Source organism: Spiroplasma sabaudiense Ar-1343, from assembly GCF_000565215.1.
Taxonomy (GTDB): Bacteria; Bacillota_I; Bacilli_A; order Mycoplasmatales; family Mycoplasmataceae; genus Spiroplasma_B; species Spiroplasma_B sabaudiense.
Window position 1 is genome coordinate 634,388 of the sequence record NZ_CP006934.1, and the last position, 230,686, is coordinate 865,073.

General features: G+C 31.1%; 208 protein-coding genes, 11 tRNA genes, 3 rRNA genes and 1 pseudogene (2 of these 223 cut by a window edge). 22 read left to right on the forward strand and 201 right to left on the reverse strand.

Translation table 4 applies throughout. From position 1 onward, the window contains the following. Positions 1-568, forward strand: partial view of a phosphotransferase gene (locus tag SSABA_RS04985; protein WP_025251098.1) — the 3' portion only. 227 nt of this gene lie to the left of the window's left edge; 568 of the gene's 795 nt are visible here — the last part of the coding sequence; its start codon lies beyond the left edge, outside the window; its stop codon occupies positions 566-568. Here the strand turns inward: SSABA_RS04985 and SSABA_RS02890 are convergent. The 10 genes from SSABA_RS02890 to truB all read right to left on the reverse strand — a co-directional run bounded on the left by SSABA_RS02890 (position 561) and on the right by truB (position 11,188). Continuing rightward, on the reverse strand, positions 561-1,310 hold the full coding sequence (locus tag SSABA_RS02890; protein WP_025251099.1) for a DxFTY motif-containing membrane protein: 750 nt from the start codon (positions 1,308-1,310) through the stop codon (positions 561-563). The two genes, SSABA_RS04985 and SSABA_RS02890, sit on opposite strands and share 8 nt — an antisense overlap. An 86-nt stretch (positions 1,311-1,396) precedes the next feature. Further along, a tRNA-Gly gene (locus SSABA_RS02895) sits at positions 1,397-1,470 on the reverse strand. 63 nt (positions 1,471-1,533) lie between these two features. After that, positions 1,534-2,484: a tRNA (adenosine(37)-N6)-dimethylallyltransferase MiaA gene (gene miaA, locus SSABA_RS02900; RefSeq protein ID WP_025251100.1), complete on the reverse strand. Its 951-nt coding sequence runs from the start codon at positions 2,482-2,484 to the stop codon at positions 1,534-1,536. A gap of 328 nt (positions 2,485-2,812) precedes the next feature. Next, positions 2,813-4,564, reverse strand: a complete 1,752-nt coding sequence (locus SSABA_RS02905; protein ID WP_025251101.1) for a hypothetical protein — start codon at positions 4,562-4,564, stop codon at positions 2,813-2,815. A 101-nt stretch (positions 4,565-4,665) separates the two neighbouring features. Further along, positions 4,666-6,417 (reverse strand): hypothetical protein, encoded by a 1,752-nt coding sequence (locus tag SSABA_RS02910; protein WP_025251102.1) that lies wholly within the window; start codon positions 6,415-6,417, stop codon positions 4,666-4,668. Positions 6,418-6,511: 94 nt separating this feature from the next. Then, positions 6,512-8,272 carry a hypothetical protein gene (locus SSABA_RS02915; RefSeq protein ID WP_025251103.1) on the reverse strand — a complete coding sequence of 587 codons (1,761 nt, stop codon included), beginning with the start codon at positions 8,270-8,272 and terminating at the stop codon, positions 6,512-6,514. Positions 8,273-8,419: 147 nt separating this feature from the next. Beyond that, complete coding sequence (locus SSABA_RS04990; RefSeq protein WP_025251104.1) at positions 8,420-8,944, reverse strand: hypothetical protein; 525 nt, start codon at positions 8,942-8,944, stop codon at positions 8,420-8,422. A gap of 192 nt (positions 8,945-9,136) precedes the next feature. After that, the gene (rpsO, locus tag SSABA_RS02925; protein ID WP_025251105.1) at positions 9,137-9,403 is read right to left on the reverse strand and encodes a 30S ribosomal protein S15; all 267 of its coding nucleotides are present in this window, start codon (positions 9,401-9,403) and stop codon (positions 9,137-9,139) included. A 109-nt stretch (positions 9,404-9,512) separates the two neighbouring features. Continuing rightward, positions 9,513-10,268, reverse strand: a complete 756-nt coding sequence (locus SSABA_RS02930; protein WP_025251106.1) for a nucleotidyl transferase family protein — start codon at positions 10,266-10,268, stop codon at positions 9,513-9,515. Continuing rightward, positions 10,268-11,188 carry a tRNA pseudouridine(55) synthase TruB gene (truB, locus tag SSABA_RS02935; protein WP_051464697.1) on the reverse strand — a complete coding sequence of 307 codons (921 nt, stop codon included), beginning with the start codon at positions 11,186-11,188 and terminating at the stop codon, positions 10,268-10,270. The genes SSABA_RS02930 and truB overlap by 1 nt, the downstream gene beginning before the upstream one ends. A gap of 218 nt (positions 11,189-11,406) precedes the next feature. On the opposite strand from truB, the gene SSABA_RS02940 reads away from it, so the two are divergent. Continuing rightward, positions 11,407-11,943: a hypothetical protein gene (locus SSABA_RS02940; protein WP_025251108.1), complete on the forward strand. Its 537-nt coding sequence runs from the start codon at positions 11,407-11,409 to the stop codon at positions 11,941-11,943. A 27-nt stretch (positions 11,944-11,970) separates the two neighbouring features. Here the strand turns inward: SSABA_RS02940 and SSABA_RS02945 are convergent, their stop codons facing one another. The 16 genes from SSABA_RS02945 to rpmG form a co-directional block, all read right to left on the reverse strand. Further along, positions 11,971-13,335, reverse strand: coding sequence for a hypothetical protein (locus SSABA_RS02945; RefSeq protein WP_025251109.1), 1,365 nt, complete (start codon positions 13,333-13,335; stop codon positions 11,971-11,973). Between the two features lie 12 nt (positions 13,336-13,347). Further along, on the reverse strand, positions 13,348-14,502 hold the full coding sequence (locus SSABA_RS02950; RefSeq protein ID WP_025251110.1) for a hypothetical protein: 1,155 nt from the start codon (positions 14,500-14,502) through the stop codon (positions 13,348-13,350). 14 nt (positions 14,503-14,516) lie between these two features. Continuing rightward, positions 14,517-15,236 carry an RsmE family RNA methyltransferase gene (locus SSABA_RS02955; RefSeq protein WP_025251111.1) on the reverse strand — a complete coding sequence of 240 codons (720 nt, stop codon included), beginning with the start codon at positions 15,234-15,236 and terminating at the stop codon, positions 14,517-14,519. Positions 15,237-15,398: 162 nt separating this feature from the next. Next, the gene (gene rbfA / locus SSABA_RS02960) at positions 15,399-15,749 is read right to left on the reverse strand and encodes a 30S ribosome-binding factor RbfA (RefSeq protein WP_025251112.1); all 351 of its coding nucleotides are present in this window, start codon (positions 15,747-15,749) and stop codon (positions 15,399-15,401) included. Between the two features lies 1 nt (position 15,750). Beyond that, the gene (gene infB / locus SSABA_RS02965; RefSeq protein WP_025251113.1) at positions 15,751-17,643 is read right to left on the reverse strand and encodes a translation initiation factor IF-2; all 1,893 of its coding nucleotides are present in this window, start codon (positions 17,641-17,643) and stop codon (positions 15,751-15,753) included. A 19-nt stretch (positions 17,644-17,662) separates the two neighbouring features. Next, positions 17,663-17,977 (reverse strand): L7Ae/L30e/S12e/Gadd45 family ribosomal protein, encoded by a 315-nt coding sequence (locus SSABA_RS02970; RefSeq protein ID WP_025251114.1) that lies wholly within the window; start codon positions 17,975-17,977, stop codon positions 17,663-17,665. Further along, on the reverse strand, positions 17,977-18,255 hold the full coding sequence (rnpM, locus tag SSABA_RS02975; protein WP_051464699.1) for an RNase P modulator RnpM: 279 nt from the start codon (positions 18,253-18,255) through the stop codon (positions 17,977-17,979). The genes SSABA_RS02970 and rnpM overlap by 1 nt, the downstream gene beginning before the upstream one ends. 9 nt (positions 18,256-18,264) lie before the next feature. Then, positions 18,265-19,659 (reverse strand): transcription termination factor NusA, encoded by a 1,395-nt coding sequence (nusA, locus tag SSABA_RS02980; RefSeq protein ID WP_025251116.1) that lies wholly within the window; start codon positions 19,657-19,659, stop codon positions 18,265-18,267. An 18-nt stretch (positions 19,660-19,677) separates the two neighbouring features. Further along, positions 19,678-20,172, reverse strand: coding sequence for a ribosome assembly cofactor RimP (locus SSABA_RS02985; protein WP_025251117.1), 495 nt, complete (start codon positions 20,170-20,172; stop codon positions 19,678-19,680). A gap of 115 nt (positions 20,173-20,287) precedes the next feature. After that, the gene (locus SSABA_RS02990; protein ID WP_025251118.1) at positions 20,288-24,748 is read right to left on the reverse strand and encodes a PolC-type DNA polymerase III; all 4,461 of its coding nucleotides are present in this window, start codon (positions 24,746-24,748) and stop codon (positions 20,288-20,290) included. Between the two features lie 16 nt (positions 24,749-24,764). Continuing rightward, the gene (locus tag SSABA_RS02995; RefSeq protein WP_025251119.1) at positions 24,765-26,147 is read right to left on the reverse strand and encodes a site-2 protease family protein; all 1,383 of its coding nucleotides are present in this window, start codon (positions 26,145-26,147) and stop codon (positions 24,765-24,767) included. Positions 26,148-26,163: 16 nt separating this feature from the next. After that, positions 26,164-27,297, reverse strand: coding sequence for a 1-deoxy-D-xylulose-5-phosphate reductoisomerase (gene dxr / locus SSABA_RS03000; protein WP_025251120.1), 1,134 nt, complete (start codon positions 27,295-27,297; stop codon positions 26,164-26,166). A gap of 3 nt (positions 27,298-27,300) precedes the next feature. Further along, on the reverse strand, positions 27,301-28,395 hold the full coding sequence (locus SSABA_RS03005) for a phosphatidate cytidylyltransferase (RefSeq protein WP_025251121.1): 1,095 nt from the start codon (positions 28,393-28,395) through the stop codon (positions 27,301-27,303). Then, a complete protein-coding gene (locus SSABA_RS03010; protein WP_025251122.1) occupies positions 28,379-29,101 on the reverse strand; it encodes an isoprenyl transferase in 723 nt (240 codons plus the stop codon). Before SSABA_RS03010 ends, SSABA_RS03005 begins: the two co-directional genes overlap by 17 nt. Positions 29,102-29,128: 27 nt before the next feature. After that, on the reverse strand, positions 29,129-30,196 hold the full coding sequence (locus tag SSABA_RS03015; protein WP_025251123.1) for a M24 family metallopeptidase: 1,068 nt from the start codon (positions 30,194-30,196) through the stop codon (positions 29,129-29,131). A 59-nt stretch (positions 30,197-30,255) separates the two neighbouring features. Continuing rightward, on the reverse strand, positions 30,256-30,399 hold the full coding sequence (rpmG, locus tag SSABA_RS03020; protein ID WP_025251124.1) for a 50S ribosomal protein L33: 144 nt from the start codon (positions 30,397-30,399) through the stop codon (positions 30,256-30,258). A 157-nt stretch (positions 30,400-30,556) separates the two neighbouring features. Here rpmG and SSABA_RS03025 point away from each other — a divergent pair, with 157 nt between their 5' ends. After that, the gene (locus SSABA_RS03025) at positions 30,557-31,360 is read left to right on the forward strand and encodes a lipoprotein (RefSeq protein WP_025251125.1); all 804 of its coding nucleotides are present in this window, start codon (positions 30,557-30,559) and stop codon (positions 31,358-31,360) included. 119 nt (positions 31,361-31,479) lie between these two features. Here SSABA_RS03025 and SSABA_RS03030 read toward each other — a convergent pair. The 11 genes from SSABA_RS03030 to SSABA_RS03085 form a co-directional block, all read right to left on the reverse strand. Then, a tRNA-Leu gene (locus SSABA_RS03030) sits at positions 31,480-31,568 on the reverse strand. A gap of 27 nt (positions 31,569-31,595) precedes the next feature. Then, a tRNA-Lys gene (locus SSABA_RS03035) sits at positions 31,596-31,671 on the reverse strand. A 4-nt stretch (positions 31,672-31,675) separates the two neighbouring features. Continuing rightward, positions 31,676-31,750 (reverse strand) — tRNA-Gln (locus tag SSABA_RS03040). A gap of 7 nt (positions 31,751-31,757) precedes the next feature. Next, a tRNA-Tyr gene (locus tag SSABA_RS03045) sits at positions 31,758-31,841 on the reverse strand. 5 nt (positions 31,842-31,846) lie between these two features. After that, positions 31,847-31,922: transfer RNA gene (locus tag SSABA_RS03050), tRNA-Thr, on the reverse strand. 260 nt (positions 31,923-32,182) lie between these two features. After that, positions 32,183-33,496, reverse strand: coding sequence for a thymidine phosphorylase (locus SSABA_RS03060; protein ID WP_025251126.1), 1,314 nt, complete (start codon positions 33,494-33,496; stop codon positions 32,183-32,185). 19 nt (positions 33,497-33,515) lie between these two features. Then, positions 33,516-34,433, reverse strand: a complete 918-nt coding sequence (locus SSABA_RS03065) for a lysophospholipid acyltransferase family protein (RefSeq protein WP_025251127.1) — start codon at positions 34,431-34,433, stop codon at positions 33,516-33,518. A 1-nt stretch (position 34,434) separates the two neighbouring features. Beyond that, positions 34,435-34,908 carry a dihydrofolate reductase gene (locus SSABA_RS03070; RefSeq protein WP_025251128.1) on the reverse strand — a complete coding sequence of 158 codons (474 nt, stop codon included), beginning with the start codon at positions 34,906-34,908 and terminating at the stop codon, positions 34,435-34,437. Further along, complete coding sequence (locus tag SSABA_RS03075; protein WP_025251129.1) at positions 34,908-35,777, reverse strand: thymidylate synthase; 870 nt, start codon at positions 35,775-35,777, stop codon at positions 34,908-34,910. Before SSABA_RS03075 ends, SSABA_RS03070 begins: the two co-directional genes overlap by 1 nt. 79 nt (positions 35,778-35,856) lie before the next feature. Then, positions 35,857-36,174 carry a holo-ACP synthase gene (locus SSABA_RS03080; RefSeq protein WP_025251130.1) on the reverse strand — a complete coding sequence of 106 codons (318 nt, stop codon included), beginning with the start codon at positions 36,172-36,174 and terminating at the stop codon, positions 35,857-35,859. 13 nt (positions 36,175-36,187) lie between these two features. After that, positions 36,188-37,654 carry an AI-2E family transporter gene (locus SSABA_RS03085; protein WP_025251131.1) on the reverse strand — a complete coding sequence of 489 codons (1,467 nt, stop codon included), beginning with the start codon at positions 37,652-37,654 and terminating at the stop codon, positions 36,188-36,190. Positions 37,655-37,747: 93 nt separating this feature from the next. Between SSABA_RS03085 and rnhC the strand changes: the two genes are divergently transcribed. Next, positions 37,748-38,410: a ribonuclease HIII gene (rnhC, locus tag SSABA_RS03090; RefSeq protein ID WP_025251132.1), complete on the forward strand. Its 663-nt coding sequence runs from the start codon at positions 37,748-37,750 to the stop codon at positions 38,408-38,410. Here the strand turns inward: rnhC and SSABA_RS03095 are convergent. The 35 genes from SSABA_RS03095 to SSABA_RS03265 all read right to left on the reverse strand — a co-directional run bounded on the left by SSABA_RS03095 (position 38,397) and on the right by SSABA_RS03265 (position 85,212). After that, a complete protein-coding gene (locus SSABA_RS03095; protein ID WP_394330314.1) occupies positions 38,397-38,837 on the reverse strand; it encodes a deoxycytidylate deaminase in 441 nt (146 codons plus the stop codon). The two genes, rnhC and SSABA_RS03095, sit on opposite strands and share 14 nt — an antisense overlap. 47 nt (positions 38,838-38,884) lie before the next feature. After that, entirely contained in the window at positions 38,885-40,243 is a 1,359-nt protein-coding gene (locus SSABA_RS03100) for a hypothetical protein (protein WP_025251134.1), read from the reverse strand. A gap of 9 nt (positions 40,244-40,252) precedes the next feature. Then, positions 40,253-41,170, reverse strand: a complete 918-nt coding sequence (locus SSABA_RS03105; protein ID WP_025251135.1) for an RluA family pseudouridine synthase — start codon at positions 41,168-41,170, stop codon at positions 40,253-40,255. A gap of 5 nt (positions 41,171-41,175) precedes the next feature. Further along, a complete protein-coding gene (locus tag SSABA_RS03110; RefSeq protein ID WP_025251136.1) occupies positions 41,176-41,895 on the reverse strand; it encodes a signal peptidase II in 720 nt (239 codons plus the stop codon). Between the two features lie 10 nt (positions 41,896-41,905). Beyond that, entirely contained in the window at positions 41,906-44,629 is a 2,724-nt protein-coding gene (gene ileS, locus SSABA_RS03115) for an isoleucine--tRNA ligase (protein WP_025251137.1), read from the reverse strand. A gap of 226 nt (positions 44,630-44,855) precedes the next feature. Beyond that, a complete protein-coding gene (locus SSABA_RS03120; RefSeq protein ID WP_025251138.1) occupies positions 44,856-45,242 on the reverse strand; it encodes a hypothetical protein in 387 nt (128 codons plus the stop codon). A gap of 12 nt (positions 45,243-45,254) precedes the next feature. Next, the gene (locus SSABA_RS03125) at positions 45,255-46,025 is read right to left on the reverse strand and encodes a hypothetical protein (protein WP_025251139.1); all 771 of its coding nucleotides are present in this window, start codon (positions 46,023-46,025) and stop codon (positions 45,255-45,257) included. 39 nt (positions 46,026-46,064) lie between these two features. Further along, on the reverse strand, positions 46,065-46,280 hold the full coding sequence (locus tag SSABA_RS03130; protein ID WP_025251140.1) for a hypothetical protein: 216 nt from the start codon (positions 46,278-46,280) through the stop codon (positions 46,065-46,067). Beyond that, positions 46,280-47,260 carry an ABC transporter permease gene (locus SSABA_RS03135; protein ID WP_025251141.1) on the reverse strand — a complete coding sequence of 327 codons (981 nt, stop codon included), beginning with the start codon at positions 47,258-47,260 and terminating at the stop codon, positions 46,280-46,282. Before SSABA_RS03135 ends, SSABA_RS03130 begins: the two co-directional genes overlap by 1 nt. After that, on the reverse strand, positions 47,244-48,566 hold the full coding sequence (locus tag SSABA_RS03140; protein ID WP_025251142.1) for an ATP-binding cassette domain-containing protein: 1,323 nt from the start codon (positions 48,564-48,566) through the stop codon (positions 47,244-47,246). The genes SSABA_RS03135 and SSABA_RS03140 overlap by 17 nt, the downstream gene beginning before the upstream one ends. An 18-nt stretch (positions 48,567-48,584) precedes the next feature. Then, complete coding sequence (locus SSABA_RS03145; protein ID WP_025251143.1) at positions 48,585-49,544, reverse strand: alpha/beta hydrolase; 960 nt, start codon at positions 49,542-49,544, stop codon at positions 48,585-48,587. A 46-nt stretch (positions 49,545-49,590) separates the two neighbouring features. Next, positions 49,591-49,929, reverse strand: a complete 339-nt coding sequence (gene sepF / locus SSABA_RS04995) for a cell division protein SepF (protein ID WP_025251144.1) — start codon at positions 49,927-49,929, stop codon at positions 49,591-49,593. Between the two features lie 6 nt (positions 49,930-49,935). Continuing rightward, on the reverse strand, positions 49,936-51,297 hold the full coding sequence (gene ftsZ, locus SSABA_RS03155; protein WP_025251145.1) for a cell division protein FtsZ: 1,362 nt from the start codon (positions 51,295-51,297) through the stop codon (positions 49,936-49,938). Positions 51,298-51,308: 11 nt separating this feature from the next. Beyond that, positions 51,309-52,853: a hypothetical protein gene (locus SSABA_RS03160; RefSeq protein ID WP_025251146.1), complete on the reverse strand. Its 1,545-nt coding sequence runs from the start codon at positions 52,851-52,853 to the stop codon at positions 51,309-51,311. 15 nt (positions 52,854-52,868) lie between these two features. Further along, positions 52,869-53,810: a 16S rRNA (cytosine(1402)-N(4))-methyltransferase RsmH gene (rsmH, locus tag SSABA_RS03165; RefSeq protein ID WP_025251147.1), complete on the reverse strand. Its 942-nt coding sequence runs from the start codon at positions 53,808-53,810 to the stop codon at positions 52,869-52,871. Beyond that, positions 53,807-54,235 (reverse strand): division/cell wall cluster transcriptional repressor MraZ, encoded by a 429-nt coding sequence (gene mraZ, locus SSABA_RS03170; protein WP_025251148.1) that lies wholly within the window; start codon positions 54,233-54,235, stop codon positions 53,807-53,809. Before mraZ ends, rsmH begins: the two co-directional genes overlap by 4 nt. Before the next feature lie 247 nt (positions 54,236-54,482). Next, on the reverse strand, positions 54,483-54,662 hold the full coding sequence (gene rpmF / locus SSABA_RS03175) for a 50S ribosomal protein L32 (protein WP_025251149.1): 180 nt from the start codon (positions 54,660-54,662) through the stop codon (positions 54,483-54,485). Positions 54,663-54,679: 17 nt separating this feature from the next. After that, positions 54,680-55,198, reverse strand: coding sequence for a YceD family protein (locus SSABA_RS03180; RefSeq protein ID WP_025251150.1), 519 nt, complete (start codon positions 55,196-55,198; stop codon positions 54,680-54,682). A gap of 1 nt (position 55,199) precedes the next feature. Further along, the gene (pheT, locus tag SSABA_RS03185) at positions 55,200-57,608 is read right to left on the reverse strand and encodes a phenylalanine--tRNA ligase subunit beta (protein ID WP_025251151.1); all 2,409 of its coding nucleotides are present in this window, start codon (positions 57,606-57,608) and stop codon (positions 55,200-55,202) included. Positions 57,609-57,622: 14 nt separating this feature from the next. Next, positions 57,623-58,675, reverse strand: a complete 1,053-nt coding sequence (gene pheS, locus SSABA_RS03190; protein ID WP_025251152.1) for a phenylalanine--tRNA ligase subunit alpha — start codon at positions 58,673-58,675, stop codon at positions 57,623-57,625. 54 nt (positions 58,676-58,729) lie between these two features. Further along, the gene (locus SSABA_RS03195; protein ID WP_148293483.1) at positions 58,730-59,335 is read right to left on the reverse strand and encodes a hypothetical protein; all 606 of its coding nucleotides are present in this window, start codon (positions 59,333-59,335) and stop codon (positions 58,730-58,732) included. A gap of 12 nt (positions 59,336-59,347) precedes the next feature. After that, on the reverse strand, positions 59,348-63,166 hold the full coding sequence (locus SSABA_RS03200; protein ID WP_025251154.1) for an ABC transporter permease: 3,819 nt from the start codon (positions 63,164-63,166) through the stop codon (positions 59,348-59,350). Between the two features lie 18 nt (positions 63,167-63,184). Then, complete coding sequence (locus SSABA_RS03205; protein WP_025251155.1) at positions 63,185-66,994, reverse strand: ABC transporter permease; 3,810 nt, start codon at positions 66,992-66,994, stop codon at positions 63,185-63,187. 82 nt (positions 66,995-67,076) lie between these two features. Further along, on the reverse strand, positions 67,077-70,703 hold the full coding sequence (locus SSABA_RS03210; protein ID WP_025251156.1) for an ABC transporter permease: 3,627 nt from the start codon (positions 70,701-70,703) through the stop codon (positions 67,077-67,079). A 135-nt stretch (positions 70,704-70,838) separates the two neighbouring features. After that, a complete protein-coding gene (gene nrdG / locus SSABA_RS03215) occupies positions 70,839-71,336 on the reverse strand; it encodes an anaerobic ribonucleoside-triphosphate reductase activating protein (protein ID WP_025251157.1) in 498 nt (165 codons plus the stop codon). Then, entirely contained in the window at positions 71,314-73,470 is a 2,157-nt protein-coding gene (locus tag SSABA_RS03220; RefSeq protein ID WP_025251158.1) for an anaerobic ribonucleoside triphosphate reductase, read from the reverse strand. The genes nrdG and SSABA_RS03220 overlap by 23 nt, the downstream gene beginning before the upstream one ends. A 193-nt stretch (positions 73,471-73,663) precedes the next feature. Next, positions 73,664-73,771 (reverse strand): 5S ribosomal RNA (gene rrf / locus SSABA_RS03225). 111 nt (positions 73,772-73,882) lie between these two features. After that, a 23S ribosomal RNA gene (locus SSABA_RS03230) occupies positions 73,883-76,796 on the reverse strand. A 272-nt stretch (positions 76,797-77,068) separates the two neighbouring features. Beyond that, positions 77,069-78,589: ribosomal RNA gene (locus tag SSABA_RS03235) — 16S ribosomal RNA — on the reverse strand. Together the 16S, 23S and 5S rRNA genes form the textbook arrangement of a ribosomal RNA operon. A gap of 332 nt (positions 78,590-78,921) precedes the next feature. Next, the gene (locus SSABA_RS03240) at positions 78,922-80,226 is read right to left on the reverse strand and encodes a hypothetical protein (protein WP_025251159.1); all 1,305 of its coding nucleotides are present in this window, start codon (positions 80,224-80,226) and stop codon (positions 78,922-78,924) included. 170 nt (positions 80,227-80,396) lie between these two features. After that, entirely contained in the window at positions 80,397-81,449 is a 1,053-nt protein-coding gene (locus tag SSABA_RS03245; protein ID WP_025251160.1) for an alpha/beta hydrolase, read from the reverse strand. A gap of 8 nt (positions 81,450-81,457) precedes the next feature. Next, positions 81,458-82,873: an NADP-dependent glyceraldehyde-3-phosphate dehydrogenase gene (locus SSABA_RS03250; protein WP_025251161.1), complete on the reverse strand. Its 1,416-nt coding sequence runs from the start codon at positions 82,871-82,873 to the stop codon at positions 81,458-81,460. Between the two features lie 63 nt (positions 82,874-82,936). Next, complete coding sequence (locus SSABA_RS03255; RefSeq protein ID WP_025251162.1) at positions 82,937-83,686, reverse strand: TrmH family RNA methyltransferase; 750 nt, start codon at positions 83,684-83,686, stop codon at positions 82,937-82,939. After that, the gene (locus SSABA_RS03260) at positions 83,679-84,692 is read right to left on the reverse strand and encodes a hypothetical protein (RefSeq protein ID WP_025251163.1); all 1,014 of its coding nucleotides are present in this window, start codon (positions 84,690-84,692) and stop codon (positions 83,679-83,681) included. Before SSABA_RS03260 ends, SSABA_RS03255 begins: the two co-directional genes overlap by 8 nt. A 13-nt stretch (positions 84,693-84,705) precedes the next feature. Further along, on the reverse strand, positions 84,706-85,212 hold the full coding sequence (locus SSABA_RS03265; RefSeq protein ID WP_025251164.1) for a dUTP diphosphatase: 507 nt from the start codon (positions 85,210-85,212) through the stop codon (positions 84,706-84,708). A gap of 207 nt (positions 85,213-85,419) precedes the next feature. On the opposite strand from SSABA_RS03265, the gene SSABA_RS05000 reads away from it, so the two are divergent. Then, complete coding sequence (locus tag SSABA_RS05000) at positions 85,420-86,493, forward strand: oxidoreductase (RefSeq protein WP_025251165.1); 1,074 nt, start codon at positions 85,420-85,422, stop codon at positions 86,491-86,493. A 214-nt stretch (positions 86,494-86,707) separates the two neighbouring features. Here SSABA_RS05000 and SSABA_RS03275 read toward each other — a convergent pair whose 3' ends face one another. Then, positions 86,708-87,991, reverse strand: a complete 1,284-nt coding sequence (locus SSABA_RS03275; RefSeq protein ID WP_025251166.1) for a glucose-6-phosphate isomerase — start codon at positions 87,989-87,991, stop codon at positions 86,708-86,710. A gap of 26 nt (positions 87,992-88,017) precedes the next feature. Next, positions 88,018-88,362: a S1 RNA-binding domain-containing protein gene (locus tag SSABA_RS03280; protein WP_025251167.1), complete on the reverse strand. Its 345-nt coding sequence runs from the start codon at positions 88,360-88,362 to the stop codon at positions 88,018-88,020. A 99-nt stretch (positions 88,363-88,461) separates the two neighbouring features. Between SSABA_RS03280 and SSABA_RS03285 the strand changes: the two genes are divergently transcribed. Further along, entirely contained in the window at positions 88,462-88,695 is a 234-nt protein-coding gene (locus tag SSABA_RS03285; RefSeq protein WP_025251168.1) for a NifU family protein, read from the forward strand. Here SSABA_RS03285 and SSABA_RS05005 read toward each other — a convergent pair. From SSABA_RS05005 to sufC, 6 genes are read right to left on the reverse strand one after another with little or no spacing between them, the layout of a single operon-like run. Next, complete coding sequence (locus SSABA_RS05005; RefSeq protein ID WP_025251169.1) at positions 88,688-89,245, reverse strand: 5-formyltetrahydrofolate cyclo-ligase; 558 nt, start codon at positions 89,243-89,245, stop codon at positions 88,688-88,690. The genes SSABA_RS03285 and SSABA_RS05005 overlap by 8 nt on opposite strands. A 1-nt stretch (position 89,246) precedes the next feature. Next, complete coding sequence (gene sufB, locus SSABA_RS03295; RefSeq protein ID WP_025251170.1) at positions 89,247-90,659, reverse strand: Fe-S cluster assembly protein SufB; 1,413 nt, start codon at positions 90,657-90,659, stop codon at positions 89,247-89,249. Further along, positions 90,637-91,101: an iron-sulfur cluster assembly scaffold protein gene (locus tag SSABA_RS03300; protein ID WP_025251171.1), complete on the reverse strand. Its 465-nt coding sequence runs from the start codon at positions 91,099-91,101 to the stop codon at positions 90,637-90,639. The genes sufB and SSABA_RS03300 overlap by 23 nt, the downstream gene beginning before the upstream one ends. 14 nt (positions 91,102-91,115) lie before the next feature. Next, entirely contained in the window at positions 91,116-92,339 is a 1,224-nt protein-coding gene (locus tag SSABA_RS03305; protein ID WP_025251172.1) for an aminotransferase class V-fold PLP-dependent enzyme, read from the reverse strand. Further along, positions 92,339-93,142, reverse strand: a complete 804-nt coding sequence (locus SSABA_RS05010) for a SufB/SufD family protein (RefSeq protein ID WP_025251173.1) — start codon at positions 93,140-93,142, stop codon at positions 92,339-92,341. The genes SSABA_RS03305 and SSABA_RS05010 overlap by 1 nt, the downstream gene beginning before the upstream one ends. Further along, positions 93,127-93,864: a Fe-S cluster assembly ATPase SufC gene (gene sufC, locus SSABA_RS03315; RefSeq protein WP_025251174.1), complete on the reverse strand. Its 738-nt coding sequence runs from the start codon at positions 93,862-93,864 to the stop codon at positions 93,127-93,129. The genes SSABA_RS05010 and sufC overlap by 16 nt, the downstream gene beginning before the upstream one ends. Positions 93,865-94,026: 162 nt before the next feature. On the opposite strand from sufC, the gene SSABA_RS03320 reads away from it, so the two are divergent. From SSABA_RS03320 to SSABA_RS03330, 3 genes are all read left to right on the forward strand, one after another. After that, positions 94,027-96,195: a hypothetical protein gene (locus SSABA_RS03320; RefSeq protein WP_025251175.1), complete on the forward strand. Its 2,169-nt coding sequence runs from the start codon at positions 94,027-94,029 to the stop codon at positions 96,193-96,195. Continuing rightward, entirely contained in the window at positions 96,195-97,817 is a 1,623-nt protein-coding gene (locus tag SSABA_RS03325) for a lipoprotein (RefSeq protein WP_025251176.1), read from the forward strand. The genes SSABA_RS03320 and SSABA_RS03325 overlap by 1 nt, the downstream gene beginning before the upstream one ends. A 72-nt stretch (positions 97,818-97,889) precedes the next feature. Beyond that, a complete protein-coding gene (locus SSABA_RS03330) occupies positions 97,890-98,297 on the forward strand; it encodes an HIT family protein (RefSeq protein WP_025251177.1) in 408 nt (135 codons plus the stop codon). A 90-nt stretch (positions 98,298-98,387) separates the two neighbouring features. On the opposite strand, the gene SSABA_RS03335 is transcribed toward SSABA_RS03330, so the two are convergent. From SSABA_RS03335 to SSABA_RS03425, 19 genes are all read right to left on the reverse strand, one after another. Next, entirely contained in the window at positions 98,388-99,374 is a 987-nt protein-coding gene (locus SSABA_RS03335) for a 3'-5' exoribonuclease YhaM family protein (protein ID WP_025251178.1), read from the reverse strand. A gap of 17 nt (positions 99,375-99,391) precedes the next feature. Continuing rightward, complete coding sequence (locus SSABA_RS03340; RefSeq protein WP_025251179.1) at positions 99,392-101,332, reverse strand: 2-oxo acid dehydrogenase subunit E2; 1,941 nt, start codon at positions 101,330-101,332, stop codon at positions 99,392-99,394. Positions 101,333-101,500: 168 nt separating this feature from the next. After that, positions 101,501-102,802 carry a methylenetetrahydrofolate--tRNA-(uracil(54)-C(5))-methyltransferase (FADH(2)-oxidizing) TrmFO gene (gene trmFO, locus SSABA_RS03345; RefSeq protein ID WP_025251180.1) on the reverse strand — a complete coding sequence of 434 codons (1,302 nt, stop codon included), beginning with the start codon at positions 102,800-102,802 and terminating at the stop codon, positions 101,501-101,503. Then, complete coding sequence (locus tag SSABA_RS03350) at positions 102,799-103,470, reverse strand: copper homeostasis protein CutC (protein WP_038673668.1); 672 nt, start codon at positions 103,468-103,470, stop codon at positions 102,799-102,801. The genes trmFO and SSABA_RS03350 overlap by 4 nt, the downstream gene beginning before the upstream one ends. An 11-nt stretch (positions 103,471-103,481) precedes the next feature. After that, positions 103,482-104,627 carry a methionine adenosyltransferase gene (metK, locus tag SSABA_RS03355; RefSeq protein ID WP_025251182.1) on the reverse strand — a complete coding sequence of 382 codons (1,146 nt, stop codon included), beginning with the start codon at positions 104,625-104,627 and terminating at the stop codon, positions 103,482-103,484. 36 nt (positions 104,628-104,663) lie between these two features. After that, positions 104,664-106,070: a hypothetical protein gene (locus tag SSABA_RS03360; protein ID WP_025251183.1), complete on the reverse strand. Its 1,407-nt coding sequence runs from the start codon at positions 106,068-106,070 to the stop codon at positions 104,664-104,666. Further along, a complete protein-coding gene (locus SSABA_RS03365) occupies positions 106,027-107,019 on the reverse strand; it encodes a serine aminopeptidase domain-containing protein (protein ID WP_025251184.1) in 993 nt (330 codons plus the stop codon). Before SSABA_RS03365 ends, SSABA_RS03360 begins: the two co-directional genes overlap by 44 nt. 57 nt (positions 107,020-107,076) lie before the next feature. Then, positions 107,077-107,850 (reverse strand): TIGR00282 family metallophosphoesterase, encoded by a 774-nt coding sequence (locus SSABA_RS03370; protein WP_025251185.1) that lies wholly within the window; start codon positions 107,848-107,850, stop codon positions 107,077-107,079. Next, a complete protein-coding gene (gene ylxM / locus SSABA_RS03375) occupies positions 107,850-108,173 on the reverse strand; it encodes a YlxM family DNA-binding protein (RefSeq protein WP_025251186.1) in 324 nt (107 codons plus the stop codon). Before ylxM ends, SSABA_RS03370 begins: the two co-directional genes overlap by 1 nt. After that, on the reverse strand, positions 108,166-109,149 hold the full coding sequence (ftsY, locus tag SSABA_RS03380) for a signal recognition particle-docking protein FtsY (RefSeq protein ID WP_025251187.1): 984 nt from the start codon (positions 109,147-109,149) through the stop codon (positions 108,166-108,168). Before ftsY ends, ylxM begins: the two co-directional genes overlap by 8 nt. Positions 109,150-109,232: 83 nt before the next feature. Further along, positions 109,233-109,916, reverse strand: coding sequence for a phosphate signaling complex protein PhoU (gene phoU / locus SSABA_RS03385; RefSeq protein WP_025251188.1), 684 nt, complete (start codon positions 109,914-109,916; stop codon positions 109,233-109,235). 8 nt (positions 109,917-109,924) lie between these two features. Continuing rightward, on the reverse strand, positions 109,925-110,722 hold the full coding sequence (gene pstB / locus SSABA_RS03390) for a phosphate ABC transporter ATP-binding protein PstB (RefSeq protein ID WP_236618778.1): 798 nt from the start codon (positions 110,720-110,722) through the stop codon (positions 109,925-109,927). A 160-nt stretch (positions 110,723-110,882) separates the two neighbouring features. After that, complete coding sequence (pstA, locus tag SSABA_RS03395; protein WP_051464705.1) at positions 110,883-113,054, reverse strand: phosphate ABC transporter permease PstA; 2,172 nt, start codon at positions 113,052-113,054, stop codon at positions 110,883-110,885. 37 nt (positions 113,055-113,091) lie between these two features. Further along, positions 113,092-114,210, reverse strand: a complete 1,119-nt coding sequence (gene ptsS / locus SSABA_RS03400; protein ID WP_025251191.1) for a phosphate ABC transporter substrate-binding protein — start codon at positions 114,208-114,210, stop codon at positions 113,092-113,094. Between the two features lie 23 nt (positions 114,211-114,233). Beyond that, complete coding sequence (locus SSABA_RS03405) at positions 114,234-117,188, reverse strand: AAA family ATPase (RefSeq protein WP_025251192.1); 2,955 nt, start codon at positions 117,186-117,188, stop codon at positions 114,234-114,236. Positions 117,189-117,346: 158 nt separating this feature from the next. After that, positions 117,347-118,030, reverse strand: a complete 684-nt coding sequence (gene rnc / locus SSABA_RS03410; protein WP_025251193.1) for a ribonuclease III — start codon at positions 118,028-118,030, stop codon at positions 117,347-117,349. 2 nt (positions 118,031-118,032) lie between these two features. Further along, on the reverse strand, positions 118,033-119,052 hold the full coding sequence (gene plsX / locus SSABA_RS03415) for a phosphate acyltransferase PlsX (RefSeq protein WP_025251194.1): 1,020 nt from the start codon (positions 119,050-119,052) through the stop codon (positions 118,033-118,035). A 210-nt stretch (positions 119,053-119,262) separates the two neighbouring features. Continuing rightward, a complete protein-coding gene (locus SSABA_RS03420) occupies positions 119,263-120,903 on the reverse strand; it encodes a DAK2 domain-containing protein (protein WP_025251195.1) in 1,641 nt (546 codons plus the stop codon). 63 nt (positions 120,904-120,966) lie between these two features. Then, a complete protein-coding gene (locus SSABA_RS03425; RefSeq protein ID WP_025251196.1) occupies positions 120,967-121,284 on the reverse strand; it encodes an Asp23/Gls24 family envelope stress response protein in 318 nt (105 codons plus the stop codon). A 164-nt stretch (positions 121,285-121,448) separates the two neighbouring features. Here SSABA_RS03425 and rpmB point away from each other — a divergent pair, with 164 nt between their 5' ends. After that, the gene (gene rpmB / locus SSABA_RS03430) at positions 121,449-121,646 is read left to right on the forward strand and encodes a 50S ribosomal protein L28 (protein ID WP_025251197.1); all 198 of its coding nucleotides are present in this window, start codon (positions 121,449-121,451) and stop codon (positions 121,644-121,646) included. A gap of 109 nt (positions 121,647-121,755) precedes the next feature. After that, positions 121,756-121,840: transfer RNA gene (locus tag SSABA_RS03435), tRNA-Leu, on the forward strand. A 50-nt stretch (positions 121,841-121,890) separates the two neighbouring features. On the opposite strand, the gene SSABA_RS03440 is transcribed toward SSABA_RS03435, so the two are convergent. The 10 genes from SSABA_RS03440 to rsmD form a co-directional block, all read right to left on the reverse strand. Beyond that, on the reverse strand, positions 121,891-122,508 hold the full coding sequence (locus tag SSABA_RS03440; protein WP_025251198.1) for a thiamine diphosphokinase: 618 nt from the start codon (positions 122,506-122,508) through the stop codon (positions 121,891-121,893). Continuing rightward, the gene (rpe, locus tag SSABA_RS03445) at positions 122,498-123,175 is read right to left on the reverse strand and encodes a ribulose-phosphate 3-epimerase (protein WP_025251199.1); all 678 of its coding nucleotides are present in this window, start codon (positions 123,173-123,175) and stop codon (positions 122,498-122,500) included. Before rpe ends, SSABA_RS03440 begins: the two co-directional genes overlap by 11 nt. Next, positions 123,175-124,080 (reverse strand): ribosome small subunit-dependent GTPase A, encoded by a 906-nt coding sequence (rsgA, locus tag SSABA_RS03450; RefSeq protein ID WP_051464707.1) that lies wholly within the window; start codon positions 124,078-124,080, stop codon positions 123,175-123,177. Before rsgA ends, rpe begins: the two co-directional genes overlap by 1 nt. A gap of 72 nt (positions 124,081-124,152) precedes the next feature. Then, on the reverse strand, positions 124,153-125,178 hold the full coding sequence (locus SSABA_RS03455) for a serine/threonine-protein kinase (RefSeq protein ID WP_025251201.1): 1,026 nt from the start codon (positions 125,176-125,178) through the stop codon (positions 124,153-124,155). 42 nt (positions 125,179-125,220) lie between these two features. After that, the gene (locus SSABA_RS03460) at positions 125,221-125,979 is read right to left on the reverse strand and encodes a PP2C family protein-serine/threonine phosphatase (protein WP_025251202.1); all 759 of its coding nucleotides are present in this window, start codon (positions 125,977-125,979) and stop codon (positions 125,221-125,223) included. After that, on the reverse strand, positions 125,979-127,037 hold the full coding sequence (rlmN, locus tag SSABA_RS03465) for a 23S rRNA (adenine(2503)-C(2))-methyltransferase RlmN (protein ID WP_025251203.1): 1,059 nt from the start codon (positions 127,035-127,037) through the stop codon (positions 125,979-125,981). Before rlmN ends, SSABA_RS03460 begins: the two co-directional genes overlap by 1 nt. Positions 127,038-127,095: 58 nt before the next feature. Further along, positions 127,096-128,874 carry a hypothetical protein gene (locus SSABA_RS03470; protein WP_025251204.1) on the reverse strand — a complete coding sequence of 593 codons (1,779 nt, stop codon included), beginning with the start codon at positions 128,872-128,874 and terminating at the stop codon, positions 127,096-127,098. Between the two features lie 83 nt (positions 128,875-128,957). Next, positions 128,958-130,223: a 16S rRNA (cytosine(967)-C(5))-methyltransferase RsmB gene (gene rsmB, locus SSABA_RS03475; RefSeq protein WP_025251205.1), complete on the reverse strand. Its 1,266-nt coding sequence runs from the start codon at positions 130,221-130,223 to the stop codon at positions 128,958-128,960. Positions 130,224-130,237: 14 nt separating this feature from the next. Next, the gene (gene gmk, locus SSABA_RS03480) at positions 130,238-131,131 is read right to left on the reverse strand and encodes a guanylate kinase (RefSeq protein WP_025251206.1); all 894 of its coding nucleotides are present in this window, start codon (positions 131,129-131,131) and stop codon (positions 130,238-130,240) included. Next, positions 131,121-131,693, reverse strand: a complete 573-nt coding sequence (rsmD, locus tag SSABA_RS03485) for a 16S rRNA (guanine(966)-N(2))-methyltransferase RsmD (protein WP_025251207.1) — start codon at positions 131,691-131,693, stop codon at positions 131,121-131,123. Before rsmD ends, gmk begins: the two co-directional genes overlap by 11 nt. A 110-nt stretch (positions 131,694-131,803) precedes the next feature. Between rsmD and SSABA_RS03490 the strand changes: the two genes are divergently transcribed. The 4 genes from SSABA_RS03490 to SSABA_RS03505 all read left to right on the forward strand — a co-directional run bounded on the left by SSABA_RS03490 (position 131,804) and on the right by SSABA_RS03505 (position 137,190). After that, on the forward strand, positions 131,804-132,406 hold the full coding sequence (locus SSABA_RS03490) for a peptide deformylase (protein ID WP_025251208.1): 603 nt from the start codon (positions 131,804-131,806) through the stop codon (positions 132,404-132,406). A gap of 236 nt (positions 132,407-132,642) precedes the next feature. Next, a complete protein-coding gene (locus tag SSABA_RS03495) occupies positions 132,643-134,406 on the forward strand; it encodes a ribonuclease J (RefSeq protein WP_025251209.1) in 1,764 nt (587 codons plus the stop codon). 55 nt (positions 134,407-134,461) lie between these two features. Next, positions 134,462-136,096, forward strand: a complete 1,635-nt coding sequence (locus tag SSABA_RS03500; protein WP_025251210.1) for an APC family permease — start codon at positions 134,462-134,464, stop codon at positions 136,094-136,096. A 182-nt stretch (positions 136,097-136,278) separates the two neighbouring features. Further along, complete coding sequence (locus SSABA_RS03505; protein ID WP_025251211.1) at positions 136,279-137,190, forward strand: hypothetical protein; 912 nt, start codon at positions 136,279-136,281, stop codon at positions 137,188-137,190. 87 nt (positions 137,191-137,277) lie between these two features. Here SSABA_RS03505 and SSABA_RS03510 read toward each other — a convergent pair whose 3' ends face one another. The 6 genes from SSABA_RS03510 to SSABA_RS03535 all read right to left on the reverse strand — a co-directional run bounded on the left by SSABA_RS03510 (position 137,278) and on the right by SSABA_RS03535 (position 144,233). Then, on the reverse strand, positions 137,278-137,991 hold the full coding sequence (locus SSABA_RS03510; protein WP_025251212.1) for a hypothetical protein: 714 nt from the start codon (positions 137,989-137,991) through the stop codon (positions 137,278-137,280). A 17-nt stretch (positions 137,992-138,008) separates the two neighbouring features. Then, positions 138,009-138,896, reverse strand: a complete 888-nt coding sequence (locus SSABA_RS03515) for a hypothetical protein (RefSeq protein WP_025251213.1) — start codon at positions 138,894-138,896, stop codon at positions 138,009-138,011. Positions 138,897-139,005: 109 nt separating this feature from the next. Then, positions 139,006-141,132 (reverse strand): PTS fructose transporter subunit IIABC, encoded by a 2,127-nt coding sequence (locus tag SSABA_RS03520; protein WP_025251214.1) that lies wholly within the window; start codon positions 141,130-141,132, stop codon positions 139,006-139,008. 12 nt (positions 141,133-141,144) lie between these two features. Next, positions 141,145-142,077, reverse strand: a complete 933-nt coding sequence (pfkB, locus tag SSABA_RS03525; RefSeq protein WP_025251215.1) for a 1-phosphofructokinase — start codon at positions 142,075-142,077, stop codon at positions 141,145-141,147. A gap of 3 nt (positions 142,078-142,080) precedes the next feature. Further along, positions 142,081-142,710 (reverse strand): DeoR/GlpR family DNA-binding transcription regulator, encoded by a 630-nt coding sequence (locus SSABA_RS03530; protein ID WP_051464709.1) that lies wholly within the window; start codon positions 142,708-142,710, stop codon positions 142,081-142,083. A 164-nt stretch (positions 142,711-142,874) separates the two neighbouring features. Beyond that, positions 142,875-144,233 carry a Sapep family Mn(2+)-dependent dipeptidase gene (locus tag SSABA_RS03535; protein WP_025251216.1) on the reverse strand — a complete coding sequence of 453 codons (1,359 nt, stop codon included), beginning with the start codon at positions 144,231-144,233 and terminating at the stop codon, positions 142,875-142,877. A gap of 105 nt (positions 144,234-144,338) precedes the next feature. Between SSABA_RS03535 and SSABA_RS03540 the strand changes: the two genes are divergently transcribed. From SSABA_RS03540 to SSABA_RS03550, 3 genes are all read left to right on the forward strand, one after another. Continuing rightward, the gene (locus SSABA_RS03540) at positions 144,339-145,247 is read left to right on the forward strand and encodes an SPE_1075/MLC_0560 family membrane protein (RefSeq protein ID WP_025251217.1); all 909 of its coding nucleotides are present in this window, start codon (positions 144,339-144,341) and stop codon (positions 145,245-145,247) included. 106 nt (positions 145,248-145,353) lie between these two features. Continuing rightward, positions 145,354-146,031: a CDP-diacylglycerol--glycerol-3-phosphate 3-phosphatidyltransferase gene (pgsA, locus tag SSABA_RS03545; RefSeq protein ID WP_025251218.1), complete on the forward strand. Its 678-nt coding sequence runs from the start codon at positions 145,354-145,356 to the stop codon at positions 146,029-146,031. Then, positions 146,031-146,840, forward strand: a complete 810-nt coding sequence (locus tag SSABA_RS03550) for an SDR family NAD(P)-dependent oxidoreductase (protein WP_025251219.1) — start codon at positions 146,031-146,033, stop codon at positions 146,838-146,840. The genes pgsA and SSABA_RS03550 overlap by 1 nt, the downstream gene beginning before the upstream one ends. Before the next feature lie 120 nt (positions 146,841-146,960). On the opposite strand, the gene SSABA_RS03555 is transcribed toward SSABA_RS03550, so the two are convergent. The 11 genes from SSABA_RS03555 to SSABA_RS03605 form a co-directional block, all read right to left on the reverse strand. After that, positions 146,961-147,701, reverse strand: coding sequence for an MIP/aquaporin family protein (locus SSABA_RS03555; protein ID WP_025251220.1), 741 nt, complete (start codon positions 147,699-147,701; stop codon positions 146,961-146,963). 124 nt (positions 147,702-147,825) lie between these two features. Beyond that, entirely contained in the window at positions 147,826-149,025 is a 1,200-nt protein-coding gene (locus SSABA_RS03560; protein ID WP_025251221.1) for a phosphoglycerate kinase, read from the reverse strand. Positions 149,026-149,170: 145 nt separating this feature from the next. After that, positions 149,171-150,187, reverse strand: a complete 1,017-nt coding sequence (gene gap / locus SSABA_RS03565) for a type I glyceraldehyde-3-phosphate dehydrogenase (protein ID WP_025251222.1) — start codon at positions 150,185-150,187, stop codon at positions 149,171-149,173. 125 nt (positions 150,188-150,312) lie between these two features. Then, on the reverse strand, positions 150,313-151,209 hold the full coding sequence (locus SSABA_RS03570) for an ATP-binding protein (protein WP_025251223.1): 897 nt from the start codon (positions 151,207-151,209) through the stop codon (positions 150,313-150,315). Positions 151,210-151,221: 12 nt separating this feature from the next. After that, on the reverse strand, positions 151,222-152,427 hold the full coding sequence (locus SSABA_RS03575) for a DnaD domain protein (protein ID WP_025251224.1): 1,206 nt from the start codon (positions 152,425-152,427) through the stop codon (positions 151,222-151,224). Between the two features lie 151 nt (positions 152,428-152,578). Continuing rightward, positions 152,579-153,409, reverse strand: a complete 831-nt coding sequence (gene mutM, locus SSABA_RS03580; protein WP_025251225.1) for a DNA-formamidopyrimidine glycosylase — start codon at positions 153,407-153,409, stop codon at positions 152,579-152,581. A gap of 10 nt (positions 153,410-153,419) precedes the next feature. Further along, on the reverse strand, positions 153,420-156,128 hold the full coding sequence (polA, locus tag SSABA_RS03585; protein ID WP_025251226.1) for a DNA polymerase I: 2,709 nt from the start codon (positions 156,126-156,128) through the stop codon (positions 153,420-153,422). Positions 156,129-156,198: 70 nt separating this feature from the next. Further along, positions 156,199-159,225, reverse strand: coding sequence for a DNA polymerase III subunit alpha (locus tag SSABA_RS03590; protein WP_025251227.1), 3,027 nt, complete (start codon positions 159,223-159,225; stop codon positions 156,199-156,201). A 19-nt stretch (positions 159,226-159,244) separates the two neighbouring features. Continuing rightward, positions 159,245-159,574: a hypothetical protein gene (locus SSABA_RS03595; protein WP_025251228.1), complete on the reverse strand. Its 330-nt coding sequence runs from the start codon at positions 159,572-159,574 to the stop codon at positions 159,245-159,247. Further along, positions 159,549-160,751, reverse strand: coding sequence for a tRNA uracil 4-sulfurtransferase ThiI (thiI, locus tag SSABA_RS03600; protein WP_025251229.1), 1,203 nt, complete (start codon positions 160,749-160,751; stop codon positions 159,549-159,551). Before thiI ends, SSABA_RS03595 begins: the two co-directional genes overlap by 26 nt. Before the next feature lie 11 nt (positions 160,752-160,762). Beyond that, positions 160,763-162,517, reverse strand: coding sequence for a septation ring formation regulator EzrA (locus tag SSABA_RS03605; RefSeq protein ID WP_025251230.1), 1,755 nt, complete (start codon positions 162,515-162,517; stop codon positions 160,763-160,765). A gap of 314 nt (positions 162,518-162,831) precedes the next feature. Between SSABA_RS03605 and rpsD the strand changes: the two genes are divergently transcribed. Beyond that, complete coding sequence (gene rpsD, locus SSABA_RS03610) at positions 162,832-163,449, forward strand: 30S ribosomal protein S4 (RefSeq protein WP_025251231.1); 618 nt, start codon at positions 162,832-162,834, stop codon at positions 163,447-163,449. A 63-nt stretch (positions 163,450-163,512) separates the two neighbouring features. Here rpsD and SSABA_RS03615 read toward each other — a convergent pair whose 3' ends face one another. The 7 genes from SSABA_RS03615 to ytpR all read right to left on the reverse strand — a co-directional run bounded on the left by SSABA_RS03615 (position 163,513) and on the right by ytpR (position 170,007). After that, positions 163,513-164,250, reverse strand: coding sequence for a hypothetical protein (locus tag SSABA_RS03615; protein WP_025251232.1), 738 nt, complete (start codon positions 164,248-164,250; stop codon positions 163,513-163,515). Positions 164,251-164,272: 22 nt separating this feature from the next. Beyond that, a complete protein-coding gene (gene tyrS / locus SSABA_RS03620; protein WP_025251233.1) occupies positions 164,273-165,514 on the reverse strand; it encodes a tyrosine--tRNA ligase in 1,242 nt (413 codons plus the stop codon). Positions 165,515-165,539: 25 nt separating this feature from the next. Then, the gene (locus tag SSABA_RS03625) at positions 165,540-166,085 is read right to left on the reverse strand and encodes a hypothetical protein (RefSeq protein ID WP_025251234.1); all 546 of its coding nucleotides are present in this window, start codon (positions 166,083-166,085) and stop codon (positions 165,540-165,542) included. 16 nt (positions 166,086-166,101) lie between these two features. Next, a complete protein-coding gene (locus SSABA_RS03630; protein ID WP_025251235.1) occupies positions 166,102-166,452 on the reverse strand; it encodes a hypothetical protein in 351 nt (116 codons plus the stop codon). Positions 166,453-166,533: 81 nt separating this feature from the next. Further along, complete coding sequence (locus SSABA_RS03635) at positions 166,534-168,288, reverse strand: hypothetical protein (protein ID WP_025251236.1); 1,755 nt, start codon at positions 168,286-168,288, stop codon at positions 166,534-166,536. Positions 168,289-168,341: 53 nt separating this feature from the next. Further along, positions 168,342-169,400: a nicotinate phosphoribosyltransferase gene (locus SSABA_RS03640; RefSeq protein WP_025251237.1), complete on the reverse strand. Its 1,059-nt coding sequence runs from the start codon at positions 169,398-169,400 to the stop codon at positions 168,342-168,344. Beyond that, on the reverse strand, positions 169,387-170,007 hold the full coding sequence (ytpR, locus tag SSABA_RS03645) for a YtpR family tRNA-binding protein (RefSeq protein WP_025251238.1): 621 nt from the start codon (positions 170,005-170,007) through the stop codon (positions 169,387-169,389). Before ytpR ends, SSABA_RS03640 begins: the two co-directional genes overlap by 14 nt. 88 nt (positions 170,008-170,095) lie before the next feature. Here ytpR and SSABA_RS03650 point away from each other — a divergent pair, with 88 nt between their 5' ends. Together SSABA_RS03650 and SSABA_RS03655 are read left to right on the forward strand one after the other, a co-directional pair. After that, a complete protein-coding gene (locus SSABA_RS03650; RefSeq protein ID WP_025251239.1) occupies positions 170,096-170,926 on the forward strand; it encodes a DegV family protein in 831 nt (276 codons plus the stop codon). A gap of 16 nt (positions 170,927-170,942) precedes the next feature. Then, entirely contained in the window at positions 170,943-171,800 is an 858-nt protein-coding gene (locus tag SSABA_RS03655) for a DegV family protein (RefSeq protein WP_025251240.1), read from the forward strand. 38 nt (positions 171,801-171,838) lie between these two features. Here the strand turns inward: SSABA_RS03655 and SSABA_RS03660 are convergent. The 16 genes from SSABA_RS03660 to coaD form a co-directional block, all read right to left on the reverse strand. After that, positions 171,839-171,914 (reverse strand) — tRNA-Trp (locus tag SSABA_RS03660). A gap of 43 nt (positions 171,915-171,957) precedes the next feature. After that, positions 171,958-172,033: transfer RNA gene (locus SSABA_RS03665), tRNA-Trp, on the reverse strand. 83 nt (positions 172,034-172,116) lie between these two features. Then, entirely contained in the window at positions 172,117-172,602 is a 486-nt protein-coding gene (locus tag SSABA_RS03670) for a Fur family transcriptional regulator (RefSeq protein ID WP_025251241.1), read from the reverse strand. 12 nt (positions 172,603-172,614) lie between these two features. Beyond that, positions 172,615-172,839, reverse strand: a complete 225-nt coding sequence (locus SSABA_RS03675) for an acyl carrier protein (protein WP_025251242.1) — start codon at positions 172,837-172,839, stop codon at positions 172,615-172,617. 1 nt (position 172,840) lies between these two features. Beyond that, positions 172,841-173,320, reverse strand: coding sequence for a hypothetical protein (locus tag SSABA_RS03680; protein ID WP_025251243.1), 480 nt, complete (start codon positions 173,318-173,320; stop codon positions 172,841-172,843). Next, positions 173,310-174,680 (reverse strand): hypothetical protein, encoded by a 1,371-nt coding sequence (locus SSABA_RS03685; RefSeq protein WP_025251244.1) that lies wholly within the window; start codon positions 174,678-174,680, stop codon positions 173,310-173,312. Before SSABA_RS03685 ends, SSABA_RS03680 begins: the two co-directional genes overlap by 11 nt. A gap of 82 nt (positions 174,681-174,762) precedes the next feature. Further along, positions 174,763-174,838 (reverse strand) — tRNA-His (locus SSABA_RS03690). 69 nt (positions 174,839-174,907) lie between these two features. Continuing rightward, a complete protein-coding gene (locus SSABA_RS03695; protein ID WP_025251245.1) occupies positions 174,908-175,711 on the reverse strand; it encodes a MurR/RpiR family transcriptional regulator in 804 nt (267 codons plus the stop codon). Positions 175,712-175,734: 23 nt separating this feature from the next. Further along, the gene (locus tag SSABA_RS03700) at positions 175,735-178,665 is read right to left on the reverse strand and encodes a 2-oxo acid dehydrogenase subunit E2 (RefSeq protein ID WP_025251246.1); all 2,931 of its coding nucleotides are present in this window, start codon (positions 178,663-178,665) and stop codon (positions 175,735-175,737) included. A 446-nt stretch (positions 178,666-179,111) separates the two neighbouring features. Beyond that, positions 179,112-179,744, reverse strand: a complete 633-nt coding sequence (locus SSABA_RS05180; RefSeq protein WP_025251247.1) for a hypothetical protein — start codon at positions 179,742-179,744, stop codon at positions 179,112-179,114. 90 nt (positions 179,745-179,834) lie between these two features. Further along, positions 179,835-180,218 (reverse strand): hypothetical protein, encoded by a 384-nt coding sequence (locus SSABA_RS03710; protein WP_025251248.1) that lies wholly within the window; start codon positions 180,216-180,218, stop codon positions 179,835-179,837. Between the two features lie 9 nt (positions 180,219-180,227). Beyond that, positions 180,228-181,136 carry an ATP-binding cassette domain-containing protein gene (locus SSABA_RS03715; protein WP_025251249.1) on the reverse strand — a complete coding sequence of 303 codons (909 nt, stop codon included), beginning with the start codon at positions 181,134-181,136 and terminating at the stop codon, positions 180,228-180,230. 12 nt (positions 181,137-181,148) lie between these two features. After that, positions 181,149-183,080, reverse strand: a complete 1,932-nt coding sequence (locus SSABA_RS05015) for an ABC-2 family transporter permease (RefSeq protein ID WP_025251250.1) — start codon at positions 183,078-183,080, stop codon at positions 181,149-181,151. 160 nt (positions 183,081-183,240) lie between these two features. Beyond that, entirely contained in the window at positions 183,241-184,437 is a 1,197-nt protein-coding gene (locus tag SSABA_RS03725) for an acetate/propionate family kinase (RefSeq protein WP_025251251.1), read from the reverse strand. Continuing rightward, on the reverse strand, positions 184,428-185,414 hold the full coding sequence (pta, locus tag SSABA_RS03730; RefSeq protein WP_025251252.1) for a phosphate acetyltransferase: 987 nt from the start codon (positions 185,412-185,414) through the stop codon (positions 184,428-184,430). The genes SSABA_RS03725 and pta overlap by 10 nt, the downstream gene beginning before the upstream one ends. After that, entirely contained in the window at positions 185,374-185,850 is a 477-nt protein-coding gene (coaD, locus tag SSABA_RS03735) for a pantetheine-phosphate adenylyltransferase (protein WP_025251253.1), read from the reverse strand. Before coaD ends, pta begins: the two co-directional genes overlap by 41 nt. Positions 185,851-185,991: 141 nt before the next feature. Here coaD and SSABA_RS03740 point away from each other — a divergent pair, with 141 nt between their 5' ends. After that, on the forward strand, positions 185,992-186,759 hold the full coding sequence (locus SSABA_RS03740; protein WP_025251254.1) for a type III pantothenate kinase: 768 nt from the start codon (positions 185,992-185,994) through the stop codon (positions 186,757-186,759). Between the two features lie 11 nt (positions 186,760-186,770). Here the strand turns inward: SSABA_RS03740 and leuS are convergent, their stop codons facing one another. From leuS to SSABA_RS04000, 52 genes and pseudogenes are all read right to left on the reverse strand, one after another. Further along, complete coding sequence (gene leuS / locus SSABA_RS03745) at positions 186,771-189,185, reverse strand: leucine--tRNA ligase (protein ID WP_025251255.1); 2,415 nt, start codon at positions 189,183-189,185, stop codon at positions 186,771-186,773. A 77-nt stretch (positions 189,186-189,262) separates the two neighbouring features. Then, positions 189,263-190,981 (reverse strand): MATE family efflux transporter, encoded by a 1,719-nt coding sequence (locus SSABA_RS03750; protein ID WP_025251256.1) that lies wholly within the window; start codon positions 190,979-190,981, stop codon positions 189,263-189,265. 61 nt (positions 190,982-191,042) lie between these two features. Continuing rightward, positions 191,043-191,119, reverse strand: a tRNA-Ile gene (locus SSABA_RS03755). Positions 191,120-191,204: 85 nt separating this feature from the next. After that, positions 191,205-191,705, reverse strand: coding sequence for a hypothetical protein (locus tag SSABA_RS03760; RefSeq protein WP_025251257.1), 501 nt, complete (start codon positions 191,703-191,705; stop codon positions 191,205-191,207). 104 nt (positions 191,706-191,809) lie between these two features. Beyond that, on the reverse strand, positions 191,810-192,415 hold the full coding sequence (locus tag SSABA_RS03765; protein WP_025251258.1) for a 4Fe-4S single cluster domain-containing protein: 606 nt from the start codon (positions 192,413-192,415) through the stop codon (positions 191,810-191,812). Then, a complete protein-coding gene (locus SSABA_RS03770) occupies positions 192,415-194,211 on the reverse strand; it encodes an AAA family ATPase (protein WP_025251259.1) in 1,797 nt (598 codons plus the stop codon). Before SSABA_RS03770 ends, SSABA_RS03765 begins: the two co-directional genes overlap by 1 nt. A gap of 9 nt (positions 194,212-194,220) precedes the next feature. Further along, the gene (locus SSABA_RS03775; protein ID WP_025251260.1) at positions 194,221-195,312 is read right to left on the reverse strand and encodes a hypothetical protein; all 1,092 of its coding nucleotides are present in this window, start codon (positions 195,310-195,312) and stop codon (positions 194,221-194,223) included. An 18-nt stretch (positions 195,313-195,330) separates the two neighbouring features. Further along, complete coding sequence (locus SSABA_RS03780; RefSeq protein ID WP_025251261.1) at positions 195,331-197,532, reverse strand: hypothetical protein; 2,202 nt, start codon at positions 197,530-197,532, stop codon at positions 195,331-195,333. Positions 197,533-197,541: 9 nt separating this feature from the next. Next, positions 197,542-201,375 (reverse strand): AAA domain-containing protein, encoded by a 3,834-nt coding sequence (locus tag SSABA_RS03785; RefSeq protein ID WP_025251262.1) that lies wholly within the window; start codon positions 201,373-201,375, stop codon positions 197,542-197,544. 142 nt (positions 201,376-201,517) lie between these two features. Continuing rightward, positions 201,518-201,925, reverse strand: a complete 408-nt coding sequence (gene rpsI, locus SSABA_RS03790; protein WP_038673677.1) for a 30S ribosomal protein S9 — start codon at positions 201,923-201,925, stop codon at positions 201,518-201,520. Further along, positions 201,925-202,383 (reverse strand): 50S ribosomal protein L13, encoded by a 459-nt coding sequence (gene rplM / locus SSABA_RS03795; RefSeq protein WP_025251264.1) that lies wholly within the window; start codon positions 202,381-202,383, stop codon positions 201,925-201,927. The genes rpsI and rplM overlap by 1 nt, the downstream gene beginning before the upstream one ends. 90 nt (positions 202,384-202,473) lie before the next feature. After that, on the reverse strand, positions 202,474-203,250 hold the full coding sequence (truA, locus tag SSABA_RS03800) for a tRNA pseudouridine(38-40) synthase TruA (protein ID WP_025251265.1): 777 nt from the start codon (positions 203,248-203,250) through the stop codon (positions 202,474-202,476). Next, positions 203,216-204,151 (reverse strand): energy-coupling factor transporter transmembrane component T family protein, encoded by a 936-nt coding sequence (locus SSABA_RS03805; protein WP_025251266.1) that lies wholly within the window; start codon positions 204,149-204,151, stop codon positions 203,216-203,218. Before SSABA_RS03805 ends, truA begins: the two co-directional genes overlap by 35 nt. A 15-nt stretch (positions 204,152-204,166) precedes the next feature. Further along, complete coding sequence (locus SSABA_RS03810; protein WP_025251267.1) at positions 204,167-205,174, reverse strand: energy-coupling factor transporter ATPase; 1,008 nt, start codon at positions 205,172-205,174, stop codon at positions 204,167-204,169. After that, positions 205,162-206,361, reverse strand: a complete 1,200-nt coding sequence (locus tag SSABA_RS03815) for an energy-coupling factor transporter ATPase (RefSeq protein ID WP_236618770.1) — start codon at positions 206,359-206,361, stop codon at positions 205,162-205,164. Before SSABA_RS03815 ends, SSABA_RS03810 begins: the two co-directional genes overlap by 13 nt. A 139-nt stretch (positions 206,362-206,500) precedes the next feature. Further along, positions 206,501-207,040 (reverse strand): hypothetical protein, encoded by a 540-nt coding sequence (locus SSABA_RS03820; protein WP_025251269.1) that lies wholly within the window; start codon positions 207,038-207,040, stop codon positions 206,501-206,503. Between the two features lie 75 nt (positions 207,041-207,115). Next, the gene (gene rplQ / locus SSABA_RS03825) at positions 207,116-207,475 is read right to left on the reverse strand and encodes a 50S ribosomal protein L17 (protein WP_025251270.1); all 360 of its coding nucleotides are present in this window, start codon (positions 207,473-207,475) and stop codon (positions 207,116-207,118) included. Between the two features lie 17 nt (positions 207,476-207,492). Beyond that, positions 207,493-208,446 carry a DNA-directed RNA polymerase subunit alpha gene (locus SSABA_RS03830; RefSeq protein ID WP_025251271.1) on the reverse strand — a complete coding sequence of 318 codons (954 nt, stop codon included), beginning with the start codon at positions 208,444-208,446 and terminating at the stop codon, positions 207,493-207,495. A 2-nt stretch (positions 208,447-208,448) separates the two neighbouring features. Next, positions 208,449-208,841: a 30S ribosomal protein S11 gene (gene rpsK, locus SSABA_RS03835; RefSeq protein ID WP_025251272.1), complete on the reverse strand. Its 393-nt coding sequence runs from the start codon at positions 208,839-208,841 to the stop codon at positions 208,449-208,451. Positions 208,842-208,860: 19 nt separating this feature from the next. Continuing rightward, positions 208,861-209,226: a 30S ribosomal protein S13 gene (gene rpsM / locus SSABA_RS03840; RefSeq protein WP_025251273.1), complete on the reverse strand. Its 366-nt coding sequence runs from the start codon at positions 209,224-209,226 to the stop codon at positions 208,861-208,863. 24 nt (positions 209,227-209,250) lie between these two features. Beyond that, positions 209,251-209,364 (reverse strand): 50S ribosomal protein L36, encoded by a 114-nt coding sequence (gene rpmJ, locus SSABA_RS03845; RefSeq protein ID WP_025251274.1) that lies wholly within the window; start codon positions 209,362-209,364, stop codon positions 209,251-209,253. Between the two features lie 38 nt (positions 209,365-209,402). Further along, positions 209,403-209,624: a translation initiation factor IF-1 gene (gene infA, locus SSABA_RS03850; protein WP_025251275.1), complete on the reverse strand. Its 222-nt coding sequence runs from the start codon at positions 209,622-209,624 to the stop codon at positions 209,403-209,405. 12 nt (positions 209,625-209,636) lie between these two features. Continuing rightward, on the reverse strand, positions 209,637-210,392 hold the full coding sequence (map, locus tag SSABA_RS03855; protein WP_025251276.1) for a type I methionyl aminopeptidase: 756 nt from the start codon (positions 210,390-210,392) through the stop codon (positions 209,637-209,639). Positions 210,393-210,394: 2 nt separating this feature from the next. Continuing rightward, positions 210,395-211,042 carry an adenylate kinase gene (locus tag SSABA_RS03860; protein WP_025251277.1) on the reverse strand — a complete coding sequence of 216 codons (648 nt, stop codon included), beginning with the start codon at positions 211,040-211,042 and terminating at the stop codon, positions 210,395-210,397. A gap of 9 nt (positions 211,043-211,051) precedes the next feature. Beyond that, on the reverse strand, positions 211,052-212,443 hold the full coding sequence (gene secY, locus SSABA_RS03865; RefSeq protein WP_051464734.1) for a preprotein translocase subunit SecY: 1,392 nt from the start codon (positions 212,441-212,443) through the stop codon (positions 211,052-211,054). Between the two features lie 42 nt (positions 212,444-212,485). Continuing rightward, positions 212,486-212,923 (reverse strand): 50S ribosomal protein L15, encoded by a 438-nt coding sequence (gene rplO, locus SSABA_RS03870; protein WP_025251279.1) that lies wholly within the window; start codon positions 212,921-212,923, stop codon positions 212,486-212,488. Positions 212,924-212,942: 19 nt separating this feature from the next. Further along, a complete protein-coding gene (rpsE, locus tag SSABA_RS03875) occupies positions 212,943-213,659 on the reverse strand; it encodes a 30S ribosomal protein S5 (protein WP_025251280.1) in 717 nt (238 codons plus the stop codon). An 18-nt stretch (positions 213,660-213,677) separates the two neighbouring features. Further along, positions 213,678-214,028, reverse strand: coding sequence for a 50S ribosomal protein L18 (gene rplR / locus SSABA_RS03880; protein ID WP_025251281.1), 351 nt, complete (start codon positions 214,026-214,028; stop codon positions 213,678-213,680). 17 nt (positions 214,029-214,045) lie between these two features. Beyond that, on the reverse strand, positions 214,046-214,588 hold the full coding sequence (gene rplF / locus SSABA_RS03885) for a 50S ribosomal protein L6 (protein WP_025251282.1): 543 nt from the start codon (positions 214,586-214,588) through the stop codon (positions 214,046-214,048). A 16-nt stretch (positions 214,589-214,604) separates the two neighbouring features. Then, entirely contained in the window at positions 214,605-214,994 is a 390-nt protein-coding gene (gene rpsH / locus SSABA_RS03890; RefSeq protein WP_025251283.1) for a 30S ribosomal protein S8, read from the reverse strand. 27 nt (positions 214,995-215,021) lie between these two features. Then, the gene (locus SSABA_RS03895; RefSeq protein ID WP_025251284.1) at positions 215,022-215,207 is read right to left on the reverse strand and encodes a type Z 30S ribosomal protein S14; all 186 of its coding nucleotides are present in this window, start codon (positions 215,205-215,207) and stop codon (positions 215,022-215,024) included. A 12-nt stretch (positions 215,208-215,219) separates the two neighbouring features. Continuing rightward, positions 215,220-215,774 carry a 50S ribosomal protein L5 gene (rplE, locus tag SSABA_RS03900; protein WP_025251285.1) on the reverse strand — a complete coding sequence of 185 codons (555 nt, stop codon included), beginning with the start codon at positions 215,772-215,774 and terminating at the stop codon, positions 215,220-215,222. A 12-nt stretch (positions 215,775-215,786) separates the two neighbouring features. Then, positions 215,787-216,104 carry a 50S ribosomal protein L24 gene (gene rplX / locus SSABA_RS03905; RefSeq protein WP_038673681.1) on the reverse strand — a complete coding sequence of 106 codons (318 nt, stop codon included), beginning with the start codon at positions 216,102-216,104 and terminating at the stop codon, positions 215,787-215,789. A 14-nt stretch (positions 216,105-216,118) separates the two neighbouring features. Then, a complete protein-coding gene (gene rplN / locus SSABA_RS03910; protein WP_025251287.1) occupies positions 216,119-216,487 on the reverse strand; it encodes a 50S ribosomal protein L14 in 369 nt (122 codons plus the stop codon). Between the two features lie 38 nt (positions 216,488-216,525). Beyond that, a complete protein-coding gene (gene rpsQ, locus SSABA_RS03915) occupies positions 216,526-216,786 on the reverse strand; it encodes a 30S ribosomal protein S17 (protein WP_201766862.1) in 261 nt (86 codons plus the stop codon). 1,496 nt (positions 216,787-218,282) lie between these two features. After that, positions 218,283-218,684 (reverse strand): annotated as a pseudogene (rpmC, locus tag SSABA_RS05225) (50S ribosomal protein L29); the annotation flags it as partial. Continuing rightward, positions 218,684-219,097 (reverse strand): 50S ribosomal protein L16, encoded by a 414-nt coding sequence (gene rplP / locus SSABA_RS03925; protein WP_025251290.1) that lies wholly within the window; start codon positions 219,095-219,097, stop codon positions 218,684-218,686. The gene rplP and the pseudogene rpmC, both read right to left, overlap by 1 nt. 3 nt (positions 219,098-219,100) lie before the next feature. Next, positions 219,101-219,799 carry a 30S ribosomal protein S3 gene (gene rpsC / locus SSABA_RS03930; protein WP_025251291.1) on the reverse strand — a complete coding sequence of 233 codons (699 nt, stop codon included), beginning with the start codon at positions 219,797-219,799 and terminating at the stop codon, positions 219,101-219,103. Positions 219,800-219,812: 13 nt separating this feature from the next. Next, positions 219,813-220,148 carry a 50S ribosomal protein L22 gene (gene rplV / locus SSABA_RS03935; protein WP_025251292.1) on the reverse strand — a complete coding sequence of 112 codons (336 nt, stop codon included), beginning with the start codon at positions 220,146-220,148 and terminating at the stop codon, positions 219,813-219,815. A gap of 19 nt (positions 220,149-220,167) precedes the next feature. Then, positions 220,168-220,437 (reverse strand): 30S ribosomal protein S19, encoded by a 270-nt coding sequence (gene rpsS / locus SSABA_RS03940; RefSeq protein ID WP_025251293.1) that lies wholly within the window; start codon positions 220,435-220,437, stop codon positions 220,168-220,170. Between the two features lie 18 nt (positions 220,438-220,455). Continuing rightward, entirely contained in the window at positions 220,456-221,292 is an 837-nt protein-coding gene (gene rplB, locus SSABA_RS03945; protein ID WP_025251294.1) for a 50S ribosomal protein L2, read from the reverse strand. A gap of 46 nt (positions 221,293-221,338) precedes the next feature. Beyond that, the gene (rplW, locus tag SSABA_RS03950) at positions 221,339-221,623 is read right to left on the reverse strand and encodes a 50S ribosomal protein L23 (protein WP_025251295.1); all 285 of its coding nucleotides are present in this window, start codon (positions 221,621-221,623) and stop codon (positions 221,339-221,341) included. Continuing rightward, a complete protein-coding gene (gene rplD / locus SSABA_RS03955; protein WP_025251296.1) occupies positions 221,623-222,249 on the reverse strand; it encodes a 50S ribosomal protein L4 in 627 nt (208 codons plus the stop codon). Before rplD ends, rplW begins: the two co-directional genes overlap by 1 nt. An 11-nt stretch (positions 222,250-222,260) precedes the next feature. Further along, entirely contained in the window at positions 222,261-223,094 is an 834-nt protein-coding gene (gene rplC, locus SSABA_RS03960) for a 50S ribosomal protein L3 (RefSeq protein WP_025251297.1), read from the reverse strand. A 49-nt stretch (positions 223,095-223,143) separates the two neighbouring features. After that, positions 223,144-223,455 carry a 30S ribosomal protein S10 gene (gene rpsJ / locus SSABA_RS03965; RefSeq protein ID WP_025251298.1) on the reverse strand — a complete coding sequence of 104 codons (312 nt, stop codon included), beginning with the start codon at positions 223,453-223,455 and terminating at the stop codon, positions 223,144-223,146. A 219-nt stretch (positions 223,456-223,674) separates the two neighbouring features. Further along, complete coding sequence (gene nagB, locus SSABA_RS03970; RefSeq protein ID WP_038673684.1) at positions 223,675-224,391, reverse strand: glucosamine-6-phosphate deaminase; 717 nt, start codon at positions 224,389-224,391, stop codon at positions 223,675-223,677. Between the two features lie 74 nt (positions 224,392-224,465). Then, positions 224,466-224,744: a hypothetical protein gene (locus SSABA_RS03975; RefSeq protein ID WP_025251299.1), complete on the reverse strand. Its 279-nt coding sequence runs from the start codon at positions 224,742-224,744 to the stop codon at positions 224,466-224,468. Between the two features lie 93 nt (positions 224,745-224,837). Beyond that, complete coding sequence (rsmI, locus tag SSABA_RS03980; protein WP_025251300.1) at positions 224,838-225,710, reverse strand: 16S rRNA (cytidine(1402)-2'-O)-methyltransferase; 873 nt, start codon at positions 225,708-225,710, stop codon at positions 224,838-224,840. 53 nt (positions 225,711-225,763) lie between these two features. Next, on the reverse strand, positions 225,764-226,240 hold the full coding sequence (gene greA, locus SSABA_RS03985) for a transcription elongation factor GreA (protein ID WP_025251301.1): 477 nt from the start codon (positions 226,238-226,240) through the stop codon (positions 225,764-225,766). Between the two features lie 110 nt (positions 226,241-226,350). After that, on the reverse strand, positions 226,351-228,114 hold the full coding sequence (uvrC, locus tag SSABA_RS03990) for an excinuclease ABC subunit UvrC (RefSeq protein WP_025251302.1): 1,764 nt from the start codon (positions 228,112-228,114) through the stop codon (positions 226,351-226,353). A 10-nt stretch (positions 228,115-228,124) separates the two neighbouring features. After that, positions 228,125-230,098, reverse strand: a complete 1,974-nt coding sequence (locus tag SSABA_RS03995; protein WP_025251303.1) for a VWA domain-containing protein — start codon at positions 230,096-230,098, stop codon at positions 228,125-228,127. After that, a protein-coding gene (locus tag SSABA_RS04000) for an AAA family ATPase (protein WP_051464712.1) crosses the window boundary here: on the reverse strand, positions 230,099-230,686 show its 3' end. It continues 615 nt past the right edge of the window; the window shows 588 of its 1,203 coding nt (coding positions 616-1,203); its start codon lies off the right edge, out of view; its stop codon occupies positions 230,099-230,101.

A 230,686-nucleotide genomic window follows, 5' to 3' on the forward strand; every position in this document is an offset into this window, starting at 1 on the left:
AGCTCAAACTTTTGAGCAACTCCCAATTAATGATGAAGCAATTTCAAAAGTTGTTGATGCCTTGCAAAAATTACACCAATTACCCGCAGATAATCCCAAAATTAAAACATTTAACTTTAAAAAAATGATGAGTTTTTTTGAAAAAAATACTCATGAAGTAATATATGATGTAACTGAATTTCGCCCAACTATTGATATTTTTTTGGAAACTAATTTAATTGAAAAATGTGTTTTAACCCACAATGATTTGGTTCCTGGAAATTTTTTGTTTATTGATGAGGAATTAAAAATTATTGACTACGATTATATGTGCTACAATGATCCCCTTTTTGACTTAGCAAGTTTCATTAGCGAAACCTTAAAGCAAAACCCCATTTGAACCCGTCAATTTTTAAAACCATTTAATTTAAGCGTCATTGATTTTAAAAAACTGACAAACTATATTTTTTACCAAAACTACTTATGATTGTATTGATCTATGTATATGCTCGAACGAACTAAAAATGAAGTTTTTCGAAAAATTGCTGATGAAAAGTACCAACAACTTAAAAATACTAAGATTACTTAGTATTTTTTTTGTTTTTTTTCTCTGCTTTTTGTTTTTCTAGTTCTTCTAAAATTTGTTCTCTTTGAAGTTGCTCTTTTTTTCGTAACTCTTCTTTAATTAAAATTTCTTGATCTAATTTTTGTTTTAATTCACTTTGAAAAGCCAATAATTCCTTCTGATCTAATTCTTTTTTAGTTAATTTAGCCTCATAGCGGCGCATTTTCAACAACTGTTTATTGGGAATCGGCTCATTGTTTTTAAATGCTTCAAACATTATTTGGTGATTTTCACGAATTTTATTTTCTTTATTTCTTGCAAAAGCTGTCAGCATAGTTCCTAGAACAGCTGATAAAAATAATCCAACCACTGCCAAAATAATTTTCAAAAATCACTCCACAGGAGTGCTACCCAATCATAAACCATTGTAGATAAAAGAAGTTAATACCACGGAAGTAATTAATGCAAATGTAAAATTGTCTGAGCGGTGCCCTTTTAGAATAAAAATAATGGTGGTAGAAAAAATACTTCAAAAAATCACCAGCAAGCATGCCAATACGACTCACAACGATTTAGGATTTGCCAATTGATTGTAAAACGAAAAGTTGAATTCCTTACCCATTAAAAGCCAGACAAGCAATGCTGGAATAATAGCTTCAATAAACAATCATGCAAAAGAAATTATGAATGGAGTTCGGTCTGCGTTAAATTCATTCATAAAGTGCATATTTTTAATCCCTGCTTTTTTTTGCTCGTTTTCTTGCATAATCAAGCCTCCCAGTTGCTGAAATAATAATATCAAATTAAAATAAAAAAACCTAACATTAATGTTAGGTTTAAAATTTCTATAAATGGAGCGGGTGAAGGGAATCGAACCCTCACAGTCAGCTTGGAAGGCTGAAGTTCTACCATTAAACTACACCCGCATTAATAACCTTTGATATATTACAAGATTTTAAAAATAATGTCAATCGTTTTTAATAAAAAAGTTATTTTTTTTCAGATTTTAATCCATCAATGGCAATTTCTAAATAGTCAATGATTTCTTGAGAGGTTTTTTGGTAATCTGATAGCCGATATTCAAACCATTTTACTCCGCTAAGTTGGTTTTTAAATCAAGTCATTTGTTTGCGAGCATAGCGCCTATTGGCAGTCTGCATATCCAAGATTGCTTGTTCATAACTAATTTCGTTTCTTAAATATGCAATAATTTCTTTTCCACCAATACATTTCAAAGCTTGTTTATTTGCATTATTATCATTCACTGCTAACGCTTCTTCGATTTCTTGGAAAAGACCTCGTTTACACAAATCCAAAACTCGCTGATTTAAAGCTTGATGTAAATCAGAACGTTCAGGATTCAAGCCAATTATAATAACTGGATTTTCAAAATATCAACCTTGACTATCCTTGATTAGATCGGACTTTCTTCCGTTATTTACAGAAATTACAGTGTTTGCCCTTAATAATCTTTGACGATTGTTGACGTGGATTTTTTTGGCTTCTTGAGGATCAACTAAATTTACTAAATTTCATAATTCAAGATTTGATAGTTTTTCAAATCCAAAATTTTCAGTTTTCAATGGCTCTTCTAAAAATTGATATTTTTTGAGTAAGGCATTAATATACAATCCCGTACCACCAACAATTACTGGAATTTTATTTTTTTTTAGTAAATCAGAAATTGTTTGACGACCTTTTTTTTGATAGTCAGCAACAGAATAACTGCCAGTGACAGGTTCAATAGAAAATAAATGGTGTTTGATATTTTGCATTTCACCAGCCATTATTTTGTTGGTTGCAATATCGGTTCCAGAAAAAATTTGAGTAGAATCGGAGTTAATGCATTCCCCTGAAAATTTTTTTGAAATCTCAACTGAAAGTGTTGTTTTACCAGAACCAGTTGGCCCTATTATTAAAATAATTGGAATTTTATTCATAAAAATCCTCATCTAAAAATTTCATTTCTAAAATGCCTATAAAGTTAAGTATCTTAGAAATAAAAATGCCTCCACCCGCTATAACCATGTATGAGATAAGAAGCATTCATTTATATAGCGGTTTTATTACACTCACACATACTTAAGAATAAACTTTGTATTCTTTGTGCTTTCGCACCCTTTTATTATACTATAATTTAAAACTTAATAAAAACAAAAGTTCATTTTTTGTTATGGCTTTATTTTAATAGTTAAATATTGAGTAAATAATTAACTAGTTCAGAGAAATTAAAAAAAATAGAAATTTAACTAAATTTCTATTTTAAAATTATTTAAATTTTCACCCACTTGGTGAAACACCAACTTGTTTCATATTAAAATCACTTCTATAATTAAAAGAAAATGAAATTTTTGCTGTTCCACTTTCTATACCAGATGAAAAGAAATGAACTCTCAATTGTGGATATAAATATTGATTTTCCATGCTGTTATAAAAATATACGTCTCCATCACTATTAAACATAATATTTTTCATAGGAGATGTATTTTGAAAACCATTCCATGAAAATACCAGAGAAAGTCCAAGGTTATTTAATCTTTCTGAGGCCTCTGGATTTGCAGCACCTATTAAATCTTGAAGGTAATCATCCGTTGGTAGTTGCTTGTCAACTAATTCATCTCAATTTTCTGGTTTATTTAAATAATAAATAAAATCTGGATTTGACTCCTCAGAATTTGTTCCATCAAAGTTGTAAAATGATTTAGTAAAAAAGTAAGCATCTTCTCAGAATTGGCCTTCTAACTCAGAAGTGTTATTTTTAGTGGTTTCTTGCTTAACAATTGCTGACATTTCAGGAAGTTCAAAATTATCATCTTCATAACTAATTTGTAAATCTAAAAAATCCACTCTGAAAAGAGCAATTGTTTTTTCTTCATTTTCGGGCTTAAAAGCAAATTTTGACCCTTGATTTTTAATTGAATAATCCAAATTACTTTTTCAAAGATTTAAATCTAAATTATAGGGATTGATACCCAAAGCCATTCCTTCATGCTTAGCTATTAGTTGATCAATGTTTTCAATTTCTTTTCTTTCTCTTTTATCAAAAAACTTACTATCCTTACTTTTGATGTCCTCTAAAAGAATTTTTTCCATTTCCTCATCACCTAGCAACGCACCTTTTAAGGTTGTTATTGGTTCGTTTGTTCGGTCTCAATCAAATTTAGGAGAGCTGTGAGCAGTAGAAGAGTCAGTCGAGTTATTCTGGTTAGCTCTGACTTTAAAATTTTCACCAACAAATTTAAATTTATCTCGATTAGTATCTGCAACTATTTGATTTAAAATTAAAGAAATTTGTGATTTAATTGTTTCATCTTCTGAAATTTGGTTTGCGGTCTGAGCTAAATCACCCTTATCACTTAGAACCTTAAAACTATTTGCGACTTCTTCGCTATTTATTTGCTTTTTATATTCTGTTTGAATCTCTTGAAAAACTTCAGCAACATCAACTTCTTCAAAAATTGACATTTGTGAGGTAAATGAAATTGTTTCAAAATCTTGACTTCCGATTCTATCTAAAAAATAAACATCACTTGAGATTTGAAATTGTATTGTAACAGCCTTGGCATTTTCTTTATGAATAAACTCTATTTTTTCAATTTCATAGCCATTTTTAATTGGTGACTGGTTGTCAATTAACAGCTGCTTGTAATTAACGTTGGCAACCACCTCGCTTTGAACTTCGTTTTCAATTGATTTTCAATTAACTAAATTTTCAATCGCTGATTTAATATTTTGATAATAATCGCTTTCAGGATTATTGAAATCATCAAGTTTTTCAACAAACTCCTCATAATCATATTCAAATGGATTATTTTCTTTCTTAATAAAGAAAAATTTATCAAAATCATTTTTTAAGTTTTGTTGAAAAATATCATTAACAGCTTCGATCATAAGTTGTTTTTGACGTTCAAAGTCATAATCATCAACTACTCTGTCTTTGTTGCGCCCACAAGCAATTGTATTTAACGGAACTGAGACAATCATTGATGATACAGCCAAAATTGATAATAGTTTTTTCATGATAAAGTTTTCCCCTCTTGTTTTTTAATTATGATAATATCTTTATAAATAATAACATAAATCAAAAAAAATAGAAATTTAAATAAATTTCTATTTTTAAATTATTTAAATTTTCACCCACTTGGTGAAACACCAACTTGTTTCATATTAAAATCACTTCTATAATTAAAAGAAAATGAAATTTTTGCTCTTCCACTTTCTATACCAGATGAAAAGAAATGAACTCTCAATTGTGGATATAAATCTTGATTTTCCATGTCGTTATAAAAATATACGTCTCCGTCACTATTAAACATAATATTTTTCATAGGAGATGTATTTTTTCAAGCATTTCATGAAAATACCAGAGAAAGTCCAAGATTATTTAATCTTTCCAAGGCCTCTGAATTTGCAGCATCTATTAAATCTTGAAGGTAATCATCCATTGGTAGTTGCTTATCAACTAATTCATCTCAATTTTCTGGTTTATTTAAATAATAAATAAAATCTGGATTTGACTCCTCAGAACTCGTCCCATCAAAGTTGTAAAATGATTTAGTAAAAAAGTAAGCATCTTCTCAAAATTGGCCTTCTAACTCAGAAGTGTTATTTTTAGTGGTTTCTTGCTTAACAATTGCTGACATTTCGGGAAGTTCAAAATTATCATCTTTATAACTAATTTGTAAATCTAAAAAATCCACTCTGAAAAGAGCAATTGTTTTTTCTTCATTTTCAGGTTTAAAGGCAAATTTTGAACCTTGATTTTTAATTGGGCGATCCAAATTATTTTTTCTAAGATTATAATCTAAATTATAGGAATTGATGCCCAAAGCCATTCCTTCGTGCTCAGCTATTAGTTGATCAATGTTTTTAATTTCTTCTCTTTCTCTTTTAGTAAAAAACTCACTATCCTTACTTTTGATGTCCTCTAAAAGAAGGTTTTCCATTTCCTCATCACCTAGTAACGCCCCTTTTAAGGTTGTTATTGGTTCATCTTTTCACCTTCAACTAAAATTTGGAGAGCTGTGAGCAATAGAAGAGTCGGTTGATTTATTCTGGTTAGCTCGGACTTTAAAATTTTCACCAACAAATTTAAATTTATCTCGATTAGTATCTGCAACTATTTGATTTAAAATTAAAGAAATCTGTGATTTAATTGTTTCATCTTCTGAAATTTGGTTTGCGGTCTGAGCTAAATCACCCTTATCACTTAGAACCTTAAAACTATTTGCGACTTCTTCGCTATTTATTTGCTTTTTATATTCTGTTTGAATCTCTTGAAAAACTTCAGCAACATCAACTTCTTCAAAAATTGACATTTGTGAGGTAAATGAAATTGTTTCAAAATCTTGACTTCCGATTCTATCTAAAAAATAAACATCACTTGAGATTTGAAATTGAATTGTTACAGCCTCGGCTTCTTTTTTATGAGTAAAATCGATTTTTTCAATTTCATAGCCATTTTTAATTGGTGACTGGTTGTCAATTAACAGCTGCTTGTAATTAACATTTGCAACCACATCACTTTGAACTTCGTTTTCAATTGATTTTCAATTAACTAAATTTTCAATCGCTGATTTAATATTTTGATAATAATCGCTTTCAGGATTATTGAAATCATCAAGTTTTTCAACAAACTCCTCATAATCATATTCAAATGGATTATTTTCTTTCTTAATAAAGAAAAATTTATCAAAATCATTTTTTAAGTTTTGTTGAAAAATATCATTAACAGCTTCGATCATAAGTTGTTTTTGACGTTCAAAGTCATAATCATCAACTACTCTGTCTTTGTTGCGCCCACAAGCAATTGTATTTAACGGAACTGAGACAATCATTGATGATACAGCCAAAATTGATAATAGTTTTTTCATTATTTAGTCTTCCTTTTTCTTATTTATAATATCTTTATAAATAATAACATAAATCAAAAAAAAATAGAAATTTAAATAAATTTCTATTTTAAAATTATTTAAACTTCCAGGCACTTGGTGAAACGCCAACTTCTTTACCTTTAAAATCTTCTCTTTTTCCGAATAAAAAACTTAAATTATTTGCATTTTCATTAATATTAGGAGAAAAAAATCATATTTTTAAATATGGATATTCATCGTAATCGTTGATATCATTAAAAAAATAAATGTCTCCATCATTATTAAACTGAATAAATTTTTGGCGACCCCAACCCCCTCATAAGTCCCTACAAATATCGATTGAAAGTCCTAGATTATTTAATTTTTCTAACGCAGCTGGGTCTGCAGCTTCTATTAAATCTGGAAAATAGTCTTCCATTGGTAGTTTTTTATTGACCAATTCATCTCAATTTTCTGGCTTGTTTAAGTAATAAATAAAATCTGGGTTTGAATCTTGTGAAGAGTTTTCGTCAAAGTTATAAAATAATTTATTAAAATAATAAGCATCATCTAAAAATTGGTTTTCAAGTTCCAGTGTATTAGATTTTGTTGTCTCTTGTCTAAAAAAAACCAACATTTTTGGAAGCTCAAAATTATCTTCATTATAACTAATTTGTAAGTTGATAAGCTCCATTTGGAAAATAGCAATTGTTTTTTCTTCGTTTTCTGGAATAAAAATAAATTCTGAACCCTGTTCATCAATTTGTGTTTTTAGATAGCTATCTTGAAAATTATAATCCAAAATATAAGGGTTCATTGATCTAGCCATTCCCTGATGTTTTGCTATTAGTTCATCAATGTTTTCAATAGTTTTTTGTTCTTGTCGAGGAAGAAATTTACTATCCTTATTTTTAATGTCTTCAAGAAGAGTCTTTTCTTCCTCTTTGTCTCCATGTAATGCAGCTCTTAAAGTTTCACCTGACTTACTATATCTTTCCGATCATCCAAAATTTGGCTTAAACCCTTTTGAGAGCATCGAATTTACTGAGACCTTATTATTAGTTCATTTTCATTTGAATTTCTCTCCATTAAATTTAAAACCATCTTCTTGTGTATCTGCAACAATTTGATTTAAGATTGAAGAAATTTGTAATTTAAATGACTCATCTTCTAAAATTTGGTTTGCAGTCTGAGCTAAATCACCCTTGTCACTTAAAATCTTAAAGCTATTTGCGACTTCTTCACTATTTATCTGATTTATATATTCTGTTTGAATCCCTTTAAAAATTCCAGCAACATCAACTTCTTTAAAAACTGACATTTGCGAGGTAAATGAAATTGTTTCAAAATCTTGACTTCCAATTCTATCCAAAAAATAAACATCACTTGAGATTTGAAATTGTATTGTAACAGCCTTGGCATTTTCTTTATGAATAAACTCTATTTTTTCAATTTCATAGCCATTTTTAATTGGTGATTGGTTGTCAATTAACAGCTGCTTGTAATTAACGTTGGCAACCACCTCGCTTTGAACTTCGTTTTCAATTGATTTTCAATTAACTAAATTTTCAATGGTTGATTTGATATTTTGATAATAATCACTTTCAGGATCATTAAAATAATCAAGTTTCTCAACAAACTCCTCATAACCAAATTCAAACGGATTATTATCCTCTTCGATAAAGAAAAATTTATCAAAATCATTTTTTAAGTTTTTTTGAAAAATATCATTAATAGCTTCGATCATAAGTTGTTTTTGACGTTCGAAGTCATAATCATCAACTACTCTGTCCTTGTTGCGCCCACAAGCAATTGTATTTAACGGAACTGAGACAATCATTGATGATACAGCCAAAATTGATAATAGTTTTTTCATTATTTGGTTTTCCTTTCTTTTATTATAAAAATATGTATTTTTATTATAACACAGTAAAAAATTACATATAATAAATAAATTAGTAATTAAAATAAAGGTTCGAAATTTGGATATAAAAAAAACATGTATTAAAAACATGTTTTTTTATTATTTCTTAGATGATTTTCTAATTTGTAGGTTAATACGTTTTGGTTCAACTTTAGTATCTTGGAATAAAGTTGTCTTACGAACTTTTTGAATAACTTCTGCTGGAATTTTTACATCTCTTAGTTCATTATAAGTATCTTTTGTGTCTCATGATCCTGTTACTGGAGCAACTCACATTTCGTCAGCTTTACGTTTAACTTTTGCATTCATTCAGTGCATTGCAATAATGTTATTTACTTCATCGCTGTCTCCACTTGGGTCTGCTAGAGTTAAAACTCACCCAAACTCTGATTCAAGATTTTTTTCTTGAACTTTAATAATTGCTCCACAAACATCACGACGGTAGATTGATTGGTTATGGCCTGAAACTGGTTCTGCTTTTTCTCAAATGAATTTTTCTTGAACTTCAGTTAGCTTAATACCTTCTACTACGATTTTTTTTGGTTTAGGATCACTTGCTTTTCTACGAGTTTCTAAGTGTTGAGGCTTAGATCCTTTTGTTTTTTTAGTTGTTTTAGTAGCCATGTGCTCTACCCATCCTTTTCTTTTTTTATTTCGATTAGATTCTAGCAAATAACTAATTTATAATTAATTACCAAAATACTTATATATTATATCAAAAAACATAATTATTTAAAATAGTTAACGACAAAAAAAATTTAAAACATAATAAAAATTATAAAATACACTATTTTATATAAAAATATAAATTCTAAACTATTTTCTTAGATTTAGCTTTGAAATAATGCCTTTATAACGTTCGAAATCATTTCTAATTAAGAAGTTTAAATGATGTTTTCTTTGCGAAACTTTTTTCAATAAACTTCTTCTTGAAGTAATGTCTTTTTTATGTAACTGCAAATGTTCAGTTAGATTTTTTATATCATCAGTTAGCAATGCTATTTGAACTTCAGCAAGCCCAGTGTCTTTCTCGTTTTTTCCAAATTCTTTAATAATTTGGGCTTTTTTAGTTTTTGATACCATAATTTTTCCCCCTGTTTTTTTTCACTGGTCATGTTATATCAAAGTATTAATTCGGGACAAATTAAAACAACGATAAACTTTACCTAAATTTATTATAATAGAAAAAATACTATTTTCCTAAATATTTTAAAAATATGACAGTTTTTGGTTCGATACCCTCAAGTTCTGAATCGTTAATTTTTAAACGATTGGCAATAACATAAAAATTGATTTTTTTACCTTCAACTAGGCCTTGGTATTTTCCATCCATCACTGTGATTGCGTTGTCTTCGGATTCATATAAATTAGCCTTAATTTTTGAAATTTTTAATTCTAATTTTTTTAGCATCATTTTGTTTGCTTGTGCAACGTGGCCAGTGGCAATAAGTTCTTTAATTTCACTTGATGAAAATTCATCTACCCTGTGATAAATAACAACATTATCAGTTCCAAATTTAGCTAATAAATCATATATGTCACCTTGGCCGCGATATCCAAATGATAAATCGCTTCCAACAACTATTTTTTTAACATTTACCTTGGTTTTCATTCACTCTAAAAAATCCTCTTTAGAGATTTTTATCATTTCCTCATTTACATCAATTTCAATGACATAGTCAATAAAAGTTAAATCTTCAATTTCTTTATACTTAATTTCGTTATCCAAAATTTGCTCTGAATTTCCACTTAAATAAGACTTAACTTTTCTTGAGAAAGTTATAATTACTGATGCTAAATCGTTTTTAACAGCAATTTTAGCAGTTTTTTTTAATATTTCTTGATGAATTCTATGAATTCCATCAAAAAAACCAATTGCAGCCACTGACGGTTCTTGGATTTGGACTTTTTCGATTTCCTTACTTAGGTTGATTTTGATAATTTTCATTAATAGCCCTCCATCTCAGCTTCAGTTTTTTTAATATTTGGATCATCTTCTCATAAGCCCCGTTGACAAGCATACAAATGATTTGCTACATGCTTATAAATTCCAATGACTTTTTTTTCATCATTGACAATAAATACAATCGGTGAAGATATATGAGATAGTGTGATTTGCTTTCCCTGTCTTACATCTTGCTCAAAATGATACTGCATTAGAACTTGATTGCTTCTTATTAAGGTTTCATACATTGGCAACAAGTGCTCTCATTTAATTTCATCCATTTGTTTTGCTTGGGTTAACTTAAAGTTTCCCGAGGCCGTTCTTGTTAATTCCTTGACAGTTGCGATTGTCCCCAAGTCTTTGGCAAAATCGCAAACAAAACTTCTAATGTAAGTACCTTTGCTAACTTGTAACTTCAATGAAATTGTATGTTCTTTTTTATCATACTTTATCAACTCACACTCTTTAATTGTTACTTTGCGAGGTTCGATTTTAACTAAATCCTCTTGCTTGTTTCGAGCGTATTCATAAAGCTTTTTGCCTTGAACCTTTATTGCTGAATATATAGGTGGGTATTGATCATAAATATAACCATTATATTTATCAACAATATCTTTTAAGGCTTTTTTATCAATTTTAAAGGGTTCTTCACGCTTAATTTCAGCTCCGGTGATATCTTTTGAATCGGTATCTAAAAATAATTGCAATTTCACAATATATGATTTGTTTTCTGCCAATAAAAAATCACTAATTTTAGTTCCTTGATTAACCAAAACAACCATTAGTCCAGAAGCCAAAGGATCAAGAGTTCCTGCATGGCCAATTTTTTTAATATTTAGTTTTTTTTGAATTTTCTTTATCAAATCATTGGATGTCATGCCTGAAGGCTTATCCACTAAAAAAACTCCAGATTCTTGTAACATTATGCCCCGCCTTTAAGTTCAACAATTTTATTTTACCTTAATTATTAAATTAAAAAACAAATATTTAGCATAAATAACATTGTATTTTTTCAAAAAATGTTAAAATATCATTTAGTGATTAACCTGCTTTAAGCTTAGGCAAGTTATTTTATAAAATATATATATGAAATTTTAGTAATTTTATGGTATAATTATTTAAATGAAAGGTAGTGTCTGATATGATATTTAAATCAGAATTATACAATGAAATTGAAGAAGAGTTTGCAAAAGTTAGTGCACGTGAATATTTAAAAGTAGCCAACCCGCTAAGTAATTTGAAAACAACACTTTATTATTTGAAAAAACATCACTTTACTTCAAAAGAAGAATTAGAGAAATTAATTGTTAAAGAAATTTCAGAAACTATCAAAATATTAGAATCAGATATAATTACCAAGGCAATGGCGTTTCAAGAGTTAGCATATAATAGTTACCAACAACTAGTAGATCCTCAAAAATGAATTAATTTTAGCCAAAGAGAAGCAACTATTTTAAGTTTTGATGAGTATCCAGAAAAAGAATTAAAACTATTGCGTCATTTACATATATTGTGATTAACTTGAATTTACTGCGATGAAGAGCTGCGAAAATTAAGAATTAGAAGTAGTAAAGATAACTATATAAATTTAGGAAAAGCTCAACGAGATTATATTGTTAAAAGAAACAACATGTTAAAAGAGCGAATTGTCCAAAGACAAACTTATGATGAAGATTAAAAAAAGCGAAACTGAAGTTTCGCTTTTTTAGTTATCAAACCCTACCAGGAATTGTTCTTCTGAAATTTCATCCACAGTTTGCATTAAAGTGATAAGTAAATCCTCAAAATTTTCAATTTTATGTAAAGGGTATTTTGCATCAAAGTATGGTTTTACATAGACGATTTTAGCTTTATAAACTGATAGTCAATCATGGGCAATTTGATTTAAAGCCTCCATCGCCTCTCTTTGCTTTAGTGAGCGGATTTCTTTTAATAAATCATTTGGCAATTTTTCATAAAGTTCTCGTGATTTTTTAGTAAGCGCTTTTTGATAACCAACAATGTTTGTCACTCCAGTTCTTATTATGGGGGTTACGACATAACGTTTTTCAAGATTGCGACTAGCATCAAACGCCACTTTTGAATACCCATTTTCTTCGCTCAAACCTGATTGTAGTTCATATTGTGAATCATAATTATTTAAATCAAAGATTTTTATTGCTGAAAAAAAATCAACCGGCATTGAAAAAAAGGAATTTGTAAAAACTGAATATCGAGAAATCGAATCAAATAACTCATCTTCTTTAAAATTAAAATTGTTAAAGTAATAAGTATTTACCTGAAATAATCGCTCCAGAATATAAGTAAATAGCTCCTTAAAGTTAACATTTTTTCTATATCATTTTTTCAAGTAAGTTGAGCTCATTATTTTTTTTAGATCAATATTTCTGAATTCTTGAGTTTTTTTATTTCAAGTTGTTTGATCTAAGTATTTTTTAATTTTTTTTGCCATAAATTCATAAAATCATCTCAAAAACAGCATATCCAAATGGTAATAAAATTCAAAGTCATCCTTTAAAACAAATTTTATAATTTTTTTTAAAGACTTCAAATTATCATTTGCAATTCTATTAGCAAACTTAAAGGCCTCGCTAACTTCCACAACTAAATCGGCTTGAATTTGATTATTTCTAAAAATAAAATACTTGTCATTTTTATCTTTGTTTTCATTCTTTATGATTGGTTGCAAATAATAATTTATATTAGTTTTGTCAACTGATATACTAATTTTAATATATTCATTACTTGTTACTTTAGTAATTTTAAAATTAGTTTGCAAATCTGAAAAAGCTCTATCAATTTCCTTATAAAAATCTAAAAAAGTTTCTTTTTTTAAATTTTTATTACAATATCGAATTAGGGCGACATCTAAATTAATTTCTTGATCATAGTCAGTTACAGAACCAAAGTTAAACTCTCCCAGTTTTTTAAAGTGGATTCCGTGTTTTGAAAAAGTTGCCTTTAATTTTTCAGTGCTTAATTTTATTTGTTTTTTCACACCTGATTCAATAGTTATGTGTTTTTGAACAGCTAAGTTAAACTGTTTTCATTCCGGAATCTTCTTAATCAAAATTACTTACCCCTATTCTATTTCAAATTTATAAAAAATTGTAAACAACATAAATGTTCCTATATCCTTATTATCTGGATAAATATATTTTTTTGATAATTTTAAATTTGACTCTTCATTAATTTTTTGTCAATTTCTTATCAAAATATTTTTGTTTAAGCCTTTGCTAGTTAAATACGGATTGATATCATAGAGATGAAAAAAAGCAAAGTCTTTTTCAATCGAAGAATTTTCATAGCTTTTAATTACTTCTTGAGCGTAATTTGTGAAATCACTTATGAAACGTTTGAAGTTCGTATATGTACTATTAAAAACAAAACTTAGGCGATTAATTTTAAAGGCTTGGTAAACTTGATTGAAGGTTTTTGAATTTTTAAAAAGAAAATCATTTTTTCTAAATAAATTATCTGTAAAAATTTCATTTCTTAAAAATTTTTTGTATACAAGACTAATTCATTTTTTCATGTTATCGTCCTTGTGTAAATCGGTTTGAATTTTACTTATAATTGCAATCTTCAAAATCCTTATTTCTTCGGAACTAATTTTTCTTCCCTTATATTGATAAAAAGATAAAAATAAAAAATCCAACTTTTTAAATAAAAGTTTATTTAAAATTTGATACTCTTTTGTTAATTTTAAATCAAAACTAATTTTATAAGTTCCTCTTTTTTTAATAATTTGATAAATCTTATTATTATCGAAACCAACAACTATTTCCATTTGAACTCTGGTGTTTTCAACTTTTCAAACCAACTCAATTATTTCCTTTTTATCTGAATTTAAGTAGCCCTTGGTCTTAATTTCAATATCATCTTCAAACTGGGCGGTAGAAATTTTTTTGATAATTTGCTGTTGAAGTAAGTTAATCTCGTCAACTTTTTCAGTAATTGGTTCATTAATTTGATTTTCATAAAATTGAAATTTCTTGAAACTGGTTCTCTTTAAACCTATTGCTTCAATTTTTATAATCTCATGAAAATTAAAAATTAAATTGTTTTTATAGTCCCCGATTATTTTTAGGTTTACAATTGATGCTAACTCCTGTGTCAATTTATAAATTTGACGATTTATTTTTTGAAAAATTTGGTTCGGGACTTTGTATTTATTTTTATAAGCATTAATCGTTTTTAAATCCGCAATTATTTCTTCATAATTATTTATTTCCAAAATTTGACCCCATTCTATAAGTCATATTCATAAATGATACTACTCAAAAATAAAAGTGGTGCTGTCTCAGCTCTAAAAATATTTTTACCAAGCGATACAACTTCATAGCCATTTTCTTCAAACCATTTTATTTCATTTGCTTCTAAACCGCCCTCTGGACCTATTACCAACGCAACTTCTTTAAGTTCTGGGACTAAAAATTGTTTAAAATTGTTATTTTTTTCATTTTCATAAGCAACAAGTTTTGTTTTACAAGTTATCATTTCATTTAAGGCATTAAGGTTTTTTATGATCGGAGTAATTTCAGGAATCCTGATTTGATGAGATTGTTCTGAGGCATCTTCGCAAATTTTTTTTCAGCGTGCAATTTTTGCTGTAATTTTTTTTTCATCAATTTTCACGACGTTGCGTTTAAATTCTATTGGAATTATTCTAGTGGCTCCTAATTCTGTTGCTTTTTGTAAAACAAAATCTCACTTTTGTTCTCTAATTAATCCTAAAATCAATGTCACGTTGCACTTTTTTGAAAAATCGACTTTTTTTGAAGAAATTGTTTTTGTTAAAATTTCATCGTTGCTAATTTCTAAAATTTCAACTAAAAATTCTGTATTTTTGTAGATTAGCACAATTTGCTCTTTAGGTTTTAATTTAACAACATTTTTTATATGATGAATATTTTCAGGAGAAAAAATAAAATTTTCATTATTTTTTTCTTCAATAAAATACCTGTGCATAAAATCAACTCTTAACTATACATATTATTATAAACGAAATAAAATTGTCAAAAAATAGTTTTTAAAATTTTATTTAATTTCAAGCCAAGCTAAGATTTATTTTTCAATATTACTAGAAAAAATAAAAAACACAAAAAATGTGTTTTTAAATTTAAAAAGCAATTAATTTTTTTTAATATTTTTCAAAATTTCTTCAATTTTATTGGCGTTATTTAAAGATTCATCATAAATAAACTCAAGTTCAGGTACAAATTTAACTTCAATTTTGCCAGCCAATTGGTGGCGAATTTCTTTTGCATTCATTTGCACCTCTTTTATTACCTCATCTTTTGAAATTGAATCCATTAAATGTGAATAAAAAACCTTTGCATGACTTAAATCATTTGTCAAACGCACTTCTTTTACAGAAAGCGAACGAATAACTTCGTTATCATGAAACTCCTTTTGAAAAATTAGGCTTAATTCTCGCAAAATGCTTGAATTAAGGCGTTCTACTTTAATATCGTGACCCATATTATTTCACCTCTTCTACTTTATATACTTCTATAATATCATTTTCTTTAATATCATTAAAGTTTTTAACAGTTAAACCGCAATCTTGATCTTTTTTGGCTTCTTTGATTTCCTCTTTAACATGTTTTAGCGAAGAAAGTTCTCCTGTGAAAATTATAATCCCATCTCTTAAAATTCTTAGTTTCGAACCTCGCGGAATTACTCCGTCAATAACATGACATCCTGCAATAGTTCCAACTTGTGAGTGTCTAAATATTTGACGAACTTCAGCTTGACCAAGAACTTTTTCTTCAAAAATTGGATCTAGCATTCCTTTGGCAGCTTCTTCTAGTTCCTCAATTAGTTTATAAATAATTGTATGTAAACGAATTTCAACCCCGTCTTCATCAGCTTTTTGACGCACCGGAGCAGTTGGACGAACATTGAATCCATAAACAATTGCACTACTTGCTAATGCAAGTGTGATATCTGAATTGGAAATAGCCCCTACAGAAGCTCTAATGATATCAAGACGAACTCCAGAAATTTCAATTTTTTGCAATGAATTTCTAACGGCTTCTACTGAACCTTGAGTATCAGCTTTTAAAATAACATTGACAGTTTTTAAATTTCCTTGATCGATTTGATTTTTTATTGAATCTAAGGTAAACGATTGATGCTTGTTACGACTTTCTTCAATTTGACGTTGTAACTGCGCTTCTGCAATATCGCGAGCCATTTTTTCTTCGCTGACAATCATAAATTTATCCCCTGCTCTGGGCACTTCATTTAGACCTACTAAAACAACTGGTTGAGATGGAAGAGCTGATTTAATTTTGGCTCCATGCTCATTTTCCATGTCTTTTGTTAGCCCATAAGTGGCCCCAGCAACAATTAAATCACGCATATTCAAGGTTCCTTGTTGCACTAAAACAGTTGCTGTTGGACCTCTTGACTTACTTAAATGAGCTTCAATAACAGTTCCAGTGGCAAACTTGTCTGGATTAGCTTTTAATTCTTTTAACTCTGAAACAAGTAAAATAGTTTCTAATAGATTTTCTAGTCCCTGACGTTGTTTTGCTGAACCTTCAATAAACGGAACATCCCCACCAAATTCTTCAGCAACGATATTAAAACGCATTAATTCGGTTTTAACTCGGTTTGAATCTGCGCCGGGTTTATCAATTTTATTGACAAAAACAATGATTGGGACATTAGCAGCTTTTGCATGGTCAATTGCTTCCTCTGTTTGAGGCATTACCCCATCATCTGCTGCCACAACCAAAATAACTATATCAGTTACATCAGCTCCACGAGCTCGCATTTCAGTAAAAGCTTCATGGCCTGGAGTATCAATAAATGTGATTTTTTGATTTTTATCAGTTTTAACTTGATAAGCCCCAATATGTTGGGTAATCCCTCCAAATTCACCATCAGTTACATTAATATTTGTATTACGGATTGAATCCAGCAATGTTGTTTTACCGTGATCAACGTGCCCCATGATTGTAACTACTGGGGGGCGTTCTTTTAAATCACTTGGTTTATCTTTAACCAGCAGAGTCTCAAAAATATTTTCTTTAGTAACTTCAACTTCTTTTTTAAAGTCAAATCCAAACTCTAAAGCCAATTCACCAATTTGCTCCTCAGATAAAGAGGTATTTGGTGTAACCATTGCCCCCGATTTAAAGAAATACTTAACGATTTCAGCAACGTTTTTATTTATTTTCTTACCAAACTCAGCAATTGTAATTGGTCCAGTAAAAATAAAAACTCCATCAATTAAACCGGTCGCTTTTGTTTCACGTAGTTGATTTTTTAAGGTATTAGAGTGTGCCTTTAACTTATTTTTATCTGAATTTTGTTTTGGATTACTATTTTTGTTATTTTTATTTTGATTTACTTTTTTACCCATAATTATTTATTCCTTTCTGTTATTCTTCTATAATATTTTTCACCCACTTAGCATTTTTAAAATCTTTAATCCCGATCGCCTTGACATTATCCTTGCCGATTGCATGAGACAATTCTTGACTTGTCATTAAATCGTGATATACATTTACTTTATAAAAATTGCATTTGTCAGTTAGTTTCTTTTTTTGGCTTTCTCCCATATCTGAACTTATTAAAACTAATTTAATTTTTCCAGCTTTGACAAGTTCAAATAAAGTATTTCCACTGATTAGACTTCGACTTGCTTGAACAAGCCCTAACGTTTGCAATAATTTTGAATTATTTTCTTTATTCATTAATCCCAATTTTCTTCAATTTCTTTTTTTAAAATATTATAAAATTCTTTGTCTAATTTAATTTTTAAAACCTTTTCAATAATGTTTGTCTTCATGACTTTTTCAAGAGATTTCAAATTTGGGGCGATATAAATACCACGACCGTTGGCCTTTTTGCTTTGATCTATAAAAACTTCATTATTTTTATTTTTAACGATTCTTATTAACTCTTGTTTTGGCAGCATTTGATTGCTAGCAACGTCCTTGCGAGTTACAATGTGTTTTGATTTCTCCAAAATTTTAGTCCTCTACTTTTGGTCATAGTATTGATCGTATTCTTCAAGTTCTTCGTCAAGTTCTTCGTCTAAGACTTCACCAAAATTTTCTTCTTTAACTAAATTATCAAACGCTTCTAAATTAGCTTGAATATCATCTAAACTCGCGACCTCTTCAACAATTTCTTCTTCAGGCTCTTCTCAATCATACTCTTTTGTTTCAACAAATTTATTGGTTCCTTGATTTTCAGCAAAAGATTTACGCTTAAAGATATTATTAATAAATTCAGGATCATTCATTTCAACTTCGTTAATGTTACCGTTTCAAAGAATTTCGATTCCTTTTTCTAAAGCGCTCTCATAAGAATAAATATTAATTTTCATTTTTACTAAGTTTGCCACTAGCCTTGCAGCCATTCCTGATTTTCCAATTGCCAAAGAAAGCTGATTGTTTGGTACCACAACATCACATTCACGATGTGCATCTTCTAAGTTACCTTCTTCGTCAAAAAACTCTTCTTCGTCAACCATTATGCTAACAACTCTTACAGGGGCTAAAGCATTCATAATAAACTTATCTGAATTTTCATCTCATTTTACAATATCAATTTTTTCACCATTTAATTCTTTTGTTACAGCTTTAATACGAGATCCCCCGGCCCCAACACAAGCACCAATTGGATCAACATTTTCATCATTAGAATAAACGGCTACTTTAGCTCTTTTCCCCGGTTCACGAGAAACTGATTTAACTTCAATGATTCCTTCGCTAATTTCAGGAACTTCCATTTCCATTAGTTTTGTTAAAAAATCTGGATGAACTCGTGAAGTTGAAACTTGAGAATGCTTATTATCTTTTGAAACATCTTCGATATAAAAAGTTACACGATCTCCAATACTAATTTTTTCTTGGTTTATTGTTTTTCGATTTCAAAGCGAAACAACTGTTCCCTCAACATCAATTAAATATGAGTTTTCGGTGATATCAACAACTCTTCCTGTTTGAATTTCGTGCAATTTTGGTAAAAAGAAGTCATAAACTTTATTTTTTTCACCTTCGCGAATCTTTTGTTTAATAATTTGTCCAACTTGGAATATTGCTAAACGAGAATAGTCATCTGAAAATTTTACTTGTTCATTGACAATGTCTCCGATTGTTACTTTTTCTGAATACTTTTCTTTAGCTTGTGAAAGACTAATTTCTAACCATTCATCTTCTACTTTTTGGACAACTGTTAAGCGTTTTGAAACACTTATCATTCCTGTTACTTCATCAACATTAACATCAATTATAGCTTCAGGATCAAAAAACTTTTCATAAGCTTTTTGAAATCCTTCTCGAATTCCCTCGAAAATAATTTCATCTGGGATTTGTTTTTCTTGCGCTATTGATTGAATTGCTGTTAGCAATTCGGCTCCGTTTACCATAAAATTGTTTTTCTCCTTTTAAAATTTTACTGCTAATCTAACAAATTTAATATCTTCTCATTTGAGTCAAACATTTTTTTTCTTTCCTTTTAAAAAGAAGAAGATTTTAAATTCATCTTTGATTTTGTCATATTCAAGTAAATCTGCATTAAACTCATCAACAAATTCAACTTTAAAATTAATTTGAAAAAATAAGTAGTTACCAACGTTTTCAATTAATTCAGCTTTTGAATGGATTGTTCTTTCAATTCCTGCAGATGCAACTTCAAGCACATAAGCATCAGACAAGTCCGCTACTCTGTCAAGTGCTGCTGAAATTTTTTCGTTTGCAGCAACCAAATTATCAAAATCAACTGTTAAATTCGATTTATCAAAATTTACTACCAAAACTTGCAAAACCGAGGTTTCAAAATCTAGAACATTATTTAATTCGTATAATTCCAAGTTTGATTCTTTCAAAATCGGCTCAATTATTGATAATAACTGCGGTTTTAATTCGTTAAAATTATTCATTTGGTTCCTTTCTTTCAATAACAAAGGAAGGCTTTCGCCTTCCTTTCAATTTACTGATCTGACAATTAAATTATATTGGTTTTGCTAAAAAAAATCAAGGATTTAAAATAAAATTTTAAAAATCAAATTTCATTTGTTCATCATTTTCTAAAGAACTTGTAATTTGCAATTCTTCAAACATTTTAATCTGATTTTTAGTAATTTGGGTGCGATCTCTAAGATCGTTAATTGAGGTAAACTGCTTTTCTGATCTTGCATTGACAATTGAATGAGCCACGGCTTCACCCAGAGAATCAATAACATTAAACGGAGGAACTATGACTTTTTCATGAGTTTCAGGATCTACAACAATTTTAAAATTCAAGGCATCACTATCTTTAAAATTAATATTTTGGATTTTAATGCCTCGGGCAAACATTTCTAGTAATATCTCATAAACAGTTATTAAAGCTCGCTCCTTTGTTGATAAATTTTCATTTCGATTTGAACGAACTTCTAAATCCCGTAATTTTTCTTGTACTAAACTAGCTCCCCCAAGCGCAGCTTCTAAATCAAAAAAATCTGCTCGAGTTGAAAAATATGTTGCATAATATTCTTCGGGATAATAAATTTTGTATCAAGCAACTCGATAAGCCATTAAAACATAGGCTGTTGCATGAGCTTTTGGGAACATATATTTAATTTTTAAACAAGAATCAATATATCATTGTGGTACATTATTATTTAGCATTTCTTGGACCCATTCCTCTTTTGGAATTCCATTTCCTTTACGAACACTTTCCATAATAGCAAATGCCATTGAAGGATCTAGTCCCTTGTCCATCAAATAAACCATAATGTCGTCTCGACACCCGATTACCGAAGAAATTGTAGCTTCCCCGGCTTTAATTAATCCTTGAGCGTTATTAATTCAAACATCAGTTCCGTGACTTAACCCAGATATTTGGACTAAATCAGCAAAGGTTTTTGGTTGTGTTTCTCTTAACATCGAACGAACAAATTGCGTTCCAAATTCTGGAATTCCAATAGCCCCTGTTGTTTCTCCATTGATGTCTTCGGCTTTAATTTTTAAGCTCTCTAAGCCAGAAAATAATTTATAAACTTCAGGGTCGTTTGTAGGAATTTCTAGCGGGTCAAAACCAGTGAAATCTTTTAACATTTTTAGTGCTGTGGGGTCAACATGACCTAAAATATCCATTTTTAGTAAATTATCATGAATTGAATGAAAATCAAAGTGGGTTGTTAGTCAGCTTGAATTGGTATCATCAGCTGGATAATTTACCGGGGTGAAGTCTTCAATTTCAAACTCCGCTGGCAAAATTACAATCCCCCCGGGATGTTGTCCCGTTGTTCTTTTAACACCTGTAGCTAAATCTGCAAGGCGTTCAACCTCAACTCTTCGGGGATTATAATCAACACCATATATTTTTTCAAAATAAGCTTTTACATAACCATAGGCGGTTTTGTCAGCCACCGTTGAAATTGTTCCTGCTCGAAATACATTGTTTTCTCCAAACATTTCCTTTGTAAAGTTATGTGCTCGAGCTTGATAATCTCCTGAAAAGTTTAAATCGATATCTGGAACTTTATCACCATCAAATCCTAAAAAAGTCTCAAAAGGAATATCGTGACCATCACCAATTAACAAAGCTTTACAATTTGGACAGTGTTGCTTGGGTAAATCATAGCCACACTTTATTTCTGGGGGTGTATTGAAATCTGAAAACTGACACTTTTCACAACGATAATGAGCTTTAAGCGGGTTAACCTCTGTAATTAAACTGGTTGTAGCAACAAAACTAGAACCAACCGATCCTCGAGAACCAACTAAATAACCATCAGCTAAGCTTTGAGTTACTAGTTTGTGTGAAATTCAATAAACAACCGCAAACCCGTGTTTAATAATACTTGAAAGTTCCTTTTCCAATCGTTGAGCAACAATTAAGGGAAGATTTTCACCATATAATTTTTTGGCATTCTGGTAGCACAGATCTGTTAGCATTTTATCAACATTTTCAATTTGAGGAGGATAACTTCCGGTTTTTAGCGGACTAACACTACCATCAATTTCGTTGGCAATTAAATTTGAATTTCTTACAACAATTTCATAAGCTAAGTTGTCATCATTTAAAAATTTAAATTCATCTAACATTTCTTGAGTTGTGCGAAGATGCTGATCTGGGTAATCACTAATTCTTTGTTTGAAATCATAGAGTGGATGACTCGAGCCCCCAAGTCCTTTGGAGTTAATGAAAACTTCGCGAATTGATTTTAATTTTGGATCAACATAATGTGCATCACTTGTTGCTACAATAATTTTTTGACATTTTTTAGTTGCTGTTATAATGAGTTTGATGATTCGTTCAAGTTCTTCATTTGTTAAGTCACTTGTTTGAATTAAATTTTTATAAACGCTTAAAGGTTGAATTTCTACAAAATCGTAATTCAAAATTGCAGCTTCTAAATCAACAATTCGCCCTGTTCGAGCCAAGTCAAATATTTGGCCATTAACACAACCCGAGCCAATTAAGATATTATTTTTTTGACGGAATTCCAATAATTTACTTTGAAATATTTTTGGAGATCCAAAAAAATTAAAAGTATGTGATCACGAGATTAACTTGTAAAGATCTTTTAATCCATCTTGATTTTTAGCCAATACGTTAGTATGATGGCCACGACTTCTAAGATAATTGGTATTATTTTTATTGTCTTCTGGATGAATTGAATTTCAATCTGAATCAGTTGCAATTGTGAAAGTTTTTTTTGCTTCCATTAAAATTCGCTCATAAATTGCTCTTAGAATTTCAGCGTCATAATCACCTCGGTGAGCAATTTTTTCATCATATAAGACTCCAAAATTTTTAGCCACTGTTCCTAATCGGTGGTTTTTAATTTTTGGCAATACCACTCTGGCGATACTTAATGTATCAATCACGGTGTTATTAATTTCCCCAAAACCTAATTTACTAGATCATGACTTTAAAAAGTTAAGGTCGAAATTGGCATTGTGAGCTACCAAAATTGTGTCTTTAATAATTTCCATAATTTCTTTAAACGCTGTTTTAATATCGGGTTTGTCAGCTAACATATCATCTGTTATCCCTGTTAGCTCAGTTGTGAATCGACTCAATTGACGTTCGGGTTTTATTAAAATATCAATTTTTTTTGATTCTCCCGTAGCAGGATTATAAGTAACCGCTCCAAATTCAATTATCTCATCAAACTCAGGTGATAAGCCAGTTGTTTCCAAGTCAAAAAAAACAAATTTTGCTTGGTTAAGGTTTTGATTTTTTGGGTTTTTGACATATCACAAATCATCACTGAGCATTGTCATTTCAACACCATAAATCATTTTCAATTTTTCTGCATCCTGACGATTTTTGTTAATTTTGGCTAATGCCATAGCCGCTTCTGGATAAGCTTGAACATTTAAGTGGTCAGTTAGAGCAATTGCCTTGTGGCCTCATTGAGCTGCATAATTAATAAAATCAGTTATCGAACTAACCCCATCCATGACAGACATTTTAGAGTGAACATGGAGTTCAACTCTTTTTTCATCAGCATGATCTTGGCGAATATTTTCACTTCTTTCCAATTTTTGAAAGTTATCAATATAAAATACGTTGTCCTTACTATAATCATTTCAACGAAGTGATCCTTGAAGTGCGACTCAATCCCCGACTGTTATTAACTCTTCAGTTGCACCTTGGTCCCCATCTACTTCATCAAATGGTGTTGCTACATTGGCAACTCTTTGAAAGTAATTTGCCATCAACGAAGAAGAATCATCAGTTAATGCCAAGGTATATATATTGCGGCCACTTTTAGGAGAAAATTTAATTGCTTTTTTAATAATTCTTCCGTGAATAATTACGTTTTGTGCACTATCCTCAATTTCTTCAAGTCTATTATAAGTTGGTTCTTCAAAATTAATTGTTGATTTTTTAAAAAAAGATTTTTTGTCACCAAATGGTTTTTTAACTACGCTATTAAAAGATGTTGTCTGTCCAGTATCTTTTTTTTGAGCAACAATTTCGTTGACCTTTTTATAGGCATCATCAACTTGAGCAATTAAATCTACGGCATTAGGATTAATTTTAAAAATTATTTTCAAATTTTTAAATCCATAATCACAGAATTTTTTAAGATAAAAATCTTTGTGTTTAGTTCATAGTTGCTTTTCGGTTTCATCAGCTGCGGTAATGATTAAAGTTTGTCCTTCAAGACAAAAACAATCTAAACTTAAAGTTTTAACAAATCCTGCTTTAAAATTTGCTTTATGGTTAATGATATACTGAAAATATTCTCAAACTAAGTCGCTACTATATTCTTGGTTTTCAACAAAGAACTTAATTTTAGTTGGAATTACAGAATTTTTTAAAAGTTGTGGTTCCCAATCAATTAAAAAATTTGTTGGCAAAAAATCAACAATTTTTATTATTATATTAGCTCGGTTTTTTTTAATATCAAATTCGGGATTTTCAAGCAAGCAAGCCTTTGAAAATAACTGAGCTTGGGAATCATTTAAATAAATGTTAATTCTTGAAAAAAATTCTTGTAATTTTTGATCCATTTTTGTCTCCTTCTAGTTATAGGAAATCCTTAAATATAACGAAAATAAAAATCATTAAAAATAATAGAATCCCAATTACACTTATCAGAATTTTAAATTTATCACTTATTTCACGACGAATACATAATTCAATAAAGTTTTCTAATACTCGATAGCCATCTAATGGAGGAATTGGAATTAGGTTTAATACAAATAAATTAGCTGAAATAAATGCAATATATAGGAAAAAACTTGCTGGTCCAGCAGTAAAATTTAGCAATGATTGATTAGCGGTTTGAAATGGTGATGCCACTCCTGAAAAGTCAAAGGTAAACATTTTACCAAAAGCTTTCATAATTTGTCATGATTGAACAAAAGTGTCCTGTCACCCAAATGCATAACCAGCTCCAGCAGATTTGAAATATCGATTTGGAGGTGCAATTCCAACTGAATCCCCTGGAGCAAAATGACTCTTTGAAAAGTTGCTATCAAGTTGAAGCTCCTTAAGCTTTGCAGGGTCATAACTTTCGCTTCAATCAGTTAGAACTAAATTATGTTCTTCATTAACTGCTTTTGGGGAACTAATTTGTTGGACGGCCCCGTTATAACGGTCCACTTTTTTAAAAGCAAATCTAATGTAGGTTGTTGACTCATTATTAACATCTTTAAAGTTTAAGTTATTAACAAAGTTATAGACTGTCTTTTCGTAAGTTACCGCATGGTTGGATTTAAAGTCATTAATTAATAATTTTGAGGGAATATCTGAGGAAAGTTTTAAAAAATCATCATTTTCAAAAGCTGCTCTATCAATATTATTAAATAAGATGACAGTTGATTCATCATTTTCAGGAGATACTGGTTGAGTCGCATCTGCATTATAATTTTGTTGAATAACTTGTCATCCTCAAATGACATACTGTTGGTTAACTTCTTCTACTTGAGGAGATGATTTTAACAAATTGTAGGCAATTTTGTTTTCATCATAGTTTGCCCCATAAAATTGCATGTCATTTTTTTTGACTCCAGTAGCAGCATAAATTGTTGTAATTAAAAATAGTGCCAAAAATAAATTGACAGCAATTCCTCCCAAAATTATAAAAAAACGTTTTCATCTGGCAATATAATCCATTTTTCTAGCATCAGGAATGTTTTTTTCCTCTTCTTCTCGTCCCACTGGTGGGTCAGCGCGATCAGAGGCAATCGAACAATATCCCCCGAAGGGAATTCAACGCATTGTAAATCAAGTTTCTTTACCCTTGATTGTAAAAATTTTTGGACCTAAACCTACTGAAAATTCATAGACATAGGCTTTACAAATTTTGGCAATTAAAAAATGCCCTAATTCATGTAGGGTGATTACTATTTGTAAAACTATTAATCCTAACACAAGTCCAAAAATGATTTCAAGTCATGCTGGCATTGATAACCACCGCTTTCTAATGTCTAGTTAATTGCCTTGTTTTTTTACGAATTTCTAAATCAAAATTATAAATACAATCATAATCTATTATTTCATAATCTTCAGCTTCATTAAAGATTATACCAACAATTTTGGTTATTTCCCTAAAAGATATTACTCCCTTTAAAAAAGCTTCAACCGCAACTTCGTTTGCCGCATTCAGGGCAATTGCTTTTGAATTAAAACTATCTAAGCACTGAAATGCTCAACGAATTGGAACAAATCGGTCAGCATCAATTGTTTGCAAGTTGAGCTGTACTAATTTAGTAAAGTCAATGGGTTGAAGTAGATTGTTAGTTAAGATTTTTGGATAATAAAGCCCAAAATTAATAACTTGTCTCATATCGGGAATGCTTAGCTGAGCTTTAATAGAAAAATCATGAAATTCCACCATTGAATGAATAATTGACTGCGGATGTAATAGCACTTGAATTGCTTTAGTTTTAAACAAGTGGTGAGCTTCAATAATTTCAAAAGCTTTATTCATCATCGTTGCTGAATCAACAGTAATTTTCTCACCCATATTTCAACTTGGGTGGTTTAAGACACGTTCCTTTGTTACAAATTCTGTTTCTTCTAAAGAGAGATCTCTTAAACTTCCTCCTGAAGCAGTTAAGTATAAATTTCTAAAAGCATTATTACTATCCAAACACTGAAAAATTGCAGCATGCTCAGAATCAATTGGAATAATTTGAGACTGCGGATTTTCTTGTAATAATTTGGCAACTAAATTTCCTCCACATACAAGGGATTCTTTATTTGCTAGTAAAATAGTTTGCAAATGACAAACAGCTGCAATTGTTGCTTGTAATCCAAAAAAGCCCGATAATGCATTAATAACAATATTATTTGGGCTCATAAAATCAAGTAATTTGACAATGTCATTTTCATAATAAAATTTAATATTGAAAAAGCGCTTTTCCAACAATTGATTTTTTTGGCTCAAATAAACTACTTGAATCGACGGAAATGCATCTAAAATCTTTGTTAACTGCTCAACGTTTTTGCCTGCACTAACACCAACTAACTGAAAATCAGAATTATTACTTAATAGTTCCAAAGCTTGTTGACCAATATTTCCTGTTGCCCCGAATAAAATTACTTTTTTCATAAATTAACGAATAAAAATAGTAATAAAGAATACAACAAAAAAGGCAAAGGTGAAGGAATCAAGACGGTCCAAAACTCCCCCATGACCTGGAACTATTCTAGAGTAATCTTTTATACCAATCGAACGTTTAATTCAAGAAAATAATAAATCACCAATTTGGCCAATAATTGAAAAAGCGGCTGAAATTAGAATGTATCATAAAACAACAATTCAGGTTGCATTATTTTGACTCATTGTTGCTGTAAAAGGAGCATAATCCCTTGTAGCATTAAAGGCAAAAAATAAAACCGCATAAAGCGCCCCAGTTGAGAATCCAGCCACAAAGCCAATTGAAGCTCCTTCTCAAGTTTTTTTGGGACTAATTTGAGGAGCAAGTTTTGTTTTACCAAACTTCATTCCTCCAAGATAAGCAAATGTGTCAGTTAAAATTATAATCATTCAAATTCAAATTACAGTATTAAAACTATAAAATGCTTTATATCCCTCTCCTGTATCTGTCACTGATAGACACAAAATTGTGAAGCCTTTATAGGCAAATACTATTACAATCATCATTATAAAAGCCAGCAGAGATCTTGTAATTGTTAAATGCGGTTTGGTTACTGCATAAACAATAAAGACAATTAAACTACAAGCTGCTAAAACTCAAAATATTCACGGTTTCAATCAAGTCGAATAAAATCCTTCAATGAAAATTAGATTTGACTGTGTTGCTGCTGGTAAAAAATCAGATGAACGAATTGGAGCCGCAAACAATAATAATGCCAACAAGATAATTATTGTTTGTATCCATCAATGTTTCAGACCTAAAGCGCGATTCATTTCTCATATACTAATACTAATTAAAAATACACTTCCTAAAAGTGAAATAATTACAAAATATGTTGAATCAAATGCCTTTGAATTAATAAACGAGGTATAAATTGCCCCTGAAACTACATAAATCAATAGCAAAGTTAACAAAACGACTGTTGAGCATGCGCGAACCTTTAGATTTGAAAGTTCCTTCTTGCTGGCAAAGCCTTCGCCTTTTGCTGCTTTTTTATTTTCTTCTGGAGTTACAACCTGAGCAGAGTCTGGTTTATTCAGCTTGGTCATTTGAGATACCTCCAAATCTTCTATTAACACTATTATAATATGTTATTGCGGTTTTTAAATCTTTTTGCGAAAAATCAGGTCACATTTTTTTGCTAAAATAAATTTCAGCATAGCAACACTGTAATAACAAAAAATTACTAATTCTTGTTTGGCCGCCTGTGCGAATTAATAAATCCACATCTGGTAGGTTGTGGGTGTATAAATTTTCTCTAATTAGTTCTTCGGTGACATCTAAGTTGGTAACCTTATTTATTTTAATATAATTTGTGATTTTTTTAACAGCATTTGTAATTTCTTCTCATGCCCCATAATCAAAAGCAATCGATAAAACTAAACCTGTATTATTTGCAGTTTTACTAATCGCTTGATCTAAAGCTTCTTTTGTTTGAGTTGGTACTTTTGCCTTGCGTCCAATTCAATTGATTTTAATATTGTTTTCTTGAAAAAAATCCAGACGGTTTTGTGAAAAAATTTTATCTGGAACTTGCATAAGGAAATCAACTTCTTCTTCTGGGCGATTTCAATTTTCTGTTGAAAAGGCAAAAACGGTCAAATATTTGATCCCAAGTTGACTTGCCCCTAAAGCAATATCTTCAATTTTTTCCATTCCCTTTTGGTGACCAAATGAACGGTTTTTTCCCAATTGCTTTGCTCAGCGCCCATTACCATCAAGAATTATTGCTAAATGCTTTAATGGTTTTTTCATAATACCCTCTTCTATTGGTCTTAAATGTTATTTAACAAAAATTAGTTCTCTCTTTGCTGATGTTAAAACTTTTGAACCCTCACTTGTAACTAGAATATCATCTTCAATTCTAACTCCTCCAAGTCCTGGAATATAAATCCCTGGCTCGACTGTTATCACATGACCTGGTTCTAAAATTTTATTACCTGCAACTGATTGATAAGGTTCTTCGTGAATTTCAATCCCTAAACCATGTCCAGTCCCGTGAGTAAATCATTGTCCATAACCTTTTTGATCAATATAATTAAAACATACTTCGTGAATTTTTTTGGCTTCAACTCCAGCTTTTACTGCATCGATTCCAGCTTGTTGGGCGTCATAAACTATTTGAAAAATTTCCTTCAATTTTAAATCGATTTTTTCCCCCATCGCAAATGTTCGAGTTTGATCTGAAGCATAACCATTGTAAAAACAACCCATATCTAAGGTAACTAAATCTCCACTGGCAATTTTTTTGTCTGATGGAACTGCGTGGGGCATAGCACCGTTTATCCCTGAAGCAACAATAGTGTCAAAACTTAATTTATCAGCATTGAATTTTAGAAAAGAATCTGAGACAAATCTTGCTAATTCCTTTTCGGTCATTCCTGGTTTAACGTTTGCAATGACATCATCAAACACTTTTTTAGTGATGTCACATGCAGTCTGAATTTGTTCAATTTCTCAGTCATCTTTTTTAATACGAATATTTTCAGTATTAATTCCTAAAAGCTCTGCGGTTAAATTAGTTTGTCAAAGTTTGGCATCTTTAACAAAAACCCAATCACTTTCATAGCCAAGTTTTGTAATATTGTGAGCAACTAATTTTTCTTGTAGCAATTTATAGACTGCTCCAAATCCAATAATTTCATCAATATTTTGTAAATCTTTTAGGTTTTGAGCCGCTGTTAAATAACGCCCATCAACAAATAAATAAGTTTTAGTTTTTGTCACTAAAATATAACCCAATGATGAGTTAAAACGACTAAACCAATAGCGGTTTTGTGGGGAATGCAAAAGCATTGCGTCAACTCCGCTTTGGCCCATTAATTCATTAATAATTGTCTTTTTATCAATTTTCATTTTTTTCTTCCTTTTCTGTTATTAAAATTTTACAATAAAAAAATAGGAAAACCCTATTTTTTTTGCTTATGAACTTGATGGCTATTGCATTTAAAACAATGCTTTTTAACTTCAATTTTTTCTTTCTTTTTGTCATTTTTTGCAATATAGTTTTCTTCTTTACAAATCGAACAACGTAGAATAACTCCTTCGCGCATTTATAACCCCTCCTTTTAAGAATTTATAATTTCCCTAATTAAATTTCTAGGCAAATAAATAATATCATATTTTTTATTATTTTTTAAAAAAAATGCTTTTTTAATTATATTTTCCTTTTTTTTTGATAAAATAATAAAAATGAAAGCGAGTGTTATTATGAAAAAATTACTAGCGGTTTTAGCCGCTTCAAGTTTAGTAGCAGCTAGCAGTAGCGCGGTTGTCGCGTGTACTAATGAACTTTCTAACTATAATACTTTTAAAGATTGAATCCAAAGAAGAGAGACCTTTATTTTATATGTTGGAGCCGAGGATTGTCCGGTTTGTCAATCATTTGTAAAAGCAACGACTGGAAAAGTTGATGGTGATATTGAAACATTTAGCAATAATGTCAATAACGGGAATAACCAAGATTTTAACGATTTAACAAATAACTATAACAATTCTTTAAAAGAAGGTGACGAAGATATATACGAAAATGGTTTTGGAACTAAAGTAAATCAAGTTAAATTCCACCACTTTGTTGAGGAAAAAAAGGACAAAATTAATTCAAAAAAATGATGAATTAAAATTAAAGAATGAATTTTAGAACAATACAAAATTCAGTATAAAATTCATAATATTCCCGAGGGAGATCCTAACTTCATTACAAAAGATTGAACAATTGATACTTTAAAAATTACAAGCATTCCTGTCTTTATTGTTATCAGAGATGGTAAATTTGTTAACCTAGTTCAAGGTTTTGATGATACAACTGGAGGAGTCGGAGAAGCGACTGCCTTACAAAACCTAATGCTTAAATTTGATGAAATTTTAAGAGATCAAAGCTCATTCTACCAACCAGTCGGTGGTGGTGATGAAGGTACTGAAGGTGAAACCGGAGATGGTGGTATTGATCAATCTGGGGAAAATCAACAAATTGATTATAATAGCCGTAAGTTTAATTACAACTTCAATAAATAAAAAAACTAGATAATAATCTAGTTTTTTTATTTGCATTTTTAAAAAATTTAAAACCATACATTTAAAATAACGCATAAAAAAACCACATGTAAACATATGGTGCAAGTTTATTTCTAAAATGGTCCCCAGGGCCGGACTTGAACCGGCACGGGCGACAAAGCCCGCTGGATTTTAAGTCCAGTGCGTCTACCGATTCCGCCACCTGGGGATAAAAATCCAAAAAAATATAATAAAATGGTGTCCCGTGCAAGATTCGAACTTGCGACCCACTGGTTAAAAGCCAGTTGCTCTACCGGCTGAGCTAACGAGACAAAATGGCTGGGCTAGCAGGATTCGAACCGGCGCATGAAGGAGTCAAAGTCCTTTGCCTTACCGCTTGGCTATAGCCCAATAAAAATGGTGGAGGGAGGCGGATTCGAACCGCCGAACCTTTCGGAACTGGGTTACAGCCAGCCGCGTTTAGCCACTTCGCTATCCCTCCATAAATGGTGCTGACTAAAGGATTTGAACCCTCGACCTATTGATTACTAGTCAATTGCTCTACCAACTGAGCTAAGTCAGCATGTTTCTAAAAATTTAGAACCTAAAACATTATACAAAAAAAATATAAGACTTGTCAAGGCAAAAGCGAATAATTTCATAAAAAAAGTACTCGGGCGGAGCACTGTTCTTGTCAATTCAAGCAATAAATTTAAACAAATTAAATTTGATAGGGCTAAACAAATTATTATAAAATTTTCTTGAAAAGACAAAATTATTATACCCTTTTTGAAAAAATAATCAATAAAAAGATAAAGCCTTTATTTGCTAATCGATTTTTTTCTAATCAATTTTTAAGTCACTTATAATCTTAATAATCACTGGTTCATGAAACTCTTTGTCAACAATTTCAAATGTCATTTCAGCACTGGCTGTAAAATCACTGACAATCGGTTTGTTTGTCATAAGTGTCATTACAACCTCTCCAGCTTTTACATACTCTCCTGAGCCCTTATTTAGACTAATTCCCGCTGCATAATCAATGCTATCTTCTTTGGTTGCCCTACCTGCACCGATTTTCATAGCTAACAGCCCTAGGCGATCTGTATCACAATAGCGAACATTACCTGATTTTGACGCCAAAACTTCGATTTTATTTTTGGTTATGAAATTTTTATCATAATTTTCAATTACCCCAAAATCTCCACCTTGAGCATTAATAAACTGTTTTAAGATTGGAGCCGCTTCCCCACTGACTAGTCGTTGACGAGCTGCTAATTTAGCTGCTGGTAAGTCTTTAAAAAGTTTTGCTTGCAATAAAGTAATTCCCACAGCTGTCTCAGTTAACTCTACTAAGTCTGCTGGACCTTTACCAAGTAAAGTTTCATAAGCCTCACGAACCTCGTTAGCATTCCCGATTTGACGTCCCAATGGCTTATCCATGTCAGTAATCATTGCGGCAATATTTCGGTTATGATTTTTACCAATTTCTACCATTGTTTGAGCTAGCAATGTTGCTTGTTCGATTGTTTCCATAAAAGCACCACTACCCATTTTAACATCCAAAATGATTCCATTTCCTGCAATTGCAAGTTTTTTAGACATAATGCTTGAGGCGATTAGTGGAATTGAGTCAACTGTCCCAGTTACATCTCTTAGGGCATAAAGTTTTTTATCTGCTGGCACAATTTCCCCAGATTGTGAAATTATGCTCATTCCCACTTTATTAACAATCTCTTCAAATTTAGCTTCGCTCACCTCTCCTGTTCAACCAGGACAAGACTCTAACTTATCAATTGTTCCCCCGGTTTGTCCTAAGCCTCTTCCAGAAAGTTTAGCCACTTTCAATCCAAAACTTGCCACTAACGGGGCATAAATTAGTGAGGTCTTATCTCCAACCCCTCCAGTTGAGTGTTTATCAACTTTGAAGCCTGAAACTGCTTTCAAGTCATAAGTTTTACCACTATTGACCATTGCGCCAGTAAGGTTTGATGTTTCCAAAGAATTCATTCCCTTAAAATAAATAGCCATTGACATAGCGCTCATTTGATAATCTTTAATTTCGTTACTTACAAAACCGGCAATTAAGTAATCAATTTCTTCTTTGCTTAAAGCCAGGCCTTTTTTCTTTTTATTTATTAATTCTGCAAAATTCATTTTAACTCCTATTAGAAAATTATTTTTTCTTTTTTTCTTTTTTCTTAGCTGGTGAAGTTGTTTCAAAATTCTGGTATTTATCCATATTTTTTATAACTTCTTTGCGGACGTTATTTGTTAAGATATCAGTTTTAATTGATATGAATTTTTCAGGTAGCATCGGTTTACCAAAAACAACCTTAATTGTTAATTTTTTTGGCCTTTGCTTAGCAAAGACGTAGTGCGAATCAATAATTGTTACTGGAATAATTGGAACATACGCTGATTGAGCAATTTTCATACTTGCCCCTTGGAATTCTCCAACTTCTTGGGTTGAACTTCTAGTTCCCTCGGGAAAAACTACCAAACTTCTATGGTATTGATTTAATAGTTCTTTACCCTCTTTAAAGGCATTTAAAGCGCTTCGTGGATTTTGACGGTCTAATGGAATTGCATCTATTAATTTAACGAAACGACCAAAAGTTTTATCATTTCACAATTCTTGTTTTGCGATGAATGCTAATGGCTGTTGACGACTAAAATCATTTATTGCAATCAAAGCAACTGGATCAAAATTTGACTGATGATTTGGTGCTAAAATAACTCCGCGATCTAGTCAATTTTCAATATCAACCACTTGGATTTTAACATCAAGAAGTCATAACATTCGTCGGGCAATTTTTTTAACCCAGTGATAACGATATTCTTCACTATAAGAGTTAGGGTCTCGTTTAATTCTACGAGCCATTTTTTTAGCTTTTCTAAAATTCATTAAAACTATAAATCAAATTAGAAACAACTTTCATTTGTTGAAGTTTTTTGAGCCTTGGTCATCTTTTTTGGCTTTCTTTTCGGCCTTACTTTTTTTTGATTTTGAATCAGTTTGAGCCTCTACCAATTCATTGGTAGTAACTTTTGACTCTTCAATTTCAAGCTCTAATTTCTGTTTTTCTTTCATCTTAGAAAATCCTTTCATATTTCTTGACGATAAAATCATCATATTCTTCCTCAGAGTAAACTCTAAAATCCGAAAAACTTAAATCCGGAAATTTTGTATCTCCATCGTAATCTTTCTTTATTATACTTACAATTAGCTCATCTGCAAAAGGAAAAAGTAATTTATATACTTGAGAACCTCCGATTACCATCAAATCTTCTTTATTGTTATTTTTGTATTTTTGAATCAATTCATTTACATCTTTGATTCATTCCAGATTATCACTGTTAGAGGTGTTTTGCGAACTTAAGACAAAGTTTTGGCGGTCTGGTAATGCTTTAGATCCAATCGCTTCAAAGGTCTTTCTTCCCATCAAAATTGCTTTATTTATTGTCATTGCTTTAAAAAAAGCCATTTCCTGACTAATTTTTCAAGGCAATTTATTATCCTTACCAATAATTCCTGACTTAGTTTGAGCCCAAATTAGTTTAATCATTAGACGGCCACCTTCCCCTTAATTGCAGGATCTGGATTGTAATTTTCCAAACTAATGTCATTGGGATCTAAGTCAAAAATTGATTTAGACTGATCTAGAATTACCAATTGAGGCAATTTCTTTGGTTTTCGCAATAACTGCATTTCAATTTGTTCGAGGTGATTTTTATAAATATGTGCATCCCCAATTGTGTGAATAAATTCTCCAGGAGTTAATTCAACTTCTCTTGCAATTAAAATTAATAAAAGCGCATAACTTGAAATATTAAAAGGGATTCCCAAAAAAACATCGCCGCTTCGTTGATATAATTGCAAATTTAAACGACCGTCAGGGGTTACATAAAACTGAAATAAACTATGACATGGTGGTAGTGCCATATGATTAATTTCTGCGGGGTTTCATGAAGATATCAAGTGCCTACGAGAATCAGGATTATTTTTTAGATTACAAATTAATTCCTTTAGTTGGTCAACTCCATTAAAATTTCTTCACTGTTTTCCATAAACAGGACCCAAATCACCATGCTTTTGTGCAAAGTCGCTGTCAAAGCGAATTTTTTCAATAAATTGCTCCAGGGTTTCGCCTTGAAAATCTTCGGTTTTTTTATAATTTTCATAGGGCCATTCGTTTCAAATGTTAACTTTACGATCCACTAAGTATTTAATATTAGTATCCCCTGAAATAAATCATAATAATTCAACAACGATTGCTTTGAAATAAACTTTTTTAGTTGTTAGAATCGGAAAGCCGTCGCTTAAATCAAAACGATGCTGGGTTCCAAAATAAGAAATAGTCCCTGTGTTTGTACGATCATTTTTTTCTTGACCTTGTTCTAAAACTGTTTTAACTAAACTAAAATATTGCTTCATTTAATCACCAATATTATTATAAACCAATCTCCTAAATAAAATGCGAGATTTCTTATAATCACTTCTTTGAATTTTAAAATTAACCAATAACAACGGCAATGGCATACTTTTTCTCATGGCTAATAGAAACTAGATAATTTGAAAATTCCTTATTTTCAAAAACGGGTTGTTGATTTTGATAAGCAATATTGATATTATTCATTGCGACTGGTTGAGACAAAGTTTTTATCAATGCTTCTTTAGCGGCTCATCGCCCTGCCAAAAATTCCTTCTGAGAACGCTTATTTGACTTTGATTTAAAAATCTCTATTTCTGCACAATGCAAGATAAGTTCAACTATTCGGTTCTTTAATTTTATTCGTTTCACTTCTACAATGTCAATTCCAATTTTTTGCATCTTTTTTTCCTCATTAAGCATAATCAACAATTTTAGCTCAATCTGAAAAATTGTACTTAATTTGATGATGGTAGTCGATTCCAGTGAATGGGTTTATTACATTACTGGTGCTAACAAGTTCCAAGCCAGCAATAAGACCTAAACTTGAGTAAAATGCTGGTAAAAAACTTGCTGTCCCAAATTCCTGATTTAGTTGATTAACCAAATAAATATTTTTAAAAAATGTATAAGTTTTCTCTCCGCTTTTCAATACATCAACAACGTGGTTGGTGCGGCCCGAAGCAACATTGTCAGCTGCAATTAAATCTGCGACTTTAATAAATTCGTTATCTGTTGCAGTTGGGTTTTCTTTATAAAATCTAGAAAAATCCCTTCTCCCCATCTGAGTTAATTGGTGTTGTTGCATGAAAGTTTCTAATTGTAATTTTAAATCAGTAAAACTACCATACGAAAAATTAAATTGAGTAGTTTCATTGTCTTTTAAAGAGTCAGAAGTTTCAATTTTTGATAGCGAATCTGCAAGTGCTGCTGCTGCAAAAGAACCCTCAGTGACAACTCTAAAAAGATTTTGGGACTGTGGTGGCATTGACAAACTACAATTAATGACATCAGTTTTAAAATAATTGTTTGTTGAATAATTATCAACATATAAATTGTTGATAAAGTCAATTGCTTCGTTTGTGGCAGTTTCTGGGTTATTTTGGCTAAATTCGTAAATTGTAAGCATCGGAATTACAACAAATTTTGAAATACATTCAGTATTATAATAAAAACCGTATTTAGGTAAAAAGCGATAAGCATAGCTTGAAGGAGCACGGCGCATATAACTATTACCATTTTCAACAACTTTTTTAAAATTTTCAAAATTCAAATCTGAAGTATTAATATTTTGGTCAACGATTCGATGACTTTCGGTTTTGAAAAGCGGATTTGAAGCAAAGCTAAAAATTCCAAAAGCAGCAAATAAGCCCATAATTAGACCAAAGGTGGTTCCTAATAAAATATTGACATGGGAGTTAATTTTAATGCTTATTAGACGTTTTTTCAAAAAAGTAAAATATAAGATAATTGCAATTAAATTAATTGTAATTAGGAAAGTTGCTTGATAGAAAAAGTTGAGAACAACTGCAATTACCGAAGTCAAAAAACTTTCTGTAAGCGCATCTGTATTTATGATTAAGCCTTCAGTACTAGAACCAAAAATTCCTAAAATTTTTGCAAATGTACTTTGAATTACTTCGTTGAAACTAGAAATTAAATCCTTTAAAAAATCCAAATTAAAGATTGGTAAAATTAAAGAAACCGTGGCTGAAGTAATGACTGGAACTAGGAATATGATTAAAATGGCTGCGAAAATATTAACTCCACCAAAGTAAACCATTACTCAAGCGCCCCTTTTCATTCCTCAAATTGTAAAGGCAATCAAAACTGTAAAAATTAACAGATCATATAATCATCACGGGCCAATATTTATTAACATTTTAATTCTCCTTTGCTGATAACTAGTTTAAGCATTTAATATTATTATACATATTTTTTAGTAATTGTTTATAATTATAAAGTGAGGTGCCTAGTGGATAAAGCAAATATTTTTCTTGATGAAAAGATTTTAATCGGAACCGATGAGGTCGGTGTGGGCGATTTTTTTGGCCCGCTAGTTGTTGTTGCTTGTCGAGTAAATATTGATGACTTTGTTGATAAAAAAATACTAGCACAAATTAATGACAGCAAGCAATTAAGCGATTCTAAGATTTATAATATCTTTGAAGCGATTAAAGAACAAGTTAAATATAGTGTTGTTATTATTGAAAATGAAAAATATAACAAAATTTATGACCAAGTTCAAAATAGTCATATTCTCAAAGCCCTAGGTCACAATAAAGCCTTAATAAATTTAATTTCAAACAATCCTGACTTTAAAAACGATAAAATAGTCATTGATGAATTTGTTAATTCAAAAAAATATTTTAGCTATCTTGAAAAAATTAAGGAACCCTATATTTTTCAAAATATTACTTTTTGCCAGAAAGCCGAAAGTAAATATTTGGCAGTTGCTTGTGCTAGCATTATTGCTCGCTGACACTTTTTAGAAAAAATTAAAGAACTTGAAACGGAACTAAAAATTACCCTTCCCCTAGGCGCAAGTAATGATGTCAAAACCTTAGTCCGTCAATATAAAAAAATACATCCCGATAAAGCAAAAACTTTTATCAAAATGCATTTTAAAGATTCTTAATTAATTTAACTTTTATAGGAGGTTTTTGAGAAAACGTAATGTTAACATCTGTTAACATTTTTTTGGCAGCAATGTTGTCTGGGGTTCCATCATATTTGTTCGAACCAAAGTAAACATGGCGAATTCCCGCTTGAATAATAACCTTGGTACACTGATGACAAGGAAATAAAGTTGTATAAATATCACAACCAGAAAGGTCATCACGAGATGATACAATTGCATTCATTTCAGCATGAACAATATAGGGATACTTATTTTGGAATTCATCTGAACTATTTCGTTCCCAGGGATAATCATCATTTGAAATGCCCCTGGGAAAGCCATTATAGCCTGAACTAATAATCTTATTCAAATTATTTACAACAACACAACCAACTTGAGTTTGAGGATCTTTACTTCGCATTGCATTTAATTCAGCAATTGCCATAAAATATTCATCTCATGAAATAAAATCATCGCGGTGTTTTGTCATAACTACATTAAAACCAAGACATTGCCATCCAGCACAAAAGCCAAGTCTCATCCAATTTTGTCAAAAATTGAATTTGCCATTCCCAATTTTATAAAGCCACTTTGAATATACATTGCCAAAGCATTAATTGTTGCATTGTGATAAGCTGGGGTAAAAGCTGGCACCAATAACATAATAAGTGGAGTTGCTAAAAATCCAAATGTCATTAAGTACCCTGTTGCAAGTTCCAATGACATCCCTTTATAGCTGGCATTAAAGATTATAGTCACACCACAACCAATCATAAATCCTGCTGAAATTTCTCAATAAAGTGAGTCATTTGCAAAAAGAATTGGTGAAATAAGTAAAATAACTAGCGGCATTATAATTGAACGTTTAACCAAAATAGAAATGACATCACTTTTACCTAAGGTTTTGATAAAAATCGCTCCAATTAATATTGCTGAAATTATTAGTGGGCCTCCTGAAACTTTTCCAGGGAGCATAACCGATAATACCAAACCTGCTATTACATAACTTATAAAAACTATTAGCATTGTCTTGATGAATCCTATCGTATTTTCTGCAAATGCTGATAGTTTTCGCAAAATAACAAAATTAACTACTAAAAAAATTAAAATTATAAACAATCCATTCGGAGACATTTCAATTGCAACTCCATAAGTTAGAACTCTTCAAAATTGCCCCCCTAAAATGGTTAAATTGTAATTTGTTCCACCAAGAAATAGCTTTACACTATCTCCCCCATAACTAACTGCCCCAGAGGCTCAAAAAGTAATATAAAAGAATAGTAAAACAGGTAAAAAGGAAAATAAAGCTAAATTAATTCAAGTTCCAATTAACTGGCCGCTTTGAATTTTACTATGAAACTCTTTGAATTTTTTGCTCACATTACTATTTGAATCATCTAAGTCTTCAATAAATTTTTTAACTTGTTCTTGATCTTTTAAGTCAACAACAATTTCATCTTTTGTGTTGTCAGATTCAAACTTCAAAGTTTCAATTTTTGGAAAATATGGTTTTAGTTGAGATATTAAATTTTTTTCATTTCCAACAATTTTGATATTAGAATTAGTGTTTTTTTCAGACATTGAATTTGTATCATCTAGATAAATTCAAATAACTTCTGCTCGAGCTCTGGCAGCCTCTTTTAAATCTGTCACAAGTTTGTCAACAATAGTGTCATTTAGAAAATCATCATCTCCTGAAGATGACTTAATTCTAATTACTTTTATTTTGGCATTATTGTTATATAGATATGAAACTTCATCATTATTTTTAGTTTTATGTGGTTTATAACCCTCTTTTTTAATAAAATAATTTACTAAAGCAAAACGATTATTAGCGATTTCTGATTTCATGGTATACCCCTAATTAAACTTTCTTAACTCTATTATTTTATCATTAAATTGTTCTGGTGGCTCAACTTCAAAAAACATTTTTTTATTTGTGATTGGATGGTTAAATTCTAATTTAGCAGCGTGCAAATATTGCCCAAACGAAGACTTCTTATCGCTTAAAAATCCATAAACTTGGTCTCCAACAATCGGATGCTTGATGAAATTAAAGTGAACTCTTATTTGATGTGTACGGCCCGTTTCAATAACACAACTAATTAAAGTTGCTTTTTCAAAACGCTCTAAAACCTTAAAAGTAGTTTTAGCATATTTACTATTTTTGTCAATAACTGCCATTTTTTTACGATCAACAGGGTGACGACCAATTGGGGCGTCAATAATTCCTTCGTTTTCTAAAATGACTCCTTGAACAATACCAAGATACTCTTTTCTAATTTCGCGATTTTTTAGCATCTCAGTCAAATTCTTATGAGCCTTGTCAGTTTTGGCAACTACAAGAAGTCCTGTGGTTTGCTTATCAAGTCGATGAACAATTCCTGGTCTTTGGACTCCCCCAATTGTTGATAAGTCCTTAATTTGATGCATTAAGCCATTTACCAGAGTACCAGATAAATTTCCCAATGCTGGATGAACGACCATATCATTGGGTTTATTAACCACAATAATGTCACTATCCTCATAAATTATTGGAATGTCTAATTTTTCAGGTTTGATTTCTGATGGCTTGATTTCTGGAATCAATAGCTTAACTTCATCTTGAGGCTTTAATTTATAGCGCGCAGGCTTAACTTCTCCGTTTACCTCAACTAAGTTATCTGTAATTAATTTTTGTAAATAAGAACGCGAAAAATCGAACTCCTCTTGGCAGCTCGTAAACAAAAATTTATCTAATCTTTCAGTCTCTTTCACAAGTAAAATTATCTTTTCCAAATTCTCTAACCTTCCTTGCTTTTTTTGGTTTTATTTTTCAAATCGCCTTCTTTTTCTTTTAAAGTTGGCTTATTTTTGGGATCTGGATTTTCTGGTAGTTTTTGTTTGAGTAACTCTCGTCCGTCAAAATCAGCTTCAATATTTTTGGCCGCCTTCGCTTCTTTAACATACTTTACAATTGTAAATGGTAAAGCAACGACAATCAAGTAAACAACTGAGATATTGACTCATAAATCAGCAATATTAAATATATAATTTGAACTTCCCAAAAAGCTAAAGTCTCAAACTAGAAAGTCCACAACTCCTCCAACAATTGCTGGATAACCTGAAGTTGCTGGAATTGTTGGTGCTCATGCTCGTCCCAATAAATTAGCTCAACTACCAGATAATAGAATTGTTATTCCCACTAGTCAAACTCGATCATTTATAAAGACAAAAAATAAAGACATTAATATCGTTACAATGGTTGCAATGCTTACAGCTAAAGCCAGATTGTTAGCATTCATTCCATAAGCAGCCCCCGGGTTAATTGTGTAATGTAAATTTAAAAACCCTGGTCACATTTGCTTTTTTTCACCAAAAGTCATAGTTGAAACCACAATCCCTTTAGTTATTCAATCAATTGCAACTAAAGCCGAAAACAATGGTAGGCAAACTAAAAGTTTGAATTTTCAATTATAGTCATATTCTTTTAAAAATTTCTTAAATGAACTTCATTTAGACATAAAAGCCTCCTTATAGGTTTTGGATGACGCTGTGGCATCTTGGACATAAGTCTGCTGTTTTTAAGGTTTTAAAAATTCCTCAACAGCGTTCACATTTTGAACCTGAATTTAGAGAAACGGTCACTTTACCAATCGTTCCTTGATATGTCGGTTCACCAACACTTTCAAAACTTACTTCACTAACAATTAAAATTTGACTCAAATCAGTTATGGTCTTGATTTCAGTAAATTCTTTTGTTAATTCAATTTTAATTTCTGCTTCAAAACTTTTTTTAATTATTTTATTATCACGAGCAATTTCCAAGGCTTTATTTACTTCATTTCTGAAAATCAATAATTTATTCCATTTTTCAACCAACTTAGCTGGTGCAATAAAGTTCTGAGAGCGCAAATCTAACAAGTGTACTGAAGCTAATTTATTAGCAGCAGGTAAACTTTGATAGATTTCTTCACTTGTGTGTGCTAAGATTGGTCGAATTGTGTCAATAAGTACTCATAACTGCTCTCACAATACTGTTTGAACTTGTCGACGACGTAAATTATCTGTAGCTTCAACATATAAAATATCTTTAATAAAATCCAAGTAAAATGCAGATAATTCGTTATTAACATAATTATTTAGTAACTGATAAACAGTGTTAAACTGGTAACTTTCATAAGCCTGACTTATTTTTTGCTTAAATTCTGATAAATTATGCAAACTAAACAAATCAACTTCTTCTAGGTTTTTTTGATAATTTTTTTGATAATCAAAATCACCTAAGTTTGCTAAAATAAAACGAATTGTATTACGAATTTTTCGATAAGATTCCCCTACTTGTTTTAAAATTTCTGACCCAATTCTTTGGTCATCAGTATAATCAGTTGAAGCAACCCAGAGACGCAAAATGTCAGCGCCTAAATCATTTGCGATTTCTAAAGGGTCAACTGTATTACCAATTGACTTAGACATTTTTTTACCAGATTCATCATTGGTCATTCCATGGGTAATTAATTGCTTGTATGGAGCTTGTCCATCTCAAATAACTGAGTTAATTATACTTGAGTTAAATCAACCACGATATTGATCGTTTCCTTCTAAGTAGACATCAAATGGGCGTTTTAATTCCTTAAAGCGATTTTCAAGTGCTAAATTAGAACACCCTGAATCAAATCAAACATCCAATATATCAGTTTCTTTTGTAAAATTCTGCTTTTGGTAAGCTTTTGGTAAGAAGTAATCTGCTGGTTTTGAGAACCAAACATTAACCCCTTCCTTCTCTAAAATATTAATTACAAAATTAACAATCTCGCTGTTAATGACCAACTCTTGTTTGGCATTATAAAAACCAATAATTGGTACTCCTCAAAGTCTTTGTCGTGAAATAGTTCATTCTTTGCGATCTTCAATCAATGACTTCAAGCGATTTTGACTTCATTCAGGTTTGGTTTTTACATTTTTGATTTGCTCAACAATTTGAGGAATAACTTTTTCTAGACCAACAAACCATTGGGCAGTCGCTCTTCAAATTACTGGTTGTTTAGTTCTTCAATCATGAGGATATGAGTGCGTAATTCATTTCATTTTTAAAAGGTTATTATTTTCAGTCAGTCTTGTTCCAACAATTTTGTTGGCGTCTGCGTAAAAAACTCCCTCTAAATCTTTATCTTCAATTGTGACATCAAAGTGACCTGAATTATTAATTGGGGCAAACGCTTGCATTTTTTGAGACTTTACAAGCTGGAAATCATCTTCTCCAAAACCTCCAGCGGTATGAACCAAACCTGTTCCCGAATCACTTGTAACGTGTTCTCCTAAAACAATTTTTGAAATTTTGGTCTCATATAAGGGATGAGCGTACTTAGTTTCTTGCAAGTCCGTCCCTAGGAAAGTCTTGATTACTTTGCAATTTTCTCAACCAACAACTTCACTAACAGAATCTAATAAATTTTTAGCAATAATAAATCTTCGATTATCTTGTTCGGGTTTTATTAGTACATATTCAATTTCAGGCCCTGCAGCAATTAGTTGATTTGCTGGAATCGTTCACGGTGTTGTTGTCCATACAACAGCAAAATCATTTTCCAAATTTCAAGCTTTAGTATCTGTGATTTTGGCAGCAATATACATACTTGGAGATTTAACATCCTTATATTCAATTTCAGCCTCAGCCAATGCAGTTTCACTTGAAGGTGATCAAAAAATTGGTTTTAAATCCTTATAAACTAATCCTTTATCAACAAGTTTAGCAAATAACTTCAGTTGCGACATCTCAAAGTCATGATCTAGTGTTTTGTAAACAACACTATCGTCTGTAAAAATTCCTAAACGTGCAAAACCTTTTTTTTGATTTTCAACTTGCTCAATCGCATAGTCTCGACATAAATCTCGAAAAACTTCTGGAGCAACTTTTTTGCGATCAACTCCAGTTTTAGCGATAGCTGTTTCAATTGGTAAGCCGTGTGTGTCTCATCCCATAATATAGGGAGACTTATAACCACTACTATTTTTTCAACGCACAATAAAATCTTTTAGAGTTTTGTTTAAAGCGTGGCCGACGTGAATGCTTCCGTTTGCATATGGAGGACCATCGTGTAAAACAAAAAGCGGTTTTTTATCGTTTAGTTTTAATTTTTGATTATAAATATTTTGCTCTTTTCATTTTTTTTGAATTCCAGGTTCCTTATCCTTTAAACCTGCTCTCATCTCAAATTCAGTTGTCTGAATTAAAAGTGTATCTTTGTAATTTGCCATTTTTTAGCCCTTTCTAAAATAAAAAAAACCCCAAAAAAGGAGCGAATTAGCGCGGTACCATCCTTGTTTGCAATTTAATTGCCTTAATTTATCTCTTGGTTATATAAAAAATTAAGTGATAAATTTAATCTCCGCTTTTAACTCGCACCAACCGTTAAATCTCTGAAAACTTATAATTAAATTGTTATCTTAACTTAGTATATTATAACTAAAAAAATTAAAATTGTTAACTAGTTTCTAACAATTCCGATTTAATAATTTTAGCAACAGTTGAAATTTCGTTTTTATCAAAAGAAAAAATTTTCTCATTTTTATCTAAAAAATTTTCAATTATTTGTAAAAAAACTTGCTCATCTTTTTTGTGCTTTCTTAAATCTAATAGTAACTTTGTAATTGCTTGTTTTACATTATAAGAAAAATCTAAAGCCCGCATTATTATCTTTTCAGCATTATGATTTGCAACATCAAAAACTTCCTTAGTTTTGGCAATACCTTCATCTAGATATTTATGCTTAGCCTGTAAAACCTCAATTTCTTGTCTTAGATGAAGATTTTCATCTTGTAAGAATTTGAGATTGGCAAAATATTCATTATTTATATTTGATGAACTCATTTTTTAACACCTCTAATTAGTTTTATTATCACTATTTTTTGATTTATTGTCAACATTTATTTTGCTTTTTCAATTTTCTGCTCGAAGTTTTATTTTATAAAACCTAATTTCTCACTCTCGTGATTTTCGAATTGCTTCTAAGTCTTTTAAATCATTAATATTTTTTAAATCTTCAATATGTTTTAAACTTTGGGCTCTAAAAGCCCTGAAGCCCACGTTATCTTTTTCTCGGAAACGATGAACCCACATTAAGTAGATAAAAATAATTGCTACAAAAACAATAATCAAAATTATGGTTACAAGGTATGGGATTCATAAATGACCACCAAATCCAAAATCAACAGATCAAGTTAAAGTACCATTGTTATAAAAGTCATATTTCATACTGGGAGCATTAACCCAGGCTGCTTGAAGCACATTAATCATATAACGATGAGGAATAAAATACAATAGTATTTTTAATCATTGGTACTGAACTATTAGATGATAAGGAAATCCTAGTCCAAGTAGATAAGTTATTAGAAAGTATAGCATCGTTGCCACTGCAAGCATTACTTGCTGATTTTGAAAAGCGATAAAAATTACATAACTAAATAAAATTGATAATAATCATATTAAAAATAGTCCAGAAATTAGCATTGGCCAGTTAATTTGACTTAAATATTGGCGCTGCTCTGGAAAAAAAGTTTGTCCAATTCCAAAAACTAAGAATGTCACAAAAACGCAATTAACAAAGTTAAAAGAAAAAATTGCAAAAAATAGAATAAATTTAGAGATTGGCATTCTCCCTAAGCGTTCCTCAAAGCTCTTAGTTTTCCAATCTTACAGGGTTCTTAAAAAAGTGCTAATTGAATTTCGAGCAATTCCAACAGCGATTGCTGAAATTAGTAAAAATGGGTCATTTTGTTTAAATGACAATCAAATTACCAAGGTAAAAACCGTGATACCAATTCCCAACGAAATATTAATATAACCTCGGAGTCAATTTTTTCACTGAATATTATAAAGTAATCATATTGTCTTGAGATTTCTTTTCACTATTTAATTTCCCTTCTTGGAGCTTTATTTGGCAAACTACCGGAATGTTTCTTATTGTTTTGATACTTTATAATTTCTTCAAGTTGTTCTTTGCTTGTGGCTTGCTGAATACGATAAATATGGTTTAGATGTCTATAAATACCTGGATAACCTTTATAGCGACGAGCATTATATGAAAAATTTTTGTAAAAAATTACAACTATTATCGCCATAAAAATTACAATAAGAATAATTGTTGCCAAATAAGGAATTCACAATTGGTTTAAATATCCAAATCCATTTTTAGCAAAAGTGCCATCACCTAGCGGGTAAGACATTGTGGTGTCACCGATTCAGCCAGCTTGCATTAAATTTAAAACATAACGATGAGGAAAAAAATAAGTAATAATATTGAGCGAAGTGTTTGAGTTAATTAAATAGTAAGGCACTCCAAGACCTAGCATGTAAAAAGGAATAAAATAAAGTCAAATAAAAATCGAGATTATTACTTCATTATTTTTGAAAGAAAAGACGACAATAATTGCCATTAAGTTTGACATTAACACCATTAAAAATAATGAGCTAAAAAACATTAACCAATTGACACTTTGTAAGTATATACGTTGATCTGGAAAGCACATTGCAAGAGCAAACAAAATTGCAATTACAAAAATGTTTGTAACCAAATTAAAAATAATCATTGATAATCCAATTATTCTTTTTGAAATCGGGGTATGTAAAAAAGTTTGAACCAAATGCTTGTTATTAAAATCATTAATTGTTCGCCCAAAGTTATATAAAGAATTTCTAACAACAGAAACCCCAATCGCAGAAGCAAGTAAGAAGCGGTCAGTTTGAACCCCTTTTTCTGTAAATAATAATCAACAAAAAAGAGTAAAGGTTGTTAAAACTAATCCCAAAACAATGTTTGTTATATCTGTTCAGTAATTGCGAAACTGAATTTTTCATAATTTCCCAAAGATTCTAAGATTTTTTCTCATAGCCACTTTCTTTTCTAAAATTGTTTTTTATCATTATTTTTTTAGTTTTTTTATATTTTTTTCTTTCTTGCTTGATTAATCTTAATTCTTGTTTAATATATTTTTGTTTCAAAAATTGCAATTCTTTTTGTTCACTATTTAAGGATCTTAAAGTTTTGATATTCCCACCAAAAATAACCTGATTGGAACGAAAAACCGCTTTTAATTTTTGGTTTAGGTAATCAATAAATATTTTAGCTTCTTTTATCACTTGCTTTAACTTTAAAAATTGTGAGTTTTTTTGAGAAAAAGCTTTTAACTTATTTAATTCTAAACGCGACTTCCTAATATTGGTTTTCAATAACTTGCGAAGTCCGATTATATTGTCTTTTTCCAGGCTATCATTTGCCAATTCAGTTATTTTTATTTCAATCTCTTCAAAATAAAAAACAATATTTTCGGTCATAATCTGAAAAATGCTATCTTTGACAAATTCAAACTTGTTAAAATCTTTCTCAACCTGCTTTTTAAAATGGTTTAGTTTGGTATTGTATTCTTTAATTATTGGCTTAAAAAACGGATCAGGATGAGGCTTAATGGCTTTTGAGGCAATTTCTGTGCTCATTTTTTTTATATAATTGACCGCTGTATTATATTTTGAAGCTATTTCCACAACACTTTTGTCATCGATTACATGGCCATCATTTAAGAAAATAACTCGCGAAGCATAGTGGTCAATAAAATCATGGTCTGGAGAAACAACAATAAGAGTTCCATTATAATTTTGGATGTACTTATTAAAAAATTCAAAAATTCGGTTTCTAAAATTATAACCAATCGATGAGGAAATTTCATCAACAACGACAAGTTCTGGCTTGTGAAAAAATGCTAAAAATAAGTTGAACATTTGCAAATTAACTACACTTAACTTAGCTAACTGTTTATCTAAAAAAGTGTTGATTTCAAATACTTCAATTAATGTTTGAACTCAAACTTCGTCTTGCATTTCAAAAATATTTCTATATAGTTCAATTATATCCTTGACAAAAAAACCTGAAGGTCAGTTTTGGTCTCTCAATTGGACTCCTATTGAGTTTGAAACTGAATCTTGCAAAAAATAATAGTCAATAAATCCCGAAGTTTGCGCAAGATCATTGGCAATAATGCTCGCCAAAACAGATTTACCACTTCCATTTGCTCCTAAAAAAACAATAATTTCATTTTGATAAATCTTTAAATTTATTTTTTTAACGGCTCATGCCCCTTTTTTAAAAATCTTGGAAATATTATTTAATTCCACTAGAACTGTTTTGCTTTTTAATTCCATTACCTTGCCCCTTATGCTTTATTTCTGATTATTCAAAATGAACTGGTTTGAGACACTCATATACTCTTCAAAATTTTTGACAATTGCTTTTGTATGACCTCCAGCATTAAATAATTTTAACTCGTTTTTAGGTAATTTTTCAGATAAATTTTTTAAGTAATAAATTTTTTCTGAGTCGTGATAACTTGTTACGTCATCATCTAAAGTATGAATTAAAAGCATTGGAAATGTTTTTAAATTCTGGGGGATTAAATTTGGATAATCTAAATTTTTTAGGTTAACCCCGTATTCTTCTTGATAAATATTAATAATATCTTCTTTAACCATTCCTAAGTAATTACCAAAAATGCTTGGTACTTGATTATTAATTAAAAAATCCAGTGCAATTGGTGCACTCAAATAAGTTGAATCTGAAATTCCAAATTTAATATTGTTTTTCTTAATGAACTCCAACTCTGTAATTGAAAAATAATTTAAAGTAAAAGCCCCCATGCTAGTACCAGAAATACCAATTAATTCTACTGACTCATTTGAGTTTAAATACTCAATGGCCGCTTTTAAGTCTCAAGTTTCCTTATAACCTAGTGTGATAATATCAGTTTCACTGTTTCCGTGATTTCTGAAATCAAAAACCATTAGGTTATAACCCAATTCGCGATAGTTTCAAATTGAAAATAACTTAGCTATTCCAGAACTTGAATAACCGTGCAATCCAATAATTCATTTTTTGGTTTTTACTGGGTTTCGATAAATTGTTCCTGATAACTTAATCCCATCCTGAGAAACAAAAGAAATATCCTCCAATTTTACGTTGTCACCAATATATAATGGATTAGTCTTAAATTGCTCATCAAAAGCACTATTAAATAGTTTAACAAGGTTGTAGTTAACTTTTGTCTTTGAGCTGCTCAAAAAACTTAAGTTTGTGGCCTTATTAAATATGCGAATTATTTTTCTAGCTATTATACGATCTTCCATTGTTACCTCCAAAAAAATAAAAAAGAGCTTGTACTCTTTTGTAAAATTAGTGATTTAAGACAAATTGATAAATTTTATTATCCAGTTTTCGATAGTCGCCCTCAAGTCCGTACATAACTCCAGTTAAAAAATCTATTACTCTTACTTTATCAGCTGCGCTCAGTTTTGAAAAACTAATTGTTGCTTTACGAAAACGAATTAAGGCATCAGCAATTTCTTGAATTTCACTGTAAGATTGTGGTTCGAAATGTGTAGTATGACTAACATCAAATACTTCGTTAACAAAATTCAAATTCATTGAAAGCGGTCTTTCGTGAAGTGGCTGATATTTTGATTCTGTTTGTTCTGATTCTTTTGATACTTTTTTATCTTTTTTTCATCCCATAATTAACTACCATTTTTTTCTTAAAAAAGTTGGAAAGTCCCCATCATCATCGCTGTTATCTGCAACATTGACTGGTTCATTTTTGGGAGTATCACGATCTTCTTCGCGGAAACGTTCCATTCGATTTTGGATAGAAACCATTTCATTATCATCTTGAACAAAACTTGGTCGTTTTGGATCTTGACGTTCTGTTAAAGGCGTGCGACGATCATATGCATTCATCATTGGATTTTCATCTTCAAATTCATCATTAAAATTATCTATCGGTTTACTAATCGGTTCAACAACTCGTTCATTATTTTGTCTTGTTGGTTGACTTTCATAGTTATTAATAGCACTTGGATTAGCATTAATTACTTGCTGGCGTACTTGACTATTTAAATGGTTTTGTTGAAAGTTAACCTCTGAATTGCGATATTCATCCTCAAAACCTGTTGCAATTACAGTTACAATAAGTTCATCGTCTAAGTTTTCATTAATAGCGATTCCAAAAATAATATTTAAATCTTCTCCGCTTGCTTGTTGAACGATATCAACTGCATCATATGCATCGTTTAAAGAAACATTTTTGCCACCAGTTACGTTAACAATTGCATCTTTGGCTCCTCTTACACTTGTTTCTAATAAAGAAGAAGTTATTGCTTTATTAGCTGCTTCTATTGCTTTATCTGGTCCTTTTCCAATTCCGATTCCAAATAAGGCATTTCCTTTACCTTGCATTACGGTACGAACATCTGCAAAATCTAAATTAATAACAGATGGGACGGCAATTAAATCTGTAATTGTTTGAACTCCTTGTTTTAAAATATTATCTGCTTCACGGAATGATTCAGCAACAGGAATTCCTCCAATAATATCTAATAAACGATCATTGGAAATAATAATTATTGAGTCAACATATTTACGTAGCTCAGAAATTCCTTGAACTGCGTATGAATTTCTCATGCGCCCTTCAAAGCGGAATGGTTTTGTTACAATTCCAATTACTAGCGCTCCGGTTTCTTTAGCAATTCTAGCAATTTCTGGGGCTGCACCAGTACCAGTTCCCCCACCCATTCCAGCGGCGATGAAAATTAAATCACTTCCAGCTAAAACTTCTTTTAATTTATTTTCACTTTCAATTGCTGCTTGGCGACCAACGTCTGGATTTGCTCCTGCTCCTAGGCCCTTTGAAATTTCAGCTCCAATAACAATTTTAGTTTCAGCTTTACTTGCAGCTAAAACCTGAGCATCCGTATTTGCAACGATAAATTCAACACCTTGAACATTTTCTTCAACCATTCGGTTTACTGCGTTGCAACCACCACCACCAACACCAATTACTCTAATTTTGGCAGTTTGGTTTACATTTAAATTAATTTCGCTCATTTATTTTCTCCTTACAAATTATTTTGAAACGCATAATTACCGTTATTATTTGGTTTATTAATGTCCGTTTGTTTTATAATACCATTTTGTTGTCCAAAATTTAAGTTTTCTTGAAATTTCGGTTCAACTAATTTTTGTGATTGTTGGTTGTTATTTAAATCCTGATTATGTTGAATTGGATTGGTGTTACTAAATTGATTTACAAAGTTATGATTATGTTGAATTGGATTTGCATTATGGAATTGATTTACAAAGCCATGATTGTGTTGCATTGCGGGATTATAATTTCCATTTCTTATAATTGGTGCTTGGTTTTGATGGTTAGGTCTAAATTCTGGTCTTTGTACTGGTTCTGGATCTTTCAAGTTTTCTTCTCCAAGTGATGTAACAACTCTTGAATTGTTTTTATTAATTAAATGTTCTTGAATCATAATTCCACAAAGAGCTGTAATTCATATTTCATTTCCACCAATCACATCAGAATAATAAATCATTTGATTTTCACCTAATTTTTTTTGAGATAATAGGTTTTCAAATCCTGAAATTTCTGTTATTTTTCCGGTGTGATAAATATTGTACTGGTTATCAGTATTTTGAACCACCTCATGTTTTATTATTAAATTCAATTTACGAATTACATCATCAATTACCTCAACAAAAATTCTTTTAAACTCACTCATTGTAAGCTCAAAATTTTTATTTTCTTTTGTTAAATATTTTCGATAAATTATTGTATCGCTTAAATTATCAGATTTAAAATCAACAATTTTAAATAAGTATTTTTTTACAATTTCGGGTTTTGCATAAATTTTTGCACCAATTTCTTCAGCAATTTTTTCTAATCCAACATTAATTGGGGCAATTCGAAGCAAAGTTTCTTGAGCAAAAATATTTAAGGAAATTGCATTTAAATCTCAATCTACCAGTAAAGAAATTTTGCTTCTTAAACTGGCGACATTTACAATTTGACGAGCCAAAGCATAGGTTTTAATTAAGCAATTTAAAACACCAAATCCAGCCGTTGAAACTACCTTTAAGTGTGAGTTGTAAACTTCGCTTGGCACAGTGTAAACATTTGCATACATTGTTAGTTTATGAGCAACAGCCCCAATCGGAGCAACTCCTTTTTTAAAAGTATCATCAACCAAATATCGAGTGGGTTTTATTGAAACAACTTTACGATTATTTGAGTAGTTAACATCTTTGGCATCGCTATTTAATTGGCTAATGTCTTTTGATGTAACAATTCGAGCCGGACCTCCATTTGCTAAATTTAAAGTTGAAATCGCTTCTTTAATCTCGGTATTTTTTTCAGGAATTACTACTGTTATTTTCAGGATTTTCTTTTCAAAAGTTCTTTCATATTCTTGGACTAAACGATTTAAAAGGTTGGCTGCTGCTTTTATATCAATAACTTCATTATTGGCATTTAATCAATTTCCAAATTCTTGGTGCTTATATATTATTTTCAAGACTTTGTTAATCTGATATTTTCCAATAGCAAAACGAAATTCATTTCTAGTTATTTCTAAAGCTGCGTAAATTTCATTTTTCATACATATTTCCTCCTTTTACTTTTTCTTAATTGCTCATAGTTTTGCGCTGTGAGCGCGACGGTTATTTTCTAATTCTAATTCCCTGGGTTTGAAAGGCTTTTTATTCACTAACTCAAATAGGCTTTTACTAGGTACATTAATTGGTAATTTTGCTAAAATTTTGTCTTCTTCAAATATTGTTACCCCTTTAAAAATTTCTTTTACAATTTTTTCTTCAAGGGATTGGAAGGTTATAACAACTAATGTTCCTCCACTTTTTAACAATTTTAAAGAGCTTTTAAGAGCATCTTTTAAAACTTCAAGTTCGTTGTTTACACAGATTCTTAAAGCCTGAAAAATCTTCTTAGCTGGATGCTTTTTTTCCTTTAGAACTTTTTGAGGTAGACCGCTTTTAATTATTTCAACAAGTTCAAAAGTCGTTTGAATTTCTTTGATTGCTCTAGCCTCGATAATTCGATTTGCGATTTTGACGGCGTATGTTTCTTCACCAAAATCACGAAAAATTCTAATTAAATCACTTAAACTCCAATTGTTTACAATTGATTTGGCTGTTAATTGATTTGATTTTTGATCCATCCTCATATCAAGTTCGCTGTCAAAACGATAACTAAAACCACGATCTTTATTATCAAATTGTGGTGAGGAAACTCCCAAATCAAATAAAATACCATCCACTTCAAAAACGCCTTGAAAAGCAAGTAAACTTTCAAGATCCCTAAAATTGCCCTTTAAGATTTTAAAATTTTCACTTATTTTTTCAAGAATTGGTTGACTATAATTTATCGCGGTTTCATCTTGATCAATTGCAAATAGTTTCCCTGTTGTTAAACATTTTAAAATTTCTTTGCTGTGCCCTGCTCGCCCTAAAGTAGCATCAACATAGATACCACTTTTCTTAACATTTAAAAAATCAATTGCTTCATTTAATAATACCGAAACATGATGTTCTTGCATTATTTTGCTCCGCCTAGTTCATTTGCAACAGATTCTAAGTCAGTTAAGTGTTGATTGCTGTAGTCTCTATATTTTTCAATATCTCATATTTCAATTTTATCTCCAATTCCCAAAATCAATACTGATTTTTTGATATCGCCCAGACTAAGAAGATTTGTTGGTATTTTGATTCGCCCTGCTGAATCAAAATCAATTTCTGATGAATTTGAAAATATTTGTCTTGCTAGCAATCTTGCATTTGAGTTAGTGGAACTGTGCTGAGAGATTTCTTTATATCAAATTTCAAACTCATTTTGACTTCGAACCTCTAAACAACCCTCAAAACCTTTTGAAATATAAATAGTATCACCTAATTGATTTCGTAATTTTGAAGGAATCGTTAGTCGAGATTTTTCATCTAAATTGTGCTCAAATGTACCTAATAACACAAAATCCCCCACTTTCTCCCACTTGAAAACATTATATATCTTTTTTTGACAATAAACAACATTTTTTAAATTTATTTAAGAAAAATTAATAAATAATATAATAAATAGAAATGCCCAAATTACAGCATTATTCGCAAAAATACTCTAAAAAGACCCGTGTTTTTGAAAAACTTTAAACTAATTTGGGCAAAAAAAATAAGCTTAATTCCGTTTACGGAATTAAGCTTATTTAAAATTTTAAGTTAAATTAGTCTTCAACTCTTACTACTTCTTTACCTTTGTAGTTTCCACATTCTCTACATACGCGGTGTGGTCTAATCATAGCACCACAGTTTTGGCATGAAACAATTGCAGTTGATACTAAAGCCAAGTGACTACGACGTTTATTTTTCGCAGCCTTACTGGTTTTTCTAAATGGTACAGCCATATTTCCACCTCCTAATGCTATTTTTGTTTCTTGTCTTTTTCTTGTAAATCAAGAAGTTTAGATCAGCGCTCATCGACGCGATTTTCTTGTTGTTCGTTAAATTGATCTTCTGATAATAAACTTCAATTTTTACCAACCTTAGAAATTGTATCACAATTATTTGACAAATTAACAGGAATATTTAAAAGAATTTGCTCAATTATCAAGTCTTTTAATTCAAATTGATCTCCCAAAATTAAGTTTTCTTGGTCACTATATTTATCGTTGAATGTATAGTTTTCTTCTCATTCGACCAAATCATGATATGGAAAAGTTCCCCCATTTTTAGCATCAATGGCAATTAATTCAAATTTGATTTTTCCGCTAATTGTCAGATTTTCTAGAGTATCAGAATATTTAAGCAAGCCCTTAAATGAAATTCCGTTAAATTTATCAATTAAAAAGTTTGTGTAATCTTCATCATTACCAATTTCAATTTCAAGATTTACGGGAATTTGTTTTTTGAGATTTAACTCTCTTTTTGTAAAAATACTCATTTTAACGAACCTTAAATCCTAATCCACTAATGTTATTTAATATTTTATCAAATTCTTCACCGACCTCTTGATCTGATAATTGCTTATCAAAGGAGTTAAATGTAAAATTCATTGCAATGGCTTTTGCATTATTTGCCTTTAAAACTTCGTCTTCATAAACATCGATTACCTTATAATCAATTAAGTTCTCGAGGTTTTGGGTAATTTTTTTGAAATAATTTCCCAAATTTAAATCAGCATTTATTTCAAAAGAAACATCACGCGTGGTTTTTTGAAACTTTGAAATTGGTTTCAATTCAATTATTCCTTGACTTTGTTTTTCAATTTGAGTCAAATTTAGTTCCATTAAAAATACACTAGTTACCTTTAATGCTTGTTCTTTGCGAGGATTTAGTTTGAATAAAAATCCAATTAAACTACCGTTTAACATGATTTTTGAGCTAATAAATGGGTGAATTTCATTTACAACTGTTTCATTTTGCTCAAAACTAACTTGTTCTAGATTAACATTCATTACTTTTAATATATTTTCTGTAACAGATTTTAAGTAATCAAAACTTCCTGGAATTTTGATTTTTGAAATTTTATCGTCAATAAAGTCACCAGTTAAAGATAAAGCTAAATGGCGCTGTCTAACATTTTGTAAGTTGTAGACGTCTGCAATCTCGTAAAACTTGGTGTTTTTGTTACCTTTATTAGAATTTGTTTCTATTACATCAATAAATGATTTAAACAAAGATTGACGATAAAATTCATGATTTTTGCTAATTGGTGACATTAGTTGAATTGGGTAATCTATTTTGAATAAATCCCATTTTTTTGCATCTTCCTCTTTAATTAAAGAGTAGGTTTTAATATTTGTGAACCCTGCTCCAATTAAGTAATTTCCAATTTTACTTTGTACTGTTCTTGACAAATCTTTTGCCTTTCCAGTCATTACAATACTTGGGGCTATTGGTTTGATGTTATCATAACCAAATAAGCGAGCAATTTCTTCAATGATATCAGCTTCAAAATTTAGGTCAAGTCTTTTTGGATCGCATGTAAATTCAAAAATATTATTTTTTTCTCCGGTAATTTTAATTTCAAAGTCCAAATGACTAAAAAGTTTTTGTAAACGTTTCAAATTAAGGCTAAAACCAAGGTATTCACGAATCCTTTTGGCTGGTAGCAATATTTTCTGAGTTTCTTGTTGAGTTTGTTTGATAAACTTTAGTGGTTGAAAACTCTCAATAAAATCATATTTCAATAATCAATTAATCGTTGTTTCTCAGGCTTGATTTATTATATTTAGACTCATTGGCTTCATATATCTTTGCAAGGCACAGTTTGACATATTTAATTTTTTTTGCTGACGACGCATTAAAATCGGATTGATGTTGAAATACAAAATTATTAGTTCTTTACTTCGTTCCTTTGGTAAAAAATCTTTTTCAATACCCTTTCCCAAAACAGAAACTAACTTGTCACCCATTTTTATTTCAACTTGAGGATCTTTTGAGGTTCCCGAATTGACAATAGTTAAATTCTCAGTAACTTTATTGGCATCTAAAATAACCACTGGTTGACCTGATTCAAAAGCAATTAAGTTGGCAATGTCTTCAAAGAAATTTTCTTCCTTTTTAATTCCGCTAAATTTGGCAATTAGTTCATCACTTGAATATAAAAATAAATTTTCATCTTTTAGTGAATAGATTTTCTTTGTTTCAACCGCTGTATAGGCGATCATATTAATATCTTCACTCAATTCCTGCGAAATTTTTACATCAATGTTGTGCTTAAACGTTTTTGCTTCTAATTGATCATTAAAACCTAAATTAAAGTCCCTTTTAAAATAATTAGCAATTTCTTTACCGATTTGAAAAGCAGATAAGGCATCGCTGCGATTTAATGTTAAGTCTACCTCCCAAGTATAATCCAAAAAACCAATTGTCTTTAAAATTGGTGATCCTGATAGTTTATATAAATCTTCTTTTGCATGGATTTCATAAATTCCGTCAAGTTCCTTTGGGGTTTGTAATTCCTTTTTTAAACCGATTTCCTCTAATGAACAAATCATTCCCTCTGAGGTTTTTCCTTGAATTTCTCGTTTATTAATAGTTAATCCATTGGCGATTTTCATTCCCGGTAATGCAGTTATAACAAATTGTCCTTCTGCAACATTTCCAGCCCCACACAAAATCAAATGTGGTAATTCGGTTCCTGTATCAACAAATGTTGAATTTAAGTGGGTTCCTTGAATTTTTTCGCAAAATCCAATATGCCCCAAGACCAAATCATCATTTAATTTACTATAATCATTTTCTTCTTCAACTTCAAAACCTAAAGAATTTAAGGCGATTGAAATTTGCGAATTTTGGATACCTTTTAAATCAATGTATTTTTCTAGTCAATTTCTTGTAATTATCATATATTCAACTCTTTCTAGTTACCAAAAAAATGAAATTGATTTAAAAATCTTATGTCATTTTCATAAAAATCTCTTATATTCGAGATTCCGTATTTTAGCATTGCAATTCTTTCTACTCCAACACCAAAAGCTAGAGCAGTGTTCTTTTGTGGGTTTATTCCATTTAAGCGCAAGACATTCTCGTTAAACATCCCCGAGCCTAGAATTTCAATTCATCCTGAATTTTTACATAATTTGCACCCTTGGCCTAGACACTTGAAACAGCTTAAATCAACTTCTGCACTTGGTTCAGTAAATGGGAAATAACTGGGGCGCATTCTTATATTAACTTGATCTCCAAATAGTCTCTTGCATAAATATTGTAAAATTCATTTTAAATTTGCAAAAGATATTTTTGGGCCAATTAAAAAGGCATCAATTTGCATAAATTGATGTGAATGAGTCGCATCATCAACATCACGGCGATAAACATTACCAAAACTTACAGAACCATGTTGTTTAATTTCTGACCCTGTTTGACTTAATTTAGATAGAATTCGCGAAGACATATTCGTACAATGGGTTCTTAAGACTTGTTTTTCATTTACATAAAAAGTATCTTGCATATCTCTTGCTGGATGACCTTCAGGTAAGTTTAGGCGTTGAAAATTGTATTCATCTTCCTCAAATTCAGTTCCATCAACCATCTCAAATCCCAATTCCGAAAATATTTCACTCAATTCTTCGATAACTAAATTTAATGGGTGCTTAGATCCAAAAGATAAATTCATCCCCGGAAGAGAAATATCTTTTTTTTCTGAACTCAACTGCAATTTCAAATCATCTTGATCGAATTTTTCTTGCAATTCATTTATTGTATTTAAAATCTGTGTTTTAATTTCGTTTGCCAATTTTCCGGCTTCTTGACGGGTTTGGGCATCGGCATTTCTTAATTCTTGCAAAATTGAATTTAGTGGCGAGTTTTTACCAATAAATTCTTTTTTTAATTCTTCAATATCACCGCGAGATGAAGAATTTACAATTTTTTCATTAAATTTTATCTGTAGTTCTTTTAATTGATTTAACATCATTTATTTCTCCTTAAATATAATACTATCATTAATGATTTGCTTTATAAAGAATTATTTTGTTTCTTTAAGTACTTGAACCGCTTTATTGTTAATTGATACTTCTTGATTTTTTTCAATTATAATACGATTCAGTTCACTATCAATAATATTAGTTTTCAGCAATATTTTTGTGAGTTTGATTTTATTTAATATTAAATTATTCTTCAGCTTTAAGAGCTCTAAATCATAATATTTATCAATATCCAAATTTTGGCCATTAATATAAACATCTTCGTGAATAATATTGTGAAAAATTCATTTAATCAAGACTAAACTGATAAAATTTTTAATTTTGCTATATGAAAATATCAAATATTCTTTATATTGTTTTAACTGATCTTCAAAATTATTAAATTCGTATATTATTCTTACCGAGAAATCATAACCTTCTTTTACTAATTTTCTTATTGTCTCCAATTTATTTTCAATTTCTTCAATTAAGAGATTACCAAATTTATAATTTAGTTCCCGTTCTAAAAATGTTATTAAATTTGGCAGGTTAAAAATTCTAAAATAATCTTCATAAGGTCATTTAAATTGATATTTATTATAGTTTATCTTAACTACCTTTTGCATATATTTTTCAACAATGGCATCATAATAATCCAGAAAATTCAAAAGCATTTCCCCCTACTCTAAATTATTGACAATTGATTCTCTTTTAACTTTAATTTGAGCTACCAATCATCCAAAAAAACAAACAAAACCTAAAGCTAAAAATGTGACTAGTGGAGCTCAAAAACTTCAAGGAAATTCCATTAAAATTTGAGATGATGACCATGCAATATCCAAGACCACTCTTCAAACTATTAACGAAAATAAATATGAAATCATAAATGCCACAAGCGAATATATGACATAGTTTCCAATAACAATTCAATTCACCTCAGAATTTCGATATCCAAAAGCTTTCATTGTGAAAATAATATTTCTTGAAGTGTCAATAACAATGCTCATAATTACCACAAATAATATTATTAACAAAATCGAACTTAAAATTATTAATATCAACATCATTGAACTAATTTGACTCATCAAATCTTTTGCAAAAACTCGCGTGAGCCTTAAGTAAGCTACGTTGGAATTACTTAATCTATTTGTAAGACTTGGATTTGTTAAAAAACTAGGAGTTCTTAGTAAACTATCATCAGTTTCAAATAACTGTTCCAGAGGCAATATTTCCTTAAATCAAAACCCCAAAATTGGAGTTCCAAAATCATATCTCACAGCTAAAGAATTTGCATTAAGTTCCAAATTTAAGAAAGTATCTGCAAAATTGTTAGTATCAATTTCACCATTATATAACTCCATTTGTGAAAATAAGCGGTTTTTCAAAATCAAATGGTTTTCATCCTCAGGGTTAAGAATCCCGTTGGAATTTACTTTAAAAAAGGAGTTGTAGTCAGCGAAAATAGTATCAGTGTAAGTGTTTGCAAGATTAATATCAACAACTTTTACTCGGTTTATACCCGTTAACCCTGGTCTTGTTTTTGGAGCAATCAAAAAAGAGTCCCCTATTTTTAAATCATATTTTTTGGCAAATAATTGCGAAATGATTACCTTTGTCTCAAAGGGATTATCAAATAATTGATTTGACATATTTTTCAAAGTATCCGCTTTTGTTAACCTCATTCTTCATGCGGTTTGTAAATCAACTTTATCATCACCAAAATCAATTAACTCTAAATTTGCCAAATCTAAATTAGGCTTCATTAGTGGTTTTACTGAAAAACTATAAGATAGTAATTCAGTCGTTTCATTGTAAAATATCTGGTTACTTGTAATTAAAGTTGATGAATTTGTTGGAGCAGAAAATGCGGCTTCAAATAAAATTCTTGTCATTTCAGGTAGATTTCCAATTTGAAAATCAATATTTTTTTGACTTTGTCGCATTAAGGATCCCACAACTTTATTTGAAATATCAAAACTTTGAAAGTCTTGAATAGAAATTAATTCATCAATTCCCTTGCGAACAATTTCAATCGCAATTTTATTTTCAATACCCTGAGCAACTAAATTTTCATATGCCTCGTTGGCATAACTTAAGCCTGAACTTTGAGCAAATGCTAGCTGGGATATGGCTTTGAAATCACTTAGTCTGAAAGTGCTGTTTTTTTCATCGCTATTCTGTTGGGAGTAAAAAAGTGCTGTTTTTTTAAAATCAGCGGCATTGCCAATTTGTGGTAAACTTTCAAAACTATCTGTACTCTCAATTGCTGTTAAATCTGTTTTTAAAAATTTCGTCATTGAGGGTCCAAAATTTTCTCAAGCATCCGGTGAAGTGCCATTAACAATCATCATATCAGTTACTAAATTTTCACTATTACTTTTAATCGCCTCGGTTACAAGACTGGTTAGTAAACTAATTTTTGTTTCAAAATCATTACTATTTTGATTAACAACTTCATTAAAGTTTGAATTTTGATAACCGATGTATTTAATTGGATTGTCTATAAAATCATCTTCTTCTTCGATTTTAAAACCATCTTCTTGGTTTCACACGACATTTGGTTGAGAGTTGAAACGATAAAAATGACTCAAATTTTGATTGTATGGATTTGTATAGCGGTTATAATTCTGCTCAATTAAGCTTTGAGAACCTAATTGAAATAAAAATAGCATAGAGGCAAGTGAAAATAAAAATATTGTTGTAATAAACTTACCTTTTGACCTTTGAGTAAAGGCAGTTCTTAATCGGTAATTGAAACCTATGCTTTTGCTAGATAAATAGTGATTTATTTTTTGGCTTATGAACTGACAAATAAAAATAGGGAAAATAATGTAGGCCATAGTTGTTGAAAACTTGGAAGGCTCTTTTATTCTCGCGGTATTATTAATTAAATATAAGACAGGTTTTCCTAAAAAAAACGAAATTAGCAAATAACTCATAAGCATCAATGAAAGCGGAATTAGTATTAATATCAATGCTAAAAATCACAAAGAATAAAGAATTGGGTTCACAAAAAATATAATTTGATTTTCAAATAGAGCTAAGACATAAATTTGAATCGGAAAAGAAATAAAAAAACCAATTAAAATTCCGATGAAAATTGAAATTGTCACTTTAATCGCAAAAACTCACGCTAATTGAAAATTGCTATAACCGCTTGCCTTGAATATTCCAAGTTGTTTTAGAGAATCATTTATTTCCTTGCGAATTAAGAAATTAGTAAAAATAAATGATAGCAATAAAAGAATCACTGCAATTAAGATAAAAAGTATTGCTTGAATTTTTGTGATGCTTAGAGTTTCATGAAAAAAACTTTCCTTTATGCTAAACATAATTTTCTCAGAATTGTTAAATACCGTGGTTCCCTGCGATTCATTTATAAATAATTTTTCAATGTTAAAATTTGGGTCTTTTAATTTTATTAGAGTTTGAGTTTGCAAGGTAAGAGCTTTTGTAGTTTGATTTTCATAAAAATTATAATAAATTTCATCAAAAGCAGTTTCATCTAAAAAAGCAAAAAAATAATTTTGACTCGTTTTTCAAGACGATAAAAAGTTTTCTCCAGTTACCAATGATTCTAAATTTGATCCAAATCCTGAAATTCTAAATTCAACATCATGCATTAACCCGTTAGAAAAACCTAGCGGCAGTTTAATCACATCACCAATTTTTAGTCCATTAGACTTAGCAAACAAATCCGTTATCAAAATCTCTGGTATTACAGCGTTTGAATTGGGCATATGACCGTCAATTAAAACAACATTGTTTAACTCTGCTTTAGAGTCTTCAATAATTTTTCTAACTTCAATTGATCGGCCACGTGAATTTAACATCGGTTTCTCTTCAAAATAAATTTTAGGTTTATAATCGATGACTGCCTGATTTTCTTTGGCTATACTTTCAAAAATTTGTCTTTGCAAATACAATTGAACACTTCCAAAATTACCACTATCTTTGCCCAACATTTTTTGAAAATCAAAAGTAAAAATATCAAAATAAGTCAAACTACTACTGCTATTTATTTTTTTAATTTGCGAACTAGTTTGAAGGCCATTTTCTGAATTCATTAATACATTTAAGGTTGCATTTAAAATATCAACATAAATTCTATTTGTTTCAATTTCTTCCATTTTTAAAGGACGATCAATATCCCCCACCCCAATTTGGTGGTGCAAGGCCTTGTAGTATTCGGGAGTAAAAAAACTAAAACTATCATTTTCTATTTTCAAGATAAAATTATCATTTACTTGAAAATCTTCATGCGAATAAAAATACTTAAAAACAATTTCGGCTGACAAATAATTATAGTCATTATCCATCTCAAAATCTCACTTATTTGTATTTCTTTCAACATTATTAATTCGACTCATAATTTGAACAGATGGAGCCATTAAGCCAATTGATATAAGAGCCAGCAAGATTGTGAAAATAATCGAGCCAACTGTTTCAATTCATGCATTAAAAAAAGTTTTTAAATAGCTTTTTATTATTTTTTTCATAAAAGTCCCCCGTAAAAATTAGACGGTAATTTCGGTCATTTTCTTCTTTTTTATTTTAACATAACTAGATAATCATCCGCATAAAATCACAATTCCCAAAATTCCAAGAGTTATAAGCGGAATTTTAAAGCTTATATGGTGGTCAACAAGTAGGCTCATATTTTTTCATGCATAAATACTGAAACCATAAAATATTACTGAGGCCATTAAATAGCAAAATAATAAAGAAATCAAACTTCAGATAACATAATCTCCAAGTACAATTCAGTTAACTTGTAAAACCGAGTATCCAATTGATTTAAATGTCAGAATTATCTTAGAAGCTTCATCAATAATTGCCAATATCAAAACTATCAATATAATAGAAAAAATCGCAATTATCATGACTAAAACTATATTCAAAATAACGATTAGATTACGGGACATATCAAGAGAGTGTTGCCTTTCTATTGAATATAAATTTGAATATGGTCCATCTCCATCAGAATAATTTAATGGATTTGTCATTAAAATCGGCTTATTGTCGAAGATATTGCCCATTGGATAATCAATAAAATCACTAAAAATCGTTCCAAAAAACGGTGTCGACTCGTCGATATTATTTGTTAGGGTTTTGGTAACTAGTGACGTGTTTTCAATTTCCAATAGAGATTGGTAATTGCTAAATTTAAATAAGGGATTGGTAGAAACCAGACTATTTATTAGATTCCCACTGCTGTTATTTATAGAATCATCACCATAATTTTTAAAAAAAGTATTATCGTCAACAATGATGTCATGAGAGTAAATATCATCGTTATTAATAGCTGAAACAACCAATGAAATTTTTACCTTGTTTTCGGTTTGTATAACAACTTCGATTGCGTCACCCTTTTTAAAACCAAATGTTTTGGCTGTTAACTTACTAATTATTGCATTTACATTATTATCACTTTCGCGATTATTGGATAAATTATCTCAATCACGACTACTCAAACTACTATTTTTTATTACATCAAAATAGCCATCTGTGTTGCTTCTTGTATCTGTTAAAACTAAATTCATTTCGGCTTTAATATTTTGCTCAAATGGAAGCGCTTTTAAATTGTAAACCAAAGCTTCCTTAGTACTGTTGATAAAAATCTGATTATTAAGAACCAAGGTTCGCGACTTAGGGTTACTTAAAAAGGCTAATTTAAGAATATCTTTTGAATAAGTGCTGGCACTTTCCCAGTTATTCATTTTAAAATTTGGTTGAGTTGTAAAATTATTAGTCACTTTTAAATCATTAAACGCCAATGGGTCTCAAAAGTAATTATCATTACAATTTATATTATTATCCTGAATCATTTCGTTTATAAATTTCCTAGTTTCTTCTAGTGCAATTTGTGCAGTGTTTTTTTCTAATGCTTTCTTGTAATAATGATTCCCCTCATTTTGTAAGAAGTCCCTTTGATTGATTAAACAGGCGGTTTTACCAACATCTGATAGAAAGTAATTATTTTTTAAACCATTTTCGTCACTTGCAGTCATAAAAAATAATGATTTTTTTAAAGAATCTGGGTTAATTATATGAATTTTTTGAATCAAATCAATGTCATGATTTTGGCGCGGATTTATTTTTGATAAATCTGCTAAAAATAAATCTTTCACTATTGGTGCTGAATTGGTTGTGATTCCAGTAATTTCACTATCAGAAATTATATAATTGCTATTATTTGCTGCTTCATTAGAAACTGTTGTTAGTAGCCAATTAATTTGGTTGCTTGATTTTGTTGAGGTTTCCTCTAATATGGCTTTTAAACTATTTTTATCATTGTATTTTTCAAAGTTTATTGGGCTTGGATATATTTTATTTGTTTCAGTTAAAAATAATTTTTTCGTCTTAGAGTTATAATCAATATTTTGGAAATTGCTGAATTCAAATGAGTGATCGATTGAATTAACATACTTTTTGTCTCTTGTTGGTGTTAAGTCCTCACTAAAAGTCCGCACTTGAAACTGTAAAATTAAAATTACTGATGCAAAATTAAATAATGTCATTATCAAAATAAATTTCCCAATTGAGCGAGCAGTAAATGCTCTTCGAACTCTTCATCCAAAACCAAGACTTCGCACTTCCAAAAAACGAGAGATTTGATTATTTATCAGCTTAATAACTAAAAATGGAAAAAAAATAAACTGTAATATTTTAATAGCGATATTATTTTGTTTACTCTTATTTGAGCCACCTTCCATCATTTCCAAAGAAGTCTGTTGCATTGAAAGTAAAATCCACATAAATGATACTAATCCAAAAAATAATGGCACGAAAATAAGTAGAACAACTAAGAAAAATCAATTAAAATAAAATCTTTCAATAAAAAACATAATATTAATATCAAATGCCTTAAAACCAAGATTTTGTAGGGGCAATGAAACAAATAAACCAAAAAAGACGCCAATAGCAATTATTATCGTTGTTTTAATCGAAAAAATTATTGCAAAAGTTGAGTTCTGATAACCGAAGGCCTTGAAAATACCAATTTGGCGTATATTTTCTTGCAATTCTTTTTTAATTAAAAACATAATAAAAATAAAAGCCAAAGTCACCATTAAAAAACCGATAATAATATTCATAATCATTTGAGCTCCAACACTAATGATAATAAATTGATTTTTGAATTTGTTTAAAGTATTAAAATTGACCATATTTGCTTCATAAATACCAAATTCGTTAATTTGGCTAGTTTTAAAAATCATATTTAAATCAGCATTCGGATCTTTAAAGTTAATATATTTAGTAATTTCAACTTTTGTTCTTGGAGTTAATGAGTTTATCCAGTTTTGTTCAATAATGTCTCCAATTATTTTATCATCAACATAACCGTAGCCAAAGTTTTTCATATCTCGGCTAGCATCAGCAAAGTTTCCAAAAGTTGCTAAATCTTCGTATTTGATTCCGATTCCCACAACATTTCAATCTTGTTTTATTTGAAGGCCATCATTTCAGCCCGTATTTAAAAATATTTGAGATCCAACTTTTAAATTATTTAAACGAGCAAACTTGTCTGTTAAAACAATTTCTCGTTGACCAAAGTTCTCAGCATTAACATTACGACCTTCTTGGATAATAACCTGAGATATTTCATTATTATTAAAATTATTAAAATCTCTTGAGATACCATTTTTTAAATGAACAACTTTAGAATCAGAATTTGAAGATGTTTTAGCACTAAATGTTGGCAAATCCAGAGATCAAGTCATTTGAATTTTGTCACGATTTAAATTATTGTTACTTATTTCATAAGCTACATAAAATGGTATTTCATAATTAAAATTAATTTTTGAGGGGTTATCTCCATGTAAGTAATCCATAAATTCCTTAGAAAAAAAATCTTTCCCATAAAAAAATCCGTTTGAATCCTTAATATTTGAGTTAACTAAAGCACCTTGGGAAAAATACCCCATTGCTTTTTTAATTTCGTTTGCCACAATTGTTTTAGAATCATCTAAATTGTTTTCTTCAAGAGCAATTAAGTAATCTCTAAATCTCTCACTCAAAAAATTATAATCATCACAACTGTTCGGGGTTGATAGAAATACCTCATCACCCTCGCTGACTTGTTGACCCTGATAAAAAAATTGGTAAACAAATTCTGTGGTAAAAGAATCTTGGTTGGACTCAAAAAACAAGTCTCATTTATTAGTATGCCTATTAACTGCTTGAGTTCGGGTATGAATTTGTAATGACGTTGTCATCATACCAATCGCAACACCACTTAGGATAACAAGAAATAGCAACACTCCAATCATTTGACCGAAATATTGCTTAAATGATCTTAAATAGTTCAATAAAATTTTTCTCATTAATTCTCCGTTATAATTAAATATTTTTGTTAATTAATAGTATTTTACAACAAAAAGTTAGAAACAATTTTTGAAAATGCTTCTAACTATAGGCTGTAATATTTGTTAATGGTCGATTTGAAATTTTTAGCATTGCTGTGATTCATCCCACAACCATTATAGCTGCTAAAATCGAGAATGAAATGACTGGGGTTTGTCAATCTGAAGGGAATGGTATTAATATTCCAAACGACTGTCAAACAAATTCCAAAATTCCGGTTCAAACAATCACCGATAGAACATATGCGATTAGGAAGCCGATTAGGGTTCAAATTAAGTAGTTACCCATAACAACTCAATTAATCTCCCCTGGTTTATAACCTAATGCTCGCATTGTTAAGATGATAACTGCTGCTTCATCAACAACAATATTCATAATTACGACTAAAATAATTGTTAGCAAGAATGCTACCAATAAGATAAAAATCGTCATTAATACTGTTGAGCGCGCTAGAATAGTGTCCAGAGTCGCTGTCATTAAATTCAAAGGTATGCTTGATGATAATTCTGTTGAAGCCAGTAAACTTCCATTTGTTAAGACATCAAAACGCTCGGGACCAGAAGCAAAAGTCTGTTCACCAATCCCGTTAAGAATTTCTTGAAAAATAGTTCCAAAAATTGGGGTATCCTTACCAACGGAAATAGCAACATTGTTTTTAGCAAATTTTAGGTTTGCAATTGATTGCCCAATATTATCAATATCAATAGCACCATTAAATAGTGGTTGTTTAGATCAAATTGAGTTTCCATAGACAATTTTATTAGTTTTTAAGTCGTTAATTACTTCATTATCATTTTCATCGCTTGTTTTAAAGGCGTTAAAGTAATTTTCATATGAAGCAATTATCAATGTCCCAAAAGCATTTGAACGATTTATTCCCGAAACCCTAATTGTTAATTCTTGTTTTGTGGTAGTATTTGTACGAACCTTAAACTCGCTACCAACAGATAAATTCAATAACTTAGCAATTCGATATGAAACGATTGAGTTTATTACTGTTGGATCTGAATTTGCAGTTTTTAATTCGTTAAATTGACTATCACTTACTCCGCTAAATTTATAGATATTTTGTGTTCTACCTAAATTATCATCAAAGTAATCTAACTCTAAGTCAAATTTTTGAGAATTTAAATCATTAACTAAGACATCAGTTTTATATTGTAATAACTCTTTTTGAGAATCAATATAAATTTGATTTGGAGTTACCACGGCATTAGCATCCGGCTCTGCTGTTAGAGCCATTGATAACATTGCTCTAACGTCTGGGGATACCCCTTGGAAGAAGTCAACTTTAGTATTGTCATCTGAATTCATTGCTGAATTAGCTTCTAAAATACTTAGATCGTTGCAATTTCCACTAGCTTTTTGTGGGATTCTGCTGTTAACAATTGGTGCTGCCTCTGTCATTAAACAAAGGGTTCTTGAAATATCTTTCAAGTAATAGTTGTTGTATTCTTGTTCAGCATTTTGAAAAGTTGCTCCCATAGCAGTTTTAGAAGCATCTGTTGTTGCAAAATCATCAAGGTTATTAAGGTTTTGAAGGTTAATTAACTCAGGATTGGTTAAATCTGTTTTTGAATAAACTTTTTGAAGGTTAAAAATTCATGCTGGATTTGATATGCTATCCTCAATTAGTAAATCTAACACATGAGCAAAATTTTCTCTAAAGTTACTTGAGTGTGATTTTAATGAGGTTTGAATGTCACCAGTATAGCCAATATTTTGTGAGTTTCTCTCTCTTCAGTCTGAGTTTATTATTGAAACTTTGCCATCCTTATAATCAATTTCTGGAAGTTTTTTTCAAGAAAAGCGGTGATCTACACCATCTTGAACCATTTCATATCCTTGACTAATTGCTGAGCCCATTACAGCTTTAGCTCCCAATTGAAGGGTAAATAGTAATGCTGAAAATGAGAAAATTAAGATAACCATCACAAATTTCCCTTTTCCTCGGGCTGTAAATGATTGTTGTAGCCTTCAAGTAAATCCTCTATTGTGATAACTCAAAGACTGAGCAGTTTTTGTTAAAACTAGACTAGTAATCCCAACTGGGAAAAATACTCATTTCATCACTGTTTTAAAGGTTGATTTTGTTGGTGGTTTTGAAGCATTGGTAATTAATTTCAATGCTGACTCATTCAAATAACTTAAAGTCAGTAAATAAGAAATTAGTGTAAATAATAACGGAATTACTACAAAAATTATTGTTGCAAATCAAAGTGAAAAGTACACACTACTAAATGCATAAGTAACACTACCACTAAACTGTCCAGAAACATAATTTTGTAACGGAATTGAGATAAGATATCCTGCAAAAACACCGATAAAAATAGTTATCAACATTTTGGTTGCAAAAATTCATGAAAGTTCTGAGTTTTTATAACCAAAAGCTTTAAAAATCCCTAATTGAACTCGGGTATTATTAATTTCTTTTTTAATAACAAAGTTTATGAAAATAAATGCCAATACTAGCACAACAACTGCTAAAACTAAGAAAATAATTACTTGAATTCTAATATTACTCAAGGCATTAATGGTTGGATAATCATATTGTGCAGTAATGAAATTTTCTCCCTCACGATAAATCGAGTTTGAATTCATCAAATCAACCGCGAATAAATTAATAACATTTAAACCAGGAATAATATTTTTGGTTCTAATAATTGTGTCAAATTTTAGCGTATTATTTCTATCACTTTTTCAAGTTTCACTACGTAGTTGATCTAAAAACTCATAACTGACAAAGCCATAAGAATAGTTGTCTGGATCACTTGTCAACATTGAATAATTTGAGCTAGGAGTTAGCGTGTCAAATTTTGTTCCAAAACCAACCACAGTGAGCTCTTTTGGTAAAGTTGTTGAATTAATTCCAGGAAGACTAATTTTATCTCCAATTTTAATATTATTAGTTTTGGCATATTTCTCAGTTAGAACAATTTCACTCATTGAATTGGTTTCAATAGTTCTTCCTTTTGAAATAATTAATTGATTAATTGGAGTACCATTTATTAACTGCTCTTTGGTGTTATCAGCTTGACGCAAATCTAGTTCAAAACTATTATTACCAACATCTTGCTTGGTCAAAAAAAATGATAGTTCATAGGAAATGTCAATTTTTTCATTTTGATTAGTTAAAACATTTTCAACAATAAAATAGTTAATATCGTTGTAGTAGTTCTCGCTTAGAATTTCTTGAAATTCAGCACTAAAAATTTCTTGGCCACTAATTTCATTAAATAAAGCAGCCCCACCTTTTTGATAAGTTGCAAAAATGTTACGAATTTCTTTACCCAATTCGCCATGATTGCCCTCTTTTTCTTGATCAACAATTGGTTTTAAATAATTCATTACCGCTGTACTGAAAAGAATTTTTCCTTCTCCTAATGGGTTAGCAATGATTGAGTCTCCATTTGGTCGATTATAAGATTTTCCCTCATAAAAATAGCTAAATAAAAAATTATCATTAAAATAACTTGTTTTTGGTGTCACGTAATTGTCCCAGTGATTAGTTTCATTTTCAATTCCACGATTTTTACTTGTCAGTTGTAAAGGCGTTGCCACCATTCCAACAACAACAGCAGTTAGGGTCAAAACAAAAATAATGGTTCCAAACGTTTCCACTCAGGCTTTTATAAATGACTTTAAATAACTTTTTAGAACTTTTCTCATAATTCACCCTACTATTTTTTGCTTATAATTATTAAATAATTTATACTGTTAATTTGATATATTATACCAAGTTAATTAAATATTTTAAAATTAATTTAAAAAATTAATAAAAAGAAATTATAAAAATAATTTCTTTTAAATCGTTTTAAATCACTCTTTTGTATTAATTATCCTTTGATTACTGCTTCCGCGAAACTCTAATTCAGGGTCATATAATTCTTTAACTCACCGTCCATCAACTAATGTATCAATATTTGAGAGAATTTCAAAGCGAGCTTGACTTTCTAAATTTTCAAAGCGTTGTTCATACAATTCTTCAATTGTAAAACCGGTATATAGTCAAATATTTAAGCCGGTTTGCAATTTTATATCTTTGATTAATTCCAATACTTCAATTGGAGAAAACATTGGATCACCTCCTGAAAAAGTTACTCCATTTAATAATGGATTACTCTTTAAATCAAAGATAATTTCATTATGATATTCTTGATCAAATTCTCTGCCAACTTTAAAACTTCAACTTCGAAGATTATGACAGCCCTTGCAAGCATGCAAACAACCAGAAACATAAATGGAATATCTTCATCCTGGGCCGTCACTTATGGTTTCCTTAAAAATTTTTAGAATTTTCATTATTTAATTTGTGTTTAACCCTTTCGCGCTCCTCTGCTTGCTTACCACTATTTCAGCCATCTAAATCTCCGACTAAATAACCAGTAATTCGACGAGTTCGTGAAATTTCTAAGCTTGCACAGTTTGGGCAGGCCAACCGTATTAATGAACTATAGTTACAATTCTTACAACGATCAACTGGATGATTTAAACTGCCATAATTAATTTCATTATCTTTCATCGCCTTAATAATTCCTAAAACTGCGTGCAAATTCTTTCTAGCCTCTCCATCCAATTCAATATAACTAATACTTCCCCCAAGTGTTAAAGGGTGGTATTTTGCCTCTATTTTAATTTTATCAATTGCCTTAATATTGTAGTAAACTGGGACATGGTTTGAATTTGTGAAATATTCTCGACTTGTGACATTTTCAATAATCCCAAATTTTTTTGCTGTGATTTTGGCCATTCTCCCAGCGACTGATTCTGCGGGGGTACCAATAACTCCAAAATTCAAGTTTTTTGCTCTCTTTCATTGTGTAGCTACTTGGTTAATTGTTTCAATTATTTTTAGACCAAATTCTTGAGCACTTGGTGATTCTCCATGATGGGAACCGGTGAGCGCTTTTAAGGCCTCAGCTAAACCAACAAATCCTAAAGTCAGAGTTCCTTGACTAAAAACTGTTGCAACATTATCGCTGGGTTTTAATTTTGAGCCCCCCTTTAAAATATTATTTTGCATTAAAAATGGGAATTGTTTTGCTTGAGCAGTTATTTGGTAATTAAATCGCTCCCATAGTTGTTCAGCAACAATTTGAGCATTATTTTCAACAATTTTTAAATAGTCATTTTTAATTTTTTCTTGATCTATTTCTTGATAATTAATTTTTTCATTTTTTAAAAGGTTGTGTTCTTGCAAATATTCAAGTGCTAAAAATGGTAAGTTAATTGAGGTAAAGGAAATGTTCCCTCGACCTAAGGGGGTTTTTTCTCCGTTAACATTTTCAAAAGTTCGTGTACGACAACCCATTGTAGCTGGTTCATACTTTCATTTTTGGGGATCATTTATGTTTCAAAGTTCGTGGAAATTAAATGGGGTATCTAAAAACATAAAATTTGGGAACAATCTTCGCGAAGTTGTTTCAATCGCTTTTAAAAACAAATCAAAGTTAGGAGTTTTTCAATCGTTAACTTCTGACCATTGGCTTTGACTTAAACCAAAAGCGCGTTGAACATCAGCTTCATCGTAATTAACTTCCTCTTTAACCTTGAAAATAACAATCGGAAAAATTGAAGTTTCACCATTTCCCAAACCATTATTCAAAGCTTCCAGTAACATAAAGGTTACTAATCGACCGGATTTGCGTGAATCAGTTCCTAAATTAATTGATGAAAAAACAACTTGATTTCCTCCTCGGGAGTGCTGGGTATTTAAGTTATAAATAAATCCTTCCATTGCTTGCATAGTCTCTTTTTCAAGATGTCTTTCAGAAATCTCAACGATTTTATTAAATAATTTCTCATTTGCAACAATTTTTTTAGAGATTAAGTCTTTTTGAAATTTTTCTTTTATTTCTTTTGATGTGTCAAAATTAAAACAATGCTTTTCAATTAATTCATCAAGTTGTTCTTCAAATGAAAATTTTGAATTCGTTAATTCATGAAAATCTTTAATTAATCTAATAAAAATTTTAAGAAAGCTTTTGTTGACTCCAGGAGCCATGAAATAATCAAAAGCTGGAATAGCCTGACCACCATGCATTTCGTTTTGAGCCGTTTGAAAGACAATGGCTGCCAATTCTGCATAAACCCCGATTGATTTCGGGGTCTTAATAAATCCGTTTCTAGTTTTAAAACCCTTTTCAAATAATTCTTCTAAGTCATACTGAACGCATGTTGCAGATTTAGTAATATAAAAATCTAAGTCATGAATATGAATTAGCCCTTGCTCGTGTAATTGGGCAAATTTTTTGTCCACAACGTTAGTTAGTGCAAATTCTTTACTGGTAATTGAAGCAAACTTCATCATTTGACCACTTGGTGTATTTCCATTCATATTGGCATTTTCATTTTTTAAATCATTATTTTGAGTTGCAATAATTGATTTAATTTCATTTTGATTTTTGTGTATTTTAAAAGCTTTATCTTGATTCATAATTTTGTCCTCATCTTTATCTATTTATAAAATACTCCTTTTTTAGCATAACTGTGAATTTGCACTTTGATTTGAACATTAAAAAAAGCCGATAAAACTTAGAGTTTTTCAAAATGAATAGGAAATTATTTTTTAGTTTTGTATTCAAAAAGTAAAAAATAAAAAAACCTAGTTTAAAACTAGGTTTTTTTTGAACTGGCACTGTGCTATTTTGCACTTTCGTACTATCGTCGCCGCAGTAGAGCTTAACTTCTGTGTTCGGCATGGGAACAGGTGCGACCTCTACGCTATGAGCACCAGATCGGTTTTTTTGAAACAATAATATCCTTTAATCGAAATTGAAGGTGATTATTCTTTCAAAACTGAACATTAGATTTAACATAAATTTGCAACTTTTTAGATTTTTCTTGATTCTAAAAAGACTCTCGATCTATTAGTACTGGTAAGCTAAACACGTCACCGTGCGTACACACCCAGCCTATCAACCATGTGGTCTACATGGGATCTTACTTGCTAAACAATGGGAAAACTCATCTTGAAGGAGGCTTCTCGCTTAGATGCCTTCAGCGATTATCCGTTCCGCATATAGCTACCCTGCTATGCTCTTGGCAGAACAACAGGTGCACCAGGGATGCGTCCAACCCGGTCCTCTCGTACTAGGGTCAGCTCTTCTCAATTTTCCTACGCCCACAACAGATAGGGACCAAACTGTCTCACGACGTTCTGAACCCAGCTCGCGTACCGCTTTAATGGGCGAACAGCCCAACCCTTGGAACCGACTTCAGCTCCAGGATGCGATGAGCCGACATCGAGGTGCCAAACCTCCCCGTCGATGTGAACTCTTGGGGGAGATCAGCCTGTTATCCCCGGGGTAACTTTTATCCGTTGAGCGACGGCCCTTCCACACGGGACCGCCGGATCACTAAGTCCTGCTTTCGCATCTGTTCGACTTGTAAGTCTCGCAGTTAAGCATTCTTCTACCTTTGCGCTCTATGTATGATTTCCAACCATACTGAGAATACCTTTGAGCGCCTCCGTTACATTTTAGGAGGCGACCGCCCCAGTCAAACTACCCACCAGACACTGTCCCTGATCCGGATAACGGACCGAGGTTAGAACCTCAATGTAACAAGGGTGGTATTCCAAGGATGACTCCACAACCACTAGCGTGATTGCTTCATAGTCTCCCACCTATCCTCTACATGTTACACCAAGATTCAATATCAAGTTATAGTAAAGCTCCACGGGGTCTTTCCGTCTAGTTGCGGGTAACCAGCATCTTCACTGGTACTAAAATTTCACCGAGTCTGTAGCCGAGACAGCGAAGGGATCATTACGCCTTTCGTGCGGGTCAGAACTTACCTGACAAGGAATTTCGCTACCTTAGGACCGTTATAGTTACGGCCGCCGTTCACCGGGGCTTCAATTCATGGCTTCGTCGAAACTAACCACTCCTCTTAACCTTCCGGCACTGGGCAGGCGTCACCCCCTATACTTCGTCTTACGACTTTGCAGAGAGCTGTGTTTTTGCTAAACAGTTGCCCCTTCCTCTTCACTGCGGCTCACATAAAGTGAGCACCCCTTCTCGCGAACTTACGGGGTGATTTTGCAGAGTTCCTTAGCTACAGTTTTCTCGCTTGCCTTAGGATTCTCTCCTTGACCACGTGTGTTCGTTCTAGGTACAGGTACCATGTAGATTAGCGCTAGAAGCTTTTCTTGGAAGCATGGAGTCATGGACTTCGCTACTAGCCGAAGCGTTCACTCCCCATCACACTTCAGAGTTAAAGTACGCGGATTTGCCTACGTACACCCCTTTGTGCTTAGACCAGCATATCCAACAGCTGGCTTCCACTATCCTTCTCCGTCACTCCATCACTCTACATAGTAGTACAGGAATATCAACCTGTTGTCCATCGACTACGCCTTTCGGCCTCGCCTTAGGTCCTGACTAACCCTGGGTGGACGAACCTTGCCCAGGAAACCTTGGTCAAACGGCATGGGGGATTCTCACCCCCAAACGTTACTCATGCCGGCATAATCACTTCTAAGCGCTCCACCAGTCCTCACGGTCTGACTTCATCGCCCTTAGAACGCTCCCCTACCACTGACGCTTACGCGCCAATCCATAGTTTCGGTAGTATACTTAAGCCCCGGTACATTTTCGGCGCAGAATCACTCGACTAGTGAGCTGTTACGCACTCTTTAAATGATGGCTGCTTCTGAGCCAACATCCTAGCTGTCTGTGCAATTCCACATCCTTACACACTTAGTATACATTTTGGGACCTTAACTGATGATCTGGGCTGTTTCCCTCACGTGCATGGACCTTATCACCCATGTACTGACTGCCGAGTATGAAACAATGGCATTCGGAGTTTAATTGCATTCAGTACCCCTAGGTGGGGCCATCATACATTCAGTGCTCTACCTCCATTGTCCTAAACCTCGACGCTAGCCTTAAAGCTATATCGGGGAGAACTAGCTATCTCCGGGTTCGATTGGAATTTCACCGCTAGCCACAAGTCATCCACGGTCTTTTCAACGAACGTTGGTTCGGTCCTCCATTTGGTTTTACCCAAACTTCAACCTGCTCATGGCTAGATCACCCGGTTTCGTGTCTACGACATCGTACTAAACGCCCTATTAAGGCTCGCTTTCACTACGGCTCCACGGATTCCGCTTAACCTTGCACGATATCGTAACTCGCCGGCTCTTTCTACAAAAAGCACGCCATCACCCATTAACGGGCTCTGACTTCTTGTAAGCATATGGTTTCAGGAACTATTTCACTCCCCTCTCGGGGTACTTTTCACCTTTCCCTCACGGTACTGGTTCACTATCGGTAAAATGGTAGTATTTAGGCTTACCCAGTGGTCTGGGTAGATTCCGACAGGGTTTCACGTGCCCCGCCGTACTCAGGATACCTCTTCGAGATTAATGTATTTCGCATACGGGACTATCACCCTCTGCGGTGCTGCTTCCCAACAGCTTCTGCTATACATTAATTTTGTAACTCTAACTAAGGTCCTACAACCCCGGTCCGTAGACCGGTTTGGCCTGTTCCGCTTTCGCTCGCCGCTACTGACGGAATCTCATTCGATTTCTTTTCCTCTTGGTACTAAGATGTTTCAGTTCCCAAGGTTCCCTTCTCATGACCTATGAATTCAGTCATGGATAATACGAGATGAATCGTATTGGGTTTCCCCATTCGGATATCACCGGATCAAAGCTCACTTCCAGCTCCCCGATGCTTTTCGCAGGTAGTCACGTCCTTCTTCGGCTCCATTTTCCAAGGCATTCACCATATGCCCTTACTATACTTTTTAGAGAAAAACCTATTGCAAATTTATGATTTCAATTTTAGTTTTTTTAATAACAATTGATGTCTAATTTTTTATTTATATAAAACAAATAAGAAAATTGTATTTTTTCATCTAATATTCAGTTTTCAAAGAACAATTCTTTTTTCAAAGATTATCAATAATTTGTTGCCAAATTATTCAAATAATCTCTGAAAACTAAATAGAACATAAAAGATAGTCGAAGCTGTTAATACACTTAGTCACTTTCAGCTTCATTACTTAAAATCTCTCCATAGAAAGGAGGTGATCCATCCGCACGTTCCCGTACGGATACCTTGTTACGACTTCACCCTAATCGCTAATCCTACCTTGGTAGGCTCCCTCCTTACGGTTAGGACACCTGCTTCTGGTATTACCAACTCTCATGGTGTGACGGGCGGTGTGTACAAGACCCGAGAACGTATTCACCGCGGCGTTGCTGATCCGCGATTACTAGTGATTCCGGCTTCATGAAGTCGAGTTGCAGACTTCAATCCGAACTGAGATCGGCTTTTTGAGATTAGCTCCCCCTCGCGAGATTGCGACTCTTTGTACCGACCATTGTAGCACGTGTGTAGCCCAGGACATAAGGGGCATGATGATTTGACGTCATCCCCACCTTCCTCTAGCTTACACTAGCAGTCTCATTAGAGTCCTCAACTGAATGTTAGTAACTAATAATAGGGGTTGCGTTCGTTGCGGGACTTAACCCAACACCTCACGGCACGAACTGACGACAACCATGCACCACCTGTCTCAATGTTAACCTCCACTACATCTCTGTAGTTTTGCACTGGATGTCAAGCCCTGGTAAGGTTCTTCGCGTTGCTTCGAATTAAACCACATGCTCCACCACTTGTGCGGGTCCCCGTCAATTCCTTTGAGTTTCACTCTTGCGAGCATACTACTCAGGCGGAGTACTTAATGCGTTAGCTGCAGCACCGACATAATGCCGACACTTAGTACTCAACGTTTACGGCGTGGACTACTAGGGTATCTAATCCTATTTGCTCCCCACGCTTTCGTGCCTCAGCGTCAATAACAGGCCAGTAGATCGCCTACGCCACTGGTGTTCCTCCAAATATCTACGCATTTCACCGCTACACTTGGAATTCCATCTACCTCTCCTGTATTCTAGCAAAGCAGTTTTCAAGGCGAACCGGAGTTGAGCTCCGGGCTTTAACCTCAAACTTACAAAGCCGCCTACGCACCCTATACGCCCAATAAATCCGGATAACGCTTGCCACCTATGTATTACCGCGGCTGCTGGCACATAGTTAGCCGTGGCTTTCTGGTAGGGTACCGTCAGACTAAGAGCATTTCCTCTCCTAGCTATTCTTCCCCTACAACAGAGCTTTACGATCCGAAAACCTTCATCACTCACGCGGCATTGCTTCATCAGACTTTCGTCCATTGTGAAAAATTCCCTACTGCTGCCTCCCGTAGGAGTCTGGGCCGTATCTCAGTCCCAATGTGGCCGATCAACCTCTCAGTTCGGCTACGTATCATCGTCTAGGTGAGCCATTACCTCACCTACTAACTAATACGCCGCATCCTCATCTTTTAGCGGTCCAAACGGACCTTTCAACACCTTCTGATGCCATAGTGGTGTATTATGCGGTATTAGCAGTCGTTTCCAACTGTTATCCCCCTCTAAAAGGTAGATTAGACACGTGTTACTCACCCGTTCGCCACTGGGTGCAAGCACCCCGTTCGACTTGCATGTATTAGGCATGCCGCCAGCGTTCATCCTGAGCCAGGATCAAACTCTCATTTAAAAAAAACGTGACTATATTTGATTCTGACTATCCTTTATTTTATTAAACTCAAACAAATTGATACAAGTTAAATTGTACAATTAATGATTGTTGTAAATTGTTCTATTTAGTTTTCAAAGATCATTTGGCGCAATATCGCGACTTATTGATAATATCAAATGTGTATTATCATGTCAACAAAAAAAGTCATTTTATTTATTTTTTTATAAAATAAATATTTTTACAGGTAAATAAATTTTCACAATGTAAATAAAATAATTATAAAAAAAATAAATTCCTTTTGGAATTTATTTTTTACTAAGTTGTCTTATTTAAAATTAAGCTTAGTTAGACTAGGCGTCATCTCCCCAGTCAATGGTTTTATCATAAGTATAGATACTTTTAATTTTTTCAATTTCAGCTTCATTTGGCTGATAATAATTTTTTTGAGGTGCTTGATTTTGGAGAGATGCTGGGTGCTTTTTCAAAATATCTCTATTAGCGTGACGAATAGCTTCTCATATTCTATCTGAATCCCCTAAAAATATTTTATTTTCGTACTCGGGTTTAATTAAATCACGATTGCGTTTAAATCCACGGAGTGGGTCATGGAAGGTAACCCCAATTGGTCCGCGATCTTCAAATTGCTGAGCTTTTTGTTTCCCACCACGTCTTGGAGTAATTGTTTTGACATAGGGATCTATTAAAATTGGCTCATAAACAGATTCTTCAATGATTGGTAGTGGTTCTTTGGGTTTAAAACTGTTTGCTTCGTCTTGAACAATAATAAGAGGATCAACAATTTGTTCATCTAAAGTTTGATTTAATTCTTGAGTTACAAATTCTTTTAAAACTGGTTGGGGTTTAATTTCCTCTTCTTGAGTGATTGTATTTGTAATGGTACTCTCCTCTGTAAACCCTTCCATTTCAGCTGGACTCTTCGCTAAATCTGAGCGTAAACGATTAATTTTTGAGTTTAAATCAATCGAGTCCTCGCCCATTCTCAAAGTCTCTGATGCTTTTGGTTGTGGTTGGGTAAAATTTTCTTTAACATGATTATTTTGAGTTTTATCAATTTGAAGACGACTTTTTTGGCAAAATATTAAAATTATATTAGTAATCGCAAAAAATAATACCGGGAAAAATATTGCTGGATTAATTTGCTGAACAGCATTTAGCCCATTTTGGGGGTTGGTAGTTTCTAAAAAGAAAAAAATTGAAATTGGCTTATTTGAAAAAACCGCTTCATCAAAATCAGAGTTAAAATTTGAAAATCCGAAAGTTACTTGAATGGCGATTAATAAAATAATAGCTATTGAATACGATATTGTTCCAAAAATTTTAATATTTTTTGAGACTCCCTTTTTAAAGGCTACTGAAACTATAATTAGCGAGATAAAACTTAAAATTATAATAAGTAAGAAACCCGATAAAATAATAGTTGTGATTAATTTTTGCAAATCTAAAGCTGCTGAAGTTCCACTTGCAATCGCTAATATCCCAAACCAATTGAAGAAACCTGTTGAAGTACTCAAAACCTCATAGTTACCATTTGAAAAAGCCTCTTTATCAATAACGGTCTGATCTATTACAAAAATTGAAGATAATAAAATAATTAAATAGATAACTGCAGTAAATAGTGTAAATTTTTTTATCATTTTAATCTTCAATTCCTTTCGTAACTTATATAGATAATTATAGCATATTTAAGTGATTTTTTTAAGGCATTCATTCGCTGGGAAGACTGACATTTAAAAAATAAAAAAGTAGAATTTAGAAAATAAATTCTACTTTTAGATCATTTAGTAAAAAAACTTCTATAAAGTTTTTAAATTCTATTACGGTTTTCAATTGGGTTTTTGATTTCAAAAAAATCCAATATTGGCTGTAAATCAATTTTAGAATCTTCAAATCCATTAACAAAATTTAATATTAATTGTGATTGAGTTTCAAAATTTAATCTCGTTGATTGAGTATGGGATGAGTTATTAAAAGTATAAATTTCATTACCCGGAATCAACTTCTCTGAAAATATATATAAATCATAACTATCTGTTACCGGAGTGACAGCATCATATTTTCCGTGCAAAAATAGTGTCGGAGCTGCTGGAACTAATTTATCGATTTCTAATTTTTCAATTAAATTTGAGGCCCTAAGGTCGACATTATTATTTTTGTTTAATTTATCAATCAGTTTATTAATTCGTTTTTTAGCCATTTTTTTTGGTATCAGTTTTAAATATTGATTTTTAACTTTTCAAAAAAGCGTCTCAATTGAACCATAGGGAACATCAGCTATCGCAAACTTCAAGTTCACAGATCTTAATAAATCGGCATTAATAATATTATTATATTCTGTCACATAGGCACCCATACTTGTTCCCATAATACCTAAAGAGTCAATTTCTTTCTCGTTTTCCATTAATCAATTAAGAGTTGCTAAAAAATCAAGATGCTCTGTTGCTCCCATTGTAACTGGAGACTTACCACTATTACCATGATTTCTAAAATCATATGCAATAACATTGTAACCCATTTTAGTTAATATTAGAGCGTGGTACAATGATCAGTATTTATGACCACCAAATCAATGACTTCCAATAATTCATTTTTTAGAATCTGGATTTGGTTTATAAACCAAAGCTTCGATTTTAACATTATCACTTGATTCAAAGTTTACAATCGAAATATTTTCTTTATCATGGATTTTTAAGCATGGATTCTTATAAAACACATCCATTATTCGATTCATTCGATCAATATCTGGTAAATCATCTTTTTTGGTGTGATGTAATCTCATTCCAGCTGTTCGCTCTAAATTTTTATAAAGTCGATTAAAAAATCTTTGGACATGGTCCATTGTTGTTTTTTTTCTTTTCATATTTATCTTTATTTGTAATTAATTACAATTCCTTTAAATCTTGTCATACTTAGGAGTGCTTCTCTGACTCCTTGAACCCCCATCCCTGAATCTTTAATTCCTGAGAAAGGAAAACTATCAGGTCCTCTTTGGGATTTGCCATTTATATTTACAGTTCCACAATTAAGAGCTTTGGCAATTTTAATAGCCTGATTTATATCTCGGGAAAAAATACTTGCCTGTAATCCAAAATTTGATTCATTTGCAATTTCTATCATTTCACCAACGCTTTTTAGCCTTAAAATAGGTAATACTGGTCCAAACGGTTCTTCTCAAGCTAGTTTCATATCCTTTGTTACATAATCAACTAAAGTTGGTTCAAACATATTTTTTTTACGGTTTCCCCCAAATATAATTTTTGCCTTTTTTTCTTTGGCATCATCAACCAAAGTTTGAACAAATTCTGCTGATTTTTCATCAATCATCGGAACTATATCAGGATTATCATTTGGATAACCAACTTTTAGTTTTTTAACCTCTTTTAATAACAGCGGCACTAATTTATCAGCAATTTCATCTGTTGTTAAAACCCTCTTTATCGCTGTACACCTTTGACCAGAATAACCAAATGCTCCTGCAACAATTTCCTTGGCATTTATTTCTAAATTTTGATCATCCAAAACTAGAGCTGGATCTTTACCTCCAAGTTCTAAAACAAAGTCTTTTGTTTGAGAAATTGATTTTAAGTGTTCTCCAACTCCAACGCTACCCGTGAAAGAAATAAAATTAATTTGTGGATTGGCTGTAATTAAGTCACCAATCTCACGACCTCTTCCAGTGACTACATTAAAAATTCCTGGTGGCAAATTAGCTTCTAAACTTAGTTCCCCCAAGAAAGCTCCAACTAAGCTTCCAGCCGTGGCCGGCTTAAAAACAACTGTATTCCCGGTAACAAGAGCTGGAAAAATTTTAGCCAGTGATAAGTTAACTGGATAGTTGAATGGTGAAATCGCTAGAACAACACCTTTTGGGACACGTGAAAATACTCCCAATTTATTCTCAACGCCAAATTCTTCCCCGGTTAGTGCCAACGGATTTAACCGTTTAGCCTCTTCAAAAGTATAATCAATTAGCTCTAAAGTTCTTTGAACCTCTATTTGCGAATCTTTTAATCCTTTGGCAATTTCTAAGCTCATGATTTGAGCAATTTTTAGCGAATTGTTTTCAATTAAATCCCGAAATTTTTTTAAAACCATTATCCGGTCTAATAATTTTGTTTGAGACCATTTAAGCTGACTATTTCGAGCTACTTCAAAAGCTTCGCTAATTTCTTTTTCAGATAATGCTGTTACTCTACCTGCAACTTTTTGATCGCTTGGGTTTATAATTTCTAATCAGTTATCATTTAGTACTTTTTTTCCATTTATTATTGCTCTAAATTCCATTTGACTTTCCCCTTTTTCATATTATAACTTCAAAAAAATAAAATATTTTTTTTATTAAATAATTTAATTAAAAGTTAAGTTCATTATGATTGCCCCTGCAACACTGACATTCAAGGATTCTACTTGTTCATTCATCTCAATTACAAAATTAGTTGAAATAAATTTACTAATTATGGAACTCAAACCTTTGCCCTCGTTTCCCAGCAGCAAAACCTTTTTATTATTGCTGGTAATGCTTTCAAGTGGTGAACTTTTTTCGTGAATATTTGTCCCAATAATTTGATATTTTTTTGATCTAGCAATAGTCAAGAAGTCTACTAGATTCATAGTTTTTAAATTTGTCGAAAATATGTAACCCTGCGTTGACCTAATAACTTTTGGATTAAAAAAACTAACACAACTAGGTGATGCCACAATTGTTGAATAACCAAAGGCCTTTGCACTTCTAATTAAACTTCCCATATTACCAGGGTCTTGAATATCTTCTAAGACAAGAATATTATGGGTTCAATCAAATTCTTTTTCTTTAATTGCAACAACTCCAATGAAATTTTGAGGACTTTTAGTATCACTCAATTTTTTTATTATTTCTGGTGTCACTTCAAATTTTTCAACAAAATCAGGAACCCAATCAGGGGATGTCCCGTTTGTTAAAAGTTTGACTAATTGCTGATTTATAATTGCTTCTTTAATTAAATTTTCACCCTCAATGAGAAATAAGCCCTTCTCTTTTTGGAATTTGGCTTGCCTCAATAATAATAAATCTTGAATTAACTGGTTTGAAATCGCTGTGATTTTTGTTGCTTTAGTCATTAAATAAAAATCCTATCTTATATAATTTGTTTTCTGGATTTGCAAAGTTTTTACCTTTATACTTAGGATTTAAACACGGCATCACTACCAAAAAACGACATCGTCTAGGAGGTAATAGTAGTTTAGCCTGAATTACCTGCAATGCTGTAGTCTTACTTTTGTCCTTATTTTGCATTTTAATTTCATCATTTAAATCTTCAATATCTTTTTGGCCAGCAATCTTTATCATAATATTAATTTTATTTTTGACATACCATTTTTCAATTTTTACATATTCTTCATAAGTAAATAATTTGAAATCATGATTGCTGCTAATAAAGCGATTTCTATCAAAATTCACATCAACCACATAGTCCCTAAATAGGTTAACTCCGGTTTTACCCTTTGACATTAAGTTATGGACCTTATTAATAAAGTCTTCAAACTCAACAAAACCATATCCGATAAAAGAATTACCTTGCCAGACATGCTTGTATTTTGGACTTTTTAAATTAATGGGTTCTTGGAATTCTAAGGCATTAACTCAAAAACGATTATTACTTCCATCAATAAATAATTCATAACCAAATTTGCGATCTTTTAAAATTACTAATTTGGGCGTAGCTGAAATTACTTTTTCTTTAAATTCATGAAAAATAGTTTTTATCTGCTTATCGGTAAATTTTAAAAAGATTTTTGGCTCTTTTGTAATATTTATCTTTGCTTTATTGCGATTAAAATCAGCTTTTGCTGCTTTCAAAGACTCTAGGGCCCAGCCGCGGTTATAAATGTTATTAAAAGATTTTTTATCGGGATAAATAGTATTATCTTCTTGCTCACAATTATTATCAACACTATTCTGGTCAGCTGAATTTTCTTCAAAAATCTTGGGTGGCTCTAAGTTTTCAGTGACTTCACTGGTGATATTGATATTTTCAATTGTGACAGTTGAATCTAAACTCAAATTTGGACGTTTAGAAATATCAATATCAACTTCTTCGTTCTTCAAACGCTTTTTGTAACTCATTTAGGACCCCCTTCTAATAGTTTTCTTCTTGGCGATTAAAATTAATTTTATTTTTTTTATTATAGGCTCCAATTATTTCTTCTTCTGTAAAGTCGAAAGCTTGCGAAATAGTTAAAAAATCTCTTAGTAAATTTTGATAGTTAAAAACTGTCTTATCTAAAATATAGCTTGCAAGTGATTGAATAATATTAAAATAAATAATTTCAATTGACAAATTTTTGTTGAAAGTGGCCGCTGGATATTCTAAAAAATTATAACCAACTTCATTACCAATACTTACAATGAAATGAATTCCATCAATGTATTCTTCTAGTAAAACACTTCTCTCACTTGAAGGTTTTTGCGATCAAAATTTGAAGCTCTTTTCTTCATTTATAAACTCACCAAGTTCGACAAAAAAGGCAATAATTTTTTTATTACTTATTGTTGAATCAAACTTAATATTTTTCTTTTTATAAATAAAGTCATCAAGACGACGTTGTTGTTGTGCGAGAAAATGTAAAATTTCAGGTTTAAGCATAATTTACTCCTTTAAAGTTATAAAATAAGGTTTTAAAGTTCCAAAATAATATAAAATGGATTACCCTTAAACTTATTTTAAATGATTTTTGACAATTTACTATATTTAAAATTGAATTAGTTTGTCAGGTTTTTATTTAATTGCTTTTAAAGCGCAATTCCTCTATTATTATTCTACGCAAACAAGGCGTAATGAAAGGTACTTTTTATGAAAAAAATAACAGATAAAATTGAAATAACACCTGGAAGATTTGCAAGAAATCGAATTGTAATGCCTCCAATGGACACTTTAATGGCCAGTGATGGTTTTGCCACAGATTTTCATATCCAACATTATGGATCGCGTGCATATGGGGGTACTGGAACAATCATTGTTGAATCAACAGCTGTATCACCTGAAGGTAAAATTAGAGAAAAAGACTTAGGACTTTGAAAAGATGCCCAAATCGCACCACTGGCCAAAGTAGTTGACATTGTTCATCAAGGTGGGGCCGTGGTCGGGGTTCAGTTAAACCATGCTGGAGCCAAGGCCGAGTTGGAAATTGAAACAATTGGGGTTACCAACTATTTCAACTATTTAAACCAAACTAAACTAAAAATGGCTACAAAAGCTGATTTACAAAGAATTGAAAATGACTTTATTGATGCTGCCAAGAGAGCAAAAAAAGCAGGCTTTGACTTTGTTGAATTGCACGCCGCTCATGGATATCTCTTAAATGAGCTTTATCACCCGCTTTTAAACGAGATTGATAAAAATTCAGAATTGATAGTTAGATCACAAATGATAATATCAATTGCAAAGCGGATAGCTGAAGAAGTTCAAATTACTGTTGGGATTCGTCTTTCTGTTGAAGATGATATTGATGAATCACCTTTAAAAATTACTGATATGAAACCGCTAATTGAAGCTTTAAATAATTTTGTTTCCTATTTTCACATATCAAGTGGAGCCACAATTGGTATTGTTGATAATGCTAAATTAATTAAAAACGCTGGAACCAAATTATTTAGAATTACCTATGCCAATGAGATTGCAAAATGAACAGATAAAAAACTCATAGTTGTTGGTAACTTTCAAACAAGAGCTGATATTGAAATTGCTTTAAAAAATGACATTGACCTAGTCGCAATTGGAAGAGAACAAATTTTCAATCCAAATATTACAATAAATAACTTACTAAGTGCTCAGGAATTAGACAATAATTTGTATCACTGAAATAACAATATTTGATGAAGTCCACAAAATTATAAAAAACTGATAGAAGATTTAGATAAAAAATAATTAAGCTCTATTAGAAAATTAAAAATCATAGTTAAAAAGTCCAATCATTAGATGATTGGACTTTTTGATTTGGTTGATGAAATTTGCCAGATTATTAAATAAAAAAAATGAGACCATAGTCTCATTTTACAACTCTTAAAATAATTGTTCGTTGCGAACTAATGCTAAGAATATGTTTCCTACTGAAAATTGTTAATAATCATTAAAGATCTAGTTATTTCTTACCCAAAAGTTTGAACATATTTTTTTTGTAAATCTCAACACCTGGTTGGTTGAAGGGATTTACATCCAATAGGTAAGCGCTCATCGCACAAGCTTTCATAAATCAATAAGAAATATAACCAAATGCTTTTGCACTCATTTCTTCTATCTCTAAAATGATATTTGGAATTCCTCCATCATTTGCATGAGCATCAATAACTCCTTCAAGAGCAGTTAAATTTACCTCATGAAATGATTTCGAATAAAGGTAATTTAGTTCATCAAGATTAATTTCATCTTTTGGAATCTCTAAATTTAGAAGAGGATTTTTAATTTTTAAAACTGTTTCAAACAGAAGCCCTTTTGTACCGTCTTGAATAAATTGGCCTAGCGAATGTAAATCAGTTGAGAAAACAACACTTGTTGGCAATAGACCTTTGTTGTCTTTACCCTCTGATTCTCCAAATAATTGTTTTCATCACTCTGTAAACATTTGCATTTGTAATTCGTAAGATACAAGTGTCTCCACCTTATAACCCATTTTTGTATTTAAAACATAGCGTGCCACAGCATACTGATAAGCTGAATTATTTGCAAGTGAATCTCCTGAAATTTCTTTCATGGCTGATTTGGCACCTGCTAAAATTTCGTCAGTGTTGACTCCAGCAACAAGTAGTGGAAAAATACCAACAGGAGTTAATACACTAAATCTTCCACCGATATCATCTGGAATAACAAAGGTTTTATAAGACTTGGCATCTGCCATAGTTTTTAAAGCTCCTTTGCTTTTATCTGTAATTGCAACAATTAGTTCTGATGCGGCTTTAGCACCAACTTTTTTGATAAGTAAGTTTTCAAAAACACGAAATGCGATTCCCGGTTCAGTTGTTGTCCCCGATTTGGAAATGTTAACAATTCCAAAATTCTTATTTTCTAAATATTCAAGAACCTGTTTTGTGTATGTTGAAGAAATAGTATTTCCCACATAAACTAACTTACACCCATCTTTTGGGTATAATCCTCGAATCATCTCATCCGCTGCTCTGGAACCTAAATAACTTCCCCCGATTCCAACAACCACGAGTATCTCAATTTTTTTACTTAAAGTATGAGCAACTTTTTTCATTTCCTCATACTCGACTTGGTCAAATTTTTCTGGCCAATCTAGTCAGCCCAGAAATTCTGATCCAGACCCTGTTTTTTCAACAATCTGATCATTTATTTTTTTGACCAACTTCTCATCAATTAAATTTTTCAGGTTTTCTAATTTTGCATGTTTTAAATCGACTTTAATCATTTTATTTCTCCAAATTTATAGTTATTTTAGTTGTTGTTGATTGAATCATCAATACTATCTTCTAGTCTTGAAAAACCGTCGCCAGTTTCTTGGATTTTATTTTCTGAACCTTTTAATAATTCAGGGTGTAAAGCTTTATAACTTAATTTAACTTGCTTTTTGGGTGCATCAAATTCAAGTACTTGAACTTCAATTACATCACCAATTGCAAAGAAACTATTTATATCTCTTACAAAAAAGTCTGATAACTCACTGATGTGGATTAATCCTTTTGCAATTAACTCTCCATCTTCAGTATAAACTTCTGAGAATACACCATAATTTACAATACTAGTAACTTTAGCATTAATAATCTGTCCTTTGTTTAACATTTTAATTTCCTCCATTTTTATTATAAACCGAATTTCCGAAAAAACTCTACTTTTATGTAAATTAATTTATAATTAGATTAACAATTTAGAGGAAAAAAAATGAGTGAAATTTCAAAGAAAATTGAAGATAAAATTAATGAACTAAAGTTTTTTGTTCAACAAGATGGTGGAGATATGGAATTTGTCGCATATAAAGACCGTACAGTTTATCTTCGACTAATGGGAAATTGCATTGGTTGTGGTTTAGTTGATGTTACTTTCCGCGAGGGTATTGAAATGATAATGTTAGAAGAATTTCCACATGACGTTGATGGAATTGATATTGTTATGTAAGCTTTGGAATAATTATTTGGTCAAGCCTTACATCATTAACAGAAATAGGCAGTTGGTTTTTTGATTGTTGCCAAGAAAAACCCAGGCCAACTTTTAACACTTTATCAGAAATACTTGACAATAGGCGATCATAATAGCCCTTGCCTCGACCTAATCGGTTATTTAGATTATCAAATGCAACCAAAGGAACGAAAAATACCTCTATTGTAGATAAAGGTACTTCGGTAATTTTTTTAGGTTGATTAACACTAAATTTGTGATGTTTTTCAATTTCGTTTTCCAAGTTTAGAATTTGGTAAAAAGTCATTGTAAAATCTTCATTAATTCGCGGACAAGCCACTAAAATATTTTGTTGGAAACAATAGTTAATTATCGCGGTTGTACCAACTTCTCTTGGATTGGAAATGTAAATTCCAATTACTTTAAAATTAGAATTTTTAATTAAGGTGATTGCTTCTTTAGCAATTACCTCGGATTCTTTTTCAATTTCAGCGGTTGTTTTGCTGCTTGAAAGCTGTTGAAATTGAAGACGAAGTTGTTTTTTTAACAATTTACCCTACCGAACCTTCCATGTCCATTCTAATTAACTGATTTAATTCCACAGCATATTCTAGAGGCAACTCCTTTGTAAACGGTTCAATAAAGCCCATTACAATAATTTCTAGAGCCTCAAGTTCAGTCAAGCCCCGACTCATCAAATAAAATAGTTGTTCCTCGCTAACTTTTGATACTGTGGCTTCATGTTCAATTTGACTACGGTTATTTTCAACCTTATTTTTAGGAATTGTGTCAGAATGCGATTGATTATCTAAAATAAGCGTGTCGCACTCTACTCTAGCTTTTGAATCTGTTGCATTAGGACCAATATAGACTAAACCACGATAGTTAGCAGTACCACCTTGAAAAGTGATTGATTTAGAAATAATTTTGGATTTAGTTTCCTTTCCGAAATGAATCATTTTCCCACCAGCATCTTGGTAAACTCCATTTTTAGCAACCGCAATTGAAATTGTATCTCCTTGAGCTCGGTCACCCTTTAAAATACACGAAGGGTACTTCATATTTATCTTTGAACCAATGTTACCATCAACTCATTCCATTCTTCCATCTTCTTCAACTAGACTTCTTTTTGTCACTAAATTTAAGACATTATCACTTCAATTTTGAACAGTTGTGTAACGTAAATTACTGCGTTTACCAACAAAAAGTTCAACCGTTGCTGCATGAAGATTATTTTTTGAGTAAATCGGAGCTGTACAACCTTCAATATAATGAAGACTTGCATCATCATCAACTATTATTAGAGTTCGTTCGAATTGTCCAGCCGCTTGATAGTTTATTCTAAAATAGGCTTGCAATGGTTTTTCTAATTTAACACCTTTGGGGATATAAATAAATGTTCCCGCCGACCAAACAGCTCCATTTAGTGCTGCATACTTGTTGTCATCGTTTGCAATTAGTGTTCCAAAGTATTTTTTAAAAAGTTCTGGATGTTCTCGTAGAGCGGTGTCGCAATCTGAAAATATTACCCCCTGGTCCTCAACTTCTTTAAGCATTTTTGTATAAACCGGGGTAGCATCTCACTGGGCATTAATACCAATTAAAAAATCTTTTTCAGCTTGAGGAATTCCAAGACGGTCAAAAGTATTTTTAATTGAGTCTGGGATTTCATCTCAATTTGAAGCTGATGCATTTGTTCCTTGACTAAAATAGCAATAATCTTGAAAATTAATGAAATTTAAATCTGGCCCAAAACTTGGTTGCCCCATTGCTTGAAATTTTTTGAAGCTATCGAGACGATAGTCCAACATTCACTTAGGTTCATTTTTATGTTTTGAAATTTGCTCAATAATTTTTTCATTAATTCCCATTGCAGTTTTATAAACTGAAACTTCACCTTCGTTAAATCCGTACTTATACTTGCTAATTTCTTGAATTGTTTTAGTTTGTTTTAAAGGTTTCATGATTTAACTCCTTCTGTTTGCTAATTAAATTTTTTAAACCATTTGCTCCCAGCAAAGCACAGGCAACTCGATTTCCTTGTTTGCCAACATTGACAAAAGCTATCAATTCTTCAAGGCTTTCCTCGCTATAGGATTGGTTGCTAATTAAATTATAGTAATTGGTTAATATTTCAAGTCCCTTATCTAAGGTTTGATTATGTAACTGTTCTGCTAAGATATCAGTTGACGCTGAAGAAATTGCACAACTTGTTCCAGACCATTTTACAAAAGAAATTATATTTTTATCAAAAAGCACTTCTAAAGTTATTTCATCACTACAAGTTGAACTACTTTGTAATTCTTGAATAGCTGCTAAATCATTTACCAATCCCTTATGGTCGGGTTCAAGAAAGTGTTGCATTATGATTTGACGCATCATAATTTTATCATTTTTATCGTACATAAGAACCTCCCTCTCTAAACTATGGCTTCAAGAAAATTATCACTATTTAAAATCGCCTCAAATAACTTGTCAATTTCTGCTGTCGTATTAAAAAATGCAAAACTTGCTCTTACACTTGTGGGAGCTATATTTTGATTTTGCACAATCCGAGCACAATGACTTCCTGATCGAACTTGAATTTTATACTTTACTCACAAAAATGTTGCAATGTCTTGAGGGTTATAATTGCGAATATTGAATGTTAATATTGGTCCATCATTTTCCAAATTGTAAAAAGTTGCTAAATCACTTGGAATATTTTTTGCCTTTATAATCGCATAATTTTTTAGTTTTTTTTCATATTTTGCAATATTGGCAATTCCAATACTTTGAACAAACTCAATTGCTTTAAGAAAGCCATAAATTGCTGAGATGTTAGGAGTTCCCCCTTCAAGGCGTTCGGGTAGAGGTTTCATTTTAAAACCAATTCCTTCTAAATCCACTGAATCACTCATTGCTCCACCAAAAAATAGTGGTGTTAATTTTTCCAACTGTGGTTTTTTACCTCAAAGTATTCCTGTTCCAAATGGCGCAAAAATTTTATGACCAGAAAAGGCGATAAAGTCCGCATCCCAATCACTCAAATCCGTTTTATGATGACCAATTGACTGAGCAGCATCAACAACAATTATGATTTCTTTATTAACCTTGCGAATTGCTTTATTAATAAGTGCGACATCATTTAAGGCTCCAATTACATTTGTTGAGCTGGCATAAACAATAATTTTAGTTCTGTCAGTAATTTTGGTTAATAATTCTTTAATGACAATTTTACCATGGTCATTTTCAGTTAATAGTTTGATTTTTGCTTTTTGTCGATTGGCAACTTCAATAAATGGTAATAATGCTGCTGAGTGTTCTAAACTTGTTGTTAAAATTTCATCACCAGGGTTAATAAAACTTTGTAGTCCAAATGCCACTTGATTTAAACTGTGAGTGGCTCCAGAAGTTAAAATAAAGGAACTATTTTTTGGAGCATTTAAAAACTCTGAAAGTCGTTCTCGTAGCTGAGTAATCATTTGAGTTGCCTCAAATGCTTGCTTGTAGTCTTGGGTATGGGGGTTTGCTGCAAAAAACCTATTGTAGTTAGCTTCTGCATTAATAACAACTTCTGGTTTTAGACTGGTTGCGGCATTATCAAAATAAATAATGTCCTCTTGGTTTTGCAAGTATGGGAATAATTTAGCATAAGGTTCCATTAGTTGATTTTCTCCTTTAAGCCTTCAAGAATAATCTGCGCATATTCAGGATTGTGGATTTTAATTGTCTCTAAAATTGGGTCAAAATAACCTAAAATTAAAAGTTCTTGGGCTTCAATTTTACTTAGACCACGCGAGTTTAAATAAAATATTTGCTCTTGATCTAGCATTCCAATGGCATTAGCATGACTTGCAACAATATCATTTTCATCAATTAATAAAATTGGGTCGGAATGAGCTTTTGCGGTTGAATCAAGAATTAGTAGTCGCAGTTCTTGATGGGCTTCAGAGTTTGTTGAACCTTTACGAATATCACTTGCACACTTCACCAATCCTAGGGCATAATCTTTAATTATTGTGTAGCTTACAATATCACTTGTAGTATTACGAGCAAGATGAACCGGATTAATAAAAATTTTCTTCTCAAACTTTTGAGCAGCAATCACCGCACTATAAAAATTAAGTGAACTATTTGGCTCTTTTAAATTAATTAAAGCCTCAAATTCAATATTTTGGTTACTTAAATCAGCATATTTTAAATTTAAATGGGCATTTTCTTCTAAATTAATTTGGCAAATAATTTTAGCCTCATTTTCATAACTACCTGAGTTATCAACAATAATAACTAATTCTAATTTTGTATCACGTTTAACATTTATTTTGAGATTTTGATGTTGAGAATTTAAATTAATAAAACTTGTTTGGGATTGAGAATATTCGATTAGGCTTTGGTCTTGCACTCTTAAATCAAAATGATTTGGTAACGAATTTTTTTTAAAAACTGGGTTTAACTTTTGGCTCATGAGTATCCCTCTTTATTAATTTTATCTATAATATCACTACCTCCCGAAATCACAATTTTACCATCAATAATAACATGGGCGTGAGTTGGCTGAATTTTGTTAAAAAACCTATCATAGTGCGAGACAATTACCATTCCAATTGCCGCCTTGGTTTCAGAATTCAAGTTTTGCGAGACAATTTCTAGGGCATCCACATCAAGTCCAGAGTCAATTTCATCAATTAAAGTAAACTTTGGGTTTAATAGCTTCATCTGTAAAATTTCGTTTTTTTTCTTTTCTCCCCCAGAAAAGCCATCATTTACTGAACGCTTTAGCATGCTTACATCAAAGTTCAAATCTTTTGCTGCGCTTTTTATGTCTGCAAATATTTTTGGCAGTTTTTGTTTCTCTTGGGAATGAGCGTTCACAATGTACTTTAAAAATTCTAAATTGCTAACCCCTTGAATAGTTTGAGGATTTTGTAATGCCAAAAACAATCCTTCGCGACTACGTTCATCCACTGGAAGGTCCAAAATTGATTTTCCGTCTAAGAGAATATCTCCTTTAGTAATTTCATATTTTGGATGTCCCATTATTGCCATCAATAATGTCGATTTCCCGTTACCATTTGGTCCCATTAAGGCATGAATTTCACCGGTTTCAACCACTAAATTGATTCCTTTTAAAATTGTTTTTGAATCAATTGCTACATGTAGGTTTTTAATTTCTAATTTATGCTTCATTTTTATAATTCCCCGCTTCTACTTTTTTAAGATATCTATCTAATTATTATGTATTATTTTTAGAATTTTTTATCTTTTTTTTAGTAAAAAAGCATATTATAAGCAAATTTTAATTTATAATTAAAGTTGTATAATTATTTTTAAAGAAAGAAGGAGTTTTAAATGAAGAAACTAATGAGTATACTTGCATCAGCTGCACTAATTTCTGGAGCTGCGGGGACAGTGGTTGCTTGTACGGGAAAATACGAAAGAGAACAAAACGGTAACTCAATCTTGGCTTATTTAACAATAAATGGGAAAAAAGTTGCAATTGACTCAAGTCACGTTTTAATGGAAATGATTAATGAGTCAGGTCCAACAAACAGAAATAAATTTATTTTAGATATTTTAAAAATTCTAAATACCTCATTTTTTGTTAATGCTGAGGAGTTTCAAAATTCAGTTGAAGGGAAAACCGAGTATCAAAATGATAATATGGTCAAAGCTTTAAGTGATCGTTATGTAATTATTAAAGAAGAAGCTGAACGCCAAATCAGCGAAGAACGCAAAAAATATAAAGAAGATTATGGTAAAAAAGCTACTGCTAAATGATATGAGATGTTAGAAGCTAAATTCAAAGGAATTACTGACCGTGATGAATTAGATGCTAAATACTTCCAAAGCATTATAATTGGTGGAAGCAAAAATACTACATCGGAATTAATTGATATGCTTTTAAACAGTAATCAGCTAACTTATACTTTTAAAAATCGTCTTGATATTATTAATCAAGAAATGTTGGATTTAAGAACTTATGTTGCCAAAGGTAAAACTGTTAGCGACTACTATAAAGATGAGTCAAAAGCTTCAAAAGTGTTGCTTCTATGAAACGCAAGCGGTCAAGCTGGTGACGCCTTTGCTCAAAAAATTGAAGATGTTTCAGAAAGCGCATTTACAAGCCACTTTGATTTAGAAGAGATTGATACCAAACTTATTTTAAATAATGCTCCCACTGATGCGAGTGCTTATGCAAGAAACACAACAGCTCGTGGAATGATTTCAAACTCACAACGCTTTTTTATCGATAAATACTTTAATTATCAAAAACCCGTTGCTTTAAGTGAGATTACCTTCCCATTTGACACTAACCAAAAATTTGAAGATGGAATAACTGCAGATGACTTTGGAGTTGCAACTGATAAAACTTCAGAATTAGGGAAAAATATTAATCAATTTTTAGAGGGTAAAACCAATGCAAGTATTGCATTTTGAGATGATGCCCTAGATGCCACTATTCCAAGTGGAACCGCTAAAAGATATGATACCCTATTAACTCTTGATGCTTCAACAGAGGTTTTCTCAAATACTTTAAGAACTGCTGTTTATGAGTATTTAAGCACTAATAAATCTCCTAGTGCAGCAACCAACGGAGCTGATTTAGTTGCTAAAATTAATCGTAATGCCGCAGATAAGGTTTACACAGTTTTAGACGACGGAATTATCGCTTTTGCTGAAACTGATGGTTTACACTTCGTAAGAATCGAAGGTTACAATTTCTTAAAAGAAGCTACTTGAAACTCAAAAGATGGTACTGGTGCTCCTGGAACCAACGATAAAGAATTAGCAGCTTTTGATGATTTTTGAAATAATAAAAATGATAGTGAGAGAATCGCTGCAATGCGAGACACCACAAGTCAAACATATAAAAATTTAAATAGTAATATTAAAAACGAATACTTAAAATTTTTATTAAATAGTTCATTGACAAAAGGACTGACAGGATCCAAAACACAATTTGATTTAATGAGTCAAATAAAAAATTACGTTAAAATTGAAGAACCATCTGCGGGTGAAGGAACTTATGTTTGATGGACTGCAATTTTGGAGTACTTTGAATACATGATGCAAGCACCTGAAACAAGTAACCCAGAAAAATATAATGAGGTCTTTTTAGGAAAATTCTTGACATTTGGTGATGCCAAAAGCGAGAATAGCGTTAATGATATTGCTTTAAAAATGCAAGATTGATTTATTAGTCATATTGGTTCGGCAAAATCAACTGCTGCAGGAACTCCGCTAACAACTCATGCTGAAAACCAAAAAGCTTGAGAGAAAACCACTAAGTCATCAGTTGCTTCAGGAACTGGTTATCCAGAACACGTAGTTGGTGATAATATTGATAATATTATTGCTTCAAAACGATTTGGCCTACCAGAAAATATGACAACTTCAGCTACTGAGGAGTCAAAAATTTTAACTGCTGGTCTTGGATATGAGAAAATGCAAAATCAAGATTTTAACATTTATTACAATAATAATAGTTACGCCGTATTTTTGGGAGGTAAATGATAATGAGAAAATTATTAGGTCTTTTAGCATCGGTTTCTTTAACCGCCTCTACAGCCGCAACTGTAGTTGCCTGTGATACTAATAAACGTATCACAGAAGCTAAATTAAACGAAGAAACATTACGTGCTTTATTGGCTTCTGTTTTTGGTGATGCAAGTGCAGCTTCAATTGATTTTGGTGATATTTTCAATAGTGGTGATATTTCTAAATCATTATTACAAATTATTAACTTAATGATTGCCCAAGATAACTATCATCGAGCAAATAACAATTTATTAGAAGGCTTAGGACTAGAAAAAAACGAAGTTGAAGAGTCACTTGCCAATTTCAACTTATTAAATGATTCAATTGCCGCTGATAAACTTTATACTGATTATACTAAGAGTATTTCAGGAACCTCAAGTACTCAAGCTCTTGATTACAGCATTCGTCGTCAAAGTTATTCTCTAAACTCCCAAGCAATCTCACTAATGGTTGATGGTGAAGCTAAAACTTTTGCCAGTGTTGGAGTCCAATTACCAGATGGTAAATTGTGACATATTCGAAATGAACTATCAACAAGTAATTACGAACAAAATATCCCAACCGCTAAACAGTTGAGTTCAGATGGATTTAAACTAGTTGATTTAAGTCAAGGAGCAAGTACTGTAATTGCTGGATATGATAACTTAAGCGGTCGTGACGCTTTAAAATACCGCTTTAATGACTGATTTGTTAACGAAATTCAAAAGAAAATTATTGAAAATTTACTATCGATGTCTCGTCAAATCCCAGAAACATTTAGAATCGGAAATAGTAGTGAATCATCAAAAAAAGCCGCCTATTTTAATCGATACTCTTCAGTTGGTAAGTATTCACAAACTTGAAATACTTCAACCACACCATGAACCTCAAATGTTAAAATGGTTTGAGAGTTATCTTTCAAAAATAATCAATTTAAAAAATTTAGTGATTTAATTGAGAGTTCTGCTGTAAAAGAATTAATTGATGTGAACTCTGGAATCTTAAAAGCAGACAAGTCAATTAAGGATTTGATCGCCGCCTTTTCAACTTTAGAAAATGTTACAGAAGATGGGGATGACCCTTATTTACACCAATCAGGTTTCAAAGGATTTATTAGTTTTAAAGACGGAGAAATTTATGGAACAAATAACTTAGATGCTGAATTTAAATATAAAACAGCCCTTCTAGGAGCCAATGAGCCTGGAATGCTATCTGAAAACGGTCACCTTTATTTCCAAGGGGCCAAGAGTGATGAAATTTCGCTAGTATTTGTTTTACCAGTTTATTTAATTGAACTATTAAAAGATTATGAAATTAAAACAAACGCTAACGATGAAGAAGGTGCCAAAGTTAATTTGGGTCCAAGTGCTACAAACGCTAACCAATATCAAGATATTTGAAACCAAGAACAAAACATTAAAAAACATAGTAAAGATATTAATGAGTTATCTCGAGAAGAGAAAAACAATATGATTAATCAATTTCAATACATTGTTTCTCAAAATGCTGATGTTCTAGCTGAATCAAAAACAGCCCTATATTCACTTTACTTAGATGCTGATGACATCTTATACTCAAGTTTATGAGATGAAATTAGTAAATACATTAAAGATGAAGAATAGTAATTCAAAACAACAACTTATATAGTTGTTGTTTTTTTGTTATAATTTAATAAACGAGAAGAGGATTTAACTATGGAACAGTGCTTATTTTGTCAAATTATTGTTGGAAAGATTCCTAGTCGTAAAATTTACGAGGATAAGGATATTTTCGCCTTTTTAGACATTACCCCCAACAGCGATGGTCACAGCCTTGTGATTCCTAAAAAACATTCTGTGGATTTACAAAGCACGGACTTAGAAACTTTGAAGGCTGTAAGTGTTGGTAGAAAGATTGTGGCCGATATCTTAAAAGCAAAACTAGCAAAACCAGTTAAAGGCTTTAATTTCGTTTCAAACCAAGGTAGTGAAGCATTTCAAATGGTTTTTCATTACCACGAACATGTAATTCCTAAATATATTAAAGAAGAAGGTTTTTTAATTAATAAAAACGAGCAAAATCTAAGTGATCTTGATGAAATTCACAAACAACTAACATCTTAATTAATTACCGATTAAAAAACCAAAAGCGCAAGCTTTTGGTTTTTTAATATTTTCTAGTTTAAATAAGCCCTATTTTGGCTAGTTTAAAAGCTATTTCTTTTGTGGGTCAAAGTGATTTAAAAACATTTTACCCTCTTCACTTGAAATTCGAGCACTTCAGTCATCTTGACCAACTTTATTTAACTCTTCATTAATCTTAAAAATTCGCGCATCTAGGTTATCAAATGTTGAAAGGATAACAGCCTCTAATAATACTGGTTCGATTGGAGAACCATATTCATTTTTTCCATGACTTGCAATAATCATATGTTGCAACTTCGTGACATCAGAATTTTGAGTTCCATCAGAATTATATAATAATTCTAATTCTTTTGCGGTATTGTACACTATTGTATTCCCGATTGAAATATGTCCTAGAAGTTTACCCTCTAAACTATAATCAGTTCCGCTAATATCTGTTAGTTCAATAATTTTACCAATATCGTGTAGAATTGATCCACAAATAACTAAGTCTCAGTCGATGTTAGCGTAGCCATAATTACCTCTAATTGATTTTGCATTTCGCACTAAAGTGTAACTATGTCAAAATAATCCCCCAACAACATTGTGATGAATTGTCATCGCTGCTGGAAAAGATAAAAAATCTTCTTTCAACTCCAATAAAATGGCTTTAGTAATTTTTTTATAAATTGGATTTTTAACTTCTTCAAGAATCATTAAGAAGTTGTTTCAATTTTCTTCAATATTGATAGGAGCTGACATATTAAAATCTTGCAAATTAATTCCTGCAGCCTCACACTCATCTGGTGCATAGATTTTGTATTGATTAATTTTCAACTGAATTTGATTGCGATATAAATTTGCAATTGCTTCAATCCTTACAATTTGATTTGCTTTAAAGGCCTCTTTATCTTCGATTGTTGCATTTCATAATCGTGCCTCAACTCTTCCGGTTTTATCAACTAAATGAATAATTAAATAATTCATCCCATTACTTCCCGTAGAAAGAACTATCTTTTCAACCCTTGCGGTAACTACAATATTTTTATCAGAACTTTTAATTTCAACTATTTTCAAAACTTAATTCCCCTTTTCTAAATTAATAATCCAGGATTGATAATGTATTTGCTAAAGTCTTGTAAAAAGTTATTTGCTTGAATTAAGTTAACTAACTCGCAATTAAAAGTCATCGAGACAACAACCATATTTTTAATAAAGACTGTGTTATTCTCTGCAACTGGTTTTTGGTAAATGTGACCAACACCAAAATTAAAAAACTCTCCAGGTCTTAATTTTTTTTGACCTCTAGTTAATTTCAGATAGCCGAAGTCGGTTATTGAGATTTGAGATTCTGGGGCAATTGGAAAATCTCCTGAGAATTGGAATTCTTGCCTTTGGTCAGTTAGCCGTCTTGTTAATTCGTTTATATTTATTTCAGCATCAAGGAAAATTGCTGCCTCGACCATTTCTTTAACGCTAAATAGCGAATACTGGATTGCATTTTGTTCCTCCAAGCCTGGAATAATTTTATGGTTTAACAACTTCTGACGTGCCTTTAAAATTGCCTTTATGAAAAACGCCATCAAACTAAGTTCTAAACCTTGTTCTAAAAATGCTCGCGACATTAAATCATACAAGTTAGTTAGTGATGTTAAATCAATCTCTACATCGATTGTCATGCTTGGGGTTACTTGCTCATTTACCTTTTTATCCAAAGATTTAGTGTTTGTGGATTTTTTAAGAAATTGCGAATTTAACCCCTTTGAATTATCAAGGTTAGCTGTTTTAGTTAAAAAATTAAACTCTTTAATTGTTTTTTCCCAACTATCTCCTTTATTTTTAATAAACAGCGACTCATCAATTACTTCACTTTGAGTTTCTTTCAAATCACTTGCAAGGGATTTTTTTATTTCCTCAATTTCAGTTTTAAAGTTGAAATTAGGGTTTTGAGAGGATTCTTTCAAATCATCTTTGTCTTGACTAGATAGATGTAAAAAATCCTTTTCTGGCTCTTTTTTGGCCACTTTATCCTGATTTATTTCTGATAATTGAGGTTTCTCATCTTCATCACTGTTTTGATATTGATTAAAAGTCATTGTATCATCATTTAAATGATCGCTAAAATCCGTCGTTTTTTGAGGTATTTCTTTAATATTATTTGAGTTAAGGTCCTCAACCATTGGCTTTTCACTAAAGTCAACTTCGAACTGAGATAGTTCTTTTGAAGTTTCTACAGTTGGTTTAACATCAAAATCATCTAGATCTTCGAATGCTAAAATTTGCTCAAAAAGGTCATCATTATTTGTTTGGGTTGATGATTTATCTAAATCAGATAGTAAACTTGAAGCTGGAAGATTAAAGCCATCTTCATTATGTAAAAGTGCTGTTGCCAGAGTGGAATCATCAGCCATTTGTGATTCAAGGTTGGCTTGTTTTTTTAACTCTTGGGTTAAACCATCAAAGCCACTTGTTAAGTCATCAAAGCGAACGCGATTCATTTCCAAAGTATTTGTATCGTTTTCTTCTTCTCATTCTTGACTGATTTCTGAAAGCTGTTCTTCTAAATTAATATCTTTGAGTTGTGTTGTTGAAATATTTATTGGTCGAGTTTTCATATTTACTGTCTCAACCAATATTGAACTTTTTTCTTCTCCATCCAAAACTTCCATTGTCATCGTTTGTGCGTTTTCATAAATTTCTTGATCTCTTTTATCATATTTTGGAGCATTATAGCGGGGTTTTTCTGTGATTACATCTTTTAAGGTTCTACCAACACTACTTGTTCCGTGAATATTTTTAACTTCTTGCTCCGAAAAAATATCAAAAATAATATCTCCGTTACTAACAATGAGAGACTCTAAGATATTTATATTTTTAATAACACCATTGACATGGGCTATAATATCAAAAGTTTCTAATTGAGTAGAAATCTTCGCAATAACTTGGCCTTTTTCAACAATATCACCATCAAAAACATAAACTTTTTCAACTATTCCCTTGAGATTACTATTTGTTTTAAATTTAATTCTATTCATTTTAAAGCCCTTCTTTAAACATTTATTTTATTTTACTACATTTAATATTTTTTTACAAAATATGATAATAATATTAATTAGACAAATATTGCTTGATTTATATTATTTAAATAAAATAATTGCTAACAATAACGCTAGCAATTTAAAAAATAATTAAAATAGGAGAGCTTATTTTAATAAATAAGCTTCCATTGATGCCAAAGCCCTATCACACAAAGCCTGATTTTTTAACTTTCGATCAGAAAATTGCTGTTCCATCGGAGGTAAAATTGCTAAATTAGCTTTCATTGGTTTGAGTTTTTTATGTTTTGAATTCGTCACATAATTGGTAAGTGCCCCAATAACTGTTTCTTGAGGTAACGGCTGGAATTTTTGTTTTGTTAAAAAGGCAACCATTCCCAAGGCAGCAACCATTCCAGAGGCAACCGATTCTAAATAACCCTCAACCCCTGTTATTTGACCAGCAAAGAACAAACTTTTCTTTCGCATAACTTGTAGACTCGGATTTAAAATTTTTGGAGAATTAATATAATTATTTTTATGCAAAACTCCATAACGAATTATTTGCGCCTCTTTCAACCCAGGCAATAGTTTAATAATTCTTTCCTGCTCTGGTCATTTTAGATTTGTTTGAAAGCCAACGATATTATATAAAGAGTCAATTGCATCATCTTGGCGCAATTGCACAACCGCAAAAGGAGGTTTTTCTTGACCGGGTGCAAGTAGTTTATTTGCACTTAAAGGACCATTTAATAAATTTCGTTTCCCTTTTTTTGCCAAAATTTCAACTGGCTGACATCCGTTAAAAAATATTTCTTTTTCAAATTCTGGAAGCGCAACAACTTCTGCTTTGATTAATTCGTCATGCCAAGCATTAAATTTTTCTTCATCCAAAGGAATACATATGTAGTTACCATTACCTTGATTATGACGAGAGGCTCAAAAAACCTCGTCGAAATTAATTGATTCTTTTGTAACAATTGGTGCAGAAGCATCTAAAAAAAATAATTTATTTTTACCAGTAATTTTTGAAATCGCTTCTTGTAATTTTAAGGTTGTTAGCGGACCTGAAGCAATAATAGTCGGATTTTCATCAATTTCACAAAAATCTAAATCAATAACTTCAATATTTTCATGTTTTGAAATAATGTCAGTGAGTTTTTGAGAAAAATTATTTCTATCAACTGCTAGTGCGTCATCGCTTGGAATTTGGGTTTCATACGCAACATTCAAAACTACAGAGTTTAATAGTTTTAATTCTGCCTTTAAAATCCCTACTGCATTTTTTAGAGAATTACTTCGAAAAGTATTACTGCATACCAATTCGCCAAATAAATCTGTTTTTTGAATTTCGTTTTTTTGGATTTTTTTAACTTCATAGAGTCTAACCTTGAAACCGCGTTCTGCTAATTGGAAAGCAGCTTCACAACCAGCCAAACCGGCTCCAACAACATTAACTTGCAATTTTAAACCTGAGCCTTTGACTGTTTAAATGCATTTATTTTATTAATATCAATTTCACTATCCCAATTATTTTGAGATCTAGCTGCGGTTCCAATGTGAATTTGATCTGTAACATTTAATATTTGTCCAACATTTTCAATGTTAACCCCACCACCAGCTAGAACCTTTAAAACGGTATTGAGATTTACATCATTAATTACTTCAAGATTATCAACAATATCTCCAAGGCCTCCAGCAGTCAAAATATTGCTAACATTTATTGAATCCAAAAACAATGCTCCTTCAACTGGATTATTTAAAAAGTCAAAAGCTTTGTGAAAAGTTACTGTTTTATTTTTAACAGTTTCCATTATCTTTAACATTCTCTTGTAATCAATTTCGTTATCTTTTGTCAAAACTCCGATTACAATTCCTTTGGCAGTAGTTTTGTTAATAAATCTAATATCATCTAGCATTTGATTAAATTCAGCTTCAGAATAGACAAAGTCTCTAGCTGTAGGTCTAACAATTACATTAACTGGAAGCCTAGAAATCTGAGTAACCGCTAAAATTAATTCACGATCTGGAGTTAATCCCCCAACCTCTAAATTAGCGCACAGTTCAATACGGTTAGCTTGCGAATTGTTTATTCTTTTGACATCTTCTAAATCCTTAGCAATAACTTCTAAAATCATTATTTTTCTCCTTATTTTAAGTAATTTCTTAAAACTTCTACTTTATCAAGATTTTCTCAAGAACAATCTTGAATTCCAAAATGACCATACTTACTGGTTTTAAAGAATGTTGGTTTTCGTAAATCTAGTTTTTTAATTATTTGTGCAACCGAAAAGTCAAAATTATTTTCCAAAGCAGCATAAATGTTTTCAATATTTGTATGTTCTGTTCCAAATGTTTCAATAAAAATAGAGACTGGGGTTGGAATTCCAATTGCATAACTTAATTGAATTTCCAATTTATCAGCCAGCCCTGCTGCAACTAAATTTTTAGCAGCATAACGTGCCATATAGGCTGCACTACGATCAACCTTTGTTCCATCTTTTCCAGAAAATGCTCCTCCTCCGTGGCGAGCATAGCCCCCATAAGTGTCAGCAATAATTTTACGACCTGTTAATCCAGTATCCCCTTGCGGCCCCCCAATTACAAAGCGGCCAGTTGGATTAATTAAGATTTTAAAGTCATCATTTAATTGGTATTTATTTACAACAATTTCGTTCATTATTTTTTCTTTTACAAATTTTTTAAAGTTTTTTTCGTCAAAATCTGAATTGTGTTGAATTGACATTAAAATTGTATCAACTTTAGGTTTTTTTATATCTGAGTAATCAATTGTTACTTGAGACTTCATATCTGGGCGAGCATCAATAAATATTTTATTTTTTCTTAACTTTGTTGCTAGGTAAACTAAGTCGTGGGCAATTGCGATTGCCAAAGGCATAAAGTTTGGTGCTTCATTTGTTGCATATCCAAACATAATCCCCTGGTCTCCAGCTCCAATAATATCGTTTGCCTGATCAATTCCCATTGCAATGTCACTTGACTGCTCTTCAATTTTATTGATAATTTCACATGTGTCAGCGCCAATACCTCATTCTGAGTTATTATAGCCAATGCGTCTTAGTACGTCTCTTGCAACTTGAATATAGTCAACTTTTGCTCGAGTCGATATTTCTCCACCAATTAAAATAAAATTAGTTGTTGCAAAACACTCACATGCAACTTTTGAATTTGGATCCTGCTTTAAAACCTCATCCAAAATTGCATCAGAAATCTGATCGCAAATCTTATCTGGATGTCCTTCTGAAACCGATTCGCTTGTAAATAATTTTTTCATAAATTTCCCCTTAAACTATTTTTGATTTTAAACAATTTAGCAATTTACTGCAAGTAATTTTAAATCCAAGTTTCCTTTTTTTTTCATTTTTCTTATCAAGAAAGAAGCATAAAGATTTATTATTAAACCAAAAACATTTAAAAATATTCCATCGATAATATAATTCATTTTTAAATAAATGGCGTATTCTAAATAGTTCATTGTTTTTTTGATATTTAAAAAAATTCAACAAAAAGACAAAATAAAAATACTAATAACTGTAATTTTCAAACCTCAACTTTTAAACATTGCCGAACTGTTTTCTAAGTATCCAAGAATTCATAAAATAAAAATAATTTCAACAAAAGCAAACAACAGGAAAATATTTATCATAATTATAAATACCGAAAAACGGTTGATTTTATATTTGAACTCCTCAACCGGCGTTTGGCGATATAGATTTACCTTAAAGATATAAATACTGCTTGCAAAAAAATACGGAATATTAAATGTTAATGCATCAAACATACAGTTGCCAATTGGTACTGGAATTAAATTTTCCAAATAATACTTTTTATAGACGATTGAAAAAATCGTTGATAAGTTCATTCATACTCATATTCAAATAATTGTTCACGGCAAGAACCCCGGGGTTAAAAGTGCAAATCTTGAATAAATCACAATTAGATTCCAATATAAACTAATTATCATTCCCCCAAAAAATATTCACAAGATAACACTTACAGCTCTGTTTAGGCCGGTTCTTTTTTGAGGCAAAGTAGCCTTATTGTACTGAATTTGTCAAACTTTATACATTGGATTGTGCATAATATTATATAGTTGGGCAATTGAAAAAATGGGGTTTAAACAAAATAGTGACATAAAACCAATAGCGACTCTCGAACGTGCGTCAAAATCTCTTAAGTAAACGGTGCGAGAATTTGCCATTAAGTAGATTGTCAATGGCATTAAAAAAGGTAAAAAAATTAACGAAATGCAACCATTCATAATTAAGAAACCATGCCAAACTTTTTTATTTTTGTTATTATAAATTTCTTCAGTAATAATTAAACTTGCAAAAGTTTCCTTTTCGTTTTCATAATTATTTACTTTTAATAGCTGAGGAATTATGAAAAAATTAATTGAAAATATTGCTGTAATTATTAACGCATCTCGATTTTTTTTCAGCATTTCTGTTGGAGAAAAAGCTAATATTAATCACAGACTTGCTCAAAAACCAAATAATATCATTGCTGGCCCAGTTAATTTTATAAATATAAAATTTCGGTGCCTTAATAAATCATCATCAAAATAAAGCAATCAATTAGCGATTGCTGCAATAAAAATTGTAAACGAAATAATTGAAACAGAAAATAAAAATAGTCCAATCATTGTAAACACTTTATCTGAACTGGTATTTTTAAATACTACTGATTCGCTCTTTTGATGTAAATAGTCCTTCATTTATTAAAACCTCTTTGATCTCATTAAAAATAACTTCAGAATTGATATCATTTAATAGTAAATGTTTTTTTGCCTTAACTATTTTAAATTGTTGTATTGGTAATTTGGAAATTTGAACTTTTTTTGATAAAAACTTTGAATCAGACAAAACGTCATTATCAGACTGTCAAATAACTACTTTTTTATTATTTTTACTAATTTTTTTTCAAAATCGATTTCTTAATATTTTAAACTGATAAATTTCTCTAACCGAAATAAAGCCCGCTTGTGTTAAATTTTGGTCAAATGCTTTAGCTTCAATAGTGTCTGTAGTAAAATCGTTAACAGAATAATTAAGCTTAACCAATTTTTTTGAGGAGAATAAGGTTCCCCCAAATACTTTAAAAAAAGTTTTTCCTTCTATTGTTTGAAAAATTTTTGAAGGAATAGAAAACAAAAATATCTGACCAACATCTGTATTATTAAAAAATTCCTGAGCTAGTAACGCCCCAAACCCTGAAGCCAAAATCGAAATATTTTGCTCTGGATGCTTTGATTTAATTAAAGAAACAATGCTTTTAAGATCTTGTAAGTGTTGACCTAAATTTCGAATTTGAGTGGCATTATTTCTTCCATAATTTCTTTGATCATAACTTATTACTGAAATTGTTTTAGATTTTTTCAAGAAAAAATCTTCGAGTTTGTCAAATTGCTTAGAAGAATAACCTAAGTCGTGTAAACACAGGAGTATTTCTTGACCGTTAGGATTGATTTCACCAAATCATTTTAAATTGTATTGATCTGATGTAATAAAAAACTTTTTTTTAACTAATTCTGGAGCTTGGATTTTGTTTGAACTTTTACTTAAAGTATTGAAAATAATAATTTTAAAAATTATGGCAGCCAGAATTAACATTTCAAAAAAACCAATTATTGCGTAAAGCAACATAACTACTCAACTGCCCGTCATTTTAAAGCCTCCTTTTTTAAATAATACTATAATCTAGTTTAAATAGATTAGAACAAGTTATTCCTTTACAAAAACTCTATTTAAAGTTTCAACTTTATCAGTAACTTCATTAATTGTTATAATGACTCCACAAAATTGTCCAGGACCTCCCGCAGGATGAAACTTTGTTGGTAAACCTGTTTTTTCTTTATAAATGACATTTTCAGGCTCAACTCCGATTATCGAATTTGCTGGACCAGTCATGCCCAAATCAGTAATATAGCCGGTTCCTTTTGGTAAAATTTGTTCATCTGCTGTTTGAACATGAGTGTGTGTACCAACTAGGGCTGTAATAACTCCATCATAATTTCATGCAAAAGCCATTTTTTCAGCACTTGCCTCAGCATGGAAATCCACAAGGTGAATGTTTGCTTGAGGGTGATTCTTTAACAAATTATCAAAAGCAAAATATGGGTTCTCAGCTGGTTCCATAAAACTTCTACCAATTAGATTGGTGACACGAACAGTTTTATCTTTAATTTTCAATAAAATAGTTCCGTGACCTGGAGTAAACGGGTTTATATTTAAAGGTTTTAATAATTTTGGACTAGATTCAATATAACTTAATACTTCTGGAAGTTTAAAAATATGATTTCCCGAAGTTACAACATCAACACCATCTTTTAATAAACCCTCAAAATGTTTTTTTGAAATTGATTTTCCGTGTGTAACATTTTCTCCATTGGCAATTACCAAATCAATGCTATTATCAGATTTAAAACTTTGTAAGTATTTTGAAACTAGTTCTCTTCCTTTTGAACCGTAAATATCACCAATCATTAAAATTTTCATTAGCCAATTACCTCTTCTATTTTTCTCAAAATTTCTTGAATTTCTAATTGAGGAGAGTTTTTAAAATCTTCTACTATTTTTCGGAAATTTGAATGTTGCTTTAATAGATTCAATTTATCTTCAAAACTTGCCAATAGTTTAATAGTTTTTTGTAAACTATCTGAAACTGCTGCTCGAGAAATTTGGTGCTCATCAGCAATTTCTTGTAGCGAAAAATCCTCAAAATAATAAAATTCAAAATATTTTCTTTGTTTACTTGTTAATAGCCCCTTGTAGATGTCAAATAAAGCTATAGTGTGATTGTTTTTTTCTAAATTAATCATCAGATGATTCCATAAAGTCAGCAACTAAATCGTAAATGTAGTCCTCAATATCAAAGGGCTCGATATCATCTAGTTTTTCCCCAATACCAATCATCTTCACCGGGATATTGAGAAGATCTTTTATTGCTAAGGCAATTCCACCTTTACTTGTTCCATCCATTTTTGTTAATATTATTCCCGTTACATTTGTTGACTCACTAAATGACTTAGCTTGGGAAACACCATTTTGACCTGTTGTTGCGTCAATTACTAACAATCGTTCATGGGGAGCATTTTTAATTTTTCTTGAAATTATGCTTTGCATTTTTTCCAATTCTCGCATTAAATATTCTTTATTTTGTAATCTTCCAGCTGTATCAATTAAAAGTAAATCATAGTTTTCGGTCTCGGCTTTTTCTAGAGCATCAAAAACAACGCTTGCTGGGTCTTGATTCATTTTTTTTCCTCGAATTAATTCAACACCCGAAAGTCTAGTATCAACTCATTCTTGAAGCTGTTCAACAGCACCGGCTCTAAAAGTATCAGCAGCGGCAACCAAAACTTTATAACCCTGTTTTGCATAAAAATTTGCCAGCTTTGCTAAACTTGTTGTTTTACCGGTCCCATTTACACCAACCATCATAAAGATATTTAATCGATTGGGAACAAAGTTTAATTCTGTCTTAAATTTTCCCGAATCCGCATAGCTATCATATAATTCTTCAATTAAAATTTCTTTAATTTCCTGGAAAGTTGATTTTCGCTTCACTTTCTTTTGAACTGCGTTTGAAATTTTTACGACCATGGCCATTCCCATATCAGTTGAAATTAAAACATTTTCTAGTTCTTCAAAAAAATCATCATCTGCCTCTTTGTATTTTTTTGATAACTTTTTAATTTCCTTTGAAAAACTTAAACTTGATTTAATTTCTTTTATTTTGATTTTATCTTTGCGTTTTTCTTCGCGCTTAGCTTTTAAATTTTGTCAAAAACCCATTTCAAAACCTCCAATCTGCTACCTTAATTGTATCTTATTTTGTATATTACTTAACATTGAAAAAACTTTAGCAAAGCTAAAGTTTATTGAAAATCATTGTCATCAACAAAAACTTCATCGAATTTTCCGGTTCTAATAAAGTTCAAAATTTCTTCTACATTAACTAAGTGATCCCCGGCGCGCTCTAAATTTCTTAGTTCTCGAATAGCGCTAATAAATAACATTGACTTTTTGGGCGCAAGTTTATTTGAACTTTCAATTTCTGCAACTAAACTTTCATTTAATTCAGCTAAGTTAGTATCTAACATTTTTCTTAGTTCCAATACTTTTTTTCGATGTTCATTTTCATAGTTTTCAAATAAACTAGAAATAAAATTTAGCATTTGATTTACTAGGTCAAACATTTTTGATATATAACCAATTTCAATTTCTCCTGGTTGATAATTAATATAAAACATGCATATTAGTTTTGCATAATCCGCAATTCGCTCAATCTCTCTACTAATCAGAATTGAACCAACTGCCAAGCGCAAGTCACCAGCGACCATTTGTTGTTTTGCGATTTTTCACAATGCCATATTAGTAAATTTATTTTGTAATTGATCGATGACCTTATCCCCACTAATTACTTGATTAGCAAGTTCAATATCTCTTTTTTTCATCGCTTCAAAAGTTCTTCCATATTGCGATTTTGTGGCTTCAACTAAATTACTCATATCTTTTTTTATTGCTTTGACATCGTTGTCTAAAATTTTATTGTATGACATATCTATTTCTATCCAAATCTACCTGAAATGTAATCTTCAGTTTTTTTATCTTTAGGGTTGGTAAATATTCTTTTCGTGCGATCATATTCAACAAGTTCTCCTGAAAGAAAAAACGCTGTATAATCACTAACTCTTGTGGCTTGGGCCATAGAATGAGTTACTATTACTATTGTATAATCTTTTTTTAATTTTAAAATTAATTCCTCAACTTTTAATGTTGCAATTGGGTCTAATGCACTTGTTGGCTCATCCATTAAAAGAATTTTTGGGCGCATTGCGATTGCACGAGCAATACACAAACGTTGTTGTTGCCCCCCAGATAATCCCAAAGCAGAATCCTTTAAATAATCTTTAACATCATCTCACAAAGCAGCTTTTCTTAATGAGTCTTCAACTAGTTGATTTATGACTTCTTTATCGCGAATTCCTTGACTTCGCGGTCCAAAAGCAACATTATCATAAATTGAGATTGGAAATGGGTTTGCTTTTTGAAACACCATTCCGACTTCAGTTCGCAATCTAGCAACATTTATTCCTGGTTCATAAATATTTATCCCATTTACTTTAATAGCCCCTTGAATAACTACATTTTCAACCAAATCGTTCATACGATTTATTGAGCGAAGTAGCGTTGATTTCCCACAACCACTTGGTCCTATGAAAGCTGTCACTGTATTTTGCTTGATTTTCATATTTATTTTTGAAAGCGCTTGTTTAGTTCCAGAAGAGTAGTAAAAATCCAAATTCTCAACTTCAATTACGTTTTCGCGATCTTTTAAAAGTGGTTTTTTGACTTTGGTAAATAAGTCTTGGGGTTCAATTTCTTTAACTTCAATTGTATTTTTAAACGCTTCTTTTTTAGCCTCTGATTCAGCAGCCTTTTTATTCTTTTTCTCTAATTTGATAGCCTTTGAATCAATAATAGTTTGATCATTTAATTCAACTGTTGAAAGAGAATCTTCTGTTTTATTTTTTGTTGGAATCATTTTTACCCCTCCCTTCCTTTAGGATATCCTTAATTACTTTTCGATTTTTTTTGCGATTGCCTCTTATTATTTTATTTCTTTTGAAGTTAAAAAGCAAAAGAAATTTTTTAAATCTTACAGTTGTTGCATACCAAAATTTTTTAAAGTCCGCAGCATAATTATGTTTAAAAATTCCTGAAAATAGCGCTGATCAATAAGCTAAAAATTTGACTGGGCGATATTTTGGATCTAACTTAACTGAAATCGTCTTACTAATGTAATTCAATAGCAATACTAATCCCAAGGTTACTAAAGCTAGCTGATAGGCTACACTCATTGTATTTGGGTTCCCTCCCTCGGCTGCCATCATGTAAATTTGAGTTGTCATCGTTGCCCCAGAAGACAAGAAACCTTCAGTTGGATAACGCACTGCTGTTCCTAAAGTTAGATAAACTGGCGCTGATTCACCAATTATTCGTGAAATCGCCAAAATTGATCCTGTTAAAATACCTTTCATCGCATTTGGAATAACAACCTTAATTGTTGTCATTGTTTTACTTAAACCCATTCCAATAGCGGCTTCCCGATAAGATTCTGGAACCGAGGTAATGGCATCCTTAAATGATGTAATAAGCGTTGGTAAAATTACTATTGTCATTGTTAGACTCGAAGCAAAAATAGACATTGGCAAGCCAAAAAAGACAATGAAAACCGTTAAACCAAAAACCCCAAAAACAATACTTGGTGTTGAAGCCAAGACATTTATTGAAAAATCTAAGACTTTTGTAAATTTACTTTTTGGACTTGCATATTCAGTTAGATAAATTGCCACTATTAAAGCTATTGGAAAAGCAAATAGCATTGTTGATAAAACCAAAAAGATTGTGACAATCATTGTAGCAAAAATTCCAGCCTTTTGACCTTCAAATTTTAAAAAGTATTCAAAGCCAAAGCCAACAAAACCCTTAATCGTCACTGTTAGGATAACTCAAAGCGTGAAAGAAATCACAATACTTGTCGCTAAAATCATTAAGAATTTTTTTCAAAAACTATAGAAATTTTTATAGCCGGTTCGCATGGCTGATGAACGAACCAAGACCCCCAATTTAATATCTTGGTATTTATATTCTCTTTGAACCTCCTCGGTCTCTTTAGCATCACTGCTGGGGTTTTTGGTTTTCAAAATATGGTTGCGGCGCTTTTTAGTTTTAAAGTTTGAAATAACAATAATTGAAAAATTAATTATTATAACTATGAAAAATAAAATCAATCCAATAGCATATAATGCAGATTCATGAATAGAACCATGATTTTCTAACATCTCCAAACCAATAGTTCCTGCAAGAGTTCGCACAGAAGAAAAGATAAAGCCTAAAAAACCGTCATTGGTGGTTAATCCAATGGTTGAGTTTCCAGCTATTAAAATAACCGCCATTGTTTCACCAATTATTCGAGCCATTCCTGTAATAATTGCTCCAATTATTTTTGTTCTAGCAGATCTTCTAACAACCTTAAAAGTTGTGAATTCCTTTGATAGCCCTAAACCAAGAGCTGCGAAACGATAACCATCAGGAACCGCATCAATCGCATTAATTGATAGTGTAATCATTGTGGGCAATGCCATAAATGCCAATGTGAAACCAGCTGTCATTAAGTTACCAGGTGAACGAGCTCCCATTGAAACAAAAATTGGTCCAATTTGATCTAATGCAAAAAGTCCAAAAACAACCGAAGGAATTCCTGCAAGTAATTGAATTACAGTAATAACGGTTCTTTTGGTTCGGTTAGACAAATACTCACAAATAAATAACGAAGTATAAATTGTAAGCGGAACTGCAAAAATCAAAGAAATTATAAGCATTGCTAGGGTTGAAATAATTGTACTTCAAATCCCATAACTGGCGCTGGGATCGTTATCAGCACCTGGTTGTCATTTTTCTGTAAAAATAAATTTAAAAAAACCAAATTCGTTAAATATCGGAATTGATTTAAAAACAATAAATCCTAATAAAATAATTAGTAAAAAGATTACAATTGCAGTAATCGAAATAATTACCGTCTTTGAAAAAACATCTAGTTTAGAAGTTTTAACTCTAGGTAATCCTGGATTTTTAGGATTTTTTTTACTCGGATTAACTTTTAAATTATCAGAACTAATCTGTGTTGTTGTCATTTAAGTACCTACTTCTAAAAATCGTGTTTAAGTTTATTTATCCAACTTTGTTTTGCGGATTTAAAACAACTTTTCTAATTAAACCTTCATCTCGATAAATATCTGAAATTAATCCATTTTGCGATTCTTCAATAATTCATATTAAAAATTTAGAAATTGCATCAATCTTTTGATTGAAACTATTAAAAATCGCAATAAATGGTCTTTGAAATTTATAAATCCCTTGCATTATCGCTTCTTCGTTAGTTATTGAGTTTTCAAGCGGCTCATTTAAAGAAATGATTGATTCTTTTTCTCAGTCTTGAATTCCATCATAATCAACAGGATTAGCTAGCCTAATGCCATCAATCGCACTAAGATACATTCCTGAACTCTTGGTTATTTTAGGTACAAAAGCATATGAAATATATCCAAATCCACCTGATTCGACCATTTGTAGCATCATTCCATTTGAGTTAACAACATTGGCAGCAGGCATATTTTTGACCCCTGTTAACGAAGAAAATGCATCTCTTGTCCCTGAACCATCTTCACGGGTAATTGGTAAAATTTTTTCATTAGCAACCTTATTAACAATTTCATCTGAAATCACTTCGCGGCTGTTTTTTTGAACAAAACGGGCTAGTTCATTTCAGGTGCTTTGAAAATCATAAATTTTTTGAAGCATTTGTTTTGATTCTAAATTTGTTTTATCAGCAAAAATAAAATTTAAGTTTTTTGATAGAATTGGATCTCAACTTGAAGGAGGATGATAAATAATAACAATTGCATCAACTGCAAACTCCAAAGCAACAGTGTCTTTTAATTGGGTTGGTGAAGAAAGTAGTCCAACCACTTCCTTATCGTTGCTTGTTGTTGCTTGTTGTGATCAAGTTCCAGTTGTCAAAGTTGATTCGGTTGCATCTTTTGAAATGAAACCAACTTCATAACTTCCATTTTGAACTCCAACAACCCCTGCTTGACTTCCTGTCGAATTATAAATAAAGTCTTTTTTTTCATTATTATAATAAGTTGTTGTCACCTTCTGCATTAATGGGTTAACGCTGGTACTGCCCCCCATTATATAGGAACGATTTGGCACAACCAACGTTCAAATTCATAAACCAGCTAGAATAATAAATATTAGCGATAGATAAATGGCGATTTTCTTGGTCATTTTTTCCCCCTGTTAAATTTTTTTTATCCTGTTGCCTCAACTAAGTTTTTAGCATCAACTAATTTTATTTGTACAATTTTTGTAATTCCTTTTGACTGCATTGTTGCTCCAAATAGAACTTGGCAATTTTCCATTGTTCCAGTTCTGTGTGTAACGACAATAAATTGGGTATTTTTTGTAAAAACTTTTAAATATTTTGCAAATCTTTCAACATTTGCTTGATCCAAAGGTGCCTCAACCTCATCAAGAATTACCATAGGAATAGGACGAACTTTAAGAATTGAAAACAAGACCGACAAAGCGACCATTGATTTTTCTCCTCCTGAAAGTAAGTTTATATTATTAATTTTTTTACCTGGAGGATTAATTTGAATATCAATTCCTGAATTCAACAAATCTTCTGGATCAGTGTAAATTAATTTTGCTGAACCACCTCCAAAGAGCGCGGTAAAAGTCTCAGGTAAAGTCTGATTAACTTCTGAAATAACCTTTTTAAATTGAGTTACCATTTGATTGTCCATATTAAGAATTGCAATTTCTAAATTTTTAATACTCATTTGAACTTCATTTGTTTCACTAACATAAAATTGATAGCGATCATTTTCTTCTTGAAATGCTTCAATTGAATCCAAGTTTACATTTCCTAAATTTTTAATTTCGTTGCTCAAATCGATAATTTGGCGGCGAGTTATTTCTTCATTTGTTATTTCGATTTCGTTATTTTCGCTTGCGGCTTCAACTGTTAAGCCATAATTTTGCACTAAACGCGTTGATGATGTATTTAATTTTTCACTAATTAATACGGCATCTCTTTTTAACTCGTAATCCTTATCCTTCAAAGCCGAAAGTAACTTGCGTTTCTCATTGGTTGAATCATTTAGTAGGTTTTGGCGTTCTAAAGATTTATCTTTTAAACTTCTAGCAACATTTAATTGTTGTTGTAATTCTTCTTTTAAATTATCTGAGGCTATAATTTCTTTTGTCAGTTCTAAAATTTCTTCTTCAATTGATGATGAAATATTTTCTTGACTGTCAATATCTTTTCCCGTAATTATTCGATATTCTTCTCTAGCCTCAATAATGTCAATGTTTATTATTTCAATATTTTTTCTTGCAGCTCCAATAAATGATTGTTTTTGAGATATTTCCTCACGAATCTGTTCTGAGGTTTTTTTCAATTCTTTAATATTTTGATTTACTGTACTTTGATTTTCTGATAAAGTAGCCAATTCCTGTTCGAGTTCTTGAATTCGTGAAGCATTATTTAGTGAAGAAATTTTTAATTTTCTGGAACCACCAACAATTGCTCCGTTTGGCAAGATTCTTTCACCATCCAAAGTTGCAATGTTATGTTTATAGTTGATAAGCTTAGCTATTTCTCTAGCTTCATCAAAATTATTTACAACAATTGTTGTTCCTAAAATATAGTCAATTGCTTTTTGATATTTAGCATCAATTTTAACTAAATCGTTTCCAAATCCAACAAATCCTTTGGCTTTTTTAATAACAAATTTTTGTTCATCACTGATGAAATTTGGTCGAATACTACTTAAAGGAATAAAGGTTGCATAACCTGCTTTATTTAATTTCAAAAATCTTATAATTTCCTTAGCTGATTCTCCTGAATCAATAACAATATTTTGTAAAGCTGCTAGTATTAGCGCTCCAATTGCTTGTTCATGCTCTTTTTCAACACTAATCAAATCTTGAATTGTTCCAATAACTCCTGGTAGGATGTGTTTATTATTTAAAACGTTTTTTACACCATCAAAAAGATCATCATTTGACGCTTGTTTTTGCTTCAAGTCATCAAGGGTTGATTCGACCTTTGCGATACTGCGACCTAATTTACCCAAGCTTTCGTTTAATTCATCTAGACTTGTAGATGTTTTTTTAAGAGAATCTTGAAGTTCTAAATTTGAATTATTTAAATTTTTTAACTTCTCTTTTTCGCTAGTTAAATTTAAATTTAATTTTTTGGTTTCGCTTATTAGTTGCGATGCTTTAAACTCTTCGTTACCTGTTGAAGTGTTTTTTTGTTGGTTTTCAAAGGCGATTTTCTTAACTTTTAAATTTCCAATTTTCTCGATCACACTAGTGAATTCATCATTTAATTTTATAATTTCTTTTTCACTTTTGAAATTATGACGCGAAATTTCATTAAATTCGCTTTCTTCAGCTGCGGTGATTCTTGCTAAATCCGATATTTCATTTCGAAGAACCAATTTTTCTTGGTTTAATTCGGCAAGTTTTTTTTCATAAATTTGAATATCTTTAATTAAAATTGCAATTTCAATATTTTTTAACTGCTCAAATTTTTCTGAGTATACTTTGGCCTTTTCGGCTTGGTTTTTTAAATTTGGCAGTTTACGTTCAATTTCATTAATTATGTCATTTAGGCGATCCAAATTTTCTTGAGTTCGTGCCAATTTTCTAATTGACTCGATTTTGCGTTTTTTATATTTTGCAATTCCTGCTGCTTCATCAAACAATTCACGACGCTCGTCTGGCTTAGATTCAACAAATTGGCTCACTGTTCCTTGAGATATAATTGCTAAACTAGACTTTGTTAAACCAGTTTCTAAAGCAATATCTTGAATGTCTTTTAAACGAACACGATTTTTATTTATATAAAATTCGCTCTCTTTTGTTAATCTAAAATAGCGACGCGTGATTTCAACTTCATCATATTCTAAAGATGCGAACTTTTTTTGAGAATTATTAAAAACCAAAGTAACTTCAGCCATATTTAATGGTGCATGATTTGCGCTTCCCGAGAAAACTATATCTTCCATGTTATCACCACGCAATGATTTTGAAGATTGTTCACCCAATGCTCATCGAATAGCGTCATTAATGTTTGATTTTCCTGAGCCATTTGGACCAACAACTCCGGTCATCTCATAATCAAAATTTAAAATTGTTGGTTCTGCGAATGATTTAAAACCAAATGCTTCAATTTTTTTTAAAAATAACATATTCATCATTCCTTTTGGTAATACCTATTAATTTAACTTTGTTTATTATATACGATTTTCAAGATTATTAAAAAAAATATATATAGTTCTTTTTTTAATTTTATAAAAATTAAAAAAACTATTTGAGTTAAGGATATAACTTAAATAGTTTTAAAAAATTATTTTTTTAATTTTTGAAGACAATCTTTTGCAGACATTTGTTCAGCTTCTTGTTTAGAGAATCCTTCACCGATTCCATATTGAAACCCTTCCAAAAAAAGAGCAACTTGGTATCTTGTGCGATTATGAGTGGTGTGATTAGAATCAATTACCTTATAAACTAAATCGTGGCGATTTTCAGCTTGTAGCAACTCTTGTAGCTCTGATTTAAAATCAACGTTTTTATCCATAAAACCTGGTTCTGAAATATATTTCAACATTGTTTGATTAAGCCACTTTTGTAAAATTTCATGGCCTTGATCAAGATAAATTGCAGCTGTAAAAGATTCAAATACATCAGCTAGAATACTACTTTTTTCATAACCTTTTGAGTTTATTTCACCGATTCCAAGTCGAATAATTGAACCGATTTTTATTTCCTTTGAAATGGCTGCTAGAGTTTCTTCTCTTACAGAATTACTTCGATATTTTGTTAATACCCCTTCTTTTTCGTTAGGAAATTCGTTAAAAAAGTATAACGAAACATACATTTGTAAGATTGCATCTCCTAAGAACTCAAGTCGCTGATAAGTGAAACCAGCTCTTTTCTCGTTTGCATAAGAATTATGTGTTAGTGCTTCTTCATAAAGTTTTAGGTTTTTTGGAATAATACTAAATTTTCCAAGAAAATCCCCTATATTCATTTCTAAACCCCTTCCGATTCTTTAAGTAGAATTTCTAATTTTTTATCAATTTCATTTGATATGGCATCATAGGTCATTCTTAGAGTTGCATGAAAAGACCTTAAATCGCTTGAACCATGAGATTTAAAAGCAATTTTTTGAACCCCTAGCAAAATTGCACCGGCATGGTTTTTGTAGTCAAATTTGGCAGCAACTTCTTTAAAGGCCGGTTTTAAAGAAAGTGCTGCAAGTTTTCTAAAAAACCCTTTTGTCACTGATTTTTTAATTTCTGAGAGCAATTTTTTACCCATACCTTCAATTGATTTTAAGGCAATGTTCCCTGTAAAACCATCAGTAACAATAATATCAACGTCTCCTGAAATTATTTCTCTTGGTTCAATATTTCCATAGAAATTAATCTTTGGACTTTCTTCAAGTAATTTATAAGTTTGAATTTGCAAATCCTTACCCTTAGATTTTTCCTCTCCGATATTTAAGAGACCTACTAAAGGGTTAGAAATTCCCTGAGTTGACTTCGAATAAGCAGTTGCCATAATTGCAAAATTCAATAAATCATTTGGATCATTTTCAATATTTGCACCAACATCCAACAGCAAGACAATCTTATCTTTAATAACAGTTGGTATCGTCGGCATAAAACCTGGTCGACTTACCCCCTCAAATTCTTTTAAAATAAAGTGAGATCCGGCAATAAAACTTGCGGTGCTACCTCCAGTTACCATCCCATTTGCTTTGTCATCTCTAACAATTTCCAAAGCCTTTACCATTGATGAATTTTTCTTACGACGTATTTCTAAAATGCCGTCAGTCATCTTTATTGTCTCTGTTGTAGGAAAAATCTCATAACGGTCGGCAACTTTTTTAGCCTTTCCATTACAATCCAATTCATTTTGAATTTCATCTTGGTTACCTACTAAAATAATTTTTAAATCTTTTTTTTCAGTTAATATCTTTATTGCTGCTCCAATCGCTGGTTTAACACCAAGATCAGATCCCATAACATCAAACGCTATCGTCTTCATACAATCCTCCATTTTATAAAATTCTCAACTATTAGAATTTTTATTGCTGTTTCTATTATTAATATTACTATTAATTAACTGAAATTAAATAATTAAATTCAAAGAATTTCGAATTTAATAGAAATTATTTTATCATTAAAATAATTTTAAAGTTAAAAAATAAAAATTCTTTTAGTTTCATTGAAAAACCAAAAGAATTTAAAATCATATTTATTCAATTCCGATAATAAAATCGTAAATTTCTTGGCCACCTTCAACGATTTCATATTCAACATCAAAATTTTCATCTAAAAATTTTCTTAAATCATTAATGTCGTTGGCAGAAGCATCTGTACCTGAAAAAATTGTAAGAATCTCTGTTTTATTTGTAATGTTTTTACCAAGAACTTTTTCAAATACGGTTCTTGTTGATTCACCAGCAAAAACAATTTTACCATCAATCATTCCCAATTTTTGCCCTTCTTTAATTTTTATATTGTCAACTAGCGAATCTCTTGACGCTGTTGAAATCGAAAAACTAATTACCTCTTTAGAAACACGGTTCAAATTTGATTCATTTTTTCTTGGAGTTTCACTTGGGTCATAATTCAGGAACGCCACCATTCCTTGAGGAATTGTTTTGGTCGGAATAACAAAAACTTTGGATTTCTTTTCAAGCTCTTTGGCCTGTTTTGCTGCCATTATAACATTTGAGTTATTTGGTAAAATAAAAACATTTTTAGCATCAACAGATTCAATAGCTTTCATAAAGTCTGTTGTTGAAGGATTCATTTTAGAACCTCCGTTGATTACAAAATCAACATTCAGCTCTTTTTTAAAGTATTTACTTATTCCATCTGATGGAACAACTGCAATAGTTGCAAATTCATTAACTAAATTACGTTTGTTTTTGATTTGGGTGTGACTTACTGGTTTTGCGCCTTTTACTTGACGATCTGCTTGTAAGCTCATATTATCTACTTTAATTGAGTTAAAATCGCCAAATTGTTGTAAAAAAGTCAATACTTGTCCTGGATTCAGAGCATGGGTATGGATTTTTAAAATATCTTCATCTTTAACAGCAACAATTGAATTATTTCCATACTCAGACAGTTGTTGCCTTACGCTGTCAACCTTCATTTTTGAAATTCAATCAGATGTCAGCATTACAACAGCTTCTGTACAATAACCAAATTCAGAATCTTCAATGTCCAAATCAAGATTCCCGCCTTCGTTGGTTTCTAGTTTTTTCTTACGAGAAATAGTTTTGTCTTTTACAATTACACTTTGCATTCCCTCAAGAAATTTTAATAAACCATATCCACCACTATCAACAACTCCAACATCTTTTAAAGCTTGTAAAAGATTAGGGGTATTGTTAAGGGAAACTGTCGCAGCTTCAATAACTACATTTCAAAAATCTTTTTCTGAGATGCTGTCGTCTAATTTTTGAACAGCTTCACTAGTTTCTCTAATTACTGTCAAAATAGTTCCTTCAACTGGTTTCATTACAGCAGAATATGCAACTTCTTGAGCTTGAGAGAAACATTTTTTTCAGGTCGCTACATCTAAATCTTCTGCATTTTCCATTCCTTTTGAAAAACCTTTCATGATTTGAGAAAAGATAACTCCTGAGTTACCTCGAGCTCCCATTATTAAACCACGAGAAAATTTTTGCATTAATTGGCGAAAATCTTTAAATTCTGATTTGTTAATTTCTGAATAAGCATTTGTTAATGTTAAATTCATATTAGTTCCGGTATCCCCATCTGGTACAGGAAAGACATTTAATTTATCTATATATGGATAATTGTTATATAGATTATTTGCACCACTACTTATCATAGTTTTTAGCATTTTTACATTCTTCATTTTAATCACCTTAAGTTTCTCTAAATTAAAAATATTTTTTTCAAATTGAAAATTAAAAAGTTGTTATTTGGCTAAATCGTCAACAGCAACATCAACATAATAACTATTAGTGAAATTTGAGAGTTTTTCCAACTCATATTTAACACGAATTTGAACTTCAGTAACAACGTCTTTTATGTTGACACCATTCATTAGTATTATGTGAATTTTTAATCTATGTATTTTTTCGGTGATCGATATTTCAATAGCTTTATCAATCGAGGTTGTTGCGTTAACAACTCCGCTTTCCTTATCAACCTCTGCAAAAGACATTAATCCAGGAATTGTTATAACAGCCTCTCTGATAACTTTTAAAGTACCCTCATTCATCAAATTATTCATAAACTCACCACCAATTATATCAAAAAAAATTAAATGTGTTAAACTTTTAACAATATTTTTTTTGATTTATAAATATATATTACTACATTTTTAAATTATTTATAAAAAATTATTGTAATTATTTATCATATCTTGTATTATATATTAGTCGTGAGGTGAATAATATGGCAAGAAAAGATAGTTTGACCGGAAAAGGTCCTCTTTCAGGTAATAAAAGATCACATGCTTTAAATGCAACTAGAAGAAAATGAAATCTGAACCTTCAAAAAGTAAGGGTAATGGACGAAAAAGGAACTATGATTACATTAAAAGTTTCTGCTAGAACCTTAAGAACCTTGAAAAAAAACGAAAAAATCGTTTAATATGAGCCAACTTAAAAGGTTGGTTTTTTTATTAATAGAACTTGTTAAAAGATTAATTTTATTAAAAATCATAAAATAAGGATTTTCTTGTTATAATTATCAAGTAAATGCCCTCTTGGCGGAATTGGTAGACGCAGCAGACTCAAAATCTGCCGAGGTAACTTGTATCGGTTCGACTCCGATAGAGGGCACCATTTAATATGAATAAATAAATAAAAACTTCTTTTTTAAAAGAAGTTTTTATTTATTTAGTTAATATCATGCATATATCTTCATCACTTTCAATGGCACCATCAACATAAGGCACAAAGCAATTTGAAATTGCCGCGAGACTATATGGTTCTAAAGATAAATTTTTGGCTTCGTACTTTAAATTTTCAATATTAACTTTTGTTGGGCAATTTGCAACAAAAGAAATGTAAGTATAATCTTGATATTTTTCAAATGAAATAATATTTTTACCCTTTTTTAGTAATAAGATTAGACTTTTATCTGACAAGATGCGAACACCATATTTAAATGCAAAGTTCAGGCTAGCAAGATTCATATCGTGTCTTATCGTTGGATTGGCAAGATATAAAATATCAGAATATCCTTCTTTCATGGCTCACAAAATTGCAACTTCCCCATCTATTAAGTCTTTTTCGGGGTTCAAGATTTCTATTTTATTTGCTTTGGATTTTATGACTTCTAATTCCTCGCTACTTACATGGTCAAAATCTGCAATAGCTAAGTCAACTGGAATATTTTTGTTTATTAAATCAAAACAACCCCGTTCAACTCCAATGAAAAAAGCATTTTTGAAATTTTTTAGAGGGATTTGATTTTCATTTGTAACGATAATGGCATTTTTAGTTATCATCTTTTTTTAGTATCTCCAAACGTTCTTGAATGTCTTTTTGACCAAATAAGTAGCTACCAGCCACAATCATATCAACTCCTGCTTTTTTAACTAGTTCTGCAGTTTGTGAATTTATGCCTCCATCAACTTCAATTGTCAAAGATAATTTTTTTTCATTAATAATTTTTTTTAAGCATGAAATATTTGTTAAGGCGTTGCTTTCAAATTTTTGACCTCCAAAACCCGGGAAAACACTCATTACTAGAACATTGTCTAAAATTGATAAGTAGTCTTTAATTTCCTCAACTGTTTTATCCGGGTTAATCGCAAGACTAGCTTTAATTTTGTTATCTTTACAAATTTTTACAAATTCCTTAATTTCTAAGTCATTCAGTGCTTCAAAATGCATTGTCATCATTGCTGGCTTGCATTCAATAAATGGCATCAAAAAATCTATTAGCTTTGGCTGTTTATTTTTTATCATAAAATGAATGTCAATTTTTAAATCAATATTGCTAATAATATCTTTTAAAATTTTAGGACCAAAAGTTAAATTAGGTACAAAATCAAAATCCATTACATCATAGTGTATTCACTCGACTTTAAGTTCTTTTAATTGGGTTAGTTCGGTTTTTAAATCTCAAAAATTTGCACTTAAAACACTGGGAGCAATTATATATTTTTTCATTAAAATTTTTTTCTACTTTCTATTTTTTTGATTTCTTCTATCATTTTTAAATAATCATTGTAAATAAATTCGGGAAAATCTCGTAACTCAACACTTCTTTTTATAAAACATTGCGGCGATGATTCAATATGAAGGCAGTCCCTAAACTTACATTTTCCCAAATTATCTTTAAAAAATTGATAACTTTGAGATAGTTCGGTTTGTGAAACATTATCTAATTCAAATGACGAAAAACCCGGAGTGTCGCCAATGTAGCCATTGTTAACAAAAAAAAGTTCATTTTTGGTAGTTGTGTGTCGTCCGCGATTCAAAGCCTTCGAGATTTCTTGAGTTTTTTCAGAAAGTCCTGGTATTAAGTGGTTTAGTGTTGTTGACTTACCAGCGCCTGTTTGACCAGTAAAAACCGAGATTTTATTTTTTAAAATATTTTTAAAAGCTTCTCAATTATCATTGGTTTCAACTTTATTATTTATAAGAAAACTATCATAACCAAGTTTTTTATAACCTTGAATTTCTTTTAAAAATTCATGGTCATGTGGTATTAAATCTGTTTTAGTAAATGCGAGAATTGGCTTTATTTCCAAAATTTCGACAAAAGCTAAATACTTATTTAATATATAACTAGCAAAATCGGGATTTGAAACTGATGTAACTATTACAACTTGATCGATATTTGCGATTCTTGGGCGCTTTAGCTCGTTTCTTCGTTTTTGAATTCCTGTTATTGATCCCTTTTTGTTGACTCCATCAAGAATTTCAAAAAAAGCTAAATCTCCAACCGTTAATTTAATCTGTTGATGCCTTAATGATCCAATTGCCTTACACTCAAAAACTTCATTTTCAAATAAAACGTAGCAATATTCACTAACTATTTTTAAAATTAATCCTTGCAAATTTGAATCCAACTTCTTTCCCTCTTTATTATAAATTGATTTAGCAATTTTTAAATAAAAAAAACTAATTAGAAAAAATTAGTTTTAAACAAATAAAATAATTAAAACCAAACCTAAAATCAACATTAACATTACAACGCAGTATATTGCAATAAAATGAGGTTTTAAAAACCTTGGCATTCTGTCATAGTTATTCCCTATTTTTATAGATTTTTTAGCAGATTTTGAATTTTTTAGATTTACCACTCTTTTTGAGTTTCATGGCTTTGTTTTTTCTGTTGAATCATTTGAGATTTTTAATAATTCATCTCTAAAGGCTTGCATATTTTTGTACCTATCAACAGGATTTTTCTCAATTGATCTTAAAATTAAATTATTTAGAGCCATCGGAATATTCTTGTCTACCATTATTGGCGGGGTTGGGATTTCCTTGACGTGTTTTGCTGCAATAATTTCTGGAGTTTTTCCTATAAAAGGAGCTTGTCCAACCGTCAATTCATAAAGCATTATTCCCAAAGAATACATATCGCTCAAAGGAGTTGGTTTTTGGTGAGCAATAATTTCTGGGGGCATATATTTGGGAGTCCCAATTGCTTTTGAAGATTCTTGATTTTCTTGTTCCATCATTATTGAAATTCCAAAGTCACCCAGTTTTACTTGGCCTGACTTGGTTAAAAGAACATTATCGGGTTTAATATCTCTATGAACAATTCCAATTTCGTGAGCTTCAATTAAAGCATTACTTATTTGCCCAAAGTAATGTTTTAGTTCAGGTAATGTCATTGGTCCAAAATCCAAAAGTCTATCTTTTAGTGTTCCACCATTTACCAATTCTAAGACAATAAATCAATCAGTTCCATTTTGAATAACATCGTACAGTTTAACAACATAAGGGTTTTGACCTAATTTAGCAAAGGCTTCCTTTTCAATATCAAAACGCATTTGGGCAGTATCTTTAACTACCATTGCTTCAGCAATTGCTTTAACAGCAACTCGCTCATGTGTTCAGACATCCTCTGCTTCAAAAACCGAAGCCATTCCGCCTTTACCAATCGGTTTTACTACATTGTATCTTCCTGCAATTAGGTCACCTTTTTTATATTCCTTCATGAAAACCTCCAATACATTAATAATAACAAAAAAGTAGAATTATTATTCTACTTCAATAATTAATATTGATAAATTATCTGTTGACATATTGTCTTTGGCATCGTTAATGATTAAGCTTGCTTTGTCTTTCAATTTTTGTTTCTTGTTCATTAATGTACTTATTACTATGTCTTCATCCATATAATCATGAACTCCATCAGTTGTTAAAATATATATCCCCTCAGGATCTTCGATAAAATAAGTATCAATTCTTAAGGTTTTGGCTGGACCCAGAGCACTTGTTAAAACCTTTCAAAAAGTAACTTCTGTTGCTTTATCATACATTCCACTCATTTGAATATCTTTTCTTTCAGCTTCAGGGGTTGAATTTCATAGATTCTGGTCTTGAGACACTTGAAATAGTCGTTCATCAACAACCTTGTAAGTTCTTGAATCACCAACATTAATAACATATGCAGAATTATTTGCATATAAAATTGCTGTTAAAGTTGTTCCCATATCTTTTGTTGTTAAATCTTGATCAGCATAATCAATCATATCATTTAAAATATCTGTTACTGAATTTCTTAATCAACGGTTAATTTGACCATTATCCATTCCTTCAAAATTATGTGCCATGAATAACTTGCCAAATTTATCAACCGCCATTTTGCTAGCAATTTCTCCGTGAGCATGACCACCCATCCCATCGCACACTATTCCAAATGCTTGACCTTTATTATTTTCAAAAAAATCCAAGTTATCTTGATTCATTTTTCTATAATTACCGATATCTGTCAATTTTGTGTATTTAAATTTCATTACTTAATAATCCCTTCTCGAATAGCTCTTAGTTGTCCACAAGCAGCATCTATATCTGCACCGAATTCTTTTCTAACAATGCAATTTATTTTTTTTGATTTTAGTGCCTTAAAGAAACTGTCAATGTTTGTGGATTTTCTAAAAGGGTTTTCCCTGACCTCATTATAAGGAATTAAATTTACATAGGCATTTTTTCCTCTTATTAGTTGGGCTAATTGATGGGCGTTCTCAACCGAATCGTTCACATTATCAATTAAAATGTACTCAAAAGTTATTCTTCTATTAGTCTTTTCAATGTAATAGTCAACTGCTTCCATTAATTTTTCTAAAGGGAAAGCTTTGTTTATTGGCATAATTGAATTTCTAATTGCATCATTTGGAGCATGCAAAGAGATGGCTAAGTTTGCTTGAAGTTGTAAATCTGCAAATGCTTTAATTTTTGGTACAAGCCCGCATGTAGAGACCGTAATGTGTCTAGCTCCAATCCCAAATGCTTTTGGAGAATTTAAAATTTCAATAAAATCTAGTGTGTTTTGATAATTATCCAGCGGCTCACCAATTCCCATAACAACAATATGGCTTACACGACTTTTAGGATTTTTATCATCCCCTGAATATTTTTTTCTCAAATACTGATTAACATAATATACTTGGGCAATTATTTCATCTACCTCAAGATTTCTTATTTTTTTAATAATTCCTGATGCGCAAAAAGTACATCCCATATTACATCCGACCTGAGTCGTAACGCAAACTGATTGGCCATAACTTTGAGGCATTAATACAGTTTCAATTGTTTTGTTATCGTTTAGTTTAAAAAGAAATTTCACAGTTCCATCAGCTGATTCCTGGCAGATTAATTGTGTTAGCAAATTATTTGAAAAATTATTTTTTAAAAAATCTCTAAGTGATAAGCTTAGATTTGTCATTTTCGAAAAATCCAACTCATTTTTATGATATATTCACTCAAAAATTTGGTCGGCATTAAACTTTTTAAAATTATTTTCAGCAAGCAATTCTTGCAACTTTGTATTAGTGTATCTTAAAATATTATTCATTGCAAAAAATCTCCTAATTAATTATATCATAAATAAATTATTAGAAAATGGTAAATGTTTAACCAACATCTAATTTAAGCATATCTATTTTATAAAAAAAGACAATTATTGCAAATTGTCCAAGGCATAATTTAAATCTTTTTTTCTTTAATGCAAATCATCCAATTGTTGAAGCAACAATGACTATTCCAGCAACAGTTGAAGAAATAATTACAATAAGTAGATTTTTTTTCTTTTCAGAGCCTAATTTATTGTCGGAAATTTTAAAATCGAATTGTTTTTCTCCGCGTAACTTATCAGATTTACCAACAACATTTAATGATCTTATATTTTCGTCTACAGTTTTAGTTTTACCTTCCTCAACATAAAAGTCAACATCAGGAATAAAGGATTCGTTTGCAAAATTTTCTTTTAAAATTTCACAAACTTTGTTTATGAAATCGATTTTATTTAAATTACCTTTAAAAAGTAAATTAATTTTTTCAAGTTTTAAATCACCCAAATTAAAAAATATCGTTTTTGAATCATCATGGTCTTTTTTTTCGGAACTAAAATCTTCAGAGCCTTCCTTAACAACGCTATTAGAAACACCATCATTGATTTCATTTAAATTATCATTACTAGAATCTAGTTTTTGATTACTATTAGATTTTGAATTTTGGTCAGAATCTTTGAAATTGATGCGATCTTGATTTTTGTCAGTGATTTTCTCACCATCTAGAAAGTCTTCTGTAACTTGATCTTTGGGGGTTTTTTCTAAATTTTCAATAGTTTTTTCTTTTAAGTCTTTATCAGGAATTAATTGTGAATTTATTTTAGAATCATTTTCTATTTTAGCATCAGAAGTTTCTTCTAAATTTATACTAGATTCTATAGTATCATCTTCATAATCTAAATTTAATTTTCAGTTTATTTGTCCCTCGTTTATAAAATCAGAATTTTTAATTTTAAATTTTGTGGGATTTAAAAATTGTGATTTTCTATCAATAATAGATTTTTTAAAATCTTCATACGACATTTCGTTAAATTCAACTACTATTTCTGAATTATATTTTTTTATAAGCACAAGTTCAGTAACTTTTTTGATTCCTTCATTGATGCCTTCATACATGTTATCAATTGTGTCATTAATTACAATTTCTTCCTCTAGATCCGAATATTTTTCTTTAGACAAATCAATACGAGGATAAATCTTAGGATAACTAATTATGACTTTTTTAATTTTTAAAAAGGCGATTGAGCGGTTGTAGTGAGCTTTTTTTCAACCTTTTTTCACAACACCAGCAGCCACAACTCCCTTAAGCAAGATTGCCGATTTTTTTATATCAAAATTATAGTCAAGTGTTGCGGTGGCCTCAACTGAATTTTGATTATTTCCGTGCTTTAAATTCAAATTTGCAATTTGCTTTTTTGATTTCAATTCGACATTTGCTGTAGTAGTTTTAATTTCAAGGGGTTTAATTTCATTATCGTGGTAAAAATTTCATGATAATTCACTAACCACTTTAACTTTGGCGTGATTCATTTGGTATTCACTCAAATAAATATCATTATTTTTCAAGTTTATTTCTTTAAGATTTTCGTTTTCCTGAGTAATTATCTCGTTACTTAAAAATACCCCTGGAACATCAGCATAAGAATCGATAAAATCATTAGAACTAAGCAGTTCTTTATTAATTGTTTCTGTTTGAGATTCTAGTTTATCTAAAAACCTTAAACTTCTGCTTTGTTTTAGTGATTTTGAGGGTTCAAGTATTTGGGAATTCTTGGCGGGGATGATTGGAATTAATAACATTGGAAATAATAATAAAAATATTAGAGTAAGTTTCTTTTTCATTTTGCACCTCGATTTACTTTCGTTGATTTTTTTGAAAAAAACAAAAAAAACTCAAAATTTTGAGTTTTTTAATTAAAATTTTATTAAGTTTTTGTAATTTTACATATATAAAAGCCATCAGTATTGTTTTCAAAACCAAATAATTGAATTTCTTCTAAAATTACTAGGTTACTATTATTTTCGCGAAATGCCCGAATTTGGTTTTGATTTTCATCAAGATTTATTGTGCAAGTTGAGTAAACCATTTCTCCACCTGGTTTTAGTAAATCAAATCCTCGGGCTAAAAGTTTAGCTTGTGACTCCAAAATTTTATTTAATTGTTCTTTATTAAACTGCTGAAGCTTTATTTCAGGTTTTCTTTTTAAAACTCCAAATCCTGAACAAGGAGCATCTAACAAAACATAATCATAAACATTTGAACCCACAATAGTTAAAGCGTCTTGATTTAAAATCGTAATATTTTTAGCTCCTAGTCTTTCAATATTTTCTTTAATTAGCTTTATCTTTTTTTCTTGAAGTTCACAAGCAAAAATTTCTGAGGTATTTTTAGTTAAGGCTGCAATGTGAGTTAACTTACCTCCTGGAGCAGAGCACATATCTAAAATTTTGGTTCCAGGCTGAGGATTTAAAACCTGAGACACTAGAGCTGATGCTTCATCTTGAATTGTAATTTGTCCCTCTTTAAAAATATCAGAGTTGACAATACTGCGTTGTGCAATTAATGAATCCTCACAAACATTTGAATATTTCAGACCATAATCATGGCCATAACGCTCAAAAATTTCTTCACGATTAGCTTTCAAATTATTAACCCGAATAGCTATTTTTGATTTTTCTAAGGAGTTTTCTGCAACCTTCACAGCAACCTCAAGACTATAATCTCGTTCAATTTTTTTAAATAGTCAAAACGGAAACCCTAAACTTAAAGGCTTAACGTTTTGCTTATTTTTAATATTGACAATCATTAATTCCTTGGCTTCGGCGATGAAACGCTTTAAAACTACATTTACTAGTCCAGTAAAATTTTTATTAATAGTTCTTGTTAAATTGACAGCTTCATTGACTATTGCATAGTCAGGGATATTATCTAAATAAATAATTTGAAAGACTGCCATTCACAAAATCACTTGGATTTTCATTGGAGTCTTTTCAGGGCTAATTAATTTATTAACAACATATTCTAAATAAATTTTGCGTTTAATAGTTCCATAAACTAAATTGTAAATAAATTGTTTGTCGACGGTACTAAAATTGCCAGAATTACTGACCTGATTTAAAAGTAAATTTGAGAATTTTTTTTCAAGAAAAACCTGAAGTAAAATTTCTAATGCTTGTTTACGACTATTCATTTTTTACCTCATCACTAGTCTAAGCGTGTTTGTTCTAAACTGAAAAAATTAACTTCTAGCATTAGTTTTTCGATCTTTTTTTTCACAAAATCCTTATCAACAATGCTGTTAATATACCCATGACCCATAACATCCTCATAAATTCGATCACTTAGCAGCTGGGCCAAGTGAAAGATAAAGTCAAAATCTTTATTATTGATGCGATGATTTTCTTTAACCTGAGCTTGAACATTAATTTTTCAATTTTCTAAAAAAAATTGATAATTTTCAATAATGTCGGCATTAACAATTTCAAAAAGCTTTCAATATCTACTTTGCTTGGAGTTTTTATTTAAGGCCCCTTCTTTTTGTAAGACATCTTTTATTTTTTCAACTGCATTAATTAGATTATCATTTTCAATTACATAGCGATAATGATTTTTTAGCGGAATTTCTAAGAGAGCTTTATCCAAACGTTGCTTGATAATTTCTGTGCTTTCAGTCCCGCGTTTTTTGATTCTGGCCTTTAATTCCTCTAAACTTGGGGGCATTAAAAAAATTGATAAAATTTCGTTTTTTAAATCTTGTGCTAAAACTTGCATTGCTCCTTTAACTTCAACCTCTAAAATAACATTTTTACCCAAATCAATTTGCTTTTGAACATAATTTTTGGGAGTACCATAATAATTGCCAATAAACTCAGCATACTCAATAAAGGCATTTTTTGAAATTTGCTCTTCAAAATATTCTCGTGATACAAAAAAATAATTAACCCCATCAACTTCTCCTTGACGCGGTTTTCTTGTTGTCATTGAGACTGAATATGTTAAATTAAGACTTTCATCTTTGAATAGTTCGTTATTAACACTACCCTTTCCAACTCCACTTGGACCAGAGAGGATAATAATTCTTCCAGGCTTATTGACCATTTTCTTGTCTCTCCAATCTGAATAAATAAAAATGCTTATTTTTAAAATCTTTATATTTTAGTAATGTTAGGTGGTTAATCTTTGATAAATCTAGTAACTCTGGAGCCTCGGTCATTATCACTCCATTTTCTGCCAAAATATCTAAAGTCGCAATTTTTTCAAAAAATTCATAGTAATAATTTACTTGTGGAAACGGTGGATCTAAATAAATTAAATCAACATTTTTTTTAGATTGGTGGAGATAATCTAAAACTCGTTTGAATTCCCAATTGGTAATTTGAAATTGTGATGCTGGAATATTTTTCAAATTCTTTTTGACTATTTCTAGTGCTGGGTTATGCCAGTCGTTTATATATGCAAATTCAATGCCCCGACTCAAACCTTCAATTGATAACGCCCCACTACCAGCAAACAAGTCCAAGGAAATCTTACCTTCATAAATGAACCAATTTGTCAAAATATTAAACATATCCTCTTTAACTCGCGCACTTGTTGGTCGAGTGTTTAAACCCGGTAAGGCAACAAGCTGGCGACCGCGATATTTACCACTAATTACTTTCATTATGCACCTACTATTTATTTATTATACTAAAATTTATTTATTAGGCCTGTTTTTTTGAAATAAAAAACAAAAAATTGTTATAATTATGGGGAATGTTTGGGGGAAAAATAATGGAAATGACTTATAAAGATCTTTTACAAAAAGAACGACCAAGTAATGAATGACTTTTTAAAGATAACAACACCGAAGTAATCCGTAGTGTTAGCAGCGATGTTCAAACCCCGCTATCTGAAGACCACGACCTTGTAATGCGAAAGTTAATCGACTTTGTTCGTGTTAGTCAATGTAAAACTCTAAATAAAAAAGGCAGTCCCGACTTTTTACGTCCAGCAGTTGGTCTAGCAGCACCACAAATCGGTAGCAACACCAATATGTTTTTTGCTCGATTTGAATGAGAAAAAAATGAGGAAGCTGAAGAATATGCAATCATAAATGGTAGAATAACAGCTTCTAGCCCCCAAGTTGTGGCTCTTGAAGGTGGCGAAGGATGTTTAAGTGTGGACAGCGACCACCCTGGAGTTGTCCCAAGAAGTTATAAAATTTCAGTTGAGGGTATTGATTATTTCACAAATCAAGCCGTCACTTTAAATCTGCGTGGCTACAAGGCGATTGTCTTTCAACATGAGTTACTACACAATCAAGGTGTGCTATATTATGATTTAATCAATAAAGACGACCCCGAATTTATTGATGAAGATTGAATTTTACTTTAATCACTAAAGTCAAAAAAACTTTCAGTTCTACACTGAAAGTTTTTTTGATAAAAACCGCAACTCATCTTTTTATTTTGAAGATTATTTTTCTAAAATAACTTTGAAAAAATAAAAAATAAATTCGAAAAGATAAAATCCTTGACATTTTATGTTAATATTTATTTAAGTTATTGAAACAAAGCAGCTAGCAAATTAAATAATAAAAATTAAAAATAATTTTCAGAGAGGATAAAAAAATGAAAGATATAATCGATAAATCGACTGGACAAGCTGAAATTGATAACAGTTCTGTTGAGATCAAAAAAACAAATACAAGTAAAATGCATTTATTAAATAATAAAATTGCCACCAAAGTTTTTGCTTTAGGGGGGCTTGAAGAAATCGGAAAAAACACTTACGTAATCGAACACGATCAAGAAATAATCATGATTGATGCTGGGGTAAAATTTCCCGATGCAGGGATGCTTGGTGTTAGTGCTGTTATTCCAGACTATTCTTACTTATTAGAAAACAATAATAAAGTAAAGGCTTTATTCATAACTCATGGACACGAAGATCATATTGGTGGGATTCCCTACTTGCTAAAGCAAGTTAATATTCCCATTATTTATGCTCCCGAACTAGCAGCAGCGCTAATTCGCGATCGTTTAAAAGAACACAAACTTTTAAATAAAACAATTATTAAAGAATATACTGAAAATGATGTTTGAAAATCAGGAAGTTTTAATGTTTCTTATGCCGCTTTAAACCACTCAATCCCTGATGCTTTTGGAATACTTGTTGAAACCCCAAACGGAAATATATTTTCAACTGGAGATTATAAATTTGACTGAACCCCACTTGGTCATAGTGCCAATGTTAGTCGTTTGGCCCAAATGGGTGATAAAGGAATCGAACTACTACTAGCTGATTCAACAAATGCTGAGGTTGAAGGTTATACTCTTGGTGAAAAAAAAGTAATCGAAAATATTGATGGATTATTTTTAAAGGCAAAACAAAGAATTATAATCGCAAGTTTTGCCAGTAATGTTCACAGAATTCAACATATTGTTGAAACTGCCAATAAATACGGGAGAAAGATTGCAGTTATTGGGAGAAGTTTAGAACGAATTATTAAAATTATTCGTCAAATGGGTCACTTAAAAATCAGTGAAAAAGCCTTTATAAAAACTCAGGACATTAATGATTTCCCAGCAAATCGCGTAATGATTATTTGTACTGGAAGTCAGGGAGAACCAATGGCGGCATTATCGCGAATGGCTCGCGGTGAGCACCAGTCAATTAACATTATTCCAGGTGATACTGTCATTTTATCTTCATCACCGATCCCAGGTAATCGAGCCGATGTTGAAAATGTCGTTAATAAACTAACTCGCTTAGGAGCAAATGTTATTGAAAACTCACCAGAAAATCGCATCCATACCTCAGGACATGCCAGTCAAGAGGAACAAAAATTGCTATTTACCCTATTAAAACCGCATTACTTTATGCCAATGCACGGAGATTATCGAATGCTAAAAGTCCATGGTCAAACAGCTGTTTCAGTAAATGTTGCTGAAGATAATGTCTTTATTGTTGCTAATGGTGATCAAATTGAAATGCTAAATGGTAAAGCTAAATTAGGAAAACGTGTAGCAGCTGATGCCATTTATGTTGATGGTAAGGATATGACCGGACAAGCAAGTAACATTATCAGAGAACGTGATATTTTAAGCAAAGATGGTTTGATGGCTGTTGTAGTTTCAATTGATTCTCAACAAAATAAATTGTTATACCAGCCAAAAATTATTTCAAGAGGAAGTTTTTATGTTCGTGAAAGTGGTAACTTAATTAATGAGTCAATTAACATTGTTGCAAATGCTGTTTTGGAAGTTTTAAACTCACCAAAACCAACTTTTGGAGCTATTAAAACCGCAATTAAACAATCACTTTCACCTTACATATTTAAGTTTAAACGTCGCAACCCTCTTATAATTCCAGTTATTTTAAATAAAAAATAGCCAACTAGCTAATTGTAGCTAATCATAAAATTTTAAAAATAAATTAGGAGGATTTATGAAAAAAGATACCCGCATGGGTTTACCCACTCTGATTTGACTAGGATTTAGTTTTATCGCCGGGATTACTTTTACAGCAAGTTTCGCCTCAATCGTTGGAAGCGATAAGGAAGCCGGAGTTAGAATTCATATTTTATGAATTTTTGCAATTGAAGGACTTGTTGCTTTTATTTGTGCTTGAGCATTTGCTAGACTAGTAAAAGTACACCCCACAGCCAACGGTGGTTCGAGCCAGTATGTCCGAACTGCTTTAGGAGAATTTTGAGGTCTCTTCATGGGTCTTATTAACTATGCTGCCATCCCTTTAATTGCAATGGGATTACTAGTGACCATGATTCGAAATAACTTTGCCGCTGGTTCAGTTATTGAAAATGGTCTATTTGGGGAAAATGGTCTTTGAGGTTCTTGAGGAAAATTGTACTTAGATTTAATATCTTTGGCAATTTATTCATTCGCAGCTGCAATTTTATTTTTTGGAATCAGAAAATATAAAGTAGTTGCCACAGTTATTGGTTATTTAACCTGAGCTATTACAATTTTTATAATGATTGTTGGAATAATTGTTTTCTCTGGTAATGGGATTGTTGGTTTGCAACACTATTCAAATCCAGAAAATATTGATTTATCATTTTTTAAATTTAACAATGCTTTTGTCTCGTGTTTCTTTGCATTTTGTGGACTTGAAACTTTTATTACCGTTGGTAATAACATTAAAAATCGAGGGAAAAACATGCCAATTGCAATGACTGTCATAATGATAGCGACCACTGCATTTTACATCATCTTTACCCTAATTTTGATGGGGGCTGTTCCAGCTGGTTTTCAAGATAACCCTAATATTCAAGTCTTTTTAAAAAGCCCTGGATTAAAGGCTTTTGGGGGATGAATGGTAATTATTTGTACAATTTTGATGCGTTTTAACTCAAATCTACAAATTACTTTATTTGGAGGAAGTTGTTTAGAACCTTTAGCGGCCCAGGGCTTTTTACCAGAAAAAATAAGTGTTAAAAATAAAGAGAATATCCCTGTTGCTGGAGTTATTACTTCAATTTGTATTGTTTTAATAACCTTTGTATTATTCATGCTTATTCCCGATATTATTGAGGGTGCTACTGGAAATTCATCACCATTTGATTATCAAACTATTGCTGCTGCCACCTCAATTGTTTTAATTTCAATTTATTTGATTGTTTTATCAACAGTCATAATTCAAGGGTATCGCAAACAGATTCACGTTAGATGATATGAGTACACCGGTTGAATTATTGTTCTTGGCTTCTTGATTTTGCAATTCTTTATGTACTTTTTTGATCGCTTTAGTGATTTAATTAGTGGGATTGCCAAAAACAATATCTCCAGTGTTCTTGGTGGAGTTGTGCCAATTATTTACTTCATCGGGATCATTGCTGCAGTATTTGGAATTTACTTTTTATACTACAAGCCTAAGAAAGCAAAACTATTGAACACTCCTGAAGGAATTAAAAAATATGAAGAGATTAAAACTATTTTTAGAATTTTAACACCTGAAGAAGTAGAAGCAATTGAAATTGAAGATGCTAAACTAGACGAGTATTGAGATAACCTAAAAAAGGCGCAAGCACTTGAAAAGTTAAAAAACAAATCTCAAAAATAACAAGAATTATAATCTAATAAGTTATTAAAGTTCTAACCGGTTCAGAAATTAAAAATTTCTGAACCGGTTTTTGCTATTTAAATGGCGTTTTATATTGATAAGTTATAATATTTTTTAAAATAACTTTTTTAAATAATTTTGTGATAATGTAGTAAAATATCATTATGAAAAGGAGAGATATTATGTCATATGTTAGATCTAGGATAATATTGTTTAATATTTTGGGAATGTGTTTTGCATTACTTGGATATGCATTATTTGCATCTGCATTATTCGGGAATTTTGAAGGATTTAAAATTGAAGTGGAACAATTCAATCCCTTGGATCAAGTTTTAATAGCAATTGCGCTTGCTTACTTTACTTACGCAGTTTGAAAAACAGTTTTCTTTGGAATGAAAATTATTAAATTTGTTAAAACCAAATCAGATGAGGATATTATTGCAAATAGATTCATTTTAGCAGTTTATAGTTTAACTTTAGGAGGATTTGTTACACCTTTTATGTTAACTAAAATTCCAAATGTTGATTCACAATCAACACTAAACCCAAGAAATGAAATAGCTAAAGTTTATACAGTAAACTATGTTGTTGGAGGGGCTATTCTAATTGGAAGTTTCTTTGCATTTGGAGCAAGTTTAAATGCAGACTTCTTTAGTCCAACAACTCAATTAGCATCTTCAATATTTTTAGGAATTACTGGAGCTGGAATGCTACTTGGGCTAATTGGTGGGATTTTCTTTTGAAGAAAAAACTCAAACGAAGCTTATGCAAAAAATGGATTTATGAAATTTATTGCAGGAATTTTTATTGTAATTGTTACAGTTGAACTTCTATTGAAAATTGTTTCAGCAATTATAACAATTATTCAAGCGATTGCAGATATTTTCCAAAGCGGAAGACAAAACTTTTTGGTTTCATTACTAATTTGAATGCAAAGCATGATTACAATTATGTATTCATTCTTCTTAATTACAATTTGTTGAGCAACAATCAAGGGAATTTGAAGTAAAGAAGGAGTTACAATGAAAGAATACGCAGGTCTTTCAAAAGCTCAAGAAAAAAACGGAACAGTTCCAAGTTGAAAAAACAATTAATGATAACAAATCAGTCTTTATAAGTTTTTAAAAATTAAAACCGGATTTAAATCCGGTTTTTTTATTATTTAAATGAACTAATTGTTTTTATAATTTTGTTATTAAAAACGGATTTTTAATTAATGGAATAAAAGCATAAACTCCAACCACGGCTCTAAAGCGTTTAAATTTTTCTGGACTTAGGTAGTGAACCGCCATTTCATTCATTAGTTTGCCTAGCGACTCATAAATAAAGGCTAGCGAAATTCAAGAAATAAAAATCAAACCCATTGCAAAATAATTAATTATTTGTAAGGAAAAATCAAATCACTGTAAAGTGGCATCGCTTAGACCATATGGGGTTATTAAAACTATTAAAAAGCTTATTAATCCTAAAAATAAAGCCAAAATATTTAAGCTAGTCATTCATAGCAAACTTCTTCTATAATGGGTATTTTGAACTCGAGTTTCAATAATTAAAACATAACTAAAAAAGAGATTTAGAATACTAGCTAAATTTTGGCGTTCTAACTCTCACGGTTTAACCTGAAACTCTTTTGTTAGCGGATTATAGTTAAAAAATGGCATACGCAAGCCTTTTTTAGCAGAAACAATTTTTATATCATTGAACCCGTTATCCTCGTTTAACTCCTTAAATAAGTCCTTATAAACTAATTCACTTTTAGTTTTTCAAGTAACGATTCATGTTATTGAACCACCAATTAAATAAAGACCGACAATAAAAAAGCAAAAAAATCAAGTGACAAAAGTAACACCAACATTTAAATCTGACATTCATTCATAGCGTTCGTTTTCAAACATATTTTTTTCCCTCCGTTTTAATAAATAAACCAAACTGGTAAATGGTAGTTAATTGCACCAATTTCATCGATTAGTGGCTTACCAATTATTAAATTTTTATTAATAGCATCAATTTTGTAAAAATACTTATTAATTATTAATTTTGAATTTTTTATCGTCTCATTAATAGAGTGAAAACTAGTCTGGCCATTAACTCGATCTGAAACTAAAAAACCGGTCTCATTAAATTGTGAAATTTGTTTTTCAAAATTGCTTTCCACAATTGGAACGCGATTTTTAAAATCAATATTGCACTTAAAAACATGATAATTTGTGGCTAGCACAACTAAGTCATCTCCAACCATGATAACTTTCAAACAATTTTCAAATTCTCCATTTAAGGGGATTTGCTTTTTTTCATCATAATTAAAAATCGCTGTTTGGCCATCATCGTTTTTTCTAATAACAAAACAATTTGAATTTAAAATTGGTGAAATAATTGTAAAATTCTGCAGTTCTGGAATTTCAGTAATTTTTTCAAAACCTGAATTGTAGATTGAAGTTGTCGTGCTAAAGTTCCCCTCTTGCTTTCTAACAAAAGTGACTAAAAAATTATCTTCTAAACCAATTATATTTTGAATAAAACTTTTATCAACTAGACAAATCTTTAAATCAGTTTGGCTTGAACCAATGGCAGAAGATTTACTAGGGTCTGGGTGAGCCAAAAAATAACGATTTCATGGGGATTTTATTTTAACTTCTTGAGTCAAAATTGTCTGATCAATTTTTAACAAATAATTTTGGTTATTTTCAAAATCACTATCTGTTATATAAAGGTCACTTCCAACAGGATAAAAATTAGTTATTCAAAAAAAATCATCAAAAATTGTTTTAGACAAATTTTTTGCTCCGGTTTTTTTTCTCATAAAGGGCCTCACTCTTATAATTTTATCGTAAAATAAAAGTCTTTTAAAAGGTTTTTTATTTTTAATTAAAAAAGACTGACTTAAGCGTCAGTCTTGAATTAATAAGATATTAAGCTTTTGCAGGTTGTTTTTTGGCTTTAGCTGCTTTTTTAGTTGAAGTTTCAACTTCTTCAATTAAATTAGTATCTTTGCTAGCTTTTTCAACATCTGCTAATTTTCAAAATCCTAAGATTAATGCCATTGTGAAAGTTCCAACCACAATTGCTAACAAGTATAAAGATACACCCATTCCAATTGCAAGTCCTTTACTTGAACTAAACATTGCAGCTTTTGATTCTAATAATGGGAATACAAACACCCCACCATGTGGTGCTGCTAATGTAATTGTAAATGCCCCCACGATTAATCCTGTAATTAGTCCTCCAGCCATTGCTGATAGAGCAACACGTTTTGGATCTTTAACCATGAAAGGAATTGCACCCTCTGAGATAAAACATGCTCCCATTAATCAGTTAGCCTTGGCAGCGTCGCGATCTTCAACCGATCAGACTTTTTTAAATAAGACAGTACATAGTGCCACTCCAAGTGGGGGAATCATTCCCCCAGCCATTGCTGCAGCCATAATTACTGTTTCAGTTCCTAAACCGTTAGTTAGAGTTCCCCCAACTGTCATAGTTCCTAGGGTATATGCGATTTTGTTAATTGGTCCACCCATATCAACACACATCATAAATCCAACTAGGGCTCCAACAAGAATAAGTAAGTTCACTCCTCCTGTTTTACTTGGAGTTGATAAGAATGTTAGTCCTTCTTGAATCCCAAGCATTACATATCCCAATGGAATATTAATGGCAAACATTACAACTCCGATTCCTAAAAGTGATAAAACTGGAACAAAAACAATGTCTCTTACTCCCATTCATCCTTTTGATACTTTTCCAAATGCTTTACTTCATCCAAAGACAATAAAGGCTGCTAAATAAGCTCCTACCATGGCTCCGATGAACCCAGAAGAATATGGTAATCCACTAGGTAATAATTTACCTCATAGATTTCCTCAACCAGTGGTTTGGTCACCATAAACCATTCCATCTCCATTGGCCAATACTCCAGCAACAAAACCAGGCATTAACCCTTGAGGACCAACAATTGAGAAACAAATGTAGGCTGCTAGAATTGGTACCATGGCTCCCATGGCAACTTTTCCTAATCCCGAGAATCAACCAGCAACTGAGTTAACAGTTCCATAGTCCCCCCCTGCATTAGCGTTTCCAGCGGCAAAATCAATTAAGAATCCAATTCCTAATATAATTCCCCCAGCCACAACAAATGGTAGCATTTTTGAAACCCCACCAAGAAGGTTTCCTTTGATATCTTTAAATTGATTTAATGAGAAGTTTCCTCCACCTTGAGATCCGCTATTAGCTTCTCCCTGAATTTTAGTAACTTTTTCTCCTTTGCTGAATCCTTCAATTAATTTTTCAGCATTGTAAATAACATCTTTGGTATTGGTTTTAATAACATCAAAACCATTAAAGCGACCTAAACCATCGATTTGTTTATCAATTCCAATGATTCGCACTTTGGCATTTTCAATGTCCTCAGGTGTTAGTTGATTTTCAGTTCCACGACGGCCCTGAGTTTCAACTTTGACAGTTAATCCCATTTTTTTGGCCACTTCAACTAGTTTTTCAGCTGACATATAAGTGTGGGCAATTCCAGTAGGACAAGCTGTTATACCAACAACATCATAGTGTTGGCCAGCTTTTAGTTTTTGCTCTTCAGCTTTAGCTGCTCCAAATACTTTTTCCAAATCAGCAATTTTTTTTGCTTTCATTAAAACTTTTTGGTTTTCTTCCTTCATTAAGTAAGTTGATAAATCAGCTAAAACTGATAAATGTTCTTCCCCATTTTTACCATTAGTCATAATCATAAATACTAATTTAGTAGGTTTTCCGTCCAAACTGTCTCAGTCAACAGGGTTTTTCAAGTTGGCAAAAGCCACACATGTTTGGTTAACTGATTTATCCAAAGCATGCGGAATGGCAATTCCATCCCCAATTCCTGTTGAACCTTGAGATTCACGTTTTTTAATGGCGGTTACAAAAGCTTTTTCGTTATTAATAACTTTTTGTTCAGCTAACTTAGCTGCTAAAAATTCAATAACCTCTTCGCGAGTTTGTAAATCAACATCAAAGAAACTTGTTTGGGCACTAAATAAATTTTTTAGTTCCATAAATAACTCCTCTTAGATTTTTTGAACCTTAATCTGATCAATTAAGGCTGTAATTTCCGCTTTAGTTGCCAACCATTCTTTAAAAGCGGTTGCAGCTCCTGAAGCGGCTGCCAATTTTAGACATTCTTCAATGTCAAGGTTTTGACTTAACCCGTGAGTAAATCCAGCAAGCATGCTGTCTCCAGCTCCAACCGAATTTACTAATTTCCCCTGCGCAATTCCGGTTTGATAAATTTCTTGATTTTCAGTGAAATAGTAACTTCCCTGGCTTCCCATACTTAAAAGAATGTTTCTAGCTCCCAATTTTTGCAGTTCTAAAATCATTGTTTTAATTTGGCTAAAAGCATATTCTTTTATTGGTAAATTTAAAATTCCACAAATCTCATCAATATTTGGTTTTATTAAAAATGGTTTTGAACTTAATGCCTTACGCATAACAGTTCCTGTTGCATCCAAAATAAACTTTGCATTAACTTGATTTGCAATGTTTCCGATTTCAAAATAAATGTCATCTGGAATTCCTTTGGCAAGTGAACCCGCAGCAACAATAATATCGTCCTTGGTTATCGATTTTTTCAAATAATCCAGCAATTCTTTTCAAGTTTTGGCTTCGGTTGTAAATCCTAACCCGTTTAATTCTGTTTCTTCTTTTAAACTCAAGTTTTTAATTTTATAATTAGTACGAGTTTTTCCTTGATTAAAAAAGAAGTGATTTGGTACCTTGACTTCAGCAAATTTATCTAAAAATATTGCTTTATTTTCTGCTCCCATTACTCCCGTAGCTTGAACTTGATTTTCTAAATTATTCAAAATAATTGCAACATTTATTCCTTTACCCCCAACAACTTGATATTCATTTTGATAATAGTTGGTCTGTTTAATAGTAAAGTTGTCTGACTCAATTATGTGGTCGATTGCAGGATTTAATGTTATTGAATATATCATTTTTTAGTCCTCGCTTATTACGGTAACTTCATTTTTGCTAGCAAATTTAATAAAAGACTTTGAATTAAATTTGCTACGGTCTGCTAATGCAAACGCAAAGCGAGATTGCTTAATCGCCTGTTCTTTGACTTGGGCTTCATCATCATCGGTTGTATATAGGTTGTAATGGTTATCAACAGCATTAACCCCTAAAAAAGCGATATCAAAGGAATACTGTTGTATTGATTTTATTGCCTCATATCCAATAATGGCCCCAGTTTTCAGTTTAAAACGACCACCCAAGATATTGACAAAGTTGTTACCGTTTTTTGCCAACTCCTGAGCATTAATAATTGAATTGGTTAAAATTCTTAATTCCAACTCGGGTTTAATAATTTGAGATAAATAATAAGTATTGGAACCAGCATCAAGAAAAATTGTTTCTCCTTTTTTGATGCAATCCAAAGCCTTAGCAGCGATTTCTTTCTTAGCAATAACATTTTCAGAGAGTTTTTCATCTAATAACTCTTCTGCAACGTTTTTGTCTCGTAATGGTTTCGCCCCGCCGTGAACTCTAATAATCATTCCTTGCTCTTCTAGTTCTAGCAAATCTCGACGAATCGTTGTAAATGAGATTCCCAAATCTTGGACCATTTATTCAACGATTGAAAGTTCTCGGCTGTTAATATAGTTTAGCACTAATGCCTGGCGTTCTGCTTTTATCATTATTTCACCCAAAACAATTATAGCAAAAAAACCAAAAAAAACCAAAAAAAACCAATTATAACAAATCGGTTTTTTTGGTTTAATTGATAAAGTTATTTGCTTTTATGACTACAAATTTCTGCCAAAGCTTTTGTATAAATAAGTAACTGCTTTTGATACTCTTCTTTGTAAACTCATTCATTAACTCCGTGCAACGTTAAATTTTCTAAATTCAAAGCACCCCCAAAAGCAACCGCATTGTCTATTTCCTTGGCATAAGTTCCGCCCCCAATGGCACATGGTAAAGTATTAAAATCTTTTGTCACTTCAGTGAAGCTATCTAACATAATTTTTAACATTCAGTGATTTTGATCAAATAAAAAACCTTTATTAAAGTGATGGGTTTCGATTTTTAAATTAAAATTCTTTAAAATCTTTTCAAAGCCAGTAATTATTTCACTTTGATAGTCAACTGTGGCTGGAATATCTATTTGTAAGGCAATCCTTTGATTATTTTGATTGATATCAACAATCGATAATCCAAAAGTCAATGTTCCTGATTCATCTTCTAAATTACCAAAAATCGCCTTTAAATCATAATTATTAATAAGGTAACTATTGATAAAGTCAATCATATTGCCTTTGATTTTGGTCTCTTTTAGAGCCTCACTGAGCAGCATAACCGGGCTAATTCCTAAATTTGGAAGACCAGCGTGAGCTTGTTTTCCAAATATTTCAATTGAATTATTTAGGTTATTATTTATAATGCCTCGCTTATTCAAATTTTCTTGAAGTAATTTTATTTTTGAACCTTCATAAGTTGCTTTCGCATCAATAATATTATATGTATCTCCCGACTTAATAGCATAGTCCAAATTTTCTTCCCCTGTTATATTAATTCAAGCCAAGTGTTTTTCCCCGAACACATAAGGAAAACAGGCGTCAGGAACATATCCTAAATCGGGTTGACCAAAATCTTGTAAATATTTTTTGACACAGCGATTTTCGTTTTCTTCGTCAACCCCAAAAAATAATCTTATTTTATATTCCCCCGCAAAGCCATGATCTTTTAGGTACTTTACCGCCATTATGTTGTTAACCGTTGGACCTTTATCATCAAAAGTTCCCCTACCATATAGTTTGCCTTCAACTTCTGTTAGTTTAAACGGATCATAAATTCACTCATCAAAATTACCTGGATTCACAACGTCTAAATGACAAAATACAACAAATATTTTATCACTTTTGCCAAAATCAGCGTATCCATAATATTTTTCTTGATCTTTATAAGTTTCTAATCCAATATTGTTACAAGTTTGTAGAATGAAATCTAAAGCCTGGTCATTTTCACTACCAAATGGGTAATCAGGGTCGCTTAAATCCATTACCGAGCGATACTTTATAAGTTGGCCTAATAAGTTAATACTTTCTTGGAAATACCTTTCTGCTAGTAAATTGAAGTCAATTTTCATTTTTACCACCTTTCCCAATTATCTAATCACAAATTTGAAAAAAATCTACTTTATTATTGACTAATTTAAAAACAATAATATGATTATGGCGAAAGGAGCATTTAAATGTTTTATGTAAAAAATTTATGAAGCTTATTAAAGATTAATTGAAAATTACTACTTATAAGAAGTGTCTTGGCATTTGTGGGATTATTTATCGCAAGCCTAGGGACAAAAATTTACTTACCTCTTACGGTTGGCTCAGGAAATGTTGATTTTGCAATTTTTTCTACGCTTGCTGTATTTGTCCCTGGAGCAATTCAAACAGAAAATAATTTGAATGAGAGAATTGGTAAAATTGATCCAGCTATTAATGAGAGCAATTACTATTTATATTTAATGTTATTTTATTTCATCCTACTTTTATTTGTAATATTATTTGCTACTTTAAATTGTGTCAAAAAATTTAGAGCAAGCCGCGATCGCGAAATTATAACTAAAACTATAATATTGGTAATTGGTGATGTGATTTTGATGTTTGTTGGTCCTTTTTTCTTGCAAATTCATCAAGGCTACTTTCAAAGTACTGGTTTGCAAAATTGACTAGTAAAAATTTCTCAACAAGCAACAACCATTGACTATTTACAAATGGTTTGAGTTTTTTTTGGAGCATTTTTGATTTACTGCTTAGGAGTTGCTATTTTAATATGGTCGCGTGTTTTTAACGGACCCTACAACTCTGTTGTAACAGAATTCATGAGTTTAACAAAATGAACTTATTTACAAAGTAGAATTCTTTGAGATTTTTTAATTTTTATATTTGGAATCATTATGATATTGATTGCCCCTTCCTATTCATGAGAAGTAAAAATTAACTTTTTTGCTAACTATTTTGTGTTTGGTTTAATTATCTTTACTTTTGGTACTGGTTTAGCAATTAATTTCTTTTTACCTTTTTTAAAAAAAATATGAAATCACGAGAAATTATTTGTCAATGTCCTTGAATATGAAAATAAAAATAAAACATCCTTATAAAAATTAAAATTTTTAATAATGGCTTCTGCTTAATAAAAATAATTTCATTCAATTACTTTATAAATGTAATATAATTATTTTATATTTATTTAGAAAAGAGGACTTTATGAATTGAGCAAATCGCATAACAATGATTAGGCTACTGTTAATTCCAGTCATAGTTATTTTAATGGTCTTTTACCAATTTCCCGGATCACCACTGTTTGATGTTTGAAATCAGACAATTAACATCGGTACACATTATCAACTACCAATTGCTTATTTAGTGGCAGGAATTTTATTTATTATTGCAGCTTTTACTGATTTTTTAGATGGTTATATTGCTAGAAAATTTAACCAAGTTACAACATTTGGAAAGTTCTTTGATGCTATTGCAGATAAGGTTTTAACAAATACTGTTTTAATTGTCTTTGCCTGTTCGGGAATTGTTCCAATTTGAATGGCAGTAGTTTTAATAGCAAGAGATTTTATTATTGATGCTGTTCGTCAAATTTTAGCAACCAAAGAAGTTATAATGGCTGCAAATTGAATGGGAAAAATCAGAGCTGCTATGGAAATGGTTGGAATGTCTTTACTATTTTTCGTTGGATTTAGAATGTTTAATGGTTCTACACAAGGAACAGGAAATTTTGATGAGTTTGGATGAATTAATCAAGTAGTAATGATTCCAATGTACATCGCAACTGTACTTTCTGTTGTTTCGGCTGGAATTTACATCAGCTTAAATAGAAAACAACTTTTTGATACAACAGTAATTTCAAAAAAAGTTGATGAAAAAAAATAATGAAAAAAAACAAAGTCGAAAAAGACACCTGAGCAATTGTTACGGGAGCTAGCAAAGGGATCGGATATGCATTTTGTGTTTACTTATTGGAGCGCGGCTGAAACATTGTTGCAGTAGCTAGGAATACAGATTCAATTAATGATTTAGCTAAAAATTTTCCTAATCAAGTTGTCCTTAAATTAAACTTAGACTTAAGCGACCTTGATAGCTGTGACAAAATAGCAGAGGAAACTAAAAATCTGAAAGTTTCCTTACTGATAAATAATGCCGGTTACGGGGTTTTGGGTAACTTTAGAGAATCAAGTCTAGAGCGAGAAATGAATATGATCGATTTAAATATTAAATCTCTTCATAAACTTACTAAAATTTTTGTTAACAGATTTCAAGAAAATAATTTTGGTCGAATAATAAATATCAGTAGCGTCGCTGCTTTTCTTCCTGGACCAGGATTTGCAAGTTATTATGCCTCAAAATCTTATGTTTTAAACTTAGGAATTGCAGTAAATCATGAACTCAAAAGTCAAAATTCAAAAGTAAGGCTAGTTACAGTTTGTCCAGGACCAATTAATACAGGTTTTTGAGACCGAAGCAGGGATAATAAATCAGTTAGCGGTCAGGCAAAAGAAGAACAAAGCAAAGCGCTTAGAAATTTTGCAAGGAAAAGTTTAAATAAATCTTTGAAAGCCAATAATAAGGATTACTTTATTATTGGTATCAATAATATATTTTTAAATAAATTACTGAAGTTCGTCCCTAAAAAATGAGCAATGAAAGTGGTTTATCGATACAATCGTAAAAAAAATAAATAAAAATTATCCTAAATTTAGGATAATTTTTATTTATTAGAATTAGAAAATTTTGGTTTTTTACTAAATAACTTTGAAACAAAAAATTTTTATAGTTTTAAAAACCTCTTAATTTTTTAAAATTTAAGTCAGTAAAAAAATTAAACCTACAAATAATCCAGATAAGCTTGGAGCCACAATTGGGATTCACCCATAGCTTCAATCGGATTTAATTTTATAATTTTTATCAAAAGGCGCAATTTGATGAATTATTCGCGGGCCTAAATCTCTTGCTGGGTTAATAGCATAACCAGTGGTTCCACCAATCCCTAAACCAATACCAATCACAACAATTCCAACAAAAAGTGTTCCTAGAAAATGAGATTCTTTAAATCATCCATTTGAGGTTGATAGAATTGCCCCAACTAATATGGAGGTTGCCAAGAACTCTGTAAATAGGTTCAAGTATATATTTTTGTGTGTTGGAACAGTGCTGTGCATTGCTAAAACCAAATCACCACGGTTTTCTATGTGAGAGACATGAATGTGTTTCATATAAATAATATCTAAAATTATTTGACCCAGCATTGCCCCTAAAATCTGACCTATTAAAAAGATCGGTAGAAGCCCCCAGCTTCCAACATTTGCCTTTCAATCATTAACAACGTATGCTAAAGTAATTGCTGGATTCAGGTGCGACTTTCCACCAAGAGCTGATGAAATGGTTGCGGCAACGACAACTGCAAAACCTCAGCCGATGGCAATTGCTAATCAACCAGCATTTTCACCCTTTGTTCCCTTGAGAACTGTATTGGCAACAATACCATTTCCAATTATTATTAAAATCATTGTCCCTAATAATTCCGTCAAGAAATGCGTTATCATTTTTTTCCCTCCAATTATTTTTATACACTTCTAATAATATTCCAAAATGGCTTAAAATCAATTAAATTATAAATAAAATAATTATTAATTAAAAAAACCCGCATTTGCGGGTTTTTTTAATTAATTATTTGTTTTGAATTGCTTCAACACCAGGCAGAACTTTACCTTCCATATATTCAAGCGAAGCTCCTCCACCAGTTGATATATGAGTAAACTTTTCTTTAAATCCTAATTGGATTGCTGCTGCAGCTGAGTCTCCCCCACCAATCAAAGTAAAAGCGTCTTTTAAATTAGCGATTGATTCACAAACAGCCACTGTCCCTTTTTTAAAGTTTTCCATTTCAAAAACTCCCATTGGTCCGTTTCAGGCAACTGTTTTAGCTCCTAATAATTCTTTTTGAAATAGCTCAATTGATTTAGGTCCAATATCTAGTCCCATTACATCATCGGGTAAATCTACACCAGAAAAACTTGGAGCGACATCTTTAAATTCTGTAGCATTTGCTGAATCAATTGGTAGAATTATTTTACCATTTGCTTTTTGCAAATATTCTTTTGCTAGATCAATTTTGTCAGCTTCCAAAAGCGATTTACCAATTTTGTGTCCTTGAGCTGCAAAAAATGTATACGCCATTCCCCCACCAATAATAATTTTATCGGCCTTAGTTAAAAGGTTATCGATTACACCGATTTTATCTGAAACTTTTGCCCCACCAATGATGGCAACAAATGGATGAGCCGGTTTATCAACTCCTTGTGCCAGCATTTCTAGCTCTTTTTGAACTAAGAAACCAACACAAGATTCTTTAATGTTTTTTGAAATCCCAACGTTTGATGCGTGAGCTCTGTGAGCAGTACCAAATGCGTCATTAACAAAAATATCTCCTAAACTTGCTCAATATTTTCCTAAATCAGGATCGTTTTTACTTTCGGCTTTGACAACTTCGTTATTTTTAACATCTTCAAATCTGGTATTTTCTAATAATAAAATTTCACCATCTTTTAAAGTGTTAATTGCCGACTCAAGCTCAGCTCCGCGAGTTGCTGCTACAAATACTACTTTCTGACCAACTGCTTTTTCCAAAGCGATCGCAATTGGAGCTAAAGATTTTTTAGATTTATCTTCTTCAGTTTTGATACGACTTAAATGTGACAACAAAATAATTTTTGCCTTATTTTTCACTAAGTGTTTAATTGTTGGTAATGCAGCTTGAATTCGATTATCATCTGTAATTACTCCATCTTTTAATGGAACGTTAAAGTCTACACGAACAAGAACTTTTTTTCCTGAGACGTTAACTTCATTTAGGGTTTTTTTATTCATTTCTTTTCTCCTTTTAATTATCATTTATATTTTAATTGAAAATATATCATTTAATTTAAAATAATAAAATATCTATTTATTATTAACTTTGTGGAATTTTTTTTAAATAAAAAACACGCTCTAACGGCGTGTTTTTAAAATCAAATTATAATGAAACAACGTGTTCAATTACTCTCACAAATTGTGAAGTAAATGATGCTTCGTTATCATATCATGAGAAAATTTTGTACATTTTTTTACCGTCAACTTCGATCATTCTTGTCATTGTTGCATCAAAAACTGAACCATAAGTAGACCCAATAATATCTGATGAAACAATTGAATCGTCTCTGTATTCTAGAGCTAAACCTAAACCTTTTTTGTCAGCATCAATTGCTTTTTTAATAGCTGCATTGATTTCTTCAACTTTTGGTGATTTAGTTAATTCAATTGATAGGTCAACGATTGAACCTGTAATTACAGGAACACGCAATGCTAAACCATCTAATTTACCATTTAAAGTTGGTAATACTTTACCGATAGCTGCTGCAGCTCCAGTACTTGTTGGAATAATATTTCATGTTGCTGCACGTCCACGACGTAAGTCACTATGTGGTAAGTCTAACAATTTTTGATCATTTGTTACAGCGTGAACTGTTGTCATTAAACCTTTTACAACCCCATATTCTTTGTCAAGAATTTGTAATACAGGAGCTAAACAGTTTGTTGTACATGAACCAGCTGAAGCAATAATATCATCTTTTGTTAATTCGTTATGGTTTACTCCAAAAACAACAGTTTTTAAATCACCTGTTGCTGGTGCTGAAATCATAACTTTTTTTGCTCCAGCTTTAATATGTGCTGATGCTTTTTCTTTATCTGTGTAAAAACCAGTTGCTTCAACAACTAAGTCAATTCCCATTTTACCTCAAGGTAATGCTGCAGCATCTCTTTCGGCTAAAACTTTAATGCTTTTTCCTTCAACAGTAATCGAATCATTTGTAAATGAAACTTTTCCTTTTTGGAAATATCCATGAGCTGAGTCATGTTCTAGCAAGTAAGCTAATGTTTTTGGATCTGTTAAATCGTTAATTGCAACGATTTCAACATTTTTTGACTCTCATAATTTTCTGAAAGCAAGTCTTCCGATTCTTCCGAATCCGTTTATAGCGATTTTTTTCATCGTAATATCCCCTTTTGTTCTACAATATTTATTTTATACTTATTTAAAAAGTTAAAAACATTTATTACTAAATAATTTTTTGTTTTTTTTATCACTTTTAGTTAATTTTATAGAATTTTTTCCAATTAATATCTTTTGTTTTCTCCATTAATTTTTAATTCTTTTGCCAAAGCCTTTATACGATCAGTAAAACGACTAGTTTTAATAATATTAATATCCCTATTCGTCAAATTAGTAGTAACTTCACCATACAATTGGTTTAATGATTTCATATCAAAGTTCGATGAAAAAAAAGTTATTTTTTTATTTTCCATACGGTAATTTAAAAGGGTAAATAAAATTTCATCTCGGGAATACTGAGTGACAACTTCCCCACCAATATCATCGAGAAACAAATATTCTACATGCATTAATTTTCTTAATAAATTGTCTTTTTTGAGTTCTTCGTTTGAGAAACTATCTTTTATAGTCTTAATTAAATTTGAAACCGCAACAAAGGCAACTTGATGATTTAAAAAAGCAAATTGATTGGCCGATAGTTGAAGCAAAAATGTTTTACCAACTCCAGGAGGTCCTGTCAAAAATACCCCCTTATCGGTTTTTTTATCAACAATCCCTTGAATTCATTTAATAAATTTTTTTCTTGATTCATCAACAGAATTATCATTTTTTATTTTTTCAAAGTAGCTAAAAATAGTTTCACTATTGTCATCAATATTATAATCGCAGTAAATAAAATTTTTTTTAATTTGGTAATTTTTATTATCCATTAATCAATGTGCACAGTGCTTTGTTGCCCCATAAAACATTTTATGACTAAATTTTAAAAACGGTTGATATCCTTGATTTTTTTGCAAGCAATCTTTTAAAAACCCAGATTCGCATTCTTGATAGTCTAACAAAAAATCCTCTAAAAAGTCTTGATTTTTGGCAATTATGTCAATGGTGATATTTATGTCTTTCATAAATTTTTTTAAAGAATTATAACTATTGATTTTTTTAACAACTTCTTCTGTATTCATAATTTTTCCTTACTATCAATTAAATTTTGCTTCATATCTTTCAGGATTTACTCCAGCTTCCCAGTCAATGGGAGTTTTAGCTTCAATGGTTTTATTTGAATTCATACGTTTTTTTTGTTTATTTTTAACTGATTCCAAATAAGCTGTCTTTAAATACTTCATTAAATCGTTTGTTGATGATATTTGCAAATCTTGAATTGATTGAGCAATTTTAAAAATGTAATTTCCAACAATTTCACGGGAGTTTTTATAATAAGAAAACTCTAATAAACAATTAATAAATCCATTTTTAAAATTAAATTCTTGCTCTAAAACTTTGATAATATTTTTTTCATTATTTGTCAAATCTCTTTGATCTTTCAATAATTTTAAATAATCTAATGGTTCGATTAACTCCATTTCTTGACACTTTTGCTTCTCTTTTGATTTTGGATCATTTGCATCTGTTATTGGCAAATTTTGGTGTGTTACAAAATCAAATAATACTTTTGGCTCTAGGACTTTATTTTCAAAATCATAACATTTCAAAATTGAGTCAAACAATTCTTCTGTACTTAGCTGGTATAAAACAGTGATGTTTTTTAATACTTTGACATAACTTGGAATTTGAAGATTTATCTCGATTCCCTGTTCCAATAATTTTTTAATTAATAAATCTTTATTTATATTCTTGTAGAAAACATCGGTTTTTTTAGGTTTTAATTTCATTATTTCTGGTTTTAATTCTAAAATATTAATTGCATCTTCTTTAAAAACTTCTGAAAAATTAGCAAGTTCTTCTTCATATTCTCCAACAATAATTGAATCATCACGGAACATATAACTAGTCATTTCAAAATCTTCTTTTCCGATTTTTTTTAATAAAGCTTTAGAAAAAATTTCATTATTAAAAAAATCCAAGGGCTCTAATGGGGCATAAACATTGAAAATTTTAATGGTTTTATCCTTTTTAACAAGAGTTTTTAACAAGCCCATCGCAGATAATTTTTCAAAGTCCTTCTCTAATGTGACAATTCCAATTCCATTAATTTTACTTAGTCTTTTGATGTCAAAAGATCCGTTTTTAAACTCTTTTTGAAAACTATTTTCATTTACTAAACTTAAGAAAGTTGTAAACGCTGAGGGCCCTATTATTGGTAAATACAAATATTGTAAAATCTTAAAATCATAGGCGCTTGAAGTATTTTTTAGATTAATTTTATAATTATAAAAATCCATAAACCAATACCCGCCTTTTAAATATTTTAAAATACAAAATAAATTTTGATACAAAATTTATTTTGTTTGAATAACTTGTAAATAAAAATCCCTGAATAGTCCATTTAAATCGGTCTTTAAAGAAGTTTTCCACTTCTAAACAACTATAAAACTATAAAACTTGACATTGTGGGCAAAAATAAGTACCCCTTCCGTTGACCTTTATTTTAGTAATTAAAGTCTGACATTCAAGACATGGTTTATTAACCCTGGTATGAACTTTTAAGAAATTTTGAAACTTACCATCTATCCCGTGAGCAGATTGGTAGCTATCAATGGTTGTCCCACCCATTTCAACCGATTTAGCTAATATATCTCGGGAACTATCGATGATGTTTTCAAAATCTATTTGACTGATATCAGCCCCTAATTTTAGGGGGTGAATTTTTGCAGCAAATAAAATTTCGTCATCATAAATATTTCCAATTCCTGAAATTATTGTTTGGTCAAGAAGAATTGTTTTTATATGCTTGCTTGATTTATTAATTCTTTTTGCTAAATAGTTTGGGGTTACCAATTCACTAAATGGTTCTGGACCTAATGTAACTAGAGGTTTTTGCTCACGAAAGTTATCAATATCTTGTCAGTGCAATGTACCAAATTTTCTTGTATCATAATAAGCCAACTGCATTCCATCATCAAAAATAAAATAGGCTTCTTGATGTTTAATGTTAGTTTGTGCTCCCTCAGGCTCAAAAAACCACTTGCCTTCCATTCTTAAGTGACTTATTAAAACTTTATTTTGGAAGACAAAAATTATATGTTTGGCAATTCTTTCGATAGCCAAAATTTTTTGACCAGTAATTTCTGACTCAAATTGCTGGGTATCTGTTGGCTGCTTTAATAAGTTTGGGTAAACAATTTTAGCTTTTGTAATCTTTTTATTTAAGACTAACTTTCTAAGTGTTCTAACAACCGTTTCAACTTCTGGTAGTTCTGGCATAATTTTCCTCCTATTTTAATTCAAATCAGTTTTTTCCCTTACTAGAGCTAACCTCCAGATTTACTTTTACTGAATCATTAATATCCATTATTTCTATCAATTTTTGTAAGGCATTTTTCATTTCAAATTCAATGATTTTAACCACTTCTTGTTCTTCGTTTAATTCAACTGAAAAAATAATTTCATCATGAATTTGGGCGACCATTTTGCTTGAAAATTGTAGTTCTTGAAGACGTTCGTTAATGCTTATCATAGCCACTTTTAAAATATCCGCCGCAGTGCCTTGAATTGGAGTATTTAAGGCTATTCGTTCTCCAAATTGTCGGACCTGGTAGTTTGAGCTGGATAACTCGTAAATATAGCGTCTGCGCTTAGATAAGGTCGTCACATAACCCGAATTTTTGACGTCACTGATTAATTTTTGTTTATAAGGTAATATATCTGAAAACGAGTCAAAATAAGCCTTAATTAAATTTTTGGCGTCAATGATTGAGATATTTAAATCATTTGCTAATCCAAAATCACTTAAGCCATAAATTATTCCAAAATTAAAGATTTTAGCAGTTCGACGCATTTCTGCACTAATCTCCCCCTCATTGGTTAGCTTAAATAACAGTTTAGCAGCTTCGCTATGGACATCACGATTTTCATTAAATATTTTAATTAAATTTTTTTCTGGAGCTAATTGTGCTAAAACTCTTAGTTCAATTTGAGAATAATCAAAACTATAAAAAACGCTTTTAGGACTGCTGATGAAAATTTTACGAACTTCTTTTTGGTCATCATCTCGAATCGAAATATTTTGTAAATTAGGTTCAATAGAACTAAGACGACCTGTCGCGGTTAATGTCTGATTATAAATTGTATGAACCTTGCCATCTTCAAAAATGTATTTTTCAAAACCCTTTAAATAGGTTGAATATAGCTTGCTAAATTTTCGGTGATCTAAAATTTTTTCTATGACAACATGGTGGGATACTAACTTTTGCAGAGTTTCTCTATCAGTACTTCCCTTATTTAAGTCTGGTAGTTGTAGGCGATCAAATAATAACTCCTTAATTTGCTTTGGTGAATTTATATTAAAGTCACTTTCAATGTGCTCTCCAAGTAAACTTCTAATTTCGCTTTCTAAAATATTGATTTTTTCTTGAATTTTTAAAGTTTGTTTTTTTAGTTCTAATTTATCCACTATTACTCCAGCTTTTTCAATTTCAAAAAGTAATTTGGCAAATTTTAAATCAATTTCGTTGTAAAGTTCTAAGAGGTGTTCTTCTTCCAAAAACTTAAAAGCCTTTGGTTTAGTTTGGTATAAATAACTTGATTTTTTAGCTAAATATTCGTTTTTAATATTATCAGCAATTGCAGAACTTTTCTTAGCACCTTTACCAAATATTTCCTCTGATTCAGGAATTTCCAAATCAGAATTTAAAGCCCTAATGTAATTTGAAAATGTCGACTTTAAGGAGTTATCTTTGATATAACCAACTAGCATCATATCAAAATCTATTGCAGCTAAATTAACTTGATAACCAAAGCGATTTAATGTCGATACCGCAGCTTTTAAATCATAAAAAGATTTTTTTAAATTATTTGAAAGTAACAGTTCTTGGAAATCTTCGTCAATTCAGCTATCTTGCCAATTAAATAAATCTTGGTTTTGGCTATTTTGAAGCTCTAAAATGAAATTACCTTTTTCATTAGAAATTGCAATACCAACTAATTCTGCCTTGTGGTAGTTTGAATCCAACAATTCAATTATTATCGCACTATTATCTGCATTATATTGTTTGTCTCATTTCTTAAGAATTTGATAGTTAATTTTTTCTTCTAAGTTGATATTGTCAGTGCGTGCAGTTAGTCTTTTAATTAAAGTGAACATTTCATATTTGTTTAAAAACTCAATTATGTTATCCAAATTTAGATTGATTCGTTTAATGTCAAATTGAGGAATTTCTACATCAGTTTTTATAGTTGCTATTTCCTTTGATAAAAACGCTATTTCTTTAGACTCGATTAATTTTTTTTGCGTGGCACCTTTGATTTCATCAATATTTTCATAGATTCCCTCAAGAGAGTGAAATTTTTGCAATAACGTTGTTGCTCCCTTTTCGCCAATCCCCGCAACTCCTTTAATGTTATCGCTGGGATCTCCCATAATTCCTTTTAAGTCTGGAACTTGTCCTGGAGTAACAGATCATTTTTCCATTAGCTCGTTTTCACCAAAAACCAGCAAATCACTTACGCCGGTTTTTGGTATTAAAATTTTGGTATTGTGATTAATTAATTGAAACATATCCTTATCGCTTGTTAATATTTCAATTTCAAAATCTGCTGCTTTTGATAAATCTGAAGATATTGTACCTATAATATCATCTGCTTCAATGTTTTCAATCTCATAGTAGGAAATATTTGCGTTTGTTAAAAACTCTCTTACGATTGGAAATTGCTGCACTAATTCATCTGGGGTTTTGCTTCGACCCGCTTTATAGTCTGGCATTTTCTCATGACGAAAAGTTTTTTTACCCATATCAAAAGCAACAACAACATCAAAATAGTCATTTTGATTTAATAAACTTGTTAGCATATTAATGAATGAATAAACTGCATTTGTAGGAATCCCTGATTTAGTTTTTAATATATTTCCTGTATAAGCTGAGGCAAAATATGCTCTGAAAATAAGTGAATTTCCATCCACTAAAAGTACTTTTTTATTTTTCATATTTATCTTCCGTTCCTTTTAAGTTTAACAAAAAATAGTCTTAATCTAAAATGTTTTAAATTGAATAATTTTAATAAACCTTCAAAATTTTATTTAGAATTCCTGTAATTTTATTGTTGTAAGCTTGTGTTTTGATTTCACCAACCATTATTTGGCCAACTTCAAGTGGTGATGTCAAACTTTTTACAGTTGATGCAAAAACAGTTAAATCAAATTTGCCGGTTTCGTCACTGATTTCTAAAAATAACATTTCATTACCATTTTTGTCTTGATGGGAGCGAATTGATTCCACAATAAATAAAACTGGACTTTTTAAATCAGGTTTATTTACTTGATTAATAGGCTTTAAAAGATCTTTGTTATTAATTTTTTCTTTAATTACTGTAAGAGGATGGTTTGATAAATAAAATCCCAAAACTTCAATTTCATCAAATCCTCTTTGAATTGGATTATCAGGTAAGAATTCCAATTTCGGATAAGTAAAAGGGCTGATTTCTTTAACGTCTTGGTTTAAATCTCCAAAAAGCAATAACTTTTCTTTGTTGGCCAGAATTGTTTCGCGATTAATTCCAAAACAATCCAAAGCACCACTCTTAGCTAAGTTAGAAAAAACCTGATTGTTTAAACCATTTTTAAAGGCTTTTGCTACAAAAATAAATAAGTCACTATAAATTTTTGGATTATTATTTTTAAGTTCTTGAAGGCCCTTAGTAAATTCCATACCAATTTTGTTAATCAAAATTAAAGGTAAATGAATTCCCAATTCATTTCCAAAATAATTACTTCGTGGGTTTTTGATTGTTGGGCTTATAATTTTAATACCCATTAATTTAGACTCTTCAATATAGCGGTTTGTCTTGTATTCATTACCAATTGCTGAACTCAACAATTCACAATAAAATTCTGAGGGAAAGTGTTGTTTTAAATATGCCAATCAATAACCAATTAATGAGTAGGCAATTGCATGAGATTTATTGAATCCATAACTTGCAAATTTCAAAATTCAACTTCAAATTTCTTGTGCCTCTTTTTGAGAATAGCCATTTTTAACAGCGCCTTGTAAAAAAATTTCATGCTCTTGAGTCATTAAATCAAAATCTTTTTTTCCCATTGCTCTTCTGACAATATCTGATTGTGCCAAAGACAGCTTAGCAACCTTCTGTAAAATTTGAATTACCTGTTCTTGATAAATAATTATTCCATAAGTTGGATCTAAAATTTCTGCTAATTCATGATTAATAAGTTCATATGAAGTTTTTTTTGACTTTCTTTCAATGTATAAGGGAATGTTTTCTTGCGGACCTGGACGAAATAAAGCAGATGCAACTGCGATATCCTCAATTGATGCAACCTTCATTTTTTGAATCACATTTGTCATTCCTGGAGACTCTAATTGAAAAATCCCAGTGGTTTCCCCCTTTTGCAAACTTGCAAAAGTATCAAAATCAGATAAAGGAATTTTTTGTAGATTTATTTTAATTTTACGAGATTCTTCAATATGCTGAATAATATTTTTTAAAGTTGTTAAGTTGCGAAGTCCTAATAAATCGATTTTAATTAATCCCAATTCCTCTAAGTAATTCATTGAATATTGAGTTTGATTTATCCCGTTATAACCAACTTTCAATGGTACTACTTCACGTAAGTCAACATCACAAAAAACTAATCCTGCTGCATGGGTACCTGTTTGACGTGGAAGCCCAATAATTTTTTTAGCAACTTGATAAATTTGAGGGTTCTGATTAATAAAATTTTCTAAGGCTGGAAAATTTTTAACTGCACCATCTAAATCCCGCAGATACTCATTACCAATTGGCTTAGTTATTTTATTTAAATCCTCTGCATCAATTCCAAATACACGTCCACAATCTCTAATAGAATTCTTGGTTCCTATTGTTTGAAAGGTTGTAATTGTGGCAACGTTGTAGCGACCATATTTTTCAAAAATATATTCGATTACTTCTTCACGACGATCATCTTGAAAGTCAATATCAATATCTGGTAAATTTATTCTTTCTGAATTCAAAAATCTTTCAAAAATTAAATTATATTCTAATGGGTCAACGGTTGTGATTTTTAACAAAAACGCCACCAAAGATCCCACTGCACTTCCTCTTCCAGGGCCCACAAAAATTTCTAATTCTTTAGCTTTTTTAACAAAATCGTAAACAACTAAAAAATAGTCAGCAAAACCCATTGAAGTGATTGTTTCTAACTCTTGTTCTAAACGATCAATGTAAATTTTTGGAATGCCTGACATTTTTTTTGCATTTTTAAAATAACCGTTCAAACTTTGCTCACAAATCAATCTTAAAAAATTATTTGAAGGAATATTTTTTGAGTTTGGATATTTCATTAAATGATTTTTTTTATTTTCAAACATATTAAAATTGCACATACTTGCAATTTTGACAATATTATCTTTATGGGTTTTTAAATCTATTATTTCAGCAATTTGATCATTTGAATAAAAATAATTTAAATCATCCACTAAACTTTGGTCTTTTAAAAGTTCATTATTTTTAATTGCTTGCAAAACTTTAAAAGCAAAAAAATCAGCTTTTTCAAAATATTTTACATCTTGAGCAAAAACTTGTCTTGCCTGAAATTCTACAGGAATTTTAAGAGCGTGGCGATCTATTCCAAAAAAAAGATTTTCAGCCAGCAATTGATTTTGAATACGTTGGGCGATCTGTTCGTTAAAATTATTAAAAAAAGAAATAATTCCTACGAGGTTTTTATCCAGCAAGCTAATTATCGTCTCAATAATTATTTCATTTGTTTGTTTTAACTCCTGACACATTATTAATGAACTTAATTTGCAAATTATTTGATAACCTAAAAGGTTTTTGGCAAATAGCGTTAAGCGGAAATCAAGATCATATTTTTTAAAATCAATTGTTAATCCAATAATCGGTTTTATATTTTTTTGTAAGGCTGCTTTAACAAAGTCAGCGGCACCATACATGGTTTCTATATCAGAATAAAATGCGAAATCAAATTCTTGTAAACTTGCAAAATTAATATAATCTTCAATGGTTATTAGTGAGTCTTGAAAATTAAAGCAACTGCGAACATTTATTTGTGGCGAGAACATTTAATACCCCCTTTGTGAATTAAATTAAAATAAAAAACAGCAACATAGCAATAATAAGGATGGCAATAATAATATAAATAACGATTCTAAAAATTAAAGGGCCCTTGGTACTAACCTTTTTTCTATTTATCTCTGAACTGTTTAATTCAATAAAATTTTTAGGTTTTTTTTCTTTTTTTTGAATTGTTGTAATGGTTAGTTCATCATCGCGATATTCTTTTGTATGTAATGTGTCTGTTGGTTGTTCTTGGTCAGAGTTTCTTACCAATGATCCTTGAAAAACTCCGTATTTCCCTTTTTGAATTCCCTTGGGAGTTTTATCTTTACTCTGTTTCTTTTCCTTTTTCAATAATTTGACCGTCCCTTACAATATAATGTGTTATTAAATTTTTTAAAGTATGTTGAACCAATTCTTCTCAAATAATTTGTTCTTCTTGTTCTTGAGCACGATGAATTCTTGGCTTTGTTACCGGGTTTTTGGGTACATACATACTACAGACATCATCAAATGGTAAAATTGACACTTCATAGGTATTAATTTTTTTTGATACTTCAATAATTTCTTCTTTATCAAAAGTAATTACAGGTCGAATAATTGGCAATTGTGAAACTGAATTAATTACATTAATACTTTCGATTGTTTGACTTGCGACTTGACCTAAAGATTCTCCGGTAATTATTGCCTTCGCTTTTATTTCGTGGCTTAGTAAGTTAGCGATTCTTATAAACATTCTTCTCATTAAAGTAATGCGATAAGATTCGTCTTTGATGTGCATAAGTTCTTGCAAGAGCAAGCCAAAGTCACAAACATAAAGCGAAAAAGTATTTTGATTGAATCTAGCAATTTTTTTAACAAGGCTAAAAACTTTTTCCAATGCTTCTGGTGTTGTATGTGGGGGGGTCATAAAATGCAAGAAGTCCACTTGCATACCTCGCTTCATTGTTAAAAAGGAAGCTACTGGAGAATCAATCCCTCCACTCAAAAGACTCAAACCTTTACCACTCACCCCAACTGGCAATCCTTTTAGCGCAGCTATTCTCGAGGTAAAAATTTGGGTTGATTCTTTTTTAACAATAATTTCGATTTTTGTTAACGGTTGGTGGACATCAACTTTGAGGTGCTCTGTATTTTGTAAAATTTTTTTCGCAACTGTTTGTTTTATTTCCTGAGAGCTAAAAGGAAAGGTCTTGTCCTTTCTTTCCACTTCTAGTTTAAATGTTCCAGAGGGGGAGTCTTGAGCAATTCTAAGGGCTAGATTTGCAATGGCATCCAAGTCATTTTCAACTTCTTCAACAACTGATAATGAATATATTCCAAAAACATCTTGCAAATTTTCCAAGACTATGTTTAGAAGCAAATCATCTGTTATATCAATCTTTAAACTATTGTGACTTTTTATAAAAATAATTTTTTCTTTGAAAGGTTTTAATTTAAATTTAATATTTTGAATTAACTTAGAAATAAAAAAATTACGATTGTTACCTTTGAGAGTTAATTCTCCGTATCTAACTTGTATGTGCTTCATATTTTCTCTTTCTAGCGTTTAGAACTTTTTTGTTTAAAGTGACTAATTTGTTTGACTGAATAACCAATTAGTTGATCTAAATGACGGTTATGATAATATTGTTCAGCTGTAGCGATTACATTTTCAGCATTGGGGACAGTATCAACAAATCTTTCCATATACAAAATTATTTCCTGAGAAATAAAATCAAGAAAAATTGTATCATTTATTTGTCTTGAAAGTTTTCAAACTCGTTTTGAAAGTTCTTCAATTCTTTCAGTTATATAATTTTTTTCCTCTTCACTATCAAATGGAGCTATTTTGCTTTGGTTAAATTGGTTAATTGCTTGGTTGAGTTCAGAAATTTGTGTTCAGTATTTTTTTAATTCAACAACACTGCGATGCTGGTTAATTTTAACTTCACACTGACTTAAGATTGACTGAACAAAAACCACATCATTAATTAGGTAGTCCATACTTGAAGTTTTTCCCTCAATTTCACTAGCGGCCTTTTCAAAACTTTCAACATTGACAACAGCTCTTTGGATAACTTCTTTGCATTTTTCTTTTAAAGATCTCAAATCAATACTGGTGATACTGTCGCTAGTATCAATTGCTGCAAAAATTTTGTAGGCTAATTCTTTTGTTTTTGAAAATTCATAGCGGCTCTTTTCAAAATTTTTTCATTCCTGAGTTGGAGCTTTATTTAAGGCCTTAATTGAGCGGTGTGCTTTTTCAATATTGTTGCAAGCAACATCAATTTCTTTAATAAATTGGCGCATTTTTTCGTCATTGCGTTCAAAAAATAATCTTAAATTATCATCGTATTCTACTTCGTTTGTAAATTGCTTAATTAAATCAAAAATTTCAGCTAAAAGTTTATTTGCTTTTTTATATTGCAGGCGCTTTAATTGATTGTTGATTTTTATTCTTAAGGTGTCCACATTCATTTCTAAAATAGCATAGCTTTCAGCATTTTTGCTAATTTTTTCATTAGCTTGGCCAAAAGTTACGTATTTATTTTTGAGTTCAATTAATTTTGTGGGAACAATCGTTAAAATTGTTGAAATTATCGTTGGAATATTATCTAATAGTTCGATTAAAAAAATTAAACTATTGTCAATTTTATATAGTACATCTCAGCTTGATTTGTAATTTCCTTCCTCAAGTTCAATGTAAAATTCCTCAAAAAAACCTTCAATTTTTTGAATTGTCTCTGTTAATTTTTTTTCATCAATTTCAATTTTTCCAAAGGTCAAAATTGTTGCTTCCTCTTTTAACTCCTGAAAAACTTCTCGCACTAAAATTGAGTTATCTCTTTGAATTAACTCGATTTCAGTTGCTGCTGTTATTTCGTCAATAATATCTTGAACTTTATTGGAAATTTCTTTTAAAGTTAGGTATATGTTGTTAATTTTATTATAGTTTGATAAAAGTGGTCGAGTTGCTTTTCGGTTATTTATAATTTCTCCTAAACTGGCAAAAGTTTTCTTTAATTCCTTTTCAAATAGCAGTTCATACTTCGTTCTTCAGACCATTAATTCTTGCTCATATAATTTATTAACCTTATTAATATTAGCAATTCTTTGGAGTAGTACCTTTAAGGGTGTGCGTTTTAACTGATCAATTAAATCAATGCATTGAGCAATTTTGGCAATTATTTTACGGTAAATATATAAAATAACAATCAATGTGACAAATATCACAAAACAAGCAAAAAAAATACCAATACCAATAAAATTAGTTGGTTTTTGAATTCAATCAATTTCATATTCTATATTTCCCATTTTCTGCCCTCTTATAAATTATTATAGCATAATAAAAATGACTATTATTTTAGTATTAATTGCAATTTTGAAGATATTCTCATTTTCAAAATACGGCTAAAATTTATGCTGTTTGGTAATTTAAACTTGATTATTTTCTTGTTTTATATATAATTATCTTTGTTATATAAGATATCTGCGATTAAGTATATTAAAATAACTGTCTATTATATTTTTAAAGTAACCTTTAGCAGTAAAGGCGAATCAGTAGACTCTCTTTAATAGGACTTATAACTTATCTCATGTTAACGAAATTAGAAATATGGAGGTTTTTTATGTCAAGATATACAGGCTCGACATTCAAAAAAGCTCGTCGATATGGTTTTTCTATTTTAGAAAATGGTAAAGAGTTTAGCAAAGGTAAAAAACGCACAACAGCACCAGGACAACACGGAGCAAAACGTGTTAAATTATCTGGTTATGGATTGCAAATGCAAGAAAAACAAAAAGTTAAATTTATGTATGGGCTAACTGAACGCCAATTTCGTAATACTTATGCAAGAGCAAAAGGTATGCACGGAATTACAGGAACCAACTTCTTGCAACAACTAGAATCACGCTTAGATAATATTGTTTATCGTTTAAGTTTATCAATGACTCGTCAAGGAGCTAGACAGTTAGTTAACCACGGTCATATCCTTGTAAATGATAAAAAAGTTGATATTCCATCATACAACGTTAAAGTTGGGGATGTTATTAAACTAAAAGACAGTATGGCTAAAAATTCAAAAATAGTTGAAGCAATTGCCAATAACCAAGCAACAGTAAGTTTTGTAAAATTTGATAAAACTAAACTTGCTGGAGAATATGTTCGTCTACCAGAACGCTCTGAACTAAACCAAGAAATCAACGAAGCACTAATAGTTGAATGATACAACCGTTTAATTAAATAGAAATGTAATTAAATTAAAAAAATGACTTTTTAAAGTCATTTTTTTAATTTAATACTACTTATTTTAATTAATTCTTTTTAAAATATCTTGAACAATGCTTGTGGTCATTATAAAAGCAGATGATTCTGCAATAGCTTTGGCAGCGTTAATGGTAAAAAAAGTTAAATCTTCAAAATCTAAATCTTTTTTGAACCTGTTTTCTTCAATCAGTTTATTTGCTTTTTGTAAAAATTCATCATTTGCCTGCAAAAGTTTTTTTGTAAGAGAAACAATTTCACTCAAAGATTCTGCTTTGTAAATTTCAGTTAAATTTTTTTCGAAAAAATCGAAATTGATGAAGTTGTCATTTTTTTTACACAATGAGTCAAAAACTCTAATAACATTTGAAACTTTGCTTTTTAATAACTGAATTGCAAAACTATTATTAACAGTTGATTGATCCAAATTTTCAACTTCAGAGTTATTACCTAAATATTTTATTATTGAAATGCACTCCACAGCAGATTCTAGATTGTTTTTTGCTAAACGAGAGAAGACAATTGCTTTTAAAAAATCTTTCATATCTTGATTATTTTCAATTTGAATCTGGTTTACTAAACTTTCAATTTTTTCTAAAGTTGTTGAGATCGCTATTATTAAGTCTTCTAACTTATTTAAGTTATCCTCGATTTGAACTGTTTTGGAAAGAGTTTCTAATTCATTTTTAATTTCTTGATTATCTTTAAAAACGCCACTCAGTTCTGAGCAGTAATACTCCGCTAAAGATTTTAGATTATTTACTCCAATATCACTTAATAACATTGCCAAAACTCCTTTTTTTAATTTACTTAATTATAATAACATAATACTTTCTTTTTCCTCTTTTGATAATGTAGAACTTTTTATCGATTATTGGGAAGTCTTCTAAAATTTTTTTCTCATCAGTTAATACTTCATTATTAATACTGATGGCCCCTTGGGAAATAAACTCTCTAACTTCTCTATTAGAAGAAGCTGCACCAACTTTAATTAGAGCTTCCAAAACACTTATGCCTTTTTGGGCTTCTTGACAAGGTAAGGATGAGATCGCTTGTTTCAAAGTATCACTAGATAATTTTAAGATATCCCCATTAAAAAATGCTTTTGAAATTTCTTGTGCTTTTTCTAAACCATTTTTGCCGTGGACAAATTCTGTCATTAGTTCAGCTAATTTAGTTTGCATCAACCTTTTTGAGGGTGCTAATTTATGTTCTTCAAAAAGCTGATTAATTTGAACTTCATCCAACATCGTTAGAAATCTTAAAAGCATTTGACAGTCATCATCATCTTGATTTAAAAAGAACTGATAGAATTCGTATTCGCTTGTTTTGGTTGAATCAAGTCAAACTGCTCCTGATTCGGTTTTTCCAAATTTAGTTCCATCCTTTTTGGTTAGTAAATTCATGGTGACACCACAGGCCAATGACTGATCTTTTCCCAAATTTGAAGAAATGTAATCAATTCCACTTGTGATATTTCCTCACTGGTCACTTCCCCCAATTTGGACATGGCAATCATTATTTTTATATAAATGGAAGAAGTCAAATGCTTGTAACATTGTATAAGAAAACTCGGTGACACTTAATCCTGTTTCTATTCTCGTAGCAATGCTTTCCTTAGCCAATAAGTAACTTAAATTAAATGACTTTCCTACATCTCTTAAAAATTGAATTAGTGTCATGTTTGATAGCCACGAAGCATTATTTTCAAAGGTTATATTTGCAATTAGGCCCTTTAGTTGCTTGCTAATTGACTGAACATTAAATTCTAATTGTTCTGGGGTTAAAAATGCTCGTTCGTCTTTTTTGAAACTTGGATCACCTATCATCCCTGTGGCCCCTCCAACAACGGCAATGGGCTTAAAACCAAATTTTTGAAAACGCATTAAATTAATAATTTGAATTAAGTGGCCAACATGTAGTGAATCAGCTGTTGGGTCAAAACCACAATAAACACCTTTATGATTATTTTGAGCTTTGATAATCTTCTCTTCATTTGTTACTTGCTTTAACAGTCCTCGTCATTGTAGTTCTTTAATAATACTCATTAATTTCCTCTTTCTAATAAATATTTTATTCTTTTTCGGACTTTTTAGTTTTAATTTTTCGAATTGCTGTTTTATTTTCTTTTTGAGAACTCAAAAGTTCTATTTCTTGATCACTTGGCTGATGAATTTTTTTAGCAGTTTCAACTGTTGGGACATTCGCCTTTTCATAGAAATTAGTTGCACCATCAATCGCACTAACAGCCATTCCCGCCACATCTTTTGTAATCGCAATTACGTTAGGTGAGGAAATTGTTGCTTTACCAATTTTTACTGCTGAATTTCCTAATTTTTCTAATGCCTTGTAAGCTATTTCCTTCGTTTTTGCTAAATCAAGCTCTTCACTTGCGGTACGAACTGAATCAAGCTGCATTTCGATGTTAGCAACAACTTCATCAGATTCTTGACCTTGTGATTTTTCCCAAGCTTCCTCTAGAGTAATAATTAATCTTTTTAACTGTGGACGATATTTTTTTAAACTTTGCATAAAATCGGCTCGAAGTTCGATTCCTTTTTTAGGAGCCAACATCATTCCAAGTGTAAAAATTCCAGCGACCTTTATTAATTTAAACATAGCCATACCAACCTAACTAATCTGCTGAATTTGCAAATTCTCGTAACTTATCAACTAATTTATAAGCAATATCACGGTTTTTTGTAGCAACCTTAACCCATGATTTGACATTACGTTTTGCAAAAGCATCAAAAATATCAATATAATTTGACGCTTTGGCAATTGTTTCAACTGAAGCGTTTAACATTTCAGACTTATATGCTAAATCTTCAAAAAAGTAATCGACTTTTTTGGCAGCAACCCCAATTTTTCTTAGCGTTACCATTGAATAAAGAACTAAAAAAATTGTCAATACCAATAAGATAATAATTAAAACAATTTGAGTCGTTTCAACTGATGCACTTGCAAAAAATATAATATTTCCCATAACAATTTGTCCCTTTACTAATCCAATTATACATTATAAAAAAGATTATGAATTTTTTTTATTAAAATTCATAATCTTTTCTTATTGTTTAAAATAGTCTTTTCACCTTTTTGACTCTGGTTTTTTAATAACTTTTTGAAGTTCAATGGTGTCCTCTTGATTTTCAAGCTCTTTGACTTTAGCCATTACCATAGTGTTGCTTCAACCTTTTTGGTTTGCTTTGGCAATAGGAAGCTCTTGGGTAAGCGTCAAATTTGCCTTTTCGTTCATTTTCATCATTCTCTCAAAGATGGGATTGCGGTCTCGCATATACTGCAGGTTACCGTGATTTTGCAATTGTTTATGGTAATTTGATTGTCAATTTTCATTTGAAGAAGTAACCTTATCAAAGCCTTTGCCGTTTTGAATTCGATTGTTAATAACTTTTAATTTATTTGCTCGTCCCGCTGATGCGATACTTGCATTTTCATAAATTTGCTTACGACGATCCTTCAAATTTAAGTTTTGAAAATCTGATTTAATTTTAGGCATTTCCTTATCAATCTGACGCATCGCCTTGACGAAGTTGCTTTTAATCTCCAAAGTTTGTTGATCATCTTCATTATTTTCAACTTGGTATGAAAATAACTTCTGGGCATCAATTTCCATTGTCTTTGTTTTGGCGATAAGTTTATCTAGTTTTTTTTCTAATTTATCATAAGTTTTATTAATAGTTTTAAAACTTTTTTCAACGGCTTTTTCACTTAATAATTCTTGGGGCGGTTCTAAGTCTTTAATTCTGGGTAATATTAAAGTTGGATCCAAGAAACGATCGTTACCTCTGCTGTTAATCTTTGTACCATTATTGACATCTCGTTTACGTGGAATAATCATTGATTCCTTTGCAAAATCTTGACCAGGGTTAGCTAGTCTATTTTGGGATTGAGATTTATGATTTTCTTTTAACAGCTCTACGGACTTTTTTAATTGCAGTTTCTCTCCTTCATTTTTTTTCAAATGCTTTTGGGTTTCTGCCATCAAGGCATTGCCTTGAGCAGTTTTTCCTTGATTCAATTGAAGCTTTTTAATTTGTGCTTCTAATTCTTCTAATTCTTTTTGTTTTTCAAGAAGAACCGCCTCTTTTTTTGCTAAAATCTCTAGCTTGCTGTCAATATTTTTTTGTAAATCCAATAGTTCTTGGGTTTTTTGCACATCTTCTTGTTCGTTATGGATGTTATTAAATTTTTCAAACTTTTTAGAGTTTTTTTCAGCAACTTGAAAGTTAAACGAACGCGTTGAACTCAAGGTATAGTCTTTTCGATTTTGCTCTCTTAAATTTGATTGTTCTTCTGATAAACGTCGTGCTCTTTGTAAATCTGTTTCATAAGCTTTATTGGTATTTTGTTGTAAGTAATCACGTGCGCGGTTTGAATAACTATTCAATTCTGATTTAGTTAAATCTGTATACAAATCCTCTGAGTGGATACCCGAGCGACGCGCTTCTTCAATTCTGCGCAATTTTGAAATTACTGGATTATTTTCTTCTAAGTCCTTAACTAGACTGCTACTATTTTTTTGAGCGTTTGCAATAACTTGACCCAGCGGTCCAGAAATCTTGGGGCGAGCTGCTTGTTTAATCTCACTTAGGTGTTGGCGCATATCATTTTCTTGGCCCGATGAGGCTGATTCTGTATTTAGTTGAGAAGGATTTTGGTTTTCGTTATCACTAAAAACTGGGTCCAAGTTCAAAACCGGGTCATCATCAAAAGCTCAATGATTTGGCTGACGTTCTTTAGTTTCAGCTTGGGATGATTCTATGTTATTTTCCTTTATTTTATTTTTTTTAAAAATTCCCATAATTGTCACCCTTTTCTAGATATATTTTACTATTTTTAAAAATTAATGTAAATTTAATTTATTCTTTTTAGGCGTTGTGATTCAAAATATTCACGGCCAAATTTTGCCTGTTTTTGATGATTTAATAAAACACTATCTCCTGTAAAACTACAAGTCGGTTTTGTAATTGCTTCACCAACCCCATAAACATCAACTGGGGCGCGTTCATTTTCAAATTCTGTAATTTTATTAGCATCAAAACCTGAAGAAACTATTATTTTAACATCACTAAAACCTGCGCGATCAAGTTCAAAACGCAGCTTTTTAACCAAAGTTATATTTACCCCTGTTAAGTCACCATTATTTTTTTGTAAATTTAAATCTTGCAAACTCTTATCTGTTAAATTCTTGGCAGTATCAATTCTCACAAATTTGAGCCTATTTTTAAATGCTTTGGCGCAATTAAGGGCATCGGTTATGCAATCATTATTATAATCAACCAGAGCTACCAAGGGGCTTTGTGGATAGGTTTTTTCAAAGGCATTCAGAGCAGCAATTAAATCACCATTAAATGCTTGAATTAAAGCATGGGGCATTGTTCCCGAAGGTTTTTCAACCCTTAAATCATCAATAAATTCCAAAGCCGCTGGAGAAACAAAGTGCAGCATCCCCCCCAAATAAGATGCTAAGCCGTCAAAACCCTGATTTAAATAAATATCGGCGCGATCGTTCATATTTAAGACTTTTTTACCACGAGCTGCTTGCAAGATTTTTGCTGAATTAGTGGCAACACTTGTCATTCTTGATAGAATCCCATCAATCATGCCTTCTAAAAAGCCAAAGTCTTGATAATGCCCTGTGATTCTTAAAACCGGTTCTAAGGCATCAATTGTTGAACCATCTGGGAGTGCTCAAATTTCTAAGTCATCAAAGTTTTTACAAGCAAAATCTAGCAAATCTAAAACTACTTCAATCCCAGCTAAAGTAGCATTGGGAGTTCTTTGAAAAAATTGCATCGTTACAATGGCTTCAGGATTTTGTTTTTCTAAAATCGTGCGTGTTTTAACAAAATAATCAGCTAAATAATAATCCTTTAAAATTCTTTCGTCAAAGTGAAATTTATTTTTTTTCATTTTCTAGTCTCACTTTCATAAAGTCTTGACCCAAACGTGGCTCTCAATTCTTATCTAACACTATGATACCAACACTATTCATACCAGGGTCGATTATCCCTAATTCTCTAGCCGAGCACAACATTCCATTAGACTCGATTCCCTTTAATTTACCTGCAATAATTTGTTGTCCTGATGGCATTCACGAACCAATTGAGGCAAGGACCACAATTTGGCCTGCTGCTGCATTTTCAGCACCACAAACCACTTGAAGAAGGTGATTTCCGTTGTTAATTTGACATTTTTTTAAATGAGTTCCTTCAATTGGTTCAGCTGAAACAATTTTTGCAACTGTCATTTGAGGTTCAGGTGATAATAGTGGTAATTTAAGACTTGTCAACTTTTGATTAACAGTTTTAATGGTTTCTGGGTCATGGCTTACCCATCCTGATGGTATTTTGCTTGCATCAAGATCAAAAAAATTAATACCAACAATCTCTTCTGCTGTTTTCAAAATTGCTGCGTTTTCACTCTTTTTAAAAATTGTCTCACTTACCAACTTTTCGCTAAACTTAACTAAAAGCGTGTTAAATTGTTTATTATAATAAATACCTGCCTTTTTATTCATAAAACATTCCTAACTATTTTTCTATTTCTATTGAATATTATTATATCAATTATATAATAATATAGTCTTAAAAAGATGAAGGAAAAAAATGAAAATTGCAATACTAACAGATTCATCATTTGATGGAAATAAGAAAGACTTTAAGGACCTATTTGTAGTTCCCTTAATGATTAGTCGCGACAACGCAGAACAAATTAAAGATGATGAGCAACTTTCTTTTGATGAATTTTATAAAATGTTGGAGAAGGAGAAATTAAAAACTTCTCAGACAATCCCTGAGGATATGTTGACAGCCTGAGATAATCTTTTGAAAGAGTACGACCAGGTAATTGTTGCATTACTTTCTAAAGGCCTTTCAGGTCAGTTCAATACAGCTACAATGCTTGCAAAAGATGAGCCTTATAACGGAAAAATATTTGTTGTTGATACAAATGGTGTTAGTTCAGTTCTAACCCGCGAAATTGAGCAAATTAGTAAATGAATTGAAGCTGGTAAAACAGGACCAGAAATTAAAGAATTAGTTGAAAGCGAACTAAATAATAAATTTACCACTTTTATCATTCCAAAAAATTTAGAAGTATTAAAGCGCGGGGGAAGAATTAAGCCCGCAGCGGCTGCATTAGCAAAATTATTAAAAATAACTCCAATACTAAGATACGATGGAGAAATCGATAAGTTTGGGACAACAAGAACTTTTAAAAAAGCAGTTAAAGAGGTCCTAGAAAAAATAAAAGAGGAATGCCCAGGAATTGAGAAGATTGATATTAGTTATTCTAAATCAGATGACTCAGTCCTAGAGATGGTTAAAGAGGTTGTTGCTGAAAGTGGTCTAAAAATTGATATTTTTTGTCAACTATCAAATGTAATAGCTACTCATACAGGAACTGAAACTTTTGCCTTTATCGGTTGAAAAAAATAAGAAGGGAATTAAGAACATGAAAATAGGTGTTTTACTAGATAGTTCTAGTGGTGCAATTAAAGAAGAACTTCAAAATACTAACATAGATGTGATACCACTACACATTATTTTAGAAGATGGAACTGATTTGAGTGACACTAGGGAAAATATTGAAAAATATGACGTTTACAATCGAGTTAATAACAAGGAAAATGTAAAGACAAGCCAGGCATCCCCTGGAGAGCTTGAAATAAAATATAATGAAATGTTAGAAAAATATGATCACATCATTCATATTACTATTACAAAAAATATTTCAAGTATGCAAGATACTGCAATTATGGTTTCAAAACAACCAGAGTTTAATGGTAAAGTTACAGTTCCAGAACATAATTTAGCAGCATCAGCAATTAAAAGTTGCGGTCTTTACTTAAACAAAATAATCAATGAAGGACAAAAAGATATTGAATATTTAGTTAATGAAATTAATGAGTTTGAAAAAAGCTTTGTTGCCATTATTGTTCCAGGAGACTTATCAAAATTGGCCCGAGGAGGAAGAGCTGTTAAAATATTTGCTTCGATTTTAAATGCATTTAAAACTAAAGCTGTAATTCATTGGGCGGCAAAACCAAAAAAAATTGCAATGGCTAGAAAATTGAGCATAATTATCGAAAAGGTTTCAGGATTACTAGAAAAAACATATGAAGGCGAAGAATTTAACTTGACTCTTTTAACAACTTGAGACATTCAAAAACGTCTTTTAGAAAATACACGGGTTGATTTAAATAACGCTAAAATTTCCTTTCAAGAGACTTATTTACCATCTATTTATGCAGTCCATGCCGGGATTGATACATTAGGTTTCATTGCCACAGGTAAAAAATTTGAATATTAAAAAAACTGGTTTAAAACCAGTTTTTTACTTTTTTAAAATGGCAGGGGTGACAGGACTTGAACCCGCGACACTCGGATTTGGAGTCCGATGTTCTACCAACTGAACTACACCCCTATAAAAAAAGACCACATTCTCTTGTGGTCGTTCCTTTTTGAAATGGCAGGGGTGACAGGACTTGAACCCGCGACACTCGGATTTGAAGTCCGATGTTCTACCAACTGAACTACACCCCTATTTTCAACAAAATAATTATACTTTATTTTGTTGAAAAAATCATTAAAAATATAAAAAAACCCAACTTATGGGTTTTTTTATACTAAAATTTATCAACTATTTTGTTTTCGCGAGTCATATCCACTTGCGGTTTACCTTCTTTTTTACAAGTATCACACATTCCGTGAGCTTCAATTTTTAAATGGTTTGATGTTAGATTATTTGAGGTACAAATAGTCTTGATTTCATCCAATAAATTTTTTTGCTCTTCTGATTCAGGAATATGAACAACTTTTGCACATAAATCACATTTTAAGTGGATTGAACTGTCTCCCAATACCTCATAAATAATATGTTTTCCGTTAAAAGTATTTGCAAAAATTAAATGTTCATTCAATAACATGTCCAATGTATTGTAAACAGACATTACATTAACCGTTCCAAATTCGCTTTCCACTTCTTTTATAATTGCACTTGCTGATACATGTTGTTTTCTGGTAATAACCTTAATAATTGATAATCTTGCTCCGGTTAATCTTACACCTTTTCTCTTTAAGGCTTGAACCATTTTCTCATATGTCAAAGTCATTTTTTTTCACCCTTATTTTTTCAAATTTTCAATAATTTTTTCTAGTTGTCCAATTGTTTGGATACCTGGTAATTCATCATCAGGAATGGTAAATCCAAGTTTTTCCTCCAACTCAACAACTAAATCCATTAGATCAAGAGAGTCTAACCCAAGACTTTTAAACAATGTGTCTTTTGTTATGTCCCCTTTTGCTCCCTTTTGCTTTAAAGCTTTTTTAATTTCTTCAAAATATTTCATGCTAGGCCCCCCGTTTTAAATTTTTTAAATTGTAAACTCAATGATATTTATAAATTTTGTTTTTACCATAAGATACCTTAATTAAAGTTGGTCTGTCTTTAAAATTAACCTCAAATTGCAACTCTGAGGATTCTGGAATCGGTATTAAATCTAATCATTTCTTAATAAAACTATATTTAAAATACTCTAAATTAAAATAATAATTGTATGATTTTTCGCCATCTTGGATTACTAAAAAATTTAACACTTCATTAATCGAAAAAACTAAATTTTCAGGAGGCAAGCCTAAGATATCCTCTTGTTCCAAGTTTGATTCTTTTTCTGAATCATGATCAAAAATTAAACTTCTGCTCTCTTCATACTGCATTTCATTAAAGTGTATCTGTTTAATTATTCCATACGATAAAAACGCTAAAGAAACAACTAATATTGATGCTGTTATAAAAATAACTACAATAAATCATAATTTTCTACGACTCATACTGAGCACTATTTTCTAGTTGTAGAAAATCTTGATAATTGAAGTTATCAATATTAACGAAATGACTGATTATCTCAGGAGTAAACAAAAAACAAAACTTATATTGTTTTAATGAGTCTCCATTGTTTATATTATCATATTTATTTAGAAAAAACATATTATAATTGGAAATGATTTTTTTAAAAATTTCACTTTTTAAGCGAATAGTTTCACCAGCATATAAAATTTTTAAGTCTAAAAATAAGTGTTCTAGCTCATTTGGGTTTTTTTGAAGGCCTTTTGTGCCTTCGTTATCATAAGCTTCTCTAACAACATTTAAAAATGGGTCAAAAATTGTTCTATTTGAAATTTTTAAATTATAACGTTTATTCCATCCTAGGGCATCAGAAATTAAAGTTTCTTTATTTTGAAAATCGACTTTTAAGTCAATTGAGTATGACTGATTTATTTTTTTACCAGTCTCTGATTTTATTTCTGCAATTGCTGTGGGTTGTTGATTTACAAGAACTCCCTTTTCTATTAAATCATAAAATTTGTTAGAGAAGCCAAAGTTTTTTAAGTCTTCTTTTTTAAATTTTGGATTTGGAATTATCTGAGAACTTAGCGATAAAATTTTTGTAATTGGCCTTAAAGCAGGATTTGATTCAGGGTTTCAATCGATTTTTAATATTCTAGTGTAGAGACTTTTATAAAAACCATACTCGTTATTGATGGGATTATATTGCAAATATGCAAAAGCCAAATTTTGATCCTCGCGACTTATTAAATTTCCATCTTTGTATTTATCTTTAAAATTAGAGTTTGTATCAATATGGATAAGTCCGTATTCAGTTTTACGCGCTCCATAATCCCTGGTTTCTTTGGTTAGTGAATAATCATCATATGTTAATTGATATTGTAATAAATTATGATAGTTTTTTTTAATCAAATCTGCTGGAATTTCTATTTTTTGAAAGCCCTTATAGCCACTATAGCCTTCAGAATCGTTAATAGTCCAAATAAGATTTCCAAAATCAATTTCGTCTTTTTCGGCTGTCTTAATGACTTCGTTGTTAATCCCATTTTTAACAAGTAATTTTAATTTGACATTTGCAAGGTTCACTTTATAAGGTTTTTTTGAAGTTTCCGATTTAAAAAGATTGAAATGACTTTCTTTTCAACTCAAATTAGGTCTTAAAAATAAATAGTAAACTGCCGATTTGCCTTTTGTTTGAATTTGATTTAAAAAGAAAGCATCTAGACTCACCTTGGAACTATTATCTAGTTTTCCAGTAATTGGCTCGATTAATAATTTTTGTTCCTTAAATATATCATTGGTGATTGGTAATTGGTGCGTTTTTGGATTTTCTAATATTTGCATTTTTACCTCCAAGTCTATTTCGGATTTTTCAAAAAAAAATACAAAAAAACCTAGTTATAAACTAGGAGATTAATCTTTAAAATGGGGCGTATAAAGGGAATTGAACCCTCGTATGCTGGAACCACAACCCAGTGCGTTAACCACTTCGCCATATACGCCATATTTGTTGAATTTCAACAAAATAATTATACAAAAAATAAGAAATATTTACAAATAAATTGAAAGTTTTATTCAAAAAACTTCATAAATCTTTTTTTATCACTTGATACGATTGTTGTAAATATATTTTGAAAAACAAAAAGTAGCGAAAACAAAGAACTGGATTTATTAAACCACAACGGATGGTCCTTATCCTTGATATTTATAACGCAATCAAAATTATGACGATAATTGATGTTAGAATTAATAGTTATAAAAACTACTTTTCCTTTATGATTTTTAATCTCGTTGGCAAATGAAATTAGGGTATTATCAGTTCCATAGCACACAAAAAAGAAAACAAAATTATCATCACTATGTTTTACAAAATATTCTAGTTGTTGATTATTTTCGATGAAAACTGGAGGTATTCCAATTGTGGTCATTTTTTGACTAAATTCTCTTGACATATTGTGGGTTGCATCGGTGCTCACTAAAACCACAGTTTTTGTTTCAAATACCAACTTTGAAATAATATCATAGCAACTATTTTCAATTATATTATTATTTTGAGTTAAAACATCAGTGATTTCGTGAAGTAACTTTTGAGAAAAGTTATCATCATTATTAAAAATAACTTTACGATTTTGCTCTTTTTCGGTTAAATAAATCTCACAAACAACCCTTAAGCCACCATAACCATCTAACTCAAGATCTTTACAAAAACGCGTTACAGAAGATGGAGAGGTAAGAGACAATTCAGCTAGCTTATTTAGGGAAAATGAATTTATGTAATTTAAGTTTGTCATAATAGTTTTTGCAATGTAATTTTTCTTATCATTGGGGTTTTGTGAAATTTCTTTTATTTTCGAAATAATATCATAAACATTCATCTTTTCACTACCTAACTAATTTATTATCTTACCATCAGTAATTCTGGTTTTTCTAAAATTTCTTTTAGGCAAGCTAAAAAACGACCAGCTTCTGAGGCATCTATTATTCGTTGGTCAACAGTTAGACTAATACTCATGATTGCTTTAATTGCTAACTTTTCTGACTCAACAACAATTGGTTTTTTAACAACTTTACCAACCCCAATTACTGCGGCATTGGGATAAAAAATTGTTGGGGTTGCATTTATTGCTCCAACGTTTCCAAAATTCGCTAGTGTGATTGTGCTACCAGTTGTTTCATAATTGAATAGCTCTCCTCGTCTTAAGCGTGCTGTCATTTCTCTAATATCAATTGCTACTTGTTTAACAGACAATTTTTCCACAAATTTTAAAACTGGGACCACTAGCCCTTCACTTGTTTCAGTTGCTAAACCAATGTTGTGATAATTTTTAATAATTTGTTGGTTTGAGGAAGAATCATATGATGAGTTAATCTTTGGAAACTGCTCTAGGGCCAAAGAAACTGCTTTTGCAATAAATGCAATAGTTGAAAATGCTAAGCCACTTGAGTCAGTTTTTTTCAAGACATGTTTTAACTTTAAAATGGCTGTCATGTCAACTTCGCTAGAAATTGATAATGGAGGAATGTAGTTTTGACTCAAAAGCATTGATTTAACCGCTGGATAACGAGTTAAAGAAATATCCTCGCGTGATTCAAGATTTGCATATTGAGATGCATTATTTTGATTTGGTAAGTTTTGTTTTGGATTTAAATACTGATAATTGCTATTTTTATTTTTAAACTGCTCTTGTTCAAAAAGAATTTTTTGTAAATCTTGATTTTGATACAAAGGTTGGTTGGTTAAGGGGTTTGTAAATTGCTTGAATTCTGGTCGAGCTTGCATAGTTGTGTCAAAATCAGCTTGTTGGTGATTTGTTGTTTGGCTGGCTTCATCTGAATTCGAATTAAATGAATCAAAGGTGCGATAAAATTCTTTCATATTAGCTTGAATAGCTTCTTTAATTTCATTTTGAAAATTACTTGAGTTTGTTGAATGGTTCGGGGTAATTGTTTGCATCATATTTTGCATCATTATATATTGCATCATTTTATTAAAAAATTCATCACTATTTTTTTCAGGCATTTTTTGATTATTGTGGCGCATTGAATCAATAATATCTTCTAGTTTGTCAACTGATTTTAGTTGATTCTTTAAATTATTAATTTCTTTTTCTAAATAAGTACTAGTTTCTGTGTTTAAATGCAATTGCTCTTCTAGTTTAGAATTTTCTAATTTCAATTGTAACAATTCTTGGTTGGCTTTTTCTTGCTCAATTTCACGCTCTTGTTTTTGCTTGTCGACTGTTTTTTGCATAGATTTTTCAGCTTTTTCAACAGCTTGAGCAATTAAGCGATCGCTTTCAGCTTTTTGTAAAGTTTCATCAGTTGCCAATTTTTGCGCCTTTTGTTTTTGGAAAGTTTCTGGATCGGTTTCTAGGAGTTTTTCCATTTCATCAAAATCTTTTTCAACATGTTTTGAAAAATTTTGACGATCCAATCAGTCCTGAAAATCGATTTGCCCAGCCTCAGTATCAGTGTAGTTAACAAATCGTTTAACTCGGCGTCTCTCATCAAATTCTGTAATTTTTTTTAAGAAACGTTCTGGAACATCTTCAATCATAATTGGTAAGGAATTGATGAAGTCTAGGTTATCAGCCCTCATTTTATTGTCATCATTTTCATCTTGATTTTCACCCATTATTGAACGCATGCGATTTTTAATATCATTTTTTTGACCACGTGAACCTAAAATTGCATCTCTTCTTTCGGTGTCATACAAACTCGATAGTTTTTTAAAATTATAAGAAGAAGCGCCTTTGTTTTCCTCCATCATTTGCGAAGGACTCTTATTTGGCATTCTTAAAGTTGAAGCGCCTCCCAAATCATTGGAATCAATTACTAAATCTTCTTCAGTGAAATCTTCAAAATTAGAAGATGGTTCAGTTTTTTTAGCTGTTCACATGTTATCCCCCTCGAGTTCTTCTACTGTTTTTGGTTTTGGTTCTGGTTTATTTCTAATTACCTTGGGAGCAACAAAGTTGGGGGCCTCCAATGATTTGGGATCTCCCCCAGAATCATTTAGGCGTTTCATTCGATCATTTATAATATTTCTCATAATCATTGGTCTGCCGTTTGCATCCAAGCGGTCCATTGCACTTTTAATTTTTTCCTCTTCTGGAATTTCTTTAAAGTCATTTTCTACTAGAAGTTTAGCCTTACGAGCCTCAATTATTTTTCTAAATTTTGAAGTCCCTGTTGCAGCATCAATTTCAAATGATTTTGTATCTTTAAATACCTCAGAGTTATTGATTTTAGCAAGCTCTTCATTGCTTACTTGTGGCTCTTTAGATACAGGAGCGTTTTTTATCGATTCAGCAATATTTTTGCGCATTTGAGCAAATTTATCAAGCCCTGTTTCTTTTTCTATATTATCAAGATTAACAGGCTTCTGTAAAATGTCATCACGAGTTGATGAGAATGGTGTTATTGCCATATAGTTTTTGTCATACAAAACTGCTCCTGAAAAATCATCGCGATAATCAACTGCATCTTGTAATTTTGATATTTCTTCATCGGGTATATTTATGGGAACTTCAAGAGACTTTTCCTTAGAATTTCGCTTTTTTGAAGCATTTTGGTCATCTTCAACTTCTAAATCATCGACTATTTCATCTTCAACTAAAACATTTGCCAAAATACTACCATTCTTAATATTTGAATTTAATTTAATAGTTTTCACAATTTGGCCACTGTAGTTTGATTTAATTACAACATCACCTTTGTTTGTTGTTATCAAGGCAAAATCTTCACCAACTTTAATTTTATTATCTTGAAAAAGTCATTTCTTTAAAATGCCTTTTGAAGGCAAATTACGCGCCCTTAAATGAACCATACATGCCCCTCCTAATTAAATACTTTTATATTATAACATATTCAATCACATTGTGATATAATACACTTTGTCAAAATGAAATTAAAAAAAACCTCAATTTGAGGTTTTTAAATTTTATGGAACAAATAAATTTGTTAAATACCCAAAGTCATCAATTTTGGGCTAATTAATACACGAGTCTAAAAGTTTTGCATAAAGAAGAAACATTGCTTTTATATCAGTTACATATTTTAAAAAAACTCGTAGTTGTAGGAATTATTATATACAACTACACTTATTGTATGCTCTTGTAATATTAATGTCAAGATGTTTATAGTAAAATATATAAAATATTTTTTAAAAAGGTTTGTTTAAGGAAAGATGTACAAATATTTATAAAAACTGATGCCTCTTTATAAAAAAAGACCAAATTTAAATTTGGTCTTTTTTTATTTACTAGTTTTATTTTATACTCTTGCTCTTGAATCAGAATTCTTTTTAGCTTTACTTGCACGTATTGTTTCATCAACTAATCTTTCAAATTCTGCGAACATTTCAACCGATTCAGTTTTTGGCTCTTCTTTAGGTTCTGGAGCTGGAGCGGGTGCAGCTTTTTGCTCAGGAACATTTACAATTATTGGAGCGGGTGCTGGAGCGGGTGCAGCTTTTTGCTCAGGAACATTTACAATTATTGGTGCTGGAGCTGGAGCGGGGGTTTGCACATAAACTGTTTTTGTAATTGTTTCTGGTGCAGGAGCTGGAGCGGGTTTAGGTGCTGGAGCTGGAGCGGGTTGAGGCGGTCTTGGTGGCTGGGCAACAAAATTTGTTGATCCTCCGTTAAATATATCCTCTACGCTTTTTGGTAAACTATAATCCATAATAATTTTATCAATGCTATACATGTAATTATTTGAATTTGATCTACCTTGATATCCCATTTGCATTTGAAAAACTGACAATGGTCCAGCAAAAATATTTTCAGGATAAGTATAGACGCTAATATTATCTGTATAAAATCAACGGCCGTTTGCAAAAAATGGCTGGTAAGGTTGACCAAATGCATTTGGCATCATCATACTATTAAAATTTTGTCCGTACATACATATCCTTCTTTCTTAACTTTAATAATTATACCACAATTTTGAGGCTTTTAGTAGGGTAATTAGCCCGCTGTCAATCTTTATTAACAATTAACCTTTTGCTCTTAGGTTTTGTGAATTTGGAGGTACGACAACATAGTCATTTTTGTTTTGATATACCATTTTCCCATCTTTTAAATAGTGGGTACGAGTTTCAATTACTTTTGTAATGAAAGGGTTTGAAGATGGTTTACCTCGCTTAAATCGATTCTGTTCTGTGAAATTACTAATAGAGCTTATAAAAAAATTTATTCATTTTGGAATTTGTGAAAATAAGTAATTTACCTCACCAATATAAGATTGCTCTCTTCAAGAAACAACTTTGTACCCATTAGTACCATAGATTTCCCCATTTGATTCAAATAAAAAATAACTACCTCGAAATTTAACGTTTTGAATTTTTTTAAAGCATGGTGTTGTATTTAATGCGTTCATTAAGCACCTCTATACTGATTCTATAATTTCTTCCATATTTATAACTACTTTTTCAAAAACATCTAATGGTAGATTATTTCTAACTAAATATAAGAATAAATAGTTAACTTCAAATTGTCTGTTAAATAAAACTATTAATCCATTTGGAGTTGTTTCATCTTCCACACAAGAAATATCTTTTGATCGTAAGAATTCAGAGATACTTCTTGAATCTCCTCCAGCAACAACAACTCTGTATTTTAAGTCCATGTTAACATCTTTAATTTTTCCACTGTAGATTAGACGGCCCTCTTCAACAACCGTTAAAGCATCAAATAAACTATAAAATTCATCAATGTTGTGGGTTGTTAAAATTAGGGTTTTACCTTCCTCTTTTAAACGCTCAAAAATTGCATAAATTTTTTTACGTCAAATTGTATCTAGATTAGCCCCTGGCTCATCTAAAACAATAACATCAGGATTCTTTAACAAAGCAATTATTAAACTAACTCTATTTTTCATTCCAAAAGAAAACGAACGAATTGATTTTGTTCTATGTTCTCAAAGTTCAAAAAGTTTAATTAAATAACGAACACGATTTAGGCGATATTTTTTTGAACGAATTCCCGAAATTTTCGCAACAGTAATTAAGTATTTTCAAAGCGAATCATTTACAAGCGAAAAATCTGTTGGCTGGTAATATCCTAAGTTTGCATTTTGTTTTCAATTACTACGACGGTTTTTACCTTCAAAGGTTACTTTTCCTTGGTATTTATAAATTGAACCAATGATTGTATTTAAAATGACACTTTTACCCGAACCTGATGAACCCAAAACCGCATGAAATTCCCCACGATGAATATTAAAATTGATTGGTCCGACTTTAAATTTTTTAAAGTTTTTTACATAGTTTTGAAATGAAATAATTACTTCTGACATAAATTCTTCCCCCTAGTTGATATCCATACGTTTGAAAATGTGTGCTGTTATAGTTGTTAAAATAAAACAAGTGATTGCGTAACCTGCAACAAATAAGTAGCGATTTGATTTGTAATTTTCTCATTTGTCAAAATCAATTTGCATATTTTCTGATGGCAATTGTTTTAGGAAAATTTGAGGCTCATCATATGATAAGAATAAGTTTTTTTGACCATCAAAAGAAATATTTGAATTCGATCCTGGTGTAAATCAAAAGTCATTATAAGAAAATCCACGGTTGAATGTGAAAAATTGTAAGAAGTTCTCTAAAAAGTTAAAATTAGAAATCAATCTGTTTGAGAATGTTTTTTTCGAGTAATCTTTTCAAACCGAGTTATTAGTTGGTACTGTTAAATTATTTAAATAAGTAAAATTTGATGTTTGATTAATAAAATAAGTTTCCAAAATTCTAGCTGCTAGATAAACTGGTTCGTAAGAATCAGTCAAAAAGTTTTGAAATTTTTGAGAAGCTGATCCAATTTTTTCAACTCTTAATGTCTGTTTTGAATCGTTTGCTGAAACAACTAGTGAAATAAAATGACTTTTTTGTAGTTCAAATTCTTCTCCACCACTTTTAATAACTTTTCCACTTTTAAAATCCAACAACGGTCCAAATTTACTTCCAGCAGCATACAGCATTCTGTTTTCTCCTTTTGAAAAACTTGATTCATCTGGGTACTCATCATTTTTAGCATCAGCTTCATAGTAGACTAATAGATCTGTGTAGTAGTTTGCAAAATCATTTAATACCAAGGCTTTTTCTTCGTCGCCTCTCATGCGAGCGTCATCAACCAACCCCAAAAGCTGTGTATAGCTAACAAAATTTGTAAATTCAAATTCAAAAGAAACTACATCTTTTTTTTGTGGATAATCTGCTCCTCATGAATTATCATTGGTTGGAACATTTGCAAGTGTAACATCCTTCATTGAAGAAGTTGATGTTGTTGTATTCAACATACCCAAATCCCGTCACATTAATTGTCTCTCTTCAAGCGGACAAGTACCAATGCTTCCTGGTTGTAACGAAGGTGAACAGCTGCTTGATTCTTTATCAAATTTATCAACAGTATAATCTCCGTCAATGTAATAAGTATTTAATCACTTTGATAAATGCGGGTATCTTATTCTTCCTGAACGCACATACTTTTGAAAGTTTAGATAGTTTTCGATATCTTCAACTTTAAAAGCTGTGTTAATACTATTGGGAAAATAACCCTCACCATCAGTGACGGTTATATTTAAGTTTTTTACTGACTCCTTGTAAAATTGGTATGGCAAAGAACAAATAAATGTTGCTGCTAAAATAAAAGTAAATAAAATTAAAGAAAATGATTGTGAAAACATTACGTTAACAAAGGTACAAAATGAGATTAGACAAAATGATGCAATTAGTGAATAAATTAACATAGTTAATCAAAATTTAATAAAAACAAAATTCAGTGTAAATTTAATCAAAGAAAAAACCAAAACCATTGTTAAAAGATTTAATAAAATAACGGTGTAAATTAACAATAAACTAGACATGTACATTGCAAAAAATAGTTTTGCTCTTGATATTGATTGAGCTTGATAAATTACAATACTCTTGTCTTCAAACTGGGTTTTTCATAACGTTTGGGTAATTTTCATTACCGAAACAAAAATAATAAAACTCATAAAGACAACAAAAAAGTAATCAAAATAAACTAAGATTTGACCTTCGTTTTTTGCAGTTAAAAATAAAATTGTAAAAATTAAAGTAGTTAGTAGTGAAACGACTAACAAAACAAAGGTTGATAATTGCTTAAAAATTTTTGCAAAAATTATATTTGTAAAAGCAATCCCCGTTATTTTGACTTTTGGTTTTGAGAGGTTTGTTTCGGCTTCAGCAGCTGTTGGCTGCTCTTTAATAACTTTTATTTCCATTTAATCCATCTCCTAGGTTAAAAAATAAAAAGTTTTATCATTAGATAGAACTTTAAACCAATATTAATTATACACTTTTTTGGGCAAAAAACAATAAGCGAATGCTTATTAATATATATAAAAATATTAACATAATAAATTGTATAAAAATTTTTTATTTTTATTTTTTTAGTAAAAAATTGATTTCCCTTGCAATCATTTCTTCCTCATTAGTACGACAAGCATAAATAGCCAAGGAGCTTTCATCACTAGAAATTAATTTTACATCGTTATAATCTGCTTTATTTCTAGAGTTATCTATTTTTGTGTCTACTAATAAAATTTTTTCAATTACCCTTTCTCTAACTCGGTGTGAATTCTCCCCGATTCCGGCAGTAAATACAATGCCATCCAATTTAGTTAATTGAAAATTATTTAAAAATTTAACAATAGTCTGTGATATTCTGTCCGTGAACATTTCAAAGGCAATCTTTGCATCGCGATCACCCTCATCCATTTTTTTTATTATATCGCGCATGTCGCTTGAAACCCCACTAATTCCAAGAAGACCTGAATTTTGGTTCAAAATCGCTGTCACTTCTGAAACACTAAGTTGCTGCTCTTTGGCTACAAATTCAATAATTGAAGGATCAATATCCCCACAGCGTGTTCCCATCATTAAACCAGCTAACGGAGTAAAGCCCATAGTTGTATCATATGATTTACCATTTTTAACACAGCAAGCACTTGAACCATTTCCTAAATGACAAATTACTAAATTCACATCGTCAATTGATTTTTTTAAGGTGTCAGCCATTTTCTCAACAATATACTGATAACTTATTCCGTGAAATCCATATTTTCGAATTTCTAAGTTAGAGTATCATTGTTTAGGAACTGGGTACAAATATTTGGTGTCTTCAATTGTTTGGTGGTATGAGGTATCAAAACACGCAATTTGTGGAGTTGTTGGAAGTAGTTTTCTAAATGCTGAGATTGCAACTAAAGCACCTTTGTTGTGTAAAGGTGCCAATCGGATACATTCTGTAATTATGTTTAAAATTTTTTCATCAATTATTACACTTTCTTTAATTTGTTGACCACCATGAACAACTCTAGATCCTATTGCTGTAATATCATCATAATCTTTGATTATTCCTAGCTCTAATAATCTATTAAGAATTAAAGCGACGGCTTTATCATGATTTTGAAGTTCCTCTTTATAATTAAAATTCTTGTCGTTATATTTAATTATTAAATTTCCATCAACTCCGATTCGTTCGGCTAAGCCTTCGGCAAATAAGACCAGGTTATCAGAACTAAGTTGAAAAATTTTAAATTTAATTGAGCTACTACCTGAATTAATTACTAAGTACATAAATGTTCCTCCTTGTTTGCCAATGCTTGAAACAATGTTATTATGGCTGTGTTATAGACATCCAAGAGTGTTGCTCCTCGCGATAGATCATTAACTGGCTTGTTAAGTCCTAAGATAAACGGTCCCGCAGCAACATAGTCACCCATTCTTTGAGCAATTTTATAACCAATATTACCTGAATTTAAATCCGGAAATATAAAGACATTGGGTTGTTTTGAAAATTTTAAATCTGGGGCTTTTTTTTGGCGCACTTCTGCACTAAAGGCAGCATCGAACTGAATTTCTCCTCCAAAATTAAAGTCAACCTGATCTGTTTTTAAAATTCTGACAGCTTCAGCGACCTTTTCGACTTCTAAACCCTTTCCTGAACCAAGTGTTGAATAACTTAGCATTGCCACTTGGGGGTCAGGTTCTCCCAGGGTTTTTGCAAATTCTGCATTCATTTTTGCAATTTTTGCTAACTGAGCACTGTCTGGGCTAACATTTAGTGAACAATCTGCAAAAAGAACTTGTAAATCATTTTTGCTCATTATAATTGATGAGCAAGCAAATTGATATTCAGGTTTAGTCTTGATAATTTGTAGTGCTGGTCGTAGAGTATCTGCTGTTGAGTATTTTAAACCACAAACCAAACTATCAACCTCCCCTAACTCTAGCAACATCGTTGCAAAGTAGTTTGGCTCAACAACCAGTGACATTGCTGTTTCCAGGGATGTTTTCCCGTTTCTTAAATTAAACAAATTATTGGCCATTGCCTCTAAATCATAATTTTCAATTATTTTAATTTCGACATTTTTGTGCAAATTTGATTTTATTTCCTTAGCTTTCCGAAAGACAAGAACCGGGATTGCAAAATCACTTGCGGCAATTTGATTGGCAACATTGATGATTTTTTCCTCTTCTCCCTCTGGAAAAATAATTTTTAATTTGCTTGAGCTATTTTTTAATAATTTTTCTATCTGACTTATTGTGAACATTTTTGCCCTCCCTGTGGTTTTTTTGATATATTTCAATTTCTTCTAAAATTGATGAAGATACCTTGCGCAAAGGTAAATCCGAAATAAAGAAAACCGTGTCCAAATCTGGCTCTATTAATTTATTACCATCTGCTAATTTTATTTCATAATCCATATCATCTGAATTTCTAATTCCTCTAATTAAAAAATTAGCATTATATGATTTTGCAAAATCAGCTGTTAGTTGATTTTCGTTAATTAGAATTTCAACATTATTTAAATCTTTTGTTGCAGCTTTAATTTTAATTATTCTATGTTCAAATGATTTTCTGGGGTTTTTACTAATATTTTTGGTGACAACTACCAAAACTTTTTCAAATAATTTTGCAGCTTTTTGAATAATTTGCAGATGGCCCTCGTGAAAGGGATCAAAACTACCAGGGTACATTCCAATCATTTATTTCTCCTATTTGTGATATTTATCATCACTATTATTAAAGCACTTTTTAGCCATTAGTTATAAAAAAATAAAAAAAATACAAAATAAATGGGAAAAACTAAAAACTAAATAAGTTATAATTATTTAGAGGTATTAAAAATGGGAAAAAAGTTAGTACTAATTGATGTTGGAAATACAACTGTTGATATCAGAATCAAAGTTACAGGCAAGCCTGGTTTTGGGACGGTAAAACGATTTTTCACAAAAGAGCCAAAATTTCATAATAGTGACTACTTGAAAACCGTTTTAAATGGAATGGAAAATATAGATTATGTTATCTATTCTTCAGTTGTTCCAGATTGGACTGAAATTATCATTTTAACACTACAAGAACTAAAAATTTTGGGTCTTGATGCTAAAAAAGATTTCTTTCATAATGAATCAGATTTCAATAATATTGATTTAAAGAAATTGGGGACCGATTTTATCGTTAACTACTATGGGGTGCGATTTAGCTTAAAATTTGATAGCGCCATTGTTATTAGCCTGGGAACGGCAACAACTTTTTTTATTATCAAAAATCAAAAATTTATTGGGGCGACCATTGCTCCTGGAATTGAAACTGGTTTAAATGGTTTAATATTAGATACTGCACTCCTAAATGCGGGCAGCTATAATTTTAATGAGCAATGATTAGGTGAAAATACTTTTGATGCTATTAGCGCAGGAACAATAAACGGCCACTTTGCAATGATAGATGGAATGGTTCAAAAACTTAGAAACACTTTTAAAGTCCGCGATGTTATTGTTACTGGGGGTAATTTAAAATACCTTAAAGTTCAACTAGAACAAGAAGGTTTCTTCGTTTGTGAAGATTTAATTTTTCAGGGCTTAGAATGGCTCTTAAAACAAAAAAATTTAACTTAAAGTTAAATTTTTTATTTTACTACAAAATTGACAATTTTATCAACAACAGCAATTTCTTTAACAAGGGTGTGTTCTTGTAAATAACTATAGATATTTTTTTCAGCCTTAGCCTTATCAAGTAATTCTTCTTTTGTGGTTCCCACTAAAACTTCTAATGTTGCTCGTAGTTTACCATTAATTTGAATAGCTACTGTCACATTTTTTTGAACTAACTTGTTTTCGTCTCAACTAGGTCAAGTCTCATAAGTTATTGTTTTTGAATTACCCAAAAATTCTCATAGTTCTTCTGCTAAATGAGGGGTGAATGGTGATAACAATTTAACAAAGCCCTCTAAATAAGGTTTGTAAATTTCTTGCGCTTTCATTGCAGCATTAACAAAGACCATTAGTTGAGAGATGGCTGTGTTGTATTTCATATCCTCAATCATTTTACTTACCTTAGCAACAGTTTCGTTATAAACAAAATCTAGTTCCTTGTTATTATTATTTGTTATTGTTTTTTCTGTAACAAGTCGATAAACCCGATCAAGTCATTTGCGCGAACCATCTAGCCCTTTGAAGCTTCATGGTAAAGCAGCATCAATTGGTCCCATAAACATTTCATAAAGTCTTAATGTGTCAGCACCATGAGATTCAACAATCTCATCAGGATTAATTACATTGCCCTTAGATTTTGACATTTTTTCCCCATTTTCACCCAAAATCATTCCTTGATTTATTAATTTTCCAAATGGCTCCGGATAGGGAACGATTCCCATATCAAATAGCACTTGGTGTCAAAAACGAGCATATAATAAATGTAAAACAGCATGTTCTTGTCCACCAACATATAAATCCACGGGTAATCATTTTTTAAATAATTCAAAGGCTTCATCGCTTGCGATTTCTAAGAAATTATTGGGTTTTGTTGTAATTATATAAGCCAAATAATATCAGCAACTTCCAGCTCATTGAGGCATTGTATTAGTCTCGCGACGAGCCTTGCTCCCTTGGAATTGGATGTTAACTCAATCGGTTACGTTTGCCAATGGCGATTCTCCATTACCACTTGGTTTAATATATTCAACCTTGGGAAGTTCAACAGGAAGTTGATCTTCAGGAATTAGAGCAATCGAACCATCTTCTAAAAATAATAATGGAAATGGCTCTCCATAAAAACGTTGTCGAGAAAATAATCAGTCTCTTAACTTATAATTTACTTTTTCTTTTGCCAGTTTTTTTGAAATTAAAAATTCCGTTACTTTTAACAAAGCATTTTTAGGACTAAGATTATTCAAAAAATCTGAGTTTATTAAAACAGTTTCACCAACAAATGGCTTTTCAAGTGATGGTGACTCTTGGACAAATTTTATTGGTAGTTTGTATTTTGTTGCAAAATCTCAATCTCTTGGGTCGTGGGCTGGAACCGCCATTACCGCACTAGTTCCATAATCTTTTAATACATAATCTGCAATAAAAACTGGAATCTTTTCTTTTGTAATCGGGTTTATTGCAAAGCTTCCTGTTGCAACTCCTGTTTTGGGTTTTGAATCATCTTGGCGATCAATGTCAGTTTTGGTTTTAGTATTTTCAATATATTCCTTTACAGCTTGCAAATTTTCGCTTGTAGTAATTTTTAAAACACTAGGGTGTTCTGGAGCCAAAACTAGATATGAAACTCCAAAAATTGTATCTGCTCGGGTTGTAAAAATTGTTAAAGTTTCACTTGATTTTTCAATTTTAAAGTCTATTTCTAAACCTTTAGATTTTCCAATTCAATTTTTTTGTAGTTCCTTGACTGAATTTGGTCAATCAAGATTATTTAAACCATCTAGCAATCTTTCAGCGTAATTAGTTATTTTTAAAACTCATTGCTTCATTGGTCGTTTAATAACTTCAAAGCCACCAACCTCAGACACCATTTTACCTTTTACAACCAATACTTCCTCATTTGCCAAAACTGTCCCTAATTCTGGACATCAGTTTACATCAGCTTCGCGAGTTTCAGCAAGGCCTCTTTCAAAAAGTTTTTGAAAGATTCACTGTGTAATTTTATAATAGTTGGGATTTGAAGTATCGATTTCTTTGTTATAGTCAAAACTAAATCCTAATTTTTGTAATTGTGTTTTAAAAATTGCAATATTTTTTTTAGTAAAGTCTACTGGATTATTACCAGTTTTTAGCGCATATTGTTCAGCTGGCAGCCCAAAAGCATCTCATCCAATTGGGTGCAAAACATCAAAACCTTGCATTCGACGCAAACGAGCAACAATATCTGTTGCTGTATAACCTCGAGGGTGACCAACATGTAGCCCCGAACCTGAAGGGTACGGGAACATATCTAATATATAGGCCTTTTTATCATTTTTATTTGTGGTTATAAATGTATTGTTTTCAGCTCAATACTTTTGCCATTTTTTTTCTATTGCTTTGTGAGAAAAATTCATAAATATTCCTTTTCTAATTTTAATAATTTTAACATAAAAAATAATTTAAAACCCTTTGGCTTTGCTGTGATTTAAAATTATTTTACCTTACTTTTTTTAGGTTTTGTTTGCTTTATTGAGGTGTCAATTTCGGTTTGAAGATTATCTTGGAATTTCAACTTGGCATTATCAATAGTTAAATTTTTAACTCAACGTTTTTTAGAATAATTAAAATATGCCCAACTAGCTTTGATTATTTCAGTTGACATTAAGGCTAATTGCATTCAAATAATATCTATTGTTATTATTCCAGCACTATTTAAAGATATTAATGTCGCTAAAATTGGAATTGGTAAGACTCAGGTGAAAAGCCCATCCATAATAAAGGCATTTCAAACTGCCCCACCCGTTCTTAAGGTTGAGTAGCAAGCATTTGAAATTGTGATCAATGGATAAAAAATTCCATAAAATAATAACATATATTTTGCAATTCGCTGTGCTTCTAAATTAGAACTATTGAAGATGAGACCCGGAATTCATGATGAACTAACAGCTAAAATTCCACCAAATAGCATTCCAATTCCCACCGACATAAACATTAGATGCTTTGCGTTGTATTGGGCTTCTTTCAAACGATTTGCCCCCAATTCGTTTCCAACAAATGCAGAAATTCCGGCATTCATACCATGATATAACGGTCAAAAGAAGGACATTACAATTGTCGTATAAATTGCATTTGCAGTTAGTGCCTCAACTGAGTATGTTGCTCTTAATTTAATTTGAATTATTAAACCAAGTGCTGCAAATAACTCATTCAAGACAATTGGCATTGCCTTGTTCATTGATTTTTTTAAAATTTGATTTTGGACCACAAAACTTGAACGAATTGGAATAAATTCAAACCGCTTAATCGCACAAAGGGATACAATAAATATTGTTTGAATTGCTCGCGAAGATGTTGTTGCTCAAGCGCACCCTTTTACTCCAAGCCCATTAAAGTCACCTAAAAAAGTTGGTGCTGTTAAAAAGACATTCAAAAAACAATTTGTTGCCAAAGAGATAATTGACATTCAAAAAGAATAAAACGGTCTTCTAGTTTCACGCAGCGAAGTGACTGCTGTTTGATTTATTGATAATAGCAAATAACTTGAAGATACAATTCGATAATATCCTTCACCTTGTTTTGTTGAAATCAGCGCCGCTTGGTATTGAAAATAGCTAAATCATTGATGAATTTCCTCACTTGAACTTGTTGAGTTTAATTTGAATTGAGGTTGTTCTGCATAAGGAGTTGCCGTTGTAAATCAAATTAAATGATGGGTAATTCCGGGAATTGCTAATAATGCAAAAAAGCCAGTCACTATTAATGCTACATAAAACTTTAAAACTGTGATTTGCCGTAATTTATCATAATTTCCAGACCCAAAATATTGAGCTGAGTAAATTCCAGCTCCATAACAAAAACCTGATAAAATCGTATACATTAAAATATAAATTTGATTACTTGCAGCAACTCCATTAACAGAAAGCTGACCTGCGCTATAAAACATTCCATCTTGAAAATACTCTGATAGTCTAGCGTCTTTTAATTGATCTTTGGATAAGTCTAACCATTGGGACTCGATGATTGAATCTTTTAATTCTCTTAATCCAGGAATATCTTTAATAAAATTTACAAAAATATTATCTACAATATCTGTTGAGGCCATAATAATCTCTTGAAAAATTGCTCAAATAATAATTCCAAAAGCAGCTGCATATCAGCCACGAGAAGCAAAGAACTTTTCTTTTTTAATTGACTTTAAATTTCCAGACATTATTTCACCTCATTTTTCAAAATAAAAATATCACCAAAAGGTGATACTAATTGTCTTTAAATGGTCGGAATAAATGGACTTGAACCATCGACCTCACGCTTATCAGGCGTGCGCTCTAACCAGCTGAGCTATACTCCGAAAACCATTTACAATTATATGTTAATTGTAAGAGATTTTCAACATTTTTTTAAAATTTTTATAAAAAAATAACAAGTCTAATTAACTATCAAATTGTCTTTTCTTGTGAGCGTTCTTTTTTTGTTGGCGCTTCGTAAATTCATTCCGCAATCAAGTCGCCGTGGGCAACAATTCGATTACTTTTCTTTAAAACAAGGTCTCATTTAGGGTTTATCAGAAATTCAATGCGAATTTCTGCTTTGGGGTCATTGAAATCAGCTAAATTTATTGCAGAAATTTTTTGAAAATTAGTTATTATTTCTGTAAACTCTTTTTCTATACTAAATTTTTTTTCTTCATTATTCAAATCATAATAAACCAAATCTATTTCAGCTAGACTTCTTACAGCCGTAAATGATATAGTTTTATGATCTGGAAAATACTTCAATTTTGACTCTGCTAAGGGTGGATACACTGTTTCTGAATCGGGCCTAATGCAAATAGCCGCCTTGGTGTGACTTTCATTAAAGAAAAGCTCATAAGATTTATTTGTAATAAATCCATCAATTGGGGAAATAATTTTAATCTTGTGTTTTATAAATAGCACCTTCTCTTCTATAATGGTTACTAATCTTAAATCTAAAACTATTATATTTCTAAATTTAAAAATTACTACTCATTTTAGAAATTTTGTGTTATTTTTTATTATTTTTAATTTTCAGATTCAATTTGAAAAAGATTTTTTCCTAAATCATCTTCTAAGATTGAACCATCTCCATTTATTGTTGCTACAGAATTTTTAATGTGAATGTCTACTTCTCAGACGGCTTTTTCAAAATAATCATCGCCTTCAAAATGATCGCTGATTTTAATAACCCTTTGATTTGTACTACCAATTAATCGACGATTGCGGTCTAATTTTGATGCAATAAAAGGACCATCAATTAAAATATCAATTTGTGCTAAAATTTCAAAGAATTGCTTTTCTAGATTTTCATACAAATAACCTGAAAAAATAATTATGTTTAGATTTAATTTTTTACAACCTTCAACCAATTCCAATAAACCATCTGGTTGCAAAAAAGGCTCTCCCCCCAAAATTGTAATGCCTTCAATTAAAAACTTTAATTTGGCCTCTTTAATCTTTTCCATAAGCAAGCTTACAGGGAGAAACATTTTTTTATCAAAACTCAACATTTCCTGGTTACTACAATCTCGACAGCCGATTGAACAACCTTGAAATCAAACAGCAAAGCGCTTACCAGGACCTTCAATTGTTGTTTGCATTAAAAAATTATTAATGTTTAGATTTGCCATTAAAAATAAAAACTTATTGTGTTTTTATCAACTCTAGAGTATAGTTTAGTTCCTGGGGTTAAAACTGCTTGATTTTCAAAAATAAATAATGATAACGGATCAACAAATTTAGTTTCTAAGGCATTCAAAATGTCTCGTCCACCTCGTTGTTCATTTGCTTCACTCAAAATGGTTGCAATTAACTCTGAATTGATATCAACATGCAATTGAACTCCAAATTTTTCATAAACAGCAATTTGAATTGGGTGTAGTTTTTGACGAATAATTTTGCTCTTAATTTCAGGATTTGTAATAAAGTTGAACGGAATAATATTGTTTCCAAAACGACCCAAAAGCTCTGGTCGACCTAACTCATTGGTAAAAAAATTTTCAACAAATTTTAAAAATTGTTTGGCAACTTGTTCTGGTTGACTTGATGCACTAACTTGGGCTGAACCAAGGTTCGAAGTAAAAATTATTATAGAATCTGTAAAACTTACAGTTTGACCAGTATTATCTGTTAAGCGACCATCCTCTAAAATTTGTAGAAATTTATCAAAAATAGATGAGTCGGCTTTTTCGATTTCATCAAATAATATAACTGAAAACGGCTTCTGCTTGATGGCGTTTGTTAATTGTCCTCCACCCTCAAAACCAACATATCCTGGAGGTGCTCCAATTAGTTTTTGATCACTATTTGACTGCGAATACTCTGACATATCAAAACGAATTAAATTCGCCTCATCATTAAATACAAATTTTGCAATTGCTTTAGCAAGCTCTGTTTTACCTACACCTGTTGGACCAACAAAAAATAATGTCCCTTTTGGTTTGGTTTTTTTTGCAGAGTAGGCAATTCCCGATAAGCCTGTATAAGCCTTATAAATAACATTAGCAACTTTTCCAATTGCTTCATCTTGTCCAACAACTCTAGATTTTAATTCTTGCTTTAGATTTACAAGTTTTTGATAATTTAAATCTTCTCAAGGAGATTCTTTATCACCATGTTTATATTGATTTAATGTTTTTTCAAAAGTTTGAATTTTGTTATTATTTGTGAATCTAATAAACTGAGAAATTTCTTTCAATGTTCAACCTTCTAGAGTATCAACTATGTTCTCTAAAATGTGTTGATCGCCAATATCACTAACTTGGATTTGACTCTTTAAGGTTGTGATGAAGTTGTGTCGTTCATCTCGACTTGGCTTAGGTAAGGTGATTGTAAAAATATCAGGATTATTTAAATACAACCTTGGAGGTAATTGTGAAAGTTGTTTTGTTATTAAAATTAGAGTAGATTCAATTTTATTAACCTGTGAAACTCGAAAATTATTTTCTTTTAAGGTTTTATTTAAACTAATCAGATTGTTGCGATCTTCTTCAACTAATTGAACATCATTAAATATAAAATCAGAATAATCAACTACAAAGCCAATTCTTTTGCTGTCTTGGCGATTTAAATTGTTACGAACTAATTTAAAGAAATTTTCTGGTTTTTTAAATAACGGATCTTTTTGTTGGTTACCATCGCCGCTTTGAAATAGCTCGTCAACTTCATCATAGGTTTGTGAGTTATTGGTTTTTGCAACAGGAGTAGTTAATAGCTCCTTGACTCCATATCCTCAAATGCCATCAATTTTATCTCAAAAAATTCTTGCATCATATGCTTTGTTTTCTAGTATTGTTGTGACTTTTTGATGTATGTTAACAAAACCGTTATTATCCAGGTAAATATCATCTGTATTCCCTTCAATAATAATAATTTTTTTAATTCCCAAAATATTTTCTAGCTGACTAAACTGATTTTTTGTGCTCATAACTTCTCCTTATTTTATTTTTTTACTATTTTTTAATTTTATATCAGGAATTGCTGATTTTGCAACAAATTTAGGTTGACGGTAGACGGTCTCAAATTCATCACTGGTTGCAAGACCAAAATCGCGTAATTTTTGAATAAAATTATCTGTATCATAATCGTGTTCGCGACCTTCATAGCCTTCAAAATTATAGATATAGCTTCCATCTAAATCAACAGCAAATTGGGCGGTTTCTCCAGTTGGTTTTTGTGCAAATATCATAACTTTTTTACCATCATTAATTTTTGTAACATCTTCTTTGTTAACATGGAAACCGACCGCTCTAATTCCTTTGATTATTTTTGTAATTACTTCTTTTCTAACAACTTCCGAAGCAACTGCGAATTCAGATTTTGATAAAAAGTCAGTAATTTTTGCTTCGATATCACCATTTCCCAAACTACTTTTTTGAGACTCAGCCACTTCTTTAATTAAATTAATTAAGTCTTGATCGTTTTCGTATTGTTGCAATTGACTTTGGACAACCCTGTTAAATCTAGTGGCAGCTTCGCTTTCGTGTTTTTCAATTTTTTCAATAATTTTATCTCCAAATTCTTTAGAATTTAAATTTCTTAAAATTTGTTCATTTGTTTTAATGTACTCTTGGGCAAAAGCAATTTGATCTGCATCTTTTAGTTGATTTAAAAACTCTGAGACTTGATTTTGATAATTAGAAAATGTAGTTTCTTGAAAGGCTGTTTTCATTCTAGTCAATTCACCATTTAAAACTTGTTGTTTTAAGTCTAAAGCGGCGGCTTTTATTAAAGCGACTTCATTAATTTGACGATTTAAATAGGCATTGATTTCTTTTAGTGTCTCGGTTGCCGTATGAACATCCTTTGAAATAATTTTTTCAAATGCATTCTCATTCAAGTCATTTTCTTTGTTTTTAAGTTCATTGATTAGTCGATTTAATTCCTCATGATAAATTTCAGAATTATCAATTTCTTTACATTCTGAAATAATTTTTTCAATAAACTTAATTAAAAAGTTGATATCTTTTGAAATGTGTTTAACTTTTTTTTGATAGTCTAATAAAACTTCTTTAGCTGATTTGCTCATTTTTTCCCCCTATAAGTATTATGAAAAAATATCAATTACTAATTGATTAATTTTTACCGCTGATGTGGTAATTATTTTATCAACAATTTCTTTTTTGTTATCAACATAAGATAGATATATTACCTTAAATTCCAAAGGCAATTTTTTTAATTCTTCTTTCAGTTCAGAGTTCATTTTTTCATCAAGTTCATAATAATTTTTTAGCATTTCCTGCTTTTTTTCTAAAATTGCATCTAAATCACCTAGACTAAGTTTTTGACTTAGGTATCTATGATAATCTTGATAGTACATTATCATTATATTTGCCAATAGCAATAAATATACAGCTCGATCATTTTCAATATTTTCAATATTCTCTAAAATTTTGTTTAAACAATTAAATACTTTTAAAAATTGATCTTTAATTTCGAAAAATTGCTTTTTGTGAAAGTAAGTATTTAAAATTGAAAAATTTGTAAAAAAATCAATATGCTGTTGGTAAATTTCAGATTCCACTTCTAAGTTAACTCCAAATCCTACTTTAGGATTTTGGTAAAAATTTTCAACAAGAATTTTCAAACAATTAAAGTAATTATTTTTTCAAATTTCAATATTATTATTTTGTAAGACTTCATTTAGCAAATAAATTTCTTCGAGACTAAAAGTAATGCTTATTTTTTTCAAATATTTTTCATAGTCTTTGTTATTTTTAAAGGAATATAGTCTTATCACATTTATAAAATCCATTCCCGTTGCTTTTTGTGAAAATTTAACGATAATTTGCATTAAAGTCAATTCAACTATTTTTAACAATTCTCCTTCGGAGTTTTCATTTAAAAGTAGTGATATTTCTTCGAAAAATCTACCTTTTTTTAAATCAATTACGAGTTGATTTTCAATTACTTCTAGAGCATTTTTTAAAAAACCAAACTGATCAAAAAATTTAATAATCGCTAATGCTTTTTGAAATTCCTTAATTTCTAGGCATTGTTTTAGGATAAGTGCCAAGTTATTTAAAAAACTATTCTGAATATTTTTTTGATTTTCAGAATCTTTTTTTAACATTTTAAAGAGTGGCACTTCCAAACCATTTGCAGATAAGGAACTATTTAACAAACCAAGCCCCAAGAAACCATAAGTTTTTGAATAATAAACTAAAGTTGAGCTATCGAAAAAAATATTTTCAATTTGATTTAGATAAAACACGGTTTTACCATTAAATTCCTCTTGAAAACGGCTGTTACCCTTTGAATTATAAACGAAAATATAAGGAATTCCTTGAACAATTTTTTTAATTTTAAAAACACGTTCTTCGGCAAAGAAATCGTCGTTATTTATAAAAAGTATTTCTGCATCAACTGGGGTTGGCAAATTTTCAAAAGTATAAGACTTATTTAGGTATAAATCCTGAAGAATTTTACCTCGTTTTGCTGCAAAAATCTCAGCAATTTTTTTACTATACTGTTCAATTATAAAACTTGCAATTTCTGATTTTAGCTTTTCATTTTCATTAAAAAAAGATGCGACAAATAAGTCATCAGATTCTATAAAAATGTTTTGATTTTCGTCAATATTCATGTTAATATTTTTATCCGCCAGTAGATAATTTTCTGGTGAATTTAAAAATATTTGATCAAGCTTTTCAATATCAATCCCATCAATAAAAATTGATTTTATGTTGTCTTCTTTTGAAAAGATATCATCATTTTTTGAAAAAAAATCTTTTGCAATATCAATGACTTTTTCTTTTGAAACACTAATTTCTTTCTTGCTTTGAATTTCAAATTGATAACTTCCAGTAGAAGATAAATTTGTTTTTGATTTTTGAATTTCTCAATTGTTTGCTATATAGTCATAAATTAAATAAAATTTTTTGACTTTTATTTCTTGAGAAATAAGATATTTTCCATTCTGAAAATTGTCCAGAATTTTTTTGTTAATAAGATAATTACGAATTGGAGCAGTAAATCCTTTTTTTTGAGAAACTATGCTTACAAGATTATTTTCTTCAATAATTCTAACTCTGCGTAGTTCCTTAAAACTTTTTTCAAATAAATCTGGTTCTGAAATATCAAAATCATCTTTCAAAATTTCTAAAAAACTTTTTTCTTTTTCGGGGTGGCTAATAATGATTTGAATAAGTAAAAATTCTAGTAAACTTGGTTTACGAGTTTGAAAATATTCTATTTGCACATTTGCTAAAGCTTTATAGTATTTAATTTTTATATTCTCAAATTGCATATTAACCTCTTATTCGTAAATTTCTTGAATTGTTTTATAGCCATTATTAAATGTAATGTAGGCCAAAATATCATCATAAACGGCTTTGTTTTTAACCCTTAAAGGATTTTCAATACTCGGGATGGGCACAACAGTTCCGTTTGTTGTTCTAGTTGCTCCAATAATTATTAAGAGTTTTTGGGCTCTAGAAAATGCTACATTTATTCTTTCAAATTGTTTTATAAATTTTTGTCCGTGTTTTGATATTTTTTCGGGATTTCTTACTAGATTAACTATTACATAATCTGCTTCTTTTCCTTGAAAATCATCGACCGTACTTATTACCACATTAATATCTTGAATTGTGTTTGCTATTTTTTGATATTTTTTTCTTAACTTTTGCGCATGTAATGCGTACATACTTATTATTGCTAATGTTGGTTTTTGAAAAAAGTTCTTATGTTTCTCAGATATTATTTGATTAATTTTTTTAATCATAAAAATAGTTGTATCAATTTCTAAATCATTAAACAAACTCTTCGAATAACTTTCTGATTTTTCAAAATTGATTTCACCATTTAAATTATAAGAGGATTCAATTCAGTAAACTGAATTATCAGGATTTATAATATTGTTTCCTAAATCGGAATCTATATTTATATTGTGAAATTTATCTAAACTTGTTTTGGGCTCAATTCTTAAATAGTCATCATAGAAATTATTGACAATATTCATTATTTGTTCATTGCTTCGATATTGAATTTGTAAAGTTTCTCTTACACTACTATTAGCGTCACTAATTAATTTTTTAAAGATTGATTTATCCAAAAGATTGAATAAGCTGTCAAAATCATACTTTTTATTAAAGTTTAAATTTATTCGATCTACTTCTTCTTTTGTAATTTTAATTAATGGGGGTAGTTGTCGATAATCCCCAACAAGAATTAAATTTTTTCCAAAAACTAAAGGCATCATAATTTCTAATAAAGTCGCTTTACTAGCCTCATCAATAATTACCGTATCTATATCAAGGTTTATTAGATCTAAAGACTCAATTCCCACTTTAATTGCCTCTTGATTTTTTTCAAAATGAAATTTAGCCGGAGAATTTAAAGTCATGGCATAAATATTCGTCAAGTTATCAATTATATTTAAAATGTGTTTCCTTGTTTCTGAAAGTAACTGAATATTCATTTTTTTAGATACATCATGCTTATTAAATTCAATCTCATAATTATTTTTTAGAAAGTCAAGAGTTTTTTCATACAACCCTTTTAATTTGGTTTTCTTTAAGTTAAATACTGTTATTTTTTTACCTATTTCCTCAAATTTATTTTGTAATACCAATTCTGCATCTTCACTTAGTAAATCTAAGTCCTCACCATAATTTTGGTTGAAGTTTTCTGTTAGTATCTGCATTTGACCTAAAACCTCAGAAACAGATGCTTTTATTTTTTTGCGCTCTAACTCCAGTTGATTTAAATTTATTCTTAGACTATCTATGTCACCTTGAAAAATTGGGGCTTTGCTAACTTCTTGGAGTTTTTCTTTTTCCTTTAGTAAATATCTACTAAATTTTTCAAATAAAATGTTTAAGTTATTTATATATTTATCTTGTGAAATTTTTGAATTAACCTCATTGAGTTTTTGTTCTGTTTCAACAACTTTTGTAAAATCACCATTTTTTTGATAAAAATGCAACTTTTCTTTTAGTATTAGAAAATTTTTATAATCTTGATTTTGGAATACTAAAAAATTGTAAATAAATTTCATATTATCAAAAAGATTTTTTGATAATTCTTTTTCAAATCGGGAAAACAACAAATCTAAGTGTTCTTTAAGTATAAGATTGTAGATTTTTTCAAAGGCGGCAAAATTTGGAATTATTCCATCATAAAATTTATTTTTTATTGCTTCGATTATATTGTCAATATAGAAAAGTTGATCTTCTAAATCTTCGCGCATAATATTATTGTTAGCATTTTGCAAATTGATTGCTTCAATTTTATCTTTTATTTCATTTATTTCACTAGTTATTTTCAAGACCTCTTCGCTACGTTTTTTAACACCGTGAAACTCACCAATCAACTTATCAATATTTGAAAGTTCTTTGAGTGCTTGATCTAAATCTGCTCCATTCTGAAAAAGGTTATCATTAACAACTTTACCAATACTTTTGTAGTAATTTAATAACAATTTTTCAATGGAAAAATTATTATTTTGACGATTTTCAAGAAATGAAATATTACTTAGTCGTAACTTGAATAAATCTGGTTTGCTTGGCAACCGATTAATAACATTATTTATTGCTTCGTGATTTTGAGAAGAAATTAATATTTTCTTTTTTTGACTAGCTAGTTGATAAGCGATTTCGGCAATAACCTGAGTTTTACCAGTTCCTGGAGGTCCCTGAATCAAGAAAATATCTTTAGAATTTAAAGCCTTAATAACAGCGGATTTCTGCTTTCCATTCAATTTGTAATGAAATTTTATATCTTCAATATTAATATCATTTTCTTGGGAATTAACAATTACAGATTTTGTATTAAATAAATAATTTGCCAAATACGGATTTTTTACGTTCCCAGAACGAATTCTATTAATAATATTGCGGCTTCTATTTATTAAAGTTTCATCTCCGATACCTAAATAAGCTAAATAACCATTTTTTAAGCCATTAATAAGATCGTTTTCTTTTATTAATGCTAAATCATAATCATTTATTTCATAACTTACTTCTTTAATGCACAAATCTTTTACAAAATTTAAATCATCAATTTCATTTATATTTTTATTGAGTTCTCCCAAAACTGTTTCTTTGTTTATTTTTCAGTAGTCTAAGAAATCATTTTTTAACTTGACTCCGACAAGAGATCCTAATAAAATTTTATTTTCTAATCTTGTTAAATTTTCTCCAAGACTCTCAAAATCGAATAAATTTTTTATATTACTACGGGTTTTAATTAATGAGGGGGTTTTCTTGTTCGCTGCAATTGAAATTAAAAATAAGTCGTCTAATGTCTTAATTTGTTCAAAATGATTTTTTCTAATTGAATCTATAAGATCTACTGAAGCAATTAGAACTAACTCATATTTTATTTTATTAATATCCAAGAATGCTTTTTGGCTAATGCTATAGTAAATAAAACTTGCAGTTTTAAATAAAACAAATTTTTGATCGAGATTTTTATTAATACTGGCTTCAACCTTTAAAACATTTTGGGTCGAAATTCCTAAATAAGGTAGCGACTCGCCTCTTTGCAAAATTAGGTTATCTTCCAAATAATTTAAATAATTTTCTCATTCTGCAGACTCAATTTCAAAGTTGCTTAAAAGTTTCTTAATTTGAGGAATTGTAGCTGAGTTAATTAAATTTCTTGATAAAATTTCTTCTCCAGAAATATCACTTGAATTTGTTAAAACTTGAACTCGACAATTATTAATTGAAGTTTCAAAGTCTTGAGGTTGGTTGGTCATTTTAGTTACAAAAACGTTTTTAACATTAATTACTGGCTTATTTGGATCTAAATCTGCGGCAATACCCAAGAAGGTTCCTTTTGCAAAGCGCTGCTGATAGATATTTGCAAATTCGATTCTTAGTAGCACATTATAAACTTGTTTTTGACCGCTTTTTGACTGTTTAATTCCAACAGTTTTAACCTTGTCGTCAACTAGACACAAAAAAATGCTTTTAATAACTGTATTTCTAAAAAAACCTTCTAGTTCTGAAATTTTTGTAATATTTGTAATATTAAGGTTTTTTATTTTACTATCTAGGTGAGCCAAATTTTCTCGATGCTGATTTTTTAGAAGGAAAAAATCAAAAAATAATTCCTTGCCTTCGCTTAAAATTTCATTTTTCATTAATTCACCTCATTATTATATTTCAATTATTATAACATTTTCGTATTGATTAATCTCTTCTGATTCCCGGCTCTTTAATTTATATCTACAAGTCCTAAGAAAAGTAAAAAAATACACATAGTGTATTTTTAATAATCCAAAATTAACGTTTTGAGTATTGTGGGGCACGACGTGCTCCGTACAATCCATACTGTTTACGAAGTTTAACTCTAGCATCTCTTGTTAACAATCCAAGACCTCTTAGTTGTGGTTTATAATCAACACTTGCCTCTAACAAAGCTCGTGCAATACCTAGTCGAGCAGCTCCTGCTTGACCAGTAAAGCCACCACCATTAACTTTTATTTTAATATCAAAGTCTTTTTTGGTTCCTGTTGCCTCTAAAGGTTGTTCCATATCTTGAACTAGTGTTGCATATGGGAAAAACTCAAGGGCTTTTTTACCATTAACAATAATTTCGCCACTACCGGGAGTCAAAATAACTTGAGCAACTGAAGATTTTCTTCTTCCAGTTCCACGATACATAACTGCATCTGATTTTTTAATCGCCATTATTTATTTTCTCCAATTCTATTTGTATTGATTACAAGAACTTCTGGTTGTTGAGCTTGATGTGGATGCTCACTTCCAGCATAGACGTGTAATGCACGGTATTGGTTTGAACCTTGAACATTTTTTGGTAACATTAAACGAACTGCGTGTTCCACAATTTTAATTGGTTGTAGTTCACGTTGAGTGGCTACGTTTCTACGACGTAATCCCCCTGGGTACATTGAATGGCGGTAGTAATTTTTATCTGTCTCTTTTTTACCAGTAAATTTAACTTTATCAGCATTGATAATAATTACGTGATCTCCGTTATTAATATGGGGGGTAAAATTTGGTTTATTTTTACCTCTCAAAACCATTGCAACTTGGGTAGCTAATCTACCTACAATTGCGTCTTGAGCGTCTACAATATATCATTTTTTGGCAATATCTGCTGTTTTGATTAGTGTTGTTTGTCTCATGCTTAAATCTCCTTAGACTTGTCCGGGGCTAATGAGTAAGCAATATAATTATATAGTAATTATCCAATTTTGAAAACAGTTTTATTATTTTTAATATGTTATTTTTACTAAGGTTAAGCCTTTGGGGTTTGCTTTATAGGGGATTTTGCTCCCATCACCACTTAGAGCATCTTTAACTCTTGAAATTGTGATTTTTCCCTCATAAAGAGCCAAAATAGTTTGAATAATTACTCTTATCTGATATCTGATAAATCCTTTAGCTTGAAAAAATATTATTATTTGATTTTGTTTATTTCGTTTTACAAATATTTTATCTATTCTTCTCTTTGTTGAGATTTTTAAACTTTCTTCTTGTGATAGCCCAGAAAACAGGAAAAAATCATGTTCACCAACAAAAATTTTAGCCAAGCTTTTAATTTTGGCTAAATTTAGTTTGCAGCGGTCATAAAAAACCATAAAATTTTCTTTCTCAATGTTATAAAATCCATTATTTATTTGATATTTATATAATTTTGACTTTGTGTTACGAATATAAAAATCACTTTTTACTTGTTTTATTCCCATAACTTGAATATCGTCGGGTAGTGCCTTGTTAATTCCTTTTACAAAACCTTGTAAATTTGGCATAAATTCCAGTTCTAATCAGACCCTTTGGTCGAGAGCGTGGACTCCCGCATCAGTTTTACTGGCACCAATTGTGCGAAATTTATTGGTTTTTGTAACAATTTTAATTGCTCGATTCAGACAGCCTTGAATTGTTAATGCATTTTTTTGAATTACTCAACCCGAGTAATTTGTACCATTATAAGAAACTTGGAGAACGAAATAATTCTTACCATCGACTTGGGTTTTTATAAAGGATACCATCTATTCTTGGGATATAAAATTGGTTTAAAACTGGTGAAAAATTATAAGCAATTACAAAGGCAACTACGCCGATTCCAAATAAGAAAATAAAAAGATCTACTACTTGAAACTTAATTTGACGATAACGTGTTCTTTTCGCATGGGGGTCATAACCTCGTGAATCCATTGCAAATGCCAAGTCTTCTGCTTTTTGAAAAGAAGAAACCAGCAATGGAATAATTAGCGATGTCATCCCCTTTACTTTATCTTTAAAATGACCATTTTTGATGTCAATTCCTCTTGATGCTTGAGCCTTCATAATTCTTCCGGCCTCATCAATTAGAGTTGGAATCATTCTTAAAGCAATTGAAATAATTGTTGAAAAAATAAAAACAGGAACACCAATTATACTTAATGGTCATAAAAGGTCTTCGATTGCTAAAGTTAGCTCTAATGGTTGGGTGGTCCCTGTTAAAATTGTTGTACATGTTATCATTAAAAAAATTCTCAATGATAACATTATTGAACTATAAATTACGTACTCACTAATATAAATGTTTCAAATCCTTAAAGTGTAACCGTAATCTCAAAACAAACCATAACTAAAGCCGCCGCCAAGATTGGTTCAAGGAATTTGAATATTTGCCTCGTTCATTTTCGGTATTGAAATAAAAATATTAAAAATAAAAACCACAAGAAACATAAAAATTATGGGACGAAGCAATTTTAATAGCATTGAATACTTTAGTTTTGACATTGTAAAAATTGTCATTATTAGGACAATTAGAAAGGAAAATCCAGTAAATCCAACCGGAAAAAACAACGCAATTATCATCGACAAAATCATAAATAATTTTAATCGTGGATCCATGCGGTGAATTACCGAATTGTAAGCCATATATCTTCCAAAGACCATTCTCATATTTAGTGCTCCTATCTATTTCTTAACTGCTGCTTTAAACTCACTTGCAAAATCTTTTATTGATCGAATTGGTTTATTTGTTAAATCCAATCCTTTATTTTTTAATTTGTGAACTAATTGATAAATTTTGGGAGGGTCGATTTCGATTAAATCCAAAAGTTCTTGATCTCCAAAAATTTCAAATGGTGTTCCTATTTTAATAACTTTTCCCTGATGCATTACAACGACTTCATCAGCAATTTTTAATACATGGTCCATATTATGCGTTACCAAAATTATTCTCTTACCTTGCTCCTTATTAAGTTTATTAAATAATTTAATAAAATCCTCTTCCCCTTGAGGGTCTAAGCCTCCGGTTGGCTCATCCAAAACCAATGTTTGACCATTCATGGCGATAATTCCAGCGATTGCTACTCTTCGTTTTTGACCACCAGAAAGATCAAAGGGGCTTCTTTTTAAATAATCCGGGGGTAAACTTACTAGCTCCAATAATCTTGGTACATCTTTGATGGCATCAGCTGTTTGAGATTTTCCTACCAAGTTTATTGGTCCAAATGAAATATCCATCTCAATTGTTGATTGAAAAAGTTGATATTCTGGAAATTGAAATACCAATCCAATTTCACGGCGTAATTTTTTAACTTCGCGAATTTTTTTAGTATTTGCTAAAATTGGATAATCACCAACAATTACTCTTCCGGTTTCACTTATAAGTAACCCGTTTGTTAATTGAATGAGGGTTGATTTTCCACTTCCAGTTGTTCCAATAATAGCAGTTATAATATCTTTTTTAATTTTAATTTCTGTTCCATCCAAAGCTTTAAATTCAAAAGGAGTTTTTTTCCCATAAGTATATGATACATTTTGAAAGTCGATATCTCCATTAAAGTTATAATTATTTGCCTTAGTTTTGTTTAATAATTTAAACTCTTTTTGATATTGCTTTTGAATGATCTTTTCTTGAGCTTTTTCCTGTTTTCTAGCAATCTTGTCTTCTTTGTTCTTAGTTTTTATTTTTTCCATATTTTACCCACCAATTCGTCCAGATTATCAGAGTGCGACACTTTAATTCCAAGCTCTTCTAGAGATTCTTCAACCTGAGCAATAAATGGTATATCAAGATGAATAGAACGCAAGAAATTTCGATCTTCTAGAATTTCTTCGGGACTCCCAAATTTTACTAGTTTTCCATTATTCATTACCATTACTTTGTCTGCGTTTAAAATCTCATCCATGTCATGAGTGATTGAAAATATTGTTTTTTCTCTTGTATTTTTAAGTTCAACCATTATTTCTTTAACTTCGCGTTTACCCTTGGGATCTAACATACTGGTTGCTTCATCAAAAATAATGATATCTGGTGATAAAGCCAAAGCCGATGCAATAGCGACGCGTTGTTTTTGGCCCCCAGATAACATTAAAGGTTCATGGTCCAAGAAATTCTCCATGCGAACTTTTTTTGCCGCCGTTTCGATTTTTTCTTGCATTAGCTTTGGGTCAATTCGGCGGTTTTCTAAACCAAAGGCAATATCGTCTTTTACAGTAGAGCCAATAAACTGGTTATCAGGGTTTTGAAATACAATTCCTAAGAACTTTCTGACAATATTCAGATTGTTTCTAGTCACATGATTGCCAAAAATGCTCATTGACCCGCTGATTGGGGTCAAAACTCCGATGATTAACTTACTTAAAGTCGACTTCCCGCTTCCGTTATGGCCAATTATTGCAACATATTCTCCCTGGTTAACTTTAACACTAACTTTATTTACCACAATCGGAGAATTACTTTTATAAGAAAAAGTTAAGTCTTTTAATTCCAGGGCAACATTACTTAGTTTTGAAAGTTCTCCTGAAACTCCGCGTTCCCTTATTGCTAACTTGGAATTTTTTAATAAGCGTTTTGCTTCAACATAAATTTCAAGAGCTTCTTGATATTTGGGGTCGTTTTTTGAATATTTTTGAAAATTAACCTTTGCTCTTAAGAAATTATCCTTAAAAATTGGTGTTTTAGCGATTTCATTATATTCTTTTTTGGCAATTCGGTGTTTCTCAATATAAATTAATTTTTCTGATTTTTCAGATTCACCATTTGAAATTTTGAACTTCATTTCTACATATTCTTGTCCGGCGTGAGCAAGTCTATCGTTATATTCATTTAGTTTTAATTTAAAATCATTTAAATCATTATTGTTCAAATAGATATCTTTCATTACATTACCCTTTCAAGTCTGGACAAACTACACATTTATACAAATTATAAATCATATAAATTACAATTACTAGATATTATTTTAACCTTTAAAATTAATATAATCAAGTCTATTTTAAAATTATTAATCCTTATAAAGCCTATTTATTTTTGCTAATTACTTTATTAAATTCCTTCTTACGGTTTTTAGCACTCAAAATTGATCTTTTTTCAATTTCGCTTATGATACTATCTCAAACATCAATTGTTTGTGGTTTTTTTAAAATTATTATCTCAGTTATTGCTAAAATTAAAAGAATCGAACTTGTGAATAACAAAACCGCTTCAACTAATAAATGCAATCTTGTTGCCATGTCTTGCCCAACCCATTGACTATAAGATGTTAATGAATAGGAAAGCATTCCAACCATAGGAATTTGAGTACAAAATATAGCTATTAAATAAATTATTGTAAAATAATAATTTCTTTTTTCTACTTTAAAATCTCAGAGTTTCAATGGAACTATAACTGATAATAGAATAATTGTCAAGATTGAAAACCCATATAGGTAAATTAAGAAGTCATTTTTAAAAGTTGTAGCAATAATTCTTGGAAAAAATAAAATTACCATTAATAAGTAAATTAAAAGACAAATTGAAGTTGTTATTTTGATTATAAATTTTAGTTTTGCTAGTTTCATATTGACCTCTTTTTCCATTTTTTATTATATCAAAAAAAATAGTCCAAAAGGACTATTTTTAACAAGATATAACTTTTAAACTAACTCAATAATAACCATTGGGGCATTATCACCACGGCGGTTATCAAGTTTTAAAATACGAGTGTATCCACCGTTTCTTGTTTTAAAGCGTTTTGCTAAATCATTGAAAAGTTTTTGTAATGCAGTTTCTTTTTCGCTTGCATCAATGTCTCTTAGTCAAGCGGCAGCTTGACGGCGAGCATGCAGATCTTGACGTTTTCCTAAAGTAACCATTTTATCAAAATGACTTCTTAATTCTTTTGCGCGAGTCTCAGTAATTTCTAGACGTTCTGAAATTATTAATTCTGTTGTCAAGTTTCTCATTAAAGCAACTCTTCACGCTGTGTTTTTACCACGTTTTTGAATATATGACATATAATCCTTTCCTTTCCCTAATCTTGTTTAAAGTTTAAAGTTAATTGTGCAACTTTATCTTTAATTTCCTTAAATGATTTTCTACCTAGATTACGAATTTCTTGAATTTCATCTTCGGTACGAGAAACTAGGTCCCTTAATGTGTTTATTTGAGCTCTTTTTAAGCAATTCAAACTTCTTTGTGTGAAATCTAAATCTTCAATCATCTTATCTAGTTCTTTTTCGTCGTCATCATCAGATTGACCGATTACTTCAAGAGTTGATATTTCGCTATTTAAGTTAACAAATAATTCCAAATGTTCTACCATAACTTTTGAAGCAATTGCAATTGCATCAGATGCTGATATTGAACCGTTTGTCTCTACTTCAATCTCCAGTTTTTCTAAGTCAATTGAGCGACCAATTTTAGTTACATCAACTGCATAATTTACATTTACTATTGGAGAATAATTGGAATCAATTGTTATTGCATCTGCTACTAATTTTTCTTTCTTATTTTCTTTAAAAGATCTATAGCCACGAGAATTTTTAGCAAATAAAGTCATATTAATTGAACCATTTTCAGCAATTGTTGCGATATGCAAATCTTTATTCAGAACTTCCACACCAGCTGGGCAAATAATATCTTTTGCTAAAACTGGTCCTTCTGTTGAAGAAACAATTTTTAATTCTGCAACTTCTTCGTCCTCAAAAATATTTGTATTGATTGTTAAAACTAAATTTTTAATATTTAATATAATTCGACTTACGTTTTCAACTATCCCTTTAATTGATGTAAATTCATGGGAAGCACCCTCGAGTTTAATGGCATAAACACTTGCACCAGGTGTTGCTGACAGAAGTGTTCTTCTAAGTGAATTACCTAGAGTAATTCCAAAACCTCTTTCAAGTGGTTCAACCATAAATTTTCCGTAAGCTTTTGCTTTTTCTTCTTTTAAAAGAGTAAATTCTGGTTTTGTAAATTGCTTCATCACTAACCTCTTGGACGTTTTGGTGGACGTACTCCGTTATGAGGGATTGGGGTGGTATCTTTGATTGAAGTTATTGTTAATCCAATTCCTTGTAAACTTCTAACTGCAGCATCACGACCTGGTCCAGGCCCTTTAACTTCAACTTGAATTGAATTAACTCCATTATCCATTGCACCTTTACCAGCTGCTTCAGCTATCATTTGCGCTGCATAAGGGGTCGACTTTTTACTTCCTTTAAAACCAAGAGCACCTGCACTTGATCAAGAAAGTACATTTCCATTTTCATCTGAAATGGTAACAATTGTATTGTTAAAAGTAGAGTGGATGTGAGCGATCCCTTTAGCGATATTTTTTTTCACTTTTTTGCGGGTTGTTTTTGATTGTGGTTTTGCCATAATTACTTTCTCCTTCTACCTATTTTTTCTTGTTAGCAACAGTTTTCTTCGGACCTTTACGGGTGCGGGCGTTTTGTTTTGTAGATTGGCCACGCACTGGTAAACCCTTACGGTGACGCATTCCTCTGTAACTTCCAATTTCCATTAATCTTTTAATATTTAATGCTGTTTCTCTACGCAAGTCCCCCTCAGTTTTTATATCTGTTAGTTGACTTGATATTTTTTTAATTTGTTCTTCTGTTAAATCTTTTACACGAACATCTTCGCTAATTTGTGTTGCTGCTAAGACTTTTTGTGATGTTGATAAACCAATTCCATAAATATAAGTTAGAGCAATTACTACTCTTTTTTCATTTGGAATTTCTACCCCACTAATACGAGCCATGTTTTATTTCCTTTCTTTCTTATATTAACCTTGACGTTGTTTATGTTTTGGTTGTCCACAAATAATCATTACACGGCCTTTACGTCTAATTACACGACATTTATCGCAAATTCTTTTGACTGATGATCTTACTTTCATCTTATAACCTCCATAATTTTTGTTTTATTTATTTTAACTTAACCTTTATTTCGGTAAGTAATTCTTCCACGTGTCATATCGTATGGTGAAATTGCAACCGTTACCTTATCTCCGGGTAAAATGCGAATGTAATTCATACGGATTTTACCCGACACGTGGGCATCAATAACGACTTCATTTTCTAATTTCACTTTAAAGGTTGCGTTTGGCAATACCTCTTGCACAATGCCTTCTACTTCTAAAAGATCTTCTTTTGCCATAATTATCTTCTCCTAATCTTTAAGTAAAGTAAGGATCTCGCATCCCTCTTCGGTTACCAAGATAGTATGTTCAAAGTGTGCGGCCATACTATTGTCTGCAGATGATACTGTTCACCCATCTGATGCAGTTATTGTTTTGCTGGTCGAGATTTGAACCATTGGTTCAATACAAATTGTCATTCCCGCTTGCAACCTCATTCCGGTATTGGGGATTCCTGTATTTGGAATTAACGGATCTTCGTGCATTGAAGTTCCAATTCCATGACCAGCAAAATCCGTTGGCAATTGAAAACCATTTTCTTCAATAAATTTTTGAACAGTTGCTGAAATAGTTCCGATGCGCACACCAGCTCTTACCTGTTCAATTGCCAATTGTAGAGACTTTTGCGTATCTTCTACGAGTTTTTTATGCAGCGGGTTGACATAGTCTCCACAAATTACTGTTATTGCTGCATCTGCATGGTAACCCTCGTAAATGCAACCCGTGTCAATTGAAACCAAATCTCCATTCCGCAAAACTCTATTTTGCGGAATTCCATGAATTAATTGTTCATTTATAGAAATACAAATATGGGCTGGGTAATCGTAATAACCATAAAAATTACTTTGACAATTTCTCTCTGTTATAAACTTAAGAAATTCTTCATCTAATTTTTGGCAGTTTATTCCTGGCTGAATCATTTTTTTTAAAAACTGCAAAGCCTGTCCTAAAACTTCTCCTGCAATTTTCATTTTTTTTATTTCTTCTTTTGATTTGATTGAAACCATTATTAACTCAACTCCAATGCGGTTGTTAAATTTAAAAATAACTCTTCTGCGTTTTTTCCCTCGCAGTTAATTGAGACTAATTTATTTTGATTATTATAGTAGTCCACTAATGGTGCTGTCTCGACCTCATACGCTTTTAAACGAATAGCAATTTGATCTGGATGATCATCAGGACGGACAACTAGTGGGCCACTATCAAAGTCACATATCATTTCGATTTTTGGTTTTCGATTTTTTATATGATAGCTTCGTTTACAAAGCGGACAAACTAGTCTTCCTGTTAATCGTTCCATTAAGAGATCTTGGTTTAATTTAAAGAAAATAACTTTATCTATTTTTAAATTTTTTTGATCTAGAATTTGGTTTAGAACTTCTGCTTGATTTATTGTTCTTGGGTAACCATCAAAAATTAAGTTATCAAATTTATTCTCTAGCAAGTACTGCTCTACCATTTTATTTGTAATCTCATCTGGAACTAAATTACCAGAATTAATTAACTTACTAGCTTCTAAACCTAATGCGGTTTTCTCTAAAATGTTTTTACGAAACAAATCACCTGTTGATAGTTGTTGAAATCTATAATTTTGAACCAGCATTTCTGCTTGAGTTCCTTTACCGCTTCCTGGCGGACCCAATAATATTATATTCATTATTTACTCCTATCAAATATGGTTAATTGAACTATCATCATCAGTGCTTGAAAATTTTTCTTTCTTTTTATCAATAAATGCTTGCTGGATTATTCTTCCTTTAATCTGTTGAATAGTCTGCAAGGAAACCGAAATTAAAATAATTAATCCAGTTCCACCAATTGCCAAGTTACTTGGTAAATTTGTTAGTTTACTTATAATATATGGCAACACTGCAACTAGAGCTAAGAAAAATGAACCAATAATACTTAATCTATTAATAGTCGAAGACAAGTATTTTGTAGTGTCTTTCCCTGGTTTTATTCCAGGAATAAACGTTCCTGATTTTTGAAAGTTTTCTGAAATTTTTTCAGGATTTATTTGAACCTGAGCATATAAAAATGTAAATAAAATTGTTAAAACCGAGTAAATCCCAATTCCCCACCATGTTGAAAATGATAAGAAGTTATTTGTAAAATAAACAAAACCACTTGATGGATTTGTTACTTCAACAATTTGGGCAATTGTCATTGGGGTTGAAATAATTGCTGATGCAAAAATAACTGGTATTACCCCGGCATTATTCACTTTTAATGGGAGATAAGGGGTGTGTTCTTCTGAAGCAATAAGTCCCGCTCCGGTTTGTTGAATTGGCACTTTTCTTTCAGCTTCATTCATTAGCACTACAAAGAAAATAACAAGCAAAAATGCAAGTATATATATCATGTAGTATAGAATTCCTCCAAATAGAATTGTTGCTTCTTCTCCACCATTTACTCAAAATTTAAATGTATTGATAAAGTTAGCTGGTAAACTGGCTGTAATTCCTGTGAAAATGATTATCGAAACTCCGTTACCAATTCCTCTTGTAGTGATTTGATCTGCGATCCAAAGCATTAAAAATGTCCCTGCCAGCATTACTGCTGGAACTAAAATAAAGTAAAATCATGCTGGAGCTGTTCCCAGCTCACTGCTAGATCATTTTGGAGAAATTAGCCCTTGTTGAACCAAGGTAAATATTGTGGCGATTCCTTGCATTAATGCAAAAGGAATTGTTAATAATTTTGTTAAACGGTCTAGTTTCTTACGACCCCTTTCTCCCGACTTATTTCATCGCGAAAGGACCGGAATTACATCAGTTGATAACAACTGCACAATAATCGATGCTGTTATATATGGTGATACACCCAATGCTAGAATTGAGAACCTCCCGATGCTACCTCCCCCAAGGGTTGATAGTAGCTGGAAAAATTCTTGATTGTCAATACTTTCCTTGAAGTTACTTGATAAAGCAACTCCAGGAACCGTTAGTAATGTTCCCATTCTAACTAACACAAGGACAATTAAAGTAAAAACAATTCGTTTTACAAGGTCTTTATTTCTTATAAAGAAATTTCCCTTTACGAATTCGCTTTTAGCCATAGTTGTATCTTTTTTGGTTTTCTTAACTTTCTTAAGAGCCACCTAAATCACCTCTACTGTTCCTCCGTTAGCTTTGATTGCTTGTTCGGCTGATTTTGATATTTTATTAACTTTTACATTAACTACTTTTGTTATTTTACCATTACCTAAAACTTTTACCAATGTTTTATCATTTTTAATGATTTTTTTATCAATTAAAGTTTGGTGGTCCACTGTTTGTAATCCTAATTTTTCAATTAAATCTAAATTAATTAAAACAAATTCTTTTCTATTCATACTAGTGAAACCTATTTTTGGTAATCGTCTGTAAAGTGGTGTTTGACCCCCTTCAAATCCTGGTCGAACACCTCCTCCAGAACGAGAATTTTGACCTTTATGACCCCTAGTTGAAGTTTTTCCCTTCCCAGAAGCCATTCCACGTCCAACTCTGGTCGCATCTTGTTTGCTTCCTGGAGTGTATTTTAATTCATGTAATTTCATAAATTCTGACTTCCTTTCATTAAACGACTACTTGAGAGTCGACATTTTGACTTACTTCAACTGGACTTGTGTGTCTTTGATCTGGTTTTGAATTAGAACGCAATCTTGCAATAGATTCTGGAGTTTGCATTGATTTTAAACCTTCAATTGTTGCTCTAATCATATTTATTGGTGTGTTTGATCCAAGTGATTTTGCATACACATCATGCACTCCGGCAAGTTCAATAACCGCCCTAGCTGGACCTCCGGCAATTACTCCGGTACCTTTTTTAGCTGGTTTGATTAATACTTTACCTGCACCATAATTACCGATTGTCTCATGAGGAACTGTTGTTCCCGATAACGAAACTCTAATTAATGATTTTTTAGCTTCTTTAACTGCTTTTTTTATTGCATCTGGAACTTCGTTTGCCTTACCAGTTCCTAATCCAACACGACCTTTTCTGTCTCCAATAACAACTACTGCTGCAAAACGGAAACGACGTCCCCCTTTTGTAACTTTAGTAACACGATTAATCTTAACAACTTTTTCTTCATAAGGGTCTTTTTCTTTTTCAAAACGACGATTATTTTTATCAAATGGTTTACGACCATCTTTATTAAAAGGTTTTTTTTCACCATTGTTACTAAATTTACTTCCTGGACGGTTATTTGGTCTTGGAGCAAATGTTTTTTCAGCAGGTTTTGTAGACTCTGCTGAATTAACTTCAACTATTTTATTGTCTTCTGTACTCATTTTCATTTCCCCCATCAATTAGAATTTCATGCCATTTTCTTTTGCAGAATCGGCAAATGCTTTCACTTTTCCATGGAATAAATAACCTCCACGGTCAAACACAACTTCTGTTATTTTTTTAGATTTTGCTTTTTCTGCTAAATCTTTTCCGACCGCCTTAGCGGCCTCAATGTTATTTTTATTTTTTAAATCCATTTTTAGTGATGACGATGATACCAAGGTTACTCCTGCTACATCATCAATTATTTGAGCATAAAAGTTAGTATTTGATTTGAATACATTAAGTCTTGGTTTAGTTTGAGTTCCTGAAACTTTTTTACGAACTCTAAAGTGTCGTCTTTTTCTTGCTTCTGCTTTTGTAAATTTCATTTTCTTTCACCTTACAGCTATTTACCAGCTGCTTTACCTTCTTTTCTAATAATGTATTCATCTTTATATTTAATTCCTTTACCTTTATAAGGTTCTGGTCTTCGATATGCTCTAATATTTGCAGCTACTTCACCAACTAGTTGTTTATCAATTCCTGAAATTTTAATTTCTGTTGGTTTTGGAATTTCAACTGTTATTCCCTCGGGAACAATATATTCAACTGGATGAGAATATCCTAAAGAAAGATTAATTTTATTACCTGCCAAAGCAGCACGATAACCAACCCCAACAATTTGAAGTTCTTTTACAAAACCTTGGCTAACACCTTCAAGCATACCTTGTATCAATGAGTTTGTAGTTCCATGTAACTGTTTTGTATGCTTAATTTCATTGGCTCTAATTGTACTTACTGTGTTATTCTCAACTTTAATTTCTATTACAGGAGCAAAGGTTGCTTGCAATTCACCTTTTGATCCTTTTATTGATACTTTATTACCTGCTTCAACTTTAACTTCAACTCCATTAGGAATTGTTAAAACTCTGTTTCCTATACGTGACATATTTTATCAATCCCTTCTATCATACAAATGCAAGGACTTCGCCACCAACTTTTTGTTGGCGAGCCTCTTTATCTGTCATGATTCCTTTTGAAGTTGAAATAATTGCAATACCTAATCCGTTTAATACTTGTGGGATTTCTAAAGCTTGTGCATATACTCTTAATCCTGGTTTTGAAATTCTTTTAAGTCCTTGTATAACTCTTGATTTACCTTTGTATTTTAAATTTATAGTGATATTTTTTTTGAAATCTTCTTCAATTGTAAAGCCTTCAATAAATCCCTCACGTTTTAAAATGTCAGCTATTTGTAATTTCATTTTGCTTCCCGGAATTAAAACATCTTTATGATATCTTTGGTTAGCATTACGAATTCTTGTTAGCATATCTGCTATAACGTCTGTTGTCATTCTCTTTTTTTCCTTTCAAATACTTTTCTATCAAGATGCCTTTTTGATTCCAGGAATTTGACCTTTATAAGCTAAATCTCTGAAACATAATCTACACAAATTAAACTTTTTAAGAACCGAGTGCGGTCTACCACAGTTTCCACAACGAGTATAAGCACGAACTGAAAATTTTTGCTTTTTAGCTTGCTTAACTTTTAATGATTTTTTTGCCATTTGTCCATCCCCCTATTTTACGAAAGGCATTCCCATTTTTTCCAATAATGAGTATGCGTCGGTATTGTTTTTTGCAGTTGTTACCATAGTAATATCCATTCCTCTTACTTTTTTAACTTTATCGTAGTCAATTTCTGGAAAAATGATTTGTTCTTTGATTCCTAGTGTATAGTTACCAAAACCATCAAAACTGGTTTTTGGTACTCCACGAAAATCTCTTACACGTGGAAGTGCAACATTTATTAATTTATCTAAGAAGTCATACATCTTACGACCTCTTAAAGTTACTTTAGTCCCAATCGGCATTCCTTCACGCAATTTAAAAACTGCTAATGATTTTTTGGCTTTTGTTACTAAAGGTTTTGATCCTGTAATTTGAGTTAATTCGTTTACTGCATCATCTAATTTCTTAACGTCATGAACAGCATCCCCAATACCCATATTGATAACTATTTTTTCTAATTTTGGAACTTCCATTACTGATTTAAATTGTTTCTCTTTAAAAAGCTCAGGAACAATTTTGTCTTTGTAATTTTTTTCTAAACGACTTACGTATTTACTTGCCATATATTATTCCTTCTACTTTAGAGGCGCTTTTGATTTGCGCGCAATTCTAATTTTTTTATCATCAATAATTTGGTAACCAATTTTTGAATAGTTATTTTTATTTTTAGGATCAACGATTGCTACATTTGATATATCAACAGTGGTTGGAATTTCTCTAATCCCACCTTCTGAATCATTTTGAGTTGGTTTAAAATGTTTAATTGCTGTAACACCCTCAACAGTTACTCTTTTTTTGTCTTTTGACATTTTTAATACTGGTCCTTGTTTTCCCTTGTGACTTCCGGCAATAATTTTTACAACATCACCTTTAATGATTTTTTGTTTATTCATTTATCTTAAGCCTCCTATAAAACTTCTGGAGCTAAAGAAGCAATTTTTGAGAAACCAGCATCTTTAACTTCTCGCGCAATTGGACCAAATATACGCGTTCCACGAGGATTTTTATCTTCTTTAATAATTACAGCAGCATTTTCTGAAAATTTAATATAGGTTCCGTCATCTCTACGTAAACCTCTAACAGTTCTAACAATTACAGCTTTAACAACTTGACCTTTTTTGATTGCTCCCCCAGGAGCAGCAGATTTAACAGTTACAACAACAATATCACCAATGTTTGTAAATTTTCTAACACTTCCACCCAAGTTTCGGATTACCAAAACTTCTTTAGCTCCTGAGTTGTCAGCAATTTTTAATCTTGATTCATTTTGGATCATTTAATTCACTAACCTTTCTTAAATACCTTGCCTATAAACTAAGCAACGGCCTTTTCTACTACTCTTACAAGTCTAAAGTTTTTGGTTGCTGATAGGGGTCTGGTTTCCATAATTTCAACTTTATCCCCAATTTTAGCAGTTCCGTTTTCGTCATGAGCTTTATATTTTTTAGAATATTTAACACGCTTTTTGTACACTGGATGATTTTTATATGTTTCAACAAGTACGGTAATAGTTTTTTCCATTTTATCTGAAACAACTCTACCTTGGTATGTTTTTCTACTATTTCTGTCCATTATTTAACTGCTCCTTTTTTAGCAGCTTGTTGGCGTTTTTCCAAACGCTTTTCTGCTGCTTTTTTGTTTGCCTCTTCAATTTGTCTTTTTGCTTCTGCTGCATTTGAACCAAATACATATGTATTTGAGTTTTTTGGTTTTGACTGTAATTTTAAATTAATACCTTCAACATCACTAGCTTCTGTTTTTCCAAGTTGAACTCTTTTAATTTCAGGTTGTTCAACTTTTTTTGGTTTAGTAATCTCTGCTAGTTTTGGTTTTTTAATTGATCAAGTATTTTCCTGATTAACTTTTTTAGGTTCTGAAATAGATTTTGCTTTAGGAGCTATTAATTTTTCAGATTTTGCTTTAGTTTTTTCAGCTTCAAGTTTTGCTTTGGCTTTTTCAGCTTCAAGTTTTGCTTTGGCTTTGTCAGCTTCTGCTTTGGCTTTTGCTTTTTCAGCTTCAAGTTTTGCTTTGGCTTTGTCGGCTTCTGCTTTGGCTTTGGCTTTGTCAGCTTCTGCTTTGGCTTTTGCTTTAGCTTTGTCAGCTTCTGCTTTGGCTTTGGCTTGTTCAGCTGCTAGTTTTTTTGTTTCCTCAACAATTCTTTTTGACTCAGCATCTGCAATAGCTTTGGCTTTGTCAGCTTCTGCTTTGGCTTTGGCTTTTTCAGCTTCAAGTTTTGCTTTGGCTTTGTCAGCTTCTGCTTTGGCTTTTTCAGCTTCAAGTTTTGCTTTGGCTTTGTCGGCTTCTGCTTTGGCTTTGTCGGCTTCTGCTTTGGCTTGTTCAGCCGCTAGTTTGTCGGCTTCTGCTTTGGCTTTTGCTTGTTCGGCTGCTAGTTTGTCGGCTTCTGCTTTGGCTTGTTCAGCTTCTGCTTTGGCTTTTTCAGCTGCTAGTTTGTCGGCTTCTGCTTTGGCTTTGTCAGCTGCTAGTTTGTCGGCTTCTGCTTTGGCTTGTTCAGCCGCTAGTTTGTCGGCTTCTGCTTTGGCTTTTTCGGCTTCTGCTTTGGCTTTTTCAGCTGCTAGTTTGTCGGCTTCTGCTTTGGCTTTGTCAGCTGCTAGTTTGTCGGCTTCTGCTTTTGCTTGTTCAGCCGCTAGTTTGTCGGCTTCTGCTTTGGCTTTTTCAGCTGCTAGTTTGTCGGCTTCTGCTTTGGCTTGTTCAGCTTCTGCTTTTGCTTGTTCAGCCGCTAGTTTGTCGGCTTCTGCTTTGGCTTTTTCGGCTGCTATTCTGTCGGCTTCTGCTTTTTCAGCTTCTGCTTTTTCAGCTTCAAAATTTGTTTGTTCTTCGGCTTCTTCTTTAATAACTTCAATGATTGGTTCTTCAATGATTGGTTCTTCAATGATTGGTTCTTCAATGATTGGTTCTTCAATGATTGGTTCTTCAATGATTGGTTCTTCAATGATTGGTTCTTCAATGATTGGTTCTTCAATGATTGGTTCTTCAATGATTGGTTCTTCAATGATTGGTTCTTCAATGATTGGTTCTTCAATGATTGGTTCTTCAATGATTGGTTCTTCAATGATTGGTTCTTCTTCGGCAACTACGTTTTCCATTGCTTTCAAAATTAAATCTTCTTGATTATCTGATTCTCCAAATTGTTCTGCTTGAAGTTTTTCAATCATTTCTTTTTGTTTTTTTCTTACTTCTTTACCTGATTTTTCAGCAGCTTCAACAGCTTTTGAATAATCAACTTTGATATTTTTATTAACTAAAGATCCTGAATTTTTCTTTTCAGAAAGCAACATTTCAATTCTTGCGATTTCTTTTTTTATATAAGAAATACGGTGGGTTTGTTCTAAACTACCAACTGCTGCTTGAAATTTCAAGGCGAATAATTCGGCACGACGTTCTTCACCAAGTTTAATTAGTTCTTCAACAGTCTTGCTTCTTAACTCAGTCATTAATTCTACTGATTTAGACATTATTCTTCACCTCTCTTAATTATTTTACAGCGAACTGGAAGCTTGTGCATTGCTAATCTCAAAGCTTCTCTTGCAGTTTCTTCTGGAACCCCTGCTATTTCAAACATAAAAGTTCCCTGTTTAACTACTGCTACTCAATCTTCAGGTGCACCTTTTCCGCTCCCCATTCGAACTTCTAATGGTTTCTTAGTTTTTGCCATGTGTGGGAAAATTCTTATTCATACTTTTCCAAAACGCTTCATATAACGAGTCATTGCAATACGAGCAGCCTCAATTTGGCGAGTAGTAATTCATGCTCCATCCAAAGACATTAATCCATATTCTCCAAAAGCAATGAAACTTGCTCCTTTAGCTTTACCTTCATAACTTACACGATGCGGACGGCGGTATTTAGTTCTTTTTGGCATTAACATAAATTATTTCGCCTCCTTTACATCGGGTTTTGAAGCAATCATTTTATCTTTGTTCTTTACTTCTTTTACTAAAATTTCTCCATGATTAATTCAAACTTTTACTCCAATTTGACCATATGTAGTTTTAGCCTCATATAAAGCGTAATCAATGTCGCTTCTTAATGTACTTAATGGTACCGAACCTTCTAGATAACCTTCAGTTCTAGCCATTTCAACTCCACCAAGTCTTCCAGAAACTGAGGTTTTGATACCTTTTGCTCCTGCCCTCAAGGCTTTGCGAATTGCCAATTTCTGAACAGTTCTAAAAGAAGCACGATTTGAGATTTGCTCTCCAATTCATTGAGCAACCAAAGTTGCATCAACGTCTGGATTTTTAATTTCAACAACATCAATTTTAATATTGGCTGTTCTATCTTTGATTGTTTTTTTAACTTCAAGGACAATATTTTCAATATTTTTACCTTCTTGTCCTAAAACAATAGCAGGACGAGCAGATTTTATGATGATTTTGATTTCTTTTTTTGTTCTTTCAATTTCAATTTTTGAAACTGCAGCATTTCTTAATTTTTTTAAAACATTTTTACGAATTTTAATATCTTGGTGTAATCATTTAACATACTCTTGTTTTTCAGCAAATCAACGGTTGTCTCAAGTTCTAATTATTCCAATTCGCAATGCATTTGGCGATACTTTTTGTCCCATAATTCTACCCCTCCTATCTTATGTCGCTAACTATAATAGTTACGTGACTTGTTCTTTTTAAAATTTCATAAGCTCTACCATGAGCTCTTGGTCTAAATCTTTTTAGGGTTGCTCCTTCATTAACAAAAACCGTTTTAACAAATAATTTATCTGCTTCCATTCCGTTATTGTTAACAGCGTTGGCAACAGCTGAATTTAATAATTTTAATACTGGTTCAGACGCTCTTTTATCTAAATTCATTAGAATTGCAACAGCATCTGCAATTTTTTTATTTCTGATTGTATCGACAACAAGTCTCATTTTTCTAGGTGCGATACGAATCATTTGTAATTTAGCTACTGCTTCCATAATAATTGTCTCCTCTTACCTATTTTTTCTTTTTCTTGTCGTCTCCGTGACCACCAAATTTTCTTGTGGGAGAAAACTCTCCTAATTTGTGACCAACCATATCTTCTGTTACATATACTGGAATAAATTCTTTTCCATTATATACTCCAAAAGTATGCCCAATAAAATTAGGGAAGATAGTTGAACGGCGTGATCATGTTTTGATAATTTCTTTTTTCTCACCAAGAGATTCGACTTTTTTTAATAAATAATCATCGATAAATGGTCCTTTTTTAAGTGATCTTGACATATATTATTCCTCCCTAACCTATTTAGTTCTTCTTCTTACGATTAATTTAGTAGAAGCTTTTTTCTTGTCTCTAGTTTTAACTCCAAGAGCTTTTTTACCCCAAGGAGTTAAAGGCGCTTTACGACCAATTGGGGCACGACCTTCTCCCCCCCCATGCGGGTGATCATTTGGGTTCATTACTGAACCACGAACTGTCGGTCTAATACCTCTTCAACGGTTTCGACCAGCCTTACCTCAATTAACTAAGTTGTACTCTTCATTTCCAACCTCTCCAATTGTTGCAAAACATTCTGCCAAAACTTTTCTAACTTCTCCTGAAGCCAAACGAAGAGTTACATATTTGCCATCATCGTCTTTACCTAAGATTTGTACTTTCGAACCAGCACTTCTAGCCATTTGTCCACCTTTACCAGGTCTTAATTCCACATTATGAACTAAAGTACCTTCTGGAATGTTTTTTAGTGGCGCTGCATTACCTAATTTAATGTCGGCGTTTTCTGATGCTATAATTTCTGTTCCGACTTTTAAATCTTTAACATATAAAATATAACGTTTTTCTCCGTCAGCATAATTAATTAGAGAAATGAATGAATTCCTATTTGGATCATACTCAATTGTTGCAACCTTACCTGGAATATCCATTTTGTTACGTTTAAAATCTATAATACGGTATTTTCTTTTATGCCCGCCACCTTTATGACGAGTGGTTATTTGACCGTGGTTATTTCTTCCGGCATGTTCATTAATTTTTCCTAATAATGAAGGTTCCGGTTTTGATGTGGTTAGAACGCTATAGTCAATTGTTGTCATATTACGACGACCATTGGTTATAGGTCTATACTTTTTAATTGGCATAATTTTCCCCCTTATCGCCAAACTACACGCTTACAATAATTTATTTCTATAAGTCGTTTAATAAGTCTAATGTTTCACCAGCTTTTAAAGTGATGATAGCTTTTTTTCTATTATTTGTTGTACCAACAAATTTTCCCATTTTCTTTTCTTTTCCATCGTAATTCATTGTTCTTACCGATTCAACTTTTACTTGAAAAATTTGCTCAAACGTTTTTTTAATTTGAGTTTTGTTAGATCTACGGTCAACTTCGAAAGTATATACACCATTTGCATGACCAATGTATGATTTTTCAGTCAATACCGGTTTTTTAATAACGTTAGTTAAGTGCATTATGCATAGACCTCCTCGACACGTAAAACCGCATCCTCTGTGATTATTAATTTACTTGCATTTAAAATATCAAATAAATTCATTTTTTGTGAATCTAGTGTTTTAACACCTGGTAAATTACCAGCTGATTTAATAACAATTTCTTCGTTTTCTTTAGTAATAATTAAAATTTTTTGATTATCAACTTTCAAATTTGACATAACTTCAACCATTCCTTTTGTGGATGGTTTTTCAAAGTTAAATTTGTCAATGATAACTAGGTTTTCTTCCTTAGCTTTTAGACTCAAAGCACTTCTAATTGCTAATTGTCTAACTTTTTTATTAACAGATTTTTTGTAATTAATGTCTGGAGTCGGACCAAATGCGATCCCCCCACCTCTTCATTGAGGAGCTCTGATAGAACCTTGACGGGCTCTTCCAGTTCCTTTTTGTTTTCAAGGTTTGCGACCTCCACCACGAACTTCTGCTCTGGTTTTGGTTTTTTTAGTTCCTTGTCTCAAAGCGGCTTGTTGAGAAACGACTGTGTCATAAATAGCTTGCTGGTGTGGTTCAATTGCTCAAACTTTATCGTTTAAAGTAATTTCTTTAACACTTGTGCCTTTAATATCATATACTTGTGCTTTCATGTTATACCTCCCTATTCAACTTCACTATCATTTTCAGCTACTGTTTCATCAACTTTATTTGCTTCTTCAACATTTGGAGTTTCCTCAACATTTGGAGTTTCCTCAACAATTTGTGTTTCAATGATTTCTTCAGACTGTTTTGCTTCATTGTCAGAAGTGGTTTTTGGAGATGATTCTTCAGCTACTACTGCACTTCTCATCAACAATTTTACAGCTTCTTTTGCTTTTAAGCCTTTAGCATTTTCTTGAATTCTTACAAATTGTTTTTTTGGTCCCGGAATTGAACCTTTAACTAACAATAAATTACGAGATGAATCTATGTAAATTACCTCTAAATTTTGAATTGTTACTTGTTCATGTCCCATATGACCTGCCATTTTTTTACTTTTAAAAATTCTGTTAATAATTGCTCCCATTGAACCAATTCCACGGTGGTAACCCGATCCGTGTCCCATTGGTCCTCTTGAGTAGTTGTGGCGTTTGATTGCTCCTGCAAATCCTTTACCTTTTGAAATCCCTGTTACATCGACAAATTGACCAGTCACGAATAAATCAGATGCAGTAATTTCTGCTCCAATCTCAAATCCGTTCATATCTCTGATTTCTTTTACGAAGCGCTTAGGATTTGAATTTGCTTTTTTAAAATTTCCCATTGATGGTTTATTAACAAGATTTTGTCTTTTATCTTGAACTCCAAGTTTTAAAGCTTGGTATCCATCAGATTCTACAGTTTTTACCTGAAGAACTTTATTGGGTTGAATTTCTATTACAGTAACTGGCAATAATTTACCATTCTCTGTAAAGACTTGAGTCATTTCTAACTTACGTCCTAAGATTCCTTTCATACGATATTTCCTCCTATTTGATAATCATGCATATTTTGGTTATAAATACCTATAATTTAATTTCTATGTCTACACCACTTGGCAACTGAACCCTTGTTAAGATGTCCATTGTTTTTGGTGTTGGATTAAAAATTTCTAGTATTCTTTTGTGTGTTCTCATTTCAAACTGTTCACGACTATCTTTATATTTATGAACAGCTCTAAGAATTGTGATAATTTGTTTATCTGTTGGTAATGGGATTGGTCCTCTAACCTTTGCCCCAGTTGATTCAGCTGCTTCAATAATTTTAGCAATTGATTGATCAACAATGGCGTGATCATAACCTTTTAACTTAATTCTAATTTTTTGTTGTTGAGCCATATTAGTCCTCCTTAGCATTGACAACTTTTGTCTGTGTGTTGTCTTTTTGCACACAAAATATACATGCAATTCAAATTATACACAATTTAAAATTAGAATCAATACTTTTTTTATTATTTTATTAAAATCTGGAAGTCATATAAATACAATTTAATATTAATAAATGAATATATTAATTATAAAAAAACCAAATCTTTTGAAAGATTTGGTTTTTTCAATTTAAATTAAGCTGGCAGCTTCTTCATCAATTATTACTGTAACGTCTTTGTGGTTTTGCAAAATTGTGCAAGGTCAATTGATTGAAATGTTTCCATTAATTAATTGTTTGATTGCTTCTGCTTTGTTTTTTCCAATTGCAATTAGCACTATTTTTCTTGCGTTCATAATAGATGTTAATCCCATTGATACGGCTTTTTTAGGAACTTCTAACGCGCTTTCAAAAAAACGCGAATTAACCTCTATAGTTTCAGCAGTTAAATCTACAACCGAAGTTAAAGAATCAAAACTTGTTCCAGGTTCATTGAATCCTATATGACCGTTTGTCCCTATTCCAAGCAACTGAAGGTCAATTCCTCCATTTTTAGAAATCAATTTGTCATAATCTTCTGGATTTTCAATTTTTAATCCATCAGGAACGTGTGTATTTTTAATATCTATATTAATCTTGTGAAATAATTTATCGTTCATAAAATAACGATAAGACTTTTTATGATCTGGACTTAGGCCAACATATTCATCTAAATTAAAGGTTTTCACTTTTGATCAATCAGTTTTATTTTTTTTAAAGTCTTCAATTAGATACTCATAGGTAGACTCGGGTGTACTTCCTGTTGCTAATCCCAAAATAGAACTAGAATTACTTTGAATTGCTGAAAGAATTAAATCACCAGCAACTTTTCCCACTTCTTTTTCGTTTAATACTTTAATTACCTTCATATACTATTCTCCTTTTAATTACTCTATTATATTACCTTTTTATAAAAAAATAAAAAGGTAATATTAACAATAATTTAAAAAAGCTGTAGATTATTGTAGTTAATATGTTCGGCTTTTGATAATTTTATTTCATCTGAGTTATCTCAGGTTGCTGCAAAATTATGCAATTTATAACTGCCTTTTATCGGTTTAGTCCCGTTTATAAACATAAAAGCAATTCCTGCAATTGTTGATACAAAATCTGAAACACTATTAATTATTTGTGAAACTCCATTTAAGGAAGCACCGGTTAAAGCTTGTTTTGCAGCACCTCCTTTATAAAAATATTTTTCTTCATTTGTTAATTCTAGCAATGTAGCACCCCCAAAATTTATTCGGAAAAAAAATCAAAAAAACCCTTTTAATTTTAGTTTTAAATATGCCAAATTATAAATACGAAATTAAATCTAATTTTTATGGTAAATTTCATAAAGTTCATTTCTATTTAATCCTGAATCTTTTGCTGTTTTAGAAATCGCAGCCTTTGTGCTGTACCCTTTTTCTTTTAAGTCATCAACTAATTTAATTTGCTGAGAAATGGTGATTTTTTTACTTATACTATCTAATTGTGGGCAAAACACAATAACAAACTCGCCTTTCTTTATTAATAAACCCTTTTCTAAATACTCCTTTATTTCATTAGATTTTATCCAAACTATTTCCTCATTAATTTTAGTTAATTCTCTTGCGATTAAAAAGTCTGAATCCGGTCCAATTTTTTCTGAAATAAATAAAAGTGTGCTTTCAATTCTATGAACAGATTCATATAAAGAATATGTTTCGTTAGATTTTAGCGATGCTATCAAATTATTTTGTTGGTTAAATTTTTGTGGTCAAAAACCTAAAAAATTGTTTTTACTGGCATCCATACCGCTTATTATTAAAGAGTGGATATAGGCGGGTCCAGCATTAACTGAACAAATATTAAAATCTTCATTTGAATTACTTGCTACTAGTTTACTAATTAGGTTTTGGCCAGGGTCGCAAATAACTGGAATTCCCGCATCAGAAATTACTGCTAAATTTAAACCTTTAACTAGACCATCTTTAATTTCTTCAAATCTACTGGATTCATTAAATTTATGAAAAGAAATCAATGGCTTTTTAATTTCGTATTTATCTAGTAGGACTCTACTTGTTCTGGTGTCTTCGCAATAAATCTTATCAACGCTTTTTAGTATTTCGATTGCTCGAAAACTTATATCACCTAAATTACCAATTGGAGTTCCCACTAGAAATAAAGTTGGTTTACCATTTTTATAAGTTTTTTGAATATTCATTAAGCCTCCATAAAAAAACCTAATAAAATTTTATTAGGTTCCAAGTAATTATTTTATTTTACTGCTTTAATTGTTATTTTATAAGGTTCGCGAACTTCGCGAACTTCCACAGTATCACCAATTGACAGGCCTAAAATAGATTTTGCCAAAGGGGATTCATTTGAAATCATATTTTTAAAAGGATCTGCCTCTATTGCGCCAACTATTTTAAACTCAAGTTCTTTGTTAGTTTTAAGATTTTTTACAGTAACTAGGCTACCAATTTTAACATCTCCGACACTTTTTTTACTGCTATCAATTACTTTGGCTTTTGAAATCATATTTTCGACTTCTTTAATGCGAGCTTCAACTTCCGCTTGTCGATTTCTGGCTGCGTCATAGTCAGCATTTTCACTCAAATCTCCTTGGGCACGGGCTTCAACAAGCTCTTTAATAACATCTTTTCTTGTAACATTAATTAAGTGATCCAGCTCTTTTTTAAGATCTTCTAAACCTTCGGCTGTAAGTATTATTTCTGTTTTATCAATCATATTTTATCCCCTTTTTATTAACTATATGATTATATACGAAATTTTAGTTATTAATAAAAAATACTATAAAAAAATATCCAAATATTATCCACATTTATAATGTGGATAAGTTATTTTTGATCATGTAAATAAACCAATAAGTTATCTAAAGCTTTTTGGTTTTTAATAATTTTTTTTAAATCATTTACAGATGCTTGCTTAATGTCATTTAAAGTGGGGTAAATACTATGTATTTTACTGATGGTGGTCGGACCAATTCCTGGTATCTTTTCTAAAAAGTTTTGCGTAAGAGACTTTGTTTGCTTATTTCTGAAACCAGAAATAGCAAAGTTATGCACAGTATCTTGAATCTTGGCAAGCAAGTTAAAAAGTGAAGACTGAGTTTTTATTTTGAGAGGATTCTTGTCTAAATCAATAATGTGGTCAGTTTTGTGACGCTCATTTTTTACTAGACCAATTACAGGAATTTCCAGACCTAGAATTTCTAATTGCGATAAAATTGCATTAACTTGGATTATCCCTCCATCAGCAATTATCAAATCAGGAGCTTCTAAATTTCCTTTTAGAAGTTTTTGATACCTCCTATAAACCATATTTTGAAATCGCTGATAATCCCCTTTATCTGAAATATCGATATTATATCTTCTAAAATCTGAGTAACTTGGTTTACCGCCTTTAAATACTACCATCGCTCCAGTTACATGTTCATCTAAAATATTGGCAACATCAAACATTTCGATGTGTTGGGGATAGCTTTTTAATCCCAGAATTTCTTGTAATTTTTTTAATATTGTAGACTCATTATTATTAACTATAGCCGATGCTAGGTTTGACTGTTTTAAAGATTCTTTAGCGTTTAGTAAAGCTAAATCTCACATTTTCTTTTCGGTTATGCCAGCTGCATTTACTAGTTTTCCGGAGTAATTTTCAACAAATTTTGAAAGGTCAAATTCATTGTCTATAACAATAAAATCTGGTAGCATGTTTTTACTATAAATTTGTGCCAAATAACTTTCATAAAGTTCTGTAATTTCTTGCCCCTGGTAGTCACCAATGTATTCATCTTTGAAAAGCAATTTACCACTTCGGTAAAACAAAATTACAAAAGAAATTTTATCATTTTCAATAACCCCTGCAACTATATCACGATTTAAATTATCATTTAAATCAATTTCTTGATCAATTTTTGAGAAACTCAAATGTTCAATCAATTTTTTGATTCGACCAGCTTCCTCAAATTGTAAATTTTCGGCTGCCTTAGTCATTTTTAGTATAAGTTTTTCTTGAACTACCAAATTATCATAATTAAAAAAAGCATCAACTTGATTAATCATTTCTTGGTAATAATTTCACTCCACTTCTTTAAAGCAAGCGCCTGAACATTGTTGGATGTGATAATATAGGCACGGTTTGCCAGAAGTAATTCCACATCTTCATAAAGGATACAGTCTTTCAAGCATTTTCAATATTTCCCTAGCGCTGCTGCCATCAGGAAGAGGACCATAACTTTTTAAAGAGTTTTTGTCATACTTTCTAATATACTTGTACTGTGGATTGGCTTGATTGGTTATAGCAATATATGGATAATTTTTGTCATCGTTTAGAACGATATTAAATCTTGGCTTATATTTTTTTATTAAATTTTGCTCTAAAATTAAAGCCTGTTGTTCAGATTCTGTTATCATTATTTTAATATCAGCAATAGATCTAACAAGTTGCATTGTTTTAATGTTGCTTACTTTTTTAAAATAGCTTGAGACTCTTCTTTTTAAATTTTTGGCTTTACCCACGTAAATAATTTTGTTTTCTAAATTTAAAAAAAGATAACACCCGGATTTATCAGAAATTGTCGTTATTTTATCTTTTATTTCCATTTTGCACCCACTAAATTTCCGCGATCTGGCTTAATTTTCTAATTGTTTTTCTGTAGTTATTTATATCGTTTGGGTCTAAGTCTCAAATATTATTAAAACTCTTTAAAATCCCCATATTAGGATTGTCACTCAATACCAGAGCATGAAAGCGGTTTTTATTTTCACTTTGAAATATTTTAATTTTTTGAAATATTTCAGGCTTGATTTGTTCACCCAAAAAGTCTGAAATCATCAAAACATCAGCATTTTTAAATTGATTATTATGCATAATATCTAAAGACTTCTCTAAGGGGAGAGAGAAGTCTGTGCCCCCATCAGAAAATTTTTGAAATAAAAAATCATACATAATTTTAATGTCTGAATGCATACTTGTCAAATCTAAAAAATTAATTTCTGTTGAAAATGTTATTAAAAATATTTTTCTACGAGCGCGATTAGCTAGCGAGCTCATAACAATTGCTGCAGCTTTAGAAACTAACTCCGGGGTTCCATGCATGCTTCCCGAAATGTCAATTATCAAAATAATGGGTCCTCTTCTCTCGTCTTCTTTTAAACTTCTTAAATTTTTAATTTGAGCAAGATCGTTTTCATCTAATGTTTCAATATTTTTGTAGTCAAAAGTCAAAAATTTTTGCTCTAAAAATTTAGCCATAAAAATTTTCTTTAAAATAGGATTTTTTAAATACGCCAATTCACTTGATAAAATTCTATCAAAATCAGCTGAAAGTTTAAGACCTAAAATTTCTTCTGGGTATTCACTTTCCTCTATTTGATATTTTTTTCTAAATGATTTTTGAAGCCTTGAAGAATCAATTTCTTGTTTTGCTCCACTCATTTTACCCAAAATTTCAAAAAGCCGTTGTAAGACAAGATTGTTTTGCATTTCATAAGAAATCTTCAATACAAGCTCTAAATCTTTGGAAGAAGATTTTTCTAAGTCGATTCCTCAGGCTGGTCCATATATTGACTTTAGTGGTTGCGCCGTTTCGATGAAGCTCTTTACTCCATAAATATCTGCTTTAATTTCACGACTTACTTTATTTGCACTTTCATTTATATAAACAATTAATTCTGAAAGAAATTCATCATTTACATCTGTCTCCAAAATTTTTATAATATTTTCAAAATTTTCTCTATTGTCATTAAGACTTGAAATTTTTTCTTGTTCTTTTTTTATTGCTTTTAAATTAGGTTCAAATAAATCTATTACTTGAGTCAGTGTTAAATCAATTTCTTCCTGATCGGCAATGTTATTTTTTTGCAAATTTTTCTCAATGACCTTAATATTTTTAAGTATTTTTTCATTAGGCTTTAAATTATTTATAACTTTAGCCCAATGATTGTAATAACCCTTTATGCTTTCGTTAATTTTTCTAACTAATCAATCGTTGCCAATACCCTCAAGTTGTGATATGTAATCATTAAATTCTGGGAGTGTCTTTAAATAAAGCAACTTTGTATCCAAAAATTGAAACGCATTTTCTTTTGCTATATTTGTATACTTGCTAATATTTCTGTAATATTTGTCATACAATGGTTTAATTAAAACTTTAAAATTTTCTACAAGCCTATTAAAAACTTCATTCGCCGCAAATTCGCTTAAAAATCTTTCTCAATCATCTATAACAACTTCTTTGTACAAACCTGGAAGAGTATAAAACTCTTCCTTAAAATCAGAATTGTTTAAAATTAAAAAATTTTTGACATCATCTATTTTGTAATCAAAAGAATAATTCTTCATTTTTTCAATAAATTCCAAATCTTTTTCGATTTTTCTTTGAGATAAAAAACGTCGAATTAAGATTTCTGAATCCTCAAACGCAGTTTCTAGAAGTTGTGTCAATTCTTTTTTTTCTAACGATGTTGTATTTTTATAGAAATCTTCATAGTAATCAACGAGAGTCCAATTTTTTTTAAAATTTTTGATTTTAATATCCAAATTTTCAGAAATTTTACTTTCAACTATTTTGCTTTGACTTGCCATTTAATTAACCAGCTTTTGCATTTTTGCAAAAGATTTTTCAAAACTGTTTCTAATTTCAACACTTACTCCGTCAATTCCGTTAAATTCAACAGGAAAAAAAACCGAGCTAGCTTTAGTCAAAACACTGCGTTCTTGTGCAATTCGTTTTAATATCGATTTATATCTTATTCCAATTTCCTTAGTATAATTTTTATCTGCAAAATTATTTTTTAAAACATTTTTTACTTGAACAGTTAAGGATTTAATTTCAGTCTCCGCTCAACTAACTTGATTATTAACTCCCACCTCTTTATTGATAAGTTCTTTATACAAAATATTTATTTCTGTTCTCTCATTTACGGTATTATTATTTAAACGATTTCATAACGTATGATTCACAATAAAAGTATCCACCATTTCAACCGTTGTTCGGTTAGAGCAAACTGCACTCACCTTCATTAGTCGAAGAATTTTTTTTCAGCGGCGATCGGAAATGTAAATCCCTGTTTTACCCTCAATATTGATTTTTAATTTCTCGATGAATTCAAGCACCTCAGAAGAAAAAATAATTTTTGAAGCAGTTTTATTATCAACAACTTGAATAATCTC